206 protein-coding genes, 3 tRNA genes, 2 pseudogenes, 2 riboswitches and 1 other annotated feature (2 of these 214 cut by a window edge) are annotated in these 230,686 nt (G+C 37.3%); of the genes and pseudogenes, 40 read left to right on the top strand and 171 right to left on the bottom strand.

All coding sequences use genetic code 11. From position 1 onward, the window contains the following. Positions 1-751, top strand: the 3' portion of a protein-coding gene (gene gap / locus IGL56_RS06125) for a type I glyceraldehyde-3-phosphate dehydrogenase (RefSeq protein ID WP_002357638.1). 260 nt of this gene lie to the left of the window's left edge; only the last 751 of its 1,011 coding nucleotides appear in the window; its start codon lies beyond the left edge, outside the window; its stop codon occupies positions 749-751. 50 nt (positions 752-801) lie between these two features. Here gap and IGL56_RS06120 read toward each other — a convergent pair whose 3' ends face one another. The 18 genes and pseudogenes from IGL56_RS06120 to IGL56_RS06035 all read right to left on the bottom strand — a co-directional run bounded on the left by IGL56_RS06120 (position 802) and on the right by IGL56_RS06035 (position 23,613). Continuing rightward, positions 802-1,251 (bottom strand): Fur family transcriptional regulator, encoded by a 450-nt coding sequence (locus IGL56_RS06120; RefSeq protein WP_002357640.1) that lies wholly within the window; start codon positions 1,249-1,251, stop codon positions 802-804. A 115-nt stretch (positions 1,252-1,366) separates the two neighbouring features. Further along, on the bottom strand, positions 1,367-2,248 hold the full coding sequence (locus IGL56_RS06115; protein WP_002357641.1) for a CvfB family protein: 882 nt from the start codon (positions 2,246-2,248) through the stop codon (positions 1,367-1,369). Positions 2,249-2,321: 73 nt separating this feature from the next. Continuing rightward, positions 2,322-4,397, bottom strand: a complete 2,076-nt coding sequence (locus IGL56_RS06110; protein ID WP_002381916.1) for a cell division site-positioning protein MapZ family protein — start codon at positions 4,395-4,397, stop codon at positions 2,322-2,324. Positions 4,398-4,548: 151 nt separating this feature from the next. Beyond that, positions 4,549-5,655, bottom strand: a complete 1,107-nt coding sequence (rpoD, locus tag IGL56_RS06105) for an RNA polymerase sigma factor RpoD (RefSeq protein ID WP_002360364.1) — start codon at positions 5,653-5,655, stop codon at positions 4,549-4,551. 107 nt (positions 5,656-5,762) lie between these two features. Continuing rightward, positions 5,763-7,649 carry a DNA primase gene (gene dnaG, locus IGL56_RS06100; RefSeq protein WP_002357644.1) on the bottom strand — a complete coding sequence of 629 codons (1,887 nt, stop codon included), beginning with the start codon at positions 7,647-7,649 and terminating at the stop codon, positions 5,763-5,765. 316 nt (positions 7,650-7,965) lie between these two features. Continuing rightward, complete coding sequence (locus tag IGL56_RS06095) at positions 7,966-10,302, bottom strand: cation-translocating P-type ATPase (RefSeq protein ID WP_002357645.1); 2,337 nt, start codon at positions 10,300-10,302, stop codon at positions 7,966-7,968. 128 nt (positions 10,303-10,430) lie between these two features. Then, the gene (locus IGL56_RS06090) at positions 10,431-11,048 is read right to left on the bottom strand and encodes a lysozyme family protein (protein WP_002357646.1); all 618 of its coding nucleotides are present in this window, start codon (positions 11,046-11,048) and stop codon (positions 10,431-10,433) included. 290 nt (positions 11,049-11,338) lie between these two features. Continuing rightward, the gene (alsE, locus tag IGL56_RS06085) at positions 11,339-12,028 is read right to left on the bottom strand and encodes a D-allulose 6-phosphate 3-epimerase (RefSeq protein WP_002357648.1); all 690 of its coding nucleotides are present in this window, start codon (positions 12,026-12,028) and stop codon (positions 11,339-11,341) included. Between the two features lie 137 nt (positions 12,029-12,165). After that, complete coding sequence (locus IGL56_RS06080) at positions 12,166-13,266, bottom strand: PTS fructose transporter subunit IIC (protein ID WP_002357649.1); 1,101 nt, start codon at positions 13,264-13,266, stop codon at positions 12,166-12,168. Positions 13,267-13,374: 108 nt separating this feature from the next. Continuing rightward, positions 13,375-13,824: a PTS sugar transporter subunit IIA gene (locus IGL56_RS06075; RefSeq protein WP_002357650.1), complete on the bottom strand. Its 450-nt coding sequence runs from the start codon at positions 13,822-13,824 to the stop codon at positions 13,375-13,377. Between the two features lie 19 nt (positions 13,825-13,843). Then, positions 13,844-14,161 carry a PTS fructose transporter subunit IIB gene (locus IGL56_RS06070; protein ID WP_002357651.1) on the bottom strand — a complete coding sequence of 106 codons (318 nt, stop codon included), beginning with the start codon at positions 14,159-14,161 and terminating at the stop codon, positions 13,844-13,846. Further along, positions 14,161-14,613: a PTS sugar transporter subunit IIA gene (locus tag IGL56_RS06065; protein ID WP_002381921.1), complete on the bottom strand. Its 453-nt coding sequence runs from the start codon at positions 14,611-14,613 to the stop codon at positions 14,161-14,163. Before IGL56_RS06065 ends, IGL56_RS06070 begins: the two co-directional genes overlap by 1 nt. Continuing rightward, positions 14,603-16,083: pseudogene (locus tag IGL56_RS06060) on the bottom strand (BglG family transcription antiterminator). The gene IGL56_RS06065 and the pseudogene IGL56_RS06060 overlap by 11 nt, the downstream one beginning before the upstream one ends. A gap of 240 nt (positions 16,084-16,323) precedes the next feature. Beyond that, a complete protein-coding gene (gene nagE, locus IGL56_RS06055; protein WP_430599858.1) occupies positions 16,324-18,306 on the bottom strand; it encodes an N-acetylglucosamine-specific PTS transporter subunit IIBC in 1,983 nt (660 codons plus the stop codon). A gap of 36 nt (positions 18,307-18,342) precedes the next feature. Then, complete coding sequence (locus tag IGL56_RS06050) at positions 18,343-19,176, bottom strand: PRD domain-containing protein (RefSeq protein WP_002357655.1); 834 nt, start codon at positions 19,174-19,176, stop codon at positions 18,343-18,345. Positions 19,177-19,485: 309 nt separating this feature from the next. After that, a complete protein-coding gene (locus IGL56_RS06045; RefSeq protein WP_002357656.1) occupies positions 19,486-21,138 on the bottom strand; it encodes a peptide ABC transporter substrate-binding protein in 1,653 nt (550 codons plus the stop codon). 17 nt (positions 21,139-21,155) lie between these two features. Next, positions 21,156-22,532: a transglutaminase-like domain-containing protein gene (locus tag IGL56_RS06040; RefSeq protein WP_002357657.1), complete on the bottom strand. Its 1,377-nt coding sequence runs from the start codon at positions 22,530-22,532 to the stop codon at positions 21,156-21,158. 16 nt (positions 22,533-22,548) lie between these two features. After that, the gene (locus tag IGL56_RS06035) at positions 22,549-23,613 is read right to left on the bottom strand and encodes a dipeptide epimerase (RefSeq protein WP_002357659.1); all 1,065 of its coding nucleotides are present in this window, start codon (positions 23,611-23,613) and stop codon (positions 22,549-22,551) included. Between the two features lie 275 nt (positions 23,614-23,888). Here IGL56_RS06035 and IGL56_RS06030 point away from each other — a divergent pair, with 275 nt between their 5' ends. After that, complete coding sequence (locus tag IGL56_RS06030; protein WP_002357660.1) at positions 23,889-24,233, top strand: metal-sulfur cluster assembly factor; 345 nt, start codon at positions 23,889-23,891, stop codon at positions 24,231-24,233. 97 nt (positions 24,234-24,330) lie between these two features. On the opposite strand, the gene IGL56_RS06025 is transcribed toward IGL56_RS06030, so the two are convergent. After that, a complete protein-coding gene (locus IGL56_RS06025; protein WP_002357661.1) occupies positions 24,331-24,870 on the bottom strand; it encodes a GNAT family N-acetyltransferase in 540 nt (179 codons plus the stop codon). A 212-nt stretch (positions 24,871-25,082) separates the two neighbouring features. Continuing rightward, a complete protein-coding gene (locus IGL56_RS06020; protein ID WP_002357662.1) occupies positions 25,083-25,937 on the bottom strand; it encodes a hypothetical protein in 855 nt (284 codons plus the stop codon). A 285-nt stretch (positions 25,938-26,222) separates the two neighbouring features. Between IGL56_RS06020 and IGL56_RS06015 the strand changes: the two genes are divergently transcribed. After that, positions 26,223-26,774 carry a hypothetical protein gene (locus tag IGL56_RS06015; protein WP_002357664.1) on the top strand — a complete coding sequence of 184 codons (552 nt, stop codon included), beginning with the start codon at positions 26,223-26,225 and terminating at the stop codon, positions 26,772-26,774. Here IGL56_RS06015 and IGL56_RS06010 read toward each other — a convergent pair. Both IGL56_RS06010 and lysA read right to left on the bottom strand, forming a co-directional pair. Next, positions 26,771-27,763 carry an alpha/beta hydrolase gene (locus IGL56_RS06010; RefSeq protein ID WP_002392399.1) on the bottom strand — a complete coding sequence of 331 codons (993 nt, stop codon included), beginning with the start codon at positions 27,761-27,763 and terminating at the stop codon, positions 26,771-26,773. The two genes, IGL56_RS06015 and IGL56_RS06010, sit on opposite strands and share 4 nt — an antisense overlap. Positions 27,764-27,909: 146 nt before the next feature. Further along, positions 27,910-29,220 carry a diaminopimelate decarboxylase gene (gene lysA / locus IGL56_RS06005; RefSeq protein ID WP_002357666.1) on the bottom strand — a complete coding sequence of 437 codons (1,311 nt, stop codon included), beginning with the start codon at positions 29,218-29,220 and terminating at the stop codon, positions 27,910-27,912. Positions 29,221-29,417: 197 nt separating this feature from the next. Here lysA and IGL56_RS06000 point away from each other — a divergent pair, with 197 nt between their 5' ends. After that, positions 29,418-31,298, top strand: a complete 1,881-nt coding sequence (locus tag IGL56_RS06000; protein WP_002357667.1) for a fructose-bisphosphatase class III — start codon at positions 29,418-29,420, stop codon at positions 31,296-31,298. 154 nt (positions 31,299-31,452) lie between these two features. Then, on the top strand, positions 31,453-32,340 hold the full coding sequence (locus IGL56_RS05995; RefSeq protein ID WP_002357668.1) for a serine hydrolase: 888 nt from the start codon (positions 31,453-31,455) through the stop codon (positions 32,338-32,340). 110 nt (positions 32,341-32,450) lie between these two features. On the opposite strand, the gene IGL56_RS05990 is transcribed toward IGL56_RS05995, so the two are convergent. The 12 genes from IGL56_RS05990 to IGL56_RS05935 form a co-directional block, all read right to left on the bottom strand. Further along, on the bottom strand, positions 32,451-33,548 hold the full coding sequence (locus IGL56_RS05990) for a hypothetical protein (RefSeq protein ID WP_002357669.1): 1,098 nt from the start codon (positions 33,546-33,548) through the stop codon (positions 32,451-32,453). Next, positions 33,549-34,058 (bottom strand): RNA polymerase sigma factor, encoded by a 510-nt coding sequence (locus IGL56_RS05985; protein ID WP_104832910.1) that lies wholly within the window; start codon positions 34,056-34,058, stop codon positions 33,549-33,551. Positions 34,059-34,196: 138 nt separating this feature from the next. Then, positions 34,197-34,586 (bottom strand): hypothetical protein, encoded by a 390-nt coding sequence (locus IGL56_RS05980; protein WP_002357671.1) that lies wholly within the window; start codon positions 34,584-34,586, stop codon positions 34,197-34,199. A 74-nt stretch (positions 34,587-34,660) separates the two neighbouring features. After that, positions 34,661-35,296, bottom strand: coding sequence for a V-type ATP synthase subunit D (locus IGL56_RS05975; protein WP_002357673.1), 636 nt, complete (start codon positions 35,294-35,296; stop codon positions 34,661-34,663). Positions 35,297-35,300: 4 nt separating this feature from the next. Continuing rightward, a complete protein-coding gene (locus IGL56_RS05970) occupies positions 35,301-36,677 on the bottom strand; it encodes a V-type ATP synthase subunit B (RefSeq protein WP_002357674.1) in 1,377 nt (458 codons plus the stop codon). Beyond that, positions 36,670-38,451, bottom strand: a complete 1,782-nt coding sequence (locus IGL56_RS05965; protein ID WP_002357675.1) for a V-type ATP synthase subunit A — start codon at positions 38,449-38,451, stop codon at positions 36,670-36,672. The genes IGL56_RS05970 and IGL56_RS05965 overlap by 8 nt, the downstream gene beginning before the upstream one ends. Positions 38,452-38,468: 17 nt before the next feature. Further along, positions 38,469-38,780, bottom strand: coding sequence for a V-type ATP synthase subunit F (locus tag IGL56_RS05960; RefSeq protein WP_002357676.1), 312 nt, complete (start codon positions 38,778-38,780; stop codon positions 38,469-38,471). Next, on the bottom strand, positions 38,770-39,771 hold the full coding sequence (locus IGL56_RS05955) for a V-type ATPase subunit (protein WP_002357677.1): 1,002 nt from the start codon (positions 39,769-39,771) through the stop codon (positions 38,770-38,772). Before IGL56_RS05955 ends, IGL56_RS05960 begins: the two co-directional genes overlap by 11 nt. A gap of 16 nt (positions 39,772-39,787) precedes the next feature. Further along, entirely contained in the window at positions 39,788-40,369 is a 582-nt protein-coding gene (locus IGL56_RS05950; protein WP_002357678.1) for a V-type ATP synthase subunit E, read from the bottom strand. Positions 40,370-40,385: 16 nt separating this feature from the next. After that, entirely contained in the window at positions 40,386-40,859 is a 474-nt protein-coding gene (locus IGL56_RS05945; RefSeq protein ID WP_002363905.1) for a V-type ATP synthase subunit K, read from the bottom strand. Positions 40,860-40,886: 27 nt separating this feature from the next. Beyond that, entirely contained in the window at positions 40,887-42,866 is a 1,980-nt protein-coding gene (locus tag IGL56_RS05940) for a V-type ATP synthase subunit I (RefSeq protein WP_430599855.1), read from the bottom strand. After that, complete coding sequence (locus IGL56_RS05935) at positions 42,856-43,179, bottom strand: V-type ATPase subunit F (RefSeq protein ID WP_002381927.1); 324 nt, start codon at positions 43,177-43,179, stop codon at positions 42,856-42,858. The genes IGL56_RS05940 and IGL56_RS05935 overlap by 11 nt, the downstream gene beginning before the upstream one ends. Before the next feature lie 116 nt (positions 43,180-43,295). Beyond that, positions 43,296-43,343 (bottom strand) — a sequence feature (sodium ion sensor (DUF1646 type); this cis-regulatory element may regulate processes involved in with the transportation of sodium ions). Between the two features lie 208 nt (positions 43,344-43,551). On the opposite strand from IGL56_RS05935, the gene nrdI reads away from it, so the two are divergent. Further along, positions 43,552-43,995 carry a class Ib ribonucleoside-diphosphate reductase assembly flavoprotein NrdI gene (gene nrdI / locus IGL56_RS05930; RefSeq protein ID WP_002385930.1) on the top strand — a complete coding sequence of 148 codons (444 nt, stop codon included), beginning with the start codon at positions 43,552-43,554 and terminating at the stop codon, positions 43,993-43,995. Between the two features lie 58 nt (positions 43,996-44,053). Beyond that, positions 44,054-44,233, top strand: coding sequence for a hypothetical protein (locus IGL56_RS05925; RefSeq protein ID WP_002357684.1), 180 nt, complete (start codon positions 44,054-44,056; stop codon positions 44,231-44,233). Positions 44,234-44,298: 65 nt separating this feature from the next. Here the strand turns inward: IGL56_RS05925 and IGL56_RS05920 are convergent, their stop codons facing one another. Both IGL56_RS05920 and gdhA read right to left on the bottom strand, forming a co-directional pair. After that, complete coding sequence (locus tag IGL56_RS05920) at positions 44,299-45,648, bottom strand: glucose-6-phosphate isomerase (RefSeq protein ID WP_002357685.1); 1,350 nt, start codon at positions 45,646-45,648, stop codon at positions 44,299-44,301. A 181-nt stretch (positions 45,649-45,829) separates the two neighbouring features. Next, complete coding sequence (gene gdhA, locus IGL56_RS05915; RefSeq protein WP_002357689.1) at positions 45,830-47,176, bottom strand: NADP-specific glutamate dehydrogenase; 1,347 nt, start codon at positions 47,174-47,176, stop codon at positions 45,830-45,832. Between the two features lie 239 nt (positions 47,177-47,415). Between gdhA and IGL56_RS05910 the strand changes: the two genes are divergently transcribed. Next, a complete protein-coding gene (locus IGL56_RS05910; RefSeq protein ID WP_002357690.1) occupies positions 47,416-48,474 on the top strand; it encodes a type I restriction endonuclease in 1,059 nt (352 codons plus the stop codon). 121 nt (positions 48,475-48,595) lie between these two features. Further along, positions 48,596-49,882: an NAD(P)/FAD-dependent oxidoreductase gene (locus IGL56_RS05905; RefSeq protein WP_002365620.1), complete on the top strand. Its 1,287-nt coding sequence runs from the start codon at positions 48,596-48,598 to the stop codon at positions 49,880-49,882. Positions 49,883-49,922: 40 nt separating this feature from the next. On the opposite strand, the gene abc-f is transcribed toward IGL56_RS05905, so the two are convergent. Next, positions 49,923-51,389, bottom strand: a complete 1,467-nt coding sequence (gene abc-f / locus IGL56_RS05900; protein ID WP_025189101.1) for a ribosomal protection-like ABC-F family protein — start codon at positions 51,387-51,389, stop codon at positions 49,923-49,925. A 245-nt stretch (positions 51,390-51,634) separates the two neighbouring features. On the opposite strand from abc-f, the gene IGL56_RS05895 reads away from it, so the two are divergent. Next, positions 51,635-52,141, top strand: coding sequence for a hypothetical protein (locus IGL56_RS05895; protein WP_002357693.1), 507 nt, complete (start codon positions 51,635-51,637; stop codon positions 52,139-52,141). Positions 52,142-52,166: 25 nt separating this feature from the next. On the opposite strand, the gene IGL56_RS05890 is transcribed toward IGL56_RS05895, so the two are convergent. Beyond that, positions 52,167-53,561, bottom strand: a complete 1,395-nt coding sequence (locus IGL56_RS05890) for a 6-phospho-beta-glucosidase (protein WP_002357694.1) — start codon at positions 53,559-53,561, stop codon at positions 52,167-52,169. Between the two features lie 141 nt (positions 53,562-53,702). Between IGL56_RS05890 and IGL56_RS05885 the strand changes: the two genes are divergently transcribed. Beyond that, a complete protein-coding gene (locus IGL56_RS05885; protein WP_002357697.1) occupies positions 53,703-54,701 on the top strand; it encodes a LacI family DNA-binding transcriptional regulator in 999 nt (332 codons plus the stop codon). 35 nt (positions 54,702-54,736) lie between these two features. Here IGL56_RS05885 and IGL56_RS05880 read toward each other — a convergent pair whose 3' ends face one another. The 33 genes from IGL56_RS05880 to IGL56_RS05720 all read right to left on the bottom strand — a co-directional run bounded on the left by IGL56_RS05880 (position 54,737) and on the right by IGL56_RS05720 (position 91,796). Next, positions 54,737-55,999 (bottom strand): ABC transporter permease, encoded by a 1,263-nt coding sequence (locus IGL56_RS05880; RefSeq protein ID WP_002357698.1) that lies wholly within the window; start codon positions 55,997-55,999, stop codon positions 54,737-54,739. Beyond that, complete coding sequence (locus IGL56_RS05875; RefSeq protein ID WP_002357699.1) at positions 55,992-56,891, bottom strand: ABC transporter ATP-binding protein; 900 nt, start codon at positions 56,889-56,891, stop codon at positions 55,992-55,994. Before IGL56_RS05875 ends, IGL56_RS05880 begins: the two co-directional genes overlap by 8 nt. Positions 56,892-56,995: 104 nt before the next feature. Beyond that, a complete protein-coding gene (locus tag IGL56_RS05870) occupies positions 56,996-57,253 on the bottom strand; it encodes a DUF3884 family protein (RefSeq protein ID WP_002357700.1) in 258 nt (85 codons plus the stop codon). Positions 57,254-57,404: 151 nt separating this feature from the next. Further along, positions 57,405-59,201, bottom strand: a complete 1,797-nt coding sequence (gene uvrC, locus IGL56_RS05865; RefSeq protein WP_002357701.1) for an excinuclease ABC subunit UvrC — start codon at positions 59,199-59,201, stop codon at positions 57,405-57,407. 164 nt (positions 59,202-59,365) lie between these two features. Further along, the gene (gene trxA / locus IGL56_RS05860; protein ID WP_002357703.1) at positions 59,366-59,680 is read right to left on the bottom strand and encodes a thioredoxin; all 315 of its coding nucleotides are present in this window, start codon (positions 59,678-59,680) and stop codon (positions 59,366-59,368) included. Positions 59,681-59,777: 97 nt separating this feature from the next. Next, the gene (locus IGL56_RS05855) at positions 59,778-62,144 is read right to left on the bottom strand and encodes an endonuclease MutS2 (protein WP_002357704.1); all 2,367 of its coding nucleotides are present in this window, start codon (positions 62,142-62,144) and stop codon (positions 59,778-59,780) included. Positions 62,145-62,254: 110 nt separating this feature from the next. Continuing rightward, positions 62,255-62,803, bottom strand: a complete 549-nt coding sequence (locus IGL56_RS05850; RefSeq protein WP_002357705.1) for a CvpA family protein — start codon at positions 62,801-62,803, stop codon at positions 62,255-62,257. 19 nt (positions 62,804-62,822) lie between these two features. Next, the gene (zapA, locus tag IGL56_RS05845) at positions 62,823-63,266 is read right to left on the bottom strand and encodes a cell division protein ZapA (RefSeq protein ID WP_002357706.1); all 444 of its coding nucleotides are present in this window, start codon (positions 63,264-63,266) and stop codon (positions 62,823-62,825) included. Between the two features lie 268 nt (positions 63,267-63,534). Continuing rightward, on the bottom strand, positions 63,535-65,637 hold the full coding sequence (locus tag IGL56_RS05840) for a heavy metal translocating P-type ATPase (protein WP_002357707.1): 2,103 nt from the start codon (positions 65,635-65,637) through the stop codon (positions 63,535-63,537). Positions 65,638-65,758: 121 nt separating this feature from the next. Further along, the gene (locus tag IGL56_RS05835) at positions 65,759-66,763 is read right to left on the bottom strand and encodes an ATP-binding cassette domain-containing protein (RefSeq protein WP_002357708.1); all 1,005 of its coding nucleotides are present in this window, start codon (positions 66,761-66,763) and stop codon (positions 65,759-65,761) included. Further along, the gene (gene modB, locus IGL56_RS05830; RefSeq protein WP_065813928.1) at positions 66,760-67,431 is read right to left on the bottom strand and encodes a molybdate ABC transporter permease subunit; all 672 of its coding nucleotides are present in this window, start codon (positions 67,429-67,431) and stop codon (positions 66,760-66,762) included. The genes IGL56_RS05835 and modB overlap by 4 nt, the downstream gene beginning before the upstream one ends. 8 nt (positions 67,432-67,439) lie before the next feature. Continuing rightward, complete coding sequence (gene modA, locus IGL56_RS05825; protein WP_002357711.1) at positions 67,440-68,240, bottom strand: molybdate ABC transporter substrate-binding protein; 801 nt, start codon at positions 68,238-68,240, stop codon at positions 67,440-67,442. An 18-nt stretch (positions 68,241-68,258) separates the two neighbouring features. Then, complete coding sequence (locus IGL56_RS05820) at positions 68,259-69,230, bottom strand: molybdopterin-binding protein (RefSeq protein ID WP_065813926.1); 972 nt, start codon at positions 69,228-69,230, stop codon at positions 68,259-68,261. A gap of 3 nt (positions 69,231-69,233) precedes the next feature. Further along, entirely contained in the window at positions 69,234-69,716 is a 483-nt protein-coding gene (locus IGL56_RS05815) for a MogA/MoaB family molybdenum cofactor biosynthesis protein (RefSeq protein ID WP_002357713.1), read from the bottom strand. Then, positions 69,709-70,143 carry an MOSC domain-containing protein gene (locus tag IGL56_RS05810; RefSeq protein ID WP_002357714.1) on the bottom strand — a complete coding sequence of 145 codons (435 nt, stop codon included), beginning with the start codon at positions 70,141-70,143 and terminating at the stop codon, positions 69,709-69,711. Before IGL56_RS05810 ends, IGL56_RS05815 begins: the two co-directional genes overlap by 8 nt. 2 nt (positions 70,144-70,145) lie before the next feature. Continuing rightward, a complete protein-coding gene (gene moaA / locus IGL56_RS05805; protein WP_429861284.1) occupies positions 70,146-71,120 on the bottom strand; it encodes a GTP 3',8-cyclase MoaA in 975 nt (324 codons plus the stop codon). Then, complete coding sequence (gene moaC / locus IGL56_RS05800; RefSeq protein ID WP_425137601.1) at positions 71,117-71,614, bottom strand: cyclic pyranopterin monophosphate synthase MoaC; 498 nt, start codon at positions 71,612-71,614, stop codon at positions 71,117-71,119. The genes moaA and moaC overlap by 4 nt, the downstream gene beginning before the upstream one ends. A gap of 774 nt (positions 71,615-72,388) precedes the next feature. Continuing rightward, on the bottom strand, positions 72,389-73,591 hold the full coding sequence (locus IGL56_RS05795) for a molybdopterin molybdotransferase MoeA (RefSeq protein WP_002357718.1): 1,203 nt from the start codon (positions 73,589-73,591) through the stop codon (positions 72,389-72,391). Positions 73,592-73,608: 17 nt separating this feature from the next. Continuing rightward, entirely contained in the window at positions 73,609-76,329 is a 2,721-nt protein-coding gene (fdhF, locus tag IGL56_RS05790; RefSeq protein WP_002381932.1) for a formate dehydrogenase subunit alpha, read from the bottom strand. A gap of 2 nt (positions 76,330-76,331) precedes the next feature. Beyond that, positions 76,332-77,630 carry a complex I 51 kDa subunit family protein gene (locus IGL56_RS05785; RefSeq protein WP_002385936.1) on the bottom strand — a complete coding sequence of 433 codons (1,299 nt, stop codon included), beginning with the start codon at positions 77,628-77,630 and terminating at the stop codon, positions 76,332-76,334. 11 nt (positions 77,631-77,641) lie between these two features. Beyond that, positions 77,642-78,130, bottom strand: coding sequence for an NAD(P)H-dependent oxidoreductase subunit E (locus IGL56_RS05780; RefSeq protein ID WP_002357722.1), 489 nt, complete (start codon positions 78,128-78,130; stop codon positions 77,642-77,644). Next, complete coding sequence (locus IGL56_RS05775; RefSeq protein WP_002357724.1) at positions 78,118-78,699, bottom strand: hypothetical protein; 582 nt, start codon at positions 78,697-78,699, stop codon at positions 78,118-78,120. The genes IGL56_RS05780 and IGL56_RS05775 overlap by 13 nt, the downstream gene beginning before the upstream one ends. Then, positions 78,689-79,513 (bottom strand): formate/nitrite transporter family protein, encoded by an 825-nt coding sequence (locus tag IGL56_RS05770; protein ID WP_002357725.1) that lies wholly within the window; start codon positions 79,511-79,513, stop codon positions 78,689-78,691. The genes IGL56_RS05775 and IGL56_RS05770 overlap by 11 nt, the downstream gene beginning before the upstream one ends. Positions 79,514-79,528: 15 nt before the next feature. After that, positions 79,529-80,104, bottom strand: coding sequence for a molybdenum cofactor guanylyltransferase (gene mobA, locus IGL56_RS05765; protein WP_002357726.1), 576 nt, complete (start codon positions 80,102-80,104; stop codon positions 79,529-79,531). A 140-nt stretch (positions 80,105-80,244) separates the two neighbouring features. Next, positions 80,245-81,273, bottom strand: a complete 1,029-nt coding sequence (locus IGL56_RS05760; protein WP_002357727.1) for a lysylphosphatidylglycerol synthase transmembrane domain-containing protein — start codon at positions 81,271-81,273, stop codon at positions 80,245-80,247. Between the two features lie 19 nt (positions 81,274-81,292). Beyond that, positions 81,293-81,559, bottom strand: a complete 267-nt coding sequence (locus IGL56_RS05755) for a DUF1294 domain-containing protein (protein ID WP_002357729.1) — start codon at positions 81,557-81,559, stop codon at positions 81,293-81,295. A 145-nt stretch (positions 81,560-81,704) separates the two neighbouring features. Further along, positions 81,705-82,934, bottom strand: coding sequence for a peptidase T (gene pepT, locus IGL56_RS05750; protein ID WP_002357731.1), 1,230 nt, complete (start codon positions 82,932-82,934; stop codon positions 81,705-81,707). 29 nt (positions 82,935-82,963) lie between these two features. Next, positions 82,964-84,082, bottom strand: a complete 1,119-nt coding sequence (locus tag IGL56_RS05745) for a Nif3-like dinuclear metal center hexameric protein (RefSeq protein ID WP_002357732.1) — start codon at positions 84,080-84,082, stop codon at positions 82,964-82,966. Further along, the gene (locus IGL56_RS05740; protein ID WP_002357733.1) at positions 84,066-84,782 is read right to left on the bottom strand and encodes a tRNA (adenine(22)-N(1))-methyltransferase; all 717 of its coding nucleotides are present in this window, start codon (positions 84,780-84,782) and stop codon (positions 84,066-84,068) included. Before IGL56_RS05740 ends, IGL56_RS05745 begins: the two co-directional genes overlap by 17 nt. Positions 84,783-84,984: 202 nt before the next feature. Further along, positions 84,985-87,627, bottom strand: coding sequence for an alanine--tRNA ligase (gene alaS / locus IGL56_RS05735; RefSeq protein ID WP_002357736.1), 2,643 nt, complete (start codon positions 87,625-87,627; stop codon positions 84,985-84,987). 345 nt (positions 87,628-87,972) lie between these two features. Beyond that, positions 87,973-88,656: a helix-turn-helix domain-containing protein gene (locus IGL56_RS05730; RefSeq protein ID WP_002381934.1), complete on the bottom strand. Its 684-nt coding sequence runs from the start codon at positions 88,654-88,656 to the stop codon at positions 87,973-87,975. A gap of 546 nt (positions 88,657-89,202) precedes the next feature. Beyond that, positions 89,203-90,561, bottom strand: a complete 1,359-nt coding sequence (locus tag IGL56_RS05725; RefSeq protein WP_002385937.1) for a DEAD/DEAH box helicase — start codon at positions 90,559-90,561, stop codon at positions 89,203-89,205. Positions 90,562-90,614: 53 nt separating this feature from the next. Next, entirely contained in the window at positions 90,615-91,796 is a 1,182-nt protein-coding gene (locus IGL56_RS05720; RefSeq protein WP_002357739.1) for a VanZ family protein, read from the bottom strand. 55 nt (positions 91,797-91,851) lie between these two features. Between IGL56_RS05720 and IGL56_RS05715 the strand changes: the two genes are divergently transcribed. Then, positions 91,852-92,250 (top strand): hypothetical protein, encoded by a 399-nt coding sequence (locus IGL56_RS05715; RefSeq protein WP_002382283.1) that lies wholly within the window; start codon positions 91,852-91,854, stop codon positions 92,248-92,250. Positions 92,251-92,310: 60 nt separating this feature from the next. Here the strand turns inward: IGL56_RS05715 and IGL56_RS05710 are convergent, their stop codons facing one another. The 5 genes from IGL56_RS05710 to IGL56_RS05690 form a co-directional block, all read right to left on the bottom strand. Next, on the bottom strand, positions 92,311-92,649 hold the full coding sequence (locus tag IGL56_RS05710; protein WP_002357741.1) for a zinc ribbon domain-containing protein YjdM: 339 nt from the start codon (positions 92,647-92,649) through the stop codon (positions 92,311-92,313). Positions 92,650-92,762: 113 nt separating this feature from the next. Beyond that, positions 92,763-93,716 (bottom strand): DHH family phosphoesterase, encoded by a 954-nt coding sequence (locus tag IGL56_RS05705; RefSeq protein WP_002357742.1) that lies wholly within the window; start codon positions 93,714-93,716, stop codon positions 92,763-92,765. A gap of 13 nt (positions 93,717-93,729) precedes the next feature. Further along, complete coding sequence (locus tag IGL56_RS05700) at positions 93,730-95,049, bottom strand: DRTGG domain-containing protein (RefSeq protein ID WP_002357743.1); 1,320 nt, start codon at positions 95,047-95,049, stop codon at positions 93,730-93,732. Between the two features lie 9 nt (positions 95,050-95,058). Then, the gene (locus IGL56_RS05695) at positions 95,059-95,733 is read right to left on the bottom strand and encodes a metal-dependent hydrolase (protein WP_002357744.1); all 675 of its coding nucleotides are present in this window, start codon (positions 95,731-95,733) and stop codon (positions 95,059-95,061) included. Positions 95,734-95,937: 204 nt separating this feature from the next. Continuing rightward, entirely contained in the window at positions 95,938-97,371 is a 1,434-nt protein-coding gene (locus IGL56_RS05690; protein ID WP_002357746.1) for an MFS transporter, read from the bottom strand. 191 nt (positions 97,372-97,562) lie between these two features. Between IGL56_RS05690 and IGL56_RS05685 the strand changes: the two genes are divergently transcribed. The 5 genes from IGL56_RS05685 (at position 97,563) to IGL56_RS05665 (ending at position 102,299) form a co-directional block, all read left to right on the top strand. Next, positions 97,563-97,913 carry a helix-turn-helix domain-containing protein gene (locus IGL56_RS05685; protein WP_002357747.1) on the top strand — a complete coding sequence of 117 codons (351 nt, stop codon included), beginning with the start codon at positions 97,563-97,565 and terminating at the stop codon, positions 97,911-97,913. 336 nt (positions 97,914-98,249) lie between these two features. Further along, a complete protein-coding gene (locus IGL56_RS05680) occupies positions 98,250-99,371 on the top strand; it encodes a hypothetical protein (RefSeq protein ID WP_002357749.1) in 1,122 nt (373 codons plus the stop codon). A gap of 297 nt (positions 99,372-99,668) precedes the next feature. Further along, the gene (locus IGL56_RS05675) at positions 99,669-99,869 is read left to right on the top strand and encodes a cold-shock protein (RefSeq protein ID WP_002357750.1); all 201 of its coding nucleotides are present in this window, start codon (positions 99,669-99,671) and stop codon (positions 99,867-99,869) included. 155 nt (positions 99,870-100,024) lie between these two features. Beyond that, positions 100,025-101,230, top strand: coding sequence for a YdcF family protein (locus IGL56_RS05670; protein WP_002382277.1), 1,206 nt, complete (start codon positions 100,025-100,027; stop codon positions 101,228-101,230). Positions 101,231-101,246: 16 nt separating this feature from the next. Further along, entirely contained in the window at positions 101,247-102,299 is a 1,053-nt protein-coding gene (locus IGL56_RS05665; RefSeq protein ID WP_002357754.1) for an AI-2E family transporter, read from the top strand. A 19-nt stretch (positions 102,300-102,318) separates the two neighbouring features. Here the strand turns inward: IGL56_RS05665 and IGL56_RS05660 are convergent, their stop codons facing one another. Further along, the gene (locus tag IGL56_RS05660) at positions 102,319-104,730 is read right to left on the bottom strand and encodes a hydroxymethylglutaryl-CoA reductase, degradative (protein ID WP_002357755.1); all 2,412 of its coding nucleotides are present in this window, start codon (positions 104,728-104,730) and stop codon (positions 102,319-102,321) included. Positions 104,731-104,915: 185 nt separating this feature from the next. Here IGL56_RS05660 and IGL56_RS05655 point away from each other — a divergent pair, with 185 nt between their 5' ends. Then, entirely contained in the window at positions 104,916-106,067 is a 1,152-nt protein-coding gene (locus IGL56_RS05655; protein WP_002357756.1) for a hydroxymethylglutaryl-CoA synthase, read from the top strand. Between the two features lie 72 nt (positions 106,068-106,139). Here IGL56_RS05655 and IGL56_RS05650 read toward each other — a convergent pair whose 3' ends face one another. From IGL56_RS05650 to IGL56_RS05630, 5 genes are all read right to left on the bottom strand, one after another. Then, the gene (locus IGL56_RS05650; protein ID WP_002385941.1) at positions 106,140-106,922 is read right to left on the bottom strand and encodes a hypothetical protein; all 783 of its coding nucleotides are present in this window, start codon (positions 106,920-106,922) and stop codon (positions 106,140-106,142) included. 123 nt (positions 106,923-107,045) lie between these two features. Beyond that, entirely contained in the window at positions 107,046-107,648 is a 603-nt protein-coding gene (gene dhaL, locus IGL56_RS05645; protein WP_002357759.1) for a dihydroxyacetone kinase subunit DhaL, read from the bottom strand. Between the two features lie 12 nt (positions 107,649-107,660). Next, the gene (dhaK, locus tag IGL56_RS05640; RefSeq protein ID WP_002357760.1) at positions 107,661-108,644 is read right to left on the bottom strand and encodes a dihydroxyacetone kinase subunit DhaK; all 984 of its coding nucleotides are present in this window, start codon (positions 108,642-108,644) and stop codon (positions 107,661-107,663) included. Continuing rightward, complete coding sequence (gene dhaM / locus IGL56_RS05635; protein WP_002357762.1) at positions 108,645-109,043, bottom strand: dihydroxyacetone kinase phosphoryl donor subunit DhaM; 399 nt, start codon at positions 109,041-109,043, stop codon at positions 108,645-108,647. It abuts the gene before it with no gap. Between the two features lie 12 nt (positions 109,044-109,055). After that, entirely contained in the window at positions 109,056-110,195 is a 1,140-nt protein-coding gene (locus tag IGL56_RS05630; RefSeq protein WP_002363858.1) for a glycerol dehydrogenase, read from the bottom strand. A 160-nt stretch (positions 110,196-110,355) separates the two neighbouring features. Here IGL56_RS05630 and IGL56_RS05625 point away from each other — a divergent pair, with 160 nt between their 5' ends. Beyond that, the gene (locus IGL56_RS05625) at positions 110,356-111,342 is read left to right on the top strand and encodes a PocR ligand-binding domain-containing protein (protein ID WP_002382271.1); all 987 of its coding nucleotides are present in this window, start codon (positions 110,356-110,358) and stop codon (positions 111,340-111,342) included. A gap of 113 nt (positions 111,343-111,455) precedes the next feature. On the opposite strand, the gene lpdA is transcribed toward IGL56_RS05625, so the two are convergent. The 9 genes from lpdA to IGL56_RS05580 all read right to left on the bottom strand — a co-directional run bounded on the left by lpdA (position 111,456) and on the right by IGL56_RS05580 (position 126,196). Then, on the bottom strand, positions 111,456-112,862 hold the full coding sequence (lpdA, locus tag IGL56_RS05620; protein ID WP_002357765.1) for a dihydrolipoyl dehydrogenase: 1,407 nt from the start codon (positions 112,860-112,862) through the stop codon (positions 111,456-111,458). A 7-nt stretch (positions 112,863-112,869) separates the two neighbouring features. Beyond that, positions 112,870-114,489: a dihydrolipoyllysine-residue acetyltransferase gene (locus tag IGL56_RS05615; protein ID WP_002357766.1), complete on the bottom strand. Its 1,620-nt coding sequence runs from the start codon at positions 114,487-114,489 to the stop codon at positions 112,870-112,872. A gap of 142 nt (positions 114,490-114,631) precedes the next feature. Further along, positions 114,632-115,609 carry an alpha-ketoacid dehydrogenase subunit beta gene (locus tag IGL56_RS05610; protein WP_002357767.1) on the bottom strand — a complete coding sequence of 326 codons (978 nt, stop codon included), beginning with the start codon at positions 115,607-115,609 and terminating at the stop codon, positions 114,632-114,634. Positions 115,610-115,611: 2 nt separating this feature from the next. After that, positions 115,612-116,727: a pyruvate dehydrogenase (acetyl-transferring) E1 component subunit alpha gene (gene pdhA, locus IGL56_RS05605; RefSeq protein ID WP_002357768.1), complete on the bottom strand. Its 1,116-nt coding sequence runs from the start codon at positions 116,725-116,727 to the stop codon at positions 115,612-115,614. A gap of 598 nt (positions 116,728-117,325) precedes the next feature. After that, positions 117,326-119,938, bottom strand: a complete 2,613-nt coding sequence (mgtA, locus tag IGL56_RS05600; RefSeq protein WP_002413922.1) for a magnesium-translocating P-type ATPase — start codon at positions 119,936-119,938, stop codon at positions 117,326-117,328. Between the two features lie 223 nt (positions 119,939-120,161). Further along, a riboswitch (M-box (ykoK) riboswitch) is annotated at positions 120,162-120,329 on the bottom strand. An 81-nt stretch (positions 120,330-120,410) separates the two neighbouring features. Then, complete coding sequence (locus tag IGL56_RS05595; RefSeq protein WP_002392546.1) at positions 120,411-120,992, bottom strand: TMEM175 family protein; 582 nt, start codon at positions 120,990-120,992, stop codon at positions 120,411-120,413. A 169-nt stretch (positions 120,993-121,161) separates the two neighbouring features. After that, positions 121,162-122,775, bottom strand: coding sequence for a glycoside hydrolase family 13 protein (locus tag IGL56_RS05590; RefSeq protein WP_002357771.1), 1,614 nt, complete (start codon positions 122,773-122,775; stop codon positions 121,162-121,164). A 1-nt stretch (position 122,776) separates the two neighbouring features. Beyond that, entirely contained in the window at positions 122,777-124,402 is a 1,626-nt protein-coding gene (locus IGL56_RS05585; RefSeq protein ID WP_002357772.1) for a glycoside hydrolase family 13 protein, read from the bottom strand. Positions 124,403-124,429: 27 nt separating this feature from the next. Further along, complete coding sequence (locus IGL56_RS05580) at positions 124,430-126,196, bottom strand: glycoside hydrolase family 13 protein (RefSeq protein ID WP_002357773.1); 1,767 nt, start codon at positions 126,194-126,196, stop codon at positions 124,430-124,432. 259 nt (positions 126,197-126,455) lie between these two features. On the opposite strand from IGL56_RS05580, the gene IGL56_RS05575 reads away from it, so the two are divergent. The 3 genes from IGL56_RS05575 (at position 126,456) to IGL56_RS05565 (ending at position 130,002) form a co-directional block, all read left to right on the top strand. Continuing rightward, a complete protein-coding gene (locus tag IGL56_RS05575; protein ID WP_016633502.1) occupies positions 126,456-127,706 on the top strand; it encodes an extracellular solute-binding protein in 1,251 nt (416 codons plus the stop codon). Positions 127,707-127,791: 85 nt separating this feature from the next. Then, positions 127,792-129,135 carry a carbohydrate ABC transporter permease gene (locus tag IGL56_RS05570; RefSeq protein ID WP_002357775.1) on the top strand — a complete coding sequence of 448 codons (1,344 nt, stop codon included), beginning with the start codon at positions 127,792-127,794 and terminating at the stop codon, positions 129,133-129,135. Between the two features lie 3 nt (positions 129,136-129,138). Further along, entirely contained in the window at positions 129,139-130,002 is an 864-nt protein-coding gene (locus IGL56_RS05565; protein WP_002357776.1) for a sugar ABC transporter permease, read from the top strand. A 37-nt stretch (positions 130,003-130,039) separates the two neighbouring features. Here the strand turns inward: IGL56_RS05565 and IGL56_RS05560 are convergent, their stop codons facing one another. Then, positions 130,040-130,549 (bottom strand): MarR family winged helix-turn-helix transcriptional regulator, encoded by a 510-nt coding sequence (locus tag IGL56_RS05560; RefSeq protein WP_002365578.1) that lies wholly within the window; start codon positions 130,547-130,549, stop codon positions 130,040-130,042. Between the two features lie 124 nt (positions 130,550-130,673). Between IGL56_RS05560 and IGL56_RS05555 the strand changes: the two genes are divergently transcribed. The 3 genes from IGL56_RS05555 to IGL56_RS05545 all read left to right on the top strand — a co-directional run bounded on the left by IGL56_RS05555 (position 130,674) and on the right by IGL56_RS05545 (position 134,290). Then, positions 130,674-133,013 carry an ATP-binding cassette domain-containing protein gene (locus IGL56_RS05555; RefSeq protein ID WP_010776308.1) on the top strand — a complete coding sequence of 780 codons (2,340 nt, stop codon included), beginning with the start codon at positions 130,674-130,676 and terminating at the stop codon, positions 133,011-133,013. Positions 133,014-133,131: 118 nt separating this feature from the next. Next, positions 133,132-133,632 carry a plasmid sex pheromone cAM373 precursor gene (gene camE / locus IGL56_RS05550; protein WP_002355961.1) on the top strand — a complete coding sequence of 167 codons (501 nt, stop codon included), beginning with the start codon at positions 133,132-133,134 and terminating at the stop codon, positions 133,630-133,632. Between the two features lie 196 nt (positions 133,633-133,828). Next, positions 133,829-134,290, top strand: a complete 462-nt coding sequence (locus IGL56_RS05545; RefSeq protein ID WP_429861285.1) for a phage tail protein — start codon at positions 133,829-133,831, stop codon at positions 134,288-134,290. Positions 134,291-134,332: 42 nt separating this feature from the next. Here IGL56_RS05545 and trxB read toward each other — a convergent pair whose 3' ends face one another. The 20 genes from trxB to IGL56_RS05445 form a co-directional block, all read right to left on the bottom strand. Further along, positions 134,333-135,247, bottom strand: a complete 915-nt coding sequence (gene trxB / locus IGL56_RS05540; protein WP_002357780.1) for a thioredoxin-disulfide reductase — start codon at positions 135,245-135,247, stop codon at positions 134,333-134,335. Positions 135,248-135,404: 157 nt separating this feature from the next. Then, entirely contained in the window at positions 135,405-135,905 is a 501-nt protein-coding gene (locus IGL56_RS05535) for a hypothetical protein (protein WP_002357781.1), read from the bottom strand. 73 nt (positions 135,906-135,978) lie between these two features. Further along, positions 135,979-136,428 carry a DUF5085 family protein gene (locus tag IGL56_RS05530; protein ID WP_002357782.1) on the bottom strand — a complete coding sequence of 150 codons (450 nt, stop codon included), beginning with the start codon at positions 136,426-136,428 and terminating at the stop codon, positions 135,979-135,981. A gap of 8 nt (positions 136,429-136,436) precedes the next feature. Continuing rightward, positions 136,437-136,883 carry a hypothetical protein gene (locus IGL56_RS05525; RefSeq protein ID WP_002357783.1) on the bottom strand — a complete coding sequence of 149 codons (447 nt, stop codon included), beginning with the start codon at positions 136,881-136,883 and terminating at the stop codon, positions 136,437-136,439. A gap of 239 nt (positions 136,884-137,122) precedes the next feature. Next, positions 137,123-137,839, bottom strand: coding sequence for a hypothetical protein (locus IGL56_RS05520; RefSeq protein ID WP_002357784.1), 717 nt, complete (start codon positions 137,837-137,839; stop codon positions 137,123-137,125). Beyond that, positions 137,827-138,525, bottom strand: a complete 699-nt coding sequence (locus IGL56_RS05515; RefSeq protein ID WP_002357785.1) for a hypothetical protein — start codon at positions 138,523-138,525, stop codon at positions 137,827-137,829. Before IGL56_RS05515 ends, IGL56_RS05520 begins: the two co-directional genes overlap by 13 nt. A 25-nt stretch (positions 138,526-138,550) precedes the next feature. Next, on the bottom strand, positions 138,551-139,249 hold the full coding sequence (locus tag IGL56_RS05510; protein WP_002357786.1) for a hypothetical protein: 699 nt from the start codon (positions 139,247-139,249) through the stop codon (positions 138,551-138,553). Beyond that, positions 139,246-140,787 carry a T7SS effector LXG polymorphic toxin gene (locus IGL56_RS05505; RefSeq protein WP_002357787.1) on the bottom strand — a complete coding sequence of 514 codons (1,542 nt, stop codon included), beginning with the start codon at positions 140,785-140,787 and terminating at the stop codon, positions 139,246-139,248. Before IGL56_RS05505 ends, IGL56_RS05510 begins: the two co-directional genes overlap by 4 nt. Before the next feature lie 15 nt (positions 140,788-140,802). Beyond that, entirely contained in the window at positions 140,803-141,447 is a 645-nt protein-coding gene (locus IGL56_RS05500; protein ID WP_002357788.1) for a DUF4176 domain-containing protein, read from the bottom strand. Positions 141,448-141,460: 13 nt separating this feature from the next. Then, positions 141,461-141,733, bottom strand: coding sequence for a hypothetical protein (locus tag IGL56_RS05495; protein ID WP_002385949.1), 273 nt, complete (start codon positions 141,731-141,733; stop codon positions 141,461-141,463). A 19-nt stretch (positions 141,734-141,752) separates the two neighbouring features. Then, the gene (locus IGL56_RS05490; protein ID WP_002357790.1) at positions 141,753-142,199 is read right to left on the bottom strand and encodes a YwqH-like family protein; all 447 of its coding nucleotides are present in this window, start codon (positions 142,197-142,199) and stop codon (positions 141,753-141,755) included. 12 nt (positions 142,200-142,211) lie between these two features. Beyond that, complete coding sequence (locus IGL56_RS05485; protein WP_002385950.1) at positions 142,212-143,084, bottom strand: DUF6232 family protein; 873 nt, start codon at positions 143,082-143,084, stop codon at positions 142,212-142,214. A 14-nt stretch (positions 143,085-143,098) separates the two neighbouring features. Then, a complete protein-coding gene (gene essC / locus IGL56_RS05480; protein WP_250180628.1) occupies positions 143,099-147,547 on the bottom strand; it encodes a type VII secretion protein EssC in 4,449 nt (1,482 codons plus the stop codon). Beyond that, entirely contained in the window at positions 147,528-148,700 is a 1,173-nt protein-coding gene (gene essB / locus IGL56_RS05475) for a type VII secretion protein EssB (RefSeq protein WP_002385952.1), read from the bottom strand. The genes essC and essB overlap by 20 nt, the downstream gene beginning before the upstream one ends. Next, positions 148,697-148,966 carry an EsaB/YukD family protein gene (locus IGL56_RS05470; RefSeq protein WP_002357795.1) on the bottom strand — a complete coding sequence of 90 codons (270 nt, stop codon included), beginning with the start codon at positions 148,964-148,966 and terminating at the stop codon, positions 148,697-148,699. Before IGL56_RS05470 ends, essB begins: the two co-directional genes overlap by 4 nt. A gap of 14 nt (positions 148,967-148,980) precedes the next feature. Next, positions 148,981-149,478 (bottom strand): hypothetical protein, encoded by a 498-nt coding sequence (locus IGL56_RS05465; RefSeq protein ID WP_002357796.1) that lies wholly within the window; start codon positions 149,476-149,478, stop codon positions 148,981-148,983. Between the two features lie 2 nt (positions 149,479-149,480). Continuing rightward, complete coding sequence (esaA, locus tag IGL56_RS05460; RefSeq protein WP_430599853.1) at positions 149,481-152,861, bottom strand: type VII secretion protein EsaA; 3,381 nt, start codon at positions 152,859-152,861, stop codon at positions 149,481-149,483. A gap of 122 nt (positions 152,862-152,983) precedes the next feature. Further along, positions 152,984-153,277: a WXG100 family type VII secretion target gene (locus tag IGL56_RS05455; protein WP_002357798.1), complete on the bottom strand. Its 294-nt coding sequence runs from the start codon at positions 153,275-153,277 to the stop codon at positions 152,984-152,986. A gap of 404 nt (positions 153,278-153,681) precedes the next feature. Next, positions 153,682-154,389: a GntR family transcriptional regulator gene (locus IGL56_RS05450; RefSeq protein ID WP_010815969.1), complete on the bottom strand. Its 708-nt coding sequence runs from the start codon at positions 154,387-154,389 to the stop codon at positions 153,682-153,684. A 206-nt stretch (positions 154,390-154,595) separates the two neighbouring features. Continuing rightward, on the bottom strand, positions 154,596-158,843 hold the full coding sequence (locus IGL56_RS05445; RefSeq protein WP_002385954.1) for a 2-hydroxyacyl-CoA dehydratase: 4,248 nt from the start codon (positions 158,841-158,843) through the stop codon (positions 154,596-154,598). 175 nt (positions 158,844-159,018) lie between these two features. Here IGL56_RS05445 and IGL56_RS05440 point away from each other — a divergent pair, with 175 nt between their 5' ends. Further along, positions 159,019-159,630, top strand: a complete 612-nt coding sequence (locus IGL56_RS05440) for a TetR/AcrR family transcriptional regulator (RefSeq protein WP_002357803.1) — start codon at positions 159,019-159,021, stop codon at positions 159,628-159,630. 55 nt (positions 159,631-159,685) lie between these two features. Here IGL56_RS05440 and IGL56_RS05435 read toward each other — a convergent pair whose 3' ends face one another. From IGL56_RS05435 to IGL56_RS05400, 8 genes are all read right to left on the bottom strand, one after another. Then, on the bottom strand, positions 159,686-159,865 hold the full coding sequence (locus IGL56_RS05435) for a hypothetical protein (protein ID WP_002357804.1): 180 nt from the start codon (positions 159,863-159,865) through the stop codon (positions 159,686-159,688). A gap of 154 nt (positions 159,866-160,019) precedes the next feature. Further along, positions 160,020-160,091, bottom strand: a tRNA-Gln gene (locus IGL56_RS05430). A 9-nt stretch (positions 160,092-160,100) separates the two neighbouring features. Then, positions 160,101-160,181: transfer RNA gene (locus IGL56_RS05425), tRNA-Tyr, on the bottom strand. A gap of 96 nt (positions 160,182-160,277) precedes the next feature. Then, the gene (locus IGL56_RS05420; RefSeq protein ID WP_002357806.1) at positions 160,278-160,511 is read right to left on the bottom strand and encodes a DUF2969 domain-containing protein; all 234 of its coding nucleotides are present in this window, start codon (positions 160,509-160,511) and stop codon (positions 160,278-160,280) included. Between the two features lie 146 nt (positions 160,512-160,657). Beyond that, the gene (locus tag IGL56_RS05415; RefSeq protein ID WP_002357808.1) at positions 160,658-162,127 is read right to left on the bottom strand and encodes a flotillin family protein; all 1,470 of its coding nucleotides are present in this window, start codon (positions 162,125-162,127) and stop codon (positions 160,658-160,660) included. A gap of 16 nt (positions 162,128-162,143) precedes the next feature. Then, positions 162,144-162,677, bottom strand: a complete 534-nt coding sequence (locus IGL56_RS05410; protein WP_002357809.1) for a hypothetical protein — start codon at positions 162,675-162,677, stop codon at positions 162,144-162,146. Between the two features lie 183 nt (positions 162,678-162,860). Further along, on the bottom strand, positions 162,861-165,497 hold the full coding sequence (locus IGL56_RS05405; protein WP_010773960.1) for an FtsX-like permease family protein: 2,637 nt from the start codon (positions 165,495-165,497) through the stop codon (positions 162,861-162,863). Between the two features lie 9 nt (positions 165,498-165,506). Further along, positions 165,507-166,208 carry an ABC transporter ATP-binding protein gene (locus tag IGL56_RS05400; RefSeq protein ID WP_002363831.1) on the bottom strand — a complete coding sequence of 234 codons (702 nt, stop codon included), beginning with the start codon at positions 166,206-166,208 and terminating at the stop codon, positions 165,507-165,509. 160 nt (positions 166,209-166,368) lie between these two features. Here IGL56_RS05400 and IGL56_RS05395 point away from each other — a divergent pair, with 160 nt between their 5' ends. Beyond that, positions 166,369-167,028 (top strand): DNA/RNA non-specific endonuclease, encoded by a 660-nt coding sequence (locus IGL56_RS05395; RefSeq protein ID WP_002357812.1) that lies wholly within the window; start codon positions 166,369-166,371, stop codon positions 167,026-167,028. Positions 167,029-167,041: 13 nt separating this feature from the next. Further along, positions 167,042-167,428: a hypothetical protein gene (locus IGL56_RS05390; RefSeq protein ID WP_002357813.1), complete on the top strand. Its 387-nt coding sequence runs from the start codon at positions 167,042-167,044 to the stop codon at positions 167,426-167,428. A gap of 42 nt (positions 167,429-167,470) precedes the next feature. On the opposite strand, the gene nagA is transcribed toward IGL56_RS05390, so the two are convergent. Further along, positions 167,471-168,619, bottom strand: coding sequence for an N-acetylglucosamine-6-phosphate deacetylase (nagA, locus tag IGL56_RS05385; RefSeq protein ID WP_002357814.1), 1,149 nt, complete (start codon positions 168,617-168,619; stop codon positions 167,471-167,473). A 100-nt stretch (positions 168,620-168,719) separates the two neighbouring features. After that, positions 168,720-169,547, bottom strand: a complete 828-nt coding sequence (locus IGL56_RS05380; protein WP_002381942.1) for a helix-turn-helix domain-containing protein — start codon at positions 169,545-169,547, stop codon at positions 168,720-168,722. Between the two features lie 177 nt (positions 169,548-169,724). On the opposite strand from IGL56_RS05380, the gene IGL56_RS05375 reads away from it, so the two are divergent. Next, entirely contained in the window at positions 169,725-169,901 is a 177-nt protein-coding gene (locus IGL56_RS05375; protein WP_002357816.1) for a hypothetical protein, read from the top strand. A 65-nt stretch (positions 169,902-169,966) separates the two neighbouring features. On the opposite strand, the gene IGL56_RS05370 is transcribed toward IGL56_RS05375, so the two are convergent. The 12 genes from IGL56_RS05370 to mgtA (IGL56_RS05315) all read right to left on the bottom strand — a co-directional run bounded on the left by IGL56_RS05370 (position 169,967) and on the right by mgtA (IGL56_RS05315) (position 184,599). Further along, positions 169,967-171,184, bottom strand: coding sequence for a pyridoxal phosphate-dependent aminotransferase (locus IGL56_RS05370; RefSeq protein WP_002357817.1), 1,218 nt, complete (start codon positions 171,182-171,184; stop codon positions 169,967-169,969). Positions 171,185-171,430: 246 nt separating this feature from the next. Beyond that, a tRNA-Leu gene (locus tag IGL56_RS05365) sits at positions 171,431-171,514 on the bottom strand. 68 nt (positions 171,515-171,582) lie between these two features. Next, on the bottom strand, positions 171,583-172,044 hold the full coding sequence (locus IGL56_RS05360) for a SprT family protein (RefSeq protein WP_002365561.1): 462 nt from the start codon (positions 172,042-172,044) through the stop codon (positions 171,583-171,585). Positions 172,045-172,070: 26 nt separating this feature from the next. Next, positions 172,071-174,263 carry a Tex family protein gene (locus IGL56_RS05355; protein ID WP_430599852.1) on the bottom strand — a complete coding sequence of 731 codons (2,193 nt, stop codon included), beginning with the start codon at positions 174,261-174,263 and terminating at the stop codon, positions 172,071-172,073. A gap of 97 nt (positions 174,264-174,360) precedes the next feature. Continuing rightward, positions 174,361-175,095, bottom strand: coding sequence for a metallophosphoesterase family protein (locus tag IGL56_RS05350; protein ID WP_002392539.1), 735 nt, complete (start codon positions 175,093-175,095; stop codon positions 174,361-174,363). Between the two features lie 238 nt (positions 175,096-175,333). Further along, positions 175,334-176,503, bottom strand: coding sequence for a molecular chaperone DnaJ (gene dnaJ / locus IGL56_RS05345; protein WP_002357822.1), 1,170 nt, complete (start codon positions 176,501-176,503; stop codon positions 175,334-175,336). 54 nt (positions 176,504-176,557) lie between these two features. Continuing rightward, positions 176,558-176,680 carry a hypothetical protein gene (locus tag IGL56_RS05340; RefSeq protein ID WP_002357824.1) on the bottom strand — a complete coding sequence of 41 codons (123 nt, stop codon included), beginning with the start codon at positions 176,678-176,680 and terminating at the stop codon, positions 176,558-176,560. 114 nt (positions 176,681-176,794) lie between these two features. Further along, positions 176,795-178,624: a molecular chaperone DnaK gene (gene dnaK / locus IGL56_RS05335; protein ID WP_002357825.1), complete on the bottom strand. Its 1,830-nt coding sequence runs from the start codon at positions 178,622-178,624 to the stop codon at positions 176,795-176,797. Positions 178,625-178,683: 59 nt separating this feature from the next. After that, the gene (gene grpE / locus IGL56_RS05330) at positions 178,684-179,223 is read right to left on the bottom strand and encodes a nucleotide exchange factor GrpE (protein WP_002357827.1); all 540 of its coding nucleotides are present in this window, start codon (positions 179,221-179,223) and stop codon (positions 178,684-178,686) included. A gap of 54 nt (positions 179,224-179,277) precedes the next feature. Beyond that, positions 179,278-180,321, bottom strand: coding sequence for a heat-inducible transcriptional repressor HrcA (hrcA, locus tag IGL56_RS05325; protein WP_002357828.1), 1,044 nt, complete (start codon positions 180,319-180,321; stop codon positions 179,278-179,280). A 225-nt stretch (positions 180,322-180,546) separates the two neighbouring features. Further along, positions 180,547-181,695, bottom strand: coding sequence for a radical SAM family heme chaperone HemW (gene hemW, locus IGL56_RS05320; protein WP_002357829.1), 1,149 nt, complete (start codon positions 181,693-181,695; stop codon positions 180,547-180,549). 243 nt (positions 181,696-181,938) lie between these two features. Beyond that, positions 181,939-184,599, bottom strand: coding sequence for a magnesium-translocating P-type ATPase (gene mgtA, locus IGL56_RS05315; RefSeq protein WP_002357830.1), 2,661 nt, complete (start codon positions 184,597-184,599; stop codon positions 181,939-181,941). A 113-nt stretch (positions 184,600-184,712) separates the two neighbouring features. Beyond that, positions 184,713-184,883, bottom strand: a riboswitch (M-box (ykoK) riboswitch). Positions 184,884-185,135: 252 nt separating this feature from the next. On the opposite strand from mgtA (IGL56_RS05315), the gene IGL56_RS05310 reads away from it, so the two are divergent. Next, complete coding sequence (locus tag IGL56_RS05310; RefSeq protein WP_002382245.1) at positions 185,136-186,011, top strand: LysR family transcriptional regulator; 876 nt, start codon at positions 185,136-185,138, stop codon at positions 186,009-186,011. A 23-nt stretch (positions 186,012-186,034) separates the two neighbouring features. Continuing rightward, a complete protein-coding gene (locus IGL56_RS05305; protein WP_002357832.1) occupies positions 186,035-186,922 on the top strand; it encodes a LysR family transcriptional regulator in 888 nt (295 codons plus the stop codon). Between the two features lie 61 nt (positions 186,923-186,983). On the opposite strand, the gene IGL56_RS05300 is transcribed toward IGL56_RS05305, so the two are convergent. The 23 genes and pseudogenes from IGL56_RS05300 to IGL56_RS05190 all read right to left on the bottom strand — a co-directional run bounded on the left by IGL56_RS05300 (position 186,984) and on the right by IGL56_RS05190 (position 206,637). After that, positions 186,984-188,132, bottom strand: a complete 1,149-nt coding sequence (locus IGL56_RS05300; RefSeq protein ID WP_010815967.1) for an FtsW/RodA/SpoVE family cell cycle protein — start codon at positions 188,130-188,132, stop codon at positions 186,984-186,986. Then, positions 188,098-189,273: an FtsW/RodA/SpoVE family cell cycle protein gene (locus IGL56_RS05295; protein WP_002357834.1), complete on the bottom strand. Its 1,176-nt coding sequence runs from the start codon at positions 189,271-189,273 to the stop codon at positions 188,098-188,100. The genes IGL56_RS05300 and IGL56_RS05295 overlap by 35 nt, the downstream gene beginning before the upstream one ends. A gap of 158 nt (positions 189,274-189,431) precedes the next feature. Then, a complete protein-coding gene (locus IGL56_RS05290) occupies positions 189,432-189,692 on the bottom strand; it encodes a DUF2087 domain-containing protein (RefSeq protein ID WP_002360471.1) in 261 nt (86 codons plus the stop codon). Positions 189,693-189,717: 25 nt separating this feature from the next. Next, entirely contained in the window at positions 189,718-190,059 is a 342-nt protein-coding gene (locus IGL56_RS05285) for a DUF1048 domain-containing protein (RefSeq protein WP_002357836.1), read from the bottom strand. Positions 190,060-190,062: 3 nt separating this feature from the next. Then, a complete protein-coding gene (locus IGL56_RS05280; RefSeq protein ID WP_002357837.1) occupies positions 190,063-190,386 on the bottom strand; it encodes a PadR family transcriptional regulator in 324 nt (107 codons plus the stop codon). Between the two features lie 149 nt (positions 190,387-190,535). Further along, on the bottom strand, positions 190,536-191,132 hold the full coding sequence (locus tag IGL56_RS05275; protein ID WP_065813895.1) for a GNAT family N-acetyltransferase: 597 nt from the start codon (positions 191,130-191,132) through the stop codon (positions 190,536-190,538). Continuing rightward, the gene (ribF, locus tag IGL56_RS05270) at positions 191,132-192,082 is read right to left on the bottom strand and encodes a riboflavin biosynthesis protein RibF (protein WP_002357839.1); all 951 of its coding nucleotides are present in this window, start codon (positions 192,080-192,082) and stop codon (positions 191,132-191,134) included. Before ribF ends, IGL56_RS05275 begins: the two co-directional genes overlap by 1 nt. Before the next feature lie 25 nt (positions 192,083-192,107). Further along, a complete protein-coding gene (truB, locus tag IGL56_RS05265; protein WP_065813896.1) occupies positions 192,108-193,028 on the bottom strand; it encodes a tRNA pseudouridine(55) synthase TruB in 921 nt (306 codons plus the stop codon). Positions 193,029-193,179: 151 nt separating this feature from the next. Beyond that, entirely contained in the window at positions 193,180-194,304 is a 1,125-nt protein-coding gene (locus tag IGL56_RS05260; protein WP_002392536.1) for an SH3 domain-containing protein, read from the bottom strand. Between the two features lie 118 nt (positions 194,305-194,422). Beyond that, complete coding sequence (locus IGL56_RS05255; RefSeq protein ID WP_002357842.1) at positions 194,423-194,818, bottom strand: phage holin family protein; 396 nt, start codon at positions 194,816-194,818, stop codon at positions 194,423-194,425. Positions 194,819-194,841: 23 nt separating this feature from the next. Beyond that, a complete protein-coding gene (locus IGL56_RS05250; RefSeq protein ID WP_002357843.1) occupies positions 194,842-196,611 on the bottom strand; it encodes a hypothetical protein in 1,770 nt (589 codons plus the stop codon). A gap of 32 nt (positions 196,612-196,643) precedes the next feature. Further along, positions 196,644-198,101, bottom strand: a complete 1,458-nt coding sequence (locus IGL56_RS05245; protein ID WP_002357844.1) for a phage tail protein — start codon at positions 198,099-198,101, stop codon at positions 196,644-196,646. Between the two features lie 12 nt (positions 198,102-198,113). After that, entirely contained in the window at positions 198,114-199,040 is a 927-nt protein-coding gene (locus IGL56_RS05240) for a distal tail protein Dit (RefSeq protein WP_002365553.1), read from the bottom strand. Position 199,041: 1 nt separating this feature from the next. Further along, the gene (locus IGL56_RS05235; protein WP_002385961.1) at positions 199,042-201,975 is read right to left on the bottom strand and encodes a phage tail protein; all 2,934 of its coding nucleotides are present in this window, start codon (positions 201,973-201,975) and stop codon (positions 199,042-199,044) included. Further along, positions 201,965-202,333 carry a hypothetical protein gene (locus IGL56_RS05230; protein WP_002357847.1) on the bottom strand — a complete coding sequence of 123 codons (369 nt, stop codon included), beginning with the start codon at positions 202,331-202,333 and terminating at the stop codon, positions 201,965-201,967. The genes IGL56_RS05235 and IGL56_RS05230 overlap by 11 nt, the downstream gene beginning before the upstream one ends. A gap of 17 nt (positions 202,334-202,350) precedes the next feature. Beyond that, positions 202,351-202,710: a tail assembly chaperone gene (locus IGL56_RS05225; RefSeq protein WP_002357848.1), complete on the bottom strand. Its 360-nt coding sequence runs from the start codon at positions 202,708-202,710 to the stop codon at positions 202,351-202,353. Between the two features lie 32 nt (positions 202,711-202,742). Beyond that, positions 202,743-203,255, bottom strand: coding sequence for a phage major tail protein, TP901-1 family (locus IGL56_RS05220; protein WP_002381948.1), 513 nt, complete (start codon positions 203,253-203,255; stop codon positions 202,743-202,745). 12 nt (positions 203,256-203,267) lie between these two features. Next, the gene (locus IGL56_RS05215) at positions 203,268-203,684 is read right to left on the bottom strand and encodes a hypothetical protein (protein ID WP_002382237.1); all 417 of its coding nucleotides are present in this window, start codon (positions 203,682-203,684) and stop codon (positions 203,268-203,270) included. Between the two features lie 221 nt (positions 203,685-203,905). Then, a complete protein-coding gene (locus IGL56_RS05210; protein WP_002357851.1) occupies positions 203,906-204,313 on the bottom strand; it encodes a RinA family phage transcriptional activator in 408 nt (135 codons plus the stop codon). A 19-nt stretch (positions 204,314-204,332) separates the two neighbouring features. Further along, complete coding sequence (locus IGL56_RS05205; RefSeq protein WP_002357852.1) at positions 204,333-204,725, bottom strand: hypothetical protein; 393 nt, start codon at positions 204,723-204,725, stop codon at positions 204,333-204,335. Between the two features lie 66 nt (positions 204,726-204,791). Beyond that, a pseudogene (locus tag IGL56_RS05200) lies at positions 204,792-205,635 on the bottom strand (ATP-binding protein). A gap of 18 nt (positions 205,636-205,653) precedes the next feature. Then, positions 205,654-206,409: a DnaD domain protein gene (locus tag IGL56_RS05195; RefSeq protein ID WP_002392532.1), complete on the bottom strand. Its 756-nt coding sequence runs from the start codon at positions 206,407-206,409 to the stop codon at positions 205,654-205,656. 45 nt (positions 206,410-206,454) lie between these two features. After that, entirely contained in the window at positions 206,455-206,637 is a 183-nt protein-coding gene (locus tag IGL56_RS05190) for a hypothetical protein (RefSeq protein WP_075551614.1), read from the bottom strand. 168 nt (positions 206,638-206,805) lie between these two features. Between IGL56_RS05190 and IGL56_RS05185 the strand changes: the two genes are divergently transcribed. Together IGL56_RS05185 and IGL56_RS05180 are read left to right on the top strand one after the other, a co-directional pair. Beyond that, on the top strand, positions 206,806-207,288 hold the full coding sequence (locus tag IGL56_RS05185) for a helix-turn-helix domain-containing protein (protein WP_002357856.1): 483 nt from the start codon (positions 206,806-206,808) through the stop codon (positions 207,286-207,288). A gap of 34 nt (positions 207,289-207,322) precedes the next feature. Then, on the top strand, positions 207,323-207,808 hold the full coding sequence (locus IGL56_RS05180) for a toxin (RefSeq protein ID WP_002382232.1): 486 nt from the start codon (positions 207,323-207,325) through the stop codon (positions 207,806-207,808). Between the two features lie 372 nt (positions 207,809-208,180). On the opposite strand, the gene rbfA is transcribed toward IGL56_RS05180, so the two are convergent. The 8 genes from rbfA to IGL56_RS05140 form a co-directional block, all read right to left on the bottom strand. Then, on the bottom strand, positions 208,181-208,531 hold the full coding sequence (rbfA, locus tag IGL56_RS05175; protein ID WP_002360497.1) for a 30S ribosome-binding factor RbfA: 351 nt from the start codon (positions 208,529-208,531) through the stop codon (positions 208,181-208,183). A 24-nt stretch (positions 208,532-208,555) separates the two neighbouring features. Further along, positions 208,556-210,952, bottom strand: a complete 2,397-nt coding sequence (infB, locus tag IGL56_RS05170) for a translation initiation factor IF-2 (RefSeq protein WP_002357859.1) — start codon at positions 210,950-210,952, stop codon at positions 208,556-208,558. Between the two features lie 12 nt (positions 210,953-210,964). Beyond that, complete coding sequence (locus tag IGL56_RS05165; RefSeq protein ID WP_002357860.1) at positions 210,965-211,270, bottom strand: YlxQ-related RNA-binding protein; 306 nt, start codon at positions 211,268-211,270, stop codon at positions 210,965-210,967. Further along, positions 211,260-211,559, bottom strand: coding sequence for an RNase P modulator RnpM (gene rnpM, locus IGL56_RS05160; RefSeq protein WP_002363794.1), 300 nt, complete (start codon positions 211,557-211,559; stop codon positions 211,260-211,262). Before rnpM ends, IGL56_RS05165 begins: the two co-directional genes overlap by 11 nt. A gap of 20 nt (positions 211,560-211,579) precedes the next feature. After that, complete coding sequence (gene nusA / locus IGL56_RS05155; protein WP_002357862.1) at positions 211,580-212,779, bottom strand: transcription termination factor NusA; 1,200 nt, start codon at positions 212,777-212,779, stop codon at positions 211,580-211,582. Positions 212,780-212,922: 143 nt separating this feature from the next. Then, a complete protein-coding gene (gene rimP / locus IGL56_RS05150; protein WP_002357863.1) occupies positions 212,923-213,396 on the bottom strand; it encodes a ribosome maturation factor RimP in 474 nt (157 codons plus the stop codon). 205 nt (positions 213,397-213,601) lie between these two features. Continuing rightward, positions 213,602-215,488, bottom strand: coding sequence for an Ig-like domain-containing protein (locus IGL56_RS05145; RefSeq protein ID WP_002357864.1), 1,887 nt, complete (start codon positions 215,486-215,488; stop codon positions 213,602-213,604). Between the two features lie 141 nt (positions 215,489-215,629). Then, the gene (locus IGL56_RS05140) at positions 215,630-218,050 is read right to left on the bottom strand and encodes a cation-translocating P-type ATPase (RefSeq protein ID WP_002384650.1); all 2,421 of its coding nucleotides are present in this window, start codon (positions 218,048-218,050) and stop codon (positions 215,630-215,632) included. 218 nt (positions 218,051-218,268) lie between these two features. Here IGL56_RS05140 and rnhC point away from each other — a divergent pair, with 218 nt between their 5' ends. Beyond that, complete coding sequence (gene rnhC / locus IGL56_RS05135; protein WP_002385967.1) at positions 218,269-219,186, top strand: ribonuclease HIII; 918 nt, start codon at positions 218,269-218,271, stop codon at positions 219,184-219,186. A 66-nt stretch (positions 219,187-219,252) separates the two neighbouring features. Here rnhC and IGL56_RS05130 read toward each other — a convergent pair whose 3' ends face one another. Beyond that, positions 219,253-220,425 carry a class I SAM-dependent rRNA methyltransferase gene (locus IGL56_RS05130; protein ID WP_002357868.1) on the bottom strand — a complete coding sequence of 391 codons (1,173 nt, stop codon included), beginning with the start codon at positions 220,423-220,425 and terminating at the stop codon, positions 219,253-219,255. A 257-nt stretch (positions 220,426-220,682) separates the two neighbouring features. On the opposite strand from IGL56_RS05130, the gene IGL56_RS05125 reads away from it, so the two are divergent. The 3 genes from IGL56_RS05125 (at position 220,683) to IGL56_RS05115 (ending at position 224,164) form a co-directional block, all read left to right on the top strand. After that, positions 220,683-222,791, top strand: coding sequence for an LTA synthase family protein (locus IGL56_RS05125; RefSeq protein ID WP_002357869.1), 2,109 nt, complete (start codon positions 220,683-220,685; stop codon positions 222,789-222,791). Positions 222,792-222,896: 105 nt separating this feature from the next. After that, on the top strand, positions 222,897-223,598 hold the full coding sequence (locus tag IGL56_RS05120; RefSeq protein ID WP_002357870.1) for a hypothetical protein: 702 nt from the start codon (positions 222,897-222,899) through the stop codon (positions 223,596-223,598). 14 nt (positions 223,599-223,612) lie between these two features. Next, entirely contained in the window at positions 223,613-224,164 is a 552-nt protein-coding gene (locus tag IGL56_RS05115) for a hypothetical protein (protein ID WP_002357871.1), read from the top strand. Positions 224,165-224,201: 37 nt separating this feature from the next. On the opposite strand, the gene IGL56_RS05110 is transcribed toward IGL56_RS05115, so the two are convergent. Further along, positions 224,202-225,671 (bottom strand): sensor histidine kinase, encoded by a 1,470-nt coding sequence (locus tag IGL56_RS05110; RefSeq protein WP_002357872.1) that lies wholly within the window; start codon positions 225,669-225,671, stop codon positions 224,202-224,204. Further along, the gene (locus IGL56_RS05105) at positions 225,671-226,390 is read right to left on the bottom strand and encodes a response regulator transcription factor (protein ID WP_002381953.1); all 720 of its coding nucleotides are present in this window, start codon (positions 226,388-226,390) and stop codon (positions 225,671-225,673) included. The genes IGL56_RS05110 and IGL56_RS05105 overlap by 1 nt, the downstream gene beginning before the upstream one ends. 214 nt (positions 226,391-226,604) lie before the next feature. On the opposite strand from IGL56_RS05105, the gene IGL56_RS05100 reads away from it, so the two are divergent. Then, on the top strand, positions 226,605-227,384 hold the full coding sequence (locus IGL56_RS05100; protein ID WP_002381954.1) for a Cof-type HAD-IIB family hydrolase: 780 nt from the start codon (positions 226,605-226,607) through the stop codon (positions 227,382-227,384). 17 nt (positions 227,385-227,401) lie between these two features. On the opposite strand, the gene IGL56_RS05095 is transcribed toward IGL56_RS05100, so the two are convergent. Further along, the gene (locus IGL56_RS05095; protein ID WP_002357875.1) at positions 227,402-227,608 is read right to left on the bottom strand and encodes a hypothetical protein; all 207 of its coding nucleotides are present in this window, start codon (positions 227,606-227,608) and stop codon (positions 227,402-227,404) included. A gap of 231 nt (positions 227,609-227,839) precedes the next feature. Between IGL56_RS05095 and IGL56_RS05090 the strand changes: the two genes are divergently transcribed. Both IGL56_RS05090 and IGL56_RS05085 read left to right on the top strand, forming a co-directional pair. Next, the gene (locus tag IGL56_RS05090) at positions 227,840-228,616 is read left to right on the top strand and encodes a threonine/serine exporter family protein (protein ID WP_065813897.1); all 777 of its coding nucleotides are present in this window, start codon (positions 227,840-227,842) and stop codon (positions 228,614-228,616) included. An 11-nt stretch (positions 228,617-228,627) separates the two neighbouring features. Further along, a complete protein-coding gene (locus IGL56_RS05085) occupies positions 228,628-229,089 on the top strand; it encodes a threonine/serine exporter family protein (RefSeq protein ID WP_002357877.1) in 462 nt (153 codons plus the stop codon). A gap of 32 nt (positions 229,090-229,121) precedes the next feature. On the opposite strand, the gene IGL56_RS05080 is transcribed toward IGL56_RS05085, so the two are convergent. Together IGL56_RS05080 and IGL56_RS05075 are read right to left on the bottom strand one after the other, a co-directional pair. After that, a complete protein-coding gene (locus IGL56_RS05080) occupies positions 229,122-229,889 on the bottom strand; it encodes an ABC transporter ATP-binding protein (RefSeq protein WP_002357878.1) in 768 nt (255 codons plus the stop codon). Beyond that, a protein-coding gene (locus IGL56_RS05075) for an ABC transporter permease (protein WP_065813898.1) crosses the window boundary here: on the bottom strand, positions 229,886-230,686 show its 3' portion. It continues 87 nt past the right edge of the window; the window shows 801 of its 888 coding nt (coding positions 88-888); the start codon falls outside the window, past its right edge — the gene reads right to left on this strand; it ends in the stop codon at positions 229,886-229,888. Before IGL56_RS05075 ends, IGL56_RS05080 begins: the two co-directional genes overlap by 4 nt.

Raw genomic sequence — 230,686 nt, 5'->3', positions numbered from 1 at the left:
TAAAGAAAACGGAGTAGACATTGTGCTTGAATGTACAGGTTTTTATACCTCTGAAGAAAAAGCACAAGCTCATTTAGATGCAGGTGTGAAACGTGTGGTTATCTCTGCTCCTGCAGGCGCAATGAAAACAATCGTTTATAACGTCAATGATGATACACTTGATGCCAACGATAAAATCATTTCTGCCGGTTCATGTACGACAAACTGTCTAGCACCGATGGCTTACTTTTTAAATAATGAATTTGGTATTGAAGTTGGGACCATGACAACTGTCCATGCCTACACATCAACACAAATGCTATTAGATGGCCCTGTTCGTGGCGGAAATCTTCGTGCGGCACGCTCTGCTGCAGACAATACTATTCCCCATTCAACTGGTGCTGCTAAAGCAATTGGCTTAGTTATTCCAGAACTTAATGGAAAATTACAAGGCCATGCCCAACGTGTTCCCGTTGTGGATGGATCCTTAACAGAATTAGTTAGCATTTTAAAAACAAAAGTAACAGCTGATCAAGTAAATGAAGCAATGAAAAAACACACCATTGATAACCCTTCTTTCGGTTATGATGATCGTGAAATTGTTTCTGGAGACATAATCGGCACGACAGAAGGTTCGATTTTTGACCCAACGCAAACAGAAGTAACGACAGCTGGCGATTTCCAATTAGTGAAAACTGTGGCTTGGTATGACAATGAATATGGTTTTACTTGCCAAATGATTCGCTTATTGGAAAAATTCGCTAATTTATAATGCCAATAAATAAAAAACTGCCTTGCATAAATTAATGCAAGGCAGTTTTTTTAATGTTTACTTTGACAACTTTGACAAATACCATGAAAAGTTAAGCGATGATCTTTGACTAAAAAATGATACCGACTTTCAACAATTTGCTCTACTTCACCAAGCAAGTCTTCTTCCACTTCCTCAATTGTGCCACATTCTAAGCATAACAAATGGTGGTGAAAGTGTTTGGCGCCTTCTTTTCTTAAATCATAGCGAGCTAAACCATCGTTAAAGCTCACTTTATCAACGACTTTTAAGTCTGTTAAAATTTCTAGCGTTCGATAGACTGTTGCTAGACCAATTTCCGGACTTTTTTGTTTTACCAAGAAGTAAATTTCTTCTGCTGATAAATGATCTTTTTCATTTTCCAATAATACAAGTACGGTTGCTTCCCGTTGTGGTGTTAATTTAAAGCCTGATTCATGTAATTGTTTTTTTGTCTTTTTTAAAGCAGCAGTCGAATCCATTATTACAGCTCCTTGTTTAGAATGATTACAAATTAAGAAACCTAATTTATCAATCAAATTAAAATAATTATAAAAGAAATAACTGTAATTTGCAAGATATTCTCAATTAGCTACCTTAATTTTTTTCTTTTGATTGTTCCAACGAGCCAATTAGAATTGTTTTACCATCTTCTTGTTTAATTAATTTTTGTTTCATTAAATGGCCTAAGGCGCGTTTAAATTGAGCTTTACTAATGCCAAAGGTTTGTTTAATTTCATCAGGACTTGATTTATCGGTGAAAGGAATTTGGTGATCGTTTGCTCTTTCTAAGAAAGTTAGAATCATTAACGCATCATCGCTGATTACTTCATGACTTCTTGGTTTTAATGAAAGATTCAATACGCCGTCCGGCCGCACGCCAATCACACGTCCCACTACTTTTTCACCTAAACGTGGTTCCTGGAATCGTTCAGAAGGATGGATAAATCCAATGTATAAATCATCAGTTAAAATATACGTTCCTGCAAGTTTCAGACGATACACATGCCCAGTTAAGTTTTTGTTTTGCATTTCAGCATTCCCGCGTTTTGCCATTGCTTTAAAGACTTTTTCATCTGCTAATTCGCCCCAAATGCGGTCTTTACTGTCCACTTTTAAAGTAACCATTACTCGGTCTTCTTTTTTAGGCCAAAGTTCCCGCATAGTTGGTAATTCATCCAACGAAATAACTACATCTTTATCTGGTAAGCCAACATCCACAAAGACACCTAAATCACGTCTCGTTCCTGTGACAGTACCAAAGCCATAGCTACCAATGCGCACAGTAGGAATTGTAGTTGTCAGTGCTGGCTCTTGTTTTTGATTTAAATAACCAAAGCCTTCTACAGCCTCTCCTATGGCATGCGTACCTTCTTCTTTTTTTAAACGGAATGTGATGCCATTTTTTTGAACAAAATAAAATTGTTCATTTTCATCGACCACAATGCCGGTAAATGTTGTTGCTAGTAATTCTCTCATTTATCATTAACTCCTCAAGGAAAATCAATCGAACAAAAGATTTCCGCTTTTGTTCGATTGTTTCTATTTTCTTTTATTGCCCTGCATTACGAGAAGCGTTCCCTTTGAACCAACCTGTTTTAGCATTGATTGTAACTAAATACATGTGAACATTTTTCTCTGTAGTGCCTTCTAATAATTTTGATTGATTGTTTGTTGCATAAAGATTGTAGTAACCTTCGCCATTCACAATTTTGGCAGGTTCTAAAGAATATCCGCCAGGAACCACATAGCCACGAGCAATCACTGTGTCTAAGACTTTTTCTTTCACACCTGGTGCCCATGTCCACGCTGGATTGCTACTATCAGCGATATCGGCAGCATCTGGCGCATAAAGCGGACTAGTGTAAACCCCGTCACTGTTCGGCGCCGTGTAGCCATTCGCTTCTGTTTTTGCTGTTTCTTCCTTCTTAGCGTTCTCTTTTTTCGCGGCAGCAGCTTGTTTCGCTTGTTCTTCTGCTTGTTTTGCTTGCTCTGCGGCAGCTTGTTCTTCTGCAATTCTTTTCTGTTCTTCTTCAACCTTGGTTAACGCTTGGTCAGCTGTCGTGACTTGTTTGACCAGTTCTTTTTTCAGCTTATCACTTGTTACTTTATCTACTTCTGCCTTAGCAGCTTGATACGTGTCTCGATTCAGCTGATTGGTAGTTTTTCCATCTTTATAAATGACCTCAACCGCTTTTTTAGCTTTTTGTAATTGGTTGTATTGTTGGTTCGCTTGATCGATTGCTTGGTTCATCAATTGGTCAAATGGATCATTTCCTGTTAATTTCTTTACGGAAATTGGTTGATCAGCAGCTAGAATCGCCGGTTTCAACTCATTGCCATTGACAATCGGCGCCTCAAATAATTGGTTGATTTGTTGAATGGTTTGTTGCTTCTCTTTCAATGTTTGAATTTGTTTATTTAATTGAGAATACTCTTCTGAATCTTTAATTTCCGCGACTTGTTTTGAGAGTTTTTCTGGACTAACAGTCACCATATCGGGTTTAATAAAAACTTGCTCCTTCGTGGTATAAAAGGCTGCTAGTTCATCTTTCAGCGTATCTGTTTTCTTGGTTAGTGCCGCCGCCTCTTGTGCGGCAGCTTTTTGCGTTTGATCATGATACGCCCAAGCACTACCTCCAGCTAATAAAACAACCGCAAGCGCAACGAAAACTACTTTTTTTGATGGTTTCTTCGGAGCAGGCGCTGGTTGAGCATTCCCAGTTTCATTCATCGGTGGTATCACACCTGAATCTGAAACTTTTTCCTCGGTTGCATCAGCTTCACTCGGTGCTTCTAGCGACGCTGCACTTGTTAACCCTTCTTCAGAATCTGAAATGGATTCAGTTGGTGTTTCGGCTTGGGTTAATACTGCCTCACCGCTGTTTTCTAACTCTTGGGTCTCTGCTGTTTCTTCTGATGGATTTTCAGACATTTCTGTATCTGCTCGATGCGCTTGAATATAAGCTTGCAAAGTTTCGTTTGGTGTTACATCTTGATCTTCTATCGGTGGTTGTGAAAAAATTTCTTCTTCAGAAGTGGTAGAGATAACTTCAGTTCCTGAAATCTCTGTTAAAGTTTCCTCTTCTGACTTCACCGTCTCAGATACCTCAGCTGTTTCTGCTTCAACAGTAGTTGTTTCTTCCGTTGTTTCTTCTGTTGTTTCCTCTAAATTAACTGCTTCGTCCGTTGCTAGTTTTTCTTCTGTTGAATGAGTAGGCGTCTCTTCTGTCGCTGGTATCGACTCCTCCACCGAATCATGAGTCTCCTCACTAGCCCCTTCTTGAAGCGATGCTTCTAGACCAGAAACATCCTCTGAATCAGAGACTATTAAGTTATCTTCTGTCGACTCTTCTTTTTTGTCATCATTACTTTCTTCTTCTGGTGATTCGCCAAACAGTTCCATCACATGGCCTAAGCTCATATCTTTTAACTCAGACCACTCAATATTCTCATTTAATTGATCTTCGTGTTCTTCATTTTCCTGTGTTTCAAAATCTATATTTGTTGAAGTCGTTTCCGCTTCTTCTTTATCAACTGTTGTGTCAGTTAGTGAATAGCCACATGTTGGGCAGGTCGTTAATTCTGCATCGAATTCGTTCCCGCACTTCGGACATTTTTTTGTCATTCTTCCGCCTCACATTCTGCTAATATTCCATTACTTCTAATTTACCACAACTTGCGCCTTCTTCCAATAACTAGCAATGACATTTAGAGACTTTTTAAAAATCAAAAGCGGCTCTTCTCGCATGCACGAAAAGAGCCGCTAAACGGTATGTTTATTCTAAAAAGTCTTTTAATTGTTTTGAACGAGAAGGATGTCTTAGTTTTCTTAACGCTTTTGCTTCAATTTGACGAATACGTTCGCGAGTGACACCGAAAACTTTTCCGACTTCTTCTAGCGTACGTGTCCGACCATCATCTAAACCAAAACGTAAACGTAAAACATTTTCTTCACGGTCTGTTAAAGTATCCAGAACATCTTCTAGTTGTTCTTTTAACAATTCGTAAGCTGCATGTTCAGCAGGACTGGTAGCATCTTGGTCTTCAATGAAATCACCTAAATGTGAATCATCTTCTTCACCAATTGGTGTTTCTAAAGAGACTGGCTCTTGTGCGATTTTTAGGATTTCACGAACTTTTTCTGTTGGTAAATCCATTTCCGCACCAATTTCTTCTGGCGTTGGTTCTCTACCTAAATCTTGCAATAGTTGGCGTTGAATCCGAATCAATTTATTGATTGTTTCAACCATGTGAACAGGAATTCGAATCGTTCTAGCTTGGTCCGCAATTGCCCGCGTAATCGCTTGACGAATCCACCAAGTAGCATACGTAGAGAATTTGAATCCTTTACGGTAGTCAAATTTTTCAACAGCTTTCATTAAGCCCATATTACCTTCTTGAATTAAATCCAAGAATTGCATACCACGACCTACATATCGTTTGGCAATTGAAACAACCAAACGTAAGTTAGCTTCTGCTAAACGTTGTTTTGCTTCTTGATCGCCTTCTTCAATTTTAAGTGCCAATTCAACTTCTTCTGCGGCAGTTAATAATTGAACGCGCCCAATTTCTTTTAGGTACATACGCACGGGATCATTAATTTTAACACCTGTTGGCGCAGATAAGTCTTCTGCTTGGGCCTTTTCCGCTTCTTTTTCATCTTTTTTCAAGCTATGTTCACTTGGGTCTCCATTTTCATCGACCACGCTGATACCAGCATCTTCAACTTTTTGGATCAATTTTTCCATAGCTTCTGCATCCAAAGTATACGGTGTGGCTAATTGATTCGCTAAATCATCATAAACCACTGTTCCTTTAGGCTTGTTTTCTTTGATAAATGCTGCCACTGCAGCTTCATATTTTTTACTTGTTTCTTTTTCCATGAAAGAAGGCCCCCTTCATTTTTCGGTTCACGCTTGAAATAACTGATAAATCACTGGGACTTATCAAAATAAAATGAACAAAACGCTTAGTTCTATTCATTTATTGCTTAAGTAAATGTTCGTTGAGCTTTAAGCTGTCGAGCCAATTGGATAATCTCCATTGTTAATTCGGCTTCAAGCTGTTGGTTGCCCACTCGTTTTGCTTCTTGCTGTTGAATCTTTTTCTGCTCAATTGCCTCTGCAATACTTGATAAGGCAATTACATGTAATAAATCGGCAACTTCTCGCTCAGAGCTTTCTTCCGATAAATTCTGATACGCAATTTCAATTGCTAATTGTTTGGTTTGATTATCTTGCAAGAAATTAATAAAATCGGCAATGTCGAAACTTTGATGCAGTGTCGCATAACTTTCTAGCAAGAAATATAATTCTTGGTATTCATCATGAGCGAACGAAAAATCTGGCAATTGTTGAACGGTTTGCCGTACTCCTTGTTCATTCATTAAACGAAATAATAAAGAACGTTCTGCTTTTTGAACTTGTGTTAACGGTAACTTGTTTTGGACGTGATTCTCTTCAAAAACAGGTTCTTCCATTGGTGGTGGCATCATTTCATCTTGATAAAATTGTTGCCTTTCTTGCCGTTGGACTGAACGTTGCTCTTGCTTCAATTGATTGAATTGTTCTTCTAAACTATGAACAGAAAGTTGAAATTCCTGAGCAATTTGGTTTAAATAACGATCACGTTCCAAGGGAGATTGAACATTGGTTAACTCCCGTAACAATTCGTTCACATAATCCAATTGTTCTTTTTCGTTATTCATGTTTCTAGTTAACCGATGATAATTCATTTTAAAACTAAAAACTGTTTCTCGGCCATGATTGGCTAAATTTTGAAAAGCTTCTGCGCCATATTTCCGCACATATTCATCAGGATCCAGCTTTTCAGGGATGCTGACAATACTCAAGTCAAAATGACTGTTTTCTTGCAATAATTGAATCGCACGGTTTGTGGCTTGAACACCGGCATTATCGCCATCGTAACAAATAACTACTTCCTTAGCGACCCGTTCCAAACGCCGAATTTGTTCATTGGTCAAACTAGTCCCCATTGAAGCCACCCCGCTTTTTACGCCTGATTGCCAAGCAGCGATAACATCCATGAATCCTTCAAAAAGCAAGACTGTATTTTCTTTACGAATTTCTTTTCTGGCTTTATCAAAGTTAAACAGCGTTTCTCGCTTATTAAAAAGTGTTGTTTCAGGACTATTCAAGTATTTAGGCATCTCATCCCCTGGAAAATCAGCTGTTTTTAACAAGCGACCAGAAAAGGCGATGATATTGCCTTGGGGATCATTAATTGGAAACATGATTCGTTGATAGAAACGATCCAAAAACGTACCGTTATCTCTTTGGACAAACAGCCCAGAAGGCTCAAAAAGCGTTTCATCCAGTTGTTCATTTTTAAAAACTTGACTTAAGAAATCACGTTTTTGCGGCGCAAATCCAATTTGAAAGGTCTCAATTAGTTCTTGTGTTAACCCCCGCTCTAATAAATAGTTTAATGCGGGTTCGCCAATTTTAGTATTCACTAAAATATGATGGTAAAGTTCTGCGGCTTTACTATGCAGTTGTAACAAACTCCGTCTTTGTTGGTTTTCTGGGGTATCCGCTACTTCACGCGGCTCTGACCAATCAAAGTCCACAGATAAATGTTCCAAATCTGCAACACGTTTCACGGATTCTGGAAAACTAATGCCTTCAATTTCTTGCAAGAAATTAAAAACAGTTCCACCTTTCCCGCAGCCAAAACAGTGAAAAATTTGTTTGTCTTCTGCTACTGAAAATGAAGGGGAACGTTCTTCGTGAAACGGACATAAACCCATATAATTTTTACCGGATTTTTTTAACTGGACATACTGCCCAATAATATCTACTATATTCGTTCGGTGACGAACTTCCTCAATGACTTCCTGAGGAATGCGTTGTGCCATTGTCCTCACCTCCTAAGAATAGCATTGTGCTAACTCATGTGATTGACCGTTTAAAAAACGCACTGTCATTTCAGTGCGAATTCCAATGGACACATTTACACATGATTTATTGTATCACATAATCTCTGTTTTTCAAGTATCTTGTTTCAACTCAACAAAAAAAGAAAGTATCTAGGACAAAAGTCATCCTGACTCCTGCCCCAGACACTAACTCTTAAAATAATCAGTTAAACATCAAACTTGCTCCGACTTCCTTCAAGATTTAAAGAAGAACTGCATTTCTGGAGACGAATGCTTTTAGCTCAACCTCTGCTTTTTATAAATCTTTAATTGTTTTTCCAGCACGTTTCATTTGTACGAAACCAATTGTTACACGCACTACAATATTAATGGCCATCATAATAAAGAAGAGACCCATTGTTTGCGAAGTTAAGAAACCAATTTCTAAAATGTTGTGGAATAACATAGCTGCTACATAAATACCAATAATGGTACTGAAAACCAAGAAAATGCGTAGTGGATTTAAAGGCAGACATGCTCGAACAACAGCCATACAGCTAATTCCGACTAATAAATAATACATTAACGTCGTGGTGTCTAAAGAAGAAAATCCTTGATTTTGTCCAATCAGATAAACAGCAATGATATTCGCTACAACTAAAAGCGCATTAACAGACGCATTTTTCAAAGCCGTTGGTAAAAACTTCCCGACAACTTTTCGTTTGTCCCCTTCGAAAGATAAGAAGAAGGCTGGATACCCTTCAATTGCTAAATCAATCAAGGTCACTTGAATCGGAATGAACGGGAACGCAATGGCCGTTAAGGCACAAATGATTGAGAGAATAAACGAATAAATCGTTTTAATGAAGAAAACACTGGAAACTCTGGTTACATTATTTACCACACGTCGTCCTTCAAACAAGACATCTGGTAACGTTGTAAAATCAGAATCTAGCAAAACTAGATTAGAAATTTGCCGAGTAGCGCCATCTCCCTCTGCCATGGCGATACTACAATCCGCTTCTCGTAACGCTAAAACATCGTTAACGCCATCGCCGGTCATCGCCACCACATGCTCTGTGTCTTTCAACTCACGTACAATGGTTCGTTTTTGCTGAGGCGATACACGTCCGAACACTGTGTATTGCTGAACTGCTTCACGCACTTCTGCTTCTGTCGTTTTGGTCGACAAATCAATATAAGACTCATAACCGGGTAGCCCAGCACGACGAGCAATATTTGAAACAGTCACCGGATTATCACCAGAAATTACTTTTAAGTCGATTCCTTCTTCTTTTAGATAAGCCAGTGTTTCTTTGGCATTTTGGCGAATTGGATCGTCAATTTCTAGAATTGCTAATGGCTCTAAATAAGGCATTTTGGTTTCGTTTAACGGTTGTTGTTCCGCAATGGCTAACATCAAGACGCGATAACCATTCTCTTGTGCTGTAAAAACAGCTTCTGGCAACCGACTATCGTCTACCAAACGCTCAGGAGCCCCTAAATAAACTGTCCCAATTTCTGGAAATTCAATAGCCCCCCATTTTCGTTCAGAAGAAAAAGCCAAGACTTCTTTTGCGCCAAATCGATTGGATACTTCATAATGATCACGAATTGCTTGCATTGTAATATTATTATCCGTACTTTCAGATAGGTAGCTTCCGATAATCTGCGGGAAGAGTTCTTCATATTTGTCATGCAAGATAATCGCCTTTTGCACTTTCATTTTACCTTCTGTAATCGTTCCAGTTTTATCTAAACACAAAGTATCCACATGGGCCAATGTTTCAATTGAGTACATATCTTGTACTAGAATACGTTTTTTGGCTAACTTAATGACACCTGTTGTCAGCGCAATACTAATTAATAGTACTAATCCTTTTGGTAACATCCCTAACAAAGCAGCTGCAGAAGCAACAACAGATGTTTTAATGCCAGCATCTCTTAACCAAAAAGCTTCAACAAATAAAATAATCCCCAGAGGAATAATCACCCAACTTGTAAATTTAGAGACTTTACGAATCGAATTGACTAACTCTGATTGAATTGGTTTATGCACTTTGGCTTCTTGGGTGATTTTCACAGCATAGTTTTCGGCACCAACGTGGATAACACGGGCATAGGCTTGTCCGCTAACAATGAAACTTCCAGAAAGCAAGGTATCGCCGATTTCCTTTTCAATTAAATCTGATTCGCCTGTTAACAACGCTTCATTCGCTTCGACTTTACCGTCGATAACTTCCATATCAGAAGGAACTTGTTCCCCTGCAGAGATAATAACAATATCTTCCATAACTAGTTCTTTTGTATCAATTTCTTGTTGTACGCCATTTCGAACAACATGAACATTTTCTTTTGCCACAATAGATAATTTTTGAACTAAATTACGGGCATGAATTTCTTGGAAAATTCCGATTGACATGTTCACAATAATAATCGCTAAGAAAGCCAGATTGGAATACGCTCCGACAAATAGTAAACAAACAGCGATTGCAAAGTTTAAAAAGTTGAATAACGTCATGACGTTATCAAAAATAATATCTTTTGTAGATTTTGCTACATTTTCCTCATAATTATTTTGAAGGCCTAACTCTTTCTGCTTGGCAACTTCTTCTGTACTTAACCCTTTTTTCAGGTCGACTTTATTCAACATCCAGCTCTTTCCCTACCTTTTCAATTAATCAGTTACATCCCTTCTAGTTTACTTGCATTTTCATGAAACTGCAAGAAAAGCCTAAAAAATTCCTGTAAGTTGAAAGAATTCTTTAGACTTTTCTCGTTTTAATTTAACTTTTCAATAAACCAACGATTCATTTTGACAATTTCCGCATAGAACATATTGCCACCATTTTGATAAAGGTAACCACCATTGTAAACTAACGCTTGCCAACGATAATAACGATATTTCGTATTTTGGTCATTCCCTAACAACGGTGAAAGGACTTCTCTTGAATATTCTTCTGCTAATTCTGTCGTGTGTTTCCCGCCGCGTTCTTTAACAAACTGAATATAATCCAGTCCATAATTATATGCTTGTACGCCTGTCCACTCATCACAGCCAGCTTCTTTTGCTTTCGCTAACGCTTCCGCGAGAAATTTGACGCCATGTGCGATACTTTCTTCTGGTGTTTCAATCACTTCTTGTTGCCCATAAACACTTTCACTGCTCTGCATAATATCGCCAGATTTCCCTTTAGATTCTGTATAGATAATCGCTAAAGCTAATGTTTTGTATTCAGGTATTTTATTTTTTTTGACTTCTGCTTCTACTTGTTTTTCAAAGGTCATTACCGTTTCAACATTTTGATGTATTTTATAGCCAAGATAGCCAAGACCAGCAACTAAACCAACAAACAAAAGTAGCATGATTTTATAAATTATTTTTCTTACTCTACGCATCGAATCATCCAAACTTTTTCTTTTAAGATACGTTCTATGTTACTTGAAATAACTGAAAAAAGCGAAGTTTTTGTTACTTCTTTAGTTTTATTTAATAAAAGTAACTTTTTTGTGAACAAACCGTAACTTCGCAAGATTGAACGTTTTCACCTAGAATAGAATAACAAGTAATTTTGTTCTATTGGCGCTTATTTATTGCATCAAAAAAGCCCAGATAAGAATGAACAAAATTCTTTTCTAGGCTTGACTTTATACAACTTATCTATTCTTTTAACAAACAGTCAATTGTTTTATGGAATTTTTTTCCCAGTCATTTCTTCATAGTCTCTACTCATCATTTTCCAAGCTTTTTCAATATCTTCATCTAATCCAAATAATCCGCTTCTACCAACAATATAAATATCAGGTCCTGCAGCATCAATTCGCTTAAATGAATTTCTATTCGATGAGCCGTCCATTTCAATTACATAACGATACCCTTTTTCTTCACGTAAATTACGAAGAGCAACAATTTTATCAAGTGTTCCTTCAATAAATCGCTGGCCAGCAAAGCCTGGATCAACGGTCATGATTGTGATTTTATCCAACAATTCAATATATGGAAAGATTGATTCAATAGGCGTTTCGGGATTAAGGACGATCCCTGCTTTAAGATTAGCATTGTGAATTTGGTCAATTAGGCGAAATGCTAGACCATCTAAAACCTCTGCATGCATACAAATCCATTCACATTTGATATCTACTAGTTGTTGTACCCAAAAGCTTGGATTCGTAACCATTAAATGGGCAGATACTGGGAGCTTCGAAATTTTTCTTAACTCCTCAATAAACCACGGAGATAGCGTGATATTTGGCACATAGTGACCATCCATAATGTCTATGTGATACGAAGCAACATGATCATTCAAAAAGGTGATTTGTTGTTTAAACTTGTCCAAATCCATCGTCATTAGTGACGGAGAAAATTCAACTTTGTTCATTCTAATTTTCAACTCTTTCTATCTGATTATTTGGTTGATGTTTTTGAAAATTTTTCTAACTCGTTATATTCAGACGTTGACACATCTCTGACAGGCAATATAAATTGCATTAATTTTGTTGCGCTTTTTCATTTTGTTTAGAAAATCTGAATATCTTCCAAGTTTATCTCCTCTTCTTCTTTTTCTACTAAAGCTTCCATATCTTTCTCAGTTACATCTTTCTTAATAATAGCTAAAACTAAACCGGTAACCACAGCGTTTACAACAATTGCAATAACACCAGCCAGCGGTTTACTCATTGTTGGAATCATTAAAACACCGCCAAATGGAACAGTCGCATCCGCCCCTAAGATCATTGTTGTTGCGCCACCCACGAAGCCGCCAATCGCTGTAGCAATGACTCCTCGGACAATATCATTCATAACTAAAGGAATAACACCTTCAACAATGTTAATCACGCCCATTGGTACGGCAGACTTTAACGTTTCAACTTCTAGTTTTGTATAAATATTTTTTCTAAATAATTTAGCAAAGAAGAAAGCTAATCCAAAGCCTATTGGCGTTGCTGTATTTACTAATTGCAATGCTGTAATTGGTCCATTAAGTCCTTCCGCTTGCATTGTCAAAACAAAGGCAAAAACAGTTTTGTTAATGGGTCCGCCATAGTCTATACCACTTAATAAACCAATTACACCACCAAAAATTAATAATGACGAGTTACCTAAGCTATCTAAAAAGTTCGTTAATAATGAAGTAAATGCCGTTATTGGGGTCCCGATAATATATACCATGATTAATCCACCAGTAATTGAGGTTAAAAATGGAATAATTAATGTTGGCATTAACCCTCTCGCCCAGTTTGGTAATTTCACATATTTTAAAATAGCTAATACAAGATATCCTGCCAAGTAACCACCTAAGATACCACCAATAAAGCCAGCGCCAACTGCATTCGCAGTTAAACCAATAATAAAGCCCGGAGCAATTCCAGGTTTACCAGCGATTGAAAAGGAAATGCCAGTAGATATAACAACCGGCAGTAAGCCTAAGCCAGCGCCACCCATAGTAGCTAAAGCATCCCAAAGCGAAAATTCACCTGGTACCAAGGTTCCTTGACTTGAGCCACCAAACCCCATACCAATTGCAATTAAAAAGCCAGCGCCACAGACAATTGGAATTAAATATGAGATTGCTGTTAATAAATGACCTTTAAGATTTAACTCTTTTAGTTTTTTCATTTTTATCCTCCTAAACATTGTTCTTTTATTTTATTTTCTATTTAAAAAAATTGCTGTTATGAATTCTTCTGTAGAAAATATCCACAATATGCTGTCTCAGTAATTTCATTAAGAGAATGCCTTCACTACATCCTCTGGCGATTTTGATTGAAGGAGTTCTTTCACTACTTCATCATTTCCGAGTTTTCTGGCAAACAATGATAATAGTTTAAGATGGCTAGTTGTTTCTTTATGATCATTGCCCACAGCAAAAAGAATGATTCCTTTTACGCCATTATCATCTAAAGATTCCCAAGGAATTTCTGTACTGTTAATACCAATGGCCACGCCTATTTTTTTTACATACGCACTTTTGCCATGTGGAATGGCTAGATAGTTTCCGATGCCTGTTTGGCCTTCCGCCTCTCTAACATAGATATCTTTTATAAAGCCTTTTTCCTCTGAAATATTGCCATTTTCAAGCAAAAGATTGGCTAATTCTTTTAACGCTTCCTCTTTTGTATTTACATTCATATTCGTTTTAACGGTTTTTAAGTCAATGATATCCTTTACTTCCATTACAATTCCTCCTAGAAGGTTACTTTTCTTGTGTCATAACTTCTTCTGCTTTTTCAATTAGTTTAGTGGGTGATTTTACAGCAACTTCTGTAGGTACTTGAATGATTCGTTTCCCATCAAAACGCTCTCTTCCAGAAATTTTTACATCAATGGCTAATATAACAATGTCCGCTTCCTTAATTTGTTCATCCGTTAGTTTGTTTTCAATCCCAATGGTCCCTTGTGTTTCTACATGAATCTCAACTCCTGCTTTTTTTGCAGCGTTCTCCAATTTTTCTTGTGCGATATATGTGTGAGCAATTCCTACTGTGCAGGCTGCTACGCCGACTATCTTCATTATTTTTCCTCCTCAAATTTTTCTATAATTTTATAAAAATCTGTTTCTGTTTTTAAACGCAACAACTTTTCTAAGAAGTCTTCATTTGCTAATTTTCTAGTAAATCGACTGATTTCTTTTTTTACTTTTAACTGTTCATTTTCTTTTAGTAAGATGACAATAATTAATTTCACTTGCTTAATGTCTGCCGTCCATTCTTGGATTTCTGTTTTTAAGCCAATCAGATATATTTCACTTTTTTTCAAGAGTGCATTTTCTAAATGTGGCAAGACAATTTGCTCTGCAATCTGATTACTTCCCATCTTCTCACGATTTACCAAAGATTCCTCAATCTGATTTTTTTCTTCGGGCGTTAACAAAGGTGTTGCTGTTTCTGCAATGAATTGATATACTTGCTGTTTTGAAAGAAGTTCTTGGTTTAGGAAAACTTGGTATAAAGGATTAACGTTCATGATAGATTTCCTCAACTTTTCTTTGTAATCGATACTGATCATCCATTGTAAACATGGCACTTACCAACAATGATTTAATGGGGACCTTTTCCTGTAAATGAATCGTTGTAAGAATCAATTCAATATCAGAATAATCTTTTAATGATTTCTTTATATTTCGTGTGGCAATAATTTCAACAATTTGTAATTCAGGGAATTTCTTTTCAACTTTTACTCTCAATAGTTCTGAAGTTCCAATTCCAGTGGTACACATAATCAAAGTACGAATAGGTAACTGATTGGTTTCAATCATTCGCGCAAAATACAATGTAATAAACCCATTCTCATCTTCGTTTATAGCCGGCAGTTGATAGTTTTTACTTACTTGCTTAGAAACTTGCACAATTTTTCTGAAAATTGTTTCATACGTCATTTTTATTTGATCCAATAAACTATTCTTAACATGTATGCCGTTTTCAAGACGATTTATCATTGGTTTTATATGACTAGCCAATTCAAGAAGTAGCTGATCATTATCAGTTAAAATTTTTAGTTGTGCACTCATTTCCTCTAAATAAAATTGAGTAATTTGCATTACTTTGAAAGAAAAATTAGTTACTTTACTAAACGAACCTTGCATCCTAGAAGAAACCAAATATTGATATAAGTAATAAATTTCAACGTTAGGCAGTCTCTTATTTAAATAAGTTTCAATCTGTTGAATCGTTGTTTGCGCGACCTTTTTGAGTACTAAGTCCTTTGTTAATTCTTGTTCTTCTTCGTTAGATAATTGGTATTTTTCATAAATAGCTACTTTTCGTGAACGACTAATTAAGATATAAAGATGCGAAAAGATGTTTACGTTATATGGATGTGGAATAGTAATATCCAGTTTTTTTTCAATGTTCCTGACTTGATCTAACGTAAAAAGGACATCATAATTATTAAAATTTAATGCTTTGTTGTTTCGAAGATCCTCAATATCGATAATGTTCAACAGTTGTATTCTATCGGAAATGGCTTTCCTGATAGCTCTTTCCTCACCGATAATTGCCAACGTTCGATTTTTCCGTTTGAGTGTTAAATCATATTTCTTTAAATCTTCGGATAATTGTTGTTCATCGCTAAATATCACAGAATCGCCAACATAATATCTTGCAAATAATTCATAAACATTTTTAGCTTGTGGAGAAGCTAACAACAATTCCTCCAGAATTCGATTGCGTCTTTCCCTTGGCGAAAAATCACTTTCTTTTTCGACTAAATGTCGATTCTGTTCCATAAATCGTTCATAGTCTAGCTTGTATCCTCGTCCTTTCTCAGATAATATGAGTGAACCTTCTGAAAATTCATCGTTAATTTTTTTATCAAACGATAAACTGTCTTAGGAGAAGTACTTAGGCAGTTTGCCAATTCTTCTGCAGTCATATAATCTTGTTTTTTTGAGAGAAGTAACAACAATTTTTGTCCACGTTCTTTTTTCGAACTCATAGCAACCCCTCCTTGATATATTTATTATAATCCATATAAAAGAAAACGCTTCCTTGTTTTCTGTCCGTTACATTGGCCATTTTTGTGAGTGGTTAAAGTGTTCAATTATGCGAAACTTTCTAAGGCTATTTATAAATAAAAATCTGCAGAGCAAGCGATTTTGAATTACTGGCTCTACAGACACTAATACTTTCAAAGAATACAAAAAAGGGCTGCCTTGCGGCTAGCCCTTTTTTACTTTTATTTTACGGTAACATTTCCGATTACATCATTCATTGAAGTCGTTTGACCTGCTTTTTGTAAATCGTATTGAGCAACGATATCTTGATTTGTGAAAACAACAATTAAATCTGATTTTTTGCCAGCTTGTTCTAATGCGGCTAAATCAATGGTTGCAATTTTATCGCCTTGTTTTACAACTTGGCCTTCTTCAACATGTAATGTAAATGGTCCACCTTGTAACTCAACAGTATCTAGACCCATGTGTAATAATACTTCAATGCCTGAATCTGTTTGGATACCTAACGCATGTTTTGTTGGGAAAATGCTAGTAATTTTACCAGCAACGGGTGTTGAAACTTCGCCGTCTGTTGGTACGACAGCAAAACCGTCACCCATCATTTTTGCTGAGAAAACATCATCTGGTACTTCAGAAATAGGAATAACTTTCCCATTCGCTACAGAATATAATTCAGTTTCTTTTGTTGAAACTGGTGCTTTTTCTTCAACAACTGGTTTAGAAACAGGTGTTGCTGGCGCTTGGTGGTTATATAATCGTTGCATTTCGTCAGCAACAAATTGTACTTCCGTACCAACGATCACTTGGATATTGGTGTCATCAATGACTTTCACACCTGGAACCCCAGTTGCTTTAATTTTTGCTTGATCCACTTTGCCTGTATCTTTCACTGTTAAGCGTAAACGAGTTGTACAGTTATCAATAGAAGTTACATTAGCATCAGCGCCTAAACCATCATAAATACGACGAGCTAGAGAAGCGAATTTGTTGTCGCCGTCTGCAACATCTGGTGTTTCTTCGCCATCGCCTTCTTCGCGTCCTGGTGTCATTAAGTTAAACTTAGTGATTGCAAAACGGAAACCGAAGTAGTAAATTGCCGCAAAGACAAGTCCTTGAACCACCAACATCATTGGGTGATTTGCGACTGGGTTTTTCAAACTTAAGAAGAAGTCTACAAAACCTGCACTAAAGGCAAAGCCAGCTGTCCAATGCATAAACGCAGCGAATGCTAAAGAAATACCTGTAAAGACTGCATGTAAAACATATAAAGGCCAAGCAACGAACATAAATGAGAATTCTAAAGGTTCAGTAACGCCTGTAAAGAAAGCCGCAAAACCAGCAGCTAACATTAATGAAGCTGTAACTTTTTTCTTCTCAGGACGCGCACATTGATAAATAGCAAACGCGCCTGCTGGTAAACCAAACATCATTACTGGGAAGAAACCAGCTTGATACATCCCTGTTTGTCCTACAATTGCTTTACCAGTATCTAACGCTTGTTGACCAGCTAAAAAGTTCCCAATATCATTGATACCAGCAACATCAAACCAGAAAACAGAATTCAAGGCATGGTGTAAGCCTGTTGGAATTAATAGTCGGTTAAAGAAACCATACAAGCCAGCTCCTACGAAACCTAAGCTAGAGATTCCTTTACCAAAAGCAACTAATCCGTTATAAACAACTGGCCAGAAGAAGAATAAGACAGCTGAGATTGCTAACATCGAAATAGCTGACATAATAGGAACTAAACGTTTTCCACTAAAGAATGATAAAGCCATTGGCAATTTCACACCAGAGAAACGATTATACATTGCCGCGGCAACTAAACCAGCGACAATCCCGACAAAGACATTGTTGTCCATGCTGTTGAAGGCTGGGTTTACTTCAGCAATATCCTTGAAGCCTTTAATGGCTTGGATAGAAGCAGGCGCTAAAACAGTTTTTGGTACTAAATAAGCGACTAAACCAGCTAATGCTGCCGATCCATCTTTATCTTTTGACATTCCTAACGCTAAACCAACCGCAAATAATAATGCTAAGTTGTTTAAGATAGCCAAACCACCATTCATTAGAAAAGTTGTGGCTGGACTAGCGCCGATTGTTCCCACGATCCAGTTGGCAATACCGACTAATAAAGAAGCCGCCGGTAATACAGCAACTGGTAACATTAACGAACGTCCCATTCTTTGCATATACGCTTTCATTATACGTAACTCCTCACATAAACTATTTAATTTTTATTATTTGGTCATTCTTAATCGTTCAATGTGAATCGATAAATAACCAAGTTCTTCATTTGGTACTTGATAATGAAAATTTCTCATTAATAAGACTTGTACTTTTTTTGAGATTTCATAGCTTTCAGCATACTTTTTCTTTACGACTTCCAAAATTTCTTCATCTAAAACAGCGTATTGATTTTGTTGGAAGCGATGAATAAACAAACGTAAATGATTCACCAAACGTGAATAACTGAGACTATTTTTATCATCATGAATATCAATAGCCAATTCCTGCTCGATTAAATGAATAATTTCAGAAACGATTGTAACTTCACGGATACTTTTACTATTATCAGTACGCCCGCTACGAGCACTATGGATATGAATTGCAATATACCCCGCTTCATCATAACTAAATGGAATCTCTAAGGTTTGTGTTAAATATTCTACAGCCCATTGAGCAATAGCAAATTCTTCACTATATAAAATCTCAATTTCACTTAAAAGCTTGTTCCGAACAATAATATTATTTTGAATATTTTCAGCTGCAAAAGCAATGTGATCACTCAACCCAATATTAATATGTTCATTCAACTTTTCACCCAATACCGTTTCAGCATGTTGGATAATTTCTTCACTCGCTAAAAAGTATTTGTCTTCGATTTGTGATAGCAATACTTGAAGTTTTTTCAGTCCTTCTGGCTCCATCACAAACATCCGCTCCACCAATTGTCGAGATAAGACATCATTTTTAGTCTTATTAAACCCGACGCCTTTACCGACAGCTACTTTCTCCTGTCCTTCGTCAAGAACAAGTACAGCATTTTGATTTAGCACCTTTTTAATTTTCATAAATGACCCTCTTCTGCAGAAGTAATTCTAACATTTTCAGTGAAAACAACAAAAAAAGCATAGAACAATCCCGTTAAACATGTTGCGTAACCATTGTACACCACATTGTATTACGAAATTCTTCCATGCCTAGTATTATCTAGTCACATGAAAACGCTATTCATTTGTTAACAGTGCTTATTCTAACGAGTATCATTATTTTTGTCAACCTTTTTCAATTATTTTTTTATTAATTGTTGACTATTAACAAAAAAGAAACTCTTATCGGAACAAAAGTACCTTCAGCTAAAGGTACTTTTGTTCACTAATTTATTCTTTATAGGCATACTTATATGTGCTCGTTGCACCGAAGTTATGATACTGAATACCTTTGACACCTGGTCGTACAAGCTGACTACGGGCCTCTTGGTATAAAGGAATTAAAGCGGCATCTTCTTCCACCAATACTTTTTCAGCTTTAATTAATGTTTGCCAACGAGTTTCAGGATCATTTGCGTATTTAGTTGTTGCTTCTTCAATTAGTTGATCAAACGTTGGGCTAGAATAGTTCATACGGTTACCACTAACTGAGCTTTCTAAGAAAGTCATTGGATCCTGATAATCGGGTCCCCACATGCCAACAGACAATTCATAATCCCCTTTTCTCATTAATTCAATCGCATTATTTAAAGGAACTGTTTTGACATTAATAGTGAGACCTGGCAACGTTTCTTGTAACTGGCCTTGGATAAATTCAGCAACTTTTCGGTCACTATCACCATCTCTTGAAAGAAGTTCAATGGCTACATCTCCGTTTAGCTCTGCTTTTGCTTTATCTAAATACTCTTTGGCTTTTTTGGCGTCTGTTTTGACAAGGGCGCCTGCTTCATGACGAAAATCTTCATTCGTTTCTGGGTTATATACAAATTTTTCTGGAATGTACCCATAAATTTCTTTTGAACCATCTGCCAAAATATTATCGACTAAACTTTTTTTATCCAAAGCATAAGCTAAAGCTTTGCGGACATTCTCATTTGCAAAAATGGATGGTTTTTCGTTTCTTTTTTGGTTTAAACGTAAGGAATAGACTTTTGACCGTTCGATTGCTTCATAGTCTGGGTTGTCTCGATTTTGTTTAGCAAAATCTCCTGTTAAGACAGCCACATCTAATTCACCTGATTCGTACAAATTATAAACGGTATTGGTTTCTTTAAGAACTTCAAAATGAATCGTTTCTGATTTTACTTTTTCTTTATCGTAATAGTCGGGATTACGCACAAAATCCCACGACATCGCTGACTGATCCCAATTTTTCATTAAAAATGGACCATTGGATACAATCATTTCACTAGAAGTGCCATAGGCTTGTCCTTTTTCTTTCACGAATGCTTCGTTTTGTGGGAAAAATGGAGAAAATGCCAATAACGACGTAAAATACGGTACAGGCTTTTCCAAAGTAACCTCCAAAGTATAATCATCAAGCGCTTTGACACCCAATTCCTCTGGTGCTTTTTCCTCTTTTGTAATAGCTGTTCCGTTCAGAATCGTTCCTTCTAACAAGAAAAAGTAATTGGCTTGGTTTTTGGGATTCGCTAATTTACGCCAAGCAAAAACGAAATCATTGGCTGTTACAGCATCACCATTGGACCACTTGCCATCTTCTCTTAGTTTAATGGTATATCGTTTGCCATCCTCAGAAATTTCTGGCATCTCTTTAGCAGCAGCAGGTATTAGTTGATCTTTTTCATCCAATTGATATAACCCTTCAAAGACATTGGACTGTGCGTTAATACTGGCTTCATCTTGTGTAAAAATAGAATCCATTGAACCGATTTCCGAGTTCTCCATTAAATTTAAAACTTTTTTCGAGACACTGGTTTTCTCAGTTGCTTTCTCGTCTCTTTTTGTTTCTGCTGTTGTGCCACAACCTACCAAGACCGTACTAACAAATAACATAATCCCCATCATTTTTAACTTTTTCATACTATTCCCCCTATGTGTCAATCAAACGGCAACTCTTCCATGGAAAGCCGTTCTTGCGAAACTATCAAGCATGCGTAGGGCAAGCCCTCATTTTCGTACTCAAATTCTCCCCGCTGGTTGTCAATTGGGTCTGCACGCAATTGCATTTTTGCCGGCTGAAAGTCTGCCTGGATCTCACTATTTGCGACCATTCTAAAAACATCTAAATTGCCGAAATAATGATTCCACCGCTGTCTATCCCCGTCTCGGTAAGCACCTCCGCCAAAAGATAAATCCGCAAAGAGCCAGCCGTACGGTTCTATATAAAATTGTGCCCAATCATGACAGCCTGTATAATGTGTAGAAACATATAATCCCGATTGCCATTTGGCTGGTATCCCTGCAATCCGACAAAGCGTGATAAACAAAATCGCTTGCACGCCGCAGTCACCTTTTAAATTAGTTGCAGCATACTCTGAAATATTGGAAATTGTAAAATATTCACGCATGAAAGAATAATGAATCTTTGTCGTCACAAAGTCATAAATCAAGCGTGCCTTTTTTAAGGGATTACTTTCATCGCCCACAATCTCATCTGCTAAATTTCTTAAATAAGGCGTGAATCGAATATGCGGTAACTGTTCCTCTAAATCAAAGCTTGGTTGCATTTTGTCTACGTTATTTTCTTCTAACTGTTGGTAAACCATCCGATTAACATAACAATATTCAACTGTAAACGTTTGATTTTCTTTTAAGATTGTTTCAAAACACAGTGTTCGTTGAGGCGCATCTTCTGCCGCAATATAGGTTGCTTCAGGTGACGTAGCTAGGATTTCAATTTCTGATTGTTGTTGACACGCTTTGGGCAGCGGCAAATGGACACGAACACGCTCACCTGGACGCTCAAATTCTTTTTTCACCTGAATGGTGGCTTTAATTGTTGTTCTCACTTTTCTACCACCGTTTTTTTGCATTTGTTCGATGTTCTCTTTTAGTTCTTTTTTGCGGAGAATTTCTAATTGATTGCTTTCTGCTTCCCGCAAACGTGCAACATATGCCGCATTTGTTTTAATTAAATTGGCCAAAAATCGAAGTTGGAAATACGGTTCACCGTCAATATAAACCCAGTCCACTAATCCCGTTTCTTTTAAACGAATTAATTCCTCTGTTTGATAATCCTGAAAAGTGTCTCTCATCATTTGATCAGCTTTTGCAAAGCTATGAGGATACTCATTCATACGCATCATTTTAATGACATCTTTTTCAATTATCAAACGTTCTTTTAATGCCTGCGGAAGTTCTTTTGTCAACCAAAAATCAATGGCAATATCCGCACTTGCAAAATCGCCAAATTCTTTCACCCTTTGAATTTCCTCAGGCAAAGGAACACTAAGATACTTTAAATCATACTTCATTTGCTTTACTCCTTTTTTAATGAGAAATGCCTAATCCAGCTGCTTCTCCTAATTCCAATAATGGTTTTGCTTCTAAGGATACGCCCCCAGTTACGGGCGCAGTTTCTAAACCGAATGTCGCATCTAAATCTGCTCGTGTGATATTCTTTTGAGCAGCAGCTAAATGGGCAGCAGCCGTGATGCCAATGGTTGTTTCTTCCGCCATGCAACCAATCATGCATTCGATGCCTGCTGTTTCACAAATCTGATTAATTTTCAGCGCTTCATGAATGCCGCCACACTTCATTAATTTTATATTGATAACATCGACTGTGCCTTTTTTAACTAATTCCAACGCATCTTGAGCATCAAAACAGCTTTCATCAGCCATAATTGTCGTATTAACTTGTGAAGTAACGTATTTTAGACCTTCTAAATCGCGTCTTTTAACTGGCTGTTCCACTAATTCAATTTGATAATCTGCTAATTCTTGAATCGCTTTAACTGCATCTTTGGGCGTCCAAGCCTGATTCGCATCTAAGCGGAGCTTGATATCAAAGCCAACTGCTTCACGAATCGCTTTTACTCTTGCGATATCAGCTTCAATTCCTGTTCCGACTTTAATTTTTAATGTATCAAAACCTAGTTTGACTTTTTCGACGGCTTTTTGTGCCATCACATTTGGTTCATCAATACCTAGTGTAATATCCGTTATTACTTGGTTATCATAGCCGCCTAACAATTGATAAAGAGGCAGTTGAGCTTTCTGACCCATCAAATCATAACAAGCAATATCGATTGCTGCTTTTGCCGCTAGAGCGAAAGCAGATATTTTATCCATCACTTCATGAATTTTCTCAATATTAAAGGGGTTTAAGCCAATGATTGCTTGGCCAAATAATTCGATCGTTTCAATCGTGCCAGCCAACGTTTCACCGGTAATAAAAATGCCTGGCCCTCCTTCTCCATATCCAACTAATCCCTCTTCTGTTTCAATTTCCACAATTGCACTATCCGCTGATTCTATCGTCCCCAAAGCGATCGTAAATGTTTCTTTCAGTTTAATTTTCGATGCCCTAACATGTACCTGCTTAATTTTCATAAAATCCTCCCTTTGATATTTCCAATTGACTGAAAATTCAGTTTTTTAAAAATATCCAAAAATTAAATTTAGATTGTTATCGATCATTCTAAACTCATTGTTTTCTAATGTCAACAAAATAATGAGATTTTGATTAAAATAAAATGAATTTAGATTTTTATGAGCTTTTTTAATAAATCAGTAAATTCCATGACATGTGAGATACTTCTCATTTACAAACATTCTTAAAAAAGGTATGATAGTAAAGAGGCAACTTGCAAAGGAGTAGAAGACGAATGAGTGAACAACCTCAACAACGTTCAACCGAAGAAGTTGAAGCAATTAAAGAAGATATTTTAACTGCATTAGAAACAGTGATTGACCCTGAATTAGGCATCGATATTGTTAATTTAGGACTAATTTATGAAGTTGAATTTGCAGAAGAAACTGGTGATACTGTCATCAAAATGACCTTAACCACAATGGGTTGTCCGTTAGCAGATGTTTTAACAGAACAAATCCATGGTGTTTTAAAAGATATTCCTGAAGTAAATAATATCGAAGTAAAATTAGTCTGGTACCCTGCTTGGACAACGGATAAAATGAGCCGTTACGCACGAATTGCTTTGGGTATTCGCTAGTTATTTCGAGGCTAATGATAAAAAACATATGAAAGAACCGATTGGTCCGTTCTTTCATATGTTTTTTTGTTTGTTTAATTTACTTATTTGATAAAAATTACCTAATGCCATCAATACTTGGCTTTTTCCAAATTTTTGCTACTGGATGGAAGTCTAATAAAAACTGTAGCTGCGTTCCACCGAAGCCTGACGCTCCAGCAAACATGATATGAAAAGTGAGCCCTCTATCCATAATCAGATACCCCGTATCCTGCACGCCATTTCTTTCATAAAACTGATAACGTTTTTCTCTTTGGGCTTCATTCGCTGCATTTTTGCCAATTTCTTCACTCTCTAAAAGAACCCCCTTAGGATAACGTGTCTTCAATAACGCTAACACGGTTGAGCCTAATCGTTTGTTTCGGTGGTGCTGATCAATTGCAAAGAAAAAGACATAGGTTGCTTCAGGTGCAATTTGACTATTTAACAAAATCCCCACGTTCTCATCCGCCTCTTGAATAACAAACAAATGAAATTTTCCTGCTTGAGAAGACGTCAATAATTGACCAAACGGCAGTCTCTCTTCTTCTGGAAAAGCTTCTATGTAGGTTGCTTCCCAACAGGCTTGATTTTCTTGATTTAATAATGTGAATTGCATAAAAGCTCCTTTCTAAAATGATTGCTTCGTACTAATAACTTTTGTTACTTACATAAGACCTAAAAGTTATTTAAACATGCGACTGGTTAGCCCTATACGCAATTATTTTTTGATACTAATCTAGTAGTTTAATCGTTCTCTGTTCCTGAGTCAATAAAAGAGCACACGATTCGAGACTTTCAACGTTTAGTGAAAAGTCGATTCTTATTTCATTACAACCGATTCACTATTCGCTGCCCTCTTTTTTCTATTCGTTGATTTACTTGAACTAAATATTCATTTATCTCCTCTATATTCTGAGGTAAGATAAACGAGTCTTTTTTCAAATGATTTTTCCATAGCGCTACTGGTTGATACTGTTCATTTAAAAATGGTTGCATCTCATACGTATGAACGTAGCTTTCCCATGAATGAAATGAAGCTAAAAATATCGAAAGTTGTTCTAAAGAATAATCCCAATAATCTTTAAACGATAAACTTCTTCCACTGTTAAATCCTAGTGGAACTACTGTAATGTTTCCAATTGAATGGGTAAGTTCGGCAAAACGCTTTAATTGTGGGTCCTGATGGACTCGCTCAAATTTAGTAAAATTGTCGAGAAGAAATTCATTCCATGTATATTTTTTTGGTACAGGATTTGGTAAATAGTCAGGAAAAACTTGGTCAAAATAAGTTAAATATCGGTCCGAAATCACAGCCGATGTCCCGGAATCATAAGGCGGATACTTGCTATTTACTGCAAGCAAATTCTGTTCAGAAGATTTTTCTAAATAGCTTTCTTGATTTTCCCCAATTACTTCCGCTGGTCTAAAGAAATCGGGATAAACAAGTTGTAACATAATTTTATACGTTGTCCAAAATGAGTTCATAATATCTTTGTGCATGGTCGCCTTCCCAGTTAACTTTAAAAAAACATCCTCCACAACCTCGTACTTTTCAATATGGACATTCGATGTTCTAGCTTTTAAAATATTTTTAACCGGCTGCTGGTGGTCATACTCTTGACCCAAAAGCAACTTCTTTAAATCATCTTTCTCTGAAATTGTCTTAACTGTAATCTCCGCCACTTTGAATAACTCCCATCCTACGATTTTTTCTATATTCTTTTATATTATTATACTAAAAAAACGCTCCCTCCTGCCCTTTTTTAATCAACAAATCAGCAATTAGAAAACACCAACGAAACAGAAGTGCAACACTAGCATGCGAAAAAATGCGATCGCAACTTATTTTTTAGACACTCTGTGTGTTTCGTATAGTCAAGGCTGGTTGCGTGTATTTTTTTCAAGAAAATTGAGAACAGCTATGGTATAGTCAAAACTACGATTATTTCAAACACGGAGCGACAGTTTATGGAAATGTACCAAGTAATTAGATATTTTTTAAATGAAATGGAGAAAAAGATTTGGCATGCCTTGTTAACATTAGTACTTTTTTGTCTTTATATTTCCATTTTTGATGTTCCTTTTACAATTAAAAATACATTCATCGGCAGACTACTTTTCCCGAAAGCTTTTATGAATGCAGGAAGTGCGAATCTGATTTTTTATTTGATTAGTTTTTTTGGTTTTTTATGGTCAATTTTCATTTTTGCTTATCTATTGAATAAGACACGCCTCAAATTATTAAATAAAACCTTTCCTTATCTTTTGGAAATATTAGAAGTCTGTATTTTGCCTTTAGTGATTCTTTTTGCTTACATTTATATTTATTTGCGGGTCCATGGCGAAGGTTTCAGCTATATACGAGAATCTCTTTTACAGCAAGAGTTAACTTATTCAATGAAATGGTTCCTTTGCCTTGGTAGTTTGGCGCCGTTATTTTTCTTTTTAAGCACTTTAAATTTAGCTAAACGAGTCAGACAAAAAAAGACATGGAATCATGAAAATCCATGTCTTTTTTAGTCGGATATTGTTTTTACCGCAGGACAGTTTTCTTCCAAAAACTCAAAAATACTACTGTAATAATTTTCAGGTTCGTAGACACTTGAAGATAAATGTGGTGCTTTAGCAACAATGAGGCCTTTTTTTATCCCCTGAGTTGCCGCTAAATTTTCTTCAAACATTGTCATTGGAACAAAGCGATCACCTGTACCGTGAATAAAAAATGTCGGCAACGTATTTTTGTGTAATTGTCTCACGGAAGAAGCGGTTTTCAATTGAAAGCCATAGTTATTTAATGCTAATTGATTAGCAATCGTTAAAATAGGAAAAGCGGGTAAATGAAAAGATTCATGTAGGACGTATTTAAATTCATCATAGACAGAAGTATAGCCACAATCCACTATTAATCCGCGGACATTCGTTGGTAACTTTTCACCACTTGCCATCATGACAGTAGCCGCTCCCATGGAACCGCCCACTAAAATAATTTCTGCTTCCATATCAATGGCAAGAACTTCACTAATCCAACTTAATAAATCTAACCGATCCAGCCATCCCATCCCAATTTTATTCCCTGAACTTTTCCCGTGCGCACGCAAATCGGGAACTAAAACATTGTAGCCTTCTTCTGCAAAACGTAATGCAGTATATGCCATATCGCGTTTTCCGTTTGAACGATAACCATGCACACAAATCGCCCAACGATGGTTATCTGGATAAGGAATAAAGCACCGTGCATACAATGTTTCATCTTTAATTTTCAACCAACGATCTTCAGCAAAAGACTCTGTCCAAAAAGCTTCGCCTTCTTGTTTTTGTTGTTCTTCTATTTTTGTATATCTTGTTTCACGTTCTTGAAAATTATCAGGATTTAATAACCGATGCCCTTTTTTATGATACCAAGGGTTGTCTTTAAGCAACGCAATTTTCAAAAAATAATTGGCAATGTAAACAGAAAAAACAACGCCAATCATTGCAAAAATGATCAGTAACCCGAGGAGCCATTTCATCTGCAAATCACACCCTCTTCTAAAGTATTTCCTTCTTCATTTAATATACTATGGATTTTTCATTTCTGAAAGAAATCACCCTTACATTTTGTTATTTTTTGAAAAAAAAACAGCCGTCTCAAAAAGAGGCGGCTACTTTTAATCTATCAACAATCCAACGTTGTCATATCTTCATATGTCTCACGGCGAGCAACTAATTTTGCTTGTCCATCTTCGACAAAAACCACCGCTGGTCGAGGATTTCGGTTGTAATTACTTGCCATTGAATAACCGTAAGCCCCCGTACTACTGATGGCCAATAAATCCCCTGCTTTAACTTCTGGCAATAAAATATCTCGAAGTAAGACATCGCCTGATTCGCAATATTTACCAACTACTGTGACTTTCTTGACTGAATCATGCCCCTCACGATTCGCTAGAAATCCATCATAAACCGCTTGATACAAAGCAGGCCGTATATTATCACCCATGCCACCATCTACGGAAACAAAATGACGAACACCAGGAACCTCTTTTTGCGCGCCAACTGTATATATCGTTGTGCCCGCTTCGGCAATTAAACTGCGGCCTGGTTCAATCCAAAGCTCAGGCAGTGGATACCCTAATTGTTCACAATGACCTTTCAAGGAATAAACAATTTTTTCAACAAATGTTGCTGGTGCTAATGGCTCATCTTGCTGCGTGTACTGCACACCAAAACCACCACCCATATTTAAAACACGTGCTGTAAATTGATGGACTTGCCGCCAGTCTTCTAAAATAGTGAACATTTTTTCAACAGCAGCTAAAAAGCCTTCCACAGCAAAAATTTGCGAGCCAATATGGCAATGGACCCCTTGCACATCAAAAGAGGGATTTGATAAAAGGCGAACGAGCGCTTCTGTTGCCTGGCCACTTGCAACATCAAAACCAAATTTTGAATCTTCTTGGCCTGTCAAAATGTAATCATGTGTTTCTGCATCCACACCAGGACTCACCCGAAAAAGAACTTTTTGTGTTTGGTTTCGTGTAGTTAATAATTCTTCCAACAAGTCAATTTCGTAAAAATTATCAATGACAATTGTACCTATTTTGTTATCCAAAGCATAACGTAATTCTTCAGGGGTTTTATTATTTCCATGGAACTCAATTTCCGCTGGCTCCATGCCCCCTTTTAAAGCTGTGAATAGTTCTCCACCAGAGACAACATCACAAGCAATATCTTCTTCCTTTAACACTTGATAAATAGCTAAACAACTAAATGCTTTACTTGCATAAACCACTTTATTTTTGATACCTAATTGATTTAACGTTTGTTTAAAACCACGTGCTTGCGCGCGAATATGAGCGACATCATAGACAAATAACGGCGTCCCGAATTTTTGCGCCAACTTTACGGTGTCACAACCACCGATTTCTAAATGATTTTCCCGATTCATTTTTGCTGTACCAAATAACATGTTTTCCCGCCCCTTCATTTTGTTTTATTAAAAATCATAGCATAAAACCCAGTAGCTTCCTATAATTTTCCACATTTTTCTCTGACTTTCTCCTGTTGCTTTTTTTCGCCAAATAGCCTACAATAATTGGCATACGAATAAAAAACCTTTATTATCAAGACTTTAATCTTTTAAATTAAAATTGGTATATACGAAAAAGAAAGAAGGCAGATGACTTGGCTACACTGAACCGCGATCAACAAATTGAAGAAATTATTAATTTGGAAGCAATTTTGAATTTACCGAAAGGAACAGAACATTTTGTCAGTGATTTACATGGTGAATTTGAAGCTTTTGACCATATTTTAAGAAATGGTTCTGGGCGAATCCGAGAAAAAGTTCAATTTTTATTTAAACAAGAATTAAATGCCCATCAGATGGACGAGCTTTGTTTTATTATCTACTATCCAGAAGAAAAATTAACACTTTTAGAAAATGAAAGCGCCCTCTCTTATGAATGGTGGCTATTAACGATTCGCCGTCTGGTTGAAATCGTCCGTTCTTCTTCGATGAAGTACACACGTTCTAAAGTTCGCAAAGCCCTTCCTGAAACCTATGGGTATATTCTCGAAGAATTGATTTATCAATATGATGAAACAACAACCAAAAACGGTTACTATCAACAAATTATTGAAAAAATTATTTTACTAGGTGAAGCCAAACGTTTCGTGACAGAATTAGCTTATCTAATCCAACGTCTGATTATCGATCACCTACATGTTATTGGGGATATCTATGACCGGGGGCCAGCACCAGATAAAATTATGGACCGATTAATGTCCTATCACTCCTTGGATATTCAACTAGGCAATCATGATATGATTTGGCTGGCTGCTTATAGTGGTTCACTGGCTTGTTTAGCCAATGTAGTACGTATTTGTGCTCGCTATGGAAATTTAGATTTGTTAGAAGAACGTTATGCTATCGATTTAACCGCCTTAAAAAAATTTAGTTTAGAAACGTATAAAGAAAATCCTGCTTTTGCACCCAAGAAAAATCCCTATCGTGCGTTAACTGAAGCTGAAAAACAAATAGCGATGCGTGTGCAACAAGCCATTGCCATTATTCAAGAAAAACTAGAAGGCCAAATTATTGGTCGACGCCCTGATTTTAACTTGGCACATCGGCTACGCTTAGATAAGATTCAAGGGGAAACTATTACTTTTGACGAATGTCGTTATACATTAATTAACAGCTGTTTCCAAACCGTTTCTGAAGAGCAGCCTTACCAATTAACACGTGAGGAAAAACAGATAATTGATGATTTATTAACGCAATTTCAGTCTTCACCGCGGTTAACAAAACACATGCGCTTTCTAATGGAAAAAGCTTCTCTTTACCTTGTGTATAATCAAAATTTATTGATTCATGGCTGTCTGCCTCTGAATGCGGACGGTACTTTTCAAGCTTACACATTTAAAGGCCACTCCTATTCAGGAAAAGCTTTAGTTGACTTCTTTCAGAAAATGTTAGAAGAAGCATACGCTCAGCCTGCTAGTACAGATGACTATGCGACAGATTGTTTATGGTATCTTTGGTGTGGCGAAGGTTCCTCATTATTTGGCAAACGAGCTATGAAAACCTTTGAGCGTTATTTTCTCGCTGAAAAAGAAACACATCATGAAGAAAAGAATCCTTACTACTCTTTGCGTGATACGGTTGAAGTTTGTGAAAGAATCCTAGATGAATTTGAAGTGACTGGTGAAAATCGACATATCATTAATGGCCATACACCAGTTAAACGAACAAAAGGCGAATCGCCGATCAAAGCAAATGGCGCGCTTCTCGTAATTGACGGCGGCTTTTCAAAATCTTATCAGACAATTACTGGAATTGCTGGTTATACATTGTTGTACAACTCGTTTGGTTTACAACTGACCGCGCATAAATCTTTTTCTAGTAAAGAAACAGCCATTTTAAATAATCAAGACATTCATTCCATCAAACAAGTCATCGATCGTCCCTTACAGCGGCTATTGGTGAAAGATACCACTATCGGCAAAGAGCTATTAAAGCAATCGCAAGCACTCCAAAAACAAATGAAACAAAACCAGTAGTGCCGTTAAAAAGACGCTTGCGCTCTTATCCGAAAAATGATTAAATGGAGGAGTTGAGAAAAATATCTATTAGAGAAACGGAAAGGGTTTTACATTGAAGAAACAGCAACTCTCACTATACGGCACCATTTTCTTTCTTTGCTTTTTCCTAATTGTGGGCTTCTTCTTCTCAAGTCGTGGCGAAGATTATGCCAAAGAATCTGAACAAAAAGTTACAATTGATTCCGCCAAACATGAGAAGCATACGAAAGACAAGGAAGAAAATAATTCAGCAAATACAGTATTTTTTGATAAAATAAATGACCTGCTCGTCGCTTCTGTCAAAGAATTTGAAGGAACGGTCGGGATTAGTTATTTGGATTTAGAAACTGGCGAACAGCGTTCCGTGAATGGCCAACATGAATTTTATACAGCTAGTACTATTAAAGTGCCACTGACGATGCTAGTCGCCGACACGGTTGCTTCTGGTCAAAAAAAATGGACAGACCTGATTCCCTATAACGCCGAAGAAGATTATGAAGAAGGAACTGGGATCATTGCCTATAATATCCAACCAGAATATCCATTAAAAACGTTACAAGAATATGCCATCACCTATTCTGATAATATCGCTAAAAATATGCTCTATGACACATTGGGTGGTGATGCAAAAGCAAAACGAGAAATGTATCAGCGTTATTTGCACAAGACACCTTCGATTGAAGAGCCACAATTTTCTTCTGAAGATGCGCTTGTTATTCTACAAAAATTATATACTGAAAAAGCAACAAAACCAGATTACCAAGCGATTTATGACTCTATGAAACAAAGTGTTTTCCATGAAAGAATGGAAACTCCCACAACTCAAGGAAAAGTTGCTCATAAAATTGGTTCCTATGATGAATTTATTCATGATATGGGGATTTTAGAAACACCTCACCCCTTTGCTTTAGCAATTTTTACTAAAGGACCTGATAATGCTAAGAGTGCTGCGTTTATTGCTTCAGTGACAGATAAGTTATGGCAATTACAGGTGTCTGAATATCCTAATGATAACCATTGATAATGAAAATAAAAGCATCTTTTTTTAATGACAACGCTCAATAAAAAAGATGCTTTTTTTAGTAGTTATATTAATTAAAATATTTGTATTTCCCATAACCTTTTTAGCAATTATTTCTGAGTATTTTTTAACTCCAACGAACCTAATTCTTTTCCTGCTGCATCATCTTCATAAGAATTTCTAACGATTACTTTATATAATGACTTATGATCCAAACTACTTAAGTCAAAAGAAATGTTAATTGTAGCATCTTCCCCTTTATTAAAGCCACTACCAATTTGACGTGCAATAGGTATCTCAAGACCGTTTTTATAAACTGAAATTAGAATATCACGACTTTTTTTATTTTTTTCTGGATTTGGAATGTCCATAATCAGCGTAGTTTGAAGCGCATCACTTTGGGCCTTAATATTTTTAATTTTTTTCACGTTTTTAATGCTAGGTATCGTTTCTTTCATAATGGGTTGGTAAGGAATTTTAAACGTCCAATCGCCTTGATACTCTAATGCATTCTCAACACTAAAAGATCGGCTACTTGCTTTGATTGCTTCTTTTAATTCATTATCATGCTGTTCTTGATCTTCCCAAGCTAATCGGTAGATATGAAGCGTTAATTGATCTTGACTAACAAGTTTTTGCTTATTGAAAGTTGAAATCACTGAACCATAAAAAACATCCTTCTCGATTCTATATAACGATGTTGAACTTACACCCCCAAATAAATCTTCTTTGCTTCCTTCTCTAAATAACCCTAGTTGAATATCTTGAGAATAATTATTTCTAGCGATTTTTTTCTGTAATAACTCTTTTAATTTTTGATCTTTAATCTTAAATTGATAATCAAACGCCATTTTATTTTTTGTCGATACAAATTTTGTTAATACGATTTCTCGCTCATTTTGTACACTCCGCAATTCTAGTTTTGTTGGAACACCAGAAGATTCTACTGTTTGAACACCTGTATCTTGACTAATCCCCAACACCTCTTCTATGGCACGTCCAATGGGTGTTTTTACTATCAAAGTAAAAGTGGTAGCAATACTAATTAGCCCTATAATTAAATGTTTACGCGATATTTTTTTCTTTGGCTGTCTGTATTGTTTTATTTCTCCCATTAATATCTTAGTTCTTTGTGTGTTTAAACGTTCCACTGTTTCTAAAGGCATCTTTTTTTCATATTTTAATATATCACTTCGTTTTCTATCCATTTACCATGTCTCCTTTAAATATATCCTTAATTTTTTTCGACCACGAGAAAGGCGAATTTTGATGGTATTTGTTGAAACATCAAGTTGCTGAGCGATTTCTTTTATACTAAATCCAACATAATAGTACATAACTAGCGGAACGCGATAATTATCAGGTAATTTATGTAATCCTTTATCCAAATCATATAAATCATCAAAAGCAGGAACAGGAGAATAAGTATCCATCCAGTGAGTTGTTTTCTGCTTTTCTCTAAAAATATTTTGAACTTGGTTTAACATTATTTTAAAAATCCATGAATTAAACGCATGTTCATTTTTTAATGTTGTTATTTTTTCCCATGCACATAGTTCAGTTTCTTGTAAACAATCAGCAACGTCGACTTCGTTTAATAGCATTTTATATGCAGCATTGTATAAAATTGTTTCATATTTTTGACAAAGGTGAACAAATGCTTGTCCATCTCCTTTTTTTGCTTTCTGAACTAATTTTTTTGTTGAAATTTTATCCATAAAACACCTCTTTTCATTTAACTAACTATTAGACGTTAAGTATCTGTAAAAGGTTTCATATTTTTATAAAAAAAATATCTGGGACAAAAGTCATTTTGACTACTGTCCCAGATACTAAAATTCACAATGAGTAGCTGGCTACTTTACAGACAACAACTTCGTAAAACGTTCTGCCAACATTTGGTGGGCATCAATTTTTTTGGTTCCTTGTGCTTTTGCTGCAAAACTAGCAAAGTTTAAGCCAGCCCCAAATAGTTGTAACGCACCGTTGCCTAAATCTCCCTTTTTAAGAGCTTCAAGCCCATCTTCGATAAATTGGTTACTTTCATCTAAATGACACTCAGGAAGATATTTCACGCCGTGATGATATCGTTTTACATTCAGAATGATTTGCTTCGCGGCTTCTTCTGAAATAGCCGCTCCCAAGTTTAACAGTAGCTCATTGATTGGTTCCACCAAGCGAGCATAGTCACTTTCGTATTTTTGACAATTCAGTGCAATCGCTTTGCGGCGTTCTTCATTTTTCATTTTTTCCACTCCCTTTTTTATTAAAAACGAGCACGAAAGCTACCAACTGGCTTCGCACTCGTTCTTTCTAACCACTAATTTTCTTTGTTCATGCTTTTAATTTTAATTAAACGTGTAATTTCGCCACGTTCATTTTCTTCTAATTTCATTTGAATGTAGTAAATTGTTTCTTCTAATTGTGGAATCGTCATATACTCTAAGGCGTTGACACGACGACGCGTTTTTTCAATTTCTTTTGATAATAATTGGCACGTCTTTTCAACATTTGCAAGTGCTAATAATTTCGGTAAAATGCTTGAAATTTTAGCAAAAGCTTGATCAAGCTCGCTGTTTGAATTCACGTAGCCATAATCTAAGGGTGCTTCTTGAACCGATTCATCGTAATCAAAAATCATTTTAGGAACTGGCACACTTAAGATGTTCTGTTCAATAATTTCTAATTCAACTTTTTCGGCTGGAATTGCCACTAACTCTTCAATAAAGGCTTCGTTCAACGTTGCGTTTGCCAATACAAAATTTGATAACGCATCCGTTACTTCTTGTTCAACCTGAATACGTAACTCATTGTTTTCTTTGACTAGCGCAATAAACCGTCGCATCAATTCATCTTGTTTGTCTTTCAGCAACTTATGACCTCTCGTGGCCGTAGTTAACTGTTTTTTCAATCGGGAAAGTTCCATACGGGTTGGATTAACATTTAATCGAGCCATTTTTCTACTTCCCTTCAGTTAAATATTGATCGAGCATATCCTCTTTAATTCGTTTTAGTTCTGTTCTCGGTAGCATACTTAATAGTTCCCACCCAAGATCTAACGTTTCTTCAATCGAACGGTTTGTATCGAATCCTTGATTGACATATTCTTCTTCAAAACGTTGGGCAAAAGCTGCGTAAATTTTATCGACATCAGAAAGAGCTGATTCTCCTAAAATGACAGCTAATTCTTTGGCTTGTTTCCCTTGTGCATAGGCTGAGAACAATTGATTCATCGTCGCTGCGTGATCCCCGCGCGTTTTGCCTTCGCCAGTTCCTTTGTCTTTAAGACGGGAAAGTGATGGCAATACATCAATTGGTGGTTGGATACCACTCTTATATAGTTCCCGGGACAAGATAATTTGCCCTTCTGTAATATAGCCAGTTAAATCGGGAATTGGATGTGTTTTATCCTCCTCTGGCATTGTTAAAATAGGAATCTGTGTTACGGAACCTTTTGAGCCACGAATTCGGCCTGCTCGTTCATACAACGTTGCTAAGTTCGTGTAAAGATAACCTGGGTAACCACGACGTCCTGGAACTTCACGGCGTGCTGCTGAAATTTCTCGCAACGCTTCGCAATAATTTGTCATATCCGTCATGATAACTAAGACATGCATGCCCTTTTCATAAGCTAAATATTCAGCGGCTGTCAAAGCCATTCTAGGTGTTGCAATCCGTTCAATGGCTGGATCATTCGCTAAGTTCATAAACAAGACTGAACGATCAATTGCGCCTGTTTGACGGAAATCTTCCATAAAATATTCCGCTTCTTCAAAGGTAATCCCAATGGCCGCAAAAACTACGGCAAATTCTTCTTCACTATTTAACACGTTGGCTTGTCTGGCAATTTGTGCCGCTAATTCTTTATGAGGTAAGCCAGATGCTGAAAAAACAGGTAATTTTTGACCACGAACTAAGGTATTTAAATGGTCAATCGCTGAAATCCCTGTTTGGATGAACTCATCGGGATAATCACGAGCAACTGGATTGATAACTTCGCCGTTAATATCTAATTTTTTCTCAGGTAATAATTCTGGTCCATTATCTTTTAAGCGACCTAAGCCGTCAAAAACGCGCCCCATCATATCTGGCGAAACCCCTAATTCTAAAGGATGTCCCAGAAAGCGAACTTTTGAATCACGAATATTGATGTTACTCGTTCCTTCAAAAATTTGGACCATCGCTTTATCTCCATTGATTTCTAAAACTTGCCCTTGGCGAATTTCGCCATTTTGCATGCGTACTTCAATTAATTCTTCGTACTTTACGCCTGCCACTTTTTCAACAATCATCAGAGGACCAACGACTTCATTGATTGTGCGATATTCTTTAATCATTCGTCATTCCTCCTTCAGCAATGATTTCTTTTATCGTTGTTTTAATTTCTGCTTGTAAACGATCCAATTTTTCTAATTCTTCTTCTGGTAAATACTTGCTACGAGCAATGCGATCACGGATTTCAACTGTTCCCGCCATTAACTCAGAGAAATAAGTGCCTAAACTTAAGGCTTTTTGACCTTCTTCACCAAAAGTTAGAATCAATTGCAACATTTTCGCTTGTTTGGTTCGAGAAGTGAACGTATCCACGTCATCAAAAGCATTTTGTTGCAAATAGTCTTCCCGTAATGATTTGGCTGTTTCCAACGTTAAACGGTCTTTATCCGACAAGGAATCAATCCCAACCAAACGAACAATTTCTTCCAGTTGAGATTCCTCTTGTAAAATCCGCATCCCTTCAGCTACCATAGCGGCCCAGTTTCCTTGCAATTCCAAGTCTAAATATTGCCCTACTTCTGTGGAGTAAAGAGAATAACTTTGCAACCAGTTAATAGAAGGAAAATGACGTTTTTGTGCTAATTGAGAATCTAAGCCCCAGAATACTTTAACAACGCGTAACGTATTTTGTGTGACAGGTTCTGATATGTCCCCACCAGATGGCGAAACCGCACTAATCGCCGTAATGCTTCCTTCACGATGATCTTTTCCTAACGCGATGACTTGTCCTGCTCGTTCATAATATTCAGCTAAGCGACTACCTAAATAGGCTGGATAGCCTTCATCACCAGGCATTTCTTCTAACCGGCCACTCATTTCTCGTAACGCTTCTGCCCAACGAGAAGTAGAATCCGCCATAATTGCGACTGAGTAACCCATATCACGGAAATATTCTGCAATGGTAATCCCTGTATAAATCGAGGCTTCCCGTGCCGCTACCGGCATATTTGACGTATTCGCAATTAAAATCGTCCGATTCATCAAAGACTCACCAGTTGTTGGATCAATTAATTCTGGAAATTCATTTAAAACATCTGTCATTTCATTCCCGCGTTCCCCACAACCAACGTAAACGACTAAGTCGACATCGGCCCACTTGGCAATTTGGTGCTGAACGACTGTTTTTCCTGCGCCAAATGGTCCTGGAACTGCTGCCGCTCCGCCTTTCGTAATTGGGAAAAAGGTATCAATTACGCGTTGTCCGGTCACCATCGGTACTTTGGGACTTAGTTTTTCTAAAATGGGACGTCCCCGCCGAACGGGCCATTTTTGCATCATGCTAAAACTTTCCGTTCCTTTAGCCGTTTTCACTGAGTAAACTGTTTCATCAATGGCAAAGTCACCTGCTTTAATTTCGGCAATCGTTCCTGAAACGCCGAAAGGCACCATAATTTTATGTTGAATAATCGGTGTTTCTTGAACCACACCGACGATGTCACCTGCCGACACTTCTTCACCAACTGCCACAGTTGGTTCAAACGTCCATTTTTTCTCACGATCTAACGCATCAATTTTAACGCCACGGCCTAAAAAGTTACTGTGGGTTACTTCTTGAAATGTATCCAATGGTCGTTGAATACCATCAAACATTTCGGCAATTAAACCTGGGGCTAATTCAACAGATAATGGTTCTCCTGTTGAAATAACTGGTTCTCCTGGTCCAATGCCTGTTGTTTCTTCATATACTTGAATCGAAGCGACGTCGCCTCGCATTTCAATAATCTCTCCGATAACGCCTAAATCTCCTACATGACAAATGTCTTGGATACTAGCATCTGACATGTTTTCAGCTAAAATCAAAGGACCTGAAACTTTGACAATTTTTCCAATTTGCACGCTCATTCTCCTTTGCATTATAAAATATTTTGTCCAATTGCTTTTTCAACATTTTTTTCAATCTCACTTAAACCGATTCCGATTGTACCATTATGACTTGGGATTAAAATAATCGCTGGTGTCACTTGTTCTTTGTATCGTTCAATCGTTTCTTCTGCTAAAGTAGAGGCTTCTTCCGTTATGAAAATGACCCCAAACTTATTTTTTGCCATAGTTTCAATGGCTTCTCTAACTTGCATTTCTGAAATGGCATGATGGACCTCAAAGCCAAACAGTTTAAATGGTAAGATTGAATTTTTGTCTCCAATGACACCAATTTTATACCCCATTGACTTTTCGCATCCTTTCTCGAATTTTTTCATTTGAAAACCCACTATGTTTTCCGACCAAAATTAAACGCAAATTTTTCCATTCAACTTCTTTCGCATTCAAAAAGGCTAGTAATGGGAGCGGCCCAAAAGCAACCGTCCGACCGTTTTCATACATTGAGGTCAGGTAATCATCTTTGAGTTTTTCAAAAGCCAATAAATTTAATTCATTGGTTTCTTTATTGATAATCTTTTCTAATAGTTGTCCGTAATTCGTTGTTCTGACAAATGCTGTAAATTCTACAAGTGACTTTTCCGCATAGGTCAACAGCTCTTTCTTTGAGAGACTGCCAGCGCTAGAAAGCACGGTTGATAAAAAGTTACTGTTTTGATGTTGAACAATCCCTCTAGCCATCGTTGATAGATTGGTTAAATCAATAAAAGCGATGACTTCCTTCGTTAACTCTTCATAGCCCAATTCATCCGCTAATTTTCGCTGTTGCTGTAAAAATGCTCGATCATAAAGGATATCAATTGCTTGCGGCAAACCGCCTTCTTCCAGATAAGCAAAAACATCACGGATCACTTCTAATAATGCTGGCTCAAGTTCGGAAGAGTTTTTTGTATGAATGGCACTTTTGACTGTGTTTAGAGAATAACGACCATCTTCTAAATAAAGATAATCAAAATCTTTACCTGTTCGCTCAGCTTTCGTCAAAATTTTCAAGTTATGGAAGGTAAAACGCATCGTATACAACGTTACTACAGCTGGTTCTGGAGCCATTTCATATAACCAGCGATAAAGATTTCCCAGCGCTTCAGAAGAATGGTAGTCAAATTTTTCTTCAAAAGTTTCGGTTAAATAAGGTTGATAAACCGTACTTTTTAACATATTTTTAACGTCTTCAACTGTTTCCGCTTCTAAAAGTTGTTGAAACTGTTGCTCAGAAAGCAGCTCCGTTTCTTTTAAACGAATCAGCGGATTAATTTGATGATACGTTGGTTTTCTCATGCTACGTCCTCCCTTCTTAACTGAAAAGTTTTTCTGCTACTTTAAAGCCTTCTGTTTTTTGAATCTCTTCAACTAATGCTGAAAAGAGAAAATTATAATCCAAACCGTCTTTTGCAACGATAAAGCCACTTTCTTTTGGAACAACTTCCTCTGAAAGCTCCCATTGAACAGTAGCATCAGAAAGGGCGGTCAGCCATTCTTGCGTCACTTTCGTTTGAGAATACTCGCCTAAAAGAATGGTTGCTTTTCCTGTTAATTCAAGTGAACCTAATTGTGCTTTCATGAATTCTTGAAATTCTTCCGCTGACCATTCACTCATCTTTAAGACCACTTCATCAAATAATTGGTTAAGATATGCTTGTTTTTTATTTAATGCATCCTGACGAATTTCTAGTGTTTGCCGTTGTTGGCGTTGTTTAAATTCTTTTAATAATTGTTGTTGTCGTTTTTCTATTTCATGTTCTTGCTTCAGCAAAATTTCTTGTTGTGCTGCTTGGAATTCTTGATCGATGCGCGTTTGTTCACTGGTGACATAGGCTTCGACTTCTTGCTTTCCTTGCTGCTTAATTTCACTGATGATTTTTTCAATGGCATCCATCCATCTGCCTCCTCAATTATTTGACGTTCAATACAAGTAAGAAGGAAATTACGAACCCTAAGATGGCATAAGTTTCAACCATGGCAGCATAGATAATTCCTTTTGTTGCATGTTCTGGTTTCTTCGCTAAAATTTGGATCCCCGCAGCGGCTACACGACCTTGGGCAATCCCAGAGAACAATCCAGCAAAGGCAATCGGTAAAGCTGCTACAAAATAGTTCAATCCTTGAACCATACTCATATCGTTTCCTAAGTTAATATAAATTAAGAAAGCAATAACGAAACCGTATAGTCCTTGTGTACCTGGTAATAACTGTAAAATTAACGCTTGACCAAATTTTTCTGGCTGCTCAGTCGTTAAAGCTGCTGCTGCTTCCCCAGTAAAGCCAACCCCTTTGGCTGATCCAATCCCAGCAAAAATTGTCGCCATTGCCATTCCTAATACTGCAAAAACAATTCCACCATTATTATTAATTAAGTAATCCATCATCTCTATTTTCCTCCAATAAATAATTTTCTATTTTTTCTCAACATTGACATACTTTTCTTTTGTTTTTAGCGGATTAAACGCCCGGCCACCGCCTGTGTAAAATTTTCCAAAGAACTCAACATATTGCAAACGTGCGCCATGAACATAAGCACCTAATAACGATAAGAATATGTTTAACGCATGTAAAACAATTAACAGCAAGATGCCCACGCTAAAACGGGCAACTGGCGGCATGAACTCAACGAGCATATTAAACGCTGAAGCAATACTTCCCCCAGCAATTCCTAACGCCATCAAACGTGTATAACTAACTAAATCACCGACATAACCTGTCACACCGTATAGTCCATACAGTCCTTTGGCTAAACCTTTTAATTTGGCCTTCGATTGAATCATTGGAATCACAATAATTGCAATGGCAGAAAGGCTAGCTAAAATTGCACCTGCTGTAAATAAGCCTTCATTTTTAACCACTAATTTACCAACGACTAACAATGCTAAACCAAACAAAATCCCTAACCAAGCGTAACTTTCGTTAATACTATCTAAATAGCGCTTTTGTTTTGATAACTGAATCCCATTAATCATTAAACCGACAACCAATTGGATAAACCCAAAAATAACCGATAAAATAAGAATCGTATTTACATCTTCGGTCGTTGATAAAATCGGAAATGGTGATTTGATTCCAAACATTGTTGGCGGTAATGCTGCACCGAAAAACGAACCGTAAATGAAGCCCCAAATAATTGTTGGAAATGATAAAATCAAGAAAAAGTCGGCAAAACGTTTCATGCCTCTCGGTAAAACAAATGCTTTCAAAGCAATAATAGACAAGAGTAGCATCAGTAAGCCATAGCCAATATCCGCTACCATCATGCCAAAAAAGACTAGATAAAACGGCATCATCGCAGGTGTCGGATCAACTTCTTCATATTTTGGTAAGCTATACATCTCTGTTAACATTTCAAACGGCTGCACCAATTTATTATTCGCTAGTTTAACTGGTATATCCGTCTCAATTTCCGCCTTCGTAGGATTTTCAAAAGTAAGAGCTATTTCGTCCTTAGGAACTTTTTCTTCAATCGCTGTCAAAATCTCGGCTTTTTCTTCGACTGGAATCCACGTTTGCAAGATGAAAAATGATGAAGCATTTAACAAATGTTGACGTGCTTGTTCTCTTTGGATAACCGCCAATAAGACTTCTTCAGCCAAGCAAAACGTTTCATAGAAATCATGATAAGAAGCCAGTTGTTGCTTTAAGTCTTTTTCTTCTTTTTGTAAAATTTCATATCGTTCTTTGACTTGTTGATATGCCTCTTTAGGCGGAACATCATAACGGTATTGGAGTGGTTCAAAACTATATTGGTTTAATAACTCGGTTACACTCTGCTGATGTTCCTTCAGGTAAACGAGTGTAAAGTAACTATGATGCATACTTTGATAAATTTCTTCAAAATAAACCGTTGGCCATTGAGACAAAGCGCTCAAGAAACTGGCTTTATTGGCTAGATTTATCGAACCATGAACGACATAACTACTTTTTAACTGCTGTTTGTGTGGTAGAACATCCAGATATTGCCAGCGGCCTAATAATTCTTCTTCTGCTTCTAACCCTTGACGATCCGTTTGAATTTGTTTCAAAGATTCTTGAATATTCTTTAATTCCGTCAAATAGCTTTGTAATGTTTCTTCATCAAAGGTTTGTTCCAACTCTTCTAAGGTATAGACTTTTCTTTTTATCTTTAACCCTTTTCCTGAAGAGCGTGTCAAAAATAAAAGAAGCTCTTGCAATTGTTGTAGCATCGTTTCATATTTACGTAGCTGTTCAGTTGACTGTTCTGCTTGTAAAAAAGAATATTGACTCTTTAAGGCTTGTTCTTCTTCAGGCGAATGAAAAATCCGTTTTACTTCGACAATTTGCAAGCCTTGAATGGCTTGTAGAATTGCTGCTTCTTTTTCGGCAGCGGCAATTATTGTCATTTTTTCCATTTTACTAACTGCCATAAACGTCTTTCACCCTCTCAATAATTGAATCAATGACTTGTTCTTTGTTCGCTTCGTAACGTTCGTGAAGCGCTTGTTCAGTGCGCTTTGTTTCATCTAAAAGTTGTTCTTTTTCAAGTTGTAACATCTTTTCTTGCGTTGCTAGTGAATCCGTCAGCACTTTTTCAACAGCTTCTTCACTCTCTTGACGTAGTTCAGCTAAACGTTCTTGCTTCTGTTCTTCATATAAACGACAATTCATCTTAGCTTGTTGCCGATGCTCTTCCACCGCATCTTCCGCTGCCTTGATTTGCTCTAGTACTTCTTGTACCATTGTCTCCACCTCCTTAGTTTTTACACCTTTAGCATATAAGAAAAAGGACTAGCGAAATAGAGATACGCTCAGCCCTTTTGTTTTAGGTATGCAAAAAGGCGCAAACTCAAAAATTGTTCTTCTCACCCCTTGAAGAACTGAATCCTTGAAGCTTTCGCCCAACCATTCTTTATTCAATACTCTACCATCTTAGCAAAGTTTTTCGCAAAATTCAATACTTACCCAAATGAATTAAAATAACAAATTTTCACTTTTATAATAGGTAATAAAAAGGCATTATTTTTTTCGCTTTATAATTATTGATCTTGAATTTTTTTCACATAGATGTGCTATACTTACGTAAACAATTAAATTTATTTGGAGGGATGTCTGATGAATATACGATATATTTCAATCTCTGGTAATACACGCTCATTTGTTCAACGTTTAACAACTTATGCTGAAGAGCAACATCAGCACAACGAAAAAAATCCTACGATTACTTTCAAAGAAATTTCGGAAAATTCTCCGTTAGAAGTAGAAACAGAACCATTTTTTACCTTTGTGCCTACCTATTTAGATGGTGGCGATGGCATCAACAACGGCAATACCGAAATTTTAACAGAAGTCATGCGAGAATATCTTGCTTTTGAAAATAATTATCGTTATTGCTCTGGCGTGGTGGGCAGCGGCAATAAAAACTTTAACCACCAATACTGCCTGACAGCTAAACAGTATGCGGAACAATTTAACTTTCCCTTCTTAGCTGACTATGAATTAAGAGGCACCCAAGCGGATATTGAACGAATTTATGCTATTTTAAAGAAAAACCAATAAGCAAGTTTCATTACTAAAAAGCTCACCTATGATAGACTACATTTTGAGGTGAAGAAAAATGAGAAATACATGGTTAGCAGAACAACTTCAGTCAATCAGCGAAGAGCCCAATTCTTTTATTATCGAGGAAACCATCAAATATATTGAACAATTAGAAGATGATAATGAAAGTCTTCAAGTTGCATTGGAAGGAACTATTTGGAGTCCTAAAAAATGGAACGAACCATTGGAAAAATAATTTAAACAGAAGAAAAGAGCCAGAAACACTTACGTTTCTGGCTCTTTTCTTCTGTTATTTACAAATTATAGGCGTGCATTTAAATCTTTTGCTAATTCTTCAAAACCTGGTTTACCTAATAAAGCGAACATGTTGCGTTTGTAAGCTTCAACACCTGGTTGGTCAAATGGATTAACCCCATTTAAGTAACCTGAGATGCCCACCGCAATTTCGAAGAAGTACATAACATAACCTAATGAATAAGCATCCATTGTTGGCACTTTAACGATCATGTTTGGCACACCACCATCTGTGTGAGCAAGCAACGTACCTTCGAACGCTTTTGTATTGACGAAGTCAATTTCTTTTCCTTGTAAATAGCCTAGGCCATCTAGATCTTCATTTTGTTCTGGAATTGAAATGCTATGGCGTGGATTTTCAATTTTAACCACTGTTTCAAATAAGTTACGCATACCTTCTTGAACATATTGACCCATGGAATGTAAGTCAGTTGAAAAGTCTGCGGCTGCTGGGAAAATACCTTTGCCATCTTTTCCTTCTGATTCACCGTATAATTGTTTCCACCATTCAGAGAAATAGTGCATACCAGGCTCATAGTTAATTAACATTTCAGTTGTTTTACCTTTACGATATAAAATGTTACGTAACGCAGCATATTGATAGGCTTGGTTTTCTTTTAAGTCGCTCGTTGCGCCGTATTCTTTACGGGCATCATTTGCACCTTCCATTAAACGATCAATATCCGCACCGCTAACAGCGATTGGTAAAAGACCTACTGGCGTTAAAACAGTGAAACGGCCGCCCACATCATCAGGAATCACAAATGTTTCCCAACCTTCCGCATCGGCTTCAACTTTTACTGCTCCTTTAGCACGGTCAGTTGTCGCATAAATACGTTTATTGGCTTCTTCTTTGCCATATTTATTAATTAATAACTCTTTAAAGACGCGGAAAGCAATCGCTGGTTCTGTCGTAGTTCCAGATTTTGAAATAACGTTGACAGAAAAATCACGATCACCAATCACATTGATTAAATCAGCTAAATAAGTTGAGCTGATGCTATTTCCAGCAAAGAAGATTTGTGGCGCTTTCCGTTCTTCTTTTGATAATAGATTATTAAATGAATGTGTCAAAAATTCAATTGCTGCACGGGCACCTAAATATGAACCACCGATACCAATGACTACTAATACCTCAGAGTCAGATTGAATTTTTGCTGCTGCTTTTTTAATGCGCGCGAATTCTTCTTTGTCATAGTTTTCTGGTAAATCAATCCAGCCAGTAAAATCATTACCAGCTCCTGTACCTTCACGTAATGCTTTGTCCACTGCAGTGACTTGTGTTTGCATGTATTCCAATTCATGGTCAGCAACAAATGGTGCTAATTTGGAATAATCTAATTGAATGTGTGACATTCCTTTTCCTCCTCGAAAGTAAACTTACTACATGTATACTTTACGTGTTTTTAGACATTTTTTCAAGCAAATTCTTTTGGATAGACCAATTGTTTAATTTTAACTATTTAATTAGAGATATTTATTCTCTTAATCAAACAAACCAAGAAAAAATGCTAGGAAATCCTAGCATTTTTTGTTATTAAACGAGTCCTTGACTTAGCATCGCTGCCGCTACTTTTTCAAAGCCAGCAATATTCGCACCTAAAACAAAGTTATCTCGTGCCTGATATTCGTTAGCTGTATCACGACAAGTCTCATAAATGTTTTGCATAATTTGATCTAGCATACCGTCAACTTTTTCAAAGGACCAAGCTAAACGTTCAGCATTTTGGCTCATCTCTAATGCAGAAACCGCAACACCACCAGCATTAGCGGCTTTGCCTGGACAATAAATTACAGCTGATTTAGCAAAAACGGCGACTGCTTCTAGTGTACAAGGCATATTTGCGCCTTCTGCCACGACTTTCACTCCGTTTTTCACTAAAATAGCGGCTTGCTTTTCGTTGATTTCATTTTGTGTTGCACATGGTAACGCAATGTCATACGCTGTTTCGAAATCCCAAACAGATTCTTTATCATAATAAGTTGCGCCTTTACGTGTTTCAACATATTTTGAAATGCGTTCACGATTTTTTTCTTTTAGTTCTTTTACTAACGCCACATCAATTCCTTCTGGATCATAAACAAAACCAGACGAATCGGAACATGTGATTACTGTGGCGCCTAGCTCAGTTGCTTTTTCCATGGCATAAATTGCGACATTCCCGCTACCAGAAACAGCGACTTTTTTGCCTTCAAACGTATCGTTTTTATCTGCTAATAAATGTTTAACAAAATAAACCGTTCCATAACCCGTCGCTTCTGTTCTTGCTTGGCTTCCCCAGTATCCTAAAGGTTTTCCAGTCAACACTCCTGCATCATAGTTGCGCAAGCGTTTATACATGCCAAACAAATAACCAATTTCACGAGCGCCTACGCCAATATCGCCTGCTGGAACATCTGTACTTGGACCAATATGTTTTTGAAGTTCGGTCATGAAACTTTGACAAAAGCGCATCACTTCAGCATTTGACTTACCTTTTGGATCAAAATCACTACCGCCTTTGCCGCCACCGATTGGCAAACCAGTTAAACTATTTTTAAAAATTTGTTCAAAGGCCAAAAACTTCATCACACTTAAATTCACACTTGGATGAAACCGCAAACCACCTTTGTATGGCCCAATCGCTGAATTATATTGGACACGATAGCCTCTGTTCACATGCCAATTGCCCTGGTCATCTTGCCACGGCACACGAAATTGAAAAATACGTTCAGGTTCAATCAAGACACCTAAAACATTTGCTTCAATGTATTGAGGATTTTTTTCTAAAAAACCTTCTACGGTTGGTAAAAACTCATCGACTGCTTGTAAATATTCTGTTTGACCTTGGTCTAATTGGTGAATCTTTTCTTGAATATTTTTAACATATTGTTTTGCGTCCATTTAATCATCCTCTCATTGTTATAGGTTTATTTTAACTGAAAATTCAAAAATTACCATAGTCAAACGTTTATTTTTTTATTTATTTCTTTTTTGCATTTTTATTGCGCTAATGAAAGCGTTGACATATTTTTGTAAAGTATGTAATATAAAATTAGTAAGCAAAGATAAAAATTTGTTGATATTTTGCATTAAATACACTCTTATACATCAAGATGTATTTAAAGAAAAGAGGAATATTTATGGAAATGGAAAAATTTAAAGATGATTTAAAATCGTTAGGTAAAAGAGTAACAAAATTAAAGGAAAATATTGCTACCGAAGAAGCAACCAAAACTTCTTTAATTATGCCCTTCTTTCAAATACTGGGTTATGACATTTTTAATCCTTTGGAATTCGTTCCAGAATTTACTGCTGATGTAGGGATTAAGAAAGGGGAAAAAGTAGATTATGCGATAGTAATTGATAGTATTCCTACTATGTTAATTGAAGCAAAATCTGTCAACGAACAATTAACAAAACATGATTCTCAATTATTTAGATATTTTGGGACTACGACATCAAAATTTGGAATATTAACAAATGGTAAAGAATATAAATTTTTTACCGATTTGGAAGAACCCAACAAAATGGACGTCTCTCCATTTTTAACTATTGATATAACTAATTTGAAGGATACACAAATACCAGAAATTGCTAAATTCCATAAAGACACATTTGATATTGATAAAATTACAAGTAGCGCTTCTGAATTGAAATATTTAAATAAATTTAAAGCTTTCTTATCAGATCAGCTTTTAGACCCTTCAGAAGATTTTGTAAAATATTTTGTTGGAGAAATTTATGGCGGAGTAAAAACTAAACAAACATTAGATAAGTTTACACCTATAATAAAAAAAGGAATAAATCAATTTATCAATGAAAAAGTAAATGAAAAGTTAAGTGCTGCATTAAATACTTCTGTTTCGGACAAAGAAGATGATTTGTCTGAACAGCCTGAAGATGAAATCGAGAATAATATAGTTACTACTCCTGAAGAATTAGAAGTTTACACAATTTCTAAACTCATTTTAAAAGATACAGTAGTGTTGGATAGGATATTTTACCGAGATAATAAAAGTTACTTTAATGTACTCCTAGATAATAATATCAGAAAATGGATTTTAAGATTTTACATGAATAATAATGGTATGAAAATAGAACTAAACAACGGATTAAAAGAATTAATTTCAATCGAATCACCATTAGATGTGTCTAATCATTCAGAAAAAATAATAAAAATTGTAAACGAGTTCTTATAAAACTAAGGAGCCAGTTAGTAAATTTTCAATTAGCTGGTTCCTTAGTTTTATTTATTTTTTCCTTAAATCCAGAAAAAATCCCGTAATTATGGTACACTACCTATTGAATTGGAGGAGAACTATGAAGAAATTTGATGTAATTATTGTCGGTGCTGGGACGAGTGGTATGATGGCCACGATTGCGGCCGCAGAAGCTGGTGCTCAAGTATTATTGATTGAAAAAAATCGCCGTGTTGGGAAAAAATTATTAATGACTGGTGGCGGTCGCTGTAATGTAACCAATAATCGGCCCGCAGAAGAAATCATTTCATTTATTCCTGGGAATGGAAAATTTTTGTACAGCGCATTTTCACAATTTGATAACTATGATATCATGAACTTTTTTGAATCCAATGGTATTCACTTAAAAGAAGAAGATCACGGACGCATGTTCCCTGTTACAGATAAATCGAAGTCAATTGTTGATGCGCTATTTAACCGCATTAACGAATTAGGAGTCACTGTTTTTACAAAAACACAGGTCACAAAATTACTACGAAAAGACGATCAAATAATTGGCGTTGAAACCGAACTGGAAAAAATTTATGCACCGTGTGTTGTATTAACAACTGGCGGCCGCACTTATCCTTCCACAGGAGCAACTGGTGATGGCTATAAACTAGCCAAAAAAATGGGGCATACCATCAGCCCGCTCTACCCTACCGAATCACCTATTATTTCTGAAGAACCTTTTATCCTGGATAAAACGTTGCAAGGTCTCTCTTTACAAGATGTTAATTTAACTGTTTTGAACCAAAAAGGAAAACCTTTAGTTAATCATCAAATGGATATGCTGTTTACACATTTTGGCATTTCAGGACCTGCCGCGCTCCGCTGTTCTAGTTTTATTAACCAAGAATTAACTCGCAACGGTAATCAACCTGTCACGGTAGCCTTGGATGTGTTTCCGACAAAATCTTTTGAAGAAGTGCTGAAAAACGTTGATTACATGATTAAGGAACAGCCAAATAAAGTGGCAAAAAATGCCTTTCATTCTTTAATACCAGAACGGCTGCTTACTTTTTATCTAGAGAAACTAGCAATTGAAGAAGTGCCTGCCAAACAACTAACAGAAAAGCAACGTCTTTCCTTTGTGGAACTACTGAAAGACTTTCAGTTCACTGTTACGAAAACATTGCCTTTGGAAAAATCTTTTGTCACAGGCGGTGGGATTTCCCTCAAAGAAGTGACCCCTAAAACAATGGAGAGCAAATTAGTCAATGGTTTATTTTTTGCTGGTGAACTTTTAGATATTAATGGCTATACTGGAGGCTACAATGTTACAGCTGCATTTGTCACTGGACATGTTGCTGGCTCCCATGCCGCAGAAATTGCAGAATACACCTATTTACCAATTGAAGAAGTCTAAACAAAAAGTCGCTAAAATAGCGACTTTTTGTTTACTTTTTTTATTTATCAATAATTTTCCCGTTTTCTAAATAAATAGTGCGGGTGGCTACTTTTTCCACAAACGTTTCATCATGCGAAGTGAAAATTACTGTTCCTTGATAGGCACTTATAAATTCTTCAAGTGCTTGGATTGTGTCTAAATCAAGAAAATTGGTGGGTTCATCCAATAAGATGATATTATTTGGTTCTATAAATAATTGCGCCAAAGTAATTTTTATGGCTTCGCCACCACTTAGAGAAGATATCTTTGTCTGTAAATTTTCTTGTTGAAAACCTAGTCGATATAAAAGTGAACGCACAATCTTTTCAGAATAATTTGTCCGCTTCAATAAATAAGTCAACAGTGGTTCATCATTTTTTAATCGATAATCTAATTGATGATACGTTCCTAACCGGACTTTGGGAGAAAAGTAAATGGCCGGGTGACGGGCTTCAATTTGTTGAAGGAAGGTACTCTTCCCAGCACCATTTTTTCCACAAAGTGCTATTTTTTCGTTTAAAGGAATTTGAACGTTCACTTGGTTAAGAATTGTTCGATTCTCATAAGCGAAAGTTAAATTTTCAATTCTAATTGGATATGGATTGTATAAAGAGAACTGATTATTAGTAGGAAAAATAATTTTTCGCTCTTGTTTTGCTTGCGCAACATCGGGTAATCTGTCAATTCTGGCATTAATCGCTTTCGCTTGTTTTTGGAGTGCTTTTTGTACGGTATCTTTTTGTTTAGAACCAGCTAAACGACTAGGTTTAATTTGCTTTTGTTTTTGTTTTTTTGAAACATGACTAGATTTTTGCGCTTGTGCTTGTTTCTTTGCGTAAGATTCCTGTAATTTTTTCTTTTCCTTTTGATACTGATGATAGACATTATATTGTGTTTGCTGTTCCAATTCTTTTTGACGACAATACGCATCGTAGTTCCCTAAATATTCTTTGACATGTCCATCCGAAACTTCCCAAATTTTCTCTGCTAATTGATTCAAGAAAAAGCGATCATGACTAACAAACAAAACGGTCCCATAATAATACGTTAAATCTGCCACTAACAACTGACGATGTTCTTTATCTAAATGTGTGGTTGGTTCATCTAAAATAACCCCGGTTGGATACTCTGAAAATAATGTTGCTAAGCGTTTTTGGACTTTTTCGCCACCACTTAGTTTTTGATTTTTCTGATTTAGCAAACAATTTTTGTCAGTTTTCTCTGATTCATTCGTTATTTCTTCAGCTACTTGTGCCAAGTAATGAAAGTCGTTCAATCTTTGAACTTTTCCTTTATCTGATTGAATCTTACCCATAATTAAATTGAGCAGTGTTGATTTTCCTGCGCCGTTTTTACCAATAATCCCAATTTTTTCATTTTCATATACAAATAATTCATCAATTTCTAGAATTGGTTTTCCCGAAAAGTGAATACTTACGTCTTTCAGATGAATACTAAATTTTTTCATTTTGCCCTCTTCTTTCATTTCTGAAACGAAAGAATCTTGGGTACGCAAAAAAGGACAGCCTAATCGCTATCCTTGTAGTTTCGTATAAAAGTACACACGCCACCCATGAATTTTAATTTCAGACTTTTTGATAAGATTTATTCAATTTATTTTGTCAAAAAGTCAATCCAAATTCTGATAGATGCCAACATACAATTATACCTCCTCGTTTAATTACTCCCACATTAACACCTCTGCTTTCTTTTGTCAATTCTGACCCTAAAATGAGAGAATCGGACTTTAGTAGGATACAATTTTACCGAAACTATGGCAAAATAAAGACGGAGGTGAAAACCATGAAGATTACATTGACACGAAAAACATCAGCTTGGGGCGCGTTACGCTATTTTACATTTTATAAAAATGGTGTGCATCAAGGGAAACTTTTTACTAATGTACCTATTGAAATTGAGGCTGATCCTGGAGATGTTTTAACGTTCTATGAAGGCTGGTTCCAATTTTATCGGCGCATTGAAGTTACTGAAGATACCAAAGAAATCACGATTATCAATTCTAAAAAATTGCAACATGTTTTTTATACCTGTGTCGTCTTATTTTTAATTTTAACGCTATTATTCCTTTCCGCACAGAAACTTTCGACGTTTATTATTGCTGAAATTTTAATTTACTCTGGTATTCAGTGGCTGTTCCGGCAACAAACCTATCATTTTACTGTCAAGAAAAAAACGGAATCCTTTGCTTCCTATTCTAAAAAAAGTATCGCACACTAAACGAATCTTTAGCGTGCGATATTTTTTAATTACTTTTCATTAATTCGGCCACATATGTGACTGTTTCTGGTTGTGTTTCTTCAATTTTATTAATCGCATCTGCAAAATTCGGTAAATGCGCTTTGTGGGCAATTAATAATTCGTCCAACAAGGTCTTCGCCATGACGCCGCCAGGAACTAATGGATTAATAGTGAAAGCATGCAATGCTGCGCCGTAATCACCATTGATGGCTGCTCGAATAACCGTTTCTTCCATAGCTTTCATATTTTGAATAATTCCTCGTGCTGCTGGCGGAAAGGCCCCCCAGTTGTAAGGTTCATGGCCATGAGCTGTCACAGGTCCAGATACTTCTACAACACAATCATACGGTAAATCAGTAATTGTCCCATTATTTTCAGTAGAAACAACCATATCCGTTCGTTTATCATTATAAATTGATGCAATCATTTCACAAGCTGCATCGCTATAGTGTGTGCCGCCCCGTTCTTCTAATTCTTTTGGTTTGTAATCTAGTTTGGGATCTTTATACAATTCAAACAGACGACCTTCCGTTTCTTTAACCACTTGTGCTCTTGTTTCGCCCCGTTCATACTCTTCGATGGAATGCTTCAACATCTCATCTTCAATATAATAATAGCGATGATAACCACATGGTAACATTCCTAAATCTTTTAACTGTTCATAATGGAACGGCGCATCAAAAATATTTTTCAAATGACTTTCTTGCTCTTGCTTAGGTCCGTAAATTAAATCAATGAGTTCTTGTGTTCGCTCTTGTCCTTCTTTGTCCCAAACGCGGTGCCAATGGAAATGATTAATTCCAGCAAATTTAAAGAATAAGTCTTCTTCTGGAATTCCCAGCATTTCGGCCGCTTGTTTTCTATGACCAATCGGCACATTACATAAGCCAACTGTTTTTTTCCAACCACCATGTTTAATTGCAGCTTCCGTAACCATTCCAGCTGGATTAGTAAAATTCACTAACCAAGCATCTGGGCAAAGGCGTTTCATATCGTCAATAATAGCTAAAATGACAGGAATTGTTCGAAATGCTTTAAACATTCCTCCCGCGCCATTTGTTTCTTGGCCTAATACCCCATGGGACAAAGGAATCCGTTCATCTTTAATGCGAGCATCTAATAATCCTACACGAAACTGTGTTGAAACAAAATCCGCCCCTTTTAAGGCTGCTTCACGATCCAATGTTAAATGAACTTCCCAATCTAAACCAGCAGCTTTAATCATGCGCTTCGCCATTGCACCAACGATTTCCAATTTTTCTTTACCAGCTTCAATATCGACTAACCAAATTTCCTTAATTGGCAGTTCATCTTTTCTTTTAATGTATCCTTCAATTAATTCAGGTGTATAACTAGAACCGCCACCAATTGTTGCAATTTTTAATGCTCCTCTTGTCATCCGTCTTCTTCCTCCTTGATTAAATTGTTATCGTTTACATCTTTAGGATAAATTATGGGAATGTTCCCATGTCAAGCACTATTTTCAAAAAAATGTATGCTATACTTCTTATAAGAATACATTCCACTTTGGAGGTAAAAAATGACGTCTATCATTGATGTAGCAAAAGTTGCCGGTGTCTCGAAATCGACTGTTTCTCGCTTAATTTCTGGAAAAGGATATGTGAGTGCCGATAGTCAAGAAAAAATTCTCAAAGCAATGAAAGAATTAAATTATACCCCGAATTATGTGGCGCGGAATTTACGAGCAGGTGCCACAAAAACCATTGGCTTTTTAGCCCCTAGCTATTTAGGTTCCTTAGGTATTTTCTTGAATCGCTTTATTTCAATTGCCAAAAAATACAATTATTCCGTAACCTTATTTTTTACAGATGGCGATCAGCAGAAAGAAATTGATGCCTTGAACCAATTAAAATACAAACAATTAGATGGCTTGTTTTTATTGACACGAACAAATGAATGGTCGGTGATTGAGCCTTACAGCGCGTATGGCCCTTTAGCAACCTGGCATCGTATCGATTCACCTAATATATACTCTTCCTACATTGATCATTACTCTGGTTATTATCGTTCCTTAGAATATTTACAACAACAAGGATACCAAAAAATTGGTCATGTCCTCGGTAATCCCGAAAATTTAAACACGCACGCACGAAAACGTGCAATGAAAGATTTTTATGAAAACACTCAGGCACCTTGGCAAGCTGAGTGGCTGATTAATGATCAGTATACTAACCATTCTGGTCGCAAAATTGCCCATTACTGGCAACAATTAACCGACAAGCCAGAAGCTTTGGCCTTTTATAATGATCACGTAGCAGCTGAGTTTATTTCAGAACTTGAAAATCTAAATTATGCCGTTCCTCGCGATGTCGCTGTCATTGGCTTTGATAATAGTTATGTCAGTGAGTTGATGCATATTACGACTGTTGATTATGCCATTCAGTATCAAGCCGAAAACTCATTTATTTACCTATACAACCAATTAAATCAGACGAAGATTCCTGAAAAAAAATTAACCGTTCGTCTAGTTGAACGACGAACGGTGCCTAAAAAAGACCCGGCAGATCAGTCACTTTGACTGATTTACCGGGTCCTTTTAGAGTTAAACAAAAATTATTTATGCTTTTGTTCATTTTTTAAAATAGAAATTGACTGTTTTAAGGATTGAATCATGCCGCCTTCGCTGTATACAAGAACGTTTGATTTATATAAACGAGCAGAGAAGATTGTTAAAATAATTCCAAAAACTGCCAAAATCACTAATGAGACAATTGCTTCCATTGTTGATGCCGTTTCGGTCGCCAAGCGTACTGGCATAATGTATGACGAAATCAGCGGAATAAAGGAAGTCACTTTCACCACGATATTTTGCGGATCATTCGTCCCAAACGTAATGCCAATCATATAACCGATTAAACCAATATACATGATGGGCTGAACTGCTTTTGCTGTATCCTCTGGTTTGGAAACAAGAGAACCACAAAGTGCTGCCAAAACAGCAAAAACGAGAATACCAATAATGAAAAAGCCTAATGTAAAAATAAAGGTTGATGAAAAAATACTTTGTGGTGAAATACCACTTAATAGACTTTTCATAAAATCAAGATTTTTCAATTGAGAATAGCCGAGAACAAACGCCACTCCGTAAATGAAAATTTGTGTTAAAGCTACTAGAATAACCCCAGTTAATTTGCCATAAAAATGGGTTTGCGCTTTTGTACTAGAGAGAATAACTTCCATGATTCTAGTGCCTTTTTCAGAAGCAATCTCTTGGGCAATAATTGAAGAATAACTGCTGATGAAGACAAATAACAAAATTGTTATCCCCATTGCTAACGCCATTTGAATCCCTGTGTTATCTTCTCCTGTTTTTATTTTGCCATTTTCATCAAAACTAATTTTGGCTTTTTTAAATGTTGCTTGTTGATTCAACATGGCAACTTGCTCAGCTGTTAGGTTTAAACGATTGGCATTCGCCATTGTTTGTAATTGGTTTAACATTTGAGGAATTAGCATCTCGGTTGCATTTCCTAAAGAGCGTTCAGAGTAAAGCTGACCAGAAATCTGATTATCTGTAGTGTCCAAAAGTAAATAAGCATCAATTTTCTCGTCTTTTAATTGTTCTTGGGCCTTTTTCTCAGAAGAAACAGCTTTGAAAGAAAAGTCCTCTGTTTTATTCTTTGTCAACTCTTTAACGAGCGCTTGATTTTCCGAAACCAGACCAATGGTAGTATCTCCTGAAAAACCGCTAGCTAGAGAGCCCGCTAAGTAAACAATTCCTACAAGAAGAAATGGCGCTAAAATCATGATTAAGAAAGACAGCGACTTCACATTTTTCTTATAGACATCAGTCGCAATAATCCAAAATTTACTCATCTTGCCCACCTACTTTCATTTTGAAAATTTCTTCCAATGTTGGTGGTTGTTGATTAAACATTGGAATGTAGCCGTTGGCTGTCGCTTTATCAAACAACACTTTGCCCACTTCAGCGTTTTCTAATGTCGCTTCTAAGACGCCATCTTGTCGTAAGTGTGCTTCTTTCACACCTGCTGTAGCAGCAACTTCCTCAACAGATAACGGTGATTCTAAAAATAATTTTGTTCGACCAAATTGTTGTCGAATTTCATGAACCTGACCATCTAAAACCATGCGTCCATTTTTTAACATGACTAAATGGTCACAGATTTTCTCCACATTGTCCATATTATGACTGGAAAAAATGACACAAGAACCTTGATTTTTCAATTCAATAATGCCGTCTTTTAATAATTCTGCATTAACTGGATCCAAGCCACTGAATGGTTCGTCTAAAATAATTAACTTCGGTTCATGAATAAGTGTCGCAATCAATTGAACTTTTTGTTGATTTCCTTTTGATAAAGATTTAACTTTATCTGTTTTTTTGCCTTTAACTTGAAATTTTTCCATCCAAAAGTCAATTTTAGGTTCAATTTCTTTTTTAGTTTTTCCCCGCAATGAAGCGAAATAAATTAGTTGGTCTTCAATCGTAATTTTAGGATATAAACCCCGTTCTTCTGGTAAATAACCAATAATATTGTATTCTTTTTCGTTTAATGGTTGACCATTCCATAAAACCGACCCGCTATCTTGTGTTAAAAAATTTAAAATCAAGCGAAATGTAGTTGTTTTCCCGGCACCATTTTGGCCAATTAATCCTAAAATTTTCCCGTCCGGTATCGTAAAGGATACATGATCAACTGCTTTAAAATCCCCAAAGGTTTTGACTAACTCTTTTACCTCTAACACATAAACGCCCCCTTCACTTTTTCTAAACCGCTGTTTAGTTACTCATATCGTATCTTTACTGTGTTGGCTTGTCAATGACAATTGTTATGGAAAGATGCTGCACTTTAATCAGACTCTTTATTTTCTGCTAAGCGAAAAAGGCCATCCGTCTCGGCAGAAATATGCACTTCATTTGCGGTCAAGCCTGTGCTTTCATAAAATTTATTTTTAAATTCCTTTGCCGATTTTGATGATTGGCAGGCCCAAATTCGACCTGTACGATTCAACCACGTACCCAATTCATTCATTAAACGCTCATCAATCAGTAATTGATTTGGTACTTTTTTAAATTTTATTTGATAAACGGGCGTTAGTATTTTCATGATCAGACGTCCTCTCTTTTAAGTTAGTATTAGTATATCACGAAAGAAATCGTTATCATATTTTCTTGAGAGTTCAACTTTTCATGAAAAAATTGAATAAAAAAACCAGACAAATTAGGAAAAGCACCTAATTGGTCTGGTTCATTTTCATTTATTTTTCTATCTCAGAGGTTGTTTCTTGGTGCAAATGACGATACACATTCTTCGCGACAGTTTCAGGTAACCCAGCTTTTCTTAATTCTTCAACACTGGCTGCCGTAATATTTTTAAGCGATTTAAATTCTTTTAAAAGATTTTTTTTGCGTTTCGGTCCCAAGCCTTCAATGTTATCTAATTTGGAAGCAAAACTATTTTTACTACGTAATTGACGATGGAATGTGATGGCGAAACGATGGACTTCATCTTGGATTCGTTGCAACAAGAAAAATTCTTGTGAGTTTCTTTCCAATGGTACAACTTCTAAGTTTGGACCAAATAAAAGTTCACTCGTTTTGTGCTTGTCGTTCTTGGCTAATCCAGCTACAGGAATATCGACTCCTAGTTGATTGGCTAACACATCTTTGGCAACATCGACTTGACCTTTACCACCATCGATTAAAATTAAATCAGGAAAAGGCAAGCCTTCTTTTAAAACTCGTGAATATCTGCGATAAATGACTTCTCTCATAGAAGCGTAATCATCAGGACCTTGCACAGTTTTTATTTTATATTTTCGATACTCATTTTTAGCTGGTCGTCCGTCAATAAACACAACCATCGCAGAAACAGGGTTTGTTCCCATAATATTTGAATTATCAAATGCTTCAATTCGAATGGGCGCAGGTATGTTCATCGCATTGCCTAATTTTTCAACTGCGCCAATTGTTCGTTCTTGTTTCCGTACAATCAAATCGAATTTTTCATTTAAAGCAACTGCAGCATTTTTACTGGCTAATTTAACCAGTTTTTTCTTTTCTCCCCGTTGCGGCTGCAAGACTTTCGTAGCTAATAAAGCTTCGACGCTTTCTTTATCAATGTCATCAGGAATCAAGACTTCTTTTGGCACAAAATGCTCATTCTCTTGATAAAATTGTCCAATAAAAGTTAAAAATGCTTCACTGGCATCATCATAAAATGGAAAAATCGATACATCACGTTCGATTAATTTTCCTTGTCTGACAAAGAATACTTGGACACACATCCAGCCTTTATCAACAGCATAACCAAACACATCACGATCAATTAAATCTACATTCGTCATTTTTTGGCGGGTCATAACTGTTTCAATCGCTTTAATTTGATCGCGAAATTCTGCAGCTTTTTCAAATTCCATATGTGCAGCTGCATAAGCCATTTTTTCTTGTAAGCGGTCCTGAATTTCTGTATGTCCACCAGAGAGAAACCCTTTAATCTCTTCCACCATATCTTTGTAGACTTGCGGATCCACATCAAAAGCATAGGGACACAGACATTGTCCTAAATGATAATACAAACAAGGTGTTTTTTGCGACGGATTACATTTTCGCAAAGGAAAAAGCCGATCTAACAGTTTCTTTGTTTCATTCGCTGCATTTACATCTGGATATGGGCCAAAATATAACGCTTTGTCTTTTAAAACCTTTCGAGTAATCATTAAACGAGGATATTTTTCGTTTGTGATTTTGATAAAAGGATAGGTTTTATCGTCTTTTAACATGATGTTATATTTGGGATTATTTTTATGGATTAAATTAATTTCTAATAAAAGTGCTTCAATATTCGATTCTGTCACAATATATTCAAAATCATCGATTTCACTGACTAATCGTTCTGTCTTAGTATCATGGCTACCACGAAAATAAGACCGGACACGGTTTTTCAAAATTTTGGCTTTCCCAACATAGATAATCGTGCCGTTTTTATCTTTCATTAAATAACAACCAGGTTGATCAGGAAGCAGTGCTAATTTATTTTTTATTCGTTCGTTCATACGATACTTCCTTTCTAACAAAATGCTTCGTCTATTATACACCTCTTTTTGTAATTAAACAAAAAAAGCCGCTACTTTATGTACGAAAGAAACAGCCTGAAAAGACAATCGCTAATGATTTCTCTTCAGACTGAATCAGACTATTCGTAATGACTAATCAACGTTTATAAGTGTTTGGCAATCATTGCTTGCAATTGGTCTTTTGTATGAACACCGACTGCTTTTTCAACAACTTCGCCATCTTTTTTCAATAGCAATGTTGGGATGCTCATGATTCCAAAACTTGCTGGTGTTGCAGGATTTTCATCCACATCCATTTTGACGATTTTCACTTCGTCTTCATCATATTCTTCAGATAATTGTTCTAAGATGGGTGCTTGCATACGACAAGGGCCACACCAAGTTGCCCAAAAGTCGATTAAGACTAATCCTTCATCTGTTTCTGTTGCAAAATCTTTATCGGTAATTGCTTGTGTCATTTCACAAACCTCCTACTCTTTACTCTTATTACATGCTTAGTATAACACGTCATCTCTAAGATAGCGAGTGTTCTGCTTACTTATTGTAAGTCCTTATTTATTGGAATTTTACGACAGTCGCACCATTACCACCTTGGTTTTGTGGCGCAAATTCATAGCTTTTCACACTGCGGTGATTTTTTAAAAATTCCGTTATTCCGGTTCTTAATGCACCTGTTCCTTTGCCGTGAACAATGGTTACTTGTGGATAGCCCGCTAGAATCGCAGCATCAATGTATTGGTCAACTTCTGCCAATGCTTCTTCGTAGCGTTTGCCACGTAAGTCTAGTTGTGTGCCAACATGACTGCTTTCTGCAGAACGAACCGTTGTAACTCTTGGTTTTGCTTCTTTTTGTGGAGCGACAGGCGTCATATCCTCTTCAGAGACGTTCATTTTTAAAATGCCCAATTGGACTTGCCATTGTCCTTTGCCGTTGCCTTTTAATAATGTCCCTCGTTGGCCGTAAGTATTGACAATTACTTCATCGCCAGCTTTTAATTTTTTCTGTTCTTTGGCCTTCTTCAACACTTTGTTTTTAGCAAGCTTGGTTTCTTCATGGTGTAATTGAGAAAGTTGTGTTTTCGCATCAATTAACTGATGTTCTTTGACACCACCTTGTTGGCCACTTTCCAATTGCATTTTGCGAATATCAGAAATAATGGTTTCCGCATTTTCTTCCGCTTCTGCAATAATTTTATTCGCTTCTTTCCGCGCTTTTTGTAATTCTTTTTCTCGTTCTTCAAAAAATACTTGATAGGCTTCTTTCAGTTCTTTATGCAAAGCGGCCGATTCATCGACATAGTGGCGAGCTTCTAAATATTCAGTTTCGGCCATTTTGCGACGGTTTTCCAGGTCTTCAATCATTTCGTTTAAATCTTGACTTTCACCGTCCATTATTTGTTTTGCAGCTTCAATAATACTGTTGTCTAATCCAAGACGTTTCGAAATTTCAAAAGCATTACTTCGGCCAGGCACGCCAATTAATAAACGATAGGTTGGACTCAAGGTATCTACATCAAATTCCATACTGGCATTGATTGTTCCAGCTCGATTATAGCCATACACTTTTAATTCAGGATAATGGGTTGTTGCCATCACATAGGCTCCTTTAGCACCCAATGAATCTAAAATGGCAATCGCTAAAGCGGCCCCTTCTTGCGGATCTGTCCCAGCACCTAATTCATCAAATAGTACTAAACTTTGATGATCGACTTTCTTTAAGACAGACACGATATTCGTCATATGTGAAGAGAAAGTACTTAAACTTTGTTCAATCGATTGTTCATCCCCGATATCCGCAAATACTTCTGTAAAAATACCCATTTTACTCTCTTCTTCAACTGGAATAGGTAATCCAGCTTGACCCATTAATTGTAAAAGACCTAACGTTTTCAGAGTAATGGTTTTCCCGCCGGTATTAGGCCCTGTAATCACAATTGCTTGATATTCTTCTCCAATCACAATGTCATTGGCTACAGCTTTTTCTGGATTTAATAGTGGGTGTCGGGCTTGTTTAAAAACTACATGATTTGCTTGACTAATTTCTGGAACAACTGCTTTTAGTTCTTTTCCTAGTCGCGCCTTAGCATTAATAAAATCAAGTTTACCGATGACATAAGCATTATGCGTAATTTCACGGCGATAAGGGACCAACTCGGCCGACAGTTCTGCCAAGATGCGAGTAATCTCATTTCTTTCGGCAATTTGTTGTTGTCGCAAACGATTATTCATTTCTAAAATTTGTTTAGGTTCAATAAATAAGGTTTGTCCTGAAGCACTTTGGTCGTGAACCACGCCACCAAAAATATTTTTATATTCTTGTTTGACTGGAATCACGTAGCGTTCATTTCGCATAGTAACAAGGGCATCACTAAGGTAACGTGCGTTTTTCCCACGAATAATACTATCTAGTTCTTCTCGAATGGTCTGCTCACTACGTCGAATATTTTGCCGAATTGCCTTTAAGGCTGGCGAAGCTTCATCTGTGACGTAGCCATCATCATCAATGGCTTGTTTGAGTTGGCGATTTAATTCAGGCAAAACTTCTAGTTGCTCTCGCCACATATATAAACGTTCAAAATCCACTTCATTTTCACTTAACTCATCAAAAAAACGAGTCAGTTCTGAAGTAGTCGATAAGACACGACCTACTTGTGCTAATTCTACACCATTTAAATCCGCACCAATTTCAATCCGTTTCATGTGTGGTTGGATATTTTCTAATTTAGGAATGGGGATTCCACCACGTAATCGTTGAACTTTTAAACCATCCTGTGTTTCATTTAGCCATGATTGAATTTTATTTTCATCAGCAATCGGTAATAATTCCGAAACTTCGTTTGTCCCCTGAGCTGTCACAATAAATTGCAACAACTGTTGTTTTACTTTATCAAACCCTAATGTTGATAGAATACGCTGATTCATTTTTCCACCTACTTTTCAAACTTTTTCATTTGTTGAAAAGACTGAGACATAACATAAGAAGTTTCGCTTTGCTCACTTACTTCTTATCTCTATCTCAGTCCCATTCAGCTTTATTTCGTAATTGGTTCAACCCATAATTCATATGCTTGTTTTGTTAGAATTGGGGTATTTTTTACAATGCCTCGTGCCAAGCCACTTGACCGAAACTGATTTTGGACAATATCTGACGGAATCATTGACGCCGTAGCTAACACTAGAAAAAGACCCACGTATAACACAAGAACACTTAATACGCCACCTAATAGTCCATTTACCTGTTTCAAAACTGGAATAAATGTTAATCCATGTAAAAAGATAGCTAAAAAACGAACGACTAACCAGCCTGCAAACAGCAATAATAGAAACGCAACCGCTGAATAAAAGGCTTTGTCCAAGTCTAAAGAAATCTCTTGATTAAAAAAGACAAGCTTTGACGTTGGCGTAACCGATGGATATGGAATATACAATTCTAAATGAGAGGCGACCTCTTTGTAATAGGTTCGAGCAACAAAATATGAAATTAAGTAACCCACTGAATAGAGCACTTGTAAAATCAAGCCTCGTTTAGCTCCTGTATAAAATCCAAAGGCTAAAAGTAATAAAATAAGTATTGTTAACATCTTGTCATCCTTTCAGGAACTACTCCGAAACACCTTTATTTTGAATCTGCTGTTTTCGATTTTCATTCAAAATTTGTTGGGCTTCCACATGATTATGAATTTCTACATCTTCTTGTCCATTCTTTTTCAAAACATCCCGTGCTTCTTCTTCGATAATTTCCATTCGGCGCACACGATTCTCTAATTCAGCCAAACGAATGGTTTTCTGTTTTAAATCTGCTACTTGTTTTTCCAATTTTAAAGCATATTCTTGTTTTTTTAGTTGATCTGAAATTGCATTAATTGCTAATAAAACAGAAGCTTGTTCCGTATCAGTTTGCGGAGAAAGATGTTTAATTTCCGCCAGTTGTTCGTTGACAATTTTTGTGACTAAATCCATATGTTGTTTTGACTCTTGGCCAATAATTGTATACGTATGGTCTGCAATGATTGCTTTATATCGTGTTTTTTCATTTGATGCCATGTTGAGGTTCCCTCCTGTAAATCAATCCATTCTTGCTTATTGTACCATGAAAAAAAAGCGAAGCGCAATTTTCGTACAAATTCTTTCTTATTATATGCCACAAAGCGAAAAATTTAAAGATTTCTTTACAAGAACTCTGGCAATTTAAGAACGAATAGAAATTGTGTAGGAGAAAAAGCGTGGAACAAAAAGTCAAAATGATTTTTGTCCCACGCTCAAACTCTGATAATCAGCTAAAAATGTTTGTTTCAGCTGTACTTTTTAAGGCTTAGTTATTATCTTTCATCTTTTCTACACGTAAACAACGCATAGCATTTAAAACAGCGATAATAGTTACACCAACATCAGCAAACACTGCTGCTTGCATTGAAGCCAAGCCTAATGCACCTAGTACCAAAACAATGATTTTAACAGCAATCGCAAAGATAATGTTTTGTTTAACAATTCTCAATGTTTTTCTTGATAATTTAATCGCAGAGGCGATACGACTTGGTTCATCATTCATAATCACCACATCAGCAGCTTCAATTGCCGCGTCACTTCCTAAACCACCCATGGCAATCCCAACATCAGCCCGGGCTAAAACAGGTGCATCATTCATGCCGTCACCAACAAAGGCAACTTTGTTTTTAGGTGAAGATGCTTTTAACAACTCTTCTAAACGATCCACTTTGCCATCTGGTAAAAGTTCTGCATAAACTTTGTCAACACCAACTTCTTTTGCAATAGCTTCTGCAACTTGTTGATTGTCTCCAGTCAGCATAACAGTTTGTTTGACCCCTTCAGCTTTTAATTCTTTTATTGCTGAAATGGCGTCTGGTTTCAATTGATCCGCAATCACTAAGTAGCCTGCAAATTGATTATCAATAGCGACAAAAATTAAAGTTCCCGCTTCCTTCACTTCTGGTGCTTCGATACCAAATTGTTTCATTAACTTCGCATTACCGACTAAAACTGTTTTGCCTTCAATTGTGGCTTTGATACCGTGTCCGGCAACCTCTTCAATTGCTGTTGCTGGAACTGTTTCTTTGCCATAGCTTTCTTTAATAGAAATAGCAATTGGATGAGTGGATAATTGTTCTGCTGTTGCTGTTAAACGTAACAACTCTTCTTCAGGTAAAACAACACTAGTTATGTTTTGAACCACAAAATTTCCTTTTGTTAGCGTACCAGTTTTATCAAAAACAATCGTTTCCGTATTCGCTAAAATTTCTAAATAGTTACTTCCTTTAATTAAAACACCTAGTTTACTGGCTCCGCCAATTCCACCGAAGAAACTTAAAGGAACAGAAATGACTAAGGCACATGGACAAGAAATAACCAAGAACGTTAATGCCCGATAAACCCATTCATTAATAGAAGTATCAGGGAAAATAAATGGTGGAATCACTGCCAATAAGACAGCTAAAACAACGACAACTGGTGTATAGTAACGAGCAAATTTAGAAATAAAGTTTTCTGCAGGGGCTTTTTTACTGCTAGCATTTTCAACTAAATCTAAAATTTTGCTAACTGTTGAATCCCCAAATTTTTTCGTAACATTAATGGTCAAGGCCCCATTTTTATTGATAAAACCACCTAAGATTTCATCGCCGACTTTGACCGTTCTTGGAACGGATTCACCAGTTAACGCAGAGGTATCTACCATGCTTGATCCATCAATAATTTGACCATCTAATGGAACTTTTTCACCTGGTTTCACTAATATTTGTTGCCCAATTTCAATTGTATCTGGAGCGACCGCTTTTATTTGTCCATTTACTAAAAGATTTGCTGAATCTGGACGAATATCCATTAATTTGGCAATTGATTTTCTGGATTGATCAACCGCAGCACTTTGGAACCATTCGCCGACCTGGTAGAACAACATTACTGCCACAGCTTCGGGATATTCCCCAATAAAGAATGCCCCGATCGTTGCCACAGACATTAAGAAATTTTCATCAAACACTTCCCCACGAAAAATATTCGTTACCGCTCGTTTGACAATGTCGCCACCAATTAAGACATAAACGACTAAATAAGACGCCAAAGCAACCCAATTATTACTTGGCTTAATGATAATAAGTGCTAAAAATAAAACAAATGCAATAATGATACGAATTAAGCGATTCTTATTTGGATTACGTCCCTCTTCTTCTTTGACATCTTTTAAAGAAATAACTTTGACATCTGGTTCTAACTTACCAATCACTGCACGCGCTTCATTTTCGACTTCTAAATCATGTCCTGATTCAACTTCCAGTGTCATCTTTTCAGCCATGAAGTCCACACGCGCTTTTTCTACTCCGTGAATTTTTTGGACAGATTTTTCAATTTTGTCTGCACAACTTGCACAATCAAGTCCTTCTAGTTTATAACTCTTTTGCATTTAAACACCTTCACTCCCTATATAATAGCGATTATTCCGTTTACATGAATAACCTTTCATGAATCTATTATAAATGAAGATGCAATCATATGTCAACCGCTTCACGTAATCTTTTTCTATTTTATAGACATAATGGCATAATTGCTGTAGGTGGAATGGATAACTGAGTAATAACTTTCGGATTGAGTCTATTGCTCCCTTTCCACCAAATTTTGGTTTGTTGGTGTTGAAACCAAGCACTTTGTTCAAAAGGTGCTGACAATGTTTGTAAGTGATGCACTTCGATCTGATTGGTTGCCTGCGGTTCTGTTGTGAAATCATGGGCCCGAATTCCAATAGAATGACAAGAAATAGGAACTTCTTGTGTAACCGTTAGTGTTTGTTGCCAGCCAATCACTTGGACTCTGTGCGCATCTATGCGTTTGACAGGCCAAATATTTTTACAACCAGTGAGTTTAGCTGCTTCAATCGTTTGAGGTTGGTTAAATAATTGATTTGTTGCACCAAAAAGTGTTTGGTTTTTTGTGATTATCACTAAACTCTGACATAACTTATACAGTTCATCTAAACTATGACTCACAATTAAGGCATGTTGATTTAAATTACTTAATCGCTGTTGAAGTTCAATTTGCAGCTCTTCCTTTAAGGGTGCATCTAATGCGGAAAATGGCTCATCTAATAACAGGTAAGCCGGCTGAGCCGCTAGCATTCGCGCAAAAGCCACTCGCTGTCTTTGTCCTCCAGAAAGTTGACTAGGATATTGTTGTTGGACTTTAGTTAAGTGAAAAGATGCAAGCAATTGAGTGACCAATTGTAAATCTTTTGTCACGCACGTCAGATTTTCTACTACCGACAAATGAGGAAACAACGCATACTGTTGAAACAAAAGACCAATTTTTCGTTGTTGCGGCGACAAATTGATCTTTTTTTCAGTATCGAATAAGACTTGATCATTTAAAACAATCTGACCTTTATCCGCAGTCTCAACACCCGCAATACATTTTAACAACATACTCTTGCCACAACCAGAAGCACCTAAAATTCCTGTTGTTTGAGTCTTTGTTTCAAACTGAATTTGCAAAGTATGACTTTTCAATTCTTTTTGAATATCAACAATTAATCTCATTCCGATCTTCTCCAAGCGCGCTGACTAAAAAATTCCGTAAAAAATAAAATAATCAGGCAAAGTAATAACATAATCACAACATATTGATTGGCTAAGCGCCAATCCCCACTTGCTACAGCAGAGTAGATAGCTAAAGGAAGCGTTCTTGTTTTGCCAGCAATATTCCCTGCTAACATTGTCGTCGCTCCAAATTCGCCTAACCCACGGGCAAAGGCTAACACGCCACCGGCCAAGAGACCGTTCATCGACAAAGGTAACGCAATTTTTCTAAAATATCCACTTTCCGAAAACCCGAGTGTCTGGGCCACCGCCAACAATTCACTATCCATTTGTTCAAACGCCGTTAAGGCTGAACGATACATTAAAGGAAATGAAACAGCAACGGCAGCAATAACCGTAGCTGGCCACGAAAAAACAACTTGAATGGCAAAAAAATCAAGTAAAAACTGGCCCACTGGTTGCTGAACACCAAAAATAGTTAAGAGAAAAAAACCAAAAACAGTCGGCGGTAAAACTAATGGCAACGTAAATAAACTATTCAAAAGAATTTTTAATTTACGATTTTTCAAACGAAAAACAATATACGCAACGCCTGTTCCTAAAACAAAAGTAAATAAAATGGCGATTATTGCTGTCTGAAAAGATAAAAGAATTGGTCGAACATCCATTTTCCCACCTACTTTGTTAACTTAAAGCCAATATTTTCAAAATATTTTCTGCATTGTTGACTCTGTAAAAAATTTAAAAAAGCATCTGCTGATTTTTGTTTCTTAGAGGCGGCAACTTTACCAACTGGATAGATAATTGGCTTTTTCAAAGCAGCTTCAGGCATGGCCGCAACAATCGCTACTTTTGAATTGGTTGCTGCATCTGTCGCATAAACCAAGCCAGCTTCTGCACTTGCATTAGCTACCCATTCAAGGACTTCTGTTACATTCGTGCCAAAGCTTGCGTGTTTTTCTACATAAGACCAAGCGCCTAAAGCTTTTAAGCCTTCTTCGGCATATTGACCAGCTGGAACACTTGCAGGATCACCAATTGCTATCATTTGGGCTTTTTTTAAATCAGAAAAATCATGCCACTTTGCTTGATCTTGGTTAGGCACAATAAGAACGAGCTGGTTTTCCAATAAAGGTACGACACTTTTTTTATTAATTAGTTTTTCTGCAACCAATGCATTCATTTGTTTTGTCGAAGCCGAGAAAAATACATCGGCTTTTAGGCCTTTTTCAATTTGCATCTGTAATTTTCCAGAACTATCATAGGTTCCAGTTACCTGAATATCTGGATGCTCTTTTTCAAAGGCTGGAATAATTTTCTTCTCCATGACTGATTCTAAGCTAGCTGCTGCCGCAAGGGTTATTTCTTCTTTTTTTGTTGAAACTGTTTCTTTTTGCGGCTGATTTGTACATGCAGCAATTAGGGCAACTAAACTGAATAAGCTAAGCAAGAACACAGTCTTTTTTTGTTTAGACATTTGAACGCCTCTTTTCTTTTATAAATACCCGCCATAACTCAAGTCAATAATTTCAGATTTTTTAATCACTTCTTTGGCCATTAATCTTGGTAACAGCAAATCAAAAACCGTTTTTTCTGAAAATAAAACACCACCTGGTAAGCCAATGATCGTCTGCTCTCCTTTATAAGCTAGCAAAAACATTGAGCCTGGTAAGACTGGTGTCCCATGGGTTACGATTTCAGCACCTGTCTGCTTAATTGCTAACGGTGTCAAATCATCAGGATCTACACTCATACCACCTGTACAAACAATCAGATCAAGCCCTTGTGCTAACATCTTTTTGATCGCAACAGTAATTTTTTGCGGCTGATCATCGACAATTTCTTGCTTGACAATCGTAACTAAAGGATACGCGGAGAACTTGGCTTTTAACACAGGGTAAAAAGCATCCTCAACCAATCCTGTGTAAACTTCACTGCCAGTAGTTACAATCCCGACCCGTATTTTTTTGAAAGGTTTCAAAGAGATTAGTGGCTCAGACGTGCTGAACTGGCGTGCCTTTTCTAATTGGCTTTTAGAAATTGTTAGTGGAATCACTCGAAAGGCTGCAACTTTTTCATCTTTCTGAACTTCTATATTGGTAACTTTAGTTGACAAGGCGAGACCTTCAATTTCATTTAAAGCAATTAATTTTTCTCGATTGACTTTTAAAAGGCCTCTCGTGCTAGCTTTAGCAACAATTTTTCCTTCATGGACTTCACTCGGCTGACATGAGTCATCTGTTAACAGGTTATACAAAAATGTCGCTGCCTCTTCTTCATGTATTTCTGCTGGATCCAAGGAAACAAACAGATGTTTTTTCCCTAATGATAAAAGAATTGGAATATCTTCTTGAACAACTATATGTCCTTTTTTAAAACACACTTCCTTGGTCTTCCCATAGTCAATTCGCGTAATATCATGACTCAATGGAAGGCCAACTGCCTCTTCTGTTCGAATTGTTTTCATGGTTTATTCCTCATCATGTATGATTTTTTTATTTGTGATTAAATCCAAAGCGTGGGGCAAAACAGGCAACAAAAAATGCAAATGTTCTGTTACACTTTTCGGGCTACCAGGCAAATTAACAATGAGCGTGCGTCCTCTTTGAACAGAAACGCCTCGACTTAACATAGCAAATGGTGTTTTTTCCAAGCTAAGTTGACGCAAGCCCTCACTGATTCCAGGAACGACTCGTTCTGCTACACGTAAGGTTGCTTCTGGGGTCCGATCCCGTTCACTCAATCCTGTGCCGCCTGTTGTTAAAATCAAATCACAGGTCTTAGACCACTCTTGCAATAGCTCTACTAATTGATTTTCTTCATCTGGTAAAATGGTTTGTTTCGTTACCTGGTAGAGCACAGGTAACTGTTCACGAATCAAGGGACCCGATTGATCGACAGCAAGTCCTTGAAAGCAACGATCACTTAATGTTACAATGCCCACTTTAAACAACGTCTAACTGGTCTCCTTTTTTAATATGACCTTCTGTCACAACAACTGCAAAAATCCCTTCTCTAGGCATGATGCAATCGCCCACTCGCGCGTAAATCTGACAGTGTTTATGGCACTCTTTCCCAATTTGAGTAACCACCAATTCGGAATCGCCTATTTTCATTTTCGTTCCAACAGGTAATTGACGTAAATCAATCCCTGAGACGATAATATTTTCCCCGAAAGCACCATTGCCAACCCGAGCTCCTTTTTCATTGAAAGCCGTTATTTCTTCAAAAGATAACAAACTGACTTGTCGATGCCAATTCCCGCCGTGCGCATCATTTTCTAATCCGAAACCTTTAATTAAGTTGACTTCAGGAATTTCCTTTTTCTGTGTGCCTCTTCGCGGGCTAATATTTATTGCAATAATTTCTCCTGTTTTCATACTTACCCTCCTATTTGTGACATAAATCGTTGTTCTCCTTGTTGTTCCAAGAAAAGATGTTTTTCAGGCTTACAGGCAATGCCACTCTTGATAATCCCTAACAATTCTGCTGTTTGTTCCTTAGCTAAAGCTTCCTTTAACGAGTAGCCGTCTGCAGAATGCAGGCACGTTTTTAAATGGCCGTCTGCAGTAATTCGGATTCGATTGCACGTCTCGCAAAAACAATGCCCTAATGCACTAATAAAACCTATTTTCCCTTTAAAATCTTTTAAGGCGTAATAACTAGCAGGGCCATTGCCCAATGGTTTTTGGTATGGTTGCAACGTTCCATAATATTTGGTTAAAATGGCTTCTACTTCTTCTTGTTGCTTACCTGGATGCTCCTTCCCTAATCCAATTGGCATCATTTCAATGAAACGAAGATGCACAGTCTCTTTCTTAGCGATTTCAGCCAGTTCTACAATTGTTGCTTCACTTAGCTCTTTCCTAGCTACAGTATTAATTTTGATATTAGGTAATCCCACATCAATCGCTTGTTCTAAGCCCGTCAGAACATTCCTTAACTGACCAACTCTTGTTATTTCACGAAATTCTTCTGGATCCAAAGTGTCTAAGCTAATATTAATGCCGTCCAAGCCCGCCTCTTTTAATCCTTGAGCCTCACGAGCTAACTTCATGCCATTAGTCGTTAAGGTTACTTTTTCGATTCCTGAGATTTGCTTTATCCTTTTAATTAAAGAGAGTAAATTCGGTCTAACAAGCGGTTCACCACCTGTTAATTTAACTTTTTTGATGCCTTCTTTCGCTAGTATCCTCAATAAAAAAATAATCTCATCATCTGTTAGAAGCTGCTCTTTTTTTAAAAAGCAAAGACCTGTTGCTGGCATGCAATACGTGCAACGTAAGTCACAACGATCTGTTAAAGACAAACGAACATAATCAATTTCACGGTTAAATGCATCTTTCATGCTGTTCACTCATCACTTTCCTTTGATTTAATTGAAGAACGAATGAAATGACCACTACGTCCACCATTTTTCTCTAATAAACCAATGTTTGTCATTGTCATTCCTCGATCAATTGCTTTACACATGTCATAAATTGTTAAGAGTGCTGCCTGCACACCTGTTAGCGCTTCCATTTCAACGCCAGTTGAACCCACTGTTTTTGTAAAGCAACGTACTTCTAAACAAGTTTGATTGCGCCAATCAAACTGAATTTCACACTTTGTCAAAGCAACCAAATGACACAAAGGAATCCATTCAAACGTTCGTTTTGCGGCGGTAATCCCAGCTACTCTTGCTACCTGTAATACTTCACCTTTTTTAATCATTTGGGTCTGAATCGCTTCCAACATGTGAATTTCTCCATAAGCGAGGGCTGTTCTTTGAGTGTCATTTTTTTCCGAAATATCAACCATATGCACTTCTCCTTGTGTATTCAAGTGCGTAAATTCCTTACTTTGAACCATTTCTCCACCTCACATTTGACATTTGTTAACGTTTACACAATACTTCTTTTTCAAGTGTATCACTCTTGCATCAAAAAAACAATCTGGCATCCATAATTTTTTTTAGCGAGAAATCGAAGTTAAAAAAGTTAAGCGACAAAAATTACGTGCTTCGCTTAGCCTGACCAGACTTTTGTCTAAGTCTTAAAACTTGATAAGCAATAAGAGGTCGGGACAGAAGTGCTTAACTCCGAGAACCAAGTAGGTACTGTTCAACATCTATTTGCTTTGCAAATAGTGTTTCTCAGCAATAAGAAGAAATTTCCGAAAATTGTCATAAAACACAACGAGGAACGAGTTGATGTTGCATGATACACTACACTCCGTTTCGTTCGCATCAATTTCTAAGCATGGAACATGCTAGAATTGAAGGACCCGGTGTTCTTTAATTTTTGGAGACCAAGTAGGTATTGTTCATCATCGAATCACTACGTTCTTCGTGATTCTCAACAATTTCGGCTTATTTCCGAAGGACCTTCACCAAGTAGGTACGATGATTTCATCTGTTCATGCTTCACAGTGAAACATCGCAACTCTTAGAGCTGTAGCTCTTTTGAAGGCTGTACTGTGACGAGACGCATGTCGAGAAAACACCTTAGAAGTTGTTGAGATCGGAGCAACGCGTAGTGTTGCTTCTGTTCCCGCCGTTTATCAATTTTTAAGCCTGGAACAAAAATCCAAAGTGATTTTTGTTCCAGGCTTTTACTTTCATACTAATCTTAGGTCAGGTTGTCATCAAGTTTGCCAATAATAGACTTTTACAAGCGCGCCTTTTTTGAGTAGTACACCAGCTGGTTGTTCTAGCAGGCAATTTGTTTCTAAAGTATTTGATAAATTGGATGAAAGATGACTTTTTGTCACTAAATTTACTGTGCCATCTATTTCTTTCGCTCGGTAAAATCGACGTAGTCTACTAGGGGTTAATTCATGCGCTAAAATTACTGTTCGTTCCTTGAGATTTAACTCGACACAATTAAAAAAAGTAGCTAATAATGTCCAGTAAAAAAGATGTAAATTAACCATTGCCGCAAACGGATTGCCTGAAACGCTTAAAATGAGTGTTTCTTGAAATTGACTTCCCATAACTGGGGTTCCAGGTTTCATATTTACAAAATGAAACAACTCTGTTCCTCCGATACGTTTAATTGCTAAAGGTAAATTGTCCTTTTCACCTACCGAAACACCACCACAAGTAATTAATACATCAAGTTTTGGTGAAATCTCAATCAGCCTCTTCGCCAATTCTTCAGGGTCATCTGAACAATGGTCTAGGTGGATTACTTCATTGCCACTTGCTTTGACAAAAGCTGCTAACATGTAGAGATTACTATTATAAATTTTCCCAATTGACAGCGGTTCTTCCAAAGAAACTAACTCACTACCGGTCGCTAAAATCCCCACCTTCATGCGCTTCAAAACAACAACTTTATCAATCCCTTGCATTGCCAACAAACCAATCATGCGACTATTAATCTGTTGATGTTTTGCTAAAATTTTTTGCTGAAAAGCAATATCTTCTCCAATTTCCGCATAGTTTTGGCCCGCAGTGACAGAGCGAAAAATTTTAACATGGTCTTGCCCAAAATCCGTCCATTCTTGTGGCACTACAGCATCAAAATCGGTTGGAATAAAAGCACCTGTTGTTATTTTAATCGCACAGTTATTCGTCTGATTACAATAAAACATGGAATCCCCTGCCACTAAAGAACCGACGACTTTTAAACAACTTGGGCTTTCAGCAGTCGCACCTCGTGTTTCTACTGCACGAACGGCATACCCATCCATTCCGGCACGAGGAAAATGAGGAATCGCTGTCTCTGCAAAAATGGTTTCTCCGCTAATCCGTCCCAAGGAATCAAGCAGCGCCACTTCTTCTGTTTCACATTGACTCTTCATATGTTGGGTCATTTTCTCTCGTGCTTCTTCCAACTCGATCATGTTTTAACCATCCTTTTTTATTTATTCACTGGTTTAATCGCAACGGCACAAACTTTATATTCAGGAATTGTGGCGATATCATCAAATACAGCATTGGTGATTTCGTTAACATTCCCATCTGGAAAGTGGAATGTCATAAAGACTTCTTGCGGAAATACTCGATTTCCGACAGCCGCATAGGTTTCGATTTTGCCACGTCGAGAATGAACTTCAACTTTGTCACCTTCTTGGATTCCCAGAGCTTGTGCATCGACTGCATTTATCTCAATATAAGAGTGATTCGCTATTTGGTTAATCCCTTCCGTTCGTCCTGTCATTGCTCGGGTATTGTAATGGTAAAGCATTCGGCCTGTCGACATTAAATACGGGTACTCTTCATCTGGTAATTCTTGGGCTTGCTTATACGGAATTGCTTTAAATAAACCTTTCCCACGAGCAAAACTGCCCACATGCATAATCGGCGTACCTGGATCTGTCAAGCTACGACAAGGCCATTGTAAGCTCTCCTTCTCTAATCGTTCATAATTAATTCCACCAAACGAAGGCGTCACAGCTGAAATTTCTTTCATAATTTCTTTTGCAGATTCATACGCACAAGGATAGCCCATTCGTGTCATGACTTCACAAAAAATTTCATAGTCTTCTCGCGCTTGTCCTCTTGGTTCAACAGCTTTACGGACTCTTTGCACGCGCCGTTCTGTATTTGTAAATGTCCCGTCTTTTTCTGCATAACTGATGCCTGGTAAAACGACATCTGCATAAGCAGCCGTTTCGGTCATAAATAATTCTTGAACAACTAAAAAGTCTAAACTTTCTAAAGCTTGACGAACATGTCCTGTGTCTGGATCCGTAACAATTGGATCTTCTCCAAAAATATAAAGGCCTTTGACATTTCCTGCCGTTGCTGCTGGCAAGACTTTAGTAGAAGTTAAACCTGTGTTTCGATTCAACGGCACATGCCAAGCTTTTTCAAATTTGTCGATCACTTCTGGATTATTGACTTTTTGATAGCCTGGGAAATCATAAGGCATACAGCCCATATCGCAAGCACCTTGAACATTATTTTGACCTCGCAAAGGATTGACACCACAGCCTGGTTTTCCAACTTTACCAACCAACATTGCCAAATTAGACATACTCATAACACCCTCAGTTCCTGTCGAATGTTCCGTTACGCCTAAACAATAAATGATTGGTGCTTTCTCTGCTTTTGCATACATGCGTGCTGCTTGAATTAAATCTTCTGGATGAATATGACAAATTTCTGCGACTTTTTCCGGCGTATAATCAGCCACCATTTTTTCTAAATCTGAAAATCCTTCTGTCCGTTCTTCAATAAAGTGGCGATCTGCTAAACCTTCTTTCAAAATCACATGCATCATGCCATTAGCAAATGCGACATTCGTTCCCGCCTGAACTTGTAAATGCAGCGCACTATCCTTCACTAAGTTAATTTTCCGCGGATCAACAACAACAACTTGCGTTCCTCTTTGGATGGCTTGGCGAATTTGCGCACCAATAACTGGATGAGCTTCTTCTGGATTGGAACCTACTAATAAAATCATGTCGACATCTTCAGTGATATCAGCAATAGGATTAGTCATCGCACCAGAGCCTAAGGTTTGGGCTAAACCATGGACCGAAGCCGAATGACAAACACGGGCACAGTTATCAACATTATTGGTACCAAAAGCAGCACGCACCATTTTTTGAAAGACATAATTATCTTCATTTGTCGCTCTAGAGCACGAAAAACCAGCAAGAGCATCTGGACCGTTTTCTGCTTTAATTTCGTTAAATTTTGACGAAACAAGCGTTAAGGCTTCTTCCCAAGAAGCAGGTTCAAAAATCCCATTCCGTTTAATTAATGGCTCCGTTAAGCGATCTCCTGACCCAACAAATTTATATGAAGCAAATTTTCCTTTCACACAAAGTAAATTTTTATTAGCTGGTCCATCTAGGGGTTCAACACCCACCAAACGATTGTTTTTAACGAGTAAATTCATCTGACAGCCTGTCCCACAATGCGGACAAGTTGTAGGAATTTTCTGGGTTTCCCATTTGCGGTACTCTTTCATATCTTTTGCTGTTAACGCACCTGTAGGACAGGAAGAGACACAATTGCCACATGATTCACAGATAGATTGATCAAACGCCTGTCCATAACTCGGCATCATTTTTGTTTCAAAGCCACGATTAGCAATACTGAGTACATCTCTTCCCTGCCGCAATTGACAGACACGGGCACAACGACGACACATGATACACTTTTCTGGATCATAAGAGAAAAATGGATTACTGGTATCTTCTTGGTGGCAAGGCATTCTTTTCCCCTCGGTAAAGCTAGTGGCATCAATCCCATAATCTAGCGCATACTGTTGTAATTGACAATCCCCGTTTTTTCCACAAGAAAAACATTCTAATTTATGATTACTCAATAATAAATCAAGAATAAAACGTCTGGAATCAGCAACTTTTTCAGAATGTGTTGCCACAACCATGTCCTCTTGACAATGTGCCGTACAAGCAGTTGTTAAGCCACCACGTCGGCCGCCTTCCACCTCAACCACGCACATCCGACAAGAACCATCAGGTGCTAATTCCTTTAAATGACAGAGCGTTGGAATTTCAACACCTAGCCCTTTCGCTGCTTCGAGAATAGTAGTCCCTTTAGGCACAGTTACTTCTTGGTTATCAATAGACAACGTAACTGTTTGCGTATGCAACTTTGTTTTCATTTTTACCAACCTCCTTTGCTGGTGGCATAGATTTCTGTTTCAGCAGTCGTTTCAAATTCTTCTGGAAACAAAGCCAATGCACTCTTCATTGGATTTGCGACGGATTGGCCCAAACCACAAGCTGATAATCGCGTGACATGTGTGAGCATCTTTTCCAATCGTGGCAAATCACTAGCTGTTGCCTCGTTCCGATTGAATTTACTCAATAATTCCAAAATCCTAGTTGTTCCCAATCGACAAGGGGTGCATTTACCACAGGACTCATGAGCAAAAAAGGCCGCCACGTGTACTAAATAGTCCACAACATTGACTGAATCATCCATTACTACAATTGCGCCAGAGCCGACAGATAAGTCATGGGCCCATAAATCTTCGTAGGAATACAAACAATCCCTTAACGTTGCAACAGCACCAATTGGACCGGATTGTCCACCGAAATGAATAAATTTTAATGCTCGACCAGTTGCAGAGCCTCCGCCGTATTGCTCGCCATAAATTATTTCTTCTAATGGTGTTCCAAGGTTGACCTCGTATAAGCCCCGATTTTTAATATGTCCAGACAAACAAATTAGCTTTGTGCCGCCACCATCGGCAGTACCCATCTCTAAAAAGGCTTGTCCACCTTCTCGTAAAATTATAGGAACACTTGCAAATGATTCAACATTATTTACTAATGTTGGTTGCAAATATAAACCAACATCTGCTAAGTGTGGTGGTTTGACACGCGGCTGCCCCGTTTTTCCTTCAATTGAATTTAAAAGTGCTGAATTTTCCCCACAAATATAGGCGCCAGCACCAGAAATAATCGTAATATCATAATTGAATCCTTCAATTCCTAAAATGTTTTCCCCTAAAAAGCCAGCTTGTCGTGCATTATCGAGTGCTTCTTGAAATGTTTTTTGGATTCTGCGATATTCTCCTCGCATATAAATATAACCTGCTTTTGCTGAAAATAAATAGCCAGCAATAATCATTCCTTCAATCACACTCAATGGATCTTCAGATAAAAGTACTTTATCCTTAAAGGTCCCTGGTTCGCCTTCATCAGCATTACAAACAATGTACTTTGTGGTTCCTTTTGCATGATAAAGATGGCGCCATTTTTTTCCTAAAGGATAGGCTGCTCCACCGCGACCTCTTAAGTGAGCAACATCCAGTTCGTTTAAAATTTCTTCATCCGATAGTGAAATTGCTCTTTTTAAACCATCAAATCCATCGTATTTACAATATTCAGCAACATCGGTCGCAGATTGCATTTTTCCCATTCTCTCTAATAACATTGGTTGGTTTCTCTTAAGCATTGACTCACCTCCTACAGTCCTTCATAGCAATCATTTTGTAAATGTTGAATTAATTGATAAATTTTCTCTTCTGTTAGTTGACTAAAAACGGTGTCCTTAATTTTAATTACTGGACCTAAATCACAAGCCCCGATACAAGGAATACTGTGATACATAAATAAGCCATCTGGTGTCGGCTGATTCTCTGGCACTTCTAAAATGGTTTCTAAAACTTCGGCAACCATCGCCCCACCAGTATAATGACACGGTGTGCTGTTACAAATCTTCAAGACATACTTCGCTTGCGGTTCCGTCTTTAAAATGGCATAAAAACTGACGATTTCATAGACTCGCGCTTCCGTTAAATGTAGATGCTCTGCAACTAATTGAGCTGTCTCCTGATCGATATACCCTTCTTCTGAAGCAAATTGTAATTCAATTAAAATATTTAAAATTCGTTGTGGATCAGCATCGTTTTCTAGAATAATCGCTTCTTTTTCAATTAAGCTTAATGCACACATTCCTTTTTATTCCCCCTTTTTAGTGAAACTTGAAGTTGTTCTCCTTGATAATAGATACGCAATTCTTTTGGTATTTCAGCAGATAGTAAACAAAAATCGGCTTTATCTATAACTTTTTTTGCTGATTCTTTTTGGCGATTCTGGTTATTCATCATAAGAAATAGTCCTGGCTGCACAACATTACGTAATGAATTTGATTCACAAATGATTAATGCTTGGGCCGGCACAGCTTTCAGAAATTGCTGAATGGCTTCCGCCAAATTTTCTTGAAAAACTTTCAATAGAAAAACTTTTTGACAGCCTGCAGCTAATAATTTCATGGTATCTTTATTGCCAATCGTCTCTTGCTCTTCTACTAATTCATAACCAGCTGTAATACTGGTACAAATTCCGCATCCTTTTGTGCCTCGTTGACACACCCCTCGTTGACCACTAATCGTAATAATCTTCAAGCCATAAATTGGATAGACTTCTTGGTACTGTTTAATAAGAGCTTCGGCTAATGTCGTTTTGCCACTATTCCGACCAGTAGAACCAATTTGAATCATGTTTGGTATCTCAATTGCCATAGAGCTCCTCCGTCTGAATCGTTTTCTCAACTCTTGGTTTGACAGTTGCTGGTTTTGTCATAAAGATCAATGGTACGGCCATAAAAAGACTGCCACCTACTGCATTGCCTAAAAATACCCATAATGTATTCTGCAAATAATCCCACCAACTGATTGTGGTACTTTGTGAAAAAATTGCCGCTGGAATAATAAACGCATTGGCGACCACGTGTTGAAACCCACAAACAACGAAAACCATGACAGGAAACCATAAGCCAAACATTTTACCTAAATATGATTTTGCCAACGCTCCGAGATAAACCGCTAAACAAACAAAAATATTACAGCCAATCCCTGAAACAAAAGCAACTAGCGGTGGATCAGCAATTTTCGCCTGAGCAACTGCGACTGTTTTATCCAGAAACGCACCTTCAGTTAACCCAACAATATGGCCAAATAAATACGCCACAAGAAATCCGCCTAGACAATTGGTCAATAAAACAACTATCCAGTTATAACAAAGAGCGCCCACTCGAACCTTTTTCTGTAATACGCCTAATGTCATTACCATCATATTGCCTGTTGCTAACTCACCACCAACAAAAGTAAGCGCTATCAATCCAACTGGAAATAAAGCTCCACCCAGAAAGTTGTTAAAACTTCCCCATTCTGTGGGGGCAGTTCCAGTGATACGAATAAACGCCAAGTAACCCAGTGCAATACAAAAACCAGCCATGATGCCTAAAATACAGAGTCGAACAAACGATAATTTACCTTTCATTTCTGCCTTATCACCTAAGCTTGCAACTATTTCTTCACTACTGAAAAAATCCATTACGATTCCTCCTTTTTATCGATACCACTGAGACAATTCTTCTTTTCGATTGACATTTTTAAGTTGATTCTCTTTTGATAGTTGCACCGTTTTTACAGATAGACGCTCAAATTCTTGGCGAACCTGATAGTTATTTTGCGCAAGCTGTTTTTGAAATGTTGGTAAACAAGAACATCGATAAAAGCCAAATAATGGTTCTTGACGACCTTCAAAGTCAAAGATTGTTACTTGATTTTGTCCACGCTTAGAGGCTAACTGATACACAAGTTTAGGAGAAAAAGTTGGTATATCACAGGCAATTACAAACACTTCAGCTTTCTGAGTATAGTTCATTGCTGTCACAATCCCACCTAATGGCCCCTTTCCAAGATACATATCTTGAATGATTGTGCATTTTCTAAACGCCTTAGGAAATTTTTGACTATCATTCGTTACTAAAATAACCTCTTCGAACAGTTCCATTAACTTTTCAGCTGTTTGCAAGATCACGTATTGGCCTTGAATTTTCAATAATGCTTTATCAAATCCCATCCGTGAACTTTTCCCGCCGCATAACAGCACTGCTGTACAATCAGCAATAATTTTCGCCACCCCTTTACCATAATTTTTATTAGTTCAAAAAAATATTTTTTAGTCATGTATTAAGTCTATTATAAGACATCCCTCGTACAAGTCAATTCCTTTTAAAAAAAAAGAACGAGAAAAAGAGTCGCTCTTTTTCTCGTTCTACCTTATTCATCTGTTTGACGTTTTATTTCTTCAATCTCAATGCGTAATGATTTTCGTTTCTCAATGGCGACATAAACCAAGCCAATCAAAAAGGGTAACACAAAGCTACCAAATCGATACAGTAAAACAGATGCTACAGCATCAACATTGCCGACCAATGGTTTAAACAACAATAAGTAAACAAATTCAAATGGACCAATGCCAGCAGGTGTCGGAATAACTCCTGAAAGAATAACAGCAAAACTGGTAAAGGACATCACTAATAATAAATCAATATTCGGGTGATTTTCTACTAAAACAATGTAAGGAATAATGTACCAAAATAATAATTTAAATACATTCCATGAAAAGATTCGAAGCAACGCTGAGTGATCTTGTGTAATTGTTTGGACAGCTGCCCGCAAGGAATAGATTTGTAAATTACAATTATCCACCCAATCTCTTAGTTTTGGTCGTTTAAACCAACGATTGGCAAACTTAACCAATAAAACTTGCAACTTTAAGCTACTAGATAAAATAAGTAATGCTGCAATTATTACTAATGTTAAAATAACACCTGCTAAAATGAATGGAATCATCTTAGGCGCATTTTCATAAAACAGGGAAAATTGAATAATCAAACCAATAATTGCTAAAAAAATCACGGCTGCTTTGTACATAATCATATGTAATGCCGTTATCCCCACACTTTTAGAAACAGGAATTCCCTTTTTCTTATAAAAATAAATTTCTGAAAGCAAGGTTCCCGTGCCAAATGAAATAATCCGATAAAATGCTACATAACAAGAAGTAAAAAAACCATCCACTGTTGTAAAGTCTTTGTTAAAATAACGAGCTATTTCCTTGATTGAGCGCCCTTCTGCAAATTGATAAACTACTCCAAAAAAAATAACAGCAATCAGCACCAGCCAACTCGTTTCCATCAGTTGAGCAAAAATATCACTTAATGAATTATCCATGACATAAAAGATTACGCCTAAAACGATAATCATTAACAACATATTTAAGCCAATTTTTACTTTTCCTTTCATCGCTTCTCCTTTTTTGTTCTTACTTAAACGTTAGATAGATGCAACTAATCATCGCGATTACGCCAATTGAATAACACAATGCAAAAACTGGTTTTTGGGTTTTATGATGAAATTTCTTTTGTCCCATTAGCCCACCTAGACCGCCACCGACAAGTCCTATCGTCAATAAGCGGCGTTCTGGAATACGCCAGTCCCCACGTTTTGCTTGTTTTTTATCATAACCCATCATACTAAACAATACTAAATTAATGACGAGGAAATAAATGATTACTATCCACTGAAGCATTCTTTCTGGCCTCCTAACTAGTTACTGTACTAGGATACCTTGTTCTGATTCTAATTGCAAAAAATTTTTCAATGACTCATGAAACTACAACAGGAAAGTAAGTTCTCGGTTGCCCGTTTTCTTACTTTCCTATTGAGTGCCTCATTTATTTTGCATTTAATTCAGCAATTTTAATAATCACATTGGTCGCTTTTTCCATGGCTTGTAATGAAACAAATTCAAAACGGCCATGCATATTTTCGCCACCAGCAAAGATATTTGGTGTTGGAATCCCTAAATAAGAAATTTTTGAGCCATCCGTTCCACCGCGAACAGGTTCAATAATTGGAAGAATTGACAATTCTTCCATTGCTTGTTTAGCAATTTCGACAATGGACATATCTTTTTCAATCACTTCTCGCATATTATAGTATTGATCAAATAAATCAACTTTGATTCGTTCTTCATCAAATGGTGCATTCAATGTTTGCTGAATTTCTTTAATTTTAGCTTTACGTGCTTCAAAAATCTCGCGATTGTGATCGCGAATAATATACGTCATTGTAGCTTCTTCTGGCGTTCCAGCAAACGCTGCTAAATGATAAAAGCCTTCTTCACCTGCTGTTTTTTCTGGAACTTCGTCAGCAGGTAAGGCATTATGGAAATCAATTCCTAATTGTAACGCATTAATCATTGTATTTTTTGCTGTTCCTGGATGAACGTTTTTCCCTTGAATTGTAATTTCTGCTTGCGCCGCATTAAACGTTTCAAATTGTAATTCACCTACTGGTCCGCCATCCATTGTATAAGCAAAATCCACGTTAAATTGAGCGACATCAAATTTGTCGGCACCTACACCAATTTCTTCGTCAGGACCGAAAGCCACACGAATGGTGCCATGTTTAATTTCTGGGTGATTAATTAAATATTCCATGGCTGTCATTATTTCCGCAATACCTGATTTATCATCAGCTCCTAATAAAGTGGTACCATCGGTTGTGATAAGTGTTTCACCACGATAATTTTTTAAGTTAGGAAAGTCTTTCGTATTTAAAGTGAATTTGCCTTCTTTATCTAAAGGAATCGTTGATTCTCCGTCATAGTTCTCAACAATTTGCGGAGAAACATTCACTGCATTAAAATCAGCGGTATCCATATGGGCAATAAAGCCGATTGAACGAACGTCTTTCTCCACGTTACTAGGTAACGTAGCAATCACAAAACCATTTGTTTCGTTATAAATAACATCGCTCATCCCTAATTCTTCTAATTCTTTTTTTAAGGTTTGTGCAAAGGCTACTTGCGTTTGTGTTGATGGTGTCGTTGTGCTTGTTGCATCTGAGCGTGTTTCTGTTTTCACATAGCGTAAAAAACGAGGTAATAGATTTTCATACATAAAAGAACACTCCTTTAATCTTCATTTTTTTATTTAAAACGAAATGGGTTGGTATTCGCTTCTGATTCAAAAATGGATACAGCCCACTCATTTTCTTGTTTCCATTGATTCATTAATTCCACAAGTTTTGGCTTACAAAGCGCTTCAATGTAATGACCAGGATCGATGACTGGTAAATCTTCAGCAATCATGTCATGTGCCGTATGATAATACACATCACCAGTAATATAGACATCGGCTTGTTTACGTAATGCATCATGATAGAACTTTTCACCACTTCCACCACAAATGGCTACCCGTTGAATCATTTTAGTATCATCTTTTGCAATGACCCGCAAGCCGTCCAATTGGAAAGCTTCCTTGACTTGCTGTACAAAATCAGAGAGTCTCACAGGCTTGTCTAATACTCCAACCCGACCTAAACCAAATTCTTTTGATTGATTTTCAATGGTATAAACATCATACGCCGGTTCTTCATAAGGATGCGCCTGTAACATAGCTGCAAGAACTTGTTCTTGCTTAGTTTCAGGGAAAATCACTTCGATTTTTGCTTCTTGGACGACACTTTCTTGACCAATTTCGCCAATCGTGGGATTTGCTCCTTGTGTTGGTGTAAAACGTCCTGTTCCAATTAAAGAGTAACTTGTTTTAGAATAATCACCTTGAGCTCCAGCGCCAGCTAGACCTAAAGCTTCTCTCATTTGCGGAGCTTCATCAATTGGCACAAAAACGGCTAATTTTTTATAAGGAACAGTATGTGTTTTAGTTAAAAAGGTGGTCTGTTTAATTCCCAATAATTCACAAAACCAATCATTTAGCCCATTGTCAATAATATCCATATTAGTATGCGCTGCGTAAACAGCAATATCGTGTTTTAATAAATCAGCGTACATTTTTTCTTGAAAATTATCTGTGGTTAATCGCTTAACTGGGCGGAAAATAGGTGGGTGTTTCGCAATAATTAAATCAACCTGCTTCTCAATTGCTTCTGCAACGACCTCAGGACGAACATCTAAGGTAACCATCACATTTTCAATTGGTTTATCTAACGTACCAATGTGCAAGCCCACAGGATCTCCCGTTTCAGCTAGCCACTCGGGACAATAGTCATTGAAACGTCGAATCAATGTCTTACCGTTCACAGCCATTGGCCAGCACCTCCTCAATTAATTGTTGGTCTTGCTGTAGTTTCGCTTGTTTTTCAATATGTTCTCCACTTGCTTTTGCTAGTTGTGCAAGAACAGTTTTGCGCTGTTTTAATTCTCGTTGCCATTTTTTAGTAAAAACCGGTCCTTGTTTTTTAATTAAAACTGGCCCAAATAGTAATTCTTGGTCCGTATAAGAAACGGATTGCTCTGTTTTTTCGGCTACGATAATTTCATACAACTTACGGTTTTCTTCCACGATTGTTTCATCAATAATACTGTAGTCGTTTGCCATTAACCAGCGGCGTAAAGTTGGTTCACCAATATTCGGTTGTAAAACAAGGCGTTCCTTCCCTGTTAAACGATTTTTTTTGCGTCCAGCTTCTAAAATATCTCGGATTAATGTGCCGCCCATTCCACAAATACTAATGACGTCTATTTGATCTTCAGGTTCAATTGCATCTAGCCCGTTCGCTAAACGTACGATAATTTTATCCGTCAAATTGGATTTACTGACTTGGGTTTTGGCAGATTGATAAGGTCCTTCTACCACTTCCCCAGCCACAGCAAAAGACAGTTTATTTTCTAACATTAAAGCAACTGGTAAATAAGCATGGTCTGAACCAATGTCTGCTAAGCGACTTCCTCTAGGGATTAAATCACCAACCGTTGCGAGACGTTTTGATAATTGATTTTCATTCATATTTTTGATTCCTCCGTTGCTTATTATACCATTGTCAATTGAAGATGAAAACTTACACATTCGTGCAATCTACTGTTTCCTCTCCTTAATCATTTATAAAAAAGAACCCCCTTCAAAATCAATTTCATAACCTTGAAGAGGGCTGTCATTATTGCTATAAAGAGCATTCTCCTTATATTAATAATAGGGAAAACATTTTTAATTAGGCATTTGCCAACCAGTTTTCAACTTCTGCTAAGGCATCCGCAATCCCTGCTGGATTTTTCCCACCAGCTTGAGCCATATCAGGACGACCACCGCCGCCACCGCCAACTTTTGGCGCAATTGCTTTGATTAAGTCACCGGCTTTTAAGCCTTTTCCGTTCATGTCTTTTGTCATAGCCGCTAACAAGCTTACTTTTTCATCTTGTGCAGTTGCTAGAACTAGTACATCAGACAATTCTTTTTGTTTCCATTGGTCAGCCAATTGGCGTAATTGATTCATGTCTTTAACATTGACTTGAGCGGCAATATAACGAACACCATTGATGTCTTTGACATCTTTAAAAATGTCACCAGCTTGTTGGTTCGCTAATTTGCCTGCCAATTGTTCGTTTTCTTTTTGTAGATCACGTAATTGTTGTTGCAATTGCTCTGTTTTCGTAACCACTTCTTTTAATTGAGGTGATTTAACTAATGTAGCAATCTCTTTCAATTGACGTTCTTCTTCTTGTAAAAGTTGATACGCTTCTTTACTCGTCACTGCTTCAATACGGCGTACTCCTGCACCAATTCCAGATTCAGAAACAATTTTGAAAATCCCGATATCTTCTGTATTAGCAACGTGTGTTCCACCACATAATTCGATAGAGTAATCCCCAATATTAACTACACGGACTTCTTTGCCATATTTTTCGCCAAATAACGCCATTGCGCCCATGTTTTTCGCTGTATCAATATCTGTTTCAATTGTGACAACAGGAATAGCTTCCCAGATTTTTTCGTTAACGATGGCTTCCATCCGCGCTAGTTCTTCTGATGTAACTTGCCCAAAATGAGTAAAGTCAAAACGTAGATGTCCTGGTGCAACTAATGAGCCTGCTTGGTTGGCATGCTCCCCTAACACATCTTTTAAAGCACGATGCAATAAATGGGTTGCCGTATGATTTTTCAAAATACGTGTCCGCATCCGTTCGTCCACTTGCAATTGATAAATTTGACCTTCTGCTAATGGCGCCAAAACTTCTACTTTGTGTAAAAATTGACCGTTTGGTGCTTTTTTCACATCCACCACGTTGGCAACGACTTCCCCTGCGGTATTTTTTACATAGCCGCGGTCAGCAATTTGTCCACCCATTTCAGCATAAAATGGTGTTTCAGCAAAAATTAATTCGGCTGTTCCTGCAGATGCTTCATTTACTAGTGCGTCACCTTGAATAATAACAAATAATTCACTATCATGTGTTAATTCTGTATAGCCAACAAATTTACTTTCTACTTTAATATCTGTTAATAAAGCAGATTGAACACCCATTGAAGTTTCTTTACTGCGGGCAGAACGAGCGCGTTCACGCTGTGCTTCCATTTCTGTTTCAAACCCAGCATGGTCGACTTTCAAGCCTTCATCTTCTGCAACTTCTTCCGTTAATTCTACGGGGAAGCCAAAAGTATCATAAAGTTTGAAGATAATTTTTCCATCTAATGTATCGCCTTTTGCATCTTTAACTTCTTTAATAACCTCATTTAACATGCTTAAACCTTCATTGATGGTTTCATGGAAACGTTCTTCCTCTGTCCGAACCACTTTTTCGATGAAGTCTTTTTGTTGTAATACTTCTGGATAGTAGCTTACCATGATTTCGCCAACAACAGGCACTAATTTGTATAAAAAGGCTTCATTAATGCCTAATTTTTTCCCGTGCATTACCGCACGACGTAATAAACGACGTAACACATAGCCACGACCTTCATTTGAAGGAAGCGCACCATCACCAATTGCAAAGGATAAGGCACGAATATGGTCAGCAATCACTTTAAAGGAAACATCCGTTTGTGGTGCATCTCCATATTTCACGTTGGTTCCTAAAGCTTCTACCGCATGAATGATTGGCATAAATAAATCAGTTTCAAAATTTGTTGGTGCATCTTGAATGATAGATACAACACGTTCCAAGCCCATGCCCGTATCAATGTTTTTATGTGGTAATGGTTCATACGTATCTTCTGGTGTATGGTTAAATTCAGAGAACACTAAGTTCCAAATTTCTAAATAGCGTTCATTTTCGCCACCAGGATAATTTTCTGGATCATCTTCTGGAATATCTAAAAATTCTTCGCCGCGATCATAAAAGATTTCCGTATCCGGACCACTTGGACCAGCACCGATATCCCAGAAGTTATCTTCTACATCAATAATATGATCTTCAGATAAACCAACTTCATCACGCCAAATGCGTTTTGCTTCTGTATCTTTCGGATAAACAGTCACATATAATTTTTCTGGGTCAAAAGCAAGCCATTCAGCACCAGTTAAAAATTCCCAGGCCCAGTGAATCGCTTCATTTTTAAAATAATCTCCAATTGAGAAGTTCCCTAACATTTCAAACATTGTATGATGACGAGCCGTTTTCCCAACATTCTCAATATCATTTGTACGAATAGATTTTTGAGCATTCGTAATTCTTGGATTTTCTGGCACAACAGAGCCATCAAAATATTTTTTCAAGGTCGCAACACCAGAGTTAATCCATAATAATGTTGGATCGTTTACTGGTACTAAAGAAGCGCTTGGTTCTACTGAATGTCCTTTAGACTTAAAGAAGTCTAAATACATTTGACGAACTTGACTACTTGTTAATTCTTTCATTGATTTTCCTACTTTCTATTAATAATTAACTATTTATATTTTGTACCCTCTTAAGTGGCAGATTGTGAACACAAAAAACACCATTGCAGTCAAGGACGATTGCTCGCGGTACCACCTTGATTGCAATGATGTTGGATCATTACCTCTTAAGCTCTATAACGCAGAGTCGCGTTGATATTTCTATCAAGTCCATCTAAAGGGAGCAAGTAAATTTATCTGATGCCCTTCTCTCAGCAATGAACGGCTTTCTGTGATCAAAATAAGATTCCTCATATCCTTTAGCTTATAGTCAAAAGTATAAGAAAGATCTGCTAAAAAGTCAATTGTTTTCGTAGGAATCTTTCCTTACTGAGCTGTTTCAAATAACGTTTGCTCTAAATAAGGCAAAATTTGTTCATTTATTTGATACCCTTTTCCCCAAGAGGTTGTAATAATCTCTTCGTTCATACCTGCATCACTAAATTTTTGTTTCACTCGTTTACATACGAAAGACAGCTGCGATTTTGTAGAAGCATCTGGTTCTTTCTGCCAAAGCAAGCGACAAATTTGATCACGATCCAACCCTTCGTGGGCATGCTGATACAAGATTTTTAAAAAGCGTTGTTCGTTTTTTGTAAAGCGAATCTTTTTTACTTGGTCATCAAGTAGCTCGGCTGTGACTTCGGCAAAACTTTGATCGACAGTGTCAATTTTTTCACGAATATCTTCCAATGAATCTTTGAGGCCTAACCACCGGATAATACCTCTTTCCTGCCAAATCTCCGCTTCACGTTTATTACACATCGATTGTGAACGTCGATAAATCGGCTTCTCTAACGATGAAAGACTTCCTAATAATCTCAAGCAATCGTTCTGAGATAGTGTTTCGCTTAATACAATTGCATCAAAATAATTAAAAAAAGTTAACTCATGTTCTATAGTTTCTTCACAGCAGTTCGTACAAAAGACTTCATAATTTAAATGTTGTAATTGCTGCTGAAATGTTTGCTCAACTAAAATGTTCTTTGTTAATACCAAAATCCTTCTCATTTCTTCTTTCCTCCTAGAACTCTTTCTGCTACCAATAACTAAACGCACCAATCAAAATACGTTACCAAATCGCGTGTTTTCTCCATCGATTGGTTAATAAACACCTTTTTATCTTCATCTCTCTTCGCTCCTTTATTCTTTATTTTGGTGGTTATTTATATTATATTAGAAAATGATTTTTTTTGTGTGTAAAATTTTTTTATCCTCCGTAAAAAAAAATGAATTTCCTTTAATATCAACTAATAAAGTTGATTTTTTAACAAAAAAAGTGCCGAAACTTCCTACTTTTTGCTAAAACACGCCAAAAATTCTGTAATTTTATTATTTTTTTCTTGAGAAAACATCAAAATGTTGATGTTTAACACTAACATTTTGATGTTTTCGACAAAAATCTTTACAATTAATCGGTAATTTTCTCTACTTTTAACGATAACTACTTTTAAAAAAGAGTTATTTTAAAAGTGACTTAAATATTTATCATATAAAAAGTAAGGGACTAAAATCTTTACGATTCTAGTCCCTTACTTTTTATAATCCACAACGTTTTTAGTTAGAAGAATTCTTTTTTGCTTTTCTAGCAGAACGATCTTTTTGACGACGTTCAATTTTACGTTTTTTCTTATTGCTGTCTTCAATTGCCCAATTAATTTTTTTCTTGTATCCTGGTTTAATTTTTTTCTTTTTCTTTTTCACTAAACCAATTAACGTTGGGTCTAATTCTTCTCGAGATTTTTCTCGTTTTGTTCGACGATTACGATCATACGTCTCTACAATCTCACCATTTTTAATTTCTTTTGGTTTGAAAGAAACACCTAACTGCTCAATCTGAGTAATCGCTTCATCATCTGCTGGTGAATATAATGTTATGGCAGTCCCATTCAATCCATTACGTCCTGTGCGGCCAACCCGATGGATAAAGAAGTCCAATTCATGTGGAACTTCTGCATTGATGACATGTGAAACCCCTTCAATATCAATCCCACGTGCGGCTAAATCAGTAGCTACCACATATTGGTAGTCAAGATTTTGAACTTGACGCATCACACGTTTTCTTTCGCGTGGTGTGATGTCTCCATGAATTTTGGCAACTTTTAGGCCCTGATCTTTTAAGTAATCGGTGATTTCATCAACTCTTTGTTTAGTATTTGCAAAAACAATCGCTAAATAAGGATGCCCGATAGTTAATAATTGATAAATTATTTGATTGCTGTTTTTTCCTTTGGTGGAAATCAACCAATTGTCAATTGTTTCTGAAATAACTGCTTTTGGTTTGATATGTTCAATCACTGGATTTTCTAAATATTTTTTTAAAAATGGTCGTAATTTTTCTGGAATGGTTGCAGAAAAAACGAGCATTTGTAATTTTTCTGGCAAACGACCAGCAATTTGATCGACTTCTGCTAAAAAGCCCATATCTAATGTCATGTCTGCTTCATCGACAACAAAGGCAAAAGCCGTATGCACTTTCAAGGCTTGTTCATTCATCATATCTAAAATCCGCCCTGGTGTACCAATCACCACATGAGGTTGCTGATGCTTTAATTTATTTAATTGACGTTGTTTATCTGTTCCGCCAACAAAATTTGACACTCGAATTTCTGGTTGACTGAAACGAGCCAGTTGCTGCGCTTCTTGATAAATTTGATTGGCTAATTCACGACTAGGCGCAGTAATCACAATTTGTACTTCGTCGATAGTTGGCTTAACTTTATCCATTAATGGAAGTAAAAAAGTATGCGTCTTTCCACTTCCTGTTTGCGATTGTCCAATGACACTTTTCCCTTTCTTAATGATTGGGATTAATTTTTCTTGGACTTCTGTTGGTTCTTCAAACCCTTTTTCTGCGAGTGCTTCGTTGATAAAAGGTTGAAATTGAAATTGTTTAAATGAAGGCACTTGCCTCACCTCTTCTCGTTAAATTCTTTATGCACTTTGGCATTATAACACAAAAACAACTTTTACTCACCTGCTGATTCCTTTGTTTTCGCAACTTCTAATGTACTGACTGTATAAGTGTGGCTGGCTTTTTCATAAAACAAACGCCGTTTTTTACGAATCAAGGTTAACAAAACGTTGATCAAAAATAGTAAATATAAAATTAAACAGAACAAATACAGAAGCAACGACACCATTTGCAACATCCGATTAGAAGAATTCAATAAATCAGTGGCATTAGCTAGATAAATACTAATTAAACCATACACAAAATACAAATAACCGTAGCGAACAAACAAAGCTTTTAAACGAATTTTTTCATGTCCTGTTTCAACCACCCGAATGCGAACAACTTTTTTCCCTAACGTTTGACCATTTGTCAGTTTCATCATGACGATAAAGACCGCAAACACCATGATAAAGAACCACATCCGATCTGAAAAAATCGGATAATTGGTTGCCCAATTTTTATAAGCTGGAATGAAATTTAGTCCAAAAACGAGCAGGCCTTGCACAAAGCCAATCACCAACCAATCAATTCCCCATGCAAAGAAACGTCTTAACAGGCTAACTGTCTGCCCTTTTTCATAAGAGGTGGCATCAATTTCTTCTCTTGTTGGCAATAAAAAGGTAAAGAGCGGCGTCAACCAATAACCAACTATGCCTCCGACGGTATTATTAATTAAATCATTGACATCCGCCAAGCGATACGAACGTGGATAAATAAAATAAAGGCCAGATAACTGTGTTAATTCAAAAAATAATGACAATAAAAAACTCGCAAGAACTGTTTTTAAAAATGAACATTTGAAATAATACCGTAAATACACACCAAAAGGTAAAACTAATAAAACATTAAACAGTGGTTCTAAAACGGCATGCTGTTTTAATGCTGGCAAATACGTACTAGGATCTTTGAGCGAAAAAACAGTTTCGTTTAAAATCCCTGAAATAAAATGAAAAGGCCGCAGTTCCATTGTCGGTCCTGTGTATTGAGCCACTTCTGCCCGAGATGGCAACGGTAAAATTACCAAGAAATAGGCACATAATAAATAAAAAACAAATGAATACAAAATCATTGCTCGTGTCCAAACAAATGAACCATATTTGCGGTATTCATAGATTAATAATGCCCCAGAAATAAAAAATGCTAGAAACGGGAAAATAATGATTGCCCATTTAATTGGTTCGCTATATACTGCCATAAAAATTCCTCCAAGATAAACAATTTCAAGTATGAATGCCTCAATAACACTATACTTGTTTCTAAAAAAATGTACCAACAATAAATTTTATTTTGCAAATCCTCTCCTTTGCAGTATCATTAAGAAAAAGGAGGACGTTCTCATGTTACAGCCATATTTTGCGTTTGGAGTGCCGCTATTTTTACTTGTGCTCTACTTACTCTTTGCACTGATTCACCGTCAAACAACGATTCATTATTTACGGTTTATTTTGTTACTTATTTCAACATTTCTCATGGTTTTTAGTTTCCAAGTATTGCAAGAATCATGGACCATCAACCCTGAAACGTTAAAAGATGCCGCTTATTCTCCGCAATGGTTATGGATTCCTTTAGGTATCGGGTTAATCCTCACACTTTACAACGCTTGGCACGGCCTTCGTACAATGATAAAATACAAGACCGATAAACATTAGTAAGAGTCTAGGACGATGGTTGTGTCCTAGACTCTTACTGTCTCATCATTCAAATGAAATTTAATTTTTCTTAACAAACTCTGATTTTAACTTCATTGGACCAAAGCCATCTACCTTACAATCGATGTTATGATCACCTTCCACTAAACGAATGTTTTTCACTTTTGTGCCTTGTTTAATTGCGCCACTGGCACCTTTAACTTTCAAATCTTTGATTACAGTAACACTGTCACCATCCGCTAAAAGATTGCCATTTGAGTCCTTGACTACTAAGCCTTCTTCTGCAACTTCTTCTGTTGGTGACCATTCATGACCGCATTCTGGACAAATAAATAATCCGCGATCTTCATAGGCATATGCCGACCCACATTCAGGGCAGTTTGGTAATTGCTCTGTCATTAACGTTCTCCTTTGTAAAAAATAATTCTTTTTCATTTTACCTTATTTTCTAGTGAATGAAAAGTAGTCCTAATGATTTATCAACGTCCGATAACTACTTTCTAATTACTTATTTATTTTTGAGCCCACTCTTGGCAAGCTGCTTGGATTTCTTGGTAAATCACTTCAATTTCAGCTGCATCACGGGCATTAGCGCCACTTGCCAAAGGATGGCCACCGCCATGATGTTTTTTAGCAATTGTATTAATGATTGGCCCTTTGGAACGTAACCGAACGCGATAATAACCTTCCGGCTGTTCAACAAAGATTGCCCATGAGAGAACATCTTCAATTTTTCCTGGCATTGAAACAATGGCTGCCGTTTCAGAATCGACAATATCATAACTGTTTAAAATACTTTGTGGTAAAACGACACGAGCAGCGCCATTTGCGTCGATTTCTAAATTTTGATAAATATAACCCGCTAATTTAGCAACCTTTAAAGGCATTTGGTCTAACTCACGATTTAAGTCTGCGGCATTAAAGTTAAACGTACGCAATTGTGCAGCGACAGCGAGTGTATGCGCCGAAGTGGAAGGATAAAGAAAACGTCCTGTATCCCCCACAATCCCAGCATACAATAAACGAGCTGCATTATCTGTCATCGTTAATTCTGCTAAATGCTGTTGCCAAAAATCAACAATAATTTCACTACAACTACTTGCATTTGTATTCACCCAAACTAAATCTCCATAAGGTTCATCATTCGGATGATGATCGATTTTAATTAATTGATCGCCTAAAGAAAAACGCGCATCACTAATTCGTGGAGCATTTGCAGTATCTGTTACAATGACTAATGCACCTCGATAGACATCGTCAGTAATAACGTCCATTTCAGCTAAAAACTCTAAGCCTTCCACTGGTCCGCCTACTTGATAAATATTTTTTTCAGGAAAGCTCGCTCTTAAGAGTTCTGCTAACCCAACCTGTGAGCCAATTGCATCTGGATCGGGCCTTTGATGTCTATGAATAATAATTGTTTCATATTGTTTAATTGCTGCCATAATTTCTTTTACTACGTCCATTCTTTGTAGCCTCCTACGTTCTCTCCATCACTTGGCAAACAACAATTGCTTTTGCCACAATGACATTTTCTAAATAAACTTCAATATCTAATTTTGCAGAGCGACGGCCAATTTCTAAAATCCGTGGACGAATGTCCAATTCACTTTCCAACTGGATTAGCCGCAAATAATGTAGATTCACTTGTTCAATTAATACATTTCTTTTTTGATTCATCAACATTGTTCGTTGTGTCACGTTAGAAATAATTTCACTTAGGACACCAAACGAGATGGTACCAACACTGTTAACCATTTGGGGCGCAACCGAAAAACGAAAACGGGTTGTTTCTTTGCCATTTTCTTCAACAGGCATCACTTCCCCGGAAATTTGATCTGAAATTGTATCTGCAATTTGTGGTTGTCGTTGCACCAATTGCATAGCTTTCATCACATCTTGGCGAGAAACAATCCCAACAAGCGCTAAATCATCTTCCACCACCGGCATGACTTCTAGACCATCCCAAATCATTTGATGACTGACACTCGCTACACTCATCATCTTTTTCACAACATTGGGATCCTTTGTCATGACTTTATCCACGGTTAAATGTTCACTTTTACCAATGACATCTTTGGCTGTGACAATCCCCACTAAACGTAATTTCTTATTTACTACTGGGAAACGAGAATGATGGGTACTTTCAGATAATGCCTGATAATCTGCAATCGTCTGAGTTGTCAATAAATAATTGGTTTTTTCAAGCGCTGTATAAATATCACTGACGAGTAAAATGTCTTTTTTAATCAGCTGATCACTTAAAGCACGGTTAATCATAGTAGCCACAGTAAATGTATCATATGTGGTTCTCAAGACAGGCATACCCAGACGATCTGCTAACTGCGCAATCTCTTCAGATGTTTCAAATCCACCTGTAATTAAAACGGCTGCCCCATTTTCTAAAGCAAGCTTTTGCACGCCTTGGCGGTTACCAACAATCATTAAGGATCCGGGAGTAATATATCGCGTCATCGCGGTTTCTGTCATCGCACCAATTACAAATTTATTAAGGACTTTGTCTAGACCAGAGCTACCGCCTAACACATCCCCTTCAATAATCCGGACCACTTCACCAAATGTTAATTTTTCAATATGTTTTTTTAACTTCCGCTCAATTCGTATCGTACCAACACGTTGAATGGTGGAAACAAGCCCAATATTTTCTGCATCTTTGATGGCCCGATACGCTGTTCCTTCACTAACACTTAAACTTTTGGCAATGCTTCGAACAGAGATTCGATCGCCAATTGGTAATTCTTCAATATGTTTTAAAATTTGATCATGTTTCGTCGCCATAATTTCCTCCTAAACTAGGATCGTCTCTCCTGGGTTTAATACTTTCCCGCCAACTACTTGCTCTACGAATATTGCTGGATTTTGTTGGATAACAGGAAAGGTATTGTAATGAATTGGAATGGTTATTTTGGGATTTAAGTAAGAGACTGCTTGTAGCGCATCCTCTGGTCCCATCGTGTAATTATCGCCAATTGGTAAGAACGCTACATCAATGGATTTGTCTTTTGCAAAAAGGCGCATATCTGAAAACAACGCCGTATCACCAGCGTGATAAATTTTTTTATCTTCTGCTTCTAAAATAATCCCACTTGCTTCGCCCATGTAGGTCATTACGCCGTCTATTTCATAACCGGAACTATGCAAAGCTGGCACAAATTTAACCGAACCAAAAGGAAAGACATAACGCCCACCTAGATTCATTCCATGCGCTTTTACCCCTTGCGACTGTGCATACGTAGCCACTTCAGCTATCGCAATAATCGTTGCCTTGTTGGCTTGAGCAATTGCTAGCATATCGCCAATATGATCGCTGTGTCCGTGGGTGATTAAGATGTAATCAGGGTGTAAATCTTCAAGTGAAACGTCCGCTAAAGGGTTGCCATTAATAAAAGGATCAAATAAAAGGTTCGTGCCGTCGTTTAGACGAATTTCAATACATGAATGTCCATGTCCTATCAGTTCCATTTGTATTCCTCCTACGGTATTTTCTACACACTCTTATGATAATTAATCGTCAAATTCATTCTTAAAAGTAGTACAGTTTAGTACAGTTTACTTTCTTTATTGTAACAGAGAATTAGAAATATACAATCGCATTTGCTTATTTTCTTAGCTAGTAAAGAAACAGACGAGAAAAATCATGAATCTTTCTCGTCTGCTTCTTTTTACTTATTTGGTTGTTTTCCGAAAACGTAAAATCGTTAATATAAAGGCCGCCACACATAATAGAAAGGCGACAAAAAAGGTTTCACGCATTCCCACAATAAATATATCTGGGCGATTAGCCAGATACGTGGTTACTCGTTCACCATAGGCTTCGCTCATACCACGATATAAAATGGTCGTTGACAACGCAATCCCAATGACCATTCCTAAGTTTCTAGCAAAAGAATTCATACTTCCTGCTACACCTAAATCTTGCTTTTCAACACTGCTCATAACCATTGTATTGTTTGGAGACTGGAAAAGTGCATTTCCCAAGCCCATAATGGCTGTTGCAATCACATAATACCAGATAGGCGAATTCATATCTAAAAACATATACATTAACGACGTACAGCACAAAAGCAACAATCCGCCAAATGTTAAAATACCTGGGCCAATTTTATCCGTCAAATAGCCACTCAGAGGAGCCCCAACCACCATTAATAACGGAAATACCATCATTAATAGACCAGCATAACTAGCACTTAGTTTGCGTGCATCCTGCAAATAAAATGGAATGACAACATTTACAAAAAAGTTTGAGGCAAAAATTAAAACGGCGGACAATAAACTTAAAGTAAAAATTTTGTTTTTAAAAATTGCGAACTTAATAAGTGGGCTTTTTCTTTTTCGTTCAACCATTATAAATAATCCTAATGCGATTACTGCAATAATGAACAATAAATAGGATTGTAACGAGCCAAACCCGCTCTCTTGTCCGAGGAAAATCCCGCCGAAGAACGTCATAATCGCAATGGCAATACAAGCAAATCCTGAAAAATCGATTTTTTCTTTTGTTTTTGTAATATCTTTTGGTAGAAACTTTTCACCAATTAAAATTGTAACTAGCCCCACAGGAACATTAATCCAAAAAATATACGACCAAGAAAAGTTTGATAAGATCAATCCACCAATCCCAGGACCAGCAATCGCGCCTAAAGAGACAAAGGCTCCTACTGCACCAAGCGCCCGCCCTCTTTCATTTAAAGGGAATACTTCCGTAATAATTCCTGAATTGGTCGCCATGGTCATGCTAGCACCAATACTTTGAACGACTCGCGCAAATAATAGAAAGCTCAGCGATTGATTAAAGCCACAAAGTAACGAACCAATCGTAAAAATAACCGTGCCAATTCGATAAACTTTTATTTTTCCAAAACTGTCGCCAATTTTTCCAAATAATAATAAACAAGCACAGACAACCATTAAATAAATAGATACGACCCATTCCGCTTGATTCATGGGTACGGACATTTCTTTTGAAATAGTCGGTAAAGCAATATTTACAATGCTGGAATCTAATGTAGACATGAAGGTAAACATAGCCACAGAAACTAAGATCCACCAACGATTTTTCTGCACTTCAGAATCCTCTTGGTAACTTTTAATTTTCTCCATTGATTCATCCCCTCTCGCTCCAAAACAGTTTACTTACTAATAATAACTCTATTTCTTCTTTTTTTCATCGGAAATTTTCTAAAAAATCACTCATGAGATGTTCACCTTCTTATTACACGCTCGCAATTGACAACCATTCGCTTTTACGCTAATTTAAAATTAGCAAACGGAAAACGCAAGGAGGACTTGAAATGACCTTAATTTCTCGCATTAAACAACTAGCTCAGTCAAAGCAATTAACCCTCGCCCAATTAGAAAGAAACGTCGGCATTTCCAATGGACAAATTCGTCGTTGGGATACCTCTTCGCCTAAAGTAGAGAATCTTTTAAAAATAGCAGACTATTTTTCTGTTTCCTTGGACTATTTAATGGGCCGCACCCAACAAACAGAGATCAATCATCAGGCACCTATGACAAGCACACAAAAAGAGTTACATATTCACATTACTACGGAAGAGTTAACAGAAGAAGAAATTACTCAGTTAGAGGAAGAAGCAAATCGTTTCTTGCGGTTCCGTAAATTTGAAATGACAAATTCTTAAAGAACGTTCACTTCTCCTAGTCAATTGATAGCAAAAACTAGAACCTAAACAAAAAAAACCACCACGACCGTCGTCTGTGGTGGAAATGAAGGTTGTTATTTACTCTTGGTAGGAGTAAGTATGAAAAAACCAATTCGGGATAATTGGCATAACGTAAGTATAGTGGTTTGTGCCTTTTTTATCATGAGTTTCAGCTATATTTTTTATAAAACTTTTATTAGAACACCATTAACAGTCCTTTATTTAGATTATTTAAAGCGTTTTCTTTTATTGAACATATTGTTTTAAACATTCGATTTCCTGTGCTACACTTACTTTTAGAAGGGGGATTTTATTATGGCAAATCAAAAAAAAGATAGCTTATCAACATTATTTTCTGAAGAAGTTCATGGACCGTTTGTTACTTTCTTGTTTAACACCCATGTCGCTCATCAAAACGTAGAAAAAGATTCGCTTGTTTTGAAAAATTTTGCAAAAGCGGCAAAAACACGCTTTGAAAAAAAATTTCCTGAGGAAAAATGGGCTGTTTTCCAAGAAAAAATTGACGCACTTCTAGCTGATGCTTCCTTCTGGCGCAACGGCACAGCAAGTGTTTCAATCATCTTATCTCCAGAAAACACCTTTGTTCAACGATTAGATGTGCCCGTTGACGATCAATATTACGTGGACACGATTCCTTATTTACTTGGACTAGTCAAAGACAAACAATTTAACTACCATTATTACCTACTTGCTCTAAATCGCGATTCAATGAAACTTTACAAGGTTGATCATACGACTGTGACTCCTGTTGAATTGCCTAAAGACGCGCCAACAGACGTGGTCACAGCTTTAGGTGATGAATTAACGGGTGGTAATTTAAACTTTTCAACTCAAGGTAGTTCTAACGGTTCTAAAGAAGGTGTCGCTTATCATAGCATCAATACTAAAGATAAAGAAGTTGAAATTGATTGGGTGAACTACTATCAAGCAGTCGATACTTTCTTAAAAGATCAACTGGATAATCCTGAAAAATTACCGCTTTATCTTTATGCTTTACCAGAAAACCAAACACTCTTTAAAAAGATTGCTAAAAATCCTTATTATGATTGCTCAATTTCAGTTGCTGCTTCACCTGCACAAGCAACCATTCAAGATATCCGCAGCGCTAGTGAAAAAATAGCAGCAGAGTTAACAGAAAAAGAAACAGCTTCTTATAACAAATTACTAGATCGTAAATTCTTAGATCAATTTACAGATATTTCGCCAGCGGCAGCTGACGGCAAAATTTCCCATCTTTTTATTGCAACGTCACTCTTTGTTACTGAAAACAATGAAATGTCATCTGAAGAGTATGATCGTCGCAAACTTTTAAACACCATTGCTTACCAAGTCATTCAAAACGGCGGTCAAGTTTTTGTTTTAGACCAAAAAGCTGCACCAGATGAAAAATCTTTAGCGGCTATCCTCCGTTATTAAAAACAGGCAAAAAGCCCATTGTAAGAAAGCGCCTTACAATGGGCTTTTTTTCTGAGACTTATTGAAACAGCACTATAACAGCCTTATCTTCACTTTCTAGTTTTAAAAAAACATCCGATAAAAAAGAAAATAAGGTTATCGCTATACAAAAACCAGTTAGTATGCTATAGTAATAGATGTAGTTTTTGTTCGGTAATATGGGTAGCTGTTTCAAATAAACATCTTCCACATTTTTCACCTTTCAAGTAATTGCAAAATATGAATGTGTTATAACACACATCTAGGAGGATATTTATTATGGAAACAGGTACAGTAAAATGGTTTAACTCAGACAAAGGCTTTGGCTTCATCACTGCAGAAAACGGAAACGATGTATTCGTACATTTCTCAGCTATCCAAGGTGACGGCTTCAAAACTTTAGAAGAAGGTCAAGCAGTAACTTTCGAAATCGAAGAAGGTCAACGTGGCCCTCAAGCAACTAACGTTACTAAAGCTTAATTAAACAATACTGACTCAAAAACCTGACGTTAATCGTCAGGTTTTTTTTATAAAAAAAAGAACAAGAAAACTTTCTGAAACTAAGTGCTTCCTCTATTTTTTTTGAAGAGTTTTCGTTATACTGAAGAGGAAAAATGTTTTAAAGGAGTTTATTTATGCAATTTTATGGTGATTTAACCTTTTTAGGTGTTTATTTATTGGGTCTCTTTTTCATTCCCTCGTGGCGGAAAAAGAAAAAAGAACACGATTGGTTGCCGTGGATGTTTGGCTGGACTGTCTTTATGTTCTTCTCATATGTTTTATATTTAGAAATCATTCGTGGCACAGCCTTCTTTTTAATTCCCATTGCTTTTTTTGGCTTGTTTGCGCTCTTCTACTTCAAAGAAAAAAGGCGTTTACTGAATGGAACATTATTTAATATTTTTCTTGTGGTTCTAGCGACTTATTTAGGGATTACTGCGATTCGTACAAACAACTACTTTCTAATCACCTTAGCAATTATTGCCCTGCTGGCAATTTTTATCGCTTTGGCTTTAGGACTCTATGCCTTAATTATTTTCCTCTATTGGAATGCGGTCGTTGTTATGAGAAAAGAAGGTCGGTCTCTAGGGAACTTGTTGACGTTGTTGCTGGCAATTGGCTTAACATTACTATTAATTTATAATTTCTTTTTTCAATCGTTGTTACCAACGTGGCTCTCCTTACCATTAACTATTGCGCCATTTATTTTGACTTATTTCGCGTTTGTTTTTTATAATTTTTTAACTGTTTCTACATTGTATCAATTTAATCAGCCAAAATATACACAGGATTATATTGTTGTGTTAGGTTCGGGGTTAATCAATGGTGAGATTGTGCCGCCGTTATTGCAAGCCCGCATCAACAAAGCCATTCAATTTTACAAGGCTCAAAATCGCGCAACGTTAAATCCACCAAAAATCGTCATGTCTGGTGGCCAAGGCCCTGATGAATTACTTCCTGAAAGTGTCGCGATGAAAATGTATGCTTTGACACAAGGTATTCCTGATGATGATATTTTAGTAGAAGCTCATTCAAAAAACACACTAGAAAATATGCGTTTTTCCAAAGAAACAATGATTGAGGATTTTGGAAATGCTAATTTCCAAGCCATTTTTACTACAAACAATTATCACCTTTTCCGAGCGGGTCTTTTCGCTCGAATGGCTGGCTTAAAAGCTGATGGCATTGGTGCAAAAACCGCTTTTTATTTTTTACCTAACGCGTTTATTCGAGAGTTCATCGCCATTGTAGTGATGTACAAACGCCGCCATATTATTGTTTGCGGCCTAGCTGCCATCGGTATGGTTATGTTATTCTTAACAGGATTGATTATTCAGTAAAGAAGGAGTTTCCCCTATGAGTTTGTATCAAAAATTTATTCAAAATGAACGTTTGCGACGTTTTTGCGTCCTTGCTTTGATTATTTTTGTGCTTTATTTATCCAGAAGTATGATTACAACAATTCTTTTAACATTTATCTTTACCTATTTAGCTGTTCGTTTGGTCCATTTTGTTCAACGCTATATGAAAATCCCGACGATTGTCATCGTTCTCTTAACCTATGCATTGGTTGTTTTTCTCATCTATTTAGCGATTACTAAATATGTTCCCGTTCTAGTTAACCAAACGACTCAAATGATTAATTCTGTAGTTGATTTTTATCAAAGTCCACATACAGATACAAATCAAGTATTGCAATTTATTGATCAATACTTGGAAAAATCTAACTTACTCTCTCAACTCCAGAATGGCGCTTCAATGATTTTACGCTACATTCAAGATATTGGCGCTGTCGGCTTATCATTTGTCATGTCCTTTATTTTAAGTTTCTTCTTTATGATTGAGAAGAAGCAAATGGCTGATTTTTCTAAGTTATTTTTAAAAAGTGATTTTGATTGGTTTTTTCAGGATATCTATTATTTTGCCAACAAGTTCGTCAACACATTTGGTGTCGTAATGGAAGCTCAGTTTTTCATTGCTGTGGTGAATACAGTCATTACTACCTTGGCCTTGGCGATAATCGGCTTTACTCAGTTACCTAGTTTAGCCATTATGATCTTCATTTTGAGCTTAGTCCCAGTTGCTGGTGTGATTATTTCCTGCATTCCGCTAAGTTTCATCGCTTATTCCCAAGGTGGCTTGAACGATGTGATTTATATCTTAGCTTTAATTACAATCGTCCATTTATTTGAATCTTACGTGCTAAATCCTAAATTCATGTCTAGTAAAACAGAGTTACCAATCTTTTATACGTTTGTCATCTTATTAGTTAGTGAGCGTCTCTTTGGTGTATGGGGACTTATTGTAGGAATCCCTGTGTTCACTTTCTTCTTAGATGTCTTAAAAGTAAAACCAATTCGTGGCCTGAAACGGCTACCTAATGTGAAAAAAAACAGTTCAGCAGAATAATTTCTGCTGAACTGTTTTTTTATTGTTTTCTTAAATCATTTAAAATAGCCAAGGCTCGGTCTTGGTTCATCGTTTTTTGACGTTTTAATTGTTGAGCGACTGCCTCAACTTCTTTACCAGTAGCTCCGACCGTCATCGCTAAAGAACGTGCTTGTAGAGCCATGTGTCCTTTTTGAATTCCTTCAGAGACTAAGGCCCGTAACGCCGCTAAATTTTGTGCCAAACCAACAGCCGCTACTACTCGACTTAGTTCTTTTGCATCCGTCACTGCTAACAAATCAGCAGCTGCTTGAGATTTAGGTAAGACTTTTGTGGCACCGCCAACCGTGGCTAACGCAAGCGGAACTGAAATTTCACCAATTAGTTGTTCGCCATCCAGCGTCCAACTAGTCAAACCTTGGTAGCGACCTTCCTTCACCGCAAAAGCATGACAAGAAGCGCTAACAGCGCGTGTATCATTTCCTGTAGCTAAAACGACAGCTTCAATGCCATTCATGATCCCTTTGTTATGCGTGACTGCCCGATAAGGATCTAATGAAGCATAGCGTGAAGCTAAAACAATTTTTTCAGCAATTTCCCGGCCATTGCTCCCCTTACTTAAACGTGAAACTGGAATAGCCGTTTTCATCGTAACAACCGACTCCGTGGCATAATTACTTAAAATACTGAATAAAATCTTTTGCTCCGCAAACCATTCACGGAACAACTCGGCCACACCTTCCAACATAGCGTTAACGATATTTGCCCCCATTGCATCCTTAACATCTACTAAAAAGTCGACAGATACAAATGATTCATCAAAAGCACGATATTGCAAATCTCTTAAGCCGCCGCCGCGTTTAACGATAGATGGATAACTTAACTCTGCTTGTTGAAAAATTTCCGTTTCTCTTACTTGTAGTTCATCAATCAATGACTCGGCGTCTGCAACATCGTAAAAAACGATTTGTCCACGCATTAAACGTTGTTGATTCACTGTTTTAAATCCTTGTGCTATTTTTGCACCATTACTCAAAGCCGCAATCACTGAGGGCTCTTCTGTCGCCATTGGTACCAAATAATCAGTTTCGTCCACTGTTAAATGTAAGCCAACGCCCATCGGCACTTCTGTTTCACTGATTTGATTTTCAATCATATGATTGGCAATCTGCGAAGATAAAGCCGTATTTTCAAATTCTTTTTTTGTATCAGCAGAAATCTGGCCTTCATTAAGAAGAGAAGCCAGGCGTTCCTCAGGACTCATTTGATAAAATCGGCTGTTTTTTTTTTGCTGAGGTCTCTCTAGTAGCATAGCGAGTCCTAAGCCACCGCCGATACATAAAGAAGCCACTCCATATTTCTTTTCTTTTTGATTTAATTGATAACTTAAACTCGTTAATAAACGAGCACCTGTGGCACCAATCGCATGACCTAATGAAATACCGCCACCATAAATGTTGACCTTTTCCTCTGGTAAAGCCAGTTCTCTTTGGACCACGATTGAAGTTGCTGCAAATGCTTCGTTGATTTCATACAGATCAATTTCTTCCGTAGTAAGTTGATTGCGCGCTAACAGTTTTTGAATGGCTTTAATCGGCGAAATTCCCATATAGGCTGGATCAATACCGACTTCCACACTGTCTCGAATAATAGCTAAATAAGGAAGACCGTGTGCTTCGGCATATTCTTGTGAAGCAATAATCAAAGCAGAAGCCCCATCATTAATGGTTGATGCATTCCCTGCTGTTACAGTACCGTCTTCTTTAAAAACTGTTTTAAGCGTTCCTAGCTTCTCAACGCTCGAATTAGGGCGAATCCCTTCATCTTTCTCCACAAGCGTTCCTGATACTTCTAATGGGGCTATTTCGTCAGCGAATATCCCTTCTGCTTGTGCTTGAGCTGCTTTTAATTGTGAATGTACAGAAAATTGATCTTGCTCTTCTCTAGTTACATGATACTTTTCGGCCACATTTTCAGCAGTTAAGCCCATTGCTTGACCACTAAAGGCATCCGTTAACCCATCGTACATCATACTAGAAAAAGGCGCATCATAGCTTTCTGTTTCGTAATTAAATCGTTGTAATTTAGGTGCTTGGGACATATTCTCAATCCCGCCAGCAATTAAAACTTCCGCTTCTCCTAATTGAATCAATTGTTTCGCCAAAATAACGGCCTTCATTCCTGATCCGCAGACCTCATTAACTGTCATTGCGGGAATTTCATGAGATAAACCGCTGTTTATTGCTATTTGTCGTGCGGGATTTTGGCCATTTCCAGCTTGTAAAACATTTCCAAAGATTACTTGATCAATTTCTTCAGAAATAGTGGAATGTCTTTTTAAAAGTTGTGTTGTAACATGTGTTCCTAAGTCTACGGCACTTACTTGACTTAAGCTGCCTTTATATTTTCCAATTGGTGTTCGTAATGCATCAATAATAACTACTGTTTTCAACTAAATGCACCTCCATCTTGAAATATATCATAAAATCCCAGAATCACAAGTGCCAATTACTGAATGTTAACAGACTTATAAGATATTTTTTAATAATCTATGAAGTTAATACAAAAATTCCCCATTTTGGTTCATTTCGTGCTATTTTATATAATGAATCTATTTATCGTAAAGGAGTTAAAGAAATGACAATTGGGATTGATAAAATTAGTTTTTTTGTGCCCCCTTATTATATTGATATGACGGCACTGGCTGAAGCCAGAAATGTAGACCCTGGAAAATTTCATATTGGTATTGGGCAAGACCAAATGGCGGTGAACCCAATCAGCCAAGATATTGTGACATTTGCAGCCAATGCCGCAGAAGCGATCTTGACCAAAGAAGATAAAGAGGCCATTGATATGGTGATTGTCGGGACTGAGTCCAGTATCGATGAGTCAAAAGCGGCCGCAGTTGTCTTACATCGTTTAATGGGGATTCAACCTTTCGCTCGCTCTTTCGAAATCAAGGAAGCTTGTTACGGAGCAACAGCAGGCTTACAGTTAGCTAAGAATCACGTAGCCTTACATCCAGATAAAAAAGTCTTGGTTGTAGCAGCAGATATTGCAAAATATGGATTAAATTCTGGCGGTGAGCCTACACAAGGAGCTGGGGCGGTTGCAATGTTAGTTGCTAGTGAACCGCGCATCTTGGCTTTAAAAGAGGATAATGTGATGCTGACGCAAGATATCTATGACTTTTGGCGTCCAACAGGCCATCCGTATCCTATGGTCGATGGTCCTTTGTCAAACGAAACCTACATCCAATCTTTTGCCCAAGTCTGGGATGAACATAAAAAAAGAACCGGTCTTGATTTTGCAGATTATGATGCTTTAGCGTTCCATATTCCTTACACAAAAATGGGCAAAAAAGCCTTATTAGCAAAAATCTCCGACCAAACTGAAGCAGAACAGGAACGAATTTTAGCCCGTTATGAAGAAAGCATCATCTATAGTCGTCGCGTAGGAAACTTGTATACGGGTTCACTTTATCTGGGACTCATTTCCCTTTTAGAAAATGCAACGACTTTAACCGCAGGCAATCAAATTGGGTTATTCAGTTATGGTTCTGGTGCTGTCGCTGAATTTTTCACTGGTGAATTAGTAGCTGGTTATCAAAATCATTTACAAAAAGAAACTCATTTAGCACTGCTAGATAATCGGACAGAACTTTCTATCGCTGAATATGAAGCCATGTTTGCAGAAACTTTAGACACAGATATTGATCAAACGTTAGAAGATGAATTAAAATATAGTATTTCTGCTATTAATAATACCGTTCGTTCTTATCGAAACTAAGTATTTAAATCCCCCGATTCAATCAACAAAAGAGCTAGACATTCAAGTTTTTGCTTGAATGTCTAGCTCTTTTTATGAAAGCCAAACTTCTTTGACCCCGTCTGTCACGGCGATACCATCTGTCAAAGCTAAACGTTGTGAATAAGAAACGTAGCCATAATAAACATCAACACCGCCGCCATTGTTCCAAGTAACAGTGATTTTAACATTTGGAGTAATCGATTTTGTAGCTGGTTGGGTCGTCGGGCGATAACTAGTCGTATCATAACTTAAAATAGTGCCCGAAGCTCCACTTATTTCGGCTTTTCCTGTGTAAATTTCGCCATTCGTATTCGTCTGCGTGACCGCTCCATTCGCTTCAATGATTAAACCCGCTTGCTTTTGATCTCCTCGTGGATAATAAAAAAGATACGTGGTTGCCCATTTAGCAAACTCATCTGGAATCGGTTTAAGTGATTCTGTTTGTGCCGGACTCGACTTCGTTTGCTTTTCAACCGCGACTTCTTCTTGTCTTTTTAAGCCTTCATTATTTTGATTATTTAGTTTCTCAACCGTTTCTTTAACGATCGAATAGTGTGGTTTCCCTAAATCGCTAACAGGGATCGTAGCTAATTTTTCTTCTGATTCTTTATATTGCCCCTCTGCCGTTAACTTTTTAGCTTCTGTAATAATGGCATCATACTTGGTTTGGTCTACAGAAGAGGATGTGCTTTGTCCCGTAGCTTCGACTTGTTTTGTGACACTGGTTTTTTCCGTGGTCACGTCTGACGAATTTCCACAAGCACTTACAAACATTGAGCTAACGATTAATAAACATCCCACAATCACATGCTTTTTCATCTTTAAATCCCCCATTGGTCTATCTTTGTTATTTTTTGTTACTTAAATTATCCCATAGATGAACAAAAGAAACCATTATTTATAAAAAAGTTTAGCAAGCGCTTCAAGAGAGGCACTTGCTAAACTTTTTTCTCACTGTTATTGATTGATTACTTTGACTAGTTCTTCAAATAATAATGCACTAGATGCTGCTCCTGGATCAATATGACCAATTGCTCGTTCCCCTAAATAAGAGGCACGTCCTTTTTTCGCCACCCAATCTTTTGTTGCTTCAGCAAATTGTTCAATTTTTTCTTCATTAAATTGTTCCGTTCCAATTACTTCAGCAACAGGTGCCCAGACATCAACCATCGTTTTATCTCCTGGTTCAGCTTTGCCGCGCATCTGAATCCCAGCTAGACCTTGCTGAACAATTTCTTTTAATTGCTCTGGCGAACTGATGGTTTCCAAATCTTTTGTCGCTTTAGTCATATTCATAAACGCAGTACCATATAAAGGACCAGAAGCTCCGCCAACTTTTGAAATCAAGGCCATGGATAGGACTTTAAATGTCTCCGTGATTGTTGTTGGTACTTTTTTGTCAAACGCAATTTTGTATTCAGCCATACCACGAGCCATGTTGTTACCGTGATCCCCATCACCAATCGGCGTGTCTAATTCACTTAGATAGTCTTTTTTTTCTTCGATAACTTTTGAATAATTGTCTAACCATGTTTGAATGTCTTGTACTGTTAATTCCATCTTTTATCACCCTTACCAAGAAATTGTTGTTACATTGCTTTCTAGCGCTGTTTGCCAGTCTTTTGTCGCCAAGTCAATCATCGTTAAAGATAATCCTTGCATGTCAATAGACGTCATATAGTTACCCACTTTATGGAAGGTCACTTGAACACCTTTATCTTCTAATAATGTTAGCACGTCGTTCATAAATACAAATTGTTCCATTAATGGCGTGCCGCCCATGCCATTGACAAGTACCCCCACTGTTTGTGGTTGTTGCTCATAGCTACTTAATGTTTTTTCAACTAATTCTTTCGCTAACTCTTTCGATGGTTGGATTTTTTCACGACGATAGCCTGGTTCTCCGTGAATCCCTACGCCAAATTCAATTTCATCTTCTGGTAAAGTAAAACCTGGTTTGCCAACTTCAGGCACAGTGGCTGCTTTTAAAGCCACTCCAATTGTTTTCGTGGCTGCTACAATCTTTTCTCCTAAAGAAACGAGCTCTTCTAAAGAAGCACCTTGGCGGGCATGGTGTCCTAAAATTTTATGGACAAGAACAGTCCCGGCAACGCCGCGTTTTCCAGCGGTATAGGTGCTATCTTCGACAGCAATATCGTCATCGACAACGACCATTTCTACATGAATGTCTTCCATATCAGCCATATCTTTGGCCATTTCAAAGTTCAAAATATCGCCTGTATAATTTTTTACGATTAACAGAACACCGGCCCCTTGGTCTGCCGCTTGGATCCCTGTTAAAATTTGATCTGGTGTTGGTGAAGTAAAGACATCACCTAAAACTGCGGCATTTAACATTCCATCACCAACAAACCCAGCATGTGCAGGCTCATGACCACTTCCGCCACCAGATACTAACCCAACTTGTTTGTTTGAGTCGTTGCGAGCAATCACGCGAGAATCTTCGACTTGATGAACAAGGTTTCCATAGCTTTTCACAATTCCTTGGAGCATTTCTTCGACAATTTTACCAGGTTCATTAATAATTTTTTTCATTTAGTTCCACCCTTTCTTACCAGCATTTTGAGCTTCTGCTAAAATTTGCGTCAAATCATCTGAGACACCTGCAGTAATTGCTGCCGCAAAGGCACCTTCAACCAATGGTGCATCGACTAAATGATAATGTTTCTGTTGGTCTTCTTCTAGCATATCAAAAGCTAATTCTGAACTTAAAACGGCACTGCCTAAATCGGCAAAAATTAAAAATTCTCGGTCAGAGTCCGCTTCGTTAATCGTGTCAATGATTTTCATTGGATCTGAACCTAATGAACCATCTGATGTGCCACCAAGTGAATGAATCGTAATTTCTTCACTGGCATTCATCTGTTCAATCATCTCTTTAATACCATCTGTAATCATTTTGCTATGTGAAACGAGTAAAATATCTGCTTTCATGTGGACACTTCCTTAATCTAATTTATGTCTTGTTTTATATTCTTGTCCGACTTTATCTGCAACAATGATTGCATTCGCTACTTCTTCAACGACAATTGGGAATGGCATTGAATGAATTGATTCTTCTGGAATGCAAGCAATTTTGGCTACTTCCAACGCTTCTTCATAAGTGATTTCATCGACACCAATGTCTGAAAGCGTTAATGGTAAACCTACAGAAGCGCTAAAGTCTAAAACAGCTTCTAATTCGTCTTTTGCTGCATCTTCTAATACAAGTTGTGCAATCGTTGCAAAGGCTACTTTTTCACCATGTAAATAACTGTGCGCACCAGGTAAGACTGTCATACCGTTATGAATCGCATGCGCTGCAGCTAAACCACCACTTTCAAAACCTAAGCCTGAAAGTAAGATATTTGTTTCGATAATCTTATTCAATGATTCAGTAACCACATTTGCATCACAAGCTAATTTCGCTTTTAACCCATCTTCCTGTAGGTTTTCCCAGCAAAGTTTTGCCATGGCCAAAGCTGCATATGTGCCGCTAGCAGCGGGCGTTAAGCCTTCTCTTGAACCCATTGGCAAACTAGCATTAACCCGAGAATATGAATTGTGTGTTGCGCGTGCTTCAAAATATGTGGATAAGGCATCCCCCATTCCAGCAACTAAAAATCTAGTTGGCGCTTTGGCAACCACTTTTGTATCAACCATCACGACGCTTGGACTTTGTTTAAAGTAAGCATAATCATCAAATGAGCCATCTTCATGATATAGTACAGCTGAATGCGAAGTTGGTGCATCTTGAGCCGCAATCGTTGGTACAATAATTAAGTTTTCACCTTCTGCTACGACTTTTGAAGCATCGATTGCTTTACCGCCACCTAAACCAATGATACAGTCTGCTTGTTCTTTTTGTCCAACGTTTTGCAAGCGCTTTGTTTCTTCACGCGTTACTTCTCCACTAAAGCCACCCTCTACGAAGGTAATGTCAAACTTTTTCGCTGTTTCTTCCAATTGTGGACGTACACGATCAACGTCAGCAGGATTTGCAATTAGTAACGCTTTTTTTCCAAAAGTTGAAACGAAGTAACCTAAGTTTAGTAATTCATCTTCCCCTTGAACATATTTCGTTGGTAAAATCAATGCTTTTCTCATGTTGATAGCCTCCTATATTTTGTTTACATACATAGTATAAAACGCTTTCATCAAAAAAGCATTGAACTTTTGGTATCGTTTTCTTGCAAAAAATGATAGAATTATTTTGTGAAATAATAAAATATTATGATTTTTAAACTTTAGATTGAAGGATTGCCTTATGACTGTAGAATTAAAAAATATTTTAGATTTAGAAAAGTGGGAAAAATTGCAAGAATCATTGGCCTTAAGCACTCGTTTAGCCATTATTTTAGTCGATTATAAAGGTCGTCCTGTGACGAAACATAGTCAAGTTCAACCCTTTTGCCAACTGGTACGTCACTCCCCTGAGCTCTCGAAACTTTGTGAAAAATGTGATGCTCGTGGTGGCTTGGAAGCTGTTCGCACTGGTCAGCCTTTTATCTACCGTTGTCACTTTAACATCGTTGATATGGCCATCCCCATTATTGTTGATGACCAGTATGTAGGAGCCATTATGGCTGGTGAAGTTTTGCTCGAAGATCACCAAGAAGAGTTAGAACAGGTTTTAACCATGAATGATGCCTTCATTCAAGAATTTTTAGTAACACACCAAGAGCTGTATCAACAATACCCTGTTTTAGAACTAGCAGACTTAGAAAAGAGCGCGACATTAATCGCTGATCTAAGCCAATATATTATTTCTGAAGCCATCAAAAAAGATTATTTAATCAATACGTACAAACAGTCCTTACAGATTAGTTCGCGAAAAGAAGAGCTGGAGCCATTGAATATGATCCAAAAAGATATTCAACAAACTTTATTAACTGCTCAATTAACTCCTTCAAGTGCCTATCAAACTAAAAATAAGCAATTACAACCGGTTTTAGATGCCCTTTGGGAAAACAAATCGCTGCGTTTAAATTTACAAGAACTGGCAGACCTTGTTCATTTGACACCGACGTATTTAAGTCGTTTATTAAAAGAGGAGTTTGGTATTCCCTTTAGTCAATTTTATCGACAATTAAAAATCACATGGGCTAAACAGCTTCTTTTGGAGACAGATAAAACGATCGCCCAAATCAGTGAAGATTTAGGGTTTGTTGAAGATAGCTATTTTGTCCGGATCTTTAAACAAGAAACGGGTGAAACACCCCTTAAATACCGTAAAAGAAAGAACAGAGCATAAAAAAACAACGACTTCTAGGAGTCGTTGTTTTTTTTACACCTTTTGCTCTTGCTGTGGCTAATGCAACAAGTGCAAAAGGCGCATTATATCTGTCGTGCGACAAAGTGATACTATTAAATATGAATTGGTAAACCTAAAGCCAATTCAGCTGTATCCATAGTAATTTCGCCCAATGATGGGTGTGGGTGGATTGTTAAAGCAATGTCTTCTGCATTCATGCCAGATTCAATAGCTAAAGCTAATTCAGAAATCATGTCACTTGCACCGACACCGGCAATTTGTGCACCGATGATGACATTGTCTTCTACAGTTGTAACTAAACGCATGAATCCTTCAGTTTTATCTAAAGAGATTGCACGGCCGTTACCAGCAAATGGGAATTTGTAGCCTTTTGCTTCGATTCCCGCTTCTTTTGCTTCTGCAACAGTCATACCAACGCTTGCCAATTCTGGATCAGTAAAGGCAACAGCTGGCATTGCTTTGTAATCAACTGCAACTTTCTTACCAGAAATTGCTTCAGCAGCAATTTTTGCTTCGTAGCTTGCTTTATGCGCTAACGCAGCACCTGGTACGATGTCGCCGATTGCGAAGATGTTTTTCACGTTAGTACGTCCTTGGTTGTCAACTGGGATTAAACCACGTTCGCCAATTTCAACGCCCGCTTGTTCTAAGCCTAAGTCGTCTGTGTTTGGACGACGTCCAACAGTGACCATTACGTAATCTGCTTCAACACTTTCTTCTTTTCCGTTAACTTCATATTTAACAGTGACGCTATCGCCATTGTCAACAGCTTCTTTAGCCATTGCAGAAGTCACGATTGTTACGTTTTTCTTCTTGAAGTCGTCTGTGACAACTTTAACCATATCTTTTTCATAAGTTGGTAAAATTGATGGGCTACCTTCTAAAATTGTTACTTCTGAACCTAAGTTAGCATAAGCGCCACCTAATTCAGCACCGATGACACCGCCACCGATAATAACGAATTTTTTAGGAACTTCTTTTAAGTTTAAACCGCCTGTAGAATCTAACACGCGTCCGCCAAATTTGAATCCTGGGATTTCAATTGGACGAGAACCTGTTGCTACAATAGCATTATTGAATGAGTAAGTTTGTGCTGAGTCTGGGTGAATAACACGCAATGTATTTTCGTCAACGAAGAATGCTTCGCCTTCAATAATTTCTACTTTGTGTTTTTTCAATAACATGCCAACGCCGCCTGTTAATGATTTTACAACTGTGTTATCTTTCCAGTCTTGTGTTTTTGCAAAGTCTAATTCGACTCCTTTAGCTGTTACACCAAAAGTTGAAGAATCTTGTGCTTCTTGGTAATGATGTCCAGCAGCAATTAAAGCTTTTGAAGGAATACATCCAACGTTTAAACAAACGCCTCCGATGTATTCACGTTCGATAATCGCAACTTTTTGACCCATTTCTGCGGCACGAATTGCAGCAACGTATCCTCCAGGTCCAGCTCCGATTACGACTGTATCTAGTTCAATGGCGAAATCTCCTACTACCATTTGTTAATCATCCTTCCATTAATAGTAATTCTGGATCAGCTAATAAGCGTTTAATGTTGTTCATTGCTTTTTGAGCAGTTGCGCCGTCAACGATACGGTGGTCAAAGCTTAATGATAATTTCATCATGCGTCCCACAACGATTTCGCCGTCTGCATTAACAACTGGTTCTTGTGCAATTGTACCAACGCCTAAAATAGCAACTTCAGGGTAGTTGATTACTGGTGTAAACCAGCCGCCACCGACTGAACCAATGTTACTAATTGTGATTGTACCATCACGCATATCTTGTGCAGTTAATTTGCCTTCGATAGCCAATGCTGCTTTTTCGTTGATTTCATCAGCGATAGCAAACATGCTCTTCGTATTAGCATTTTTAACATTTGGTACATATAAGCCATGATCTGTATCAGTAGCGATACCAATGTTAAAGTAATTTTTGTAAACAATTTCTTGTGCTGCGTCATCGATTGATGCATTCAAGATTGGGAATTTTTGAACAGTTGAAGTCAATGCTTTTACAACGTATGGTAAGAATGTTAATTTTGTACCATTTGCAGCAGCAACATCTTTAAATTTCTTACGGTGATCCCATAATTTAGAAACTTCTACTTCATCATGTAATGTTACGTGAGGAGCAGTGTGTTTGCTGTTAACCATTGCTTTAGCAATTGCTTTACGTGTTGGTGTCATTTTTTCACGTGTTTCCATTTCGCCTAAATCAGAAGTAAAGGCTTTTGGCGCTGCTTTAGGTGCTGCTGCTTCCGCTTTAGGTGCTGCTTCTGTTGCGGCAGCTTCAGTAGCTGGTGCTGCTTGGGAGCCACCAGAAACAAAGGCATCAATATCCGCTTTAATGACACGGCCACCTTTACCAGTTGCAGTTACTTGTGTAATATCAACGTCTTTTTCACGCGCATACTGACGAACAGATGGCATTGCTAAAACGCGTTTGTTTGGATCAGCGGCTGCAACTACGCCTGTTGAAGCGGCTGGAGCTGATGCTTCCGCTTTAGGAGCGTCAGTAGCTGGTGCTGCGGCTGCCGGTGCTGCTGAATTATGACCAGGTGCGTCAATTTCAACTAACACGTCACCCACATTGGCAACTGTTCCTTCTGGTACAACGATATTTTTTACAGTACCTGTTACTGGTGATGGAATTTCTTCTACTGATTTGTCATTTTGTACTTCTAATAATGAATCATCTTCATTAATTGTGTCGCCCGCTTTAACGAACCATTTAACGATTTCGCCTTCGGCAATTCCTTCACCGATGTCTGGTAATTTGAATTGGAAAAATCCGCCAGCTGCTTCGGTTGTTGGTACAGCAGCAGGTTGTGCTGGTGTTTGTTCTTGTGCAGGAGCTGCTGGTGCTGCATCGTTATCTTCGTGACCAGGTGCGTCGATTTCGATTAACACGTCACCAACGTTTGCAACTGTTCCTTCTGGTACAACGATATTTTTTACAGTACCTGTTACTGGTGATGGAATTTCTTCCACTGATTTGTCATTTTGTACTTCTAATAACGTATCGTCTTCGTTGATTGTATCGCCAGGTTTTACAAACCATTTAACGATTTCGCCTTCGGCAATCCCTTCACCGATATCCGGTAATTTAAACTGATAAGCCATTTTTTAAGTCTTCCCTTCTTCGTTGGATCTGTCTATTTTCTTAGGAGCAAAACGCGGGGAAACGACTATAGTAGCTGAACATTTCATGCCTATAGCCGTAATCCACCTGTTTAATTCTTCGTTTATCTACTTCGAATAACTATTAAAATTCGACGATTTCTCTAGCTTTTGCTTCGATATCTTTCGCATTTGGTAACCAGATATTTTCTGCTTGTCCGAATGGGAAGATTGTATCTGGAGCAGATACACGTCCGATTGGTGCTTCTAATGATAATACGGCACGTTCAGAAATTTCAGAAACAACCATAGCGCCAACGCCAGCTTGTTTTTGTGCTTCTTGAACGACAACCACACGGCCAGTTTTTTCAACAGAGTTAATAATTGTTTCCACATCTAAAGGAGCCACTGTACGTAAGTCAATGATTTCTGCTGAAATATTGTCTTTCGCTAAGCTATCAGCTGCTTTAATCGCTTCACGAACCATAGCACCGTAAGTGATGATTGATACGTCTGTTCCTTCACGAGTTACAGCCGCTTTATCTAAAGGCACTTCATAAGCTTCGTCTGGCACTTCCTCACGGAATGAACGGTATAATTTCATGTGCTCTAAGTAAACAACTGGATCGTTGCTACGAATAGATGAAATTAATAGTCCTTTTGCATCGTAAGGGTTTGATGGAATAACAACACGAACACCTGGTGATTGTGCGATTAATCCTTCTAAGTTATCTGAGTGAAGTTCTGGTGTATGAACACCACCACCAAATGGGGCACGAACAGTAATTGGCATATTACGAGTTCCACCCATACGGTAACGCGTACGAGCCATTTGACCAACGATTTCGTCAAATACTTCAAAAACGAAACCAAAGAATTGGATTTCAGGAACTGGACGGTAACCTTGCAAGGCAAGACCGAAAGCCAATCCACCGATACCAGATTCAGCTAAAGGTGTATCGAAGACGCGGTCTTCACCAAATTTTTCTTGTAAACCTTCAGTTGCACGGAAAACCCCACCGTTGTTACCAACGTCTTCACCGAAGATTAAGACATTTTCGTCTTTCTCTAATTCAAGAGCTAAGGCATCTGTAATTGCTTGGATCATAGTTTTTTGTGCCATTTTTATTTCGACTCCTTCGCTTCATAAAATGCAATTTGTTCTTTAATTGTTTGAGGTTGAACTTCAAACATATTTTTCAAGAAATCAGAAACTTTTTGTTTTGGCGCTTTATCCGCTTCTGCAATCGCTACTTTGATTTCTTCTTTTGTTTTTTCAATAATTTCTTCTTCTTTTGCTTCAGACCATAAGCCTTTATCTGTTAGATATTTACGGAAACGAGTCAATGGATCTTTTTGTACCCATTCGTCATCCATTTCTTTTGAACGGTAACGTGTTGGATCGTCTCCAGATAAAGTATGTGGACCATAACGATAGGTTAATGTTTCAATTAAAACTGGACCGTTTCCTGCAGCTGACCAATCGCGTGCTTCTTTTGCAATTGCGTAAACTGCTAATGGATCCATACCATCAACTTGAATACCAGGAATTCCTGCTGCAACAGCTTTTTGAGCTAAAGTTTTAGCCGCTGTTTGTTTTTCACGAGGTGTAGAAATCGCAAAACCATTGTTTTGGATAATGAAGACACCGTTTGCTTGGTAAGCACCAGCAAAGTTAATTGCTTCATAGAAGTCCCCTTGTGAAGAACCGCCGTCACCAGTATAAGTGAAGACAACATTTTCTTTTCCACGTTTTTTCAATCCTAAAGCAACACCAGCTGCTTGGATGTATTGAGCACCAATGATAATTTGTGGTGGTAATGCATTTAAATCTTCCGCGTAGTAGTTCCCTGCTACATGACCACGAGACCATAAGAAAGCTTCTCTTAATGGTAAACCATGTTGTACTAATTGAGGTACATCACGGTAACCTGGTAGTAAGTAGTCTTCTTTTTCCATTGCAAATTGACTTGCCAATTGGCTTGCTTCTTGTCCAGCTGTTGGCGCGAAGAATCCTAAGCGTCCTTGACGGTTTAATGCAGTAGAACGTTGGTCTAACACACGAGACCAAACCATGCGTGTCATTAATTCAACTAATTCCTCATCCGATAAATCAGGTACTAAATCTTCATTCACAATTTTTCCATCTTGATCCAAGATTTGGAAAGTTGGGAAATCAGCGTCGACTTTAGCCATTAGCTCTTTAAAGTCAATAGGTTTTTGTTTCTTAGCCTTTGCCATTTTGTCACACAATCCTCTCTATTACGTTTCTTTAATTTCGATAAAAGTAAAACAGAGTGCGAAACTGTATTACTTTTTATCGACTACACTTAACAAATTATCACTAAATTCGAAAAAGCGCAAGAAAAAAACTCTAATTTCTTCATTTTTTCACAAAAGAGCAAAACCGCATGTTTTTGCGGTTTAGTGATAATTTTCACAAACAAGAAAACGGTTTCTGTTCCACACTTCTTCTGTACTATTTTTCTCCCAACTGTTATATTCTATTTTGAAAATATTATATAACAGTTCTATTAATTCGAGCCCCCTCATCCCCAAGCTGGCTAGTAATCTGATTTCCGAACTTTACGTTTTCATGAAAATTATCTTGAAAAAACCAAAAAATAAAAACCGTCAGCCGAGTAACCTACTCAGCATGCGGTTTTTTATTTTTTAGAGAACAAAGTTTTTTTCGTTAATTTTTATTTTTTTTGGCTCGTTTTTTTGCCAAATACTTTACCTTAGGTTTTATCACGAACATTCATTGCTTAAAATCACCAAATTTTCGCAAAACGAGTAATACAGCTTAGCAAATTCTTTTCTCTTTCAGTAGATTTTACTAAATCCATTCCTTGGTAATTTTAATATATAAACGTTTAGCTACTTCAACAGTTAACATGTAAGCAATGATGATTCCAAAGAACCATGGCCAGTAGTTAGCCGGAAGTTTCACAAAGTCAAAAACCTCTCTTATAGGCGTTGCTACAATCAAGAAACCCAGTAAAATTGCGCCTAAACTACTTAACATCACAGGCATTGACGCACGACTTTGAATGAATGGTATTTTCCGCGTCCGGACCATATGAACAACTAACGTTTGACTAACAAGTCCCACCATAAACCAACCTGTTTGGAATAAATGTTGAGTAGCCAAACTATTGGCGCTAAACACAAACCACATGACAAGATACGTTAGAATATCGAAAATACTACTTACCGGGCCAATACATACTGTAAATTTCGCTAGTCCGTTCGTTTCCCACCGAACAGGGCTTAATAACTCTTCTTCATCGACATTATCCCAAGGAATTGTCAACTGAGCCACATCATAAATCAAATTTTGAATCAAGAGTTGTAAGGAAAGCATTGGTAGAAATGGTAAAAAGGCACTGGCTACTAAAATTGAAAAGACATTCCCAAAATTGGAACTGATGGTAATTTTAATATATTTCATCATATTGCTAAATACTTTTCGTCCTTCAATCACACCAGATTCCAGTACATTTAAACTTTTTTCCAGTAAAATAATCGAGCTAGCATCTTTAGTAATATCAGCTGCAGTATCTACTGAAATGCCCACATCAGCTTTTCGTAATGCCGGTGCATCATTAATGCCATCCCCCATAAAACCAACCGTATGACCTTTTGCTTGTAGCAATTCAATAATTTTAGATTTTTGCATCGGATTTAATTTGGCAAATAAATTAGTTTCTTCTACTTGCGCCCGCAACTCTTCATCTGTCATTGCTTCAATTTGAGAACCTAATAACACATGGGAAACTTCAATGCCTACATCTTTACAGACTTTTTTGGCGACAATGTCATTATCGCCCGTTAGCACTTTCACGTTGACACCATGTTCATGTAAGGAACGGATAGCGCTGACGGCTGACTCTTTTGCTGGATCAAGAAAACCCATAAATCCAATCAATGTCATCTCTTTTTCATCTTCAACTGAATAAACTGCTTCTTTATGGACATCTTTTTTTACAGCTACCGCTAACACACGCATCCCTTGTTTGTTCATTTGAACATTTACTCGGCGTAGTTCTTCTCGTACAGCACTGCTTAATGGTACAATTTCGCCATTAATTTGTGCATGCGTGCACACTTCTTCCATTTCTTCCACGGCGCCTTTCGTAATCATCAATTGATGATCATCTGCATTTACGACAACCGTTAAGCGGCGTCTGGAAAAATCAAAAGGAATTTCATCAATTTTAGTGACATTTTTAAACGGCGTTTTCCATTGATGCTCTTCATAAAAATTAATAACGGCAATATCCATTAAATTTTTCCAACCTGTTTGATAAGAAGAATTTAAGTAGGCTAAATTTAGAACCTCGTCACTCAAATCACCTAATGGATTCAAATGTTGAACCAAAACTACACGATCTTCGGTAATCGTTCCAGTCTTATCTGTACAGAGCACATCCATACCACCCAAATTTTGGATAGCCGCTAATTCTTTAACAATGACTTTATGTTTCGATAAGGATAATGCACCCTTGGCTAAGTTACTCGTAACAATCATTGGCAACATTTCTGGTGTCAAACCAACTGCAACGGCAATCGCGAAGAAAAACGCTTCGCCCCAAGCACCTTTAGTTAAACCATTAATCAAGAAAACGATTGGAAACAAAATCATTACCATTCGTAATAAAAACTTACTGACTTTTGCTAAGCCTAAGTCAAAACTAGTTTTTCCTCGTTGTGTTGTAGCATTTTTAGCAATATCACCAAAAAATGTATGTTGCCCAGTTTTTAAAATAATCGCTTTTCCTTGTCCACTCAAGACATCTGTGCCCATAAACACTAGGTCTTGCATATCTAATGCAGAAACCTCTGTTTGTTGACGATCCACACCTGCATCCACAAATTTTTCGACAGGCATGGATTCGCCTGTTAGTGACGATTGATTAACGAATAAATCTTTGGTCCAAATCAACACGGCATCTGCAGGAATCATGTCTCCTGTAGCTAAAGTTACAATGTCTCCTGGAACAATTTCGTCCATTGGAATTTCTTTCGTAATTCCTTCCCGTGTCACTGCAGCGGTATTTTCAATTAATTCTTTTAAATCCAAACTCGCTTTTTGAGAACGATATTCTTGTATAAAAGCAATCAAGACACTGGCTAAAATCATCACGCCCATCACGATAGCGGCTTCGAAATCTTTCGTTAAAGTTGAAACGACCATCAATAAGGCTAAGACATAGACAAACGGATCTTTGAATGCACTTAAAAATAAAATAATTGCTGGGGTTGGCTTTTGTGCAGAAACTTCGTTTGGTCCAAATTCCTCTAATCTTTTTTCGGCATCTTCATTCGAGAGTCCTTTTTCAGATGTCCGTAATTCCATCATTAATTCCCGTTCAGAAAGCAACGCCAATTTACGTAATTCTTGATCTTTTGTTGCTTTTCTCATATCCATTGTTTTTTTGTTCATCATTTTCTTTTCCTCCAAGGTTGTGGTCACCTGCCGAAAAGAGCGCTAAAATCTCCTCCTTTCATTGGTGACTGTATTTTGTTTCTCTGTTCACTTCCAGGGTCTTCCATGACAGTCATCCTTTCTTTTTCTTATTTATACTTCCAGTGAATAATTGCTTTTTTGCCAAACACACAAAAAAGGACCTACTCAACAATAGAGTACGTCCCAAAATACCATCTTTAAATAAGATTCTCTATCGTTGAGCTTTAGCACTATAGGGCGTAGATAACATGTATCAGCTACATTATGAATAACCTTCACGATTATTCCTGTTCAACCAACTAAGGGTCTCTCGATCCTTTCGCGGCAGCAGCATTTGTCCAAATAGGAGCCTCACCTAACAATTATTCAGTTTTTATCCACTTCTTATAATAGAGGAGTTTGACATTCTTGTCAAAAGATTTATGACTTTTTTGTTATAAATAAAAAATAACTACTTTAAAATTTCCTTTATTTCTGCTTTTCGCTCAGGAATAAACCACATGACTAAAACAATCGTATCAATAATCAGGACAGCGATTGGTGCTACCAGTTTACCCACAATCAACGCAATAATATTCAACACAATCGAAAGCGTTAATTTTGGATAGTGGCCAAACAAACGTTGTACTTCGGATTTGGGCCCATTTGCCTGAATCAATGCCCGCACCACTAGATAATAAGCAACATCAGCTCCTAATACTACTAAGCCATACAAAGCTTGTGGCGGCCAAGAAAACGGATGTTCACCTACCCAACCAGTAACAAACGGGAAAAACGTCAACGTCAAAATTAATAAATTATTCATCCAAAGGACACGTCCATCAATTTTACGGACACTTTGAAATAAATGATGATGATTGTTCCAATAAATCAATAAAGTAACAAAACTAATTAAATAAATAATGATTTTGTGTCCAGATTGAGTCAGAGCAGACCAATCTGCTTTTTCAGGAATTTTTAATTCTAAAATTAATAACGTTAAAATAATCGCAATGACTGCATCTGTAAATGCTTCTACACGTGTTTTCGGCATCATTTCCCCCTACTTTCATAAAATTAAATAACTTACCCAAAGTAAGTATAACGCATTTCTGTAAAAATTCAATTATTTATGAAGTCTCTCGGTTGTTGAAGTTCCTAAAAACGAGTGCAAGAGCCCTACTTAAAAGTAAGCCTCTTGCACTCGTTATAGAACAAATCAGTTATTGGAAGACCCCTGCCTGATAAGGTGCTAACTGCATCCGTTTCTTCACCGTAAAATCTTGATTCCCTAACAATTGTTGCCACTTTCTGCCCAGTAATTTATTCGGCAAGTCAAATTGGCACTTTTCTCCACTTAAATTGACAATCACTAACGCTGTTGCCTCAGTTGTTTTTCTTAAAAAAGCAAAAACAGACGGATGATTGGGTGCTAATAGTTCAAACTGTCCATCTGTAAAGACTGGATTTTCTTTCCGCAGCGCAATTAACTTTTTATAATAATTCAACACGGATTGTGCATCCGTTTCTTGGTCAGCCACATTTATTTCTTTGAAATTGGGATGAATTGCTAACCACGGATGCCCCGAGGTGAATGAACTTGCCTCTTGACTCGTCCACTGCATAGGCGTACGCGAATGGTCCCGCGTCCAATGCGCCACTTCTTTTAATGCTTGTTTCGCATCGTAGCCATTTTCTATAAGCAAACGATAATGGTTATGGGAATCTTTAGCATCTAACTCGTCAATCTGTTGAAACGGATAATTAACCATGCCGATTTCCTGTCCTTGATAAATAAACGGCGTTCCTCGCAAGAGCAAGGCGATTGTTCCAATCGCCTTAGCAGAATGAGAGGTTTCATTGCCTAAAATTGAATTGATTCTGGGATTATCATGATTTTCTACATATAATGCATTCCAGCCTTCTGTCCCTAAATGCTTTTGCCAGCGAGCCATTACTTTTTTATAGCCTAAAATATTTAACCGTTCTTCTCCTGGCTTTCCTTCTCGAACATTGTGCTCTAATTCAAAAATCATATTCAGATAGCCCGCATCATTGGTCCATTCCACCGCTTTTTTACTTGAAACGCCACTAGCTTCCCCCACTGTCATGATGTCATACTCAGCAAAAATAGCTTTCAAATCCAGCATATAGTCTTCAATGCCTTTTACATTCATAAAGGGAGCCCACGGATTCGTGGTAATTTTAAAATCCCAAGGTTCTTTTTGGATATGACTAATCGCATCCAATCGGAAACCATCAATTCCCAAATCTAACCACCAGCGAATCATCGCATAAATCTCTTCACGAACTTTAGGATTTTTCCAGTTCAAATCAGGTTGCTCTTTTGCAAACACATGAAAATATGCTTGCTTTGTACCTTCGTCATACGTCCAAGTCGAGCCACCAAAAAAGCTTTGCCATTCATTCGGCATACGATCTGGTGTCGCATCGGCCCATAAATAATACTCACGATACGGATTATCTAAACTTTTTTTCGCTTCAACAAACCACGGATGTTGATCACTGGTATGATTGACCACTAAATCAAGAATAATCTTCAAACCTAATTGATGCGCTTGGTCCAAAAGTTCTTGAAAATCTTCCATCGTACCAAATTCTGGCTGAATCCCTTGATAATCCGCAATATCATAACCATTGTCAACGTTTGGCGAAGTGTAAATCGGATTTAACCATAAAAAATCGACCCCTAGTTCTTTTAAATACGGTAATTTCTCAATAATTCCCTGCAAATCACCAATACCATCCCCGTTGCTATCTTTAAAACTCCGAGGATAAATTTGATAACCGACAGCATTTTTCCACCATTGGTCCATCTTATTGACTCACTTTCACAACAAATGCTTGCCAAGGCGCTAACGAATAGTCTGCTAAAGCAGTGACATCTGTCGGCATATTTTCAATCATTACTTGTTCTACATGAACGTCTGCAGAAAATGGCTGAACTTTGTCAGAAAAGTTCGTTACAACAAGCCAGCGTTCCTCACCATAGGTACGATAAAAACTGATCACTTCGTCCACTGTTTCTAGCAATTCAAAGTTGCCCCAAACAATTAAAGGATGTTCTTTTCTCAAACGAATCATTTCTTGGTACGTATAGAATAGTGAATTTTTATCTGCCAAAGCAGCAGCGACGTTAATCGTTTGATAATTGGGATTAACATCAATCCAAGGTGTACCCGTCGTAAAGCCAGCATTTTTTTCAGCGGTCCACTGCATAGGCCGGCGTGCATTATCACGACCTTTAGTATTAATTTTCAGCAAAATTTCTTCTTTAGAATATCCTTTTTCTAGATACTCATGGTACATGTTAATCGTTTCGATGTCCCGCGCTTCACGAATATCTGTAATCGGCGTATTGGTCATACCAATTTCTTCCCCTTGATAAATATAAGGTGTGCCTTTCATCATGTGCAGTAAAATAGCGAATAACTTACTACTTTCCAACCAATATTCCTGATCATTTCCCCAACGTGAAATCATTCTCGGTAAATCATGGTTATTCCAAAACAAAGAATTCCAGCCATCATTTCCTAATTCTGTTTGCCATTTTGCAAAAACCTGTTTCAACTTGGCAACTTCCATTGGCTGAAGGTCCCATTTTTCTTTACCTGGTTGTTGATCTAAGCTCATATGTTCAAACTGAAAAATCATAGATAATTCATGACGCTCTGGACTAGAGTACATTTTTGCAATCTCAGGTGTGGCCCCCCATGTTTCACCTACAGTTAACAGCTCTTTGCCGCCAAATGTCGCGGCGTTCATTTCTTGTAAATAACGATGTAAATGAGGCCCATTAGCGGTGATCTCTTCTCCTGGAATTTTACCCACTAAGTCAATTACATCTAAACGGAAACCGCCAATTCCTTTATCAATCCAAAAATTCATCATCTCGTAAACCGACTGACGCATTTGTTGGTTTTCCCAATTTAAATCTGGTTGTTTTTTACTAAACAAATGCAAATAGTATTGCCCACTCGCTTCATCAAACGTCCACGCCGAACCCGAAAAGGCAGATTTCAATCGGTTAGGCGCACCGCCATCTGAAGCAGGATCAGCCCATACATAATAGTCTCGGTAGGGGTTCTCCTTGCTTTTTTTCGCTTCAATAAACCAACGATGTTCATCTGACGTATGGTTAACCACTAAGTCCATAATAATTTCAATCTTTCGCTTTTTCGCTTCCTCAATTAGACGATCCATATCCGCCATCGTCCCAAACTCTGTCATAATCGCTTCATAATCAGAAATGTCATAACCATTGTCATCATTGGGTGATTGATAAACTGGTGATAACCAAATAGCCCCAATGCCTAACGTTTCCAAATAATCCAATTTTTCAATAATTCCTGGTAAATCTCCAATGCCATCTCCATTGCTATCCTTAAAACTGCGAGGATAAATCTGATAAACCACGACTTCTTGCCACCAATGTTTTTCCATTCTTCTTCACATTCCTTTGCTTAATTATTATGCTTGATATAAAAGAAAACCTTTTGGTAAAACCATTATCTGTTCTGAAGCAATTTCGATAGAAGAACTTAGCAAAACTTCTCGATCAGTTCTATCGACAAATTGTGTCTCTTGGCCAGTATTAAAAATCCCATAAATCGTCTGTTCCTCCAAACGACAAGCGAGTCTAATCAACCCCGTTTCAAAAGAAGTTCCTGTCCAATCGATTGTTCCACCAGAAAAAACAGCCGCATACTTTTTGCGAAGGGCAATCAATGATTTTACAAATTCCTTCAAATCCAAATCTTGCTGATTTTCCTCCCAAACCATACAACGACGACAATCAGGATCCATATCACCTGTCATACCAATTTCATCACCATAGTAAAGACAAGGGACACCTGGTTGAATATACGTAAACGCTAATACTTGGCGCATCAGCTCTTTATCCTCTTTCGTTTCATGCAATAAGCGTGGTGTATCGTGGGAATCTAAAACATTAAACTGCATTTGATTCGTTTGTTGTCGATAGAGCATTAACTGGTTGTTCATTTCAGAAAGCATCTTTTCCAAGGACAGTTCTTGCTTGACAAAGTAGCCCATAATCGCATCTGTGTATGCATAATTCATCACTGCATGAAATTCGTCTCCTTGGAGCCAGCTTTGCGACGAGTGCCAAATTTCTCCTAAAATATAAAAATCTTCTTTTGCGTCATCACATGTTTGCCGGAATTTTTTCCAGAACGCATGATCCACTTCGTTTGCCACATCTAAACGCCAGGCGTCAATATCATATTCCTCAATCCAATAACGAGCAATTTCTAAAAGATAGGCTTGCACTTCTGGATTTGCTGTATTTAATTTAGGCATATGCGGAGTGAATGCAAAAGTATCATAGGTAATGTTGCTTGCTTCTTCAAAATCAGCACTTTCTTCATAGCTAGCTGGAAACTCATTTACGTGGAACCAATCGGCATAAATTGAGTCCTGGCCATTTTTTAACACATCTTGCCATTGAGGCGAAGTGTCCCCCATATGGTTAAAAACGGCGTCCAACATAATCTTGATGCCCCGTCGATGACACTCTTCGACTAAACGCTTAAAGGTAGCGCCATCACCAAAAGCTGGGTCAATTTTTAAATAATCAATCGTATCATATTTGTGATTAGAAAACGCTTCAAAAATTGGGCAAAAATATAAGCCGTTAACACCTAAATCTTCAATGTAATCAAGATGATCTAGCACCCCTTGCAAATCCCCACCAAAAAAATCTTGTCGATCTGGTCTTTTAGATTCCCACGGCAACGTCCCTTCAGGATCATTGGCGGGATCACCATTTGCAAAACGCTCTGGAAATATTTGATACCAAACCGTTTCTTTTACCCATTCAGGTGCTTTAAAACGATCGATTTCATGAAAATACGGCATCCGAAAATAATTATTCGCCATCGCTAAATACTTTTCTTCTAAAGGATAAATGCCGTGTTCGCCATAAAACGCCGTCAAGCCATCCGTCCCTACTAAAGTAAAAGCATATGAAAGGCGTTTAAATTTTGCACTTAATGCAATAAACCAGTAATCATATAACTCCGTAGATACTAACTTCTTCATAGTTAACGACTGTTGGTACCACTTTTCTTTCCCTAAAAGATAAGGATCTCCTTGCACTAATTGGACAGAGGCAATGTCGCCTTTTGCCGTACGCAAACGAATATGCATGGTTTCTTCTGTATAAAGATAAGCAAATTCACTTTCTGGACGATGGTAGATTGCAGCAGTGTTCATTTAATTCTCTCCTTTAATTGTCGCTTTTCGTGTATTTTCTAATACTCGAACACATTTTAGCGCAAACGATTGCATTTGTATACCCTTTTTTATTTTTTTATTTAAAATGCTTAATTAGTGGTATACACCACTTTAAACAAACAGTATGTTATTTATAACAAAAAAACTTTTTTAACTTTCTTGATGAAAAACACTTGATTATTTCCGCAATCGGTTGCATAATAAGACTTGTAAAAAATAATTTTTGGAGGGTTCAAAAATGAAAGCGAATTGGAAAAAGATTTTAATGGGCGGTATCCTTTTAAGTGCTTCCGCGGTTTTACTTACTGCCTGTGGTGGCGCAGAAAAAACGAAAGCTGAAAATGAAAGCGGTTCAGAAAATAAAGCAGCTGGTGACGTAAAATTATGGGTTGATACTGAATATATGGGCGTCTTTAAAAAAGTTGTCGCCGATTTTGAAAAAGAAAACCCCGATATTAAAGTTAACTTAACTGCTGGAAATTCGGCAGATGCTAAAAAAGACATTGCAAAAGATCCTAAAGCTGCCGCAGATGTTTTCATGATGCCGCATGATCAAATTGGTCAAATGGCAGAAGCTGGTCTGATTTACCCTAACACAAAATATGAAAAAGAAGTCAAAGAAAACAATATCGATTCGGCAGTAGCAGGAGTCACTTGGAAAGACAAAGTCTATGCCTACCCTTATGCCGTAGAGTCACAAGTTCTTTATTATAACAAAGATACGTATTCTCCAGAGGAAATCAAAACTTGGAAGTCTTTAACTGAAAAAGGCAAAATCGGTACCAATTTTGGCGAAGATGGCGCAAATTATATCTTCGGTCCTCTATTTATGAGTAACGGCGATTACTTATATGGTGAAAATGGCGAAGATCCAAAAGGTACCAACTTTAATAATCAACAAGGCATTGAGGTATTACAATGGATTGCCGATCAAAAAAATAATCCTGGTGTGATCCAATCAAATACAGAAGCATTGTCTAATCTAGGTTCTGGCAAAACGGATGCCTTCCTTTCTGGTCCTTGGTCTAAAAACGATGTAGAAAAAGCTCTTGGCGACAAAATGGGGGCTGCTGCCTATCCAACCATTGATTTTGGCAATGGAGAAAAACAAATGAAAGCTTTCTTGGGCGTTCGTAGTTTTGCTGTCAACCAACAAACACAAGCACCATTGGCCGCAATGACATTAGCAAACTATTTAACCAGTGAAAAAGCACAAATGACTTACTTCAAAGAAATCGGCTTTGTCCCTTCAAACAAAAAATTACAAACAAACGAAGAAATTACACAAGATACTGTTGCAAAAGCTATCTTAGAAATGGCGCAACCAACCCACTCTGTGGTAATGCCAAAAATCCCAGAAATCGTTTCATTCTGGCCTGCAATGGATGCAGTGATCAATGATACGTACAAAGGCAATATCAAACCTGCGGATTATCAAGCAAAATTAGATAAATTAGTCCAAGACACATCAAAAGAAGCAAAAGAATAAAAAGAGTAAAGAAATGGGACGAGCTTCAATCTGCTGTCCCATTTCCTCTATCTTTTTTATTTAAGTAGAAAGTGAGTGAACGAAGATGTTCAAGAAAAAGAAAGCCCAGACGTCATTTCGAGAGGTCTTTAAAAAAGGCGACTTCGCTACAAAACTATCTTTTTTAGTTATGGGTGCTGCAAACTTCGCCAACAAGCAGTGGTTAAAGGGAATCATCTTTTTAACAGCTGAAATTGGCTTTATCTATTGGTTAATCCGTAATGGTTTCCACGCATTAATGATGCTAGGAACACTAGGGACCCAACAGCAAGGATTAGTATATGATGATTCTTTAGGGATTGAAGTTCTAAAAGAAGGCGATAATTCAATGCTCTTATTATTATTCGGAATTGCAGCAATTTTAGTCTGTTTATCGCTAATCATTTTATATGTAATCAATTTAAAAAGCGCCCGTCACCTATATGAATTAAAGACAGCCGGCAAAAAAATTCCAACAACTATGGATGATTTACGTAGCTTATTAAACGAACGTTTCCATGCAACTTTAATGACGATCCCCTTACTAGGCGTTCTTTTCTTTACCATCTTGCCGTTGTTATATATGATTTCAATTGCCTTTACCAACTACGACCATAACCATTTGCCACCGAAAAACCTTTTTACTTGGGTTGGATTGGCAAATCTAGGTAATGTAATCACAGGCGATATGGCTTCAACGTTCTTTCCAGTACTTGGCTGGACCTTGATTTGGGCTGTTTTCGCAACCGCAACTTGTTTCTTTTTTGGAATCATTTTAGCCTTGCTTATCAATACAAAAGGCTTAAAATATAAAGCATTTTGGCGGACTATTTTTGTTATCACGATGGCCGTACCTCCGTTTGTTTCACTTTTAATTATGCGAAACCTCTTAAATGGTTCTGGACCTATCAATGCTCTGTTGTTAAATTGGGGCTTAATCGATTCTTCTATCCCCTTCTTAACAGATCCGAATTGGGCAAAATTAACCATTATTGTTGTCAATATGTGGATTGGTATTCCTGCTACGATGTTAATCTCTACAGGGATTATCCAAAACCTTCCTGAAGATCAAATCGAAGCAGCTAGAATTGACGGTGCCAATAAATGGCAAATTTTTAAAAGTATTACATTTCCACAAATTCTATTTGTGATGACCCCGGCGCTGATTCAACAGTTTATTGGCAACATCAATAATTTCAATGTCATTTATCTATTAACAGGCGGTGGTCCAGCCAATTCTAACTTCTACGGTGCAGGCTCAACTGACCTTTTAGTTACCTGGCTATACAAATTGACTGTCGATACAATGGATTACAATTTAGCCTCTGTGATTGGTATTTTAATCTTCATTCTCTCCGCAGTCTTCAGTTTAATTGCCTATACACGGACGAATTCATTTAAGGAGGCGTAACTTATGGCTAAAGCAAAAAGTTACCAGAAAAAACAACGCACTGCACTTACCAGCGTTTACATCATTTTAACCATTTTAGCAGTTTTTTGGATGTTCCCTATTGTGTGGATTATCTTAACAAGTTTTCGTGGCGAAGGCGGTGCATTTGTTCCCTATATCATTCCCAAAACATTCACTTTAGAAAATTATAAAGTATTATTAACAAATCAGACTGGCAACTTCCCCTTTGTCCGTTGGTTTTTGAACACCTTGTTCGTTTCCATCGCAAGCTGTCTGTTATCAACTTTCATTACAATCGCAATGGCTTATGCGCTGTCCCGGTTGCGTTTCCGCTTAAGAAAACCATTTTTAAAAGTGGCGCTCGTTTTAAATATGTTCCCTGGTTTTATGAGTATGATTGCCGTTTACTATATTTTAAAAGCCTTAAATTTAACTGAAAGTTTATTCGCTTTAATTCTGGTTTACTCTGCAGGCTCGGGGCTAGGTTTTTACATCGCCAAAGGTTTCTTCGATACCATTCCGATGGCTTTAGACGAATCGGCTATGATTGACGGTGCCAACAAGTGGCAAATTTTCACAAAAATTACGTTGCCATTGTCGAAACCAATTATTGTCTATACTTCTTTAACCGCCTTCATGGGCCCTTGGATGGATTTTATTTTCGCAAAAGTTATTATGGGTGATAAAGTTGAAAATTACACCGTTGCGATTGGTCTCTTTTCGATGATGACCAAATCAACAGCCAATTCACTATTCATGGCTTTTACAGCAGGATGTGTGCTGATTGCCATTCCAATTACTATTTTATTTATATTAATGCAACGTTTCTATGTAGAAGGCGTGACTTCTGGCTCTGTCAAAGGCTAGAAAAAACATCGTTTGGTTTATAGCCAAACGATGTTTTTTATTTTTTGGCGTTGTTTTCCTTACACGTTTTTCTTCGTAGCGCTTGATAATTGGACAAAATTTTCATGACCGCCAAAAAGTGTTGATTGACCTCTTGATAATCCTCTAAGGAAAGAACACTAAGCGTTTCAGATAGTTGCTGTTTTACTTGATTTTCTTTTTGCTTAAAGAGCTTCTCGCCTTCTTTTGTCGTATAAACATTAACCACGCGGCGATTTTCTTGATTATGGCGACGTTGAACAATCGCTCGTTCTTCTAACCCCGCAATAGAGCGACTCACTTGAACTTTCGACGTTCCTACTTGGTTGGCTAACTCCGTCATACTAATTCCTTCATTTGTTGCCACAATTAATAAAATTAACATGTCTAACTTGGTTAATTTTAGATCCTCCAAGTCTAGGTCTTTAAAAAGCAATTGGCTCATATATGAAAAAATTTCAGTAAAGACACTAATATCTAAATTTGATGAATGCTTCTCTTTATCCATATGTTCTCCCTCGTTTCCCACCTAGTGTATACTAAATTCACTTGATTATCAAATGGTAATGATTGATTTTTGTTAACTATTATGTTACGTTATACACTAACTTAAGGTTGTGTTGTTGATAAATTGGAAGAAGGATGCGAAAAATATGCTAGAACTCAAAGATATAAAAAAATATTATACTGTCGGCGGAACGACCACTAAAGCTTTAGATGGCGTCTCTGTCGCTTTTCGAAAACAAGAATTTGTAGCCATTCTGGGTCCCAGCGGCTCTGGTAAAACGACGATGTTGAATGTGATTGGCGGATTGGACAATTACGATTCTGGTGACTTAATCATTAACGGCAAATCAACAAAAAATTTTAAAGAAGCCGACTGGGATGCTTATCGGAATAACTCAATTGGTTTTATTTTTCAAAGTTACAACTTAATTAGTCATCAAGGGATTTTGGATAATGTCGAGCTTGGTATGACACTGAGTGGTATTTCAAAAGCAGAAAGACGCCAAAAAGCCGAAGATGCACTCATCCGTGTCGGTTTGAAGGACCATATCCATAAAAAACCTTCCCAATTATCTGGCGGTCAAATGCAACGGGTTGCCATTGCTCGCGCTTTAGCTAATGATCCCGATATTTTACTTTGTGATGAACCAACTGGTGCATTGGATTCAGAAACCAGCCTGCAAATTATGGCACTTATCCAAGAACTTTCGAAAGAAAAATTAGTCATTATGGTGACCCACAATCCTGAATTAGCTCATGAATACGCTGATCGAATTATTGAATTTTCAGATGGCCAAATTCGTCATGACTCGCGTCCTCATATTGAACATGAAAAAAAAGAACCTTTCGAATTGAAACGCACCAAAATGAAATTCACGACTGCGCTGCGTTTATCTTTTAATAATATCCGCACTAAAAAAGGGCGAACTTTTTTAACCGCCTTTGCTTCAAGTATCGGAATTATCAGTATTGCGATTGTCCTTTCTCTTTCAACAGGATTCCAGAAACAAATTGATAAAACTCAGTCGGAAACGTTAGCGCAATTTCCGATTACCATTTCTAAAATAGCGACCGATCAAGATCCAGAAAGTTTCAATAACCAGGACAAAAAAGGCACCTTCCCGAAAGAAAAAGAAGTGACTGCTAAAATTAGCGATGCGGACCGTGCGCAACACACGAATTTAATTGATCAAAAGTTTATTGACTATGTCAATCACATTGATCCTGAATTAAGTAATAATATCGGCTATACTCGTCTAGTCAATATGAACTTATTAAGAGAAATCAACGGGAAAGCACAAGCTGTCAAATTTTCAAACGATGCACCCGACGGCCAATCAAACGCGATGGCTTCTATGATGGCTGCCCAAACTGGTGTCGGCGTTTCTGCTTTTCCTAAACAACTAGAAAATGGAAAAAACAATTTCTTAAAAGACAATTACTCGTTGCTTGAAGGAAATTATCCAGAAAAAGAAACCGATGTCGTTTTAATCGTCGATAGTAACAATACCACCAATATTAATGCTTTAAAAAATCTTGGCTTTGACGTGAAAGATAATCAAAAGATTGCCTTTTCAGACATTGTTGGCACAAAAATGAAATTAGCCAATAATAATGCATTTTACACCAAATTACCGACAGGCAACTTCATTCCTAACCAAGATTTGCAAGCTGTTTACGATAACCCAGAAAATACTGAATTAACAATTTCAGGGATTTTGCGAATTAAAGATTCTTCAACAATGAATCTATTAGCACCTGGAATTGCTTATAGCGATGCACTTTCAACTAATATGATTGCCAAAAACAAAACCTCTGACATTGTTAAAGCGCAAGAAGCCAGCAACACTAACGTTATGACTAACGAAACATTAGATGCTTCCGCGAAAGAAAACCTGTTGTCTTATTTAGGAGCGAACGAAATCCCTTCAAGTATTATGATTTATCCAAACGATTTCAAATCAAAAGATAAAATTCTTGATTATTTAGATGCTTATAACAAAGGAAAAGATAAAAAAGACCAAATCATCTATTCTGATTTAGCTGGAACAATGACCCGCTTAACAGGTGGTTTAATGGATGCCATCACCTATGTGCTGATTGCATTTGCTGGGATTTCCCTTGTTACAAGTATGATTATGATTGGGATTATCACCTATACTTCTGTCATTGAGCGGACCAAAGAAATCGGTATCCTGAAAGCGTTAGGAGCTCGTAAAAAAGATATTACCCGGGTGTTCGATGCCGAAACTGCTATTTTAGGCGTTGCCTCTGGTATTCTTGGTGTTGTGATTGCCTTTCTCGCAACATTTCCGATCAATGCAGTGCTCTATAACCTGACTGATTTAGAAAATGTTGCCACCTTAAATCCAATTCACGGGATTATTTTGATTGTAATTAGCACAATCTTAACCATGATTGGTGGCCATATTCCTGCCCGAATGGCAGCGAAAAAAGATGCGGCAGTTGCTTTACGTGCAGAATAAATAACAAAAAATAATCCTTTAATTTCTCTTAAAGGATTATTTTTTGTTTGTAATTTTTATAAAACCACCGTATACTAAATGATTGTGAATGTTTAATAAAAAGAAACGAGGTAATTTCATGTTAAAAAAACCATTTTTACTATTTTTTTCACTTTTAGGAGCTATTTTTATTTTAGCTAGTTGTGGCATAGGAAAAGATGCTGTCACTGATACTAAGTACAAAGTTAGTTTGCAGCAAGCTGCTGAAATCTACGAAAAAGAAGCTGGCAACAGCAAACCATTAGTAAATGTCCAATTTGATACAGAACCAGCAAGTGACTACAGCTATATCTTTACCAACGAGACAGAAACACTTTACGTGAATCCTGAAACAGGAAAAGTCACCAAAAATACTGAAGCAAATCAACTTGGCGAAAACGAGACAGCCTTTTCAGCTGCTGAAGTCAAAGAATTAGGCGCTGTTAACGACGTTTTAGCCAAAGCAAAAAAAGAAGTTGGAGGACTTTCTCCACGTATTTTGACTTGGAAGTTAACCAAAAATAACAATAAACTTGTTTATACAGTAGATGTTAAAACAACTACGGCAGATGAAAAAGTTACCTTAGATGCCAATAAATAAGCACGAGCGTATAACTTATCACGAAATAACCAAATCTTAAAATACTCTTTGGGACAGAACCTACGCATTCGGAAACCTTAACATTTTCTGAAGCCGATCGTTCTGTCCCAATTTCATTCTTTTAAGTAATAATAATTGTTCGTTACCCCTGCTACCGTTATACTTAGTTTAAAAGAAAAGATGGGAGTATCAATTCATGGTTTATCCAGTTGATTTTAAAGAAGTAGCCACTATTGGTTTAGAAAGTTCACCAGTGGCACCTGCCCTTGCTGGACTAAGAGCGAATGAAGCTCGCTATTTTTGGAATAAATACAAACATCGCTTTACGACCGTCCCTGCCTCTGAAGCTCCAGAAACATTGGCCTGGATTGAAAAAATTTTATTAGAACGAGAATTACATTTCCCTTACAAGCCACTTGAAATTTCTTCTTTCACTTTAGACGGCATAAAAATGGCCTATGTATTTTATGAAAACGGCTTAGCAGTTAACGTGATGTACACATTAGCTGAGGAAGGCAAACGCGCCGTTGGGTTTAAACTTTCAGATGGTATGGCAATCCCTGCAGAATTTGAAGGAAAATTCAAATTTGCTCGTCAAAAATCAAAATTAGCTGGAACCATTCGCGGCTCTTATTTTGTCATTAAAGGAACCTATTAAAAAAATGCTTTTGCCCTTATTATTAAAGGCAAAAGCATTTTTTTATTTTAATTCTTCAATATAGTTAAATACTTGTTGTCCAGCAATACCGCCTTCACCGACCGCTGTCGTGATTTGACGCAATGTTTTTTCACGGACATCACCAATGGCATAAACACCAGGAATTTTTGTTCTCATTTCTTGGTCTGTTTCAATCCAACCAGCCTCATTCGTAATACCAGCTTTTTTAAATGGTTCTGTTAATGGATCTAGCCCCACGTAAATGAACACGCCGTTTGCTTCAATTTCAGAAACTTCATCTGTTTTGACATTCCGTGCTTTCACACCTGTCACAACCATTTCATTGCCAACAATTTCTTCGACAACTGTATCCCAAACAAAGGAAATCTTTTCATTTGCAAAGGCACGATCTTGAATGATTTTTTGCGCACGCAATTCATCACGACGGTGAACAATCACTACTTCAGAAGCAAATTGTGTTAAATAGATTGCTTCTTCAACTGCAGAATCGCCGCCACCAACAACTACTAAGCGTTTATTTTTAAAGAAGGCACCGTCACAAACAGCACAATAAGAAACACCACGGCCAGCAAATTCTTCTTCGCCTTTTACACCCAATTTTCGGTGTTCACAGCCTGTTGCAATAATTACCGCTTTAGCTTCATAAGATTTGTCATCACAAATCACTTCTTTATAGGATCCGTGGTCTTCGATGCCCATCACAATGCCATACGCATTTTCCGTACCAAATTTTTCTACATTTTCATACATTTTATAGGCCAATTCTGGACCCATAATAGAATCAAAGCCTGGGTAATTCTCTACCTCAGCAGTGTTGTTCATTTGCCCACCAGGCGCACCGCGTTCAATCATCAATACAGAAAGATTGGACCGTGATGCATAAAGTGCTGCCGTCATCCCAGCAGGACCGGCACCAATGATAATTACATCATACATTTTATTTCCCCCAAAATTTTAAGTAAGTTTACTTTACTCCTTAAACAATTTCTTGTCTACTTTTCTGCCCTTTTTTGACATTCGGAGTAGGTGTGTCTATTACGTAAGTTATTGTACCACGGTTTTGTGTTTTCTAGGAGGGGGAATGAAGATTAATTTAGCTATTGTATTTAAACCAGAATTCTTCAATTTTTTCTTTGAATGCTATCGTTGGATAATTCCCTCTTAAATCAAAAGTGTGTCTATCATCATCACTAAATTTTATTTGATAATTATAAATAACTTCACTTTCCATTTGTCTGAAAAGTCCTACATCAATGACCTCCGACCAACTACGCACTATTAGAAATCCCTTTTCATGATATGACAAACCATGACTGTCCATTCTATATAAAATGCCACCATATTTTCTGATATACTTAGTCTCATTAATCCCGGTTTCGATTATCAAAAAAGCAAACATACATATTAATTTAAGTAAGGATAAAGCACTGATTAGTATAGCCACTACTGTTAAAAAAACAAAAAAAATTATATTACTTGTCACTGGATTTTTATAGAGTGAAAAGTAAAACCATACCAAGCAAATAAGTGTGACAAAAATAACACCTAGTCCTATACCAATTTTTTTGTACCCATCTGCCTTAGTCAGTCTCACTTCAAATATCTCTTCCTCATTTATAAACTTTTATCTTCTCTTTCCTTACGAGAAAACTCTAATCAGTTCAAAACTATTTAATACCAATCATCAAATCAGTGTATACCTTATTATCTATTACTTGCGGACAATAGAAAATTGGTGAAACAATTGTCAAATCTTCCTGAACAACTATAGTGATTAACTCTTCTAATGCTTTAGAGAATTCAGATAACTTATCGCCTTTTGCTCTAGTTGCTAACATATTGTTCACCTGAAAATAAGATTGGAAACGATATTCTGCTGGAAGATTCTCTTGGCATTCTTCATTGACAGGTAAAAAAACTTGAATCAGCAATTCTTCTTCACGAATGTCAGAATTCATTGAATAGAAAAAGCTGTCTGATAAAGAATAATCTGCTTCAAAAATTGTTTCCAAAGCATCTTCTAAACAACGACCCATCTCCTCTGAAGTCGTTACATAATAACGACTGATGACATTTTGATAATGTAATGATTGTTTATAGCCAATTGTTTTTCTCATTTTTTCACCTACTCTTTTGTTGGGATTAAAACATCTACCCAATATTCATCATAAACTAAGGTCATTACCAACAATAATTTATCATCAAATTCAATCTTTTGTTCCAGCAAGTAATCCGTCATTTCCTCAATATTAGCGCCAAGTTCATCATCAAAAGGAATTCTTTTACGAACTAGATGATCATAATGAATATTTTCTACAGTAAAAATCTCGCCACTTTCAACTGGCTCATTCACAGGAATATAAAATTTATACGTTTGTTCTTCTTCACTTAATTCAGTTGGTTTTAGTTCAATCATTGTTGGTCCATTTTTATAAAAACCTTCTTCATAAGTTAATTCTTCTGATTGTAAAATTAAATCCACTAATTGATCTGTTGTTGCTCGTTTTTCAATATACACTAAATTGTTCATTTCCAATGAAACTTTTTCAATCATCTTTTTCCCTCTTTTCATTAAATTAATTTCCTAAAATCGATCTATTTTTAAATTTTTCAATACCTACCAATTCCTTTGATTGAATCTTTGAAGGCTGGTTTTAAGCCTCCTTGCGTGCTTGGAGTCAAGTAAAGTCTTTACCTTTTCTCATAACGTTATCAATGCCAGTTAATTTATCTCATTTATTCAACCATTTCCCGGCTTTTTTGATCACTAAAGTACCGTCTGACATTCGTTTAATCATGGAAGAAGTATAGCTATTTTTTGGTTCTCTTGTTCTTTATCATTTCAATGGAATTTCCATATATAGAGGCATTTTCATTCTTTGGTTCTTTTTTCCAGTATCTAAGAACTCTTGGAAAGTGAAAGGTCGCAAGTATTTGTAGCGTTGCAATTAGAAACACCATGCCAGTATATGCATAAGTAAAATTATTAATCACTTTACTCACAAAGAAAAATATAATCCCTGCTATTGATAGGCTATTAATAAAGTAGTTTGCATATTTATCTCGTATTTTAAAATGTGAAGTTTTCACTGATTTCCATACTAAGACTGTATTTATAAGAACGCCAATAATCCATAGTAAGTTACTTCCAACCATCCCTAATTTTAAATCAGAAACTGGATTATCTGTCATTGATGCACCTATTGCCATAATTATATAGAACATTAAGATACAAGTAATATACGGAATTATAATTACAAATTTTTGTAGTTTCTCCTTTCTAAACAAAACCAAACCTACAAGATTGGCACATATAGTTCCATATGATAAATATATGAGTTTATCATTCAAGCTAGTATTTAGCGTTTCTTTCATATCAAGTGAAATAGAGAAAAGAAATAAAATTCCTAATATAAAGACAAATGCACCTATAATGCTAAGGAAGGACTTACTGGTAAAGGATTTTCTTGATACCTTTTTGTAAGTACTCGGGATAAAATTTTTCAACATTTCTTTTATTTGAACCATGCAGATACTCCTTTTACCATTGAATTAATAGCTTTCTTAGCCATATTTGTAGCACCTGTTCTTTTATTTATCTCTTCTAATCCAGCAGAAATAGCAATTCCACCTAGAACTACAGCCCATACTGGGCCACCTGCCACCGCAATTGCACTTCCTACTGTTCCAATAACCGCTGTTGTCACCGCCACTTTCCCGACATCCACCAATGCACCGCCAACTTTACTTGCGGTAATTTCATGCCCTTTCAATCCGTCTTTTCTGGCTTGTTTTTCACTCTTGCTTATTCCTTGAACGACATCTACAGCTCCTAAAGCTATGTTCAACCCTGGCACAATTTTTCCTGCACCTTTTGCATTGACTAATGCTTTAGCATCTTTCACAATACCATTAATCCCAAAACTTACGCTTTTTTTCAACGCACCACCAGCACTCTTTAAAGTTCCTTTGCCAATTCCTTTAACTGATTCTTTGAATGCTTGTTTTGATCCTTTTAATACAACATTTTTATCCACTAACTTCAATTTATCCAGTAATGAATCACCTAAATCAGTAAATTGTTTTAAGCCTCCTGAGGTGCTTAGTCGTGTAAAGTCTTTGCCTTTTCTCATATAGTTATCAATTCCGGTTAGTTTATCAAACTTACTCAACCATTTCCCGGCTTTTTTGATGACTAAAGTGCCGTCTGACATTCGTTTAATTCTGGAAGAAATATAGTTATTTTTTGGTTCTCTTGTTCTTCATCATTTCAATGGAATTCCCATATACAGATACATTGCTATCAATATCTGATTGTCTTTTCCAATAGTGTAATACTCTAGGATAATGAAATGTTGCTAAAATAAGTAAACCCGCTATTATTGCTGTAGCTCCAAAAACTCCAAATGATATATTGTCTTTAGCTTCTGATAAAACGATTAAACCAATTCCAAGCAAACTCACTCCGTTCATAATGAACATAGCAACCATATCTCGTAAATTCAAATTATTAATTTTTAACGAAATGAAAACAATCAGCATATATACAAACTCTAAAAAAATAAGCAGAATAAACAATAAACTAATACTTTCAATAAATACTTTTACAGGATTTTCTGCTAAGAAGCTAAAAAATGCTATAGCAAAAAAAGTAAACAATATTGATGAAAAATACATAATTAACGCTAAATATTTTTGTATGTTTTTCTTATCAAATAGTAGATAAACGATTAATGAAAGTACAAATAAGATAACAGCTCCAATAGACTGTATGCTTAAAAAATTTTGATGTGTTTCTTTCTTTTTATCAAATATTTGTATAACTATCAAACTAATAAGCAACAGTAAATAAGCGCTCAACACTTTCTTAGCCGATTGTTTTGTAAAAGGCTTCTTGTTATAGTTTTTATATTTCGTAGGTACATAATTTTTTATCATGAAAACCATCCTCGCGCACTTTTTATTAGAGAGTTGACACCTTTTTTCATTTCCGAAGTAACTCCTAGTTTCTTATCAATTGTATTTGCTGTCCAACCTGCTATTATTCCCACACCAACAACTGCTCCTATTGATGCAGTGGCTGGTAAAAGTGCGGTTGCCGCTCCTATCATCGCCGTTGTCACCGCCACTTTCCCGACATCCACCAATGCTCCGCCAACTTTACTTGCGGTAATTTCTTGCCCTTTCAATCCGTCTTTTCTGGCTTGTTTCTCACTCTTACTGATTCCTTGCACAACCTCCACAGCACCTGCCGCTATGTTTAATCCGGGAATAATTTTTCCTGCACCTTTTGCATTAATTAATGCTTTGGCATCTTTCACAACACCGTTAACGCCAAAAGATAATCCTTTCTTTAACGATTTCCCCATTGATTTTAGAGTTCCCTTTGCGACCCCTTTAATACTTGCTTTACTAAAAGCTTCACCAGATTCTCTTAGAATAGACTTCTTATCTACTAAATCTAATTTGCCTAATAATTTATCTCCTAGTTTAGTAAATTCCTTTGCGGTCCCCGATGCAGTGATACTTAATGACCGATGACCTTTTGGCACATAATCATCAATATCTGCTAATTGATCTAATTTTTTTAGCCAGCCTTTTGCTCGTCTCATTACCAATTTTCCATTTGGCAGACGTTTGATACGACTAGAAATGTATAATTTTTTCATATGGTTTATATATTTTTTTCCTGAAACAACGCCTTTTGCTATCGCATGATTAATTAATTTATCTAGTTCGTCTAACTTTTCTTCTGTTAAATTACCATCCATAGCCATTAAAATTGGATGGTCTTTTTCAAAAGCAAGTCTATCTTTTTCTTCTTCCTGGACTTTTTTATGCGCTTCTTTTATTTCATTTTTAAATGTTTTATCCGTAAATATTTCCAATGATTTGGGATTGCTATAGCTTAATCCTCCGACGTTCGTGATTTGGCTGGATTGTTGGGCTAGTTTGTCTTTGACAGCACTGCCTGCTTTGCGTCCGTTAAAAGTGTCCATGCCTTTCAGCGTTTCCGTCAAGACTTTCTTAGCCTCTTCCATTTTTTTATTAAATTGATTGGATGGTGCGGAAATAGGGACGATATGTGCCACAGAACTGTAAATGTTGCTAATTTTCTTATCTAATTTCGCAAAATTTGATAACGGCGTTGAAAATTTTCCTTTCGCTTCGTTTAAGACATCTGTATCGATGATGGCTGAGTCACTATTTTCCTTCACACTAGCTTTAAAATCACTAATTGTTTTTTCCATTTCTTGTGCTATTGTATGTAAAAGATCATAATAATTGGTTAGCATCGGTAGTTGGTAATTACCAATTTCACCATTAATAGCTGTTTTGACTTTTCCAGATAAAGCATCGCTTCCTTGGACTGTTTTCCAATCGCTTTTGGCACGATTGATTTCTGCTTGTAGTTTATTTCTGGAAGAAGTAATTTTGTTTTTAGCTTCCATCACTTCACGCATATTAATTTTCATTTGCCCACCTCCTCATTAGACATACGTACACGAATATTTTTCATCTTGCGCCAATTGTTTTCTCAAAACTTCAAAAGTAAACTTTTCCTCGTACGCATTAGTAGGCCCTTCTGAAATAACTCGTTTTACCATGACCGAGTTAAAATAAATTGGCTCCACCTCTGCTTGTAATCCAAATGGCCATAAAGTTCCTACGTAATCAATCATCATTTGCGTTTCTGGAATGGTTAATTTTCTCCCTTGAACAGAAACAAATAAACCTAATTCATCTGTAGTAAAAAGCGCTTTAACATCTTCGGTTAATAATTCTTCATCTAATTCGACAATGGTTCCAATTGGATAGATTTCTGTAAAAATTGTATCAACGAAACCCATAAATCGTTTAAATTGTGGCACGGTCAATACAACTTGTTTTTTTAACCAAGCAAAAGTGACTCTTTCCTTTTCGTAATCAAAACTAATATGAATAATCGCGCCAATTCTTGGTTTATGTTCATAACTTGTGGTTTGATTGAGGAAACTTTGATAAATATTTTGAGCTAATTGGGGTTGACCGCCCAAAATTAAACCGAGTTCGTTTATGGTGTCCTTTGTTATTTCTCCAGTCAGGTTACTACTTTCTATAGTAGCCACCCACAACTCCTTTTGTTGTTGATTCATTTTTCTTCACTCCTTATTGACTAATTTTCATAGTAGCAGCTCCCGCTTTATCATCATTGGCTTTATTTTTTCCGGCAGCAATCATTTTATTGGTGCTTCCTTTTGCAAATTCTTTGTAACTTTCTAGAGAAGAATTGATTTGCTCTATCATTGTTTTGAATTCTGTAAAAGGTCGAGCATTTGTTTGAGAAAAAGATACAGTTTTCATTTTGCCAATTCCTGAAATTGTGCTGTTTGCTTTATTGACAGATTGCGTCCATTCCGATAAATTTACACCGCTTTTCATTATTTTTTTCACTCCTTTATTAAGAATCCAAACTCATTGCTATTGATAATAGTGCCGAAATTTGTGAATTTAATGAACTGATTGTCATGGCTTCACGTTGCGCTTCTTCTTGTAAGTTAGATAATTTCCGTTGAAACGTTTGTAAATTTTCTTGATTTTTTGTGGCATATTTTGATAAATCACTATCTACTTTTCTAACTTTTTCATTATACTTATTCCGTCGTGTGCCTTTAAAATTACTTCCAGAAATACTCTTTAACTGACTAGAAACGGTTGATTTCAATTGATGAATACTAAGAATCTCTCGACTTAATTCACGAATTGCTTTTTCTAATTCTCGAATTTTCTGATCAATTTGATTTTTGTTGGCTTGTGCCATGTTGACCTGACTACTTAAATGACTGGCTTCAGCACGCTTTCCGGCTGCCAGTGCTCTTTTTTGCGCTTTTATTGCTTCATCACTCATGAGGTTCCTCCTTTACCGAATCCCTAAAATCGTTGAAATCACTTGAGCCAATACACCACTAGCGGTATTTAAAAATAGATTAGACGTAAAAATTTTCCGATTCATTTTAATGATTGTCTCAAATTGTTTTGCGTCTTTTTTTTCAACAGCTTTTAGCGCTTGCCTGTTGACTTGTTTTGTTTCGTCTTCATTTTTCAATGAAGTGATTACTGCTTTAAAATTAGCTTCAAGTACCGGCCAATCATAAACAGGTTGTTCATTTTTTTGATGATTCTGGTTGCCAAATGTCGAATGATGAATAGTACTATCTGTGATATCCCCAACAGTAGTTGACGAATGTTCTTCATGATTATTCGAATGCATTGTATTGCCTTGTTGAATCCCTGTGTTTAGGTTGGCCTGGTTGCCATGAATCACATGGTGATTTCCTTGAATAATTTTTTGTTCCGCAATATTGATTTCTGAATACATATTTTTGTGATTGAATGCTGCTTCAACTGCATTACGGACTTTGTTTAAAAATTCAGCATCTTGAAAATAAAGGGAGTAATTATCTCCAGAATTTAGTTGAAAGATTAAATATTCTTTATTACTTTGATGTCTTTGATAAACCATATAGATATACAATCCTGTCAATCCCATAATAATTAAACTAATCCAACGTAATCCTTCAAACCGAATAGTTCCAAAAGCTAAAACAAAAATGCTTATCGCCATCACAGGAATTCTCATCCGCTTAGTTCCAGCATATATTCTGGAAATGTTACTTAATTGTAAAGTTAAATGATCAAATCTTAAAATGTTATCTTTGATAATAAAATGATTTGTTTCAATTTCTTCTTCGCTCTTTTTCATATCAATTAATTTTGAGAATTCATTATTCATAATTCCACTCCTTTTTATTCACTTACTAACTTCACCCGCATTGCTGTTCGACCTTCAAAGAAATGAGATTCATCCAATTCCACGGCAGATTCATTATAATCACTTTTCGTTTTAACAAAGCTTTGGTCTGCGAGTCTGGTACCAACCATACCCGCTGGGATATTAGCACGTAATAATTTATCGGCATCATTAAAACTGTTTTCCAATAATTTTTGATTGGTTTGGAAAATAAAATACATCGCGACTTGGCTACCTTTTTTCAGTAGGATATTTAGGTTTTCAGCACTAATAAAGGATTTTTCAACAAATTGTTGTGCTTCGGGAATATAAATCAACATCGGTTCATACTCACTAATCATTTGTCGTTGTTCAATTTCCTGTAATAATTCATTGACAAAGCTTCCATATTCAGTTCCTGCAATCACCGTATCAAAGCTATCTGCATAACCGCCAAAACGGTCACTATGGTTAAAGATAATCCGTTCGGCACGCCCTCTAAAATGCTTCATGTCTTCGATAATCACTTTTTCAACAGATTCATTTTGTTGTGGTGTATCATCCCCAATCACAAAATAACCGTGTTCCGTTGGTTTGAAGCCCACTATGTTAGTCGTTTCTTTATCAAAGGCAATAGGAAACTCCATATTTTCCAGCATTTGTTGAGCGTGTGGATGATTGTATAGATTCGCCATAGCGATTGTTTTCGGTAACATTGGGATTGGTAGCGGTCGTTCACCGCCCCATTTTTGGCTCATCTTTTCAATTTCTTGTTCTAAACGGTTTAAACGAGCGATATCATTTTCCCCTTCTGTTGGTAGATAGATTTGAATTTCTTGCGGCTGTTCCAATTTCACTTGTGCACGTCCCATAATTTCTTGTGGAATCAAAGCTTCTCGTCCAACAACATCACGAATCGCATCTTCTTCTACTAAATACAAACCGATATGTGTTGGGATATTACTTGTCATACTCATTTTAAAGCTATTTGTTCTTAAGACCGTAATAATGGTATACAAGCCAACACTTGCTCCTTCTCGTAGCAATTGATTTAAAACAGATTCAATTGGATCTTCTAATGGGCTTTCTTTGACTGCATCAAACCCATCTACAATCGTAACAATCACTGGTAATTTCTGTCCTGATTTTTCTTCGTATTGATTTAAACTAACAACACCGTATTCAGTAAAGGCCTCTTTACGCTCTTGAATTTCTTTACGAATTCGTTTTAAGAATTTAACTAATTTTTCCTCTTCTTCCAAACGGACTAAATCAGCAACGTGTGGTAATTTTTTCAATGGTAACAACCCATTTGTACCAAAATCAAACAAATTAAATTGAACTTGTTCTGGTGTATTTTTACGAGCAAAGTTCATTACTAGGGTTTGCAAAGCTGTTGATTTACCGAACCCCGGTGAACCATATAAGGCAGTATGATTTAATTCGTGCAAATCGAAATTGAAATTGACTTGTTCTTGTTTTGCTGGAATATCCATAAAACCAAAAGGAACAGAAAGTTCTCGTTGTTCTTGCCATTGCGTTTTAAAAAGTGGTGAAACAATTTCTGTTGCTAATGGAGGTAACCAAGGTTTCTCTGGTAAAGTTGCTTGACTTTCTTCCACATGCTTGGCAATTTCTTCAACAATTGCGTCTAATTGTGTTAACTCTTCCTCCGTTTTAATAGAAACCTCTTCTTCTTCGGAAAGGTCGGCAGTTAATAATTCGTATTGTCCTAATTGATTAATTGACCAAATCCTTTCATCCACTTTTTCTTCCTTGGTAGCGAATGGATCATAGTTAGCACCACTCCAAGCAGATTGGAATAATTCGTAAATTTCATTATTCCCTACTTGCAAATAAGCACGACCCGGTTGAGTAATACTAGCAGCATCTGGGGTTTTAATAATCTCATTGGAATCATTGGCGTCAGCAACTTTTAATGCCAGCTTAAACCGTGAGTTTGACCAGATTTGGTCATCCACTACGCCGCTTGGTTTTTGTGTCGCTAAAATTAAATGTACACCTAACGAACGACCAATCCGTGCAGTAGAGACAAGTTCTGCCATAAAATCTGGTTCATTGGCTTTTAATTCAGCAAATTCATCACTGATTAAAAATAAATGGGGTAAGGGCTCACTTGGATAGTTTTTCTTTTCTTCTGGGTCAGTAATTTCTTTTCCTTGTTTATATAATTTCGTATAACCATTGATGTGGTTAACCCCGTATTCTCCAAATTTTCGTTGTCGTTTTTGTAATTCTGCACGAATACTTTGTAATGCTCTAGCTGAACTAGCTCCATCTAAGTTAGTGATCGAACCCAACAAATGAGGTAATTTTGCAAATAAGTTAGCCATTCCGCCTCCTTTAAAATCAATAGGTAAAAAACCTACATCTTCTGGAGCAAAATTAACAGCTAATGACAACATATAACTTTGAACTATTTCAGACTTACCAGAGCCAGTCGTTCCTGCGACAAGTCCATGCGGTCCATGGGCACGTTCATGTAAGTTCAAGTAAACAATGTCATCTTTGCCACGAACGCCAAGAGGAACTGCTAAAGACTTAGAAGTATCGGCTTTTTGCCAACGGTCTGTTACATTTAAATCCTTTATTTCCTTTACATCATATAATTCTAAAAAGTCAATTGCTTCAGGAATAGCATTCTTCTCCACTTCCACATGCTGCAAATTCGCCAAGCGCTGAATCGCATAAGCAAGCGGATAAGCAGTCGGTAAATGATTAGGAACGAAGTTTTGGTTCACATATTTATTATTTTGATTAATTAAAGTCGCCGCTTCACTACTTTGATACTCAATCAGTGTAGTTGTCGTTTCTGGTAACATATTTAAAGCATCTTTTCCCCAAATAACTGTCACACCATATTGACTCATATCTTCAGCTAAAAATTCATTTAAGCCATGCCCTGACAACCAGCTTTCTTCTAAAATCGACAGAATGTACTGTGGTTGAAAGTGAACTTTTTCATTGCCGGCTTCGCGCACTTGTTGACGACGTTTCGTAATCATTTGATAGAAAGAATTTAAAACCATATCCCTTGTTTGAGGATCATGAACAATCCCACGCAAATTCAGACTGCGGATTTTGACGTGTGGCAACCAACGCCAAGAATGCCAATCTTTCTGATAATCTTCCTCTGGTACTAAAGTAACAAACTCTACGTCACGATAGGAATGTAAAACAGACACTTGAAATAACAACGTTTGAATGGCTGTCCTTAAAACAGCAGGTGTTCCCGCCAATCCTAAGGTTTGTCCCATTAGTGGTACAACAATCGGCGCCTTTTCTAATTGTTTATATGGCCATACTAATTGTTCTTCAGCTTCTTGACTTAGTGAATCATCTTCCGTTGACTGATAATTTGTCGTAAAACTTGAAGAAATTTCACCAACCCCTAAGCGAACTGTCAAAAAATCTTCATTAGTCATCATGCGTTCATATATCCGCGCATGATACTCTTTTGTCATTAAGGCTAATTCGTTCATGGCAGGATTCATATATTCCAGGGCCTCTTTTTGTTCTTGTTGCAGTATACTTAAACGAGCTTTCTCTTGTATTAAATATTGTTCGTAGCTATTTGTCCGTTCGATATTCTTTTGCTTTGTTTCTTTTTTATTGGTGAAATAACTAGAGACTGAAAAACCAGCCGTCAATAAACTCGCTCCGCCCATACTAAGCATCATAATTGGATTTCCCCCACTTAAAAAGCTTGTTGCGCCACTCAAAACGACCATTCCTAAAGGTGGGACAATCGTCCGTAACAGTTCATTTTTCCCTTCTGTTTGCTTGGCTTTTGGGGCAGCAATTTCTATTTGTTTTTTTGGCTCCTTCAAGTGAATCCGTGGACTTCGTCGAAATGACGGGAAATCGACAGGATATTCTGGAATAACCTCCTCTTCTACAATTTGCCAAGGATTCAGGGAATATGTAGCTCCTAGACTTGTTAACTTTAATTGTTTTTCCCGAACTTCAATGATTAAGCCATTGACAACTAATTGATCACCGACTGCAAAAGCATAGCTTCCTTTTTCAACTAAATAATGATTGTAGTAAATCGTATCTTCTCCGGGATAAATCGTTGCTGTATATTCCCCAGTTTCTGGTGTTAGTGTAATATTGATGATGGCATCTGTTTCTAATGAAATCGCAGCATTTTTGGCAGAGGCAATTAAAAAATCTTTCTGTGGTTTATTGGTGGTGACAGTAATCAATTCTTCGTGGGGAAAAACAGAAAAATTTTCAGCAGAATCAAAGGTTTCACCATTACAGAATAATTCTTCATTTTCGTAAAAAAATAATTGTTGATTGATTGAAACACTTGGGTTTTTAGCCGTAATTTGACGGTGAAGAAGTTGGGGACCAAAATAAAAAATGTCAAAATAAATCATGCTAGATGTATGAATTTGATCATTCACAGAGACCAATTTTTTACTGATTTTCGTTGTCATCCGTTTTTCCTCCCAAGATTTTCATGTATTTATCAATTGCTTCTTCATATTTTGTTAACAATGCTTGTTTTTTCTCGCCGTTCATTTTGTTATTGGCTTTGGTTGCATCATATAATTTTGTATAGGCATGTAATATATATTGGTTATCGCCTAAATTTTGGGCAATATCTAATGATTTTTCAAAGTCTCCTTTGCCAATATAAATCCAATAAAGTAAGGTATTTTCACTAGATTTTTGAGATAAATTATTTAAAATTGCTGTTTTTTGTTCATTTGATAAATTATCTAGTTGGACAGAACTAACAGCAGCAACATACTTAGCTCCTATCGGCAATTCTTCTGGTGTATCTTCTTTTAATGTTTTCGTAACACTTGCATAGTCATTAGAAATATACTGCGCTTCTGCCAAACTCACTCGCTCTTGGGCTGGTAATTTTTTTAAGACATAAATCCCTGTTGTAGTTGCAAAAAGTAGCGTTAAAGCCAATAACACTAAGCTGGCCCATTTAAAGGTTAAATAACTTTTTTTACTCACTAATTTGGTTTCTGCTTCGCGCTTGGCTTTTTGACGAATGATTTGTTCACCAATGATTTGCTCAATTTCATTGATTGTTTTCGCCTCTTGTAATTGTTTAGATAGCGTATCTTTCAGGGTGCCATTCCCTTGAATCAATTGTTCATACTCATACTTTGGATGTAAGATTGCTAAAATCAGCGCTCGATATTGTTTAAAAAATTCTCTTTCATCTGCTGAATAAGGCACAATGACCTGCATAAAACCACGATGAGCAATTAATAATTCTTCTCCCAAGATATAGATGTTTTCTGGATGAATAAAGGGTTGGACCGGCGTACCTAAGAAATCAACCAAATAATGAACTCTTTGCGCTAACAATAATCGCTCATATTGATCCATTTTTTTTATCGCTTGTAAAATGGATTGCATATATTGATCCTTATGGTATTGAATCACTAACGCTTCTTCCGTTGCTTGTATTATTTTTCCCGATAAAAATCCACGACTTGATTTTAAAAATTGTTGAAACTGTTCTAGTCTTTCTAACTGATATTGATTTGCTTGTAATGTCACTTGAACATATTCTTTTGTTGCTTCTAACGTGATTGTCTCTGAAATATCCTTTAACTCGCTCATCCATGTGTCTCCTTTACAATTTCTTTTACTACTAGTTGGTCGCCATTCCCTAATGGATAATCTGCAATTAATTGATTGTCAGCTAAATGAATTGGTTTATTCAAAACAACCAATTCAAATGATGCTGGCAAACGGTTTGGCAACATCTCAAACGATTCGAGTAACAATTCTTTTAAACGTGCAACTGATACCTGATTAGGGATTTGCAAATCAATAATTTGATTCGACACATGTAAGCCGATACCAATCGATGTTCTTTTGTTCATGTTTCTTTCACTCCTTAATTTCCGCTTTGCGCACGATGATATGAAAAACGGTTTCCTAGAAAAACACCAACGAATAAAATAACTATACTTCCTAAAAAAATACCACTGTACAACCAAAAGTTTATGGATATTTCTCGTTGAACCTCAAGAGATTCAACGCTTTCAGGAGAAGTGACCGTTGCCGTCTCTTTGAACAGAAAAGGCCTTACCTTTTTATCAACTGCTAATGTTTTTGCATTCTGTTCTGTCCTAAATACATCATTTTTTGCTTCGTTGACAACCCTCGCTTTACTTTGATTGACTTCTTTTTCTCTCTCTGCTTTTATCGGCAAAAACAAATCTGGAATAATGAAATTCACTTCTACGTTTTTTTTCTGCTGATTATCTTGGTAGATCACTTGATTATTTATTTTTAAAGCGCCTACTTCTTCTGCTTTTGTTTTTGTTGATGACAATGACAAATAGAGCATATTAACACTTAAAACAATCACTATTTTTATTAATTTTCTCATGGCTATTCCTCCGGTCGTACAAATAAATTAAGGACAACACCTAAAACAAGTAAAACGATTAAAATAAGGTAACTAACCCAACTAATTTGTACGCCATTTACTAAAGCAGTAAAGCCATTTTGGATATTTTGAAGCGGCGATAAACGATAGAGCCAATTGCTTAATGAGCCTACCTTTGTTGCAATGCCTAATAAAGGTGTCAACATGAAAAATAACCCCAGCATAGCTCCATAAACATATAAAGTAAGTTTTTTAAATTGGCGTAAACAAGCACAAACCAAAAGTGCACCGCTAGCAAATACTAAGAAACTATAGCTAAACCAAGCGAATCGATTTATTTGAGATACATTGAACACCAGTAGAAGTGAAAAGACACTCCCAAACAAAATAACCGTAATCAAGAGTAATAACAGATTTGGTATATTTTGCCAAACTCTGGTTGGTTCAACCAACGCATCCGCTACAGTAACTGTTCTTTTCTTCATAAAGCCTTGGAAAGTTAGCGCAATAACGAATGTTAAAATACTAACAATCAAGGTAGCGTAATAGGGAATTAAAGAGACTTGTCGGGTTTCGCCAAAGATCCCTTCTCCTTGAATTGGGCTCGCAAGGAAACTAAATACCCGTGGATTATCAGCACCGCCGTCTCTTGTATTAGCCAATACTTTTTCAAATGTTTTGGCATACTCTTCATTTTCTTTGGTTGTTTTCTTTGACTCATCAATTGAATCATTTAAGTTTGCTAAGATATTTTGCGCATGATCTTGAACTTTGGTTGTTGAGGCTTTCAATTCTTTGATAGTCGGGGCAACATCTTTGACTTTGGCTGCTGAATCAGCTGTTGTTAGACTAGTTTCTTTCGTTGTTTGCATTAACGTTTGCATCATTTTAACTAAATTTTCTGTTTCTGCATCTAAAGTGCTGGTTTGATTTTCTTCTGGATGTGGATTTCTTTCATCAATTACAGAAGTAGCTCCCACTTTTCCAGCTTCTTGCCAAGTAGCATATGTCGCATTTACTTGTTTTGTTGCTTCATCAAACCATGTATTTAATTTCTCCGCTTCTCGTAATAATTTTTCAGGGACCGTCATTAAATTTAATGTTCCGTAAAGTGTTGTAGGTCGTCCGTCTGTATTTTGATCTGTCTCAGTACCAATTAATTGTTTTAATTGATTAATTTGTTCATCTGTTTCTCGATATAATTGATTTCCTGTTTTTTTATATTCGTCTAATAATTTATCTGTAATCATCATGGTTTGCTCGTTTTCAGTGATATTGTCGTACATCCAGTAAATGGATGTCTCACCTGCTAACTCTTCAATTGTTTTATCCTGATTTTCAGGAGCGGTTAACATTGCTGCATACTCTTGAATAGATAGACTTTGATTAGGCGTACCATATAAAGTCACAATTTGTTGTGATACAGTATCTAAAAGTTGAAATTGCTTCATGATTTCAGGAATATCGGTTACTAATGGTTGGTCCATTGCAATATACACAGCGAACGAACGTGCATTTTGAAGCTCATTATTTACCCACCAAGAATAATCAATCTGATTAAATGCTGTTTTTTGTTGTTCTGGTGTCAGTTGCCAAGACATTGGTAAGTCAATCGTTAAGTAAAGTTTTTCTGGAAGTGAGAGCAAATCATTTACTGGCTCAGTTACTTTTTCAGATTCATCTTCGGATTCTTCTGCCAACTCTTCTTGCGTATTTTCTTCGTCCACTTCATCATTCTCAGGAATCTCAGCTTGTATTTTGACTGGTTTGGTAATTGTTAGCTGTGTTGGGGTAATTGCTGAAATATCAATGCTGTAACCTGTACCTGCTAACTGCTGATTCAAAGATGTTTTAATTGTTTGAACTTTTGAATCATCTAAAAGAAATGACAATTCGCCATTTTGTGTATTGGTTTGTCGTAATGAAATAACCGACTCTTGATTTGTCGCTAGTGAAAAAGTTACTTTTTCTTGTGGAATCGCTATAGTATCTTCATGAAGTTGTTTAGGTTCCAAATACATAAAGCGGCTTGAATTGGTGAAATCAAGTTCATGTTGTTCTGCATATCGCTGAATAATTTGTAACTCATCACGGAAAAGATTGCCTTGTTCAACTGAAATCCTATTATTCATTTCTAATTCACTAACGAGTCTTTCTAAACTTACAAAAGAAATTTCACTTAGTGATTCTTCCAATCTTTCCTGATAATTTTTATCTAAGTTAGGTATATTTTCTTTTTCGTTCGTAATTAACTGAATAATCGCTTGCTTAATTTGAGTGTCTGTTGCTATCTCAGGTGTTGCTTCAAGATCATTATAATATGTAGCCGCAATTTGCTTTTTTAACGCAGTTAATTGTTCTACTTGCATATGTAGTTCTGCGATTTCTTTTTGTAGTTCGCCAATGCGATTGCTTTGTGTTTCTTGAAATAATTTAGATTCTGATAAAAAGTCAGCATAAATCCCTGAGCTTCCTTGTTCACTTGGTGTGTAGAAGGAGCTAAACTGATTGATTACCATTCCATTTAGTTGATCGAATTGTTGTTTGTATACTGTCGTGTCACTTTCCCATTGATTAGTCAATTCTTGTTTTTGTCTCTCAAACTGTTCATTAAATTGTGCAATTGATTTTTTTATTTTTTCATTTGCTTCTTTCGAATACTCGTCCACTGATTTTTTCGTATCTTCCGTTGTCTTACTAGTTGATTCTAAGCTCCGATTGTTGCTTTCTAATAAGGTTTGTACTGATTTTACAAACGCTTCTTGCTCGTTTGTAAATAATTTATTGTCCTCATCTAAAATACTAGCCGTACTTAATACTGTCGTATAATTCATGGGAATTTCTTTAAATGGTTGCTGAATTGTTTCTTCTAATTGATTTTGATACAGCAACTGCGTATCAGTAATTTGGTTAACGTTTTGTTGTGCGATAACTAAATTTCCAACAATACTGGAAAAATACATCTGAATTACGCGTTGGTTAAAATCTTTCAAAATAGTATTTACTTTGTCTTGAATTGCTTGATTGGTCAATTCATTTTGTCCGTCTCGCACTTGGTATTCAACAGAAGCCTGCTCTGGACTAACAGCTTGTAGTGACAATAATTTCTCCGAAAAATCTTGCGGAATAATAATTTGAGCATCGAATTGTCCATTTTCAACCCCAGATGTTGCGATATTCCGAGTCGTTGTTTCCCATCGATTAGCTGTATCTTTGTTAATTAATGTGACAAAATCAGAACCTAATGCATAACGTTTTCCTTCAAAACTTGCGCCTTTATCTTCATTAACTAATGCGTACTGCATCTTTGTTGTCTGATCTTTGCTACTTCGAGTCACGTTCTCATCTTTAAACCCTAAATGAATGAAAAAAAGTAATAACAAGAAAGTTGCTCCAATTGCTAAGGCAAAAGGGATACCTTTTTTATTTTCCCTTCCATTATCTTCTCTCCTTTAGAAAAAGCGCTAGTGCAATTCATTGCGCTAGCGCTTCAATCTTTGATCAATTAAAAGCCAAATGATCCTGCATCTTGACGGTCACGTTCTGCGACAGTGTCTGCATATTTGTTTAATTGTTGATTAATACTAATCAATAATTCTTCCATCTGTTTGACATTACCTTCCAATTGATTGTACTGTTCCAGATACGCTTGAAATGCTTGCCCTTTCCATTGTTGTGAAATTTGTTGGTTCATTGAATTCACTTTACGAATTGCATCTTGAATTTGAGACGATGCTTGCGAATATACTTTCGCTTGTGATTTCAGTTGTTCTGGTGTTACAGCAATTGATCCTGCCATAAGTAATCCCTCCACATTTTTTATAGTTTTATTACCTGTTACAAATATTATAACTATATATAAAAAATATAGTCAACAACTATTTAAAAATATACGTATTCGCATAAAAATAATTATAACAATAAAATAAACAAATAAAAACTCTTAAAAACAACATTACAAAACCATCCAAATCAATATTTATCAAAATAAAAACAAAAAATAACTGATAAATAAAAATTATTTAAAAAATATTTAAAAAATAAATAAATTCCATTAAATCGTTATTTTTTAACGTCAGATAAATTAATAATTAAATATACATTTTATTAAAAAACAATTTATTTCTTTAGCAAAAAAAAATTAAAAGATAGGAAAACTTATCACATTGATAAGTTTTCCTATCTTTTATTCATTCTTTTTCTCTACTTCTCTAAATAAAACTCAAATCGACTTCCTGCATACTGCGTACGAACATATTCAAAAGGTAGTCCGTTTTCAAAATAGGATACTTGGCGCACACGCAGAATCGCATCGCCTCGTTTAATCTCTAAATATTCTGCGATCTGTTCCGATGCTTGAACAGCAGAGATTGTTTGGTTAGAATGGCCAATTTTGTGACCAGATTTGGCTTCAAGTGTTTTATAAAAGGAGTTCGTGATTTCAGATTTGCCATATTGCGAGACCAATGAATAAGGAATGCTCGCCACCTCAAAACAAATCGGAATGTCATCCGCAAAACGAATTCTTTCCATTCGTAAAATTGAATCTTCTGGACCTAGTTGTAATTTTTCCATCTCACTAGAACTAGGTTTCGCTACAAAATAAGACACCGTCCGACTAGAAGGAACGCGATTTTGAGACAAGGTAATTTCTGTAAAACTAGTGGTACCTGTCATTGTTTCTTGAACTTTCTTACGTGCTACATATGTTCCTGAACCAATTTTTCGTTCTAAAATCCCTTCGTCTGCTAAAGTCTGAACGGCTTGGCGTAAGGTCATTCGACTAACATCAAATTTCAAGGCTAATTCTCGCTCAGAGGGCAAACGATCCCCGATACTCCAGACACCTTTTTCAATATCTTCTTTGATTTTATCGTGAATTTGAATATAAATTGGTATATTTTGAACCATTTACGCTTCCTCCTCTTCGTTCATCTCCTCTTCTATTATAACTGGTATAGACCGTGTAAACAACCAAAAAATGATAAATAAAAGAGGAATTGGAATTTTTATCAAAGTTGGTCTAGTTGCATGCTTTCTTTTTATAACAAAAACATTTGGCTTAGTCAGTAAAAAGTGACCAAGTCAAATGTTTTTAAACGAATTTCTATTAGTTATTATCTTTTTACATTTTCTTCTTTCAACAACTTGTTCGCTGTGGCCATCATCAAACGGATTCGGTTCAACTGATTGACCAAAGATACCCCTGGATCATAATCCACCGCCGCAATGTTTGCTTGCGGATATTGACGTCGTAGCTCTTTCACGACCCCTTTTCCAACAATATGGTTTGGTAAACACCCAAACGGCTGCATACAAACGATGTTATTCACCTCGTGTTTTAAGAGCTCAATCATTTCAGCTGTTAAAAACCAACCTTCACCTGTATGATTACCAATTGATAAAATTTTACTTGCATCTGCTGCCATATCATAAATGGAATGAATACCATCAAAACGGACCGATTTTCTCAATGCCTTATCCATTGGTTTTTCTACCAATTCAATGATTTTTATCGCAAATTCTGCTAAACGTTTGCTTTGTTTTGACATGCCCATATTTTCGTATTTCCAAATTTGATTGTACAAAGAATAGTTCATAAAGCCAACAATATCTGGCACAACTGCTTCAGCACCTTCTTCTTCTAGCAAACGCACAATATCATTATTCGCTGTCGGCGAATATTTCACTAAAATTTCCCCGACCACACCGACTTTTGGTTTTTTTATCTCTTGTAAAGGAATTTCATCAAACGTCCGAATAATTTTTTTCATGAAGTGATTAAATTGTGTCAGCGAACCATTCCGGACATTGGCTTCCACTCTTTTTAGCCAATCTTGGTGCAGTTGATCCACCATTCCTTTTTCTGTTTCATAAGGTCTTGTTCGATAAACTACTCGTTCGAATAAGTCACCATATAAAAAGGCAACCACTAAGCGTTTGATCATTGGCAACGTAAATTTAAATCCTGGATTGGATTCGACCCCTTTATTGCCCATCGAAACTGAAACTACAGGAACTTGAGAAAAACCAGCATCATTTAAGGCTTTTCGTAATAAGGGAATGTAATTCGTTGCGCGACAACCGCCCCCTGTTTGCGTCATTAAGACACTGACATTATCCAAATCATATTGACCACTTTCCAAAGCTTCGACTAGTTGTCCGATAGAAATAATTGCTGGGTAACACGCATCATTATTGACATATTTTAACCCGACATTCACGGCTTCTTTATCCTGCGCAGGCAAACAGACAACATGATAGCCAGAAGCTTGTAATGCTACATCGACTAATCCAGATTGATGAATCGGGCTAAGCATTGGTAACAGTAAGGTATGTGTTTTTTTCATTTGTTTTGTAAACACAATTTTCTCTGGCTCTTCCATTTGCATATGCGGAACAAACTGTTGCTTCTCCCGCTCATTGACAGCCGCTTTCAAGGAGCGCAACCGAATACGAATTGCGCCCAAATTCGCACCTTCATCGATTTTGAGGACTGTATAAATTTTGCCAGACCGATCCATGATTTCTTCTACTTGATCGGTTGTCACAGCATCTAAGCCGCAACCAAAGGAATTCAGTTGGACAAGTTCTAAATTTTTCGTCTTAGCCACTACTTTAGCCGCCGCATATAAGCGAGAATGATAGACCCATTGATTCACCACACGTAAATTCTGCACGTCTCCAAGATGCGAGATACTGTCTTCTGTCAAGACATGGAATCCTTCCTGTGTAATGACTTCGGCAATGCCGTGATTAATCTCTGGATCCAAGTGATACGGTCGCCCCGATAAGACAATCCCTCTCTGGCCTTTTTCAGTTAACATGGCTAACGTTTCTTCGCCTTTTTCTTGAATTTCTTTTTTAAAAGCTGCTAATTCTTGATAACCATGATGCAGCGCTGTTTGAATTTCTTCTAAGGAAATCCCTAAATCAGCAAAATTTTCAGCTAAAACTTTGGCAACTGCAGCTTCATTCGCTAAATTAAGATAGGGATTTCGATAATCCACTTGGCCCTCTCTGATGGCATCCACATTATTTCGAATAACATCTGGGTAGCTTTGCACAATTGGACAATTAAAATGATTATCTGCTTCCACTGTTTCTTGCTGTTCAAAAACAACACCAGGATAAAAGATAATTGGCACTTGCGCATCAATTAATGCTTGAATATGTCCATGCGCCATTTTCGCTGGGTAACAAACCGTATCACTGGGAATCGTTTCAAGGCCTTGTTCATAGATTTGCTTATTAGAACGTGGCGATAATTCGACCCGAAAGCCTAGGTCAGTAAAAAATGTATGCCACAAAGGATAATTTTCATACATGTTTAGGACTCTAGGGATACCCAAGCGCCCACGAAACGCTTTATTTTCCCGCAAAGGTCGGTACTTAAATAACTTGCGGTACTTATAATCAACCAAATTTACTTTGCGTTCTTCTCGTTTAATTTTAATTCGTGCACCACGTTCACAGCGATTTCCCGTAATAAATTGGCGCCCATCTGAAAACACTGTGACCGTTAATTGACAATTGTTTTCACACAAGCCGCAATGAGTAAATTCCTTTTCAGAGGTAAATGCCGCTAACTCTTCTAAAGAAAGAAGCGTGGTTTCTTCCCCAATTTCATAAGCGTCCAAAGCAATCAGCGCTGCTCCATAGGCCCCCATCAAACCAGCAATAGAAGGACGAACCACTTCACGACCGCTAATTTTTTCAAAAGCTCTCAAGACAGCTTCATTGTAAAATGTTCCTCCCTGGCAGACAATCTTTTCTCCCAACTCTTCAGGTCGGCGAACCTTAATGACTTTATAAATGGCATTTTTGATGACTGAATAAGATAGTCCAGCAGAAATATCGCCGACGGAGGCCCCTTCTTTTTGAACCTGTTTCACTTTTGAGTTCATAAAAACAGTACACCGAGAACCTAAATCAACAGGCGCTTGCGATTCTAAAGCCGCCAAAGCAAAATCCTTCACATTATATTTTAAAGATTGCGCAAAGGTTTCGATAAAGGAACCGCACCCAGAAGAACAAGCTTCATTTAATTGTATCGAGGAAAGCACGCCATTTTTAATGGTCATCGCTTTCATATCTTGTCCTCCGATATCCAAAATAAAATCCACACCTGGCTGAAAATGGTTGGCTGCTTTGTAATGGGCCATCGTTTCAACTTCACCAATATCGACTTTTAACGCATTTTTTATTAGCTGTTCTCCATATCCTGTAACAGCCGCTTTTCCGATAAAAACTTCTTCAGGCAGTTGTTGATAAAGTGATTTCAGTACTGTCATGGTGGTTTCTAAAGGTTGCCCTTGGTTATTACCATAAAAAGAAAACAACAAATGACCATCTTCATCAATCAATGTGACTTTTGTCGTTGTGGAGCCTGCATCAATCCCTAAAAAGGTCACGCCAGTATGTTGAGATAAAGGTTTCTCCGTTGCTTGGGCTTGCGCATGTCTTTCTCGAAAATCTGCCAAATCTTCTGCGCTGTTAAATAACGGTGGTAACGTGTCGCTCGGCTGTAAATCAGTAGCCTGGCTGTTCACTAAGCGCTGAATTAATTCTTCCAATGTACATTCGGCTGCATCTTCTGAATAAAGTGCTGCACCCATTGCTACAAACAGTTGCGGTTGTTCTGGAAAAATAACATCTTCTGTCTGAATTGCTAAGGTTTCAACAAACCGTTTTCTCAATTCTGACATGAAAAATAAAGGTCCCCCTAAAAATGCTACTTTACCTTTAATTTTTCGACCAGCAGCTAACCCCGCGATTGTTTGATTAACTACCGCTTGAAAAATACTCGCCGCGATATCTTCTTTCGCTGCTCCTTCATTGATTAAAGGTTGAACATCCGTTTTGGCAAAAACCCCACAGCGGGAAGCAATCGGATAAATAGTTTGATAATTCTTCGCCAATTCATTCACTCCATTGGCATCCGTTTTAAGTAAAACAGCCATTTGATCGATGAAGGCGCCTGTCCCACCTGCACAACTACCATTCATTCGTTGCTCTAAAGCACCATCAAAAAAAGTGATTTTTGCATCTTCTCCGCCAAGTTCAATAGCAACATCCGTTTCTGGTATTATTGTTTCAACAGTTCGTGTACACGCGATAACCTCTTGAACAAAGGGAATCCCTAATACCTCAGCCAGCCCCATACCACCAGAGCCAGTTATGCTCATTGTCACAGGTTGGTCTGCACCGATCCTTGCTAGCCCTTCTTTTAAAATGCGTTCCGTTGCTGCTTTGACATCTGAAAAATGGCGTTCATATTTTGTAAAAATAGGCTGATTTTGCTTATTTAAAAATACTAATTTTACTGTCGTTGACCCAACATCAATCCCTGCTCTCATAACCATCAATTAAAATACCCCTTCATTTTTCAACAGTTTGTTGATTATTATACAAACTGTTTGTTATAATAGATATACCTATTTTAGAAAGGTTCTAAATGATTTGCAACAAGCAATTTACCCTATTTTGTGAGATAAACAACAAAGTTTCCGCGAATGTTGACTATCTCGAAAGGAATTTATGATGGCAAAGAAAACAGACCTTAGAGTACAACGAACCAGAAAAATGATTATTGAAGCTTTTTTTAAACTTGTAGAAACGAAAGGCTACGAAGCGGTGACGATTCAGGATATTGCTGATGAAGCTATGATTAATCGTGCGACTTTTTATGCTCATTTTAAAGACAAACAGCATTTATATGATGCAATCTTTACCTTTACGCTTAGTGCTTTTACCGCTATTCTTGATTCGCAACAACTGGTTAATGGCAACCGTGTCCGCGTGAAGCACATTGAAGAACTTCTGACGCAACTCTATATTAATATTCAAGAGAACAAATCTTTCTTCTTAACTATCATGGACAATAATTTCAACGAACACTTTCGAAAACGCTTAGCTGAAATTATCGAAGAAAAATATGCGACGATTTTTTCGCAGTTGCGTATTACCGAAAATGATATTGATGTACCGATAGATTTTGTTATTGAATACATGACCTCTATCTTCATCGGTACCCTTCATTGGTGGATTACTAGCGAGACGGATATGACACCCAACCACTTAGCCCAATTAGTTATCAAATTAGTTGGTAATGGGCATTTAACTGTCTTAGGCATCGAATTAGAAAAATAAAAACACCGGAGTAGACAATAATGTTGTCTGCACCGGTGTTTCTGTTAAAGACGAGTTAGTTTTTTGAACGCCATTTGATATTGTGGGCTGTATTTCTTGAAGAAGTGACTTTAACACCACTTTTGATGTTGCCTTTTTTACGAGGAATTAAGTCAACTTTGACATCATACTTACCATCGCGTGCTAAATCGTAAACATTTTCAACCATTTCTGTAATTTTTTCTTTAAAGTTCATTCTTATCAACTCCAGACTATTCTTTCTTAATACTTTAGCATATTCTTATATAAATGAAAACTTTTCTAGCCTGTACATGAGGAAAATCTTACCTCATTTTTGTTATATAATTATACAAAAAAAGAACATCTCTCTACCAGAAATGTTCTGAAAACTGGGGTAGCTGGATTCGAACCAACGCATGACGGAGTCAAAGTCCGTTGCCTTACCGCTTGGCTATACCCCAAAAAGAAAATGGAGGAAAGTGGATTCGAACCACTGAACCCTAAGGAACGGATTTACAGTCCGTCGCGTTTAGCCACTTCGCTATTCCTCCAAAAAGTCATTGTCGCTGTAACGACCTGACTTAGTTATAATACAATCTTTTCCAGAAAAAAGCAACCCTTTTTTTAAAAAAATTGTTATTTATTTTTTATTCACTTAAATTCCATTGACGAATAATTGTTTCAAAGGCTTCGTCCAGATTTTTTGCTGTACCTTCTTGCTTGCCATCAATTTCAATGATGAATTTTTTATCATTTTGCGGAATGACACGACCGATTTCTTTTTTACCAATAAATAATTTGTTCATTAAAACGTTCGCTCCATTGTATTGGGCTTTTTCTTCTTCAACACGTACTTCAATATCTTTATTCTTTTTTGACATCTCTATCCCTCCAAGAACTCTATGTTATCAGAATCTTTGAAACAAAACAAGCACTCGCTATTTATCTGTCAGCTTGTTCGTTTATCGTTTCAATGCAGCATTAAGGAGTAACGAAATGCGATTCGCTACTCCTTAAAGGCTGATTTCTATTCTTTTTCTGAACCTTCTGTTGCATGATAGTTCACGCTATTTGAGGTACCTTTTTTAGAAAAGTTTTCAATTAGCTCTTTCACGTCAAGGCCCGTTGTTTCTTTTAGTGTTTCTTGTGTACCAGCCAACAAGTTTGTTGCATAATTGGTAATACGGTTGGCGCCAGAATTTTCGCCACCTGCGCCTGTATCTACCACTGAAATCTTGTCGATGTTGCCCAGTGGTTGTGCTGCTTCTTTCATTAATTGTGGCAACATTTCCATCACCATACTTAACACAGCTGCTTCACCATATTCTTTGAAGGCATCAGCAATCTTTTGTTTGGCTTCGGCTTCCGCTGCACCACGAGCTAAAATAGCTTCGGCTTGCGCTTGACCTGTTAAACGCGTTTTGTTGGCTTCCGCTTCGGCTAATGCTTCAACTTTGAAGCGTTCTGCTTCGGCTTCTGCCACTTCGCGTGCTTTTTGAGCAAGAGCTTCTTGTTCGCGTGCGTAACGATCTGCATCGGCTTTTTTCTTCACTTCTGAGTCGTATTGTTTTTCACGACGCGTAATTTCTTTTTCTTCTAACTCAATTTGTTTTTGACGTTCAACGACTTTGACTTCCATTTCTTGTTCCACCACGTGTTGTTGTGCACGCGCGCTTTCCAAGTTATAGGCTTGGTCTGCTTTGGCTTTGGCAATATCTTGTTCTTGTTTGTATAACGCTAATTTCAATTCTTTTTCTTTTGAAGCTTCTGCAATTTCTGTTTGACGTTGCAATTCCGCTTGTTGTGATTCTTTTTCTGCTTCCGCTTTTTTGATGCGAGTTTCTTTCAAAGCTTCTGCTTCAGCAATATCTGCATCACGTTTAACTTGAGCGATTCTTGGTTTCCCTAATGAATCCAAGTATCCATTTTTATCACGAACTTCTTTAATTGTGAACGACACAATAACTAAGCCCATTTTAGCTAAGTCAACACTGGCAACTTCTTGTACACTTTGGCTAAATTTATCACGGTTTTGGTAAATTTCTTCCACTGTCATTGAACCTAAAATCGAACGTAAATGTCCTTCTAATACTTCACGTGCTTCATTTTCTAATTCTTCCGTTGTTTTTCCTAAAAATTGTTCCGCTGCTGTCGCAATTTCTTCAACTGACGAACCAATTTTAATGATTGAGGTCCCATCACACATCACAGGAACCCCTTGTTCTGTGTACACTTCTGGTGTGGAAACATCTAATTTACTTGAAAGCAAACTAATTCGATTTGAACGTTGGAACACTGGTAAGACAAACGCACCACCGCCACGAACGATTTTAATTTTGTTGCCACCTTCGTCTACATGAACATTTTTAGAGCCTAGATAGCTCCCGCTGATAATTAACGCTTCATCAGGTTTGGCTGTCTGATATTTAGAAACAAACACAATTAATAACATTAATAATACTAAAACTGCAATAATAATCGGTAACAAAATCCCCATTTTCTTCTCTCCTACTCTATATTTTTAGACTGCCTTCGTAAGGAATGACATAACAAACCCGTTCTTTCAATTCAATAATCAATACCTCACTACCTCTTGGCGCAGCCACTTCTTGTGGCACATAAAATGCTGCTGGTCGACTTAACGAACCTGTGACACTCTTCAATTGAATCTCGCCCATTCCCCGGACAGGAATTGGGGTAATCACAGTAGCAACACGACCCTCCATGTCTTTTTCCGAAATAGAAATTGTGGCCTCCGAATTTTTCAAAGGGACCAACACATAAAAATTTAGGAAGAAAACAATAATGGTTGAAAGAATACCACTGACAATTAAAATAAGCCAACTATTCACCGCTGTTAATTCTTCCCCAAGGTACCCAAACAGCGAGGTAAAAGCAATCCATGGAATAATCAGCATTGGGTCCACCGGTCCATCAAAATTAAAAACATCCCCAAAAATAATTAGTAAAAAAGCGAGGACCGCGCTCCCCACTAATGCATAAAAATAAACCGTTTCCAATGGTAGACCTTCTAACACTTTTCCCACACTCCTTTCTGTGCTATAACCTAGTAATAGTGTACCAATTTTTAAATAAAAAGAGTAGTAATTTCCAAATAAATCTCAAAAGATACATCTTAAGACCTATTTTTTCTTAATAAAAGAAGCAACAATAAACGAGCAGCCCTAGAATTATCGAACTTCTACGGACTCCTCGTTTTTTAAAATGTGCTATTCATTTGATTTTAACGCTTCAATCATATTGATTTTCTTCAATTTCCGATGCATAATGACCATCACAAACAACGTGAAACACATGGTGATGACTGCGGAATACAGATAACTTGGCCAATGAATAATTGGCGAAAACATAATTAAATCAACTTCAACGGTTGCTAAAATATACTGATGCAAAATTTTCCCAAAGAAGCAGCCAACAATAATACCAATGAACGTTAAAATAATGTTTTCACGGTAAACATAGGTGGTGACTTCACGATCGTAAAACCCTAAAACCTTAATCGTGGAAAGTTCTCGAATCCGTTCAGAAACATTAATGTTGGTTAAATTATATAACACAATTAACGCTAAAGAACCAGAAACAGCAATTAGTACCCAAATGACAATATCAAGGCTTTTCAGCATATCATCAAACGAACCTTTCATCGCAGTTAAAAACGTAATGTTCAACACTTTCGGCTGTTTTGTCAACGCCTCTCCGATTGAGGTTTCTTGTTTTGAGGATAACTTTTTGTCAAAAAGTAGGAATTCTGTATTATACTCCGGCTTCTGTTTCGTCATCGTCTGGTAGAGTTTCGGCGTCATATAGACAAAATGACCCGTGTAGTTCTCTGCAATCGCGGCAATTTTCACGTGATAGGTTTGATTATCACTATTTTCTAAATTTAATTGATCTCCGACTTTATAGCCAAATAATTTAGCTAATTTTTCATTAATGATTACACCGTCATCGTTGAGGGAATATTTTTCTCCAGTGACTCGATCATTAAATAACTGAAAATCAGCCATTTTCGAAGGATTTTGTGGCACATAAAGAGTAATATTTTGAGTTGGTGCGCCTTTGCCCTTCGTTTTAAAGATTTCTGAATATAACGGAATTGTTTTATTCAAACCATCCAGTTTGCGCAACGTTTCTTGATACTCTTTTGTCTCTTCAGATGTTGTTTGCTCTTTAAAAGTCACGACTGCTTGGTAATGCCAGATTTTATTAAATTGAATTGTAGCGACATCCACAATTGAATCGCGTAAACCAAAACCAACAATTAACAGCCCCATACAACCAGCTATTCCGATAACGGTCATCAGCATCCGTCGTTTATAGCGGAACAGATTTCTAGCGGTCACTTTTTGAATAAAGCTCATGCGTTGCCATAAAGGGCGGATTCGTTCTAATAAAATCCGTTGGCCTGCTTTCGGCGCTTTGGGTCTTAGCAAGGTAGCTGGGGTACTTAATAAATCGATTCTTAATGTCACTAAGGCCGCTCCCACAGTACAAGCTAAGGCTACAATGATGCCCCATAAACTGTAATTTAAGTACCACGGTGTAACTAAATCAGGAATATTGTACATTTGACCGTAGGCATCAAAAATTATTTTAGGGAATAGATAATAGCCAACTGCCAATCCTAATAATGCACCTGTTAGGCTGGCAACAGTTGCATAGGTAATAAAAATCGAAGCAATTTCACGATTACGATAACCTAAAGCTTTCAAACTACCAATTTCCATTCTTTTTTCTTCCACCATACGTGTCATGGTAGTTAAGCTGACTAATGCCGCAATTAGGAAAAAGAACAACGGGAACAGCGTGGCTAAAGAAGAAATCCGATCAGCGTTATCTTGATATTCAGAAAATCCTGGATTGTCTTCCCTAGTAAAATAATAATACGTTGGGGCTTTCAAATTGGCTAGCTCTGTTTCTTTTTCAGCCAACAGTTGTTCTTGTTTAGCCAATTCGTCTTTTTGCTTTTCAAGCATCTCAGCTGGAATTCCTGGTTGTTGCTCCAACTGCGCAAGCGCTTGTTTTCCCGTTTCCAGCGCTTGCCGACCTTGGTTAATGTCCGGCTGAGCCGAATCACGCAGAGCCGCAATCTGTTCTTCTGGCCGATTTTTCAGTGCCTCTTTTACCTGATTTAAGGCCTGCTCTCTTTTCTTTTCATAATCAGAGAAATACGTATTTTGATGTTTTAATGAACGAAATGAGATTAGCAATTCTGGATATCGTTGACTGTCAAAGGCTTTTTCCGAAACCACGCCAAAAAAGTTTAACGTTCCAGAACCGACCGTTGTGGTTCCCCTGGATGTATTATCAATATATTCTGCTGAATTGATAAATCCAACAACAGTAAAATGAGTTTGCGTCAGTCCTTTTTCTTTAATCGCTACATCGTTTAAAGTGATTTTATCACCCATTTTATAGTCATATCTAGTTTTCGCTAATGTATCTAATGCAATTTCATTTGTTTGTTTAGGTAACCGACCGTCAACTACTTGATAGTTAACCGATCCTGCTTGATTTTTTCGATAGCCAAACAATTTTACTGCATTATTTTGCGGCCCAATCGTGGCATCTATTGTATACCGCGGCACAACTGTTTCGACATCTTTTAAAGACTGTAGTGTTGTTAAATCTTTCTTTTCCAGTCCCATTGTAGAAATTATTCGCGCATCTGGAAGCTGCTCTTTCTGGTAATAATTATTCGCGGTTTTAATCATATCTGGTCCAGTAGCTTTCAAACCAACAAAGACCATTACACCAAGGAAAATAATCCCCATAATCGATAAAAATCGTGTAGTAGATTGTCTAATTTCACGTAAGCTTGTTTTAATTAGCGCTGTTTTCTTCATTTTAGGCACCTACCATTCAATTTCAGCAACCAATTTAGGCTGATCATTCACAGTCATTTCGCGAACTTTCGCATCATTAATTCGAATTACCCGATCGGCCATTTCTGCAATGGCTGAATTGTGGGTAATAATTAAGACGGTCGTTCCAGTTTCACGAGCAGTGTTTTGCAAAATGGTTAAAATTTGTTTCCCTGTTTCATAATCCAGCGCTCCTGTCGGTTCATCACATAAAAGTAACTTGGGCTTTTTAGCAATCGCACGGGCGATGGTTACTCGTTGTTGTTCACCACCAGAAAGTTGCGCTGGAAAATTATCTAAACGTTCCCCTAAACCCACCGATTGTAAAACATTGGTCGAATCCAACGCATCCGCAACGATTTGCGAAGCCAATTCGACATTTTCTTTTGCCGTTAAATTTGGGACTAAATTGTAAAATTGGAAAACAAACCCGACATCATTGCGTCGATAAGTGGTTAATTGTTTCTCTGAAAACTGAGCGATATCTGTACCATCAATAATAATTTCCCCTTCATCACAGCTGTCCATTCCACCAAGAATATTTAAAACAGTTGATTTTCCAGCACCGCTGGGGCCTAAAATAACCGCTACTTCTCCTTTTTCCACTTCAAAAGAAATGCCGTCATTCGCAGTAATAGTTGTCTCTCCCATTTGGTAACGCTTGTATTCATTTTTGACTTCAATATAGGCCATCCACTATCCCTTCCCTTCTACATTAAAATAGTAACATATCTGAGAAAACAAGTCTTTCAAAGAAAAGCCTTTTTTGATTTTTTAGCAAATTTACGTATAATAGAAAAGATGGTCCACTTAAATTTGGACTATTGCAAGTATAAAATTAGAGGAGCACGTTATGGCAAACAGAAAGAAGAAACCACCATTTAATTCAACCATCATGCTGATTGGCGCATTAATCATTTTAATTTTAGGCGCGGTTGGCGTTAAAGTTCCTGATGCTTTACAAGATTTATTTAATGTTCAACCACAAACAACCACCCCCTCAAGCACACCAGCACCTAAAGGAGATAATCCCGGACCCATTGAAAATGGTAAAGCCACATTTTCAGCAGAGGAATTAAAGGATAACTCAAACGGCTGGATTACTTATCATTCTCTAGATCGTCTAAAACGAGCGACAGGCGCTGATGCGCTATTAAAACCCGCAATGGTCAATACAGGAACTTCCGCTAATAAAGATATTCGACCAGCTGGTTTCATTTCAGGAAAAGCTAATCATTCGCGTGGCCACCTAATCGGCCGTCAAATGGGAGGCAGTGGTGATGATCCACGTAACTTAACCACCTTGTATCAGAATCCTGTCAACACTCCTTATATGACGAAATATGAAAATCAGATTCGGGCAGCTCTTGATCGCGGCGAAACCGTTCGCTATCGCGTGACACCTGTATATAACGGAAACGATTTGTTGGCTGAAAAAATCATCTTAGAAGCCAAAAGCCTTAAAACAAATTCACCCATTGATTTTTCAGTAACTATTTTAAACAAACAATAAGGAGGAACTTTCATTGGATTTTGAACAGCTAAAAGAAACATTACCCGATGCAAAACCACAAACATTTTTGCAAGCAATCCTCTCTCAACCTCAAGAAGAGGATGCTGAATTAACTTTCAGTGAAGAAATTGATGAACAGTTTGTCGAAAATTGTAAATTTTTAGCCTCTCCGGAAACCATTTCTGAAACAGATGTGGAACATTGGCGCGAACAAGAATTTTTAGTTGTCGCCCAAAGTTTAGATGGCGATTATCTAGCAGGCACCCTAGAGCAAACCTTTGTGATTCCTAGCTCCCTTTACAAAGAGGATATTGAGCAATTTGACAAGCAATTAATCGATTTTTTTATTGCCTATGAAAACAAAGAAATCACTTCTGCGATTTTACCAAAGGAATTATAAAAAAAGCTTGCGGATAAATTTCCGCAAGCTTTTTCTTGTGTCTTATGCTCGATAACGTTCTACGCCATCTAAATAAGTGGCTGCTAATTCCATGGTTGGTTCTAATACGATAAAGTCAGCATCGCGACCATTTGCAATCATGCCACATTGATCATCAATTTTACAGCTGATCGCAGGAACTAATGAAGCCATCATAATTGCTTGTGCAGGTGTTGCAATACCCCAATCAACTACATTTTTAATTGCTTCTTTTAGTTTTAAAATACTTCCTGCTAAGTTCCCAGTATCCAAACGAGCCGTTCCTTCTGCTACCACAACAGGAAATTCACCTAAATTGTAGTTGCCATCTGGCATACCACCAGCCATCATGCAGTCTGTAATTAACGCAACGTGATCATGGCCCGCTTTTTCCATCAATACTTCAGCCGCTTGCGGATGTACATGGTGTCCATCACAAATTAATTCAGAGAAAACGTGTTGTAACGTTAACAATGCACCAACCATCCCTGGTTCACGGTGATTTAAGCCACGCATCCCATTATATGCATGAACAAAAACGCTAGCGCCTGCTTCAACTGCCACATCAGCTTCTTCTAAGGTCGCATTACTATGGCCTAAAGCAACAACGACACCTTCATCTGTAACGGTTTCAACAAATTCTTTCACACCATTACGTTCTGGTGCCAACGCAATTTTCTTAATAATTCCGCCTGAAGCTTCTTGCCATTCGTGGAATGTATCAAGGTCTGGATCTCCAAAATAACTTGGATTTTGTGCGCCTTTATGTTCTTCAGTAAAGAAAGGTCCTTCAAAGTAAATCCCTTGAATTTTTGCACCAGGTACTTCTTGGTAGACTTGACCAATCGTACGTGCAACGTCTGTTAAACGTTCTTTGCTTGACGTTAACGTTGTTGGTAAAAATGAAGTTACACCACAAGATAATAAGCCTTCAGACATCACTTTAATGCCTTCTGCATCGTTATCCATTACGTCATGATTCATGTAACCATGAATATGAGTATCCACTAAACCTGGGGCAATCCATTTGCCTTCCTCACGAATAATTTTTACGTCCCCTTGCGGTTCATCTTTTGTATAATTACCAAAGATACCATCCGTGATTTCTAAATAACCAGGTCCTTTAACATCGCTTTTTAAAAAGAACTTGTCTGCAAAGATAAATGTTTTCATCTTCATCCTTCTTTCTTTATTTTACTTACTTCAAAAGTACTCTTAATCAGTACAAAAGTCAAGAAATGGTGTAGACCTTTTAAGCAATTCTGAGGATTTTTTAAAGATTGCCACTTTCCACATTTTTCATTTGTTGTGCTAAGTTCAGATAACGTTCTGCTTCTTCATGTTTATTCTTTCTCATTAAAACTAAATATTTTAGATTTAATAATTCACTTAAATAATAATAACTATTTTTTTTGCGGGCCCAAGTAATTCCTTGATCCACATAAATTTCGGCATCTTTTTCTGTATAATTTTTGAATAAGAAATCAGCATAATTAAAAAATATTTTCGTTAACTCTGCATTACTGCGTTCATTTGGCAATTGATTAAAATAATGAATACTCAAACTTAAAAATCGTTCTGCTTCTACTCGATTGCCCATGTAACCATAAGTGGCACCTAGACAACTAATTAATTGAATCTCTAAATCAGAAACATTTAACTTATCGGCTTTATAGGTGAAAGATAACCCTTTACGCAAGCTAGCAATAGCTTTTTCATAATCATTTAGAACAAACAATTCACAACTACCTAAATAATAATAATATTTTTGCCAGTCCGTATCTAAATACAATTGTTCTTCAATACGATTTTCCTTTAAATAATTTAATAATAATTGATATTTTTTATGGCGAAAATATTCAGCCATTTTTTCAAATGAATACGTAACAACGTGCACATCACCAGATTTATAACGCATAATCTGGTCAACAGTCACACCTAAACGATCACAAAGTTGTTGCATTACGAGGACGTTTGGCAACTCTTCATTGTTTTCAATGCGACTTAAAACGCTTTGCGAACAGATGTCTTCTGATAACATTTTCTGTGTCAATTTTCTATTTTTTCTAATTTCTTTAATAACTGCACCTAAAGAATTCATCACAATAGCTCCTATTTATATCGGCCATTTTCCTTGCAAAATGGGGATTTTGTCAAAATATGCGAATTCGCATTATGCTTTTATTGTACTTTATTGCATAATATACTGCAAGAACATTATCTAAGGTTTTCTTAGAAAATAAATAGGTTCATTTTTATTAAAAAGGAGTGTTATTGTATGGCCGAAGAGAAAAAGGTTCACTTCATTTGGGAAAAAACAAATTATTCAGGCTTTGTGGAGAAGGAGTATGAAAATTCTTATCTCATCGTAGTAGCAAATCCTAGTCCTGATATGGAAGAAAAATATACCAACCGAATGATTATTAGTAAAAAAGCATGTGAAACCGCAGAATAGTATTGTTGATAAAACAAGAACTACCAAAAAATAGCTTCGTTAGAGGCTATTTTTTGGTAGTTCTTTTATTTTTGTTTGTAGGTACTTAAAAATTCACGCATTTTATCTGCTGTAGTTTTTAAGTCTTCCATCTTCGGTAAATAAACAATACGGAAGTGATCTGGTTGTTGCCAGTTGAACCCACCACCATGGACTAATAAAATATGATGTTTGTGTAAGAAATCTAAAACAAATTTTTCATCATCATAAATGTCAAATTTGGCCGTATCAATTTTCGGGAAAATATAGAAAGCTGCTTTAGGCTTCACGGCTGATAAACCAGGAATATCATTTATCGCATTGTAAATAAATTCTCGTTGTTCGTAAATTCTGCCACCTGGTAAAAGTAAATCATCAACACTTTGATAGCCGCCTAATGCGGTTTGAATGATTTGTTGTGACAACACATTCGAACATAACCGCATGGAAGCAAGCATATTTAGCCCTTCGATATACCCTTTTACTCGTGATTTATCTCCACTTAACACCATCCAACCGCATCGGAAGCCTGCCACTCGATGTGATTTTGACAAACCATTCAATGTTACGACAAATAAATCAGGAGCTAATGTAGCAATCGGTACATGAACCAAACCGTCCATGACCAAACGATCATAAATTTCATCAGAGTAAATAATTAAATCATTTTGACGTGCCACTTCGACAATTTCTAGTAATAACTCTTTCGGATATAAAGCACCAGTCGGATTATTGGGATTGATAATAACGATTGCTTTTGTATTCGAAGTTATTTTTGATTTTATATCATCAATGTCTGGATACCATTCTGCTTGCTCATCACAAATATAATGAACGGGTGTACCGCCCGCCAAAGAAACAGAAGCAGTCCATAAAGGATAGTCTGGCATTGGCACAAGTACTTCATCGCCGTTATTTAACAAGCCTTGCATACACATGGTAATTAGTTCACTCACGCCATTACCAGTGTAAATATCATTAATCGTTACATTAGGAAATTTTTTTAATTGGCAATATTGTTCAATCGCTTTTCTTGCAGAAAAAATACCTTTTGAATCGGAATAACCTTCTGAATCGCGAACATTCACAATCATGTCGCGCACAATTTCATTTGGGGCATCAAAACCAAATGGCGCTGGATTCCCTGTATTTAATTTCAAAATACGTATGCCCTCTTCTTGCATGCGTTCTGCTTCTTCTAAAACAGGACCACGGACATCGTAACTTACGTTATTTAATTTATCGGATTTTTTAAAATTTCTCACACGGACTCCCTCGCTTCACAAATTTATACTCTAAAGTTACGCCAACTATAATGAAAAAGCAATAATAAATATCAGAATTTAATAAAAAATTGATGGTTTTTCCGTATTAAACAAGAGCGTGGGACAAAAATCACTTTGGATTTTTGCTCCACGCTCAAAAACTGATAAACGGCGGGAACAAAAGCAACTCCTTCTTATTTCTCGGAGTTAAACACTTCTGTCCCGACCTCTTGTTATACTAGTTGATGCAGATGATGGGACTCGAACCCACACGGACATCTGTCCACATGACCCTCAATCATGCTTGTCTGCCAATTCCAACACATCTGCATTTTAAGAGCACTTATTTATCCTAAAATAATTACTGGTCTTTGTCAAGATAACAAAGACCAGAATCGTTAGATTTGTTCTTTTTTCGCTTGCCAGGACAAACGCCCATGACATTTTCCGCAGACATATCGTGTCGTATCAATTCGTCGTTTTCTGAGGATGACTTCTCCACAAGACTGACATTGGTACTGATGGAAAACTGCTTTTTTCCGTTCTACTAGAGGCGGTGCATAACGGGCACCGCCAGTCTTAGCCAATAACTCTTTAAAGTCCTTATCTTTATGCTGATAGCCTTTGCCAGCTAAATGTAAATGATAGTGACATAACTCATGCTTAATGACTTTTTCCAGTTCCTCTTGTCCATACTTTAAAAAGACAGTTGGATTAAAATCCAGGTGATGCGAAGCTAAATGATAGCGACCGCCCGTAGTTTTTAACCGCCGATTAAATGTAGCTTGATGCAGAAAAGGTTTCTGAAAAAATACGATTGAAATTTTTTCCACTAGCGTTTGAAGCGCTTGATCTGTCATCAAGACTGGTTGAGACTCTTTCATTGTTACTCTTTTCTATCAGCCCGAGGCAACATGGTTAAACTAATACGCCCCTTTTTCAAGTCAACATCTTCTACCCAAACTGTGACTACATCACCCACCGCAACAACATCCGTTGGGTGCTTAACAAATTTAGGACTTAACTTAGAAATGTGGACTAAGCCATCTTGCTTCACACCAATATCGACAAACGCACCAAAGTCAATTACGTTTCGAACAGTCCCTTGCATTTCCATTCCTGGTTTCAAATCTTCCATCGTCAACACGTCTTTACGTAAAAGTGGTGCTGACATCTCATCGCGCATATCACGACCTGGTTGGATTAAACTAGCAATAATATCCGTGAGTGTTTCTGAACCTACTTCTAACTCAGTAGCTAATTGATGCACTGGTAACTGTTTCAATTTTTCGATAGCTTCTGCTGTCCCTAATTCTTTAGAAGCAATCTCTGCTTTTTCTAAAATTGCTTGTGCTACTGGATAACTTTCTGGGTGAATGCCAGTGTTATCTAACACATTTTTGCCATTAGGAATTCGTAAAAAGCCAATTGCTTGTTCAAATGCTTTTGGTCCTAAACGAGGTACTTTTTTGACTTGATTTCGTGCTGTAAAGACACCATTTTCATCACGATAAGTGACTAAGTTTTGCGCCGTTGTTTTATTTAAGCCAGAAATATGTTGTAAAAGTTGAGCACTCGCTGTATTCACATCAACACCAACTTGGTTTACCGCAGTTTCTACAACAAAATCCAATTGCTCGGCAAGACGTTTTTGCGATACGTCATGCTGATATTGACCGACCCCGACTGCTTTGGGATCAATTTTTACTAATTCTGCCAACGGATCTTGTAAACGACGTGCAATGCTGACCGCACTTCGTTCTTCGACTTGTAAATCAGGAAACTCTTTACGAGCCACTTCACTCGCAGAGTAAACGGAAGCCCCTGCTTCATTAACAATCACGTAAAAGACGTCCCGTTTCACCGCTTTTAATTGCTCTGCCACAAACAATTCAGATTCACGACTTGCCGTTCCGTTTCCAATAGCTACCATGTCCACTTGATAGTCTTCAATGATCTTTTTAAAGGCTGGACCAGCGGCTTCACGTTTCGCAGCAGTGGCTGGTTTATGTGGATAAATCACTTGAATTGCTAAAACTTTACCAGTTTCATCGACAACTGCTAATTTACAGCCTGTCCGATAAGCCGGGTCAAATCCTAGAACAACTTTTCCTTTAAGTGGTGACTGTAATAATAAATTACGTAAATTTTCACCGAAAATTGCAATCGCTTGTTCATCAGCTTTTTCTGTTAATTCATTGCGGATCTCCCGTTCAATCGCTGGCCCAATAAATCGTTTATAGCTATCTAAATAAGCAGCCTCAATGTATGGAGCAGCAAAACTTGTTGCTTGTTTGCCGATTAGTTGACGTTGGAAATAATCATTAATTTTTGTTTCATCAGCGACAAGGGAAACCTTTAAAATGTCTTCTTTTTCACCACGATTCGTTGCTAAGACACGGTGCGGCACCATTTTGCTAACTGGTTCTGCAAAATCGTAATACATTTCATAGGTCCGCTTTTCGTCTTTTTCTTCATCCTTAACTACGCTAACGTATTGCGCATGTTTAACCATATAATCACGTAACCATGTTCGGTATTTTGGTTCATCGCTAATACGTTCTGCTAAAATTTCATGAGCACCTTGCAAGGCTATCTCGGCGGTTGCAACTTCTTTTTCTTCATTAATAAAAGTAGCCGCTTTAGCTAAGATATCCGCGTTTTCAGGTAAAGAGAGCAACCAATCTGCTAATGGTTCCAACCCTTTTTCTTTCGCGATAGTCGCTTTAGTCCGACGTTTTTGTTTATATGGTCGATATAAATCTTCCACTTGTTGCATTTTTACTGCTTTTTGAATATCTGTTTTGAGTTCTTTTGTTAGTTTTCCTTGCTCTTCAATTAAACGGAGAACTTCTTCTTTCCGCTTTTTCAAGTTTTGTAAATAATGATAACGTTCTTCTATTTCACGGATTTGGACTTCATCTAAACTTCCAGTCATTTCTTTCCGGTAACGGGCAATAAAAGGAACTGTATTTCCTTCATTTAATAAAGTTAAAACCGTTGTTATTTGTTTTGAACGATACGTTGTCAATTCTTTTTGAAGTAGCGCTACTACTTCTTCGTTATAAGCTTCTGCCATTAACTAGATACCTCTTTTCTTATGCATACTTATCTATTTTAGCATATTTTTGCTTCTAAATATAGAAGTGAGGTAACTGATTCGTGCGATTAAGGAATCAAAATTCTGGTTGCCATGCAGGGGTGCGTTTTTGATATTCGATATCTTGGACAATGCCTTTTTCATTAAAAATCACACCATGCACAGAGCCGCCAAAAATAGCACCACCATCTATCCCAATTTTTCCATCACTTTGCCAAAGGTCCGTTGTCTGCATATCACCATGTAACATCGGGGTAATAGTATGACCAAAAACAATGGTCTTGCCTGTATTATTTTTCCCTTGATGAAAGGGTTCGCGAATCCACAAAAAATCCTTAGGTGCTGTTTGCCGCCAATCTTCCATCGTTAAATCAACCCCAGCATGCACAAATAAGTAATGCTGCCATTCAAAATAAAGTGGTCGTTTTGTTAAAAAATCAATTAACTCTGGATAGCGACTACGGATCATTAAGGCCATTTCTGTTGGTGAGTATTCTGCAGTAGCTCCTGGATGCAAGAGACTTTCAATTGTTTCCTTGCCACCATTGCGAACATATCCTGCAAACCAGTCCTCTGGATTTTGAAGAAACTGCAAAAAATATTCTTCATGATTGCCTCGTAAATAAACAGCGCCGTGTTGCTCGACAAGTTCTTTTCCTTTGAGAAAACAGGCTTTAGAATCCGGACCACGGTCGTTTAAATCACCAATTAAAACTAGCTGATGCTCAACTGGGTCATAGTCTGTAAGTAAGGCATCAAACAAATCTGCTTGTCCATGAATATCACTGATTACATAAACATATGGTTTCATAAATAAGCCCTCCTAACTTGCTTATATTAAGTATACGCTAAATTTTAAAATATTCTCGTAAAATGTTTGGAAATAAAAAACGAAAATAGGACATAAGTCAAAACGACTTATGTCCCACTCTCTAAATCTTAAAATAATCAGCTAAACAAAAGCAGTATCTGCAATTACTCGTTGCAATTTAGCTTTCAAGAGTGATGAACACTTGGAGCTAACTGCTTTTGTCTCTGACTCGTTTGGTTTATTTTTTCTTCTTACCGCCAAACGCATCTTTCATTTTATCAAAGAAGCCTTCTTCTTGTTGTTCAGTTACATTTTGTCCGCCAGCTTTTGCAAAAGCTCGTAGGGCATCCTTTTGTTCTTCATTAAGATTTTTTGGTGTTATTAATTTCACTTTCACGTGTTGATCACCATTGCCCCCACCACGTAAACGTGGCGCACCTTTGCCTCTTAAGCGGAAGTTTGTGCCAGTTTGTGTTCCAGCCGGAATTTTTAATTTCACGTCACCATGAACAGTTGGTACAGTTACTTCGTCCCCTAGAGCCGCTTGGACAAAACTTACTGGTAAATCATAGTAGATTTCTGCGCCATCTCGATCGAAAATATCACTATCTTCAACACGAAAGACTACATATAAATCACCATATGGTCCACCATTGGTACCCGCTTCTCCTTGGTTAGCTAAGCGCATTTGTTGGCCGTCTTCTACTCCAGCAGGCACATTTACTTTGACAGTATGTGCTTTTTTCTCATGACCTGTGCCATGACAAGTTGGACATGGTTCTTTAATTTCTTTCCCTGTGCCATGACACACATCACAAGTTTGACGACTCATCATACGACCTAATGGCGTTTGACGTTCAACATTGATTGTTCCAGAGCCATGACATTTATGACAAGTTTCTGGGTGTGTGCCTGGTTTGGCGCCATTACCGCCACAGGTTGCACAAGTATCTTCTCGATTGTACTTAATCTCTTTTTCGACACCGAAAATAGCTTCTTCAAATTTCAATTGAATTGTATATTGTAAATCGGCGCCTTGTCTTGGTGCATTTGGATCAACAGAACGACCACCGCCGCCGCCAAAGAATGAATCGAAAATATCTTCGAATCCACCAAAACCACTACTGCTAAATCCGCCGCCACCGAAACCGCCAAAGCCACCAGCGCCGCCACCGTAATTAGGATCAGTTCCTGCATGGCCATATTGGTCATAGGCCGCTTTTTTCTGTGGATCACTTAATACTTCATACGCTTCAGAAACTTCTTTAAATTTTTCTTCCGCATCGGCTTCTTTGTTAATATCTGGATGGTACTTTTTGGAAAGTTTGCGGTATGCTTTTTTAATTTCATCATCTGAAGCACCTTTTGCTAATCCTAGCACTTCATAATAATCTCGTTTCGTCGCCATTGACTTCCCTCCAACTTTCTTCAAACTTTACAATGTGTTTAGAACCAGCCAAATTCATCGATTGCTTTCGGTCTCTCTGGTTGGATTATCTGTCACACCTTGAATCAGTGTTACTAGCTGTGAATAGGTATTTTCAGCTTGTTTAACATCGTTGTAATCATACCACAGTTCTTTCAAAACCTAAATAGTTTCTTGCTAACTTGATTGTGGTTGATTTTCTCACAAAAGACAAGGGACTGGGACATTAGTCATTGTACTAATGATCCAGTCCCTAAAATCAATTGTTATTGATTATTTGTCATCACCATTTACTTCTTCAAAATCAGCATCAACAACATCATCAGCGCCACCTTGGGCAGCTTCAGGATTTTCTTGTGCTTGTTGTTGCGCAGCTTGTTCGTAAAGTTTTACTGTTAAGTTTTGGACGATTTCATTCAATGAATCACGTTTTGCTTTCATTTGTTCGATATCGTTTGCTTCGATGGCTGCTTTTAATTCATCACGCGCATCTTCTGCTTTTTTCACTTCTTCAGCGTCTACTTTGCCTTCTAATTCTTTCAATGTTTTATCAACAGTGAATAATAAAGCATCTGCATCGTTACGTAAGTCAACTTCTTCTTTACGTTGTTTATCTGCTTCAGCGTTTGCTTCAGCATCTTTCACCATACGTTCGATTTCATCATCAGATAAACCTGAAGAAGATTTGATCGTGATTGTTTGTTCTTTTTGAGTGCCTAAGTCTTTCGCACGAACATTTACAATCCCGTTTTTATCAATGTCAAAGCTTACTTCAATTTGCGGCACACCACGAGGAGCCGCAGGAATATCTGTTAATTGGAAACGACCTAATGTTTTATTATCAGCGGCCATTGGACGTTCACCTTGTAAAACGTGAATATCAACAGCTGGTTGATTGTCAGCAGCAGTTGAGAAGACTTGTGATTTACTTGTTGGAATCGTAGTGTTACGATCAATTAATTTTGTAAATACGCCACCCATTGTTTCAATCCCTAATGACAACGGTGTTACGTCTAATAAGACAACGTCTTTAACATCACCAGTGATTACGCCACCTTGGATTGCAGCACCCATTGCTACTACTTCGTCAGGGTTAACTGATTTGTTTGGTTCTTTGTTTGTTTCTTTGCGAACAGCTTCAACTACAGCTGGAATACGTGTTGAACCACCAACTAGGATAACTTCGTCGATTTCAGAAGGATTTAATCCAGCATCTTTCAAGGCTTGACGTACTGGTACTTTTGTACGTTCAACTAAATCACTTGTTAATTCATCAAATTTTGCACGAGTTAAGTTCATTTCTAAGTGCAATGGTCCTGCTTCGCCAGCAGTAATAAATGGCAAGCTGATTTGTGTGCTTGTTACACCTGATAAGTCTTTTTTCGCTTTTTCAGCAGCATCTTTCAAACGTTGTAACGCCATTTTATCGTTAGCTAAGTCAATGCCATTTTCTTTTTTAAATTCTGCAACCATGTAGTCAATGATTTTATTATCAAAGTCATCCCCACCTAGGTTGTTATCACCGGCTGTTGATAATACATCGAAAACGCCATCGCCTAATTCAAGGATTGACACGTCGAATGTACCACCACCAAGGTCAAAGACAAGAATTTTTTCATCTTTGTCTGTTTTATCTAAGCCATAAGCTAAAGCTGCTGCTGTTGGTTCGTTAACGATCCGTTCTACTTCTAAACCAGCAATTTTACCAGCATCTTTTGTTGCTTGACGTTGCGCATCGTTGAAATATGCAGGAACTGTAATAACTGCTTTTTCAACTTTTTCACCTAAATAGTCTTCAGCAAAACCTTTTAAATATTGTAAGATCATTGCAGAAACTTCTTGTGGTGTATATGATTTTCCTTCAACATCAACTTTGTAGCCAGCTTCACCCATGTGACGTTTAATAGATGAAATCGTGTTAGGATTTGTAACAGCTTGACGTTTTGCTACTTCGCCCACTTGAATTTCACCGTTTTTGAATGAAACGACCGAAGGAGTTGTGCGGTTACCTTCTGGGTTTGCAATAATTTTCGCTTCGCCGCCTTCTAGCACTGCGACAGCTGAGTTTGTTGTTCCTAAGTCAATACCAATAATTTTACTCATAGTGAATATCTCCAATCTGTATTAGTTTTCTATAATAATATATTTTTAATTAACGTTTGTTATTGTGCAACAATGACCATTGATGGTCGTAACACACGATCTTGTAATTTGTACCCTTTTTGTAGAACTTCAACAATGGTATCTGCTGGGGTTTCTTCAGAAGCAGGGACTGTTTGAACGGCTTGATGTAAATTTGGATCAAAGGTTTCACCCATTGCTGGGATTTCTTCAATTCCTTCTTCTTTTAAAGCCACAGTAATACTTTCTAGCACCATCGAAATACCTTTTTTCAAGCTTTCGCCTTGTTCATCTGATACTTCAATAGCCATTGCTCGTTCTAAATTATCAATGGATGGTAAAATCTTTTTACCTAAATCTTGTGAGCGGTAACGAACTAATAATTCTCGTTCGTTTTTATTTCGATTGCTCATATTAGCAATTTCGGCTCTTGCCCGCAAGAACTTGTCTTCCATTTCGGAAAGCTCTGCTTTAAGATTTTCAATCTCTGTTGCTTCAACTTCTACTTCAGAAACGCCAGCAGCATCAACAGCTTCCATTTCTTCTTGTAATTCTTCTTGCTTCTCTTCTTTTTTACTCACTTCAGCAACTTCCTTTCTCTTTATGCATCTACTTCTTATCCTAACAAGGTTTGCTTAATTACCTAAAAAACGGTAATAGTCACCTAGTTGTGAAGCTAGCTCATGTCGAAACGTGTCTACCAAACCGAATATTTTTGAATACGGCATACTGGTTGGTCCTAGCAGGGCAATTGTTCCTTTGCCATGTCCTGATACTTCATACGTAGCAGTGATCATGCTCATATCTTCTAAGAGATTGTTGCCAATTTCTGAGCCGATACGAAAAACAATTGGATTTTCTGTTGTTGCAGAACCATTTAATAAATGCGTCAGCTCATCAGAATTTTGCATAAAGGAATAGACAGATTTCAATTGTTCAATATCTTGTTTGATGCCAAAATCTAACAAATTCATGCGACCACCGACAAAGACTTTTTCTTCAAAGGCATGTCCTAACATCTCATCGAATAAGTTCATCATTCCTTCTGGCGTTTGGAAATAGCGATGTAAAATCATCGGAATCTCCGTCCGCAAACGATGATAAACGGTCAACAAAGGTTGTCCAACCAACTTATCATTGATGATTTGTGTCATTTTTTCAAGATCTTGGCTAGAAACAGCGGCAGGAATGGCAAATACTTGGTTTTCAACATTGCCTTTATCTGTCACTATAATAGCAAGGACTTGCCGATCATTCAAAGGAACCATTCGAAAGCCGGTTAATTTCCGTTCTTTCACTTCAGGTCCTAATGAAAAAGCAGTATAACTTGTCAATTCTGATAGAATTTCAGCGGATTGTCGAATAATATCATTAATCTCATGAAATTCTTTTCCAAAAGATTGACGGATTCTTCTAAGTTCGTTCTCTTCTACTTGTGTTGGTTGTAAAAGATGATCCACGTAGTAACGATAACCAGCCATTGAGGGAATTCGCCCTGAAGAAGAATGAGTCTTAGCTAATAAGCCGTATTCTTCTAATGCTTTCATATCATTACGAATTGTGGCAGAACTAGAGGCAATGCCATCCTCCATCAATTTCTTAGAACCGACAGGTAAGCCCGTGTTCGTGTAATTTTGGATGATAAGTCTCAAGATATTTTGTTGTCTTTCTGTAATCATCGTTATTACCACCCTTCATTAGCACTCTTAACATCTAAGTGCTAACTACATATACTAATATAACAAGTCCTTACCTTTTTGTCAAGGGAAATACGCAACTTTTTAGCACTCTTCACGCAAGAGTGCTAATTGCTACAAACCACCTTCAAAAACCATCAATACCAACTTTTGTAATAAAAAAATCATCGAAATGCTTTGTCACACTTCGATGATTTTTTTATTTTTTTACTCTTTTTCACTTAACAAAAAAGCTTCAAAAACATTATTCCCCACAAATAGTCCTTTTTTCGTTAAACGTAAGATATCTGCTTCTTCAATTAATAATTCTTCTTTGATTAAGCGTTGAATGACCTCTCCATAAATTGCTTCAATTGGTTCATGAAATTTTTGTTGGAATTTTTGTTTAGAAATGCCTACTTTTTTACGTAAGCCTAAAAATAACTCCTCTTCTATTTGATTTAGACGAGTTAATTCTTCAGTCTCCACAATTGGCAATTGATTTTCTCGCAAGGGTTTCAAATAATGTTGGATTGGACCGTGATTTTTGTAACGAGTTTGCCCAAGATAGCCGCTGGCACCTGCGCCAAATCCATAGTAGTGGTCATTATTCCAATAAGCCAGATTATGCTGGCTTTCTTTTCCTGTTAAAGCAAAATTACTAACTTCATATTGGTGACGTCCTTTTTTCTCCATTGCTTCAATCGTTTCGTCAAACATTTGTGCTTCGATTTCTTCTTCAGGCAGCTGTAACCGTCCTTGACGAACCCAGTTCATGAACATTGTTTTATTTTCAAGAATTAATGAATAAAGCGAATAGTGCGGCAAGTCCAATGCTAAGGCTCTTGTCAAAGTATCGCGAAAACTTTCCAATGTTTGTCCAGGTAAAGCATAGATTAAGTCAATACTGACATTGGTAAAATTTTCTTTCTCTAAAAATTTCATTGTTTCATAAACATCTGCGGCGGTGTGCTTGCGACCGATTTTTTTGAGCAAGCGATCATCAAATGTCTGAACGCCCATCGAAAGACGATTGACGCCATAGTTTTTCATGACTTGTAATTTTTCTTGGGTTAAATCACCAGGGTTTGCTTCCACCGTAAATTCATTTCGGTCATCAAACGTTAGCTGTTCGCGAACCCCTTTTAGTAGCACATCTAACTGTTTCGCTGATAATGAAGTTGGCGTGCCTCCGCCAATATAGATGGTTTTCATTTCTTGTTCTGGATACAATGCTTGCGTAAGTTGAATTTCTTTTAATAAACTCTGAATATATTCATCAACTGGTTGTCCTTCTAAAAAGACCTTGTTAAAATCGCAATAATAACAAATATGCTCACAAAATGGAATATGAATATAGGCCGACCGATCGAACATCGGCGTTGAAGTTGAAAGTTGGTTTGTTTTTGTCATTAGCTCGTTTTATCTCCTTATTACCAAAAAGCTCGTTCTTTTTGGAAAGTCTCTACTAGCCATACTAACTGTAAATGACAAATAAATCCATAAAAAAATTCGCACAGTTACTTTAAACAACAACGAGGAGCTGTCATAAAAACCGACACCTCCTCAACCTTGAAAGAAAAGTAAAAAAATTTTTCTATATATAATAGTACAAATCAGTTACAGTAATTGACCGTAACGTTTGACGTATAAAACTTTAATGAACGCAACCAGTGCTAAATAAGCAACAATTGTCGGGATTAAATACAAGAAATAGCTTGGTGATAAACCGACAAATCCTAGTTCTGCACCGAAAGCGGTAAAGGGTAAAACAGTTCCGAGAACAATCCCTGCTGTAGTGACTAACGTCATAATTCCAGAAGCACTACTTTGAAGGAAAGGCATTTTTTCTGTTCGTAGGAAATGCAAGACGAGCATTTGGGACCATAAGGACTCAATGAACCACCCTGCATGGAAAATACCGATAAAGAGCAATTGATCTGCTCCATTTAATTCAAAGAATGAGCCACCTAGGATAGCCGGACACACAATGAAATACATAAATAAATAGGTAACAATATCAAAAATAGAACTCGTTGGGCCAAACCAACGCATAAAATTACCAATTGATTTTGGTTCCCATTTTTTTGGTTTTTCTACGTATTCTTCATCTACTTTGTCCCAAGGAACTGACATACACGAAGTATCGTAAATTAGATTTAATAATAGCGATTGAATCGGAGCAATCGGTAAAAATGGTAAAAAGATACTTGCTGGGATCACGGAAAACACATTGCCAAAATTAGAACTTGCTGTTAATTTGACGTACTTCATCGTGTTCGTAAACACGCGCCGTCCAGATAAAATTCCTTTTTCTAAAACCATTAAATCTTTTCTCAATAAAATTACATCCGCCGATTCTTTCGCCACATCGACAGCTGTATCAACAGAGATTCCTACATCAGCAGCACGCATTGCTCCAGCATCATTTATTCCATCACCTAAAAAGCCAACAGTTTGACCATTTTCAGTTAACGCATTTACAATACGAACTTTTTGGTCAGGCGTAATTTTGGCGAAAATATTATACGCTTGAACGGTTTTTCTTAATTCTTCTTGGTTTAATTGTTGAAGTTCATTTCCTGTAATAATTTTTTCGCCAGCCAGACCAACTTCTTTACAAACAGAATGTGTCACATACTGATTGTCCCCCGTTAATACTTTCACAGCTACATTATGTTGATGCAAGGCGTGAATAGCTGCCGCTGCTGTTTCTTTTGGCGGATCCAAGAAGGCAAGATAGCCTTGTAAAATCAACTCTGATTCATCTTTAGTTGTATACTCCCATTCAGCCGCTTCGACTTTTTTATCGGCAATTGCTAGAACGCGCAAACCATCTCGATTTAAAGCTTCAACGTCTTTGGTAATTTTTTGACGCAGCGTCTCTGTTAAGGGCACAATTTCGCCATCTAAAAGTACCTGTGTGCAGACCAAGAGCATTTCTTCAACCGCACCTTTGGTAATTAAGCGTGTTTCTCGCGTTTTAAACTCTTTGATAATCACGCTCATTCGACGTCGATTGAAATCGAAAGGAATTTCATCTACTTTATAAAAATCATCTGATTGTATATCACTTTCTTGCGTCGCCGCTTGAATAACGGCGTTATCCATTAAATTACGCAAACCTGTTTGAAAATAACTGTTTAGAAATGCTAAATCCAAGACTTTTTGATCTTCTTGGCACCCAATATTATAGTGGTATTCTAAAATTACTTTATCTTGTGTTAAGGTACCTGTTTTATCCGTACAAAGTACATCCATCCCGCCAAAATTTTGAATGGCATTGACATTTTTCATAATCGTGCCTTCTTTAGCCATTTCTCGAGAACCTTTGACTAAATTGGTTGTTACAATCATAGGTAACATTTCTGGTGTCAAGCCGACAGCTGTGGCAATCGCAAACATTAACGCTTCCACCCAATCGCCTTTTGTTAACCCATTAATTAGAAAAACAGTTGGCGTAATAACCAACATAAAGCGAATCAGCACCCACGTTGTTTTATTAATTCCTGTTTCAAAACTCGTCTGCTGCTGCTCTTCTCCGTTATCAGAAGCCATCCGTCCGAATAAAGTTTGATTACCAACTTTAATGACAATGCCCAAACCAGTGCCACTAATGACATTTGTTCCTAAAAACAAAAGATTGTCGTATTCTGTATCAATTTGATCACTATCTTTTTGATGAGTCGCGTGTTTTTCAATGGGAAAACTCTCTCCAGTCAAGGATGATTGGGAAACAAATAAGTCCTTAGATTGGATTAAACGTAAATCGGCTGGAATCATATCGCCAGCGGATAGTTGGACTAAGTCGCCACACACAACTTCCTCGATAGGAATTTCCATTTGCTTCTTGTCACGAATGACTGTCGCTGTAACTTTAATCATATTTTGTAATTTTTCAACTGCATTGCTTGATTTGACTGATTGGACAAAACTCATCGTGCCGCTTAAGATGACCATCGCTAACATAATTAACACGCCAGTAACATCTTTTTCCTCTGGCGCAGCATAGACATATTCTGTAAAAAATGAAATCGTGGCTAGTGCTAGTAACACCAAAGTAAACGGCGTGATATACGATTTTATAAAAAGTCGCAGCCGTGAAGCTTTTTTTTCATTCATAATTTTGTTGCGGCCATAACGTTCTTGTAATTCTTCAATATCTTGGTGTTTAATGCCATCCCAAGTTGAGCCGAAACGTTGTAAAACTTTTTCTACTTCTGAATGGGCAAACTTTTTGTAACTATAGTCATGGCCCAAGTGACGCATTTTCTTTTCCATTTTCTTTCACCTCATTTATCTGTTGTTGACTTGAATTGACGATCGGTTCATCTTCCATTTTCCTCACCCTTTCCACAAAAAAAGACACGCTGAAAACTCAACGTGTCAAAGAATAATCGTTCTTATCGTTGAGCTTTAGCACTATACAACGTAAAAAGCGATTGCTTTTAGCTACCTTAAGAAAAGCCTTCATTCGACAGTTCCTGTTCTACCCATTGGCGTCTCTCGACATTTTTGGGCAGTAGCCTATGTTTGTATAGGAGCCTCACCTAACAAATCTTATTTAATTACAACAACAAGTATAATTCTTCCTTGAAAAAATAACGATATAGAAAAAGTTTTTAGCAGATAACTTTTTGTCCATTCAGTAACAAAAAGAAAAATAATCCGCTTATTTACTATGGTTTTCTGGTATGATTCGTATTTATTCATAGAATCATAACTGGTTAAATTAATCTAAAGACCGTCAGATAGCCTTGTCGAGAAGCTTTTCTTCTGCTATTTTTTGTATAGTTAAAGAAACGGCGGTGAGGAAAATGAAATTACAACAACTAGAATATTTTATGGCAGTTTCAAAGTATGCGAGTTTTACTTTAGCTTCTCAAAAGCTCCATACGAGTCAACCTTATTTAAGTACCCAGCTCAAGGAGTTGGAACGTGAATTAGGTGCTTCATTAATTTTAAGAGACAAGAAACATTGTCGGCTTTCTCCAGCAGGCGAAGTCGTCGCCAAGCGAACAGAAATGATTTTTGCACTCATTAAGGAAGCGCAAGAAGAGATTAATGAATTAGTGACCCAAGGATCGACAACGACCATTCGGATTGGAACAAACTTAATTGATATAGATAAAGCATTTGGAGAAGTCTTGTTGTTATTTAATCAATCCTATCCGTATGTAAGTATTGATTTTAAGTATTATTACGATCTTGAAACAGCTTTGGAAACAGATTTAATTGACATTGGGATTGGGATATTTTTGGATACCTCGATTCCATTAGAGAAAGAATTAATTTATACAGAAAGCTATCTCCTTTGTGTCAATAAAAATCATCCTTTAGCCCATGCCGATAGCGTAACGATTGACGAAATTCGTTCTTTACCTTTTGCTGCATATTCCGATCAAGTATATGAAAAAAAAGTGTTTAAACGTTGGGAACGTAAAATCAATTGGGAAAATCGGCAAATCGTCATCGAACTCCCTTCTCTTCATTTAGTCTTAGACATGGTCCAACGAGAAAAAGCCTGTAGCATCCTTCCCTATTCACTCACTGATGAACTAAACAGACGTAACTTAGTTGGTATTCCTCTGGAAGATAGTCCAGAACGAGCCATCTATTTAGTTCAGAATAATCATCACGGACATTGTGAAGCACACCGTTATTTATTCGAACAATTACGTTATTTATTCTAGGAATAGAAAAAGGAGGAATTCCCATGGAACTATTTCGTTTACATTATTTTTTAGAGTTATGCAAAGTGAAACAATTTACTAAAGCAGCCGAAAATTTAGCAATTTCTCAAGCTGCCCTAAGTAAGCAAATAAAAATTCTTGAAGCAACGTTAGGCGCGGAACTTTTTAATCGCCAAGGTCAAACTACCACCTTAACGCCAGCTGGATTAATTTTAGAAAAATATTGTTGGCGCATCACCAATGAGTTGGTCTCAATTGAAGAAGAGCTAAAAGAAATTAATCATTCTTCCAACCATATTTATGTAGCCACTTATCTCTGTGATTTAGAATATAAATTGAATGACTTACTAATGACAACATTAACGGATCGTTCATCCAACTTACAAGTCCACACTATTATTACAGAAAATATTCTTCAATCCTTGGAAACAATGGATGCAGATTTTGGTATTTCCTTTGCTGACTTACCATTACCTGAACATATTGGTAAAATTGATTTATTTACAGCAAATTATCAATTCATTTTAAGAAACGATCATCCAGCTTTGGCCAAAGCTACGACGGAAGAAATTTTAAAAGAACTAACAATGTACCCCTTCGTCCGTTTAAATACCGAATTTTCCGAGCAAAACAAATTAACCAATTGGCTAGATACTACGTTTTCTAATTTTTCTCCAGAGAAAGTCATTCAAGTGGATACTCTTTCACTTATTACTCACTTGGTGTCTCATTCCGATAGTTTCGCTATTGTCCCCGAATACACAAATATTCAACTTTTAGACAATTCGATTCATACACTAACTTACCAAGAACTACCTAAACGAAACATGGCAGTTTATTATTTAAAAGAACGTTACATGAGTCGACAACTTCAACAACTTTTGGCTGAATGCCAAAAACAATTTCAATAGTAAAAACCAAGACTAGAGCTTGTCGGCAAGCGAGTTCCAGTCTTGGTTTTTATTTGTGTTTTCAGGTAGCGGCTTCTCTTCCTTTGACAAATCCTAAAGAAGTGATAGCCATCACTAGCGAAGTGCCTCCTTGACTTAAAAACGGAAGCGGAATACCTTTTAACGGCAACAGTCCAATCACCGCACCGATATTCTCCACCGTTTGAAAGACCAGCGAAAAAATGAGGGCGACACAGATGTACATACAGAAACGCGAATTGCTCCGCAAGCCAGCTACTAAAACTTGATAAAACAAGTAAAAATAGAGAAAAACAACAGTGGCACTGCCCACAAAGCCCCAGGCTTCCCCGATAAAAGTAAAAACCATATCAGACTCACGAACAGGAACATACACTTCAATCCCATGCACACCCTTGCCAAATAAACCACCCGAACCAATTGCCAATAAGCCTTGTACTTGTTGATAGGAGATTTTATCGACATAATCATAGGGATGAATCCATGCTAAAATTCGATCCAATTGATATTGTTTAAAATGTAAAAAGAAGAGTACTTTGTGCCCCCACTCTGTAAAGACTAACAGAATCAAGACCACGCCTAACGTTGCTAAAGCACTGAAAATAATGATTAAAATTTTGCGATCAATTCCCGAAATAACTAAAAGAGATAGAATAATCGTTACGAAAACAAGGGATGTCCCAAAATCTTTTTGTACCGCCATCAAGAAAAAAACAGGGACACTAACCGCAACGATTTTTTTTAGAAGTTGCTTGTCTGAACGCCATTTATCAGACCAGTCTTGTTGCTCATGTTGGATAATAATTTTTGCCAACATTAAAATAAACGCAATTTTCGCAATTTCTGATGGCTGAAATTTAATAAACCCTAAATCTAACCAGCGCTTTGTGCCCGTCAATAAATACATTCCTTTGTCATAGGAAAAATACAAAGCACTCATTAAGATTAATGAAAACCCATAGAAAAAAGGAGCTACTTTCCAAATAAATTTCTGTGACAGCCGACTAGCTAAAAACATGCCTGCATAGCCAACAAAAATAAAGAAAAGTTGTTTTAATGCTGGCACAGTTCCATCTTTTCCTTCATTAACGGCAATCCAATATTGCACACCAGAAGATAAAAGTGTGAGTAAAAAAATGGGCAATAATAAATCATAATTAAGATGTAAGTTGAATTTTTTTGTATTGACCATTTAACTGCCGCCTTTCGTTTGCAATAATTTTAATGACGATTCCTAATGCCACTGAAAAGATTAAATAACTTGTCCCACCGTAACTAACAAACGGTAAAGGAATTCCCGTCATTGGAATCAAACCCAAAACGCCACCAATGTTAATCGCCGTTTGAGCTAAAATCAAGGTCCCGACCCCTAACAAAAACAAGCCGTAACAATGATTTTTTATTACACAACTACTCCGCAAAATCGAGGCCGCTAAAAATAACAAAAGAAATAGCAATAGTAAGCCGCCAATCAAACCAAGTTCTTCCACAATCACCGCAAAGATAAAATCGGTTTGACCTTCTGGCAAGCCACCTTTTTTTACCATACCATTGGCTAGTCCAGTGCCCCAAAACCCACCGTTATACATCGCTAAATAGGCCATTGAAGGCTGAAATCCGCGATCATGAAAGGATAAAAACGGATTTTTCAAAACAACTAAGCGGTCATACACATGCGCAAAAAAATGTGGTAAGTAGCGGTGATCGCCTAGAAAAATAATTATTTTAGAAAGAAGCGCCGCGCTAGCAACGACAATCCCCGCAGCAATTACACTAAATTTTGCATGAATACTTGCTGAGAAAATTAAGACACTGCCAATAACTAAAATAAGAATGGCCCCGCCAACTTTGGGTTGAATCAAAACTAAAAATGCAACGACCAAAACAAACAGCCATTGTTTCCTTAACTGCTTCGTTGTCAAGCCATTTTCTTTTTCACCTAAATAACAGCTCAAGTAATAAATAATCGCAAAATTACAAAGTTCTGATGGCTGAAATTGGATTCCAAAGAGAGAAATCCAACGTTGTGCGCCATTCGCTGCTACACCAAAAAAAGGTAGTCGAACCATTAGCAGTAATAGTACCGAAACTAAAAGCAGTCCAATCGCAATTTTCTTATTAAATAACACTTCTAGTCGAACTTTGTAAATCACGAACATTAGCACCCAGCTGAGACACATAATAATGCCTTGTTTAATAAACACAGCAGTGGGCTTCACGCCTTGCATCAACAAGTCATAGCTACTGGCGCTATAAATCATTAACGCGCCAATAATACTTAATATAATAAAGGTCAAAAGAATTTTTGTTAGACCTAAAGTACGTAGATTCATTCTCTCACCTCTATCTTTTTCTAATTAAATCAATCTTACCAGTCTGAGTTAGAAAACAAATAGAGAGTTTTTTATAGAACTATTACTAAGCTTACATAACAAAAAGTAGCTAGACTTGGTTCATTTCACCTAGTTTCGCTACTTTTAAAAAAAGCCATTTATATAATTTTTGTGTGTTGCTCACATTTCTGATAAATTTTTCCAAACTTATCTCTTTCTAAATACTGATAATCTACTAAATACCGTCTCAAAAGTGCATAATCTTCATAGATTTCTCTAAGTCGCTGATTGACTTCTTTTTCCGTATATTCTTTCCCAAATTCAAATTGGTTGGCCACACGTTGAAACACTTGGACTTTTTTCGCATTTTTCTTGGGAATAACCAGCAACTTTCCTTCTTTAAAAAAATTTTCAACCATGTTTATTCTCTTTTTTTTGTTTTGACTATTGTTTAGAAAATTGATGATTCAGTTTTTCTTTCTGTTTATCGGTCCATTTGCCAGCGACTTCATTGACAATTGTTTCAGCAAAATCACCTACTTTTTCTCCCGTAATATTTTTGATAGGTGTTCCGTTAGCAGCTCCTTCTTCAAACAAATCAAGTAAATCAGTCAACGCATTGAACATATTGGCTCCGCTATGATCTGAAAAATGCCATGCATATTTTTCAATTTCTTGAAATACTTGTCGATACTCTGCTGGTAATGCTGCAATCCGTCGTTTATATTCTTTGTACTCTTTTTTATCCCCCACAACTTTTTTGATCAACGCTTTAAAATTTGACATGCTCTATCCCTCCATTTTTTTCATCTTGTTTACTTGTTTTGAAAGCAACGTCCAACGCTGCCAAAAATCAGCGAGTTCTGCTTCTCCTGATGAGGTTAAGCGATAGAACTTCCGCATTGGTCCTTTTTCTGAAGGCTTTTTTTCAGCTATAACCCATTGATTTTTTTCTAAACGCAGTAAAATCGTATAAACGGTTCCTTCAACAATTTCAGTAAACCCTTGGTCATTTAAAATTTTTGTAATTTCATAACCATATGTTTCTTTCCTTTGGATGATGGCTAAAACTAAACCTTCTAAAATGCCTTTTAGCAACTCTGTCTGCTTCACTGCTTTTCCTCCCTAAACTACTCTTTAGTACTATGTACCACTACATAATAATACTGAGTACCGGTTCTGTCAACTACTTTGTAATAAAAAGTAGTAAAGACGCGACAACCACCAGTACTTAACTAGTAGTTGTCGCGTCTTATTATTCTTTATTCATTTATTCCGAGTTCTGCTTCAAAGGCTTCTAATTCTGCAGGGTGTGTTTCTGGATAAGCAAAGCATGTTGAAAAATGCCACTCCCCACCACTTGTGCCAAAATAACCTGGCAGTAATTCCAAAGCCAATAATGCTTCTGATATTTCTTTTTCCGGTAACGTAATCTGAAAAGTAGTCGCTGGAACAAAACCGAACTTCGTATAGTAAGTTGGATGGCCCAGGATAATCAATCCGCCGACGCCTAATTCTTTGGCCTTCTGCACAGAATGCTTAATTAACGCTGAGCCTACGCCCGTGTTCTGTGCTTCTGGATGGACACTTAGCGGCCCAACGGTCAAAACAGCCTTTTCTGTATGATCAGGTAATCGTAGTTTGGCTTTTGAAGACATAATATGACCCGTTAATTTTCCTTGATCAGTTTCTGAAACTAAGGACAACTCCGGAATAAAGTCGGCACTTTCTCTTAATAAATGCACGATAAAATGCTCTGTGGGACGCCAGTTTTCGGTCAAGTTTAATTCCTTGAACGCTTGATACGTTAAACGCTCTACAGCTTGATACTCTGCAGGTTTTTCTTGACGAATCTTCATTATTTGTCCTCAGATTGTTGGAAATAGTCAGCCGTATCTCGTTCATCTTGTTTTAATTGGTCGATCAAGGCTTCAGCCCCATTGAATTTCACTTGGTCACGTAAATAATGATTCCAACGAACCACCACTTGCTCACCATAGATGTCTTGATGGAAGTCCAAAATATAGACTTCCACGGTTAAATCGCGTCCTTTTCCAAAGGTGTCATTATGACCAATTGAGCCCATGCCGACATACCATTTGCCACCAACTTCGATTTGCACAGCATAGACGCCAATTCTTGGTAAGCGCACGGTGCTTTTCACTTTGACATTAGCGGTCGGGAAACCCAATAAACGGCCACGAGCATCGCCATGGACAACTGTTCCTTCTGTTTCATAAATATATCCTAACAACTCCGTGACCTCCTCCATTTCGCCGGCTTCCATTTTTTCGCGAATTCTTGTTGAGCTAATTTTGGCACCAGTCATTTCTTCTTTTGGTACTGTCACCACTTCAAAACGGCCTTGCGCATAAGTTGGTAACTGTTTGACTCCAGCGATTTCTTTAGGACCATACGTATAATCAAACCCAGAGACTGCCACTGCACTATTTAAATTAACGATATACTGATCGACAAAATCTTGCGGTTTTAATTGAGCAAACGCTGAAGTAAATTCGACAATATATAAAATATCAACGCCCAAGTTGGCCATTAGGCGTTCTTTTTGTTCCAAGCTAGTTAAATATTTCATATTTTCTGGTAAAACTTTTTGAAAAACGATTGATGGGTGTTGGTTGAAGGTCATCACAGCTAACTTCAAGCCTTTTTCCTCTGCAATCTTTTTGCCTGTTTCAATTACTTTTTGGTGGCCTTTGTGAACACCGTCAAAAAAGCCTAGGACCATCACGACTTCTTCATTAGGAATTTGATTGGGTTCATAGGGATGATGTAGTTGAATAACTTGCATGTGCAAAAACTTCCTTCTTTTTTATTTAATTGTTCCGTAGAACTTTACTTGGTTTCAATAATTTATCATGCGTTGGGTGTGGCATGTATAAACTAACCACTTGATTTTGGTAAAATAAGGCAACTAAGGATTCTGGCATTGCCTTTATTCCTAGTTCTTTTTTGTGCAAACGCATGCCGTTTTTTACTTTTTGATACAATTCATCTGATAAATCAATTCGTGGGAATTGTTCTACTGCTGTCTCAATAGGCAACAGGCATTGATCAATTGTTTCAGCAGCCATTTGTTTGGCTACTTCTTCTAACGTTAAGCATTGCGCAGCTTGCAAACCGCCACTTGCCGTTCTCGTTAAATCCGACATATGGGCAGGATAGCCTAATTTTTTGCCAGTATCCACGGATAATGTCCGCACATAGGTTCCTTTGCCACAGACCACTTTAAACCGCCAACTTTGTGTTTGAGCAGATTCATTAAAATTTGGTTCACTAGTACGTTCAAATGAATAAATCATAGCTTTTCGTTGGGGCCGTTCAACTTCTTCCCCGTTCCGGGCATATTCATATAAACGTTTACCATTGACTTTCACCGCAGAAAACATCGGTGGTATTTGTGTGATTTCACCTGTCATTTCGGCCATTGCTTGATCAATTTGTTCAGTTGACAGAGGTGTTGTAACTGGTTTTTTTTCAACAATTTCGCCACTAACATCTTCGGTTGTCGTAGCAAATCCAAGTGTAATTTCACCTTCATAGGTTTTGCCAGAATCTACCATGTATTCGATCACTTTCGTTCCTTTGCCAACGCAGATGGGTAAGACCCCTTCGACATCTGGATCTAGCGTACCACCATGACCAATTTTTTTGGTATGTAAAATTTTTCTCAATTTAAATACGCAGTCATGACTTGTCATGCCACGTTCTTTCCATAACGGTAAAATGCCGTCCATTATAGTTCCTCCAGTTCCGATAATACTAACTTTGTCATTATAGCATAAAAGTACCTAGCTTCGCAGTCTCCGTTACTTATTCCCTTTGGCAAAATCTCTGCTAAATGCAAAAAAGCCACAAACTCTGATAAAAGCAGAGTTTGTGGCTTTTTTAGCTAGTAAATGATCCCCATGTATTCTGTGCGTTGCCATCGTTTGGTCCGATTGGCAAATAAATTCTCGCGCCTGACGTATCTGTCCCACCAATAAAAACATACCCATCTGCAATATAAAACGCATCGTAATAAAAGCGAGTATTTTTGGGCCAAATACCATAAATGGGTGCTGACAAACTAGGTTGTCCTGCTCTTAAAACAATGCCTTCGTCCACACCAATTAAAAATGATTTCTTCGTTTGCGGGTGCCAAAGTTCAGCAATGTCGCCGTCGTTCACATAACCTAACAAGTGTCCGCTATTTTCAATACGGTAAAGGTTTTGTCGGTCTGGTAATTTCGCTGTAATTGTTCCTACCTGTGTCCAAAGTGCCTCTGCTAATAGATGTTCATTGATTAAAGCATCTGGTGTTGGATAGATTGAAGTGAAACGAATTGCTTGTCCTACTTGATATTTTGGTGCATTAGGTTTACCCGGCTGAACAATGACAGTCTCACCTGTTTCAGAAACGCCCGTTTGTAAATCTTGTGCCAACTGCGCTTTACTAATCCCCCAACGCGCTAAATAACCATAAGGATCTGTATGATCTCCCCACCAATTTTTTGTAATCCAATCATGAGTGACTATTCCATAACCTGTTCCATCGTCCAGCGAAAAATCAGCACCAATGTTCTGAGCCAAATCACGGGCCAAATTAACATAGGCAGCATAATCTTTTTTAAACGTCGCCGCATTATTCGTGCGAGCCAATTCGATTTGCGCATAGGCTTTTTGGTTAGCTAAAGAACCTGCGCCATATTGAATTTGGCCAGCAGGAGCTAATTGTTTCACTCGTCCACCAGATCCGACAAAATATGAGACATAAGCATTTGACCAATTTCGTTTCATATAGGCTACTTCATTGTCTAAACTGTGTGGTCCTAGGTTCCGCTCGTTTCCAGATTCATGTAAAACAATTAATTCATTGCTTGCAGAGCCTGGAAAATAAGTAAAGTTGATCGGATCCGCTTCGATGATGTAAGCGCAAGCCGTCATCGGAATCGTTAAACTTAAGCCAATCACTAAAGCAAGTTGAATCATTAATTTTTTAAACATAGCATACTCCTTTCTAAAAAAAGCCATGAAAGGAAAGTCAAAATAACTTCCCTTTCATGGCTTAAACCTGCAGATAAATGGCGGGACAGAAGTAATTTCTTCGGCAATCAGCCGAAAGTTCTACGTTTGTCCCGACCACTTCTACTTAATCATCTTTATTTTTTAACTGAATAAATAACTCTTTTAACTTTTTCGGCATAGGAATAAAGGTCGCAATGTTTTCAAAAAAAGAAAGTCCTTCGTTCGCAATGTAAAAAATCAGAACCATTTCCCGAATTGGCAAATTGTTCCCCACAACTTTTTCAACACGAACCGCTACGGCAACCACAAATAACATCGTCACTTTTTTCGCAATTCCGAGCATACCAATCCGACTGGACAATTCTTTTGTGGCGATTGCCTTAATCCAACCTGTGATGAAATCGACAATAATTAAAAAGAGGAAGACATCCAACAATTGATCTAATCCACCTAATAAACGTACGACAATCCCACCGAAAATGCTTAAAAGCATTGTTATTGTGTTGAGATAACGTTCCATAAAAAGTCTCCTAAACTAGCTTGTTATTTTGTCGGAAACGGATCGTCCGTGTACCAACTTCCTTGGAGGTAAATATTTCCAGCACGGTTAGCACCAAAAAGAATTCCTTGATTTCCCATCTCATATAAACCTGCACAATTCGGTTGAGGGAATGTATATTGCATAGCAGTTAACGCCAAATTCCATATTCCCTTTGTAATCTTCGTCGATAATGTATATCCTGTTGGAACAGTAAACACTTTAACCACATTATTATTCAATTTCGTTGGATCACTCAAATTACATCTTACAAATGCATCGACACGATTTCCTACCCTAATTAATACAAATTTCATATTATCCTTATTAAAGGCCGCCTGATATTTTGCCTCGACTTCACCGACTCCACTAGCTTCATAAATGGCCATTCTAGAGGATTCCAAAGGCAAACCATTGACGGTTGGCATAGTTACAAAATTCTTCACCCCAGCAATCTCTTGATCACCTGTTTGTGTCACAGCTTGACCTTTAATCGCTTCCGCAACGTTTTTCGGGTGCATATATTTACTCGTTAAAGTTCCCGCGACTGCTTCGCTGTCTGATGCGAAGCCATAATTTTCTACATTGCCCAGCCCCACTTGTTCAGCGGTTACTTGATGCGGATTATCCTGATTTTCCACATGGGTCTTGAGTTGCTCTGCTTGAACAAAACCACTCTTCGCTAAAACCGCTTGGGCATCAACAGACAGACCAATATGAAGCCCCATGTAATCAACTTCTAAGCTAGCTGGCGTTACCCCATTCGATGAATCTGTATAGCTCATTAAATAAATGAAACCTTCATCTGTGATAAAATTCTGATCATTGATTTGAATTGAAAAATCGCCGAACTCTTTTGCTGATTCTTGGATTTGAGTTACCCAATTATCCGTAGTTGGTAAATACGCAGCGATTTTAATCGTTTGATTATTGGGCGCAGCGGCTTTCACACGTTGATTAATCGTAAAAAATTGAACGTTCTGGCGAATAAATGCCACCGCCTCGTCAGTTGTGAATGTTTCAAACATTTGTGGAATTAATTTTTTTGCGGCTTCAACGAGATTGAAGGCCGCTAATTGTTGCGGAATCACACCGCTTTGGGTGGAACCTGTTTTCACACCCTCATCATCACGGCTGGCCATTTTATTGTAGTCCGCTTGGGAAACTTCCTCCCAAACGTCTGTTGGCTTCTTAAGAATTTTAGCCGTAAAATCAGTGGAATAACTGTTTGCATTGGTGGCTGTATTGCCGGCCGTTTTACCGTTAAAGTCTAACTTCAATTTGACAGTGGTTGGCTTAGCCAATAAAGAAATACCGTCTGCTTTTGTCATACGGTCATTCAAATCAATTTGAAGACGATTCGCTAAGGTAGCTTGTTTGATGCCTTGTGTATCTGTGCGTGCTTGGACAATTTCTGGATTACTATCACCCGCTTCTGCTACTAATTGATCGAAATCATTTCGTAAAGTATCAAATTCTTGTTTATTATTATTTGCCGTTGAAACTGCATTTCCTGCAATCGTGATGGCTGTTTTGGCATTGTTCATCGCTTGGTTGGCTGTTTCATTTGCTTGATTGCCTGCATCAGTGGCAATTTGTACGGCTTCTTTCCCAGCTTCATCTGCGATGTTTTTCGCTTCAGAAATTCCATTCGTTAACTGGACTTGATAAGCATCTACTTTCTCAGCTGATGCATTCGACTGATCCAAGATTGCATTGATTTTAAGGCGACCTTGATTCAGGGTATCTAATTCTTCAATATGTTCTACTGACATTTCGTCACACTCCTCTAGTTTTCATTATTTTATTAAAACTGGCCACCCAATTGGGATTGAATATACACACGACAGATGACCGAAGCATCCAACCATAGTGGCTGATGAGAGAAAAATTGAAGCGTGTGATTGCCGCGTTCGATTTTTCCATCTGTTGTTTTTCGTAAATAACTCAAAATGTTTAGCCGTTGTTGTTGCAATGATAGTTGGGGTAATTTTTTGCCATCCACTACCAAATCAATGTTCGTTACAGAATGCGAAGGTCCTTTAGCAGTTGCCTTGAACGTTAATTCTGCGGTGTTTACATAAAGAATGTCCTCGTCAAAGTATAAATTTAGCTCCACTGGCTGTGTCTTGTTAAGTTCTCCTTGTATTGAACGATTTAAAAGTGTCGTCGCCCCTTGTGCGTAAGTTTCGCTAATCTCTTGTTTCCGACTGAAAGCTGTCATGGTACTATGAATTGTTTCTTGCAGATTTCCCAACTCTAGCTGAATGTCTTGGGGGGCACCAAAGACATCTTTTTTACTTTCTTTTTTGATACGAAGGTTGACACTCCCAAACTCATTCGTATTAATCATGATAACCGTGCCCAACCGCAAACGATCGATTGCTAAAGGTTGATCTGTTAATTTAATTAAATCAGCTGCAGTCACTACCCAAGAAACTTGTGGCTTGGTCCATTCTTCTAACATTCGCAAAGCATTTTCCTTTAATGCCTTGGGATCAGAAAAACGCTGTTCCACCCAAATTGACTCTAATAAACCATAGCGGTCAATTGCGGCCTTGTTCTCTAAATACGGAACCCCTTGATTGACCGAGCGAATATTGACTTTGTTAACACCTTCGCCTGAACCTAATGGATAAATCCGATTGATTAGCATCTTGGGATTACGTTCTATTTCAAATCCTTGCATGTTGTAACCTTCTTGAATTCGCGCAACTGCTTCTGTTGGTGGTTTGACTAATGAAAGTTCAAAAGGATAGACCTCTGTATTCCATTGCCAAAGATATTCCTCTTCGAAATCGGCTGGGATGCTAAATAAAGGCTCGACTAGCCCATTTTCATTCTCCCATTTATAGGTTAATTTCCTTGAAAAATCACATTTTTTTAGGACCCAATGCTTTGTTTTTTGTTTATTCAATAGAAATTGAATGGCCTCTTTCGTTGTTTTGTTTTTAATTTCGTGACAACCAAATAGGACAGTATCGCCTAAGGTACATAGTGCTTCTGTGGCAGAGTAGTGAATTTGATTATTGTTCGCATCTTTCTTAATTGTGGTTGGCATCACGCGATATAAACCAATATATTCATTCTCATTGTCGGTCAGTTCCACCCATTGCATTTCTGCAATAAATTCATTTTTAGGATCATCTAGTGGCATGGTAAAATCTAAACTCCCAATTTTGTTCTCTATTTTTTCATAACTGACTTGATAGGCATTGTCCAAGATTGCCGTATATGTTCTTTTCAAATCCAGCGCCATTAACATTTAATCACCCTCCTACACAAATCGGTTAGGATAGCGAATCGTCAAGCGGAAGTCGCTATCTTTGGCTTGAATATACAGCGGTTCATTGGGATATAGATAAAAATCGTTCATTGGTCGAATCATCGGTGCACCATTTTTTGTCAGATAAAAATTTTCAGTATCGATAATAATTTCCGAACGATCAAAGTCTCCTAAGTTAATTGTATCGTTCCGTGTTTTAATCCAAACACCACGTCCGGTTCCTGTTAAAATAATGGTCGGTTTGACTTTTAATCCTTCAACCGTAGGATAAATTTCAATTGGCCGAACTTCTTTGCCTAAATCCCCCATCGTGTAAGCCCGATTTTGAAAGGTAATCATGGTTGATCCCCAATAAGCCCCGCCTTCAATTAAAATTGGAAAATCAACTGCACCTGAGCCTGTATTCCCCATTAAGTAATTCGCTTGAAATGTAATGGTTGGCGAACCCCACATCACACTAGTCGCATCACTCCGTGTGTATTTATACGGATCAGAAAGCAATAAAGTAAAGGTGCCTGTTACTTGGTTAACACCTTCGGGTACATCACTCACTGAAGACTTACTGCCAAACCACAGCATTTCCGGTTCATCGTTAAACCAAATAGAAACGTCTTTTTCCGTAAACAAAGCAACGTTTAAATGATTAAATGCATCTCGAAACGCTTCATTATTCACAGCTGAAAGGCGATATTTGACTGTTAATTCTCGTTCTGGAATTCGCGCATAAACGTGACGTTTACCATCACGAATCCCTAATTGATAGCTTTCAATTTCGCTTGGAACTAATTCTCGTCCTGAAACTGATAATGTTTGATAGCCAGGGATGACTTTTTCTAAAAATTGGCCGTTAAAATTCAACGCTTCTGAAGGAAGAGGCGTTGAATGAGTTGCTTGATTGGTATCAACAAATTTATACATGTTATCCTCTCCTTCCTAAGCGGTTATTTTGTTTCACTTGTTGTCGTTGTAACTCTGTTGCTAAATAAGGCGCCGTAGTTGCTGCGACAACTTTCCCATCTAACGTTGACTCTACTGTCACAAATAATGGTCGATTGTATGCATCATTTTCTAAACGATGGTCAATCGTTGCTGTGAAGTTTCCTCGACCAGCTAAGTCCAAGGCAAAATCATTTAACAGCGGTAAGTCTAAAATAGAAGCCATTGCTCTACTAACGGCTGTTTCGCCTGCATAAATCCCCGTGGCAATCGTGCCGCCGAAATTCAATTTATGCAAATCAGATAAGGGACCTTCTTTTGCTGGTGAAAATGGTAAAAAGTTACGAATTTTACTGACGACCCCATCGATTGCTTCTTTGGCTTTTCCAATTGCGCCTGTAATTCCATCAGCAATCATGCCGACAATATTCGCACCAGCATCGGTAAATTTTGAAAACCAACCTTGGATTGCTTGCCAAGCACCTTCAATTACAGAACCAATGGCATTTTTTACCTGATCGGCTGCATTGGTAACCCCATTTTTGATATTTTCAACTAACTGTCCGCCCGAAGCTAACAGTTGACCAAAATAAGAACCAATCTTCGTGATCATTTGTGAGATTAATGTTCCTGCTGCGGACAGCAAGGTACCCAATAGACTGAGTACACCATTAATTAAGGCTTGAATCAGTTGAATCCCAGCACTTAACAACTGTGGCAACGCATTGATTAACGCACCCATTAAAGCGGTAATTAGCGTAATTGCTGCAGTAACCAGTTGCGGTAAAATTGAAATAATCCCTTGGATCAAAGCCATTAGCAATTTGACGCCTGCGCTGATGATTTGTGGCAAGGCACCAATTAAGGCATTTACCAATGTCAAAATTAAGGTAATAGCTGCCGCAACTAAGGTTGGTAAAATCGAAATAATTCCTTGAATTAACGCCATTAACAATTTGACACCTGCGCTGATAATCTGTGGTAAGGCACCTATCAACGCTGTCACTAACGCTAGAATAATCGTCAGCGCTGATTGAATTAACTGAGGTAAAATCGTCATAATCCCAGTGATTAATGCCATCAAAATTTGTAAACCAGCAGTCAAAATCAACGGTAACATAGTAACAAATGCATTGACTAAGGCCGTGATAATTGAAACACCTGCTGTAACTAGCATTGGTAACGCTGTGACAAAAGCTGTCACTAATGTAGTGATGATATTAATCGCTGCAGTTGTAATTGTTGGCAAGGCGGTGACAATCGCATTAACTAAAGTCATTAATAAGCTCAAACCAACTTCTATCAACATTGGTAAGACTGTTGTAATCCCCTGAATCAACGTAGTAATAATTTGTGTTGCCGCTTCAATTAAGACTGGCAAATTGGCAACGATCGCACCAACAATTAACGTAATTAAACTAGATAACGCGGTGACGATGCTTGGAATAGCTTCTGTTATTTTCCCGAGAATACTGGTTAAGACGGTTGTAAAAAGTTGTATAACTTTCGGTAGATTAGCCGCAAGCATTGTTGTAACCGATGTAATCGTGTTACCTAAATTATCAAAGACTTGGGTAATACCACCCGCACTCAAATCACCGGTTTTCATCCAGGCCGTCACGAATGAAACAATCAAGGAAATAATTAGACCAAACGGCCCAGAAATTCCTAATGCAGCCAGTGCAACCTTTGTCAGAACTTTTACCAAAAGACCAACCGCTAAACCAGCTTTGTCAAAGGTGCCACCAAATTGCCCTAATAAGTTACTACCTAATTGCAAACCGCTGGCAAAAACGCCTGCTAGCACACGACCAATTGTTGAAAAAATAGTCGCCATTTTCTCTAAGCCTACTGCAAAAAATTGTTTAAAAACTGCCATTACTTGCTGAAAGGCCGGCTGGATCTGTTGTAGCAGTCCTACCAATTTACCAAACGCCGCTGAAACAGCTCCTTGAATGGCACTAGCTAAGCTATTGATACTATTTCTAAATGTTTCATTGGTTTTATAGAAATAAATAAACGCTGCTACCGCTGCTAAAACGGCTGCTACAATTAAAATTAATGGTCCTCCACTTAAGGCACTAAAACTAGCACTTAGTTTTGATAAGCCACCACCTAACTTCCCAATGTTTCCTTTTACAAGAACCAAACCATCACTAAACTGTTGAAATTTTTGCTGAGCCATCGTTACCATAATCAACATGGGCCCAATGGCGGCTAAAATGCCCATAATGGCAACAATAAAAACTTGGACGGGTTTTGGTAATTTGATAAATAAATTCACCAAAGCTGTAATGCCTTTGACGACTGTGATAACCACTTGAACCAAAATTTCCATTCCTGGAGCCATCACGCTTTGAATCACTTGTGCCGCCGCTTCAAATGATTGATTCATCTGAGTCAATGCCCCTTGCAACTCGCCCTGCAATGAATCAGAAATCCCTCCTGCACTGGCCATAATCAGTCCTTGCATTCCTTGAAATTCGCCACTGACCCCAGCACCGACGCCCATAGCTGTTTTTAAAACGTTCAGCATAGGTAAGGAAACGGCACTAGTCATGGCCGTCCCAAAGCTCAGCATATTATTTTGTGCATTAGTAAAGCCATCAGAGGTTTCTTTCCCCGCTTTTTTAGCTGCTTCACCGGCTTGTTCAGCAGAATCTGTTAACGCTGTGTTCATTTGATCTGCTGCCTTTGCTGTTTCGTCTCCTGTTTTTTTCACTGTTTCTCCAGATTGTTGCATGACGGTTTTAAATGTGTTCATGACCGTGGCTGACTGATTGACACCCGCACTAATTTTCCCTAAATATCCACTTAATAAGGCATACTCACCGCTCATACTTTTTAATGCTTGTTGGACGCCTGCAAGGCTTTTCTTTGCCTCCGATAACGGCGTTTTTTCTTTGTCATTCTCCATCTACTCTCCTCCCTTCTCGATAGCGGCGTAGACGCTCTGCCACAGTGGCAAGTTGCGTTTTTTTCCACTCATTTAATTTCGTTCGTTGTGGCTGGTTAGCTGCCAGAACTTCAGCAACTCGTTTTTCATAATCATAAAAACTTTTAAAGCTTTCAAAAACGGGTTTTCCTTTTTTGTTTGTCGCTTGCGCTTTAACATTTAAGTAGGCAAGCTCGTGCCTTTTCCGCTCTTCATCTACTTCTGCTAAATTAAAAGCAATCATTCGTAATTCAAATTCAGACATGGTCATCCGATCCACTTCTTCAAATGAATGACAGCCTAAGTAGCGAAAAGCAGAAAGAGCGATGTCGTGATACACGTCATCGCTCGTTTTAATTAGTTGGTCGCTTGCGCTTCTGCTTTCTTCGCTTCTTTGCTGAACTGATCGATCATTGGTTTTGTAAGAGGTTGCTTTCCCATTTCTTTAAGCAAATCATCTGAAAGTTTTTTGACATCTTGGGTCATTAACCATGCTTCAATTTCCGACTTACCTATTTTTAATTGCCCACTTTGTAAAGCTTCCATGATGTCAACTAAGATTACTGGATTGTATTGGCGTAAATAAATCATTGCTGAACTGATGCCCATGCCGAATTTGGCAGCGCCATTTTCAATTTGGTAACGTTTATCTAATTCACGAATCGCGCCAATCGTAAATTTCACTTCAATTGTTTTTCCGTTAATCTCTAAATTCATTTTTTATCCTCCTAAAATTCAACACTTTTTGATTATGCGCCAGGTTGTGGTGCTTTATCTGGAACGGTATCTTGGAACGCATATTGTGCTTCTGCAATAATATCTGCTTCTACTGTTGCAAAACCATCTTGTGGTTTGCCATTAATAGAGGCTTCTGTTTCGATTTCTACTAATTCTTCTACATTGGCTGGTAAACTCCATGAATTTACATAACCTTGGGCATAAATTGCTGGATATTTACCTTCCGCATTTTTTTCACCTTTTAAATCAACATCCCAAAATTCCATTAAGATGCCATCTTCAACTGCGTCTTTCATGTATAAATTTTCATCATCTCGAGAGGCTAAACCGCTTAACGATAACGTAACTTCTAAACCAGAAACAGCATTCGCAACGCCATCTTTTGTTTGCGTACCGCTCGATTCACGTGAGAATTCCCATTCATGTTCAATTTGAAATAAGGGTTTCATTGCTTTCTTTGTCGCTGCTTCATCCAAGCGACGAACTAATAAAATACGGTCTTTTCCTTGCATAACTTCTCCCATTGATAATTCCTCCTAGTAAAATTGCATGTGTAATGGTAGTACAGCATGCCAAATTGTTTTTTTCATTTGTTTGGTATCTTTTACCATTTGTGCTTTGACTTCTTGATGTTTGATACCCCAATTAAAATGAGCCGTTCGTTTTAAGTTACTGGTTGCCTGCCGTAAAATCGTTCCTTTAATTGTAGAAATTTGTTGTCGTTCAGATAACGCACCATAAACATGCATTATTAATTCAATTTCACCCAAAATAGCTGATTTAGTTGGCTTAGGTAATTCTTTACTATCACCTAAGTAAACAAATGGCTGATCTGGTAAATCTGTCGGCAGTTCCTCTAGCAACAAAAATCCTGACGTCTGGCAGATTGCAACAAGGGCTTCATATAACTCTTGTTCCGCTTCATTCATTTTTAGCGCCACCTTTCCATTCAAAAAATTCAGGATTGGTTAACAAATTGGCTCTCTTCTAGTCAAAATGAAGGATCTTGAAAGTAGCCGGCATTTTCTGCTCCTTCATAGCTGACACAAGAAAGCAGTCAAAATCATAGAATTCCGTGTCTTCATTTTTTTGGTTGCCTCACGTTTATCTATCTCTTTCGACACTATTAATTTACCATGTTGACACCTGAAAAAATTCCACGCTTTTTCCATGTTTACATCCCTAGTTCATCCGCCACCGCTTCAAAGAAATGATTTCTTAATTTATAGGCTTGGCTTTTACTAATAAATAATTGCTGGGCAAGTCCAATTAATGTTAAAGAGGGCCGTTTTTTCATATATAGTTCTTCAATAATCACGCGCGTTTGTTCATCCGCTTCAGCTAAACAATTTTTGATAATGTCTCGATTTCTCTCTAAGTTCCACAGACGACGATCCATAGCTATCGTAATCGCCATTCGTTCGGTCACTACAGAGTGAAGTCCTTGTCCTCTAATACCAGCATTTAAATCTGCTTCTTGATAAGGGTGCCGTAATTCTTCTTCCCGTTGCTGGATATACTCATCTGTTTTATAAAAGTCTGCTAAAATATCTTTGATATAATTAAATGTTGACGTACGCATTGGTTAATCTCCTTTACTTTTATTCATTTAAAAGTGTTAATCGATAAATAAAATAACACTCTTTCGACATGTCTAAGCCGTGACGAATCGCTTCATCTGAATAACCGAGCCAAATTAAATAGAGATACTCGCTTTTTGTAAACGATGTGGCCTTGATGGATTGGATGGGTCTTGATTGATCCATCGACCAATTACCGATTGCTTGTCCTAATTCTTGAATTTCCTGCATAATAAGTTTATTTTTTTGACTTGCCCAATCGGGATATTGATTCATTAGTTGTAAGAGTCGTTTTCTTTTTTGTGCTTTTTCGCTTTGTTGCTTTGAAATATCTTTAAATACAACGCTTTTCATTTCAAATAAATCTTTTTTACATTTTGTTAAATTACTCATGTTTACGGCCTTCTCTTTCACCAATTAGATAACCTAACATTAGTGTCATTGTCCAAAAGATAAACCCAATAATAATTGTTAACATATTTATTTCACACTCCTCATTCGTTTGTCTGTTGTGTCTTTGTATTGGAAAACATAGCCACTGGCGTGCTTCATTAGACGAGAAATAATGCGTGTTCCATAGGCCTCCACCAGTTGTTTTCCAGAAAAATTAGTAGTAAAAATAGTTGCTTTATTCTGTCTACCTTCTAAAATTCGGTTTAAGATGTCATTATTAAAATCCGTACTAACTTTATTTTTAATTCCTAATTCAGCACCTAAATCATCTAAAACCAAAACGTCTGCTTTTTTCATTCTAGTAATATACGCTTGAGCCTTTGCTTGGCTTTTGGCCGATTCATTCATGGACATTTTTAGTTTTTCTAATAACTCAGAGTAGCTGACAAATAAACAATACTTTTGATATGCAGAGCGTTCTAAGACTTCAACTAAAATACTGATAGCCAAATGACTTTTACCAACACCAGGTTTCCCTGAAAAAATAACGTGGATTGGCTTTCCTTCAACAATCGCTGAAACTGCTGCTAAGGCCCGTTCTTTTGCTTGTCTTGTTTCTAATTCAGTGGTTTGGTAATTGGTTAAGCGACATTGCCGTAGCGCATCATCAGCAATTAAGGACCCTTGATGAAAAAATTTTTGTGTACGTGCCATAAAACTCTCTTGAGAACGTTGTTGAGTGGCTTCTTGTTCATGTTTTTTTAGCATTTTATACCCACACGACCAACAAGTTGGGGCACAACGTTCTGTGCCATCTTTATTTTTTTGTTGCCAAACATATTGTTCACTGCCACATTCAGGACAACGGTCTTCAACTTTTTTCTAACAATTGACTCAATAGTATTTGAAAAGTTTGATCTGTCGCATGCATACTGATTTCCTCCTTTCTTTAAAAACCTAACTCTTGATATTCTTCTGTCATTTGCGGCGCATGCTCCGACACTTGTTTTTTATCATTTACCAGAACTTCATGTACGGATAAATAATTTTGTTGCTCCCAACTTTTCAAAATAGCATTTACATAGCCATAATTCCGTTTATTTCGATCGATGGCAATTCCTAAAGCATGCAAGATTAATTGGCATGCTTCCTCTTGGCTAGCCCCTTTTTGCATAAAATCTTGCAACCAATACTTAAAATCTTGGCTTGTTTTTGAGGCCAGTGTACCAAAGCCGTTTTCCTCATAAAAATGATAAATCATCTTTAAACAATCGTTTTCTGAACTACTACCTTGACTCTGACCTAACTTAGACTGGACTATGCTTTCCTGTGGTAACCGTTGGTAGTCAGCTGGTTGACCACTGACAGACGATTCTGCTTTAAACGTATAAGCTTTGCTATTTTTTTCAACAATCTGATTTTTCTCTTCTTGATACAAGGTTGGTTTGTAACGATCACTGCGAATATAATTATGAATTTTCCAATGTTTGATAACGATCACACCGCTTTCAAATACTAGAATAAATTTTTTAACCATTAGCAATTTTAGATCGTCTTCCCCACAACCGACCATTCGCTGCAATTTTTTGGGATTATTGATAAATCCATCATCATCGGCACGCATCGCTAAATGAAAATACAGGGCCTGACTTGATAAGGGCATATCTAAAAACGCATCACTATCAATAATCGTTTTTGCAAACATGCGTCGTTCTGCCAATCCGCTTCTCTCCTTTTGACTAAATTATTGTTATTCTGTTAGTAATTCCATGAGGCCAATCATACCAATCACGATGGCTCCAATTTTTATTGAGACACTGCTTATTAATAAAATAATTGCTAAAAGTAACATATCCGACAACGTTTTTTTATAATTCCGACTCATTTCTTCACCCTTTCTACAAAAATACGGTTTTCCGAACGAAGTGTTCAAAAAAATAGTTCAGTTAACCGAACATTCGAATGGCTCTATCTTAGCATCAAATATTTTCACTGTCAACTCATAAGTTCGGTTTTATGAACCGCTAATTTTAATTGCGATTGTTACTTGCCTTCTCTAAACAGGTATAGTATACTTTGAGGCAATAGGAGGTTCGGAAATATGAACATTTTTGCTATCCGTTTAAAAGAAGCTTTAACAGCCAAGAACATCAAACCTAGTGAATTAGCGAAAAAAACTGGCATCGGTAAATCTTCGATCAGCGATTGGCTAGCTGGTCGTTACGAAGCAAAACAAGACAAAGTTTATCGCATTGCAGATGCATTAGACATTAATGAGGCCTGGTTGATGGGACAAGAAGTTCCCATGGAAAAAAATGCCTCAACTATCGACCGCATTTATAAAAAATTAGAGCCCCAACGACAAGCCATCGTTTATCAATTTGCCGAACAACAATTACACGAACAACAAACGCAAGCAGAAATTCTCTCATTCCCTCGCCGTGACGAAATGACACTGGCTGCCCACGCTGGGGATCCAGAAAAGATATTTTCAAAAGAAGAAATCGAGAAAATTCACGATTACTTGGATGAAATTGATGCCAAATATCAACAATCGATTTCTTCTGACAAAAAAGAGGATTAACTTCCCATCTACTCTTTTTATTAAGTAATGGCAGGTGAATGGTAAAGTGAATGATTATGAAAAACTCGTCAGTTCCATTCAAAAGGATGTGACGGTTTTAGAAATTGATTTATACAATCAAACAGGTTGTTATGGGTTGTATCGAAATGGCAAAATTTATATTGAAAAAACATTGAGTACCCGTCAAAAGAAGAACATTTTAGCCGAGGAATACGGGCATTATCAAACATCCGTTGGCACTATTTTAAATCAAAATTGTACAGAAAATCGGAAGCAAGAGTTGAAAGCTCGCAATGTGGCCTTAGAGCAATTAGTTACATTAGACGATTTAATTCGTTGCTCTGAAGCTGGCTTAAGTAACCATTATTCTTGTGCTGAATTTTTGGAAATCGATGTTGAAACATTAAAAAATGTGATTACGTACTATCGACAAAAGTATGGCGCCACTTATCTTTATAAAGGACGGATTTTTGAATTTAGGGATTATTCTGTGATGGTATTAAATACTGGGTTAACTTAAAAAGCATGGAACAAAATCAATAAGGATTTTGTTCCATGCTTAAAAGTATTCTGGAAAATTCAAGAGCGGTTTTTGTACCAATGGTTAATATGTCCGACGCCAAGCATAAGATTTGGGACAAGTATGAGGACGAATATAAATGACGGCCAAAATCCGATGAACTGAATAATATGTTCCCGCATACTATGTAGTACAAAGAAGAAAAGAAAAAAGTACAGGGAACTCTTGCCTGAACCCATTTCTTTTAAATAACGATCTCCATTTTTATAGAAAGCAACAATTCTTTTCATCTTTGCACCTCCATGACTATTTTATCAAGAAATCATGAAAAGAAAAAGCACACCATTCGTCTGGTGTGCTTTTTCTTTTTAATTATTCACCTTGATTCAACTTACGAATCAACTCATCAATGTGATTTCCGTATTGGACAGATTCGTCTCTTTCAAAAATCAACTCTGGTGTTTTATACAAGGTTAACCGTTGTCCTAATTCTTTACGAATCAGTCCTTTGGCTTTGTCTAAGCCTTGTTGAGCTTTTTGTTGTTCGGAAGCTAAATCAGATAACAAGCTGTAATAAATCGTTGCTTGTTGTAAATCACCGGTCACACGAACATCTGTAATAGTGATGCCTTGGACGCGTGGATCTCTGATGCGTTTGTTCAAGATATCATTCACTTCACGCATGATTTCTTGACCTACACGACGGTCACGATAATTTGCCATAGTGTCTTCCTCCAATTACTAAAATTATTGTTTGATTTCTTCCATAATGAAGCCTTCAATCGCATCATCTACACGTAAATCATTGAAGTTTTCAATCATAGCGCCACATTCAAAACCAAGTTTGACTTCTTTCACGTCATCTTTAAAGCGTTTCAAGCTTGCTAATTTACCTTCATAAATAACAATACCATCACGAATGACACGCACGCCACTATCGCGGCGAATAAAGCCTTCTGTAACATAACAGCCAGCGATTGTGCCAACTTTAGATACTTTGTACAATTCACGAACCGTCATTTGACCCGTAATTTTTTCTTCAAATTCTGGATCTAATAACCCTTTCATCGCTGTTTCGATTTCTTCTAGGGCTTTATAGATAATACGGTGTAAACGAATATCAACTTCTTCTTGTTCTGCTTGTTGTTTCGCTTGTGGTGTTGGGCGAACGTTAAAGCCGATAATAATCGCATTACTTGCTGCGGCTAAAGTTACGTCGCTTTCATTGATGGCCCCAACTGCCGCGTGAACAATTTTCACACGAACGCCTTCTACATCAATTTTTTGTAAACTTGCTGAAACGGCTTCGGCAGATCCTTGTACGTCTGCTTTGACAATGATATTAACTTCTTTTAATTCGCCTTCTTTTAGGCTTTCAAATAAGTTATCCAATGTCACACGGCTACTTGCTGAACGTTGTTCAAGCAACGCACGTTTAGCCCGTTCTTCCCCTGCTTGACGTGCTGTTTTTTCATCTTCAAAGACCACAAAACGATCACCCGCTTGAGGAACATCATTTAATCCGGTAATTTCTACAGGAGTTGCGGGTCCTGCTTCTTTATCACGGCGGCCCATGTCATTGGTCATCACACGAACACGTCCGTAAGTATTACCAACAACGATTGGATCACCAACATGTAAAGTTCCTTGTTGAACGAGTAATGTCGCAACCGGACCTTTACCTTTATCTAAGCGCGCTTCAATCACTGTTCCAATTGCTTTTTGCGTTGGATCAGCTTTTAAGTCTTCTACTTCAGCAATCAATAAAATATTTTCCAATAGCTCATCAATGTTTTGATTGAATTTCGCTGAAATATTGACGAAAATCGTATCTCCACCCCATTCTTCAGGAATTAATTCATGTTCACTTAATTCTTGTTTCACATGATCAGGATTTGCACCAGGCTTATCAATTTTGTTAACTGCTACAATAATCGGCACTTTTGCCGCTTTCGCATGGTTAATCGCCTCGATTGTTTGTGGCATTACTCCATCGTCCGCTGCAACAACTAAGATGGTAATATCAGTGATGCTGGCACCACGTGCGCGCATACTTGTAAAGGCCGCATGTCCTGGTGTATCTAAGAACGTAATTGGTTTGCCATCAATATCTAACTGATAGGCACCAATATGCTGCGTGATACCGCCCGCTTCACCTGAAGTCACACGAGAATGGCGCAATGTATCTAATAATGTCGTTTTCCCGTGGTCTACGTGTCCCATGATTGTGACAACAGGGGGACGTGTAGTTAAGTTTTCTTCAACAACTGCTTCCGGTTCGAAGAATTTATCAATGTCCGCAATATCAACTTGGACTTTTTCTTGCGGTTCCATGCCATAGTCCACAGCTAATAATTCAATTGTATCTTTATCTAAGGCTTGGTTTTGGTTAACCATGACACCCATCATAAATAATTTTTTGATGATTTCCGCTGGTTCGCGGTGGATTTTTTTCGCAATATCTGCCACGTTCATACCTTCTGTATATTCTAAAACATCTGGTAATTCACGGAATTTACGTGCTGGTACTGCTGGCTTCGCTGATTCTTGTTGATGTTTGCCTTTTTTCCCTTTTTTGTTGAAACGATTGCGGTTTTGGTTATTAAAGTTATTCCGGTTATTACGATTTTGACCGCCACCAAAATTGTTGTTACGGTTTTGGCCGCCACGGTTTTGGTTGTTCCCGCCATTGTTATTTTGGCTGGTCCGATTTTGATTCGTTGTAGAACCGTTATTGTTTTGGGTATTGCGGTTTTGATTGTTTGTATTTGTTTGATTGCTACGGTTTTGTGTGTTGCTTTGGCCGTGACGATTTTGGTTGTTGTTGTTTCTTTGTTGTCCATTCGTTGATTGATTGTTTGGACGATTTTGGTTATTTCTTTGTTCACCAGGTTTATTGTTCATTGGTTTCTTATTGGCTGGTTTATTTTGTGTTGTTTGTTGCTTTTGGTTGTTTGTTGCTTTTGATTGAGTATTTACGGTACTTCCTCCTCCGAATGCTTGACGAAGCTTTGTTTCTTGCTCGGAACTAATTGCGCCCATATGGTTTTTAACATCCATACCTAATTGATGCGCTTTATCGACAACGTCTTTGCTTGCTTTATTCATTTCTTTTGCTAGTTCATAAATTCTTTTTTTTCCCATGCAATCACCTTCCTAACCTTTTAGTAATTCCTTGATTTTGGTGGCAAATCCTGCATCAGTTACTCCGATAACCATTCGTGGTCGCCCAATCGCTTGGCTGAGCTCGAATTGACTGAACAGTTCGCTAACAGGAACATTATAATAAGAACTTTTGTCCTTGATTTTCTTTCTAGTATTCTCACTGGCATCTTGCGCAACAAACACAAATTTCGCTTTGTTTGCACGAATATCTTTAAGGGTTAATTCCTCGCCTGTGACTAATTTACCGGCGCGCATTGCTAAACCTAAAAGGTTCAAAATTTTGGTTTTATTTTCCATCGCCAAACAACTCTTTGCGGGCTTTTTGGTGCGTTACATAATCCAATAGTTCTTGATAAAATTCATCACTTAATTTTGTTTCTAAGACACGATCAAGAATTTTTTTATCCCAAGCTTTTTGGACTTCCGCAGGATCCAAATCAACGTAAGCGCCACGTCCTGGTAATTTACCAGTTGGATCTAAGGCCACTTCGCCTTCTTTGGAGCGAGTAATTCTGACTAATTCTTTTTTCGGTTTCATTTCGCCTGAAACAACCGATTTACGCATTGGAATTTTTCTCTTTTTCATTTTTTCACCCTCCAAAAACGTTATTCTTGTTCAGGTAATTCTTCTGTAATTTCTGCTTCAACAACTGCTTCTTCAGCAGCCAAGTTTTCGTAATCATCTGCCGTCATATCTGAATGGATAATTGCTTCATCCATTTCTTCTGCCACTTCGGCAACTTCTTGATTGGCTTGTTGTTCATAAAATTCAGCCATATCAGATTCTGATTTGATATCAATTTTATGGCCCGTTAATTTAGCAGCTAAGCGCGCATTTTGACCACGTTTACCAATTGCTAATGACAATTGATAATCAGGTACAACAACTGTACATGCTTTGCTATTTTCTGGATCAAAAATAACATCTAATACTTGAGCTGGATTCAAGGCATTACTAATATAAATAGCTGGATCTTCGTTCCATTCCACAATATCCATATTTTCGCCTTTTAATTCATTCACAATCGCTTGGACACGTTGGCCTTTTGGACCGACACAGGTACCCACTGGATCAATATTAGGATCTGTTGAACGAACAGCTACTTTTGAACGATCGCCAGCTTCACGAGCGACACTTACGATTTCAACAATTCCATCATAAACTTCTGGAATTTCTTGTTCAAAAAGACGTTTTAGTAAATCTGGATGGCTACGGCTTACAAAAACTTGTGGGCCTTTTGATGTGTTTTCAACACGTGATACGTAAACTTTAATCCGATCATGCGGTTGGTAAAATTCATTTGGCATTTGATCTTGTTTTGATAAGACTGCTTCGATTTTGCCTAAGTTTACATAGATATAACGACGATCTTGACGTTCAACAATTCCTTGCATGATGTCATTTTCGTATTCGCTAAATTCATTATAAATAATTGTTCTTTCTGCTTCACGGACACGTTGTAAAATTACTTGCTTTGCTGTTTGGGCAGCAATGCGGCCAAAGTCTTTTGGCGTAACTTCAAAACGAATTTTGTCGCCGATTTCATATGCACCATTTAATGCAACGGCATCTTTTAATGAAACTTCCAATTGTGAATCAAATACTTCTTCTGTTACTTCTTTGACAGCATACACGTGAATATTGCCTTTTTTTGGTTCAAATTCAACTTCGACGTTGCTTGCTTGTCCATAATGTCTTTTATATGCAGAAACTAAAGCTGCTTGTAACGCTTCAATCACCGTATCTTTAGGAATCCCTTTTTCAGCTTCTAATACGTCTAATGCATTTAACATTTCTTTGCTCATTGTTTTTCTTTTCCTCCTATGGATTCGTTAAAGCTGAACGAGTGGTTCTTCTTCCAAGGGAAAAACTTCTCGTTAAAACTTGTCACAGGCCCAGCTAAAAGTAAAACTTTTAGTGGACCCTTTTTTACATTCGAGTCTGTTGATTAAAATTGAATGGCTAAACGAGCTTTTGCGATATTTTTACGTTCAAAAGTCATTTCCTTCACTCTGGTTTTAATTTTTACACTTAATGTTAATTGTTCTGAATCAAGATGGACTAAGGTACCCTCAATCTGTTTTTCTCCATCAACTGCTTGATAAAGAGAAATATGAATGTACTTGCCTACCGCTTGTTCATAATCGCTTTCTTTCTTTAACGGACGTTCTGCTCCCGGAGAAGAAACTTCCAGAAAGTACGCTTGCGGAATTGGATCTGGATCCATTGCATCTAGTTTTTCACTTAATTTTTCGCTGACAAAGGCACATTCCTCAATATCAATGCCACCTTCTTTATCGATAAATACTCGTAAAAACCAATTTTTTCCTTCCTTAACAAACTCTACTTCCACAAGTTCAAAATTTTGTTCTTCTAAGATTGGTGTGACTAACTTTGTTACAGTTTCCACAGCACTACTCAAAATTTTCGCCTCCTTCGAGATTGATGTAACGAACCGTGTCCTGATGACTTTTCCATCAAAAAGAGTGAGCAGAAATCCGCTCACTCCCAACTAGTATCATTACGCTAAAGATAGTATAGCACAGAACCACTCCAAACTCAAATGAACAAGCTAAATCTCTCGAAATTTGCACATTTTGTCTCGATTACTGAAACTATCTAAGCGATTATTTTTTCGTTTTAAAATAGATAAATAATCCTTGAATCAAAAGAAGGCTACCTAAGAAAAGAAACGCGTTTTCTTTTGTTTCTCCTGTTTTTGGCAATTCCTTATTACGAATCGCCTGTTTTTCAATGGTTATTGAAGTAGTTTCTGTGGTTGAATTCGTGGTAGTATCTGTTGTCCCACTCGTTGGTGGTGTGGTACTTTCTATAGGTTTTTCTGGCGTATAGTGATTAGTAAATACTTGACCTCCATCATACTGAGTAGTCGCCACAAGATTTCCTAAAAGCGCCTCGACGGTTACTTGAACTTGAAGGTTGTGCGTATCGTAGGAAACACCTGCCTGTCGCGTGTTTACTTCCCGAATGGTGTATTGATAGTTTCCGGGAGTTTCAAAGGTTAATGGTGAAAATTGAATTTTCCCTAAAGTATCGTTACTAACCGTTTCTAGTACTGTACCTTTCTCATCTAACAATTCAAATTGAAATTCAGCATCCTTCAGTGGTTTTCCTAAAAGAACTTTTCCAGCTAAAAATGAAGCAGCGACTGGTTGATATGAAATCTTATGATTCACAACAGTTTTCAGTGCAACTAAATTTTTACCAAAGTCTTCAGGTGTTATTGAAATCTTGTTTTGCGAAAGCTGGTAACCGGTAGGTGCTTTGGTTTCTTCTAAAGTATAGTTATCTTTTAACAAGCCTTTAACAATCGCTGTTCCGTTTTGATCTGTTGTGATTTTGGCCACTGTTTGATTGGTTGAGTTACGAATGAGTTTAAACTCTGCACCTGCTAAACGCTGGCCTGCTTCATCTTCTTTATGAATTTCAACAACATATTGTTCACCATTAGCTTCTCCACCACCCGTTTGTGAGACACGACTCACTTCGACTTCTTCCACCACCGTTTGATTTTCTGTTAATTTTGCATAATTTGTGAAGGTTTCACCTTTTTCGGGAAGATGATCGCTTTTGGTTTTATAGGTGATACGATATTCGTTAGTCCCAATATTACCAAAATGCACCGAAAAATTACGGTCATCAGGACCATACTGGACAGCCAACTGACCAGTTATATCTTCCTCTGGCGTGAACTGCCAAATAGCATTTCCATCCAGTGTCCATTGTCCTCGTTCAATTTTCATAGTGTCTTTCATATAACTTAAACTTGCTGTTTTTAGCACATCTTCCACTTCTAAATCAGTATACGTTTGCCCTGTTGGATTAATCCGTAGTACATTGTAAATTTCGGTTGGATCGTCTTCGATAAACCACGAATACTTGCTAAATTTTTCGTTAACATCATCGCCTTCACCTTGGTAATCAAGATCGCCAGCAAATATTTTTTCCCCTTCAACCGTGACGTAAATAGGAATCTTGGATTCATTTTCGACATTTTCGAAATCAATCAAACTTGTAAAATATAAAGACCCACTAATATTGGCATGGTTTTCTACGTAATCTGTATACGTTAACGTGACCGTTTTATTTGCTACATCGGTCTGTGCGATTGCAACCACAGCACCTGTATCATCTACTACATTAAAGGTCATATTTTTCTCGAGACGTAGCTCTTCGGGTAAAGTAATCACACTCGTATCCCCACTATTAACGGTATTATCCGGTAAGTTGAACTCAATTCGGAGGTAGATGTCTGTATATTGATTAATGGTCCCAAGTGGGTTTCCCTCTTTGTCCGTTAGTTGAATCGCTGTCACAATGTTGCCCACTTGTTTACGCGGCACTACATTTGGCGTAGCAGAAATTTGATTGGTTTCACTGGTACTAGTTGGTTCCGTTTGCGCATATCCTGTTTCAAGTTTCAGAAAAGGCGTTATCAGCGTCGACAAAAGAATGAAAAACATTCCCCAATAGACAAAACTTCTTTTTTTCATTTTTATTCAATCCTTCCTATCTAAAATAATTGGTTAGGTTTATACTATCAAGGATTAACTAGGTGCAAGTGTTTTTATTTTTCCCAACGATAAAAAACAAAAAACACCGAACCAAAATAATTTTGGCTCGGTGTTTTGCTCCTAATGTCTTTTCTTATAAAACCATAATTGAACTTTTTCAGAAATGGTTGATAAATGTTGGAAAGTTGAGTCTGCTGCAAAGAAAAGAATGGCTAAAAGTAACAAGGCTGTTGGCGATACCGAAGTTAACGAGAACAAGTTTTTCATGGAAATACTTGTAATAACCATTCCGATTAAACAGCCAATCATTACGCGCTTGCGGTAACGATTCATTGGTGAACTAATTTTATAAAGAACCATAAAGCCGACTGAAACTAGCAACAATGTTGCAGTCGTTGAAATGTCCGTTTTTTGAAGTGCAAGAATATCACCACAAATTAGTAAGGCACCGACTACTAACATATCCGTTAACCCACCAGGAATTGCTTTTGATAACACATTGAAAAGAAATTTCCCTTCAATGCGACGATGATTTGGTTCCAAAGCTAGAAATGTCGAAGGAATCCCAATTGTAAATAAACTAATCAATGTGACTTGTGTCGGTTGTAAAGGATATGTCACGGCAAAAATCATAGCAAAGACAGACATCAGCAAGGAGAAAATATTTTTTACAAGGAATAAACTTGAAGAGCGTTCAATGTTATTAACTACTTGGCGGCCTTCAAAGACAACCTCCGGCATCGTTGAAAAATCAGAATCCAACAACACAACTTGCGAGGCTTGTGCTGTAGCTTGATTTCCTGAAGCCATGGCAATACTACAATCTGCTTCTTTCATGGCTAAAATATCATTGACTCCATCCCCTGTCATCGCCACTGTATGATCTAATTTTTTCAACAATAGCACAAATTGTTTCTTTTGTTCTGGCGTGACACGACCAAAAACGGTGTATTTTTCTAAAGCTTCTGTCTGGGCTTCCATTGTAGTTAATGTTCGCGCATCCACGTAATTTTCAGCACCAATAATGCCTGCCGCTTGTGCTACATTGGAAACTGTTAAAGGATTATCGCCAGAAATGACCTTAATGGCCACATTTTGTTCAGCGAAATATTCAAAAGTTGCTTTGGCTTCTTTACGAATCGGATTCCAAAGAAGAATGTAGCCTAGAGGTTGAACCTCTGCTGCCAACGTTTCCTGAAATTCTCCTAAATACTTTCCGAACACCAATAAGCGATAGCCTTGACTTGTATAATGTTCCACTTCAGATTGATACATTTCATAATTGTCTCTCAAAATCATCTCTGGCGCCCCAAGAATATACGTCGCTTCTGGGAAAGTCACGCTACTAAATTTTTCGACAGACGAAAACGAGGTATAGCTAACGGCTTCCCTCTGATTATTAGTAACAAAAAATTCTTTCATCGCTTTCATCGTATCATTGTCAGCTGACATTGTTCGGCAAAAATCGCCAATTAATTTTTCGACATTGGTTAAGTCTGTACCATCATTTTCGATACTCACCACAGGAACCAACTCTTGGACTTCCATCGTGTTTTCAGTAATTGTTCCTGTTTTATCTACACATAACACATCGACACGTGCTAAGGATTCGATACTTTTCATGTTGTGCAATAAAACGCCGCGCTTCGCTAAGCGCATTGTGCTGGCAGCTAATGCAACGGTTGTTAAAAGGTACAACCCTTCTGGAATCATCCCAATCAAGGCAGCTTCCATGGAGACAATGCTGTCATGAAGCCCTTGATGGTTGATGAAATAACTTTGGAAAAATAGAACACAGCCGATCGGGATAATAATAATCCCTACCCATTTCACCAAACGGTTAATGGAACCGACCATCTCTGATTGTTCCCCTTTTTTAATTGATTTCGCTTCAAGCGTTAATTGATGAACATAGGCCTCAGCGCCAATTTTATCAATTCTTGCATAACAAGAACCTGACACAATAAAGCTACCTGACAAAAGTTGGCTATCTGCTACTTTGGTAATCTCATCAGATTCCCCAGTTAACAAGGATTCATTCACACGGACTTCACCAGATAAGACAATTGCATCCCCAGAAATCTGTTCACCCGATTTAAAGAGCACCACATCATCCAAAACCAGTTCATCTGGCGAAATTTCTTGTTCTTGGCCATCCCTCACAACGGTTACTTTTGTAGCGTTTAGAATATTTAAGCTATCTAATACTTTCTTCGACTTAATTTCTTGGTAAATTCCAATGACCGTATTAATGATTACTACTGGCAAAAAGGTCATATTTTTATAAGATTGTACCAGCATTAATAACACACCTAGTACCACAAAAATTAAGTTGAAATACGTAAATACGTTATTAATAACAATCTGTTTCGTTGTGATAAACTCTGTGTCGACGGCGGCATTGACTAAGCCTTTTCGCTGTCTTTCTTCAACTTGTGCGGCCGTCAAGCCTTGTTTATCTTCTGGATAATAGCGTTCCGCGTTAGCAGTCACTGCTATTGGTTCATTTTCTTGCATTTCTTTTTTTCTTCTCAAACACATCACCCCTTGTTCTAGTCGACTCTTTCATCGTCTCCTTCTCTCCCACAGTATAGCACTGAATAAAAATTTAGATAACAACTAGCGTCCAACTATAGAAAAAAATTATACATTTCCTAAACATTGTCATTTTCAGGAACAAGCTAACGCAAAACCTTTTCATTTACTTGTTTTTCCTTTACTATAGTAAAGAAGAAATATCAAGAAATGAGGAACAATTGATGGCACAGAATCACGTAATTAAAGTTAGTAAAAAAACATTAGCAGAGATGACCACTGTTTATCAACCCAATCGTTTAAATAAAACGGTCCCTTATACTGTCTTTGTGGCCAAGGTTGGCACCACTACCATCACTGCTTATCAATCAGGTAAAGTCATGTTTCAGGGACCTCAAGCTGAAAAAGAGGCCGCTCGTTGGGAAGGAACGAGTACCACACCAAAGAAAAAAATTTCTCCCCAGACTACTACACTGCCTGCTGATTTTGGCAACTGGTCTGTGATAGGTTCCGATGAAGTCGGTAATGGTAGCTATTTTGGTCCTGTAACTGTCTGTGCTGCCTATGTTGACAAAAGCATGATTAGCAAACTAAAAGCATTGGGTGTTCGTGATTCCAAAGAATTAACCGACCCACAAATTATTCAATTGTCACATGTCATTAAAGAACTGATTCCTTACAAGTTATTAATCGTTGAACCAAAAAAATACAATGAGATTCAACCAAACTACAATGCTGTACACATGAAAGTCGCTTTGCATAACCAAGCGATTTATCTGTTGCTACAAGAATTGGCTCCCACAAAGCCAGAAGGGATTTTGATTGACCAATTCACCCCTGAAAAGAATTATCGGAAATATGTTCGTAATGAAAAAAATCAAGTCACTGAAAAATTGTTCTTCGTCACTAAAGGAGAGCAGTATCATGTTGCTGTTGCTGCCGCCTCTATTATTAGCCGCGCTGCTTTTTTAGAAGAGTTAGACAAAGAATCTGCAGAATTGGGTTTCTCTGTGCCCTCTGGTGCCGGCAGCAAATCAGACCAAGTAGCCGCCCGTATTTTGAAAAAAGGCGGCCTAGACTTATTAGCGAACTACGCGAAGCTGCATTTTGCAAACACCCAAAAAGCCCAAAAGTTACTATAAAATAAAAACCAAGCAAAAGTCCCAATGCCGATTAGCGGCGCTGGGACTTTTGCTTGGTGTAAAAAATTATTTTTCAATTTCGATAAACAGGACTTTTAAGTAATTACCTTCTGGAAAATTAGGATTCACTTGAAAGTCTGCCGGTAATTGATACGTGTCCGTAATCTTGTAACGGACATTTTTCTCTTGCAAGGCAGTAATCACCATTTTTTGATATTTGGCTAAGGATAAATTTGCCGCATTGGTTGAGGCAATAAGCGTTCCCTTATCCGTTAAAATATCAATAGAATCTTTCACTAGCTCCCCATAATTTTTAGCAACGGAAAAAACTTTCTTTTTGTTGCGAGCAAAACTTGGCGGATCCAAAATGATCATGTCATAACTCAAGCCTTTACGTGAAGCATATTTAAAATAGTCAAAAACATCCATAACAATAATCTTTTGCGGGGCAAGATTTAAATGATTGACTTCAAATTGCTCAGTCGTTTTCGGTAAGCTTCGTTTAGCTAAATCCACACTAGTGGTGGCCACGGCACCTCCCATAGCGGCAGCTACTGAAAAAGCACCTGTATAACTAAACATATTTAAGACTGTTTTACCTACTGCAAAACCATCTACTAATCGACCACGAACTTCTTTTTGATCTAAAAAGATGCCTGTCATTAATCCTTCGTTTAAATAGGTAGCAAATTGAACGCCATTTTCAGTGACAAGTAATGGCTCGGGTGCTTGTTCGCCATACAAAAACTGTGATTCTGGTAAATCTTTTGTGGAAAAGCGAATCTTTTCGTAGGCACCAATAATGTCAGGGTAAACTGTGCGAAACGCCGTCAAAAGTTCGGCTTTTTTCTGATAAAGGGTTTCATTATACCATGAAAAAACGGCGTAATCTGCATAGCGATCGATGATCACTCCCCCAATGCCATCCCCTTCTCCATTAAATAATCGATAAGCGGTTGTCAGCGAATCCTTTTCAAAAGACGTCCGCTTCTCACGACTTATTTCAAAAAGTTGCTGAAAAAAAGATTGATTAATTGGTCCATGCCATGACAGCAACCAACCAATTCCTTTATTTTGTTCGCCTAAATATCCTTCGGCTAAACGCTGGCCTTTACTATCAATCAAAGTAAGCCAATCTGTTGGCAACGGCGCTGGCACTTGTTGCAAATCTTCTTTCTGAATTAAAGGATATCCTTTTTTAAATTTATGTTCTGCTTTTTTAGTTACTTGAAGTTTCATTCTGTACACCTACTTTTCAAAGTCCTATCTAGTATAGCAAAAAAAGGCCCATCTGTCTTTAAAGGATTCAAGCTTCACGTCATTTAACGAACTAAAAAGTTTAAGGAAATAGTAAGTTTTCTTTAACATCCCCATTCCTCACTTCGGTAAGAATTGACATAAAATTTGTGAAAGAGTAAAATTAAAGCGATATTGTAAAATACGAAATTTACCTAATTTTACTTTTATAGAATCATCGTTTAGAAAGGACGTTTATTTTGAAAAAATTATTTAAAACAAATATTTTGAACACGCGACTGGGGTTATTCTCGCTAATCGCCATCTTACTGTGGCTAAAAAACCTCTTTGCGTACGCCGTTGATTTCCATTTACGTTTGGAAAATATTAACGAGTATTTCATACTCTTAATTAATCCAATTGCCACAACGGTCTTTTTATTAGCCATCGCTTTGTATGTTCGCCGTAAAAAAGCTTCTTATATTACAATGATGATTATTTACTTCTTGATGAGTTTACTGCTCTTCTCAAATGTCGTGTATTATCGAGAATTTACTGACTTCATCACAGTTAATACGATGCTTGGTGCTGGCAAAGTAGCTAGCGGTCTTGGCGAAAGTGCCTTACGTCTCTTTAGACCTTATGACGTCATTTATTTCTTAGACTTCATTATTATTGGCGTATTATTATTAACGAAAAAAATTAAAACAGATGCGCGTCCAGTCCGCGCACGTGTAGCAGTCTCTGTCACACTCCTTTCTGTTGTCTTTTTCTTATTCAATCTATTTATGGCTGAAACAGAACGTCCCCAATTATTAGGACGTCAATTCTCTCGTGACTATATCGTGAAATTCTTAGGCTTAAATGCCTTTACCGTATACGATGGCATTACAACTTACCAAACAAACCAAGTCCGTGCCGAAGCCAGTGCTAACGATATGAAACAAGTTGAAGATTACGTGAAACAACAATATGCGGCACCCGATGATAGTAAGTTTGGTATTGCAAAAGGCAAAAATGTAATTTATATCCATTTAGAAAGTTTCCAACAATTTTTAGTTAATTACAAATTAAAAGATGAAAATGGCGTAGAACACGAAGTCACACCATTTATCAATAGTCTTTACAATAGTAAAAGTACCTTTAGCTTTGATAACTTCTTCCACCAAGTTGGTCAAGGAAAAACAAGTGATGCCGAAACGTTACTTGAAAATTCACTATTTGGTTTAGACCAAGGTTCACTCTTTACACAAGTTGGTGGCAAAAATACGTTTGAAGCAGCACCCGATATTTTAAAACAAACGCAAGGTTACACTAGCGCTGCTTTCCACGGAAATGCTGGTAACTTCTGGAATCGGAATGAAACCTATAAACGTTTAGGCTATGACTATTTCTTTGATGCTAGTTATTATGATGTTAATTCAGATAACTCATTCCAATATGGGTTACACGATAAACCATTCTTTAATCAATCCGTTCAATATTTAGAACATTTACAACAACCGTTCTATTCTAAATTTATTGCTGTATCCAATCATTATCCTTATTCTCAATTTACAAACGATGAAGCAGGATTCCCAATTGCAAAAACCTCTGACGAAACAATTAATGGTTACTTTGCAACAGCGAATTATTTAGATAAAGCGGTCGAAGAATTTTTTAACTACTTGAAATCTTCAGGTCTCTATGAAAACTCAGTCATTGTTCTTTATGGCGATCACTATGGGGTTTCTAATTCAAGAAACCAAAACTTAGCAGAATTAGTAGGTAAAACCAAAGCAGATTGGAACGATTTTGACAACGCCAATATGCAACGTGTTCCTTATATGATTCACGTTCCTGGTCAAGAAAATGGCGGTGTGAACCATACGTATGGCGGCCAAGTTGATGCCTTACCAACCCTTCTACACTTGCTTGGTGTCGATACGAAAAACTACATTCAGTTAGGCCAAGATTTATTCTCTAAACAACACAATCAAATCGTTGCTTTCCGCAACGGCAATGTTGTAACACCTAAATATACTATTTTAGGTTCTAGCATTTACGATACTAAAACAGGCACTTTAATTACAGAACCAACCGAAGAAGTTAAGAAAGAAGTCGCTGATTTAAAAGCCAAAGCGACGAAACAATTAGAAACGTCTGACCAAATTACTAACGGTGACTTGCTTCGTTTCTATACCAATAGCGGCTTAAAACCAGTTAACCCAGAAGACTATGATTACAAGAACCAATTGCAACAACTGGAAGCAATTGAAAAAGAAAAAGGTGAAAAATCAACGAGTGTTTACAGTAAAAACAATAATAAATCAACCGTTGATGAATATCACACTGACAGTTATCAAGGCTATCAAAAAACTGGTAAATAAATCTTCAAAAAGCTTGAGCAATTTGCTCAAGCTTTTTTGCTACTTTTTCATAATTAATTCATATTATTTCACTATACTAAAGATAGTTTAGAGAGGTGAAAGTTGATGAGAAGTGTCCGTTACGCTACAGCTAGTAGTTTTTATCATAAAAAAATCACGTTAATCACCGCACTCTTCTTCTTCCTGTTCTCTTTCTTATTGACTGGTCTGTTTAACTTAATTGATTTTGAAAAAGAGTTTTTACGAACGATGCCAGACTTTGTCGATATTGAAAAACAAACTAGTTACCATTACCAACTGATCCAATACTATTGGCACCTCTATCTAGGTAGTGTCATTTTCTTTGGTGTTACTTTTCTTCTGTTGATGTATGTGACATTACGCATAAAAAAGGAAGAAATACATACATGGTATCACATGCACTTTTCAAATATGTATGTCACCAAACAGCTCTTACTAGAGTTATGTTTACCGGCTCTATTAGGAATTTTCAGTTTTTTACTTTTCACTTTAATGTTTCAAGAAACGTATAATACTGTTCTTTGGGCTGCTCGTGATGCTATTTTACAGTGGTCTCATTTGGAAACTCCAGCATTTTTAGCTAAAAGTACCGACCAGGATGTCACGATTACAAATATCCAGCATTTAGGGATTCAAACGATCCAAGCGTTTTCTTTTGATTTTAAAAGTATGCAGTCACTTTATACAATCCGTAATTGCTTTGTTAACTGCTTAATCTTGCTTGGTATTCCTCTTGTTTGCGGGACTCCTTTTACATTGATTTATTTACGCACACATCAGAAATAAGGGAGGGATTTTCTATGAATGTCACACCATCATTCAAAAAAACAACCGAAAAAAAATCCTCATTCGACGCGTTAGCTTTGCGAGAAGTTTATGGAATCATTTATTCTGCTCCAGAACAAGAACTCGCATTGGCCGATGTTTTCCAAACAAACCAACTAACCATTACTAGGCTTTCTTCTAGTGAAACCTTTCTGCCCTACTTGCCATTAGAAGAAAATTTATTTATCGCTAGTACGATCAAAGAACGGGATCGAAAAGTAGTTCTAGCCGAAGCTTTCCAGGTGTTCCAATTAGAACCTGCCTTACTTGGTCGTTCATTTACTTCTTTTACGACTTTTGAAAAAATTAAAATGCGCATAATACAACTTTTGCTTTCAAAAACAAGTACGTTAGTGATTGATGACATCTTTTCTTCATTAACGATTGGACAACGTCAAGAAATTTTACCTCAATTAAAAATAGCAGTTCAAAAAAGAAACAAGCGCTTGCTATTTCTGACAAAAGATCCACAAATTATTGATAGTCCCTATGTGCACCCTCTGTCTCTACATGCGTTATTAAACTAAAAAAACGTCTGGCACTGATTGTGACCAGACGTTTTCTTTAGTTTTCAGTAATTTCAACATCAGGAAATGAAATAATAAATGTGGTGCCTTTACCAAGTTCACTTTCAACATTGATTTTTCCTTTATGCAAACGGACCAATTGTTGAACGATTGGTAAGCCTAATCCTGATTCTCCATATTTCGTATTTTTACGGGATGGATCTACTTTGTAATAACGATCCCAGATATTCAGAATTTGCTCTTCCGTCATGCCGATTCCTGTATCAGAAATACGGACAATAGTTTCTAAATAGCCTTTTTCTAAAGCAATATGAATTTCGCCATTTTCAGTAAATTGGATGGCATTTTGAACAATATTGACAACTACTTGAACGAAACGATCATAATCGGCATACACATCAATTGGTTCGGTGGTGTCTAAATACAATTGATTACCGGCGGCTTCAGCTTTGGCCGTTAGTTGAGTCACAATATTTTCTAAAGCTTCTGTTCCGTTGAACTTCTTCACAACAATTTGAATCTGGTTGGTCCGAATTTTTTCATAATCAAGATTTTCATTGACTAAGCGAATCAAGCGAGCGGTCTCATTCTGCATCAGTTTAATCGCATTCTCTTTTTGATTTTCAGGAATAGCATTATACTGCAATCCCTCTAACAAGCCATTAATAGTTGTTAAAGGCGTCCGCATTTCATGAGAGGCATCCGCCATAAATTGACGACGGCGCTCTTCTTGCCGATTGATTTCTTCTTGTGATTCTTTTAAAGACGCGGCCATTTTATTAAAATCTTCTGCTAGGTCATCAAATTCATCTTTGTCATGAACCGGTAATTGAATATCAAAATTTCCACTAGTAATTTCTTTGGTGGCTTTACGCATCCGATTAATTCGTTTCACTTGGAAAGTCGCAAATAGATAACTTAGTAACAAGGCAATCACACCAGAAAAAATAAAGCCTTTAATCAAGTTTTGTGTCACGGACTGAACACTTCGGTCAACGTTTTTGGCAGGTTGTGTAATAACGAGTGAACCAATAATCACTTTTTTATCAGAAGACTGATTTGATGCATACACCGGTAACATTACATAGGACGAAGTATTTCGGGCCCCGTAAATATCAATGTTTTCTGTTGCATAAACACGATTGCCTTTCATGATTTGATCCCAATTTTTATCGATTAAGGAAAAGTCTAATTTTTTTGTGCTATCAACTGGTGGGTACTGCACTTCGCGGTCCTTGTTAATAAACACAAATTGCACATCTTGCTTCTGGAGTACACGTTCAGTCAACTGAAATGAATAGGATAAAACATCTCGATCCGAAACGCCTGCGACATTAATAAAAAAGTCACGTGTTTCTAAAGCCGATTCTGCATAACCATATAGCTGTTCATAGTTATTTTCTTGCATTGTGCGCTTGGTCAATTGTGTGAAAGACGTTCCGACAATGAGAATAATCAGAGCGATCACACCTATAAAAGCAAGTAATTGTTGATACAAATACTTCATTAAGCAACACCTGAATCGTCGAATTTATACCCTACGCCCCAAACCGTTTGGATGACTTGAGGACCTACTTTTTCAATTTTTTGTCGTAATTTTTTGATATGGGCATCAACTGTCCGTTCATCGCCAAAGTATTGATAGTCCCAAACCAATTCTAGTAGTTGTTCGCGTGAAAAGACTTGGCGTGGTTTTTTTGCTAAAGTGTATAGCAAATCAAATTCTTTAGGTGTTAAGCCTTCAATTAATTGATTATCTAAATATGTTTCTCGTGTTTTCGTATTCATTTTAAAATGATCCGTAATCACATCAAATGTTTCATCTGTATTCTCAGACGTATCATGCGCAGCCTCTGCCACCTCGGCACGACGATGTAGAGCTTTCATCCGTGCAATCAAAGTTAATGGACTAAATGGTTTTGTCACATAATCATCCGCACCCATTTCAAGGCCAATTACTTGGTCACTTTCAGAATCACGAGCGGTCAACATAATAATGGGAACATTGGCTGAAACTTTGCGAATTTCACGACAAACAGCCATCCCATCCATACTAGGTAAGTTTAAGTCTAACGTAATCATGTCCCATTTTTCTGGCGAAGCAAGAAAAGTCGCCAATCCTTCTTTGCCATCATCTTTAAAGGTAGCTTCCCACCCTTCATTTAAGAAAAACATTTGCATCATTTCTGAGACGGATTCATTGTCTTCAATCATTAATATATTCATTTCATTCACTCCTTATTCACTTTTCATAAAACTGCTCTATTGTAGTATACTCTAAAATTGAATTTGTACCAACCGATTCTATATTTCTTCAAAAATCCTTTACAGAACCATCAAAAATCACTTTTTTTCCTGCTCTTTTAAAGAAAACGAAAGGAACCCATTGTCTTTTCAGAAAAGTTTGTTAAAATAACAAGCGTAGAGAGGATGTTAGGGTATGGATAAAATGAAAGCTATTACTTTTTTTGATTTAGATGGAACTTTGTTAGATGGAACATCGCAAATAACTCCTGAGATTACCGCAGCAGTGGCGGCCTTGAAAGACAATCAAATTTTACCTTTAATTGCGACAGGACGGACCTTGTGTGAGATTCAGCCAATTATGAAAGCCAGTGGCATTGATTCTGCGATTGTAATGAACGGGCAATTTATTCATTATGAAGGAAAAACGATTTATTCAGATGAATTTACAACAGAGGAATGTGTTTCACTGCATGAACATGTCAAACAGCGTGGTCATGAATTGGCTTTTTACAATGAGCGCCGTATTTTTTGTACAGGGCATACTGGCACAGTGAAACAAGCCTATGATTATATTCATTCAGCTGTTCCAGAAATTGATCCCACAGGTTATGAGAATGATGCCGTCAACATGATGTTGGTCTTAAGTCAACATGGCGATGATGATGAATATTACTATGAGCGGTTTCCTGAATTGACCTTTTATCGCAATGGTCCTTTTTCAATAGATATTGTTCGTAAAGGGGTCTCTAAAGGCTCTGGTGTCAAAAATCTTTTTAACACCTTGGGATTAACCGGCATTCCGACTTATGCCTTTGGTGATGGCATCAATGATTTGGCGCTGTTTGAGGCCTGTGATTATGGAATTGCCATGGGTAATGCGCGAGAAGAACTAAAAGAAAAAGCCACCTTTATTTCAACTAAAAATACTGAGAATGGCATTGTTAATGGCTTGAAAAAATTTGATTTACTATAAGAGAAAACTACCTTCTTCTATTGATGTACTTTAGAAGAAGGTAGTTCTTTTGTATGTTCATTTTTCTTTTTCTGCTGTGCACAGAGAGCTACTCCCACTACTTGAATCAGCAAAATCGCTCCCAACAAACAACTTAATACGATGTTTCCTGATAGGATTGTTCTTCTGATTAAAATAATTAATACGACACTGCTAATTCCGTAGAGTAACCATTGGTTGTCCATTTTTATTGACCCCTTTGTTTTTCTATGTTTAGGATAGGATGTTTCCTACTAAAATGCAAGGAAAGATCCTAGATTCTTACAACTAACCCATAATTTTTACTAATTCCTTATTTGTTTTCATTTATTCTTAAGATTCGTTTCATTTTTGTAAAAAATCACACTTTTTTTCTATCTCTGTTTTAAATTGCGTACAGTTCTTAAAAAAAATGATACACTAAAAGTGAACTCGAAATGAAAGGAGCCATTCCTTTGGTTAATAGCGAAAAAAGAAAACAATTAATTATTGATACATGCATTTTAGCTGGAAAAATTATGCTGGAAAGCGGATCTGAAGTATATAGAACCGAAGATACAATTACTCGGATTGCTACAAATGCTGACGAGCCAGAGAGCGTTTGTTACACGACGGCTACAGGGATTTTCGTGGGTTTTCGTTCCAGTAATTATACGCAATTAGAAAACATCCCCCAGCGCTCGATTAATTTGGAAAAAGTTAGCCTTGTCAATCAATTATCAAGAGAATTTGCGCAAAAAGAGATTACTTTGCCAGAGCTTTATCAGCGCTTAACTCTATTAGAAACAGATACCCCCACTTTTTCAATTTCGTTACGCTTGTTAGCAGCCGGGATTGTTAGTTGTACGTTAATGTACATTTTTGGTGGCACTTGGCAAGATTTTATTGCAACTTTTTTTGTTGGCGTGATTGGGTATGCCAGTTATCTTTTTACCCAAAAGTTATTCCAAGTTCCTTACCTCGATTCATTCGCAGCCGCTTTTGTCATTGGTTTGTTGGCCTATTTGGCTGTGCATTTTCACTTAGCGGTCAACATCGATAATATTATTATTGGTGCGGTGATGCCGTTAGTTCCAGGTGTGGCGATTACGAACTCTTTTCGCGACATTTTAGCGGGCCATCTCATCAGCGGGACGGCGCGAGGGACAGAAGCTATTTTTATTGCTGGGTCTGTTGGCCTGGGAATTGCCTTGATTTTTAAATTATTTATGTAAGGAGTGTTCAAATGGAACTAATTTTTCATCTTCTCTTTAGTTTTTTAGCGACTGTGACGTTTGGTATTATTACGAACATTCCTCGTAAAGCACTGGTGGCTTGTGGCATTACTGGCATGACAGGCTGGATGATTTATTATGTCTTAACGCAAACTTTTGATGCTAGTCAAACCTTTGCAAACTTTTTAGGAACGGTCGGGTTAGGAATCGCTAGTATCTTTTTTTCCCGTTACAAAAAAATGCCGATGATTATTTTTTATATTCCAAGTTTGGTTCCTTTAGTGCCAGGAGGCCCTGCCTATCAAGCGGTTCGGAGCATTTTGTTAGGAAATATTGATGACGGTTTGCAGTTGATTTTAAAAGTTGTCTTTACTGCTGCAGCTATCGCAGCGGGCTTTATGGTGACCTCGCTACTGGAACGAATTGTCAAACGTTTTTTCCCCAAGCGACTCTTCCGATTGGTCAAAAAATAAAAAAAAACAAGCTCAGAAAACGAGCTTGTTTTTTATTCTACTTCTTCAAAGAACAGCAACAAATCTTGTAGCGTTAATTGTGCTTTTTCAGCAGCGTTTAAATCTTGAACAATTTTACCTTTTTGTAAAACAATTAAACGATTGCCATATCGTAAAGCATCTTCCATTCGATGGGTAATCATTAAACAAGTTAAGTTCCCTTCTTCAATCCGTTGTTCCGTTAAGTGCATCAACTGCTTGGATGTTTTGGGATCTAAGGCAGCAGTATGCTCATCTAAAAGTAATAATTCTGGTTTTGTGATAGTGGCCATTAATAAACTTAAGGCTTGGCGTTGACCGCCAGAAAGGTTACCTGTCGGTGTATCCAGATGATTTTCCAAGCCATTGCCAACTTCTTGGCAGATTTTTGTAAACAAGGCGCGTTGCTCATTTATCTTCCGTAATGTTAAGGGACGTTTTTGTCCGCGTTTCATGGCAAGCAATAAATTTTCTGCCACAGTCATTCTTGGTGCTGTCCCCATTTTAGGATCTTGAAAAACACGCGCTAGAGATTTGGCCCGTTTGACTTCAGAAAGATTGGTGCGATTGACTCCTTCAATTAAAAATTGTCCTTCTGTTAGTGTCAAAGTTCCTGCTAAACTATTGAATAGCGTACTCTTGCCTGCGCCATTTCCACCTAAAACAGTAATGAAGTCCCCAGGATAAATGGCTAAGTTCACATGATCCAAAATCACTTTTTTTTCATTCATCCCATTATCAATGATTTTTGTCGCATTTTTTAATTCAACAACTGGTTTCATTTCGTTTCCCCCTTATCAGAAAAGTCGTGTAGTCGTAATGCTTTTTTCAATTGTGGGATCATTAAACAGATTGCTAAAATCACTGCTGAGAAGATTTTCAAATACGTCGTATCAAAGCCTAATTTAATCACTAATAAAATCAATAGTTGATAAATAATACTCCCTACAACAATCGCCATCAGCCGTTCACCAAACGTTAATTCTCCAAACAGTACTTCACCAATAATGAGTGAAGCCAAGCCAATCACAATGACACCGGTTCCTTTACTTACATCCGCATATCCATCATTTTGGGCAATCAAAGCGCCAGATAAGCCAATCAAGCCATTCGATAAAACCAATCCTAAAATTTTCATGCGATCCGTTTGAATGCCAATCGAGCGAGCCATTTCTTCATTGTCACCTGTCGCAATATAGGCTTGTCCTAAACTAGTGTTAAAGAAAAATAACAGTAAAATCATTACCACAGCCAAAACACTAATCCCTAAAAAAATAGTATCATAATAATCTGGTAAGGCCATTTTTTGAAAAACATCTTGAATCTTCGGTTGGTTTAATAAAGACTTATTTGGCGATTTCATCACAAATAAAATCACGGAATTTAAACCAGACATCACTAAAATTCCTGCTAAAATAATTGGAATTTTTCCTTTTGTAAATAGTAAACCAGTCACTAAACCGGCAAGCATTCCTGCTCCGACCCCTAAAAGAGTCGCTACAAATGGTGAAACCCCTGTTGTAATGGCAGTTACACAAACCGCCCCTCCTAACGGAAATGAACCTTCTGTGGTCATATC

The sequence above is a fragment of the Enterococcus sp. DIV1316a genome (assembly GCF_050536915.1).
GTDB lineage: Bacteria > Bacillota > Bacilli > Lactobacillales > Enterococcaceae > Enterococcus > Enterococcus faecalis.
The sequence above is the reverse complement of the archived record's forward strand: the minus strand, read 5'-3'. Positions and strand labels throughout refer to the sequence as shown.

Excerpts from the sequence above, each read along its gene's own strand:
- IGL56_RS05510 (WP_002357786.1), bottom strand. The coding sequence starts at position 139,249 with ATGATAAAAAATTATGTACCTACGAAATATAAAAACTATAACAAGAAG.
- IGL56_RS05515 (WP_002357785.1), bottom strand. The coding sequence starts at position 138,525 with ATGTCAGACGGCACTTTAGTCATCAAAAAAGCCGGGAAATGGTTGAGT.
- IGL56_RS05975 (WP_002357673.1), bottom strand. The coding sequence starts at position 35,296 with ATGGCTCGATTAAATGTTAATCCAACCCGTATGGAACTTTCCCGATTG.
- dnaG (WP_002357644.1), bottom strand. The coding sequence starts at position 7,649 with ATGGCACAACGCATTCCTCAGGAAGTCATTGAGGAAGTTCGTCACCGA.
- IGL56_RS05595 (WP_002392546.1), bottom strand. The coding sequence starts at position 120,992 with ATGCCGAAAACACGTGTAGAAGCATTTACAGATGCAGTCATTGCGATT.
- IGL56_RS05740 (WP_002357733.1), bottom strand. The coding sequence starts at position 84,782 with ATGAATGAAAATCAATTATCAAAACGTCTCGCAACGGTTGGTGATTTA.
- rnpM (WP_002363794.1), bottom strand. The coding sequence starts at position 211,559 with ATGAAAAAGAGAAAAATTCCAATGCGTAAATCGGTTGTTTCAGGCGAA.
- IGL56_RS05570 (WP_002357775.1), top strand. The coding sequence starts at position 127,792 with ATGTTCAAGAAAAAGAAAGCCCAGACGTCATTTCGAGAGGTCTTTAAA.
- IGL56_RS05755 (WP_002357729.1), bottom strand. The coding sequence starts at position 81,559 with ATGCTTCAGTGGATAGTAATCATTTATTTCCTCGTCATTAATTTAGTA.
- IGL56_RS05310 (WP_002382245.1), top strand. The coding sequence starts at position 185,136 with ATGAAATTACAACAACTAGAATATTTTATGGCAGTTTCAAAGTATGCG.
- IGL56_RS05505 (WP_002357787.1), bottom strand. The coding sequence starts at position 140,787 with ATGAAAATTAATATGCGTGAAGTGATGGAAGCTAAAAACAAAATTACT.
- IGL56_RS06015 (WP_002357664.1), top strand. The coding sequence starts at position 26,223 with ATGGAAATGTACCAAGTAATTAGATATTTTTTAAATGAAATGGAGAAA.
- IGL56_RS06050 (WP_002357655.1), bottom strand. The coding sequence starts at position 19,176 with ATGAAAATTAAAAAGGTGCTAAATCAAAATGCTGTACTTGTTCTTGAC.
- modB (WP_065813928.1), bottom strand. The coding sequence starts at position 67,431 with ATGGATGTTCGACCAATTCTTTTATCTTTTCAGACAGCAATAATCGCC.
- IGL56_RS05700 (WP_002357743.1), bottom strand. The coding sequence starts at position 95,049 with ATGGCGACGAAACATGATCAAATTTTAAAACATATTGAAGAATTACCA.
- IGL56_RS05485 (WP_002385950.1), bottom strand. The coding sequence starts at position 143,084 with ATGAATAATGAATTCTCAAAATTAATTGATATGAAAAAGAGCGAAGAA.
- IGL56_RS05650 (WP_002385941.1), bottom strand. The coding sequence starts at position 106,922 with ATGGGGGATTTAAAGATGAAAAAGCATGTGATTGTGGGATGTTTATTA.
- alsE (WP_002357648.1), bottom strand. The coding sequence starts at position 12,028 with ATGAACAAAGTTGAATTTTCTCCGTCACTAATGACGATGGATTTGGAC.
- IGL56_RS05810 (WP_002357714.1), bottom strand. The coding sequence starts at position 70,143 with ATGAAAACAGGAGAAATTATTGCAATAAATATTAGCCCGCGAAGAGGC.
- IGL56_RS05255 (WP_002357842.1), bottom strand. The coding sequence starts at position 194,818 with ATGGAACGTTATCTCAACACAATAACAATGCTTTTAAGCATTTTCGGT.
- IGL56_RS05840 (WP_002357707.1), bottom strand. The coding sequence starts at position 65,637 with ATGCAAAAGAGTTATAAACTAGAAGGACTTGATTGTGCAAGTTGTGCA.
- lpdA (WP_002357765.1), bottom strand. The coding sequence starts at position 112,862 with ATGGTAGTAGGAGATTTCGCCATTGAACTAGATACAGTCGTAATCGGA.
- IGL56_RS05630 (WP_002363858.1), bottom strand. The coding sequence starts at position 110,195 with ATGAGAAAAGCATTGATTTTACCAACGAAATATGTTCAAGGGGAAGAT.
- IGL56_RS05990 (WP_002357669.1), bottom strand. The coding sequence starts at position 33,548 with ATGGATAGAAAACGAAGTGATATATTAAAATATGAAAAAAAGATGCCT.
- IGL56_RS05245 (WP_002357844.1), bottom strand. The coding sequence starts at position 198,101 with ATGTTAATGGCGCTGGATTTGAAAAGAACATATACGGCAATCTTGGAC.
- IGL56_RS05110 (WP_002357872.1), bottom strand. The coding sequence starts at position 225,671 with ATGAAGTATTTGTATCAACAATTACTTGCTTTTATAGGTGTGATCGCT.
- IGL56_RS05940 (WP_430599855.1), bottom strand. The coding sequence starts at position 42,866 with ATGGCAGTTAGTAAAATGGAAAAAATGACAATAATTGCCGCTGCCGAA.
- IGL56_RS05585 (WP_002357772.1), bottom strand. The coding sequence starts at position 124,402 with ATGGAAAAACATTGGTGGCAAGAAGTCGTGGTTTATCAGATTTATCCT.
- IGL56_RS05935 (WP_002381927.1), bottom strand. The coding sequence starts at position 43,179 with ATGGTACAAGAAGTACTAGAGCAAATCAAGGCAGCGGAAGATGCGGTG.
- IGL56_RS05850 (WP_002357705.1), bottom strand. The coding sequence starts at position 62,803 with ATGTTAACAATACTTATTTTATTACTTTTAGCCTTTGGATTTTATACA.
- IGL56_RS05785 (WP_002385936.1), bottom strand. The coding sequence starts at position 77,630 with ATGCTTAAGAGAAACCAACCAATGTTATTAGAGAGAATGGGAAAAATG.
- IGL56_RS06030 (WP_002357660.1), top strand. The coding sequence starts at position 23,889 with ATGAGTGAACAACCTCAACAACGTTCAACCGAAGAAGTTGAAGCAATT.
- IGL56_RS05115 (WP_002357871.1), top strand. The coding sequence starts at position 223,613 with ATGAATGTCACACCATCATTCAAAAAAACAACCGAAAAAAAATCCTCA.
- IGL56_RS05720 (WP_002357739.1), bottom strand. The coding sequence starts at position 91,796 with ATGGCAGTATATAGCGAACCAATTAAATGGGCAATCATTATTTTCCCG.
- dnaK (WP_002357825.1), bottom strand. The coding sequence starts at position 178,624 with ATGAGTAAAATTATTGGTATTGACTTAGGAACAACAAACTCAGCTGTC.
- IGL56_RS05220 (WP_002381948.1), bottom strand. The coding sequence starts at position 203,255 with ATGGGAGAAGTTATGCAAGGAAAAGACCGTATTTTATTAGTTCGTCGC.
- IGL56_RS05455 (WP_002357798.1), bottom strand. The coding sequence starts at position 153,277 with ATGGCAGGATCAATTGCTGTAACACCAGAACAACTGAAATCACAAGCG.
- IGL56_RS05285 (WP_002357836.1), bottom strand. The coding sequence starts at position 190,059 with ATGTCAAATTTTAAAGCGTTGATCAAAAAAGTTGTGGGGGATAAAAAA.
- IGL56_RS05960 (WP_002357676.1), bottom strand. The coding sequence starts at position 38,780 with ATGGGGTATAAAATTGGTGTCATTGGAGACAAAAATTCAATCTTACCA.
- IGL56_RS05920 (WP_002357685.1), bottom strand. The coding sequence starts at position 45,648 with ATGTCACACATTCAATTAGATTATTCCAAATTAGCACCATTTGTTGCT.
- IGL56_RS05145 (WP_002357864.1), bottom strand. The coding sequence starts at position 215,488 with ATGAAAAAAAGAAGTTTTGTCTATTGGGGAATGTTTTTCATTCTTTTG.
- essB (WP_002385952.1), bottom strand. The coding sequence starts at position 148,700 with ATGAGCGAGTTAAAGGATATTTCAGAGACAATCACGTTAGAAGCAACA.
- IGL56_RS05970 (WP_002357674.1), bottom strand. The coding sequence starts at position 36,677 with ATGATTAAAGAATATCGCACAATCAATGAAGTCGTTGGTCCTCTGATG.
- IGL56_RS05100 (WP_002381954.1), top strand. The coding sequence starts at position 226,605 with ATGGATAAAATGAAAGCTATTACTTTTTTTGATTTAGATGGAACTTTG.
- IGL56_RS05675 (WP_002357750.1), top strand. The coding sequence starts at position 99,669 with ATGGAAACAGGTACAGTAAAATGGTTTAACTCAGACAAAGGCTTTGGC.
- IGL56_RS05445 (WP_002385954.1), bottom strand. The coding sequence starts at position 158,843 with ATGGTTATGAGAGCAGGGATTGATGTTGGGTCAACGACAGTAAAATTA.
- zapA (WP_002357706.1), bottom strand. The coding sequence starts at position 63,266 with ATGGCATCAAATGAAAAAACACGATATAAAGCAATCATTGCAGACCAT.
- IGL56_RS05350 (WP_002392539.1), bottom strand. The coding sequence starts at position 175,095 with ATGAAACCATATGTTTATGTAATCAGTGATATTCATGGACAAGCAGAT.
- IGL56_RS05590 (WP_002357771.1), bottom strand. The coding sequence starts at position 122,775 with ATGGACCAATGGTGGAAAAATGCTGTCGGTTATCAAATTTATCCTCGG.
- IGL56_RS05770 (WP_002357725.1), bottom strand. The coding sequence starts at position 79,513 with ATGGATTTTTTCAGTAGTGAAGAAATAGTTGCAAGCTTAGGTGATAAG.
- IGL56_RS05760 (WP_002357727.1), bottom strand. The coding sequence starts at position 81,273 with ATGAAAGGAAAAGTAAAAATTGGCTTAAATATGTTGTTAATGATTATC.
- IGL56_RS05130 (WP_002357868.1), bottom strand. The coding sequence starts at position 220,425 with ATGAAACTTCAAGTAACTAAAAAAGCAGAACATAAATTTAAAAAAGGA.
- IGL56_RS05300 (WP_010815967.1), bottom strand. The coding sequence starts at position 188,132 with ATGGTCAATACAAAAAAATTCAACTTACATCTTAATTATGATTTATTA.
- IGL56_RS05490 (WP_002357790.1), bottom strand. The coding sequence starts at position 142,199 with ATGAGTGATGAAGCAATAAAAGCGCAAAAAAGAGCACTGGCAGCCGGA.
- IGL56_RS05580 (WP_002357773.1), bottom strand. The coding sequence starts at position 126,196 with ATGAACACTGCTGCAATCTACCATCGTCCAGAAAGTGAATTTGCTTAT.
- IGL56_RS06120 (WP_002357640.1), bottom strand. The coding sequence starts at position 1,251 with ATGGATTCGACTGCTGCTTTAAAAAAGACAAAAAAACAATTACATGAA.
- IGL56_RS05625 (WP_002382271.1), top strand. The coding sequence starts at position 110,356 with ATGACTGTAGAATTAAAAAATATTTTAGATTTAGAAAAGTGGGAAAAA.
- IGL56_RS06040 (WP_002357657.1), bottom strand. The coding sequence starts at position 22,532 with ATGAAGTATGATTTAAAGTATCTTAGTGTTCCTTTGCCTGAGGAAATT.
- IGL56_RS05165 (WP_002357860.1), bottom strand. The coding sequence starts at position 211,270 with ATGGAAAATAAAACCAAAATTTTGAACCTTTTAGGTTTAGCAATGCGC.
- IGL56_RS05095 (WP_002357875.1), bottom strand. The coding sequence starts at position 227,608 with ATGGACAACCAATGGTTACTCTACGGAATTAGCAGTGTCGTATTAATT.
- IGL56_RS05400 (WP_002363831.1), bottom strand. The coding sequence starts at position 166,208 with ATGGCCTATATTGAAGTCAAAAATGAATACAAGCGTTACCAAATGGGA.
- IGL56_RS05855 (WP_002357704.1), bottom strand. The coding sequence starts at position 62,144 with ATGAATCAGCGTATTCTATCAACATTAGGGTTTGATAAAGTAAAACAA.
- IGL56_RS05375 (WP_002357816.1), top strand. The coding sequence starts at position 169,725 with ATGGCCGAAGAGAAAAAGGTTCACTTCATTTGGGAAAAAACAAATTAT.
- hemW (WP_002357829.1), bottom strand. The coding sequence starts at position 181,695 with ATGTTCGATCGGTCGGCCTATATTCATATTCCATTTTGTGAGCATATT.
- IGL56_RS06080 (WP_002357649.1), bottom strand. The coding sequence starts at position 13,266 with ATGAAAAAACTAAAAGAGTTAAATCTTAAAGGTCATTTATTAACAGCA.
- IGL56_RS05955 (WP_002357677.1), bottom strand. The coding sequence starts at position 39,771 with ATGAGAAAACCAACGTATCATCAAATTAATCCGCTGATTCGTTTAAAA.
- IGL56_RS05405 (WP_010773960.1), bottom strand. The coding sequence starts at position 165,497 with ATGAAGAAAACAGCGCTAATTAAAACAAGCTTACGTGAAATTAGACAA.
- dnaJ (WP_002357822.1), bottom strand. The coding sequence starts at position 176,503 with ATGGCGACGAAACGAGATTATTATGAAGTGCTAGGATTAGCAAAAGGT.
- IGL56_RS05795 (WP_002357718.1), bottom strand. The coding sequence starts at position 73,591 with ATGATCGAGTTGGAAGAAGCACGAGAGAAAATGACCCAACATATGAAG.
- IGL56_RS05355 (WP_430599852.1), bottom strand. The coding sequence starts at position 174,263 with ATGGCAGAAGCTTATAACGAAGAAGTAGTAGCGCTACTTCAAAAAGAA.
- IGL56_RS05450 (WP_010815969.1), bottom strand. The coding sequence starts at position 154,389 with ATGGTTCAAAATATACCAATTTATATTCAAATTCACGATAAAATCAAA.
- IGL56_RS05290 (WP_002360471.1), bottom strand. The coding sequence starts at position 189,692 with ATGGTTGAAAATTTTTTTAAAGAAGGAAAGTTGCTGGTTATTCCCAAG.
- IGL56_RS05895 (WP_002357693.1), top strand. The coding sequence starts at position 51,635 with ATGAGAGAATCGGACTTTAGTAGGATACAATTTTACCGAAACTATGGC.
- IGL56_RS05545 (WP_429861285.1), top strand. The coding sequence starts at position 133,829 with ATGGTTTATCCAGTTGATTTTAAAGAAGTAGCCACTATTGGTTTAGAA.
- IGL56_RS05745 (WP_002357732.1), bottom strand. The coding sequence starts at position 84,082 with ATGGCTGTGAACGGTAAGACATTGATTCGACGTTTCAATGACTATTGT.
- IGL56_RS05395 (WP_002357812.1), top strand. The coding sequence starts at position 166,369 with ATGGCAAACAGAAAGAAGAAACCACCATTTAATTCAACCATCATGCTG.
- IGL56_RS05775 (WP_002357724.1), bottom strand. The coding sequence starts at position 78,699 with ATGGCAATTGAGATACCAAACATGATTCAAATTGGTTCTACTGGTCGG.
- IGL56_RS05835 (WP_002357708.1), bottom strand. The coding sequence starts at position 66,763 with ATGAGATTAATTGTTGATATTCAAAAAGAATTGAAAAGTCATACTTTG.
- nagE (WP_430599858.1), bottom strand. The coding sequence starts at position 18,306 with ATGAAAGCGTATATGCAAAGAATGGGACGTTCGTTAATGTTACCAGTT.
- IGL56_RS05925 (WP_002357684.1), top strand. The coding sequence starts at position 44,054 with ATGAGAAATACATGGTTAGCAGAACAACTTCAGTCAATCAGCGAAGAG.
- IGL56_RS05945 (WP_002363905.1), bottom strand. The coding sequence starts at position 40,859 with ATGATGGATTACTTAATTAATAATAATGGTGGAATTGTTTTTGCAGTA.
- lysA (WP_002357666.1), bottom strand. The coding sequence starts at position 29,220 with ATGAAGGGGCGGGAAAACATGTTATTTGGTACAGCAAAAATGAATCGG.
- modA (WP_002357711.1), bottom strand. The coding sequence starts at position 68,240 with ATGTCTAAACAAAAAAAGACTGTGTTCTTGCTTAGCTTATTCAGTTTA.
- IGL56_RS06035 (WP_002357659.1), bottom strand. The coding sequence starts at position 23,613 with ATGAAAATTAAGCAGGTACATGTTAGGGCATCGAAAATTAAACTGAAA.
- IGL56_RS05080 (WP_002357878.1), bottom strand. The coding sequence starts at position 229,889 with ATGAAACCAGTTGTTGAATTAAAAAATGCGACAAAAATCATTGATAAT.
- IGL56_RS05235 (WP_002385961.1), bottom strand. The coding sequence starts at position 201,975 with ATGGAGAATGACAAAGAAAAAACGCCGTTATCGGAGGCAAAGAAAAGC.
- IGL56_RS05420 (WP_002357806.1), bottom strand. The coding sequence starts at position 160,511 with ATGTCAAAAAAGAATAAAGATATTGAAGTACGTGTTGAAGAAGAAAAA.
- IGL56_RS05820 (WP_065813926.1), bottom strand. The coding sequence starts at position 69,230 with ATGAAAACAATTCGAACAGAAGAGGCAGTTGGCCTTCCATTGAGTCAT.
- rpoD (WP_002360364.1), bottom strand. The coding sequence starts at position 5,655 with ATGGAAAAAGAAACAAGTAAAAAATATGAAGCTGCAGTGGCAGCATTT.
- IGL56_RS05140 (WP_002384650.1), bottom strand. The coding sequence starts at position 218,050 with ATGTGTTTGAGAAGAAAAAAAGAAATGCAAGAAAATGAACCAATAGCA.
- rnhC (WP_002385967.1), top strand. The coding sequence starts at position 218,269 with ATGGCACAGAATCACGTAATTAAAGTTAGTAAAAAAACATTAGCAGAG.
- IGL56_RS05260 (WP_002392536.1), bottom strand. The coding sequence starts at position 194,304 with ATGGCTTTTTTTAGAAAGGAGTATGCTATGTTTAAAAAATTAATGATT.
- trxA (WP_002357703.1), bottom strand. The coding sequence starts at position 59,680 with ATGACACAAGCAATTACCGATAAAGATTTTGCAACAGAAACAGATGAA.
- trxB (WP_002357780.1), bottom strand. The coding sequence starts at position 135,247 with ATGTATGATGTAATTATCATTGGTGCCGGTCCTGCTGGGATGACGGCA.
- IGL56_RS05710 (WP_002357741.1), bottom strand. The coding sequence starts at position 92,649 with ATGACAGAGCAATTACCAAACTGCCCTGAATGTGGGTCGGCATATGCC.
- IGL56_RS06065 (WP_002381921.1), bottom strand. The coding sequence starts at position 14,613 with ATGAACGTTAATCCTTTATACCAAGTTTTCCTAAACCAAGAACTTCTT.
- IGL56_RS05575 (WP_016633502.1), top strand. The coding sequence starts at position 126,456 with ATGAAAGCGAATTGGAAAAAGATTTTAATGGGCGGTATCCTTTTAAGT.
- rbfA (WP_002360497.1), bottom strand. The coding sequence starts at position 208,531 with ATGGCAAATTATCGTGACCGTCGTGTAGGTCAAGAAATCATGCGTGAA.
- ribF (WP_002357839.1), bottom strand. The coding sequence starts at position 192,082 with ATGCAAGTTATTCAACTACATCATCCCTATGAACCCAATCAAATTCCT.
- IGL56_RS05440 (WP_002357803.1), top strand. The coding sequence starts at position 159,019 with ATGATGGCAAAGAAAACAGACCTTAGAGTACAACGAACCAGAAAAATG.
- truB (WP_065813896.1), bottom strand. The coding sequence starts at position 193,028 with ATGGACGGCATTTTACCGTTATGGAAAGAACGTGGCATGACAAGTCAT.
- alaS (WP_002357736.1), bottom strand. The coding sequence starts at position 87,627 with ATGAAAGAATTAACAAGTAGTCAAGTTCGTCAAATGTATTTAGACTTC.
- IGL56_RS05465 (WP_002357796.1), bottom strand. The coding sequence starts at position 149,478 with ATGAGAAAATTAATAAAAATAGTGATTGTTTTAAGTGTTAATATGCTC.
- IGL56_RS05305 (WP_002357832.1), top strand. The coding sequence starts at position 186,035 with ATGGAACTATTTCGTTTACATTATTTTTTAGAGTTATGCAAAGTGAAA.
- IGL56_RS05985 (WP_104832910.1), bottom strand. The coding sequence starts at position 34,058 with ATGGATAAAATTTCAACAAAAAAATTAGTTCAGAAAGCAAAAAAAGGA.
- mgtA (WP_002413922.1), bottom strand. The coding sequence starts at position 119,938 with ATGATGAACAAAAAAACAATGGATATGAGAAAAGCAACAAAAGATCAA.
- IGL56_RS06095 (WP_002357645.1), bottom strand. The coding sequence starts at position 10,302 with ATGTTGAATAAAGTCGACCTGAAAAAAGGGTTAAGTACAGAAGAAGTT.
- gdhA (WP_002357689.1), bottom strand. The coding sequence starts at position 47,176 with ATGGACGCAAAACAATATGTTAAAAATATTCAAGAAAAGATTCACCAA.
- IGL56_RS05905 (WP_002365620.1), top strand. The coding sequence starts at position 48,596 with ATGAAGAAATTTGATGTAATTATTGTCGGTGCTGGGACGAGTGGTATG.
- IGL56_RS05275 (WP_065813895.1), bottom strand. The coding sequence starts at position 191,132 with ATGAAGATTCGTCAAGAAAAACCTGCAGAGTATCAAGCTGTAGAGCGT.
- camE (WP_002355961.1), top strand. The coding sequence starts at position 133,132 with ATGTTAAAAAAACCATTTTTACTATTTTTTTCACTTTTAGGAGCTATT.
- IGL56_RS05520 (WP_002357784.1), bottom strand. The coding sequence starts at position 137,839 with ATGGTTCAAATAAAAGAAATGTTGAAAAATTTTATCCCGAGTACTTAC.
- IGL56_RS05610 (WP_002357767.1), bottom strand. The coding sequence starts at position 115,609 with ATGGCACAAAAAACTATGATCCAAGCAATTACAGATGCCTTAGCTCTT.
- mgtA (WP_002357830.1), bottom strand. The coding sequence starts at position 184,599 with ATGGAAAAGAAAATGCGTCACTTGGGCCATGACTATAGTTACAAAAAG.
- nagA (WP_002357814.1), bottom strand. The coding sequence starts at position 168,619 with ATGAAAACATTTATCTTTGCAGACAAGTTCTTTTTAAAAAGCGATGTT.
- IGL56_RS05415 (WP_002357808.1), bottom strand. The coding sequence starts at position 162,127 with ATGGGGATTTTGTTACCGATTATTATTGCAGTTTTAGTATTATTAATG.
- IGL56_RS05910 (WP_002357690.1), top strand. The coding sequence starts at position 47,416 with ATGGAAATGGAAAAATTTAAAGATGATTTAAAATCGTTAGGTAAAAGA.
- IGL56_RS05495 (WP_002385949.1), bottom strand. The coding sequence starts at position 141,733 with ATGAAAAGCGGTGTAAATTTATCGGAATGGACGCAATCTGTCAATAAA.
- IGL56_RS05470 (WP_002357795.1), bottom strand. The coding sequence starts at position 148,966 with ATGAACAAAAGAACATCGATTGGTATCGGCTTACATGTGTCGAATCAA.
- IGL56_RS05530 (WP_002357782.1), bottom strand. The coding sequence starts at position 136,428 with ATGAGAAAAACAATTGGCTATAAACAATCATTACATTATCAAAATGTC.
- IGL56_RS05655 (WP_002357756.1), top strand. The coding sequence starts at position 104,916 with ATGACAATTGGGATTGATAAAATTAGTTTTTTTGTGCCCCCTTATTAT.
- essC (WP_250180628.1), bottom strand. The coding sequence starts at position 147,547 with ATGACAACGAAAATCAGTAAAAAATTGGTCTCTGTGAATGATCAAATT.
- IGL56_RS05225 (WP_002357848.1), bottom strand. The coding sequence starts at position 202,710 with ATGAATTTAGAGATTAACGGAAAAACAATTGAAGTGAAATTTACGATT.
- nrdI (WP_002385930.1), top strand. The coding sequence starts at position 43,552 with ATGAATATACGATATATTTCAATCTCTGGTAATACACGCTCATTTGTT.
- IGL56_RS06025 (WP_002357661.1), bottom strand. The coding sequence starts at position 24,870 with ATGCAATTCACATTATTAAATCAAGAAAATCAAGCCTGTTGGGAAGCA.
- IGL56_RS06070 (WP_002357651.1), bottom strand. The coding sequence starts at position 14,161 with ATGAAGATAGTCGGCGTAGCAGCCTGCACAGTAGGAATTGCTCACACA.
- IGL56_RS05685 (WP_002357747.1), top strand. The coding sequence starts at position 97,563 with ATGACCTTAATTTCTCGCATTAAACAACTAGCTCAGTCAAAGCAATTA.
- pdhA (WP_002357768.1), bottom strand. The coding sequence starts at position 116,727 with ATGGCAAAGGCTAAGAAACAAAAACCTATTGACTTTAAAGAGCTAATG.
- moaC (WP_425137601.1), bottom strand. The coding sequence starts at position 71,614 with ATGGTTCAAAGTAAGGAATTTACGCACTTGAATACACAAGGAGAAGTG.
- pepT (WP_002357731.1), bottom strand. The coding sequence starts at position 82,934 with ATGTATGAAAATCTATTACCTCGTTTTTTACGCTATGTGAAAACAGAA.
- dhaL (WP_002357759.1), bottom strand. The coding sequence starts at position 107,648 with ATGGAATTAACAGTACAAGACATTCAAACATGGTTAGACAATTATTCA.
- IGL56_RS05500 (WP_002357788.1), bottom strand. The coding sequence starts at position 141,447 with ATGAATCAACAACAAAAGGAGTTGTGGGTGGCTACTATAGAAAGTAGT.
- IGL56_RS05295 (WP_002357834.1), bottom strand. The coding sequence starts at position 189,273 with ATGAATCTACGTACTTTAGGTCTAACAAAAATTCTTTTGACCTTTATT.
- IGL56_RS05195 (WP_002392532.1), bottom strand. The coding sequence starts at position 206,409 with ATGTTTGCAAAAACGATTATTGATAGTGATGCGTTTTTAGATATGCCC.
- IGL56_RS05250 (WP_002357843.1), bottom strand. The coding sequence starts at position 196,611 with ATGTCAGTAGAACATATTGAAGAATTAGATACCCTGAATCAAGGTCGC.
- IGL56_RS05615 (WP_002357766.1), bottom strand. The coding sequence starts at position 114,489 with ATGGCTTATCAGTTTAAATTACCGGATATCGGTGAAGGGATTGCCGAA.
- IGL56_RS05690 (WP_002357746.1), bottom strand. The coding sequence starts at position 97,371 with ATGGAGAAAATTAAAAGTTACCAAGAGGATTCTGAAGTGCAGAAAAAT.
- hrcA (WP_002357828.1), bottom strand. The coding sequence starts at position 180,321 with ATGATTACAGAAAGACAACAAAATATCTTGAGACTTATCATCCAAAAT.
- IGL56_RS06090 (WP_002357646.1), bottom strand. The coding sequence starts at position 11,048 with ATGCGTAGAGTAAGAAAAATAATTTATAAAATCATGCTACTTTTGTTT.
- abc-f (WP_025189101.1), bottom strand. The coding sequence starts at position 51,389 with ATGAAAGAAGAGGGCAAAATGAAAAAATTTAGTATTCATCTGAAAGAC.
- IGL56_RS06045 (WP_002357656.1), bottom strand. The coding sequence starts at position 21,138 with ATGAAAAAGTTAAAAATGATGGGGATTATGTTATTTGTTAGTACGGTC.
- IGL56_RS06110 (WP_002381916.1), bottom strand. The coding sequence starts at position 4,397 with ATGACAAAAAAATGTCCGAAGTGCGGGAACGAATTCGATGCAGAATTA.
- IGL56_RS05555 (WP_010776308.1), top strand. The coding sequence starts at position 130,674 with ATGCTAGAACTCAAAGATATAAAAAAATATTATACTGTCGGCGGAACG.
- dhaK (WP_002357760.1), bottom strand. The coding sequence starts at position 108,644 with ATGAAAAAAATTATTAATGAACCTGGTAAAATTGTCGAAGAAATGCTC.
- IGL56_RS05240 (WP_002365553.1), bottom strand. The coding sequence starts at position 199,040 with ATGTATAAATTTGTTGATACCAATCAAGCAACTCATTCAACGCCTCTT.
- IGL56_RS06010 (WP_002392399.1), bottom strand. The coding sequence starts at position 27,763 with ATGAAATGGCTCCTCGGGTTACTGATCATTTTTGCAATGATTGGCGTT.
- IGL56_RS06115 (WP_002357641.1), bottom strand. The coding sequence starts at position 2,248 with ATGAGAGAATTACTAGCAACAACATTTACCGGCATTGTGGTCGATGAA.
- IGL56_RS05435 (WP_002357804.1), bottom strand. The coding sequence starts at position 159,865 with ATGAACTTTAAAGAAAAAATTACAGAAATGGTTGAAAATGTTTACGAT.
- IGL56_RS05950 (WP_002357678.1), bottom strand. The coding sequence starts at position 40,369 with ATGGATGCCATTGAAAAAATCATCAGTGAAATTAAGCAGCAAGGAAAG.
- IGL56_RS05105 (WP_002381953.1), bottom strand. The coding sequence starts at position 226,390 with ATGAATATATTAATGATTGAAGACAATGAATCCGTCTCAGAAATGATG.
- IGL56_RS05695 (WP_002357744.1), bottom strand. The coding sequence starts at position 95,733 with ATGGAACTGATAGGACATGGACATTCATGTATTGAAATTCGTCTAAAC.
- infB (WP_002357859.1), bottom strand. The coding sequence starts at position 210,952 with ATGGGAAAAAAAAGAATTTATGAACTAGCAAAAGAAATGAATAAAGCA.
- IGL56_RS05680 (WP_002357749.1), top strand. The coding sequence starts at position 98,250 with ATGGCAAATCAAAAAAAAGATAGCTTATCAACATTATTTTCTGAAGAA.
- IGL56_RS05085 (WP_002357877.1), top strand. The coding sequence starts at position 228,628 with ATGGAACTAATTTTTCATCTTCTCTTTAGTTTTTTAGCGACTGTGACG.
- dhaM (WP_002357762.1), bottom strand. The coding sequence starts at position 109,043 with ATGAAAGCAGATATTTTACTCGTTTCACATAGCAAAATGATTACAGAT.
- IGL56_RS05880 (WP_002357698.1), bottom strand. The coding sequence starts at position 55,999 with ATGAGTAAATTTTGGATTATTGCGACTGATGTCTATAAGAAAAATGTG.
- IGL56_RS05730 (WP_002381934.1), bottom strand. The coding sequence starts at position 88,656 with ATGAGAAGGATTTTGGTATTAACAAAGAACATTTTAGTTGAGCAAACA.
- IGL56_RS05565 (WP_002357776.1), top strand. The coding sequence starts at position 129,139 with ATGGCTAAAGCAAAAAGTTACCAGAAAAAACAACGCACTGCACTTACC.
- IGL56_RS06075 (WP_002357650.1), bottom strand. The coding sequence starts at position 13,824 with ATGGAAGTAAAGGATATCATTGACTTAAAAACCGTTAAAACGAATATG.
- IGL56_RS05980 (WP_002357671.1), bottom strand. The coding sequence starts at position 34,586 with ATGAAAAATGAAGAACGCCGCAAAGCGATTGCACTGAATTGTCAAAAA.
- IGL56_RS05890 (WP_002357694.1), bottom strand. The coding sequence starts at position 53,561 with ATGACAAGAGGAGCATTAAAAATTGCAACAATTGGTGGCGGTTCTAGT.
- uvrC (WP_002357701.1), bottom strand. The coding sequence starts at position 59,201 with ATGAACGAACGAATAAAAAATAAATTAGCACTGCTTCCTGATCAACCT.
- IGL56_RS05665 (WP_002357754.1), top strand. The coding sequence starts at position 101,247 with ATGAGTTTGTATCAAAAATTTATTCAAAATGAACGTTTGCGACGTTTT.
- IGL56_RS05870 (WP_002357700.1), bottom strand. The coding sequence starts at position 57,253 with ATGAAAATACTAACGCCCGTTTATCAAATAAAATTTAAAAAAGTACCA.
- IGL56_RS05120 (WP_002357870.1), top strand. The coding sequence starts at position 222,897 with ATGAGAAGTGTCCGTTACGCTACAGCTAGTAGTTTTTATCATAAAAAA.
- IGL56_RS05525 (WP_002357783.1), bottom strand. The coding sequence starts at position 136,883 with ATGAAAAGAGGGAAAAAGATGATTGAAAAAGTTTCATTGGAAATGAAC.
- IGL56_RS05090 (WP_065813897.1), top strand. The coding sequence starts at position 227,840 with ATGAAAGGAGCCATTCCTTTGGTTAATAGCGAAAAAAGAAAACAATTA.
- IGL56_RS05885 (WP_002357697.1), top strand. The coding sequence starts at position 53,703 with ATGACGTCTATCATTGATGTAGCAAAAGTTGCCGGTGTCTCGAAATCG.
- IGL56_RS05360 (WP_002365561.1), bottom strand. The coding sequence starts at position 172,044 with ATGACAGATCAAGCGCTTCAAACGCTAGTGGAAAAAATTTCAATCGTA.
- nusA (WP_002357862.1), bottom strand. The coding sequence starts at position 212,779 with ATGAGCAAAGAAATGTTAAATGCATTAGACGTATTAGAAGCTGAAAAA.
- IGL56_RS05780 (WP_002357722.1), bottom strand. The coding sequence starts at position 78,130 with ATGTGTGCATTAAGCTTAATTGAAAAAGAAGCGATTATTCTAGAAAAC.
- IGL56_RS05705 (WP_002357742.1), bottom strand. The coding sequence starts at position 93,716 with ATGGACGTAGTAAAAGAAATTATGGCAGCAATTAAACAATATGAAACA.
- IGL56_RS05380 (WP_002381942.1), bottom strand. The coding sequence starts at position 169,547 with ATGAATTCTTTAGGTGCAGTTATTAAAGAAATTAGAAAAAATAGAAAA.
- fdhF (WP_002381932.1), bottom strand. The coding sequence starts at position 76,329 with ATGAAAACAAAGTTGCATACGCAAACAGTTACGTTGTCTATTGATAAC.
- IGL56_RS05670 (WP_002382277.1), top strand. The coding sequence starts at position 100,025 with ATGCAATTTTATGGTGATTTAACCTTTTTAGGTGTTTATTTATTGGGT.
- IGL56_RS05185 (WP_002357856.1), top strand. The coding sequence starts at position 206,806 with ATGAACATTTTTGCTATCCGTTTAAAAGAAGCTTTAACAGCCAAGAAC.
- IGL56_RS05210 (WP_002357851.1), bottom strand. The coding sequence starts at position 204,313 with ATGCGTACGTCAACATTTAATTATATCAAAGATATTTTAGCAGACTTT.